At 64.5% G+C, this 230686-nt stretch carries 176 protein-coding genes, 1 other RNA gene and 1 riboswitch; of the genes, 100 read left to right on the top strand and 77 right to left on the bottom strand.

Annotation, left to right across the window (positions count from 1 at the left end):
* The first annotated feature begins 2 nt into the window (after positions 1-2).
* The 5 genes from B0E47_RS06335 to B0E47_RS06315 all read left to right on the top strand — a co-directional run bounded on the left by B0E47_RS06335 (position 3) and on the right by B0E47_RS06315 (position 5620).
* A complete protein-coding gene (locus B0E47_RS06335; protein ID WP_077513160.1) occupies positions 3-1247 on the top strand; it encodes a D-alanyl-D-alanine carboxypeptidase family protein in 1245 nt (414 codons plus the stop codon).
* Entirely contained in the window at positions 1247-1537 is a 291-nt protein-coding gene (locus tag B0E47_RS06330; protein WP_077513159.1) for a DUF493 family protein, read from the top strand. Before B0E47_RS06335 ends, B0E47_RS06330 begins: the two co-directional genes overlap by 1 nt.
* Positions 1538-1634: 97 nt before the next feature.
* The gene (gene lipB / locus B0E47_RS06325) at positions 1635-2333 is read left to right on the top strand and encodes a lipoyl(octanoyl) transferase LipB (RefSeq protein WP_077513158.1); all 699 of its coding nucleotides are present in this window, start codon (positions 1635-1637) and stop codon (positions 2331-2333) included.
* A 9-nt stretch (positions 2334-2342) separates the two neighbouring features.
* Positions 2343-3353, top strand: coding sequence for a lipoyl synthase (gene lipA, locus B0E47_RS06320; protein ID WP_077513157.1), 1011 nt, complete (start codon positions 2343-2345; stop codon positions 3351-3353).
* An 8-nt stretch (positions 3354-3361) separates the two neighbouring features.
* Positions 3362-5620: a carboxy terminal-processing peptidase gene (locus tag B0E47_RS06315; RefSeq protein WP_077513156.1), complete on the top strand. Its 2259-nt coding sequence runs from the start codon at positions 3362-3364 to the stop codon at positions 5618-5620.
* Between the two features lie 96 nt (positions 5621-5716).
* Here B0E47_RS06315 and B0E47_RS06310 read toward each other — a convergent pair whose 3' ends face one another.
* From B0E47_RS06310 to B0E47_RS06275, 8 genes are all read right to left on the bottom strand, one after another.
* Complete coding sequence (locus tag B0E47_RS06310) at positions 5717-6520, bottom strand: methyltransferase domain-containing protein (RefSeq protein ID WP_077513155.1); 804 nt, start codon at positions 6518-6520, stop codon at positions 5717-5719.
* A gap of 26 nt (positions 6521-6546) precedes the next feature.
* Positions 6547-7899, bottom strand: coding sequence for an aspartyl/asparaginyl beta-hydroxylase domain-containing protein (locus tag B0E47_RS06305; RefSeq protein WP_077513154.1), 1353 nt, complete (start codon positions 7897-7899; stop codon positions 6547-6549).
* A 49-nt stretch (positions 7900-7948) separates the two neighbouring features.
* Positions 7949-9802 carry a sulfotransferase gene (locus B0E47_RS06300; protein ID WP_077513153.1) on the bottom strand — a complete coding sequence of 618 codons (1854 nt, stop codon included), beginning with the start codon at positions 9800-9802 and terminating at the stop codon, positions 7949-7951.
* A gap of 301 nt (positions 9803-10103) precedes the next feature.
* A complete protein-coding gene (locus B0E47_RS06295) occupies positions 10104-12983 on the bottom strand; it encodes a TonB-dependent receptor (protein ID WP_077513152.1) in 2880 nt (959 codons plus the stop codon).
* 279 nt (positions 12984-13262) lie between these two features.
* Complete coding sequence (locus B0E47_RS06290; RefSeq protein ID WP_077513151.1) at positions 13263-14645, bottom strand: leucyl aminopeptidase family protein; 1383 nt, start codon at positions 14643-14645, stop codon at positions 13263-13265.
* A 68-nt stretch (positions 14646-14713) separates the two neighbouring features.
* Positions 14714-15415 (bottom strand): HAD family hydrolase, encoded by a 702-nt coding sequence (locus B0E47_RS06285; RefSeq protein WP_077513150.1) that lies wholly within the window; start codon positions 15413-15415, stop codon positions 14714-14716.
* Positions 15416-15428: 13 nt separating this feature from the next.
* The gene (locus B0E47_RS06280) at positions 15429-16787 is read right to left on the bottom strand and encodes a substrate-binding domain-containing protein (protein ID WP_077513149.1); all 1359 of its coding nucleotides are present in this window, start codon (positions 16785-16787) and stop codon (positions 15429-15431) included.
* Between the two features lie 240 nt (positions 16788-17027).
* Positions 17028-18419 carry a DegQ family serine endoprotease gene (locus B0E47_RS06275; protein ID WP_077513148.1) on the bottom strand — a complete coding sequence of 464 codons (1392 nt, stop codon included), beginning with the start codon at positions 18417-18419 and terminating at the stop codon, positions 17028-17030.
* 352 nt (positions 18420-18771) lie between these two features.
* Here B0E47_RS06275 and B0E47_RS06270 point away from each other — a divergent pair, with 352 nt between their 5' ends.
* The 6 genes from B0E47_RS06270 (at position 18772) to B0E47_RS06245 (ending at position 26707) form a co-directional block, all read left to right on the top strand.
* Positions 18772-20934: an adenosylcobalamin-dependent ribonucleoside-diphosphate reductase gene (locus B0E47_RS06270; RefSeq protein ID WP_077513147.1), complete on the top strand. Its 2163-nt coding sequence runs from the start codon at positions 18772-18774 to the stop codon at positions 20932-20934.
* Positions 20935-20996: 62 nt separating this feature from the next.
* Positions 20997-21590, top strand: a complete 594-nt coding sequence (locus tag B0E47_RS06265; RefSeq protein WP_077513146.1) for a hypothetical protein — start codon at positions 20997-20999, stop codon at positions 21588-21590.
* A 98-nt stretch (positions 21591-21688) separates the two neighbouring features.
* On the top strand, positions 21689-22471 hold the full coding sequence (locus B0E47_RS06260; protein WP_077513145.1) for an NrdJb: 783 nt from the start codon (positions 21689-21691) through the stop codon (positions 22469-22471).
* Positions 22472-22907: 436 nt separating this feature from the next.
* Positions 22908-23957 carry a nucleoid-associated protein gene (locus tag B0E47_RS06255; protein WP_077513144.1) on the top strand — a complete coding sequence of 350 codons (1050 nt, stop codon included), beginning with the start codon at positions 22908-22910 and terminating at the stop codon, positions 23955-23957.
* Positions 23935-25383, top strand: coding sequence for a hypothetical protein (locus B0E47_RS06250; protein ID WP_139351365.1), 1449 nt, complete (start codon positions 23935-23937; stop codon positions 25381-25383). The genes B0E47_RS06255 and B0E47_RS06250 overlap by 23 nt, the downstream gene beginning before the upstream one ends.
* A 289-nt stretch (positions 25384-25672) precedes the next feature.
* Positions 25673-26707 carry a DUF4365 domain-containing protein gene (locus B0E47_RS06245; RefSeq protein ID WP_077513142.1) on the top strand — a complete coding sequence of 345 codons (1035 nt, stop codon included), beginning with the start codon at positions 25673-25675 and terminating at the stop codon, positions 26705-26707.
* Positions 26708-27390: 683 nt separating this feature from the next.
* On the opposite strand, the gene B0E47_RS06240 is transcribed toward B0E47_RS06245, so the two are convergent.
* The 6 genes from B0E47_RS06240 to B0E47_RS06215 all read right to left on the bottom strand — a co-directional run bounded on the left by B0E47_RS06240 (position 27391) and on the right by B0E47_RS06215 (position 40410).
* Positions 27391-29481, bottom strand: a complete 2091-nt coding sequence (locus tag B0E47_RS06240) for a DUF1998 domain-containing protein (RefSeq protein ID WP_174566961.1) — start codon at positions 29479-29481, stop codon at positions 27391-27393.
* 143 nt (positions 29482-29624) lie between these two features.
* Complete coding sequence (locus B0E47_RS06235; RefSeq protein ID WP_077513140.1) at positions 29625-33821, bottom strand: helicase-related protein; 4197 nt, start codon at positions 33819-33821, stop codon at positions 29625-29627.
* On the bottom strand, positions 33814-36609 hold the full coding sequence (locus tag B0E47_RS06230) for a hypothetical protein (protein ID WP_077513139.1): 2796 nt from the start codon (positions 36607-36609) through the stop codon (positions 33814-33816). The genes B0E47_RS06235 and B0E47_RS06230 overlap by 8 nt, the downstream gene beginning before the upstream one ends.
* A complete protein-coding gene (locus B0E47_RS06225) occupies positions 36606-38333 on the bottom strand; it encodes an Eco57I restriction-modification methylase domain-containing protein (RefSeq protein ID WP_168171022.1) in 1728 nt (575 codons plus the stop codon). The genes B0E47_RS06230 and B0E47_RS06225 overlap by 4 nt, the downstream gene beginning before the upstream one ends.
* Before the next feature lie 1425 nt (positions 38334-39758).
* Positions 39759-40040: a helix-turn-helix transcriptional regulator gene (locus tag B0E47_RS06220; protein WP_077513137.1), complete on the bottom strand. Its 282-nt coding sequence runs from the start codon at positions 40038-40040 to the stop codon at positions 39759-39761.
* Between the two features lie 100 nt (positions 40041-40140).
* Positions 40141-40410, bottom strand: coding sequence for a helix-turn-helix transcriptional regulator (locus B0E47_RS06215; protein ID WP_077513136.1), 270 nt, complete (start codon positions 40408-40410; stop codon positions 40141-40143).
* A 585-nt stretch (positions 40411-40995) separates the two neighbouring features.
* Here B0E47_RS06215 and B0E47_RS06210 point away from each other — a divergent pair.
* Together B0E47_RS06210 and B0E47_RS06205 are read left to right on the top strand one after the other, a co-directional pair.
* Complete coding sequence (locus B0E47_RS06210) at positions 40996-43662, top strand: TonB-dependent receptor (RefSeq protein ID WP_077513135.1); 2667 nt, start codon at positions 40996-40998, stop codon at positions 43660-43662.
* Positions 43663-43793: 131 nt separating this feature from the next.
* Complete coding sequence (locus B0E47_RS06205; protein WP_254422839.1) at positions 43794-45830, top strand: Atxe2 family lasso peptide isopeptidase; 2037 nt, start codon at positions 43794-43796, stop codon at positions 45828-45830.
* On the opposite strand, the gene B0E47_RS06200 is transcribed toward B0E47_RS06205, so the two are convergent.
* The 6 genes from B0E47_RS06200 to B0E47_RS17215 form a co-directional block, all read right to left on the bottom strand.
* Positions 45827-47575: an asparagine synthase C-terminal domain-containing protein gene (locus B0E47_RS06200; protein ID WP_077513134.1), complete on the bottom strand. Its 1749-nt coding sequence runs from the start codon at positions 47573-47575 to the stop codon at positions 45827-45829. The two genes, B0E47_RS06205 and B0E47_RS06200, sit on opposite strands and share 4 nt — an antisense overlap.
* Entirely contained in the window at positions 47575-48249 is a 675-nt protein-coding gene (locus B0E47_RS06195; RefSeq protein WP_168171021.1) for a lasso peptide biosynthesis B2 protein, read from the bottom strand. Before B0E47_RS06195 ends, B0E47_RS06200 begins: the two co-directional genes overlap by 1 nt.
* Before the next feature lie 47 nt (positions 48250-48296).
* Positions 48297-48437: a benenodin family lasso peptide gene (locus tag B0E47_RS16745; RefSeq protein ID WP_139351362.1), complete on the bottom strand. Its 141-nt coding sequence runs from the start codon at positions 48435-48437 to the stop codon at positions 48297-48299.
* A gap of 170 nt (positions 48438-48607) precedes the next feature.
* Positions 48608-49237 carry a GntR family transcriptional regulator gene (locus tag B0E47_RS06190; RefSeq protein ID WP_174566960.1) on the bottom strand — a complete coding sequence of 210 codons (630 nt, stop codon included), beginning with the start codon at positions 49235-49237 and terminating at the stop codon, positions 48608-48610.
* 3 nt (positions 49238-49240) lie between these two features.
* Positions 49241-49609, bottom strand: a complete 369-nt coding sequence (locus B0E47_RS16740; RefSeq protein WP_139351361.1) for a hypothetical protein — start codon at positions 49607-49609, stop codon at positions 49241-49243.
* 158 nt (positions 49610-49767) lie between these two features.
* Positions 49768-50073: a hypothetical protein gene (locus B0E47_RS17215; protein WP_254422838.1), complete on the bottom strand. Its 306-nt coding sequence runs from the start codon at positions 50071-50073 to the stop codon at positions 49768-49770.
* Between B0E47_RS17215 and B0E47_RS06185 the strand changes: the two genes are divergently transcribed.
* The 8 genes from B0E47_RS06185 (at position 49975) to B0E47_RS06145 (ending at position 64158) form a co-directional block, all read left to right on the top strand.
* Entirely contained in the window at positions 49975-50862 is an 888-nt protein-coding gene (locus B0E47_RS06185; RefSeq protein ID WP_305775350.1) for an RNA polymerase sigma factor, read from the top strand. The two genes, B0E47_RS17215 and B0E47_RS06185, sit on opposite strands and share 99 nt — an antisense overlap.
* Positions 50863-50884: 22 nt before the next feature.
* Positions 50885-51883, top strand: a complete 999-nt coding sequence (locus B0E47_RS06180; RefSeq protein ID WP_077513131.1) for a FecR family protein — start codon at positions 50885-50887, stop codon at positions 51881-51883.
* A 116-nt stretch (positions 51884-51999) separates the two neighbouring features.
* A complete protein-coding gene (locus B0E47_RS06175) occupies positions 52000-54666 on the top strand; it encodes a TonB-dependent receptor (protein WP_254422836.1) in 2667 nt (888 codons plus the stop codon).
* Between the two features lie 179 nt (positions 54667-54845).
* On the top strand, positions 54846-56957 hold the full coding sequence (locus B0E47_RS06170) for an Atxe2 family lasso peptide isopeptidase (RefSeq protein ID WP_077513130.1): 2112 nt from the start codon (positions 54846-54848) through the stop codon (positions 56955-56957).
* A 431-nt stretch (positions 56958-57388) separates the two neighbouring features.
* Positions 57389-57973: a sigma-70 family RNA polymerase sigma factor gene (locus tag B0E47_RS06160; RefSeq protein ID WP_168171019.1), complete on the top strand. Its 585-nt coding sequence runs from the start codon at positions 57389-57391 to the stop codon at positions 57971-57973.
* 44 nt (positions 57974-58017) lie between these two features.
* On the top strand, positions 58018-59070 hold the full coding sequence (locus B0E47_RS06155; protein WP_077513127.1) for a FecR domain-containing protein: 1053 nt from the start codon (positions 58018-58020) through the stop codon (positions 59068-59070).
* A 163-nt stretch (positions 59071-59233) separates the two neighbouring features.
* Positions 59234-61918, top strand: a complete 2685-nt coding sequence (locus B0E47_RS06150; protein ID WP_254422835.1) for a TonB-dependent receptor — start codon at positions 59234-59236, stop codon at positions 61916-61918.
* A gap of 122 nt (positions 61919-62040) precedes the next feature.
* Positions 62041-64158: an Atxe2 family lasso peptide isopeptidase gene (locus tag B0E47_RS06145; RefSeq protein ID WP_077513183.1), complete on the top strand. Its 2118-nt coding sequence runs from the start codon at positions 62041-62043 to the stop codon at positions 64156-64158.
* Between the two features lie 198 nt (positions 64159-64356).
* On the opposite strand, the gene B0E47_RS06140 is transcribed toward B0E47_RS06145, so the two are convergent.
* Positions 64357-65409, bottom strand: coding sequence for a FecR family protein (locus B0E47_RS06140; RefSeq protein ID WP_077513126.1), 1053 nt, complete (start codon positions 65407-65409; stop codon positions 64357-64359).
* Complete coding sequence (locus tag B0E47_RS06135; RefSeq protein ID WP_077513125.1) at positions 65406-65960, bottom strand: RNA polymerase sigma factor; 555 nt, start codon at positions 65958-65960, stop codon at positions 65406-65408. The genes B0E47_RS06140 and B0E47_RS06135 overlap by 4 nt, the downstream gene beginning before the upstream one ends.
* Before the next feature lie 389 nt (positions 65961-66349).
* Between B0E47_RS06135 and B0E47_RS06130 the strand changes: the two genes are divergently transcribed.
* The 13 genes from B0E47_RS06130 (at position 66350) to B0E47_RS06070 (ending at position 87884) form a co-directional block, all read left to right on the top strand.
* The gene (locus tag B0E47_RS06130; protein WP_077513124.1) at positions 66350-69055 is read left to right on the top strand and encodes a TonB-dependent receptor; all 2706 of its coding nucleotides are present in this window, start codon (positions 66350-66352) and stop codon (positions 69053-69055) included.
* A 101-nt stretch (positions 69056-69156) separates the two neighbouring features.
* Positions 69157-71274, top strand: a complete 2118-nt coding sequence (locus tag B0E47_RS06125) for an Atxe2 family lasso peptide isopeptidase (protein ID WP_077513123.1) — start codon at positions 69157-69159, stop codon at positions 71272-71274.
* Between the two features lie 170 nt (positions 71275-71444).
* A complete protein-coding gene (locus B0E47_RS06120) occupies positions 71445-71930 on the top strand; it encodes a sigma-70 family RNA polymerase sigma factor (RefSeq protein WP_168171024.1) in 486 nt (161 codons plus the stop codon).
* Positions 71931-71935: 5 nt separating this feature from the next.
* The gene (locus tag B0E47_RS06115; RefSeq protein ID WP_077513121.1) at positions 71936-73099 is read left to right on the top strand and encodes a FecR domain-containing protein; all 1164 of its coding nucleotides are present in this window, start codon (positions 71936-71938) and stop codon (positions 73097-73099) included.
* 150 nt (positions 73100-73249) lie between these two features.
* Positions 73250-75865 carry a TonB-dependent receptor gene (locus B0E47_RS06110; protein WP_077513120.1) on the top strand — a complete coding sequence of 872 codons (2616 nt, stop codon included), beginning with the start codon at positions 73250-73252 and terminating at the stop codon, positions 75863-75865.
* 20 nt (positions 75866-75885) lie between these two features.
* Positions 75886-77961 (top strand): Atxe2 family lasso peptide isopeptidase, encoded by a 2076-nt coding sequence (locus B0E47_RS06105; RefSeq protein ID WP_254422833.1) that lies wholly within the window; start codon positions 75886-75888, stop codon positions 77959-77961.
* A 104-nt stretch (positions 77962-78065) separates the two neighbouring features.
* Complete coding sequence (locus tag B0E47_RS06100; protein WP_217318903.1) at positions 78066-78677, top strand: RNA polymerase sigma factor; 612 nt, start codon at positions 78066-78068, stop codon at positions 78675-78677.
* Complete coding sequence (locus B0E47_RS06095; RefSeq protein ID WP_077513118.1) at positions 78674-79651, top strand: FecR family protein; 978 nt, start codon at positions 78674-78676, stop codon at positions 79649-79651. Before B0E47_RS06100 ends, B0E47_RS06095 begins: the two co-directional genes overlap by 4 nt.
* A 234-nt stretch (positions 79652-79885) precedes the next feature.
* Positions 79886-82504, top strand: a complete 2619-nt coding sequence (locus B0E47_RS06090) for a TonB-dependent receptor (RefSeq protein ID WP_254422832.1) — start codon at positions 79886-79888, stop codon at positions 82502-82504.
* A gap of 10 nt (positions 82505-82514) precedes the next feature.
* Positions 82515-84695, top strand: a complete 2181-nt coding sequence (locus B0E47_RS06085) for an Atxe2 family lasso peptide isopeptidase (RefSeq protein ID WP_077513116.1) — start codon at positions 82515-82517, stop codon at positions 84693-84695.
* Between the two features lie 85 nt (positions 84696-84780).
* Complete coding sequence (locus tag B0E47_RS06080) at positions 84781-85443, top strand: thiopurine S-methyltransferase (RefSeq protein ID WP_077513115.1); 663 nt, start codon at positions 84781-84783, stop codon at positions 85441-85443.
* Positions 85444-85515: 72 nt separating this feature from the next.
* Positions 85516-85881 (top strand): ASCH domain-containing protein, encoded by a 366-nt coding sequence (locus tag B0E47_RS06075; RefSeq protein WP_077513114.1) that lies wholly within the window; start codon positions 85516-85518, stop codon positions 85879-85881.
* 407 nt (positions 85882-86288) lie between these two features.
* Positions 86289-87884: an MASE1 domain-containing protein gene (locus tag B0E47_RS06070; RefSeq protein ID WP_077513181.1), complete on the top strand. Its 1596-nt coding sequence runs from the start codon at positions 86289-86291 to the stop codon at positions 87882-87884.
* Between the two features lie 24 nt (positions 87885-87908).
* Here B0E47_RS06070 and B0E47_RS06065 read toward each other — a convergent pair whose 3' ends face one another.
* From B0E47_RS06065 to B0E47_RS06040, 6 genes are all read right to left on the bottom strand, one after another.
* A complete protein-coding gene (locus B0E47_RS06065; RefSeq protein WP_077513113.1) occupies positions 87909-88364 on the bottom strand; it encodes a hypothetical protein in 456 nt (151 codons plus the stop codon).
* 225 nt (positions 88365-88589) lie between these two features.
* A complete protein-coding gene (locus tag B0E47_RS06060; RefSeq protein ID WP_077513112.1) occupies positions 88590-89825 on the bottom strand; it encodes an FtsX-like permease family protein in 1236 nt (411 codons plus the stop codon).
* Between the two features lie 39 nt (positions 89826-89864).
* Complete coding sequence (locus B0E47_RS06055; RefSeq protein WP_077513111.1) at positions 89865-91187, bottom strand: ABC transporter permease; 1323 nt, start codon at positions 91185-91187, stop codon at positions 89865-89867.
* Positions 91188-91396: 209 nt separating this feature from the next.
* Positions 91397-92539 (bottom strand): glycoside hydrolase family 18 protein, encoded by a 1143-nt coding sequence (locus tag B0E47_RS06050; protein WP_077513110.1) that lies wholly within the window; start codon positions 92537-92539, stop codon positions 91397-91399.
* Between the two features lie 106 nt (positions 92540-92645).
* Positions 92646-93158, bottom strand: coding sequence for a DUF1697 domain-containing protein (locus B0E47_RS06045; RefSeq protein ID WP_077513109.1), 513 nt, complete (start codon positions 93156-93158; stop codon positions 92646-92648).
* A 92-nt stretch (positions 93159-93250) separates the two neighbouring features.
* Positions 93251-94039: a hypothetical protein gene (locus B0E47_RS06040; protein ID WP_077513108.1), complete on the bottom strand. Its 789-nt coding sequence runs from the start codon at positions 94037-94039 to the stop codon at positions 93251-93253.
* A gap of 356 nt (positions 94040-94395) precedes the next feature.
* On the opposite strand from B0E47_RS06040, the gene B0E47_RS06035 reads away from it, so the two are divergent.
* Together B0E47_RS06035 and B0E47_RS06030 are read left to right on the top strand one after the other, a co-directional pair.
* Complete coding sequence (locus tag B0E47_RS06035) at positions 94396-94704, top strand: hypothetical protein (RefSeq protein WP_077513107.1); 309 nt, start codon at positions 94396-94398, stop codon at positions 94702-94704.
* Between the two features lie 152 nt (positions 94705-94856).
* The gene (locus B0E47_RS06030) at positions 94857-95435 is read left to right on the top strand and encodes a hypothetical protein (RefSeq protein WP_139351359.1); all 579 of its coding nucleotides are present in this window, start codon (positions 94857-94859) and stop codon (positions 95433-95435) included.
* 72 nt (positions 95436-95507) lie between these two features.
* Here B0E47_RS06030 and B0E47_RS06025 read toward each other — a convergent pair whose 3' ends face one another.
* Positions 95508-95987 carry a hypothetical protein gene (locus tag B0E47_RS06025; RefSeq protein WP_077513105.1) on the bottom strand — a complete coding sequence of 160 codons (480 nt, stop codon included), beginning with the start codon at positions 95985-95987 and terminating at the stop codon, positions 95508-95510.
* Entirely contained in the window at positions 95984-96559 is a 576-nt protein-coding gene (locus B0E47_RS06020) for a sigma-70 family RNA polymerase sigma factor (RefSeq protein ID WP_077513104.1), read from the bottom strand. The genes B0E47_RS06025 and B0E47_RS06020 overlap by 4 nt, the downstream gene beginning before the upstream one ends.
* A gap of 122 nt (positions 96560-96681) precedes the next feature.
* On the opposite strand from B0E47_RS06020, the gene B0E47_RS06015 reads away from it, so the two are divergent.
* Complete coding sequence (locus B0E47_RS06015; protein WP_077513103.1) at positions 96682-97008, top strand: DUF6249 domain-containing protein; 327 nt, start codon at positions 96682-96684, stop codon at positions 97006-97008.
* Positions 97009-97159: 151 nt separating this feature from the next.
* On the opposite strand, the gene B0E47_RS06010 is transcribed toward B0E47_RS06015, so the two are convergent.
* Positions 97160-97768, bottom strand: a complete 609-nt coding sequence (locus tag B0E47_RS06010; RefSeq protein WP_077513102.1) for a hypothetical protein — start codon at positions 97766-97768, stop codon at positions 97160-97162.
* 480 nt (positions 97769-98248) lie between these two features.
* Positions 98249-99058, bottom strand: coding sequence for a DUF2884 family protein (locus B0E47_RS06005; RefSeq protein WP_077513101.1), 810 nt, complete (start codon positions 99056-99058; stop codon positions 98249-98251).
* A gap of 189 nt (positions 99059-99247) precedes the next feature.
* Here B0E47_RS06005 and lexA point away from each other — a divergent pair, with 189 nt between their 5' ends.
* The 5 genes from lexA to B0E47_RS05980 all read left to right on the top strand — a co-directional run bounded on the left by lexA (position 99248) and on the right by B0E47_RS05980 (position 105539).
* On the top strand, positions 99248-99868 hold the full coding sequence (gene lexA, locus B0E47_RS06000; RefSeq protein WP_077513100.1) for a transcriptional repressor LexA: 621 nt from the start codon (positions 99248-99250) through the stop codon (positions 99866-99868).
* Positions 99868-100494: a translesion DNA synthesis-associated protein ImuA gene (imuA, locus tag B0E47_RS05995; protein ID WP_077513099.1), complete on the top strand. Its 627-nt coding sequence runs from the start codon at positions 99868-99870 to the stop codon at positions 100492-100494. Before lexA ends, imuA begins: the two co-directional genes overlap by 1 nt.
* Before the next feature lie 12 nt (positions 100495-100506).
* Positions 100507-101907: a DNA polymerase Y family protein gene (locus B0E47_RS05990; protein WP_077513098.1), complete on the top strand. Its 1401-nt coding sequence runs from the start codon at positions 100507-100509 to the stop codon at positions 101905-101907.
* On the top strand, positions 101904-104981 hold the full coding sequence (locus tag B0E47_RS05985) for an error-prone DNA polymerase (RefSeq protein ID WP_077513097.1): 3078 nt from the start codon (positions 101904-101906) through the stop codon (positions 104979-104981). Before B0E47_RS05990 ends, B0E47_RS05985 begins: the two co-directional genes overlap by 4 nt.
* Before the next feature lie 129 nt (positions 104982-105110).
* Positions 105111-105539, top strand: a complete 429-nt coding sequence (locus B0E47_RS05980) for a hypothetical protein (RefSeq protein ID WP_077513096.1) — start codon at positions 105111-105113, stop codon at positions 105537-105539.
* A 66-nt stretch (positions 105540-105605) separates the two neighbouring features.
* On the opposite strand, the gene B0E47_RS05975 is transcribed toward B0E47_RS05980, so the two are convergent.
* The 3 genes from B0E47_RS05975 to B0E47_RS05965 are packed head-to-tail and all read right to left on the bottom strand — an operon-like array spanning position 105606 to position 107399.
* Complete coding sequence (locus B0E47_RS05975) at positions 105606-106013, bottom strand: hypothetical protein (protein WP_077513095.1); 408 nt, start codon at positions 106011-106013, stop codon at positions 105606-105608.
* The gene (locus B0E47_RS05970; RefSeq protein ID WP_077513094.1) at positions 106010-106480 is read right to left on the bottom strand and encodes an Mpo1-like protein; all 471 of its coding nucleotides are present in this window, start codon (positions 106478-106480) and stop codon (positions 106010-106012) included. The genes B0E47_RS05975 and B0E47_RS05970 overlap by 4 nt, the downstream gene beginning before the upstream one ends.
* A 22-nt stretch (positions 106481-106502) precedes the next feature.
* Positions 106503-107399: a phosphoribosylaminoimidazolesuccinocarboxamide synthase gene (locus B0E47_RS05965; RefSeq protein WP_077513180.1), complete on the bottom strand. Its 897-nt coding sequence runs from the start codon at positions 107397-107399 to the stop codon at positions 106503-106505.
* A 106-nt stretch (positions 107400-107505) separates the two neighbouring features.
* Here B0E47_RS05965 and B0E47_RS05960 point away from each other — a divergent pair, with 106 nt between their 5' ends.
* The 3 genes from B0E47_RS05960 (at position 107506) to rpe (ending at position 109432) form a co-directional block, all read left to right on the top strand.
* Entirely contained in the window at positions 107506-107808 is a 303-nt protein-coding gene (locus B0E47_RS05960) for a c-type cytochrome (protein ID WP_077513093.1), read from the top strand.
* Positions 107805-108614, top strand: a complete 810-nt coding sequence (djlA, locus tag B0E47_RS05955; protein WP_077513092.1) for a co-chaperone DjlA — start codon at positions 107805-107807, stop codon at positions 108612-108614. The genes B0E47_RS05960 and djlA overlap by 4 nt, the downstream gene beginning before the upstream one ends.
* A 149-nt stretch (positions 108615-108763) precedes the next feature.
* Positions 108764-109432, top strand: a complete 669-nt coding sequence (rpe, locus tag B0E47_RS05950; protein ID WP_077513091.1) for a ribulose-phosphate 3-epimerase — start codon at positions 108764-108766, stop codon at positions 109430-109432.
* 208 nt (positions 109433-109640) lie between these two features.
* On the opposite strand, the gene B0E47_RS05945 is transcribed toward rpe, so the two are convergent.
* The 3 genes from B0E47_RS05945 to B0E47_RS17335 all read right to left on the bottom strand — a co-directional run bounded on the left by B0E47_RS05945 (position 109641) and on the right by B0E47_RS17335 (position 112552).
* Positions 109641-110282 carry a class GN sortase gene (locus tag B0E47_RS05945; protein WP_077513090.1) on the bottom strand — a complete coding sequence of 214 codons (642 nt, stop codon included), beginning with the start codon at positions 110280-110282 and terminating at the stop codon, positions 109641-109643.
* Complete coding sequence (locus B0E47_RS05940; protein ID WP_168171016.1) at positions 110279-112234, bottom strand: marine proteobacterial sortase target protein; 1956 nt, start codon at positions 112232-112234, stop codon at positions 110279-110281. The genes B0E47_RS05945 and B0E47_RS05940 overlap by 4 nt, the downstream gene beginning before the upstream one ends.
* 186 nt (positions 112235-112420) lie before the next feature.
* A complete protein-coding gene (locus B0E47_RS17335) occupies positions 112421-112552 on the bottom strand; it encodes a hypothetical protein (protein ID WP_256363534.1) in 132 nt (43 codons plus the stop codon).
* A gap of 304 nt (positions 112553-112856) precedes the next feature.
* Here B0E47_RS17335 and pdsR point away from each other — a divergent pair, with 304 nt between their 5' ends.
* Genes pdsR through B0E47_RS05925 form a run of 3 tightly spaced genes read left to right on the top strand, consistent with a single transcriptional unit; the run spans position 112857 to position 116179 of the window.
* Positions 112857-113546: a proteobacterial dedicated sortase system response regulator gene (gene pdsR / locus B0E47_RS05935; RefSeq protein WP_077513178.1), complete on the top strand. Its 690-nt coding sequence runs from the start codon at positions 112857-112859 to the stop codon at positions 113544-113546.
* On the top strand, positions 113546-114118 hold the full coding sequence (locus B0E47_RS05930; RefSeq protein ID WP_174566959.1) for a hypothetical protein: 573 nt from the start codon (positions 113546-113548) through the stop codon (positions 114116-114118). The genes pdsR and B0E47_RS05930 overlap by 1 nt, the downstream gene beginning before the upstream one ends.
* Positions 114119-114148: 30 nt before the next feature.
* Positions 114149-116179, top strand: coding sequence for an ATP-binding protein (locus B0E47_RS05925; protein WP_077513088.1), 2031 nt, complete (start codon positions 114149-114151; stop codon positions 116177-116179).
* A gap of 59 nt (positions 116180-116238) precedes the next feature.
* On the opposite strand, the gene B0E47_RS17370 is transcribed toward B0E47_RS05925, so the two are convergent.
* Both B0E47_RS17370 and B0E47_RS05915 read right to left on the bottom strand, forming a co-directional pair.
* Positions 116239-117432, bottom strand: coding sequence for a pilin (locus B0E47_RS17370; protein ID WP_168171015.1), 1194 nt, complete (start codon positions 117430-117432; stop codon positions 116239-116241).
* Between the two features lie 306 nt (positions 117433-117738).
* Entirely contained in the window at positions 117739-119178 is a 1440-nt protein-coding gene (locus B0E47_RS05915) for a hypothetical protein (RefSeq protein WP_139351358.1), read from the bottom strand.
* On the opposite strand from B0E47_RS05915, the gene trpE reads away from it, so the two are divergent.
* The 4 genes from trpE to B0E47_RS05895 all read left to right on the top strand — a co-directional run bounded on the left by trpE (position 119134) and on the right by B0E47_RS05895 (position 126670).
* Entirely contained in the window at positions 119134-120609 is a 1476-nt protein-coding gene (gene trpE, locus B0E47_RS05910; RefSeq protein ID WP_077513177.1) for an anthranilate synthase component I, read from the top strand. The two genes, B0E47_RS05915 and trpE, sit on opposite strands and share 45 nt — an antisense overlap.
* A 223-nt stretch (positions 120610-120832) precedes the next feature.
* Entirely contained in the window at positions 120833-122377 is a 1545-nt protein-coding gene (locus B0E47_RS05905) for an efflux transporter outer membrane subunit (RefSeq protein ID WP_254422831.1), read from the top strand.
* Between the two features lie 10 nt (positions 122378-122387).
* Positions 122388-123548, top strand: a complete 1161-nt coding sequence (locus tag B0E47_RS05900) for an efflux RND transporter periplasmic adaptor subunit (protein WP_139351357.1) — start codon at positions 122388-122390, stop codon at positions 123546-123548.
* Positions 123545-126670 carry a CusA/CzcA family heavy metal efflux RND transporter gene (locus B0E47_RS05895; protein WP_077513083.1) on the top strand — a complete coding sequence of 1042 codons (3126 nt, stop codon included), beginning with the start codon at positions 123545-123547 and terminating at the stop codon, positions 126668-126670. The genes B0E47_RS05900 and B0E47_RS05895 overlap by 4 nt, the downstream gene beginning before the upstream one ends.
* 17 nt (positions 126671-126687) lie before the next feature.
* Here B0E47_RS05895 and B0E47_RS05890 read toward each other — a convergent pair whose 3' ends face one another.
* The 6 genes from B0E47_RS05890 to B0E47_RS05865 form a co-directional block, all read right to left on the bottom strand.
* Entirely contained in the window at positions 126688-127461 is a 774-nt protein-coding gene (locus B0E47_RS05890) for an N-acetylmuramoyl-L-alanine amidase (protein WP_077513082.1), read from the bottom strand.
* Between the two features lie 20 nt (positions 127462-127481).
* A complete protein-coding gene (locus B0E47_RS05885) occupies positions 127482-128540 on the bottom strand; it encodes a serine hydrolase domain-containing protein (RefSeq protein ID WP_077513081.1) in 1059 nt (352 codons plus the stop codon).
* Between the two features lie 33 nt (positions 128541-128573).
* Positions 128574-129308, bottom strand: a complete 735-nt coding sequence (locus tag B0E47_RS05880) for a M15 family metallopeptidase (RefSeq protein WP_077513080.1) — start codon at positions 129306-129308, stop codon at positions 128574-128576.
* A gap of 37 nt (positions 129309-129345) precedes the next feature.
* Positions 129346-130902 carry a serine hydrolase domain-containing protein gene (locus B0E47_RS05875; protein WP_343124525.1) on the bottom strand — a complete coding sequence of 519 codons (1557 nt, stop codon included), beginning with the start codon at positions 130900-130902 and terminating at the stop codon, positions 129346-129348.
* Complete coding sequence (gene lysA / locus B0E47_RS05870; RefSeq protein WP_077513079.1) at positions 130899-132194, bottom strand: diaminopimelate decarboxylase; 1296 nt, start codon at positions 132192-132194, stop codon at positions 130899-130901. The genes B0E47_RS05875 and lysA overlap by 4 nt, the downstream gene beginning before the upstream one ends.
* 71 nt (positions 132195-132265) lie before the next feature.
* Positions 132266-133711, bottom strand: a complete 1446-nt coding sequence (locus B0E47_RS05865; RefSeq protein WP_139351368.1) for a transglutaminase domain-containing protein — start codon at positions 133709-133711, stop codon at positions 132266-132268.
* A gap of 377 nt (positions 133712-134088) precedes the next feature.
* Between B0E47_RS05865 and B0E47_RS05860 the strand changes: the two genes are divergently transcribed.
* The 6 genes from B0E47_RS05860 to B0E47_RS05835 all read left to right on the top strand — a co-directional run bounded on the left by B0E47_RS05860 (position 134089) and on the right by B0E47_RS05835 (position 141238).
* On the top strand, positions 134089-135186 hold the full coding sequence (locus tag B0E47_RS05860) for a dipeptide epimerase (RefSeq protein ID WP_077513078.1): 1098 nt from the start codon (positions 134089-134091) through the stop codon (positions 135184-135186).
* Positions 135186-136040 (top strand): MurR/RpiR family transcriptional regulator, encoded by an 855-nt coding sequence (locus B0E47_RS05855; RefSeq protein WP_077513077.1) that lies wholly within the window; start codon positions 135186-135188, stop codon positions 136038-136040. The genes B0E47_RS05860 and B0E47_RS05855 overlap by 1 nt, the downstream gene beginning before the upstream one ends.
* A 31-nt stretch (positions 136041-136071) precedes the next feature.
* On the top strand, positions 136072-136872 hold the full coding sequence (locus tag B0E47_RS05850) for a hypothetical protein (RefSeq protein WP_139351356.1): 801 nt from the start codon (positions 136072-136074) through the stop codon (positions 136870-136872).
* Complete coding sequence (locus B0E47_RS05845; protein WP_077513076.1) at positions 136869-138119, top strand: dicarboxylate/amino acid:cation symporter; 1251 nt, start codon at positions 136869-136871, stop codon at positions 138117-138119. Before B0E47_RS05850 ends, B0E47_RS05845 begins: the two co-directional genes overlap by 4 nt.
* Positions 138116-139237, top strand: coding sequence for an FAD-dependent oxidoreductase (locus B0E47_RS05840; protein ID WP_077513075.1), 1122 nt, complete (start codon positions 138116-138118; stop codon positions 139235-139237). Before B0E47_RS05845 ends, B0E47_RS05840 begins: the two co-directional genes overlap by 4 nt.
* Before the next feature lie 96 nt (positions 139238-139333).
* Positions 139334-141238: a M61 family metallopeptidase gene (locus B0E47_RS05835; RefSeq protein ID WP_077513074.1), complete on the top strand. Its 1905-nt coding sequence runs from the start codon at positions 139334-139336 to the stop codon at positions 141236-141238.
* Positions 141239-141320: 82 nt separating this feature from the next.
* On the opposite strand, the gene bhcC is transcribed toward B0E47_RS05835, so the two are convergent.
* From bhcC to dgcN, 3 genes are all read right to left on the bottom strand, one after another.
* Positions 141321-142640, bottom strand: coding sequence for a 3-hydroxy-D-aspartate aldolase BhcC (gene bhcC / locus B0E47_RS05830; protein WP_254422830.1), 1320 nt, complete (start codon positions 142638-142640; stop codon positions 141321-141323).
* The gene (gene ggt / locus B0E47_RS05825; RefSeq protein WP_077513072.1) at positions 142637-144451 is read right to left on the bottom strand and encodes a gamma-glutamyltransferase; all 1815 of its coding nucleotides are present in this window, start codon (positions 144449-144451) and stop codon (positions 142637-142639) included. Before ggt ends, bhcC begins: the two co-directional genes overlap by 4 nt.
* Before the next feature lie 79 nt (positions 144452-144530).
* A complete protein-coding gene (dgcN, locus tag B0E47_RS05820) occupies positions 144531-145574 on the bottom strand; it encodes an N-acetyltransferase DgcN (protein WP_077513071.1) in 1044 nt (347 codons plus the stop codon).
* Positions 145575-145813: 239 nt separating this feature from the next.
* On the opposite strand from dgcN, the gene B0E47_RS05815 reads away from it, so the two are divergent.
* The 3 genes from B0E47_RS05815 to B0E47_RS05805 all read left to right on the top strand — a co-directional run bounded on the left by B0E47_RS05815 (position 145814) and on the right by B0E47_RS05805 (position 152009).
* Positions 145814-146716 carry a LysR substrate-binding domain-containing protein gene (locus B0E47_RS05815; RefSeq protein WP_077513070.1) on the top strand — a complete coding sequence of 301 codons (903 nt, stop codon included), beginning with the start codon at positions 145814-145816 and terminating at the stop codon, positions 146714-146716.
* A gap of 437 nt (positions 146717-147153) precedes the next feature.
* The gene (locus B0E47_RS05810) at positions 147154-150288 is read left to right on the top strand and encodes a TonB-dependent receptor (RefSeq protein ID WP_077513069.1); all 3135 of its coding nucleotides are present in this window, start codon (positions 147154-147156) and stop codon (positions 150286-150288) included.
* Between the two features lie 176 nt (positions 150289-150464).
* Complete coding sequence (locus B0E47_RS05805) at positions 150465-152009, top strand: sulfotransferase (RefSeq protein ID WP_168171014.1); 1545 nt, start codon at positions 150465-150467, stop codon at positions 152007-152009.
* 179 nt (positions 152010-152188) lie between these two features.
* On the opposite strand, the gene B0E47_RS17010 is transcribed toward B0E47_RS05805, so the two are convergent.
* A complete protein-coding gene (locus B0E47_RS17010) occupies positions 152189-152347 on the bottom strand; it encodes a hypothetical protein (protein WP_168171013.1) in 159 nt (52 codons plus the stop codon).
* 140 nt (positions 152348-152487) lie between these two features.
* On the opposite strand from B0E47_RS17010, the gene B0E47_RS05800 reads away from it, so the two are divergent.
* The 7 genes from B0E47_RS05800 (at position 152488) to B0E47_RS05770 (ending at position 159634) form a co-directional block, all read left to right on the top strand.
* On the top strand, positions 152488-153780 hold the full coding sequence (locus B0E47_RS05800; protein WP_077513067.1) for an APC family permease: 1293 nt from the start codon (positions 152488-152490) through the stop codon (positions 153778-153780).
* Positions 153780-154955 (top strand): P1 family peptidase, encoded by a 1176-nt coding sequence (locus B0E47_RS05795; protein ID WP_139351355.1) that lies wholly within the window; start codon positions 153780-153782, stop codon positions 154953-154955. Before B0E47_RS05800 ends, B0E47_RS05795 begins: the two co-directional genes overlap by 1 nt.
* Positions 154956-155303: 348 nt before the next feature.
* Positions 155304-155900 carry an aminodeoxychorismate/anthranilate synthase component II gene (locus tag B0E47_RS05790; RefSeq protein WP_077513065.1) on the top strand — a complete coding sequence of 199 codons (597 nt, stop codon included), beginning with the start codon at positions 155304-155306 and terminating at the stop codon, positions 155898-155900.
* Positions 155897-156973, top strand: a complete 1077-nt coding sequence (trpD, locus tag B0E47_RS05785; protein ID WP_254422829.1) for an anthranilate phosphoribosyltransferase — start codon at positions 155897-155899, stop codon at positions 156971-156973. Before B0E47_RS05790 ends, trpD begins: the two co-directional genes overlap by 4 nt.
* 88 nt (positions 156974-157061) lie before the next feature.
* Positions 157062-157856: an indole-3-glycerol phosphate synthase TrpC gene (gene trpC, locus B0E47_RS05780; protein ID WP_077513063.1), complete on the top strand. Its 795-nt coding sequence runs from the start codon at positions 157062-157064 to the stop codon at positions 157854-157856.
* Positions 157857-157861: 5 nt separating this feature from the next.
* Entirely contained in the window at positions 157862-158551 is a 690-nt protein-coding gene (locus B0E47_RS05775; protein WP_077513062.1) for an HAD family hydrolase, read from the top strand.
* A 111-nt stretch (positions 158552-158662) separates the two neighbouring features.
* Positions 158663-159634: a bifunctional helix-turn-helix transcriptional regulator/GNAT family N-acetyltransferase gene (locus tag B0E47_RS05770; protein ID WP_077513061.1), complete on the top strand. Its 972-nt coding sequence runs from the start codon at positions 158663-158665 to the stop codon at positions 159632-159634.
* Here the strand turns inward: B0E47_RS05770 and crp are convergent.
* The gene (crp, locus tag B0E47_RS05765) at positions 159631-160329 is read right to left on the bottom strand and encodes a cAMP-activated global transcriptional regulator CRP (protein ID WP_077513060.1); all 699 of its coding nucleotides are present in this window, start codon (positions 160327-160329) and stop codon (positions 159631-159633) included. The genes B0E47_RS05770 and crp overlap by 4 nt on opposite strands.
* Before the next feature lie 288 nt (positions 160330-160617).
* Here crp and speD point away from each other — a divergent pair, with 288 nt between their 5' ends.
* Positions 160618-161403 (top strand): adenosylmethionine decarboxylase, encoded by a 786-nt coding sequence (gene speD / locus B0E47_RS05760; RefSeq protein WP_077513059.1) that lies wholly within the window; start codon positions 160618-160620, stop codon positions 161401-161403.
* A 221-nt stretch (positions 161404-161624) separates the two neighbouring features.
* On the opposite strand, the gene B0E47_RS05755 is transcribed toward speD, so the two are convergent.
* From B0E47_RS05755 to ahcY, 7 genes are all read right to left on the bottom strand, one after another.
* Entirely contained in the window at positions 161625-162542 is a 918-nt protein-coding gene (locus B0E47_RS05755; RefSeq protein WP_077513058.1) for a branched-chain amino acid transaminase, read from the bottom strand.
* 51 nt (positions 162543-162593) lie between these two features.
* Positions 162594-163184, bottom strand: a complete 591-nt coding sequence (locus B0E47_RS05750; protein ID WP_077513057.1) for a DUF4124 domain-containing protein — start codon at positions 163182-163184, stop codon at positions 162594-162596.
* Between the two features lie 25 nt (positions 163185-163209).
* Complete coding sequence (gene metF, locus B0E47_RS05745) at positions 163210-164034, bottom strand: methylenetetrahydrofolate reductase [NAD(P)H] (protein WP_077513056.1); 825 nt, start codon at positions 164032-164034, stop codon at positions 163210-163212.
* Positions 164035-164130: 96 nt separating this feature from the next.
* The gene (locus B0E47_RS05740) at positions 164131-165393 is read right to left on the bottom strand and encodes a hypothetical protein (RefSeq protein WP_077513055.1); all 1263 of its coding nucleotides are present in this window, start codon (positions 165391-165393) and stop codon (positions 164131-164133) included.
* A gap of 149 nt (positions 165394-165542) precedes the next feature.
* Positions 165543-167252 (bottom strand): thiamine pyrophosphate-binding protein, encoded by a 1710-nt coding sequence (locus B0E47_RS05735; protein ID WP_168171012.1) that lies wholly within the window; start codon positions 167250-167252, stop codon positions 165543-165545.
* Positions 167249-168310, bottom strand: a complete 1062-nt coding sequence (locus B0E47_RS05730) for a GNAT family N-acetyltransferase (protein ID WP_168171011.1) — start codon at positions 168308-168310, stop codon at positions 167249-167251. Before B0E47_RS05730 ends, B0E47_RS05735 begins: the two co-directional genes overlap by 4 nt.
* Positions 168311-168757: 447 nt before the next feature.
* Positions 168758-170197, bottom strand: coding sequence for an adenosylhomocysteinase (gene ahcY, locus B0E47_RS05725; protein ID WP_077513052.1), 1440 nt, complete (start codon positions 170195-170197; stop codon positions 168758-168760).
* A 133-nt stretch (positions 170198-170330) separates the two neighbouring features.
* Positions 170331-170434, bottom strand: a riboswitch (S-adenosyl-L-homocysteine riboswitch).
* A gap of 111 nt (positions 170435-170545) precedes the next feature.
* Here ahcY and ppc point away from each other — a divergent pair.
* The 9 genes from ppc to B0E47_RS05680 all read left to right on the top strand — a co-directional run bounded on the left by ppc (position 170546) and on the right by B0E47_RS05680 (position 184208).
* On the top strand, positions 170546-173251 hold the full coding sequence (ppc, locus tag B0E47_RS05720; protein WP_077513051.1) for a phosphoenolpyruvate carboxylase: 2706 nt from the start codon (positions 170546-170548) through the stop codon (positions 173249-173251).
* Positions 173252-173525: 274 nt separating this feature from the next.
* Entirely contained in the window at positions 173526-174722 is a 1197-nt protein-coding gene (locus tag B0E47_RS05715; protein ID WP_254422828.1) for an HlyD family efflux transporter periplasmic adaptor subunit, read from the top strand.
* 167 nt (positions 174723-174889) lie between these two features.
* Positions 174890-175654: an ABC transporter ATP-binding protein gene (locus tag B0E47_RS05710; RefSeq protein ID WP_077513049.1), complete on the top strand. Its 765-nt coding sequence runs from the start codon at positions 174890-174892 to the stop codon at positions 175652-175654.
* Positions 175651-178101 carry an ABC transporter permease gene (locus tag B0E47_RS05705; protein WP_077513048.1) on the top strand — a complete coding sequence of 817 codons (2451 nt, stop codon included), beginning with the start codon at positions 175651-175653 and terminating at the stop codon, positions 178099-178101. The genes B0E47_RS05710 and B0E47_RS05705 overlap by 4 nt, the downstream gene beginning before the upstream one ends.
* A complete protein-coding gene (locus B0E47_RS05700) occupies positions 178098-180518 on the top strand; it encodes an ADOP family duplicated permease (RefSeq protein ID WP_254422827.1) in 2421 nt (806 codons plus the stop codon). The genes B0E47_RS05705 and B0E47_RS05700 overlap by 4 nt, the downstream gene beginning before the upstream one ends.
* 28 nt (positions 180519-180546) lie before the next feature.
* Positions 180547-181941 (top strand): sigma-54 dependent transcriptional regulator, encoded by a 1395-nt coding sequence (locus B0E47_RS05695; protein WP_077513173.1) that lies wholly within the window; start codon positions 180547-180549, stop codon positions 181939-181941.
* A complete protein-coding gene (locus B0E47_RS05690; RefSeq protein WP_254422826.1) occupies positions 181913-183280 on the top strand; it encodes an ATP-binding protein in 1368 nt (455 codons plus the stop codon). Before B0E47_RS05695 ends, B0E47_RS05690 begins: the two co-directional genes overlap by 29 nt.
* A 203-nt stretch (positions 183281-183483) precedes the next feature.
* A complete protein-coding gene (locus B0E47_RS05685) occupies positions 183484-183723 on the top strand; it encodes a CopG family transcriptional regulator (RefSeq protein ID WP_077513045.1) in 240 nt (79 codons plus the stop codon).
* On the top strand, positions 183711-184208 hold the full coding sequence (locus B0E47_RS05680) for a TA system VapC family ribonuclease toxin (protein ID WP_217318902.1): 498 nt from the start codon (positions 183711-183713) through the stop codon (positions 184206-184208). Before B0E47_RS05685 ends, B0E47_RS05680 begins: the two co-directional genes overlap by 13 nt.
* Positions 184209-184253: 45 nt before the next feature.
* Here B0E47_RS05680 and B0E47_RS05675 read toward each other — a convergent pair whose 3' ends face one another.
* Positions 184254-184775 (bottom strand): hypothetical protein, encoded by a 522-nt coding sequence (locus B0E47_RS05675; RefSeq protein ID WP_077513044.1) that lies wholly within the window; start codon positions 184773-184775, stop codon positions 184254-184256.
* Positions 184776-184877: 102 nt separating this feature from the next.
* Here B0E47_RS05675 and B0E47_RS05670 point away from each other — a divergent pair, with 102 nt between their 5' ends.
* Complete coding sequence (locus B0E47_RS05670; RefSeq protein WP_077513043.1) at positions 184878-185819, top strand: LysR family transcriptional regulator; 942 nt, start codon at positions 184878-184880, stop codon at positions 185817-185819.
* 20 nt (positions 185820-185839) lie between these two features.
* Here the strand turns inward: B0E47_RS05670 and B0E47_RS05665 are convergent, their stop codons facing one another.
* The 3 genes from B0E47_RS05665 to B0E47_RS05655 form a co-directional block, all read right to left on the bottom strand.
* On the bottom strand, positions 185840-186151 hold the full coding sequence (locus tag B0E47_RS05665; protein ID WP_077513042.1) for a GIY-YIG nuclease family protein: 312 nt from the start codon (positions 186149-186151) through the stop codon (positions 185840-185842).
* Between the two features lie 4 nt (positions 186152-186155).
* Positions 186156-186785 (bottom strand): glutathione S-transferase, encoded by a 630-nt coding sequence (locus B0E47_RS05660; protein WP_077513041.1) that lies wholly within the window; start codon positions 186783-186785, stop codon positions 186156-186158.
* Positions 186786-186847: 62 nt separating this feature from the next.
* On the bottom strand, positions 186848-188710 hold the full coding sequence (locus B0E47_RS05655; protein ID WP_077513040.1) for an ATP-binding cassette domain-containing protein: 1863 nt from the start codon (positions 188708-188710) through the stop codon (positions 186848-186850).
* Between the two features lie 222 nt (positions 188711-188932).
* Between B0E47_RS05655 and B0E47_RS05650 the strand changes: the two genes are divergently transcribed.
* Positions 188933-190171, top strand: coding sequence for a D-alanyl-D-alanine carboxypeptidase family protein (locus B0E47_RS05650; RefSeq protein WP_254422825.1), 1239 nt, complete (start codon positions 188933-188935; stop codon positions 190169-190171).
* Between the two features lie 99 nt (positions 190172-190270).
* On the opposite strand, the gene B0E47_RS05645 is transcribed toward B0E47_RS05650, so the two are convergent.
* Entirely contained in the window at positions 190271-190819 is a 549-nt protein-coding gene (locus B0E47_RS05645; protein ID WP_077513038.1) for a hypothetical protein, read from the bottom strand.
* A 105-nt stretch (positions 190820-190924) separates the two neighbouring features.
* Here B0E47_RS05645 and B0E47_RS05640 point away from each other — a divergent pair, with 105 nt between their 5' ends.
* Positions 190925-192076, top strand: coding sequence for a GSU2403 family nucleotidyltransferase fold protein (locus tag B0E47_RS05640; protein ID WP_077513037.1), 1152 nt, complete (start codon positions 190925-190927; stop codon positions 192074-192076).
* A gap of 49 nt (positions 192077-192125) precedes the next feature.
* Here the strand turns inward: B0E47_RS05640 and metK are convergent, their stop codons facing one another.
* The 7 genes from metK to B0E47_RS05605 all read right to left on the bottom strand — a co-directional run bounded on the left by metK (position 192126) and on the right by B0E47_RS05605 (position 200281).
* On the bottom strand, positions 192126-193325 hold the full coding sequence (gene metK / locus B0E47_RS05635) for a methionine adenosyltransferase (RefSeq protein ID WP_077513036.1): 1200 nt from the start codon (positions 193323-193325) through the stop codon (positions 192126-192128).
* Positions 193326-193505: 180 nt separating this feature from the next.
* Positions 193506-194492 carry a tRNA dihydrouridine synthase DusB gene (gene dusB / locus B0E47_RS05630; RefSeq protein WP_077513035.1) on the bottom strand — a complete coding sequence of 329 codons (987 nt, stop codon included), beginning with the start codon at positions 194490-194492 and terminating at the stop codon, positions 193506-193508.
* Positions 194493-194536: 44 nt separating this feature from the next.
* Positions 194537-195814, bottom strand: coding sequence for a nucleoside permease (locus B0E47_RS05625; RefSeq protein WP_077513034.1), 1278 nt, complete (start codon positions 195812-195814; stop codon positions 194537-194539).
* Positions 195815-195931: 117 nt separating this feature from the next.
* Complete coding sequence (locus B0E47_RS05620; RefSeq protein ID WP_254422824.1) at positions 195932-196561, bottom strand: uracil-DNA glycosylase family protein; 630 nt, start codon at positions 196559-196561, stop codon at positions 195932-195934.
* A 23-nt stretch (positions 196562-196584) separates the two neighbouring features.
* Complete coding sequence (locus B0E47_RS05615) at positions 196585-197955, bottom strand: FAD-linked oxidase C-terminal domain-containing protein (protein WP_077513033.1); 1371 nt, start codon at positions 197953-197955, stop codon at positions 196585-196587.
* A gap of 44 nt (positions 197956-197999) precedes the next feature.
* On the bottom strand, positions 198000-198356 hold the full coding sequence (locus B0E47_RS05610; RefSeq protein WP_077513032.1) for a YraN family protein: 357 nt from the start codon (positions 198354-198356) through the stop codon (positions 198000-198002).
* Complete coding sequence (locus B0E47_RS05605; protein ID WP_077513031.1) at positions 198356-200281, bottom strand: penicillin-binding protein activator; 1926 nt, start codon at positions 200279-200281, stop codon at positions 198356-198358. The genes B0E47_RS05610 and B0E47_RS05605 overlap by 1 nt, the downstream gene beginning before the upstream one ends.
* 82 nt (positions 200282-200363) lie before the next feature.
* Between B0E47_RS05605 and rsmI the strand changes: the two genes are divergently transcribed.
* The 17 genes from rsmI to lpxC all read left to right on the top strand — a co-directional run bounded on the left by rsmI (position 200364) and on the right by lpxC (position 218879).
* Entirely contained in the window at positions 200364-201194 is an 831-nt protein-coding gene (gene rsmI, locus B0E47_RS05600) for a 16S rRNA (cytidine(1402)-2'-O)-methyltransferase (protein WP_077513030.1), read from the top strand.
* A 93-nt stretch (positions 201195-201287) separates the two neighbouring features.
* Positions 201288-201650: RNase P RNA component class A (gene rnpB, locus B0E47_RS05595), an RNA gene on the top strand.
* 323 nt (positions 201651-201973) lie between these two features.
* Positions 201974-202420 carry a division/cell wall cluster transcriptional repressor MraZ gene (gene mraZ / locus B0E47_RS05590; protein ID WP_077513029.1) on the top strand — a complete coding sequence of 149 codons (447 nt, stop codon included), beginning with the start codon at positions 201974-201976 and terminating at the stop codon, positions 202418-202420.
* Positions 202421-202462: 42 nt separating this feature from the next.
* Positions 202463-203404, top strand: a complete 942-nt coding sequence (gene rsmH / locus B0E47_RS05585) for a 16S rRNA (cytosine(1402)-N(4))-methyltransferase RsmH (protein WP_077513028.1) — start codon at positions 202463-202465, stop codon at positions 203402-203404.
* Positions 203401-203670 (top strand): cell division protein FtsL, encoded by a 270-nt coding sequence (gene ftsL, locus B0E47_RS05580; protein WP_077513027.1) that lies wholly within the window; start codon positions 203401-203403, stop codon positions 203668-203670. Before rsmH ends, ftsL begins: the two co-directional genes overlap by 4 nt.
* Positions 203670-205484, top strand: a complete 1815-nt coding sequence (locus tag B0E47_RS05575) for a penicillin-binding protein 2 (protein WP_077513026.1) — start codon at positions 203670-203672, stop codon at positions 205482-205484. Before ftsL ends, B0E47_RS05575 begins: the two co-directional genes overlap by 1 nt.
* Positions 205481-206989, top strand: a complete 1509-nt coding sequence (locus B0E47_RS05570; RefSeq protein ID WP_077513025.1) for a UDP-N-acetylmuramoyl-L-alanyl-D-glutamate--2,6-diaminopimelate ligase — start codon at positions 205481-205483, stop codon at positions 206987-206989. Before B0E47_RS05575 ends, B0E47_RS05570 begins: the two co-directional genes overlap by 4 nt.
* Entirely contained in the window at positions 206986-208353 is a 1368-nt protein-coding gene (gene murF / locus B0E47_RS05565; RefSeq protein WP_077513024.1) for a UDP-N-acetylmuramoyl-tripeptide--D-alanyl-D-alanine ligase, read from the top strand. Before B0E47_RS05570 ends, murF begins: the two co-directional genes overlap by 4 nt.
* The gene (gene mraY, locus B0E47_RS05560; RefSeq protein ID WP_077513023.1) at positions 208343-209443 is read left to right on the top strand and encodes a phospho-N-acetylmuramoyl-pentapeptide-transferase; all 1101 of its coding nucleotides are present in this window, start codon (positions 208343-208345) and stop codon (positions 209441-209443) included. The genes murF and mraY overlap by 11 nt, the downstream gene beginning before the upstream one ends.
* A complete protein-coding gene (ftsW, locus tag B0E47_RS05555; RefSeq protein WP_077513022.1) occupies positions 209443-210684 on the top strand; it encodes a putative lipid II flippase FtsW in 1242 nt (413 codons plus the stop codon). The genes mraY and ftsW overlap by 1 nt, the downstream gene beginning before the upstream one ends.
* Positions 210681-211817, top strand: a complete 1137-nt coding sequence (gene murG, locus B0E47_RS05550) for an undecaprenyldiphospho-muramoylpentapeptide beta-N-acetylglucosaminyltransferase (RefSeq protein WP_077513021.1) — start codon at positions 210681-210683, stop codon at positions 211815-211817. Before ftsW ends, murG begins: the two co-directional genes overlap by 4 nt.
* A complete protein-coding gene (gene murC / locus B0E47_RS05545) occupies positions 211814-213247 on the top strand; it encodes a UDP-N-acetylmuramate--L-alanine ligase (protein WP_077513020.1) in 1434 nt (477 codons plus the stop codon). Before murG ends, murC begins: the two co-directional genes overlap by 4 nt.
* Entirely contained in the window at positions 213244-214218 is a 975-nt protein-coding gene (locus B0E47_RS05540; RefSeq protein ID WP_077513019.1) for a D-alanine--D-alanine ligase, read from the top strand. Before murC ends, B0E47_RS05540 begins: the two co-directional genes overlap by 4 nt.
* Complete coding sequence (locus B0E47_RS05535) at positions 214215-214949, top strand: cell division protein FtsQ/DivIB (RefSeq protein ID WP_077513018.1); 735 nt, start codon at positions 214215-214217, stop codon at positions 214947-214949. The genes B0E47_RS05540 and B0E47_RS05535 overlap by 4 nt, the downstream gene beginning before the upstream one ends.
* Positions 214950-214959: 10 nt before the next feature.
* Positions 214960-216192, top strand: coding sequence for a cell division protein FtsA (ftsA, locus tag B0E47_RS05530; protein WP_077513017.1), 1233 nt, complete (start codon positions 214960-214962; stop codon positions 216190-216192).
* A 124-nt stretch (positions 216193-216316) separates the two neighbouring features.
* On the top strand, positions 216317-217504 hold the full coding sequence (ftsZ, locus tag B0E47_RS05525) for a cell division protein FtsZ (protein ID WP_077513016.1): 1188 nt from the start codon (positions 216317-216319) through the stop codon (positions 217502-217504).
* A gap of 460 nt (positions 217505-217964) precedes the next feature.
* Complete coding sequence (gene lpxC, locus B0E47_RS05520) at positions 217965-218879, top strand: UDP-3-O-acyl-N-acetylglucosamine deacetylase (protein ID WP_077513015.1); 915 nt, start codon at positions 217965-217967, stop codon at positions 218877-218879.
* Positions 218880-219047: 168 nt separating this feature from the next.
* On the opposite strand, the gene B0E47_RS05515 is transcribed toward lpxC, so the two are convergent.
* Positions 219048-219530 (bottom strand): DUF721 domain-containing protein, encoded by a 483-nt coding sequence (locus tag B0E47_RS05515; protein ID WP_077513014.1) that lies wholly within the window; start codon positions 219528-219530, stop codon positions 219048-219050.
* A 27-nt stretch (positions 219531-219557) separates the two neighbouring features.
* On the opposite strand from B0E47_RS05515, the gene B0E47_RS05510 reads away from it, so the two are divergent.
* A complete protein-coding gene (locus tag B0E47_RS05510; RefSeq protein ID WP_077513013.1) occupies positions 219558-220487 on the top strand; it encodes a M23 family metallopeptidase in 930 nt (309 codons plus the stop codon).
* Between the two features lie 212 nt (positions 220488-220699).
* The gene (gene secA / locus B0E47_RS05505; RefSeq protein WP_077513012.1) at positions 220700-223438 is read left to right on the top strand and encodes a preprotein translocase subunit SecA; all 2739 of its coding nucleotides are present in this window, start codon (positions 220700-220702) and stop codon (positions 223436-223438) included.
* Positions 223439-223519: 81 nt separating this feature from the next.
* Here secA and B0E47_RS05500 read toward each other — a convergent pair whose 3' ends face one another.
* From B0E47_RS05500 to lptD, 6 genes are all read right to left on the bottom strand, one after another.
* On the bottom strand, positions 223520-224371 hold the full coding sequence (locus B0E47_RS05500; RefSeq protein WP_077513011.1) for a symmetrical bis(5'-nucleosyl)-tetraphosphatase: 852 nt from the start codon (positions 224369-224371) through the stop codon (positions 223520-223522).
* Positions 224372-224386: 15 nt separating this feature from the next.
* The gene (gene apaG / locus B0E47_RS05495; RefSeq protein ID WP_077513010.1) at positions 224387-224770 is read right to left on the bottom strand and encodes a Co2+/Mg2+ efflux protein ApaG; all 384 of its coding nucleotides are present in this window, start codon (positions 224768-224770) and stop codon (positions 224387-224389) included.
* A 63-nt stretch (positions 224771-224833) separates the two neighbouring features.
* Positions 224834-225625 (bottom strand): 16S rRNA (adenine(1518)-N(6)/adenine(1519)-N(6))-dimethyltransferase RsmA, encoded by a 792-nt coding sequence (gene rsmA / locus B0E47_RS05490; protein ID WP_077513009.1) that lies wholly within the window; start codon positions 225623-225625, stop codon positions 224834-224836.
* A gap of 55 nt (positions 225626-225680) precedes the next feature.
* Complete coding sequence (pdxA, locus tag B0E47_RS05485) at positions 225681-226682, bottom strand: 4-hydroxythreonine-4-phosphate dehydrogenase PdxA (protein WP_077513008.1); 1002 nt, start codon at positions 226680-226682, stop codon at positions 225681-225683.
* 5 nt (positions 226683-226687) lie between these two features.
* Positions 226688-228037, bottom strand: a complete 1350-nt coding sequence (locus B0E47_RS05480; RefSeq protein WP_077513007.1) for a peptidylprolyl isomerase — start codon at positions 228035-228037, stop codon at positions 226688-226690.
* Positions 228038-228071: 34 nt separating this feature from the next.
* Positions 228072-230504 carry an LPS assembly protein LptD gene (gene lptD, locus B0E47_RS05475; RefSeq protein WP_139351353.1) on the bottom strand — a complete coding sequence of 811 codons (2433 nt, stop codon included), beginning with the start codon at positions 230502-230504 and terminating at the stop codon, positions 228072-228074.
* Positions 230505-230686: the final 182 nt, after the last annotated feature.

Below are 230686 nucleotides of genomic sequence, written 5' to 3'. Positions count from 1 at the left end.
CGATGAATTTCCTTCGACGTTCCCTGATGCTTGTTGCCGCCACCGTCATGCTGGCAGGTGTTGCCGCGGCCCAGACGGCGCCGCCCCACCCGTCGCCGGTGCCGCGCCCGGTGGTGCCGCCCGCGCCGGTGCCGCCGCCGCCGGAGGTGGATGGCGCAAGCTGGGTGCTGATGGACTACGCCACCGGGCAGATCCTCGCTTCGAAGGATCCGGACGCGCGCCGCGCGCCGGCCTCGCTGACCAAGGTGATGACCGACTACGTGGTTTCCGCCGAAATCGCCAACGGCCGCATCCATCCCAACGACATGGTCACCATCAGCGAGCACGCCTGGCGTGGCGGCGGCGCCGGTACCGACGGCTCCACCAGTTTCCTCAAGCTGGGCAGCCAGGTGCCGCTGGAGGATCTGCTCAAGGGCATGATCGTGCAGTCGGGCAACGACGCGGCGATCGCGCTGGCCGAGCACACGGCCGGCTCGGAGGATGCCTTCGCCAACCTGATGAATGCCTATGCCAAGCAACTGGGCATGGTCAACACGCATTTCTCCAATGCCTCGGGTTATCCGGTGGCCAACCACTACAGCTCGGCGCGCGACATCGCGATCCTGTCGCGCGCGCTGATCCACGATTTCCCCACCGACTACGCCATCTCGGCGATCAAGGAATACGAGTGGAACGGGATCAAGCAGCAAAACCGCAACGAGCTGCTGTGGCGCGATCCGGCGGTGGACGGCATCAAGACCGGACATACCGCCGAGGCAGGCTATTGCCTGGATGCCTCGGCCAAGCACGGCGACGAGCGCATGATCGCCGTGGTGATGGGCGCCAGCACCAACAAGGCGCGCGCGGATTCGGCGATGGCCCTGCTCAACTACGGCTTCCGCTTCTACGAGACGCACAAGCTGTATGACACCAGCAAGCCGCTGGCCACGCCGCGGTTGTGGAAGGGCGCGGCGAATCAGCTGCCGATCGGCGTGGCCAGCGACGTGCTGGTCACGGTCAAGACCGGCGAGTACGACAAGCTGAAGGCGACCATGGACATCCCCGCCACCCTGATCGCCCCGTTCAAGAAGGGCCAGCAGGTCGGCACGCTGCGGGTCACGCTGGACGGACAGCCGGTGCAGAGCGTGCCGCTGATCGCGCTGAACGATGCACCGCAGGGCGGCTTCTTCTCGCGCCTGTGGGACAGCATCCTGCTGTGGTTCCATCACGACAGCGGCAACACCGAACAGGCCCCGGGCGGCAAGTGATGCAGCCGATCGACTTCAGCGGGGCGAAGCGGGACGGCAAGGGCTTCCAGTTTCCCGGTGAGTTCGAGATCACCGCGGTCGGCCATGCCAGCGCCAACCTGCCGACCCACGTGCCGCAGCTGCTGGAGCGTGCCGGCCTGCACGTGCTGCACGAAAGCGTGCGGCACCGGCATTCCGGCGGCGGCAATTTCGTCTCGGTCACGGTGAGTTTCCGTTGCGACAGCCGTGAGCAGTACGAGGCGGCGCATCGGGCGCTGCGCGAGAGCCCGGATATCCGCTACACGATGTGAACGGCCGGGATTGGAGATTCGGGATTTGCAAAGGCGGTGGACCGACGCCATCTCGGGCGTGCCGTCATCACTCTCAGAAAACACCGCAAGACAGCCCGTGAACGCCGAATCCCGAATCCCGAATCCCGAATCCCTCCCGCTAAAAATCCGTCGCCTCGGTCGCCAGCCCTACGCGGCGACCTGGAAGGCGATGAGCGCGTTCACCGACAACCGCACCGCCGATACACCTGACGAGCTGTGGTTGCTGGAACACGACCCGGTGTTCACCCTGGGCCAGGCCGGCAAGATGGAGCACGTGCTGGCGCCGGGCGATATCCCGGTGATTCCGGTCGACCGCGGTGGCCAGGTGACCTATCACGGCCCGGGCCAGATCGTGGGCTACCCGCTGATCGACCTGCGCCGGGTCGGGGTGGGCGTGCGCGAGCTGGTCCACCGCATCGAACAGGCGCTGATCGACACGCTGGCGCACTGGAACGTGAACGCGGTCCGGCGCGAGGGCGCCCCCGGCGTGTATGTGGGCGAGGCCAAGATCGCCGCGCTGGGATTGCGCGTGCGGCGCGGCTGCAGTTTCCACGGGCTGGCCTTCAACGTGGCCATGGACCTGGAGCCGTTCCAGCGCATCAACCCTTGCGGTTACAAGGGTTTGGCGGTCACACAACTGCTAGACTTGGGCGGTTCGTCGCGGCTGGCGGACGTCGAAGAGGTGCTGATCGGCGAGTTTTGCCGGCAGTTCGGCTTCGCTGCCGAACCGGCCGCTCCCCTGATTCCCGAACTCCCCGCTCGCGCAGCGGTCTGAGCCTTCTACATGAGCGAAACCTCTGCATCTTCCTCCAAGGTCATTCCGATCAGCATCGTCGCCGGCGCGCCCGTCGCGGAAAAGCAGCTTGGCAACGACAAGATCGCGCTGAATCGTGCCGGCTTCGACACCGCCGTGCCGACGCTGCGCAAGCCGAGCTGGATCCGCGTACGCCTGCCACAGGGCAATGCGGTGCAGCAGCTGAAGGCGCGCCTGCGCGAAAATTCCCTCGTCACGGTGTGCGAGGAGGCGTCCTGCCCGAACATCCACGAGTGCTTCAGCAAGGGCACCGCCACCTTCATGATCCTAGGCGAGGTGTGCACCCGGCGCTGCTCGTTCTGCGATGTGGCGCATGGCCGTCCGCAGCCGCCGGACGAGCTGGAACCAGCGCGGCTGGCACAGACCATCGCCGACATGCGGCTGAAATACGTGGTGATCACCTCGGTCGATCGCGACGACCTGCGCGACGGCGGCGCGGCCCATTTCGCCAGTTGCATCCGCGCCGTGCGCCATGCCAGCCCGCACATCCGCATCGAGATCCTGACCCCCGATTTCCGCGGCAAGGGCCGCATGGAACGCGCGCTGGAAGTGCTGAAGGATTTCCCGCCGGACGTGTTCAACCACAATCTGGAAACCGTGCCGCATCTGTACCGCGAAGTGCGTCCGGGCGCCGATTACCAGTGGTCGCTGGACCTGCTCAGGCGCTTCAAGGCGCAGCATCCGGACGTGCCGACCAAGTCCGGCATCATGCTCGGCCTGGGCGAGACGCAGGAGCAGGTGCTGGAGACCTTGCGCGATTTACGCGCCCATGACGTCGAGATGATCACCATCGGCCAGTACCTGCAGCCCACGCCGCACCATCATCCGGTGGTGCGTTACTGGACTCCCGAAGAATTCGACGCACTGCGCGTGGCAGGGGAGGCGATGGGTTTCCATCACGTCGCCTCCGGTCCGCTGGTGCGGTCGTCCTACCATGCCGACCTGCAGGCCCATGCAGCCGGCGTCACCGAGTCAGTCTGAGAGCATCCATGAAATTCCGTCCCGCGCTGGTCCTGCTGTTTGCCCTCTCCGCCAGCTGCGTGTTCGCGCAGTCGGCCGCCGATCTCGGTGCGGGTCCCAAACCGCGCAAGGCGGCCACCTGGCCACTGCAGCCGACACCCGAAGAGGCGCAGGCTGCGCAACTGTCCGCGCGTTTCCTGACCCGTTTCCACTACGACGCGCAGCCGCTGGACGATGCGATGTCGGCGCGCATCTACACCGCCTGGTTCAAGCAGCTGGATGGCGACAAGGTGTTCTTCACCCAGCAGGACATGGACAAGTTCGCGCCGCTGAAGACCAGGCTCGACGACGCCATCTGGAACAGCGACCTGTCCGCGCCGTTCTCGATCTTCAATCTCTACGTGCAGCGCGCGGTCCAGCGCATGACCTATGCGCGCAGCCTGTTGAAGGACGGTTTCGACCTGACTCGCGACGAGAGTTACGACGTCGATCGCAAGAATGCCGCCTGGCCGAAGGACCAGGCCGCCGCCGACGACCTGTGGCGCAAGCGCACCAAGAACGACTGGCTGCGCCTCAAGCTTGCCGGCAAGGACGACGCCGACATCCGCAAGACGCTGGACAAGCGCTACGGCGGCTACATCGAACGGATCAAGCAGCTCAACAGCGCTGATGCGTTCCAGAGTTTCATGACCGCGTACGCCGAATCCACCGACCCGCACACCGACTACCTCGGTCCGGAGGCGGCCGAGAACTTCGACATCGCCATGAGCCTTTCGCTGCAGGGCATCGGCGCCCAGCTGCAATCGCGCGACGACTACACCATGATCGTCAAGCTGATTCCCGGTGGCCCGGCGATGAAGTCGCACAAGTTCAAGCCCGGCGACCGCATCGTGGCGGTGGGCCAGGGCGACAAGGGCACGATGGTCGACGTGGTCGGCTGGCGCATCGATGACGTGACCGCGCTGATCCGCGGCAAGAAGGGCACGGTGGTGCGGCTGGAAACGCTGCCGGTCGACGCCGGCCCGGACGGCAAGCATGAGCTGATCACCCTGGTGCGCGACAAGATCAACCTGGAGGATGCTGCCGCCAGCAAGAAGGTCATCGACATCAAGGACGGCGACGTCACCCGCAAGATCGGCGTGATCGACCTGCCCTCGTTCTACTCCGACTTCGGCGCGCGCAGCGCCGGCGACAAGGATTACCGCAGCACCACCCGCGACGTCGCCAAGCTGATCGGCGAGCTGAAGCAGGAAGGCGTGCAGGCCATCGTGGTTGACCTGCGCAACAATGGCGGCGGTTCGCTGGCCGAGGCCGATTCGATGACCGGCCTGTTCATCGACAAGGGTCCGGTGGTACAGGTGCGCGGCTCGCACGGCGAGGTCCAGGTGCAGGGCGACGACGAGGCGGGCATGGCCTGGAGCGGCCCGATGGCGGTGCTGGTCAATCGCGGCACGGCCTCTGCGTCGGAAATTTTTTCCGCGGCGATCCAGGATTATCACCGCGGCCTGATCGTCGGCGAGCCGACCTTCGGCAAGGGCACGGTGCAGACCCTGGTCGACCTGGACAAGTTCGCCCAGAGCGACAGCGAGAAACCCAAGCTCGGCGAGCTGAAGATGACCATCCAGGAATTCTTCCGCATCAATGGCGGTTCCACCCAGCTCAAGGGCGTGACGCCGGACATCGAATACCCGAAGAACGGCGACGAGAAGGACTTCGGCGAGTCGACCTATGACAACGCACTGCCATGGACGCAGATCGCCCCCGCCGACTACAAGCCGGTGGCGAACCTCAACGCCTTCCTGCCGCAACTGGACAAGCGGCATGTCGAGCGCGTGGCGAAGTCGCCGGCCTGGAAGCTGATGCTCGACGAGCTGGCGCAGTACCGGAAGATGCGTGACATGACCTCGATCTCGCTGAACCTGGCCACGCGCGAGGCCGAGCGCAAGCAGCAGGAAAAGATCCAGACCGACTTTCGCGCCAGGCACGTGGCCATCGATGGCAGCGATGCCGCGCTGATCGACGCTGGCGACACGCTCGATGACGGCCTCAACGCGAACGAGCGCAGCCTGAAGAGCGAGCTGAAGGAAGAGAAGGATGCCAAGAAGGCCAAGGACGTGGAGCTCAACGAAACCGCGCACATCCTGTTCGACGCGATCGGCATGATCAAGGCCGATCCCGGGCTGGCCGGCGAGGTGCTGCCCTACGGCGGCAAGTTCAGCACGCTGGCCAGCGCGGATGGGGCCGCCCCGGGCAAGCCTGCCGCCGCCGAACCCGCCGTCGTGCATTGATCCGGCTTGCCGTCGGGCTCGTCGGCCCGGCGGCGCCCACGCCGTTGCAGGGCCGCCGTTGCCAGGATGCTCGCCTGATTCGCGCCGTCGCGGGTGTCACCAGTGTGGCCGGGCCACGATGCCCTGGTTCTTCGCCGGCAATGCGATCTCGACGTGCAGGTTCGGTCGCAACAGGGGGATTCGGTCGAGCACCAGTTGCAGCATGCGTTTCCACCATACGACGGACAGCGCGTAGGTGGGCATTGCACGTGCCTTGACCACGACGAAGTCGGGCGAGAGCAGCTTGAAATAGCGCAACATTTCCCGCCGGCTGTACTCGCGCCAGTGGTGTCCGTAGGTGTGAACGGCCAGCACCTCGTCGACGCTGATGCCGCCGCCCATGCCGGTGATGAACCGCAGCGGGCGCCACGCGCGGCCCTTGGCGGAGTAGTAGTTCGGCGTGGTCACCACGATGCGGCCGCCCGGTGCCAGCACGCGATAGAGCTGGCGCCACAGCGCCACCGGGTTGAACGTGATGTGTTCGATGATCTCGGTGAACAGGATCACGTCGGCCGTATCATCCGGCAGCGCTTCCAGCTCCCGCGCGAGTTCCAGGTTCGGACACTTCAGCAGGCGCACGCCGAAATCCGCCGCGATGTCGATCACGCTCTGCTCTTCGAACGTGCCGGGCAGATCGACCGCGGTCAGCTCGAAGCCGGCCTGGCGCCAGATGATCGACTGGTGCAGCCAGTGCGCGCCGATGTCGAGCACGCGGTTGCGGCCGCGGTCGGTCCAGGTCGAGCAGAACTCGTCCAGGGTCGTGATGAAGCGCCGGTAGTGCTGCGACAAATAGACTTCGGGCGTCCCGCCGTACTTGTCGAACAGCTCGATCAGGTCGTCGAATGAAGGTCGATCCTGCATCGCCTGCTCCCATCCTTGCGTCGTAATCAAACGCTCATCGTACTTGATCGACCCGCTTGCAGCGGGGTGTCGGGCAGCTTGCAGGACTGGTTGAAATCACCGATGGCCTCGACCAGGTCGGTCACGGCGGCACGTTCCACCTCGCTGAGGTCGGGATGCCAGCTGTCGACGATCAGCACCACCCGCCGTTGCCCGCTGCGATTCCACGCCTCGTGCTCCCAGGTGTCGTCGAATGTCACGCAGCGGCCTTCCTGCCACGCGTGTTCCTGGCCGCCTACGCGGATCGCGCAATCCGGCGGCACGATCAGTGGCAGGTGGGTGACCAGTCGCGTGTTGGTCACGCCGGTGTGCGGCAGGATGTGCGTGCCGGGACTGAGCACGGAGAACAAGGCTTCGGGCGCATGGTCGCGGATGCGTACCAGCGGCAGCGCATCGAGCAGGGCTGCCGTTCGCGGGCAACGGGCGCGGTGCGCGTCCCGGCGCTCGCCGTGGCGATGGAAGAAATACGCATCCCACGCCGGCTCCTGATCGCCGGACGAACCCAGCATGCCCTGCATGGCATCCGGCGGCGCTTCGCCCAGGAACGATTCCAGTGCGCGTTCCTCCGACAGCACGGCGCGCAGCTCGTCGCGCACGCTGTCGGTCGCCGCTTCCAGCGCTTCCAGCCAGGGGAAGCGGTGGCGTGGGTAATAGGGCTGGCTGGTGATGTCCGGGAAATACAGGAACTTCGGCCGCTGTCGCGGGTCGGGAATGTTCGCAGGCAGGTCGAGGAAATAGATCGCGAGGCTGCGCTCCACGCGGGTCAGTTGGGCACTGCCATAGCGCTCGCGCAGCGGATCCAGCGCGCGGCGGAACAGTGCCCGCCGCTCCCGGTTGACGTAGTCGACGGCGTGCTTCACGGTATCGCGCAGCCCGGGCGCGGTGGTGGCGTCGTCCTGCCAGCGGCCCATGCCATGCGCACTCTCGATGGCCATGAAGTACGCCTTCAACGCGTCGTGCGGCTGCCCCAGCTGTTCCAGCGCGATGCCCAGCTGCAGGCGCGGCACGAACATCCGCGGCGCCAGCGCGAGCCCGCGGCCGAAGCTGGCGACGGCACCGCGGGGATCATCCGCCGCCATCTGCGTGGCGGCCAACTGGACCCATGCGGCCGGGTCTTCCGGCGCCACCCTGGTGACGGCCTGCAGGCTCTGCATCGCTGCCGCATGCTCCCCTCGCGCCGACTGGCAATCGGCCACGAAGCGCAGTGCCTCGACATCCTGCGGATGCCGCTCCAGCAGGCTCAGGAATGATCTTTCCGCGGCGCCCCGGTCGCCTCGAAGCGCCTGTTGTCGCGCCGCCGTGCGGCAGGCGTCCGCCGTTTTGTCAGGCGAGTTGCTCATGGGTGGTCCGTTGCCTCGCAGGGACGGCAATGATGATCCGATTCTCGCATCAGTCGACATAGCCGAGGCGCTGCATGATCGGGCGCAAGGTCGGCAGCACCGGCTCGAATACGTCGCGATAGGCATGCCAGCGATTCACCGCCGCGCGGCTGATGCCCTGGGTCACCTGGGCGTAGCTTGGCGTGCTGATGTAACGCTTGCCGCGCGCATGTTCGGAAAACCGCGCCATCGGCGCGGCGTCCTCGACGCCGAGGAATTCGCCGAGTTCGGCCACGCTGTCCTCGAAGCCGCCGACCACCGATTCGTAACGCCATTCCAGCAGGCGCGGCGCGAAAACCTCCATGTGCTGCTGCCACTGCTCGAAGGCCTGCACATAGCCTTCGGCCAGGCGCTGCAGCGACGAGCACATCACCATGAAGGCGGGCGAACGGAACGGCTGCATGTAGCAGCTGAGCAGCACATCGCAGGGATGCCGCAGGCACAGGATGATGCGTGCGCGCGGGAACAGCCGCATGATCATCGGCAGGCACAGCATGTTGAGCGGATTCTTGTCCACCAGCTGGCGCGTGCCCAGGTCCGGCACGACCTGCGCGACCCGGCGGAAATAGATCGCGCGCAGTTGCCCGGCTTCATCTGCGGTGAGCTTGCCCAGGTCGTCGGGGTAGCGCTGGCCGGCCAGTTCCATGCGCTCGGTGAGATCGTGGATGAAGGCGCGCTCGTCCATTGAACGAAAGTCCGGATGGGCATCGAGCATCTGCTCCAGCAGCGTGGTGCCCGAGCGCGGGAAACCGACCACGAAGATCGGCGAGTGCACATCCGCCGCCACGGGCAACGGCGTCCACGACTGGAACATGGCGCGGTCGACCCGCTGCGCCGTCATCGCCAGCGGGGGGCTGTGCGGCTGCATCAACTCGGGCACCACGTCCCGGGCGATCGCCAGTTGCGCGGTGTGTGCGACCTGCAGCGCCTGCAAGGCCTCGGCGTGTCGACCCAGACGATCGCTGGCGGCGGCGAGGCCGAAGGCGGCGGCGGCGCGGTGCTGTTCGTCCAGCTCAAGCATCAGCGCATGGCGGCAATGCGTCGCGGCGCCGGCGTGATCCGCATCGCGCACGGCGATCGCGGCGTGTGCGCTCCAGGCTTCGGCGCGGGTTTCATCGGCGTCCGGCGGCAGCTGTTCGAGCCGGTCCAGCGGCACTTGCTGCAACGCTTCGCGCGCGCGTTCCAGCTGGTTGCTGCGCTCGTACAGCGCCACCCGTTGTGCGGCGATGCGCAGTTGCAGGGCGGCGGCAGCGCTGCCATCGGGCAGCTGCGCGCGCGCAAGACTCTGCAGTGCGCCATCGAGATCGCCTTGCGCCGAGAGCATCGCGGCCAGCAGCAAGGCCTGTTCGCCGGCCTGCGCCGGCCAGTCCGTGGCGCCGGCCAGCATCGCCTGCTGACCATCGTTGTCGCCGCAGACATGGCAGGCATGCGCGGCCTGCAGACGCGCGTCGATGAACGCTGGGGCAAGCCGCACGGCTTCCATCAGCGACTGCCGCGCAAGCACCCAGCACCGTTGCTGGAGCCGCAGCAGGCCGAGGTTGTAATGCACTTCGGCATCGTCCGGCGCCAGCGAGTGGGCCGTCATCAAGGCCTGCTCGGAGCCCGCCAGGTCGCCGCACTGGCGGCAGGCCAGCCCGAGGTTGTTCCAGTAGGCGGAAATCTCCGGCCGCAGCTGTGCCAGCTGCCGGAAGGTAATCGCTGCCTGCGCGTAGCAGCCAGTGCTCTGCCGCGCCACGCCCAGCCACAGCAGGGCCGCTTCGCTGGTCGGCGCGGTCCGTTCGCCGAGGGCGACGACACGCTCCATGTCGCCAGCCTGGTAGGCGGCGATGATCGCGTCTGCAAGGCTGTTGGTGGGCTCTGGCATGCCTGCTTAGTCGAGTGTGCGAGCCACCATTATGCAAGAGGGGCCGCGAAGTATCTCGCGGCCCTCAGGGTTTGTGAAGAAAACCACTTCCTGTGGTTTTCTTCTATCGTGAGTCCGGCACATGTCCGGACTCACTCACGCGAATCAGGCACTTGCGTGCCCGATCCGCGACCGGCCATCGGGCAACTGCTCCTGCGTTGCCTCAACTCGGGCATCCATGCCCTCGCCGTGGCCGGGCTGAGAGGTTGAAAAATCACAACCTCTCAGGTTTGCGGTGGAGCGGTGCGACGTGGTCGGCCGATCAGAACTTCAGCGTGGCCCGGGCCCAGTAGTAGCGGCCCATCGCGTCGTAGGTGGAGACGTCGACGTTGTAGTTGCCGCCGTTCTGGTAGACCAGCGGTGGCGCGTGATCGAACAGGTTGTCCACGCCGATATCGAACGTGGTGTGGATCGACGGCACCTTGTAGCCCAGCTGGATCGAGTGGTAGATCACCGATCCCATCGGTGCATTGGCACCGGTGACGACGTCGGCGTGCAGGTTGGTGGCGTGGTTGATGTAGCGCGACTGCCATTGCGCATTCCAGTTGTCCTTCTGCCAGTTGAGCGTGAGCGTGCCGCGCCAGCGCGAGAGGTTGCCGAACTGGGTCGTGTAGGTGCCGGCGTAGTCGATCGTTTCGCCGCCCGGCAGACCGGGTGCCGAGTTGTTCTTGTAGGTGGCCGTATAGGACGAGGAGAGGGCGGCCCTGAAATTGCCCGGATCGATGCTGCCAAGGTCGAAATGCGGGATCTTGTAGTTCAGGGTGAAGTCGACGCCGCTGGTACTGAGGTTGCCCAGGTTCACGACCGGCGTGTCGATCACGCGTATATTGCCCGGCTGCTTGGTGGTGTTGTCGAGGCGGTGGATGAGCGAGCAGAACGGGCTGCTGTCGTTGGCAAAGCAGGCATTGAGCACGGTCGACGCCTCGATCGGCGTAAGCAGGTCCCGCAGGTAGATATGCCAGAAGTCGACGCTGGTCGACACGCCCTCCATCCAGCTCGGGTTATAGACGAAGCCGAGGTCGATCGACTTGCCCTGTTCCGGCTTGAGCTTTGCACCCACCGTGTTGGCACCCGCGTAGTAGGTGTTGACCTGGAGAGGGCTGTTGCCAGCCCACTGGACCGGCACGTACTGGCAGGCCACGGGGTGCTGGGCGAGCGTGGCTGCGTCGAGATGCGCGCAGGGGTCGGAGGGGCTGGGCTGGACCAGGGTGACGCCGTCATAGAGTTCGTCCAGGTTGGGCGCACGGAATACCTGGGACACGGTGCCGCGCACCAGCAGGTCGGCGATCGGCCGCCATTCGATGGCGATCTTCTTGTTGGTGGTGGTGCCGGTGGTGCTGTAGTCCGACGCGCGGATACCCAGATCGAGGTTCAACGAATACGCGAATGGCTGCTGCGACAGCAACGGAATCAGCGTTTCGGCATAGAGCTCCTTGACGTTGTCGCGACCATGGCCGGGCGAGCCACAGGCTTCCTGCAGCACTTCGCAGCCGCCGGTGTTCAGATTGAGCACCGCGTCCGGAGTCACCGTGTAGTTCATGGTGCGCTGGCGGTACAGGCCGCCGACGGCCAATTGCATGGTGCCGGCCGGCAGTTCCCACAATTCGCCATTCGCGTCCAGCTGGACCTGCTTGGTGGAGTTGGTGAAGACGTACACCGGGTTGTCCACGCCGGCCTTGAGCGCGGCGGTCTGGTTGGCCTGGTCGAAGACGTTGACGCCACTGTTGATCGCGGCCTGGAAGGCCGCAATGTTGACTTCGTTGTAGTCGCGTTGCAGGCGGTTGGCATGGGCGTAGTCGACGGTGGCGGCCCAGCTCCAGCTGCTGTTGCCGAAGGCGCCGCGCAGGCCGGTGTTCACCTGCACGTTCTTGGTGTCATAGGTGTGCAGGCGGGTACCCACGCCGGTCAGGCGGGTATTGAAACCATAGCCACCAAGCGGATCGGTCGGATCGGCGGGATCGGTGCCGAAGGTGACGCCGAACGGGTTGATCGGGTTGTTCTTGGACACATACCAACCGTCGTTGGTGACACCGGCGGCCGTCGGCGATGGCGCGTCCTGGCCGGCCGATTGGGTATGGTTGAAGAAGCCTTCGAAGAAGAACGTCAGGTTGTCCGCCAGCTTGTAGCTGCCGAGCACGAAGGCATCGGTGCGCTGCTGCTTGGTCTGGATATAGTTGAACGCGTTGTAGTTGTAGGCATCCGGACCACCGAGGTCGCAGCGGTAGTCGCTCACGCTCGATCCGTTGCCTGATCCGAGCGTGATGTACTGGGTCGGGCAGGTTCCTGCCGCTTTGGCGGCGATCGACGCGGGCGTCTGGATCTTGCCGGTGGGGATCGTGCTGGAGCCGGCCGGGGAAGCCACGCCGCTGGACAGGTACAACTGGTGCGCGGAGTACTTGCGCTGGGTGGCGAGCACCGGGTCGTACTTGTTGAAGCTGAGGCCGCCGACGATGTTGAAACGGTCGCCATTCATGCCGCCAGTGAGGGTGAAGCCATGGCGCTGGCCGTCACCGTGGCCGGAGATGCCCTCGTTGATGCTGAGTTCGGCGCCCTGGTAGTCCTTGCGCAGCTTGAAGTTGACCACGCCGCCGATGGCGTCGGAGCCATACACGGTGGAGGCGCCCTCGGCCAGCACGTCGACGCTCTCGATCATGCTCTGCGGAATCATGTTGACGTCCGGGTTGGCCATGCGCTGGCCATCGATCAGCACCAGAGTGCGCTCGATGCCCAGGCCGCGCAGCGAGATGCGCGAGGCGCCGCCGCCCGCTTCCAGCGAGGGGCTGGCGATGCCGCCGCCGTTGCTGTTGTTCTGCGGGTTGGTGGCCTTGCCGGAAATGCTGGGGAGTTGCTGCAGCACGTTGCCCATCGTCGGGTTGCCGGCGTTGGTGATCGTGGCGCGATCCACCGTCACTACCGGGCTGGCGGTCTCGGCGTCGACACGCCGGATCAGCGAGCCGGTGACAACCACGGCCTTGAGGGTCTTGGCCTTCTCTGGCGTGGCAGATTGCGCGGAGGTCTGCTGGGCTGCCGGGCTGTCGCCCGCGGTCGAATCCTGCGCATGGATGGCACCGGCTGCCGTGCACAGGCCCACGCCCAGCGCCAGTTGCACGGCCAGCGACAGGTGATTCAAGTGGTATTTCATGTGTGTGCCCCTCCCAAAGTACAGCGGTCTGCGATGCGATTCTTGTGCGCAACGCTGGATGCGGAACCGCATCCTGAAATGCCAGGCGAAGCACCTCCTTGCTCGACCTGGCCGTGGTAAATGCATGCTTCTGCGTCTGGACGTGGCCTCGGGGATGGCTGCCGACCCGGATTGGACTGCCGGATTTACAACGCCGCCGCTGTCCGCCCGCAACGACTGTTACAGAAAATTAACTCCAAGGAAAGGCATCCGTGCGATCGGCATTGCGCATGACCGCCGTCATCGTGGTGGATGACGCTGTTGCAGCAGCGCGAAGATCGCGCGCAACCCCATCGCCTCGCCGCCGCGGGGGCGGCCCGGGCGGTCGGCATCGTTCCAGGCGTAAGTGTCCAGATGCAGCCACGGCATGCCTTCGGGCACGAAGCGCTCCAGGTACAGCGCCGCGGTGATCGCGCCGGCGTGGCGCGACGGGCCGGCGTTGGCGAAATCGGCCAGGTACGAGTCGAGCATGCGCCGGTAGGGCCGCCACAGCGGCATCCGCCACAGCGGGTCGGCCACTGCGGTGCCGGCCTGCAACGCCGCCGCGGCCAGCGCGTCGTCGTTGGCGAACAGTGCCGGCAGATCCGGCCCCAACGCCACGCGGGCGGCCCCGGTGAGGGTGGCGAAATCGATGATCAGGTCGGGCCGCTGCTCGGCGGCGTAGGCCAGCGCGTCGCACAGGATCAGCCGGCCTTCGGCGTCGGTGTTGTCCACCTCCACGCTGAGACCGGCACGGGTGGTGATCACCTCGCCCGGACGCATCGCATTGCCGGCCACCGCGTTCTCCACCGCGGGCACCAGCAAGGTGAGCCGCACCGGCAGCTTCGCCTGCATGATCAGACCGGCCAGGGCGATCGCGTGCGCCGCGCCCCCCATGTCCTTTTTCATCCAGCGCATGCCGTCGCCGCCCTTGAGGTTCAGGCCGCCGGTGTCGAAGCACACGCCCTTGCCGACGATCACCAGCCTGGGATCGTCGCCCGCGCCCCAGCTCAGCTCGATCAGCCGCGGCTCGCGATGGCTGGCGCGACCCACCGCGTGGATGGTCGGGAAGTTCGCCTTGAGCAGCTCGTCGCCGACCCAGTCGCGCACCCTGGCCTTATGCGTCTTGCCCAGCGCCTTGATCGCGGCGCCGAGCTGCTCGGGCCCCATGTCCTCGGTCGGCGTGTTGACCAGGTCGCGTACCTGCCGGGTCGCCTCGACCAAGGGAGCCAGCCGCGCCAGCTCGTCGGCGGCCAAGATCAGTCGCGCCGGGGCACGCGTCGCCGGCCGGTAGCGGGTGAACTGGTAGGCGCCCAGGGCCCAGCCCAGCGCCGCCAGCGAAGGATCGGCCAGCACGCCTTCGCCGGCGAGCTGGTAGTCCGCGTCGGGCAGGTTGCACGGCAACCCGGCCAGCGCCGCCAGCGGGTCTTCCGGATTCACCCCGACCAGCACGCGCGCGAGTTTGCCGGCGGCATCCGGCAGCAGCACGAACGAACCCGGCGTGGCCTCGAAGCCGTTCTCGCCGAGCCAGCGTCGCTGCGTCGCCGTGAGTCGTCGTCGGCTCGCGGCAAGGTGCGCCGCGTCAGTGGTTTCGATGGCAATGCCGTGGCGTTGGCCGGGGCGGCGTTCGATCAGGGCGGACATGCACAATCCTTCGTCAGCAATAGCCCATGATGAGCGCGCCGGCGCGCAAGAACAATCCGCGCAGCGCTTCAGCCGTCGGAAAAACCTGCGTCCAGCCAGTCGGCCAGCGCCGCCATGTCGGGCAGATCGAGTTCGGGCGGTGGCCCCATCCCGGTCGGCCAGGGCCGGCCCTCGTGGTTGATCCAGGCGGTGCGCAGTCCGGCGTCGCGCGCACCGCAGATGTCCATCGCCGGGTCGTCGCCGACGTGCAAGACCTCGGCCGGAGCGACCCCGAGCAGGTCGGCGGCGGCCAGGAAGATGCGCGGGTCGGGCTTGGCCACGCCATGCTCGCGCGCGCACACCTGGTGGCGGAAGTGCTGCCCGATGCCGATGCGCTGCAGGTCGGCATTGCCGTTGGTGAGGCTGGCCAGCGGCCAGCGCGCGGCGATCCGCGTCAGCGCGGCCAGGCTGTCCGGATACAGCTCCACCTGGTTGCGCGCGGCGAAGTAGATTTCCCACAGCGTGTCGATCGGCGCGTCGACGATGCCGCCGTCGGCGAACACGTGGCGAAGGGTGAGCTGGCGCTGCGCGGTGAAGTCATGCGCCAGATCCTCCCGCTCTGCGGCGACGCGGGCGCGCAGCTCGCGCATGGCCGTGATCGGCCACGCGCGAGCTATCTCGGGGTGATGTTGCCGCAGCCATGCGTCGACGGCCTGGTCGGCGCGTTCCAGCGCCGGCAGCACCGGCCACAACGTATCGTCCAGATCCAGCGTGAGCGCGAGGATCGGCACCGCTCCCGGCCGCTTACTGGTTGCTGACGCGCAACACCTGGCCCAGCCGGATCTGGTCGCTCTTCAGATGGTTCCATTCGCGCAACTGGGCCACCTCGACGGCGTGCCGCTTGGCAATCAGGGACAAGGTATCGCCCCTGCTCACGGTATAGGTCTTGCCGCCGGCCTGGGTCGTGGTCTGGCTGGCGTCGGCGCGGACGCCGCGGAACGCCGTGCCGCTGGTCTGCGCGGTGTTGACCGTGGTGGCGCTGCCCCGGGCGTGCCCGAGGCTGCTGACGCTGACGTTCGCCACGCTGCCTTCGACATGGTCCAGCCCGCTCTGCCGCTCCTCGGCCGGCCGGCTGGCATGACCCGTCGTGGTGCGCAATTGCGCCGCCGCCACGGTATTGACTGCCGCCAGCGAGGCCTGCGAGCGTTCGCCGGCGTTGCCCGGGCGGGGGATGTGGTTCACGTGCGCGCCGACTTCGGCGAGGATGGTGCTGCGGCGCGCGTCGTCCATCGCGGCCAGCTGCATGCCGTCCTGGTACGGCAGCACGTCATGCCGACGCAGGGCGGCCTTGGCCGGTTCGGTCTGCAGGAAGTCGATGAAGGCCTGCGCCTGGGCGGCCTTCGGGCCGGCGGGATTGGTCACCAGGTACAGCGGAACGAACAGCGGATAGCTGCCGTTGGCGATGTTGGCGGGGGTGGCGGCGCGACCGTTGATCGGGATCGCCTTCAGCTTGGAGTTGCCGCTGATGCCGGCGAGCATGGCCACGCCCAGGCCGTTCGGGTTCAGCGCGATGCCTTCCTCCAGCTTGCGCGTGTTGACATACAGGCGCGGCGCCGCGACCGGCTGGTTGCCGCGGCCGAACAGCAGGCTGCGCAGGCTGTACTCGATGCCGTCGCCGGGGCTGGCCACCGCATACACGTCGATCGGCGCGTTGCGGCCGCCGACCTCGCTCCAATTGTGGATCTTGCCGTAGTAGATGTCGTGCACCTGCTTCAGCGTGAGGTTGCTGATCGGGTTGGAGGCCTGGGTGATGATCACCAGGCCGTTCCAGGCCACCGGGGTAAAGGTGAGTCGGGCGTTCTGCGGGCTGCCGTCGGAAGGACGCGCGCTGCCAGCGAGGTCGGCCGTGCCGTTGCTTACCGCATCGATGCCGGAGGCGGTGTTGAACGGCTGCAGTTCGACGCGGCCGTGGCCGGCCTTGGTCCAGGCGGCGGACACTTCGCTCATCACCGCATTGGCGGTGGCGTCGTCGCCGCGCCAGACCAGGCTGCTGCTGCCCTGCGCCGGTTTGTTGGCCGCATGCTGGGTTTTGGCCAGCGCGACAGTGGAAAGACAGGCCCCGAACAGAGCGACGGACAGCAGGCGGACAAGACGAACGGACATGATCGTGGGAAACCCCGGCGTGATAAGAACTGATGGCATGAGACGAGCGGATCGCCCGCAGGTGCGGCCGGATGGCAGCCGACCTAGGGTATTTCATCGGCCTGAACACAAAACATCAAGCACTTTCATGCATTTGCGCCATGGCCGCGGCCGGGTTGTGCGCCGGAGCACGGCTGCCGGGCGATCCACGTCCGCTTTTCGCCCGCCACCGGTTCCCGCAATCCGCAGCTGCCGCCGACGTCAGTTGATCAGCACGTAGTGGCTGCCGTCGGCATCGGCCACCACCAGCACCAGCTGGCGCAGGTGCACGCCGGCCAGTCCGCGCAGCATGCGCAGGCTGGTGATGCGCTGGTTGCCCACGCCGATCACCACGTCGCCGCTGCTCAACCCCGCCTGGGCGGCGCGGCTGCCCGGTTGCACGGCGCTGATCGCCGCGCCGTACCAGCCCTGGTCGCGCTGATTCTGGCTCAGCTCGCTGAAACGCACGCCGGCCAGGCGCGGGTCGAGCTGGCCGCCGTCGATGCTGGCCAGTTTCTCCGCGGTGAGGGTGGCGCTGACCTGGCGCGGCTGGCCATCGCGCACGATGCCGATCTGCAGGGTGCTGCCCAGCGGCAGCAGGCCTTCGGTGTTGCGCAGCTGTTGCACGCTCTGCAGCGGCTTGCCGTCCAGCGAGGTCAGCACGTCGCCCGGCTGCAGACCGGCGCGTGCGGCGGCCGAGCCGTCACTGACGCCGGTGACTACCACGCCCTTGTTGCTCTTGAGCTTGAGCGCCTGGGCGATGCGCGGGGTGATCGCCTGCGCCTGCAGGCCCAGGCTGCCGCGCTCCACCTTGCCGTGCGCGATCAGCTGCTTCATCACCTCGGCGGTGAGGTTGCTCGGAATGGCGAAACCGATGCCCACGTTGCCACCCGAGGGCGAGAAGATCATCGTGTTGATGCCGACCAGTTCGCCGCGCAGGTTGACCAGCGGGCCGCCGGAGTTGCCCGGGTTGATCGAGGCGTCGGTCTGGATGAAGTTCTGGTAGCTGGAGTCGCCCAGGCCCGAACGGCCCAGTGCCGAGACGATGCCGGCCGTCACCGTCTGGCCCAGTCCGAACGGTTCGCCCACCGCCACCACGTAGTCGCCCACGCGCAGGGTGGAGGAGTCGGACATCGGCAGCGCGTGCAGGTTGTCGGCGCGGATCTGCACCACCGCCACGTCGGTGGCCGGGTCGGTGCCGATCAGCTTGCCCTTGAAGGTACGCCCGTCCTGCAGGGTCACGCTGATGTCGTCGGCGCCGGCGACCACATGGTTGTTGGTCAGGATGTAGCCCTTGGCCGCATCCACGATCACGCCCGAGCCCAGGCTCTGCTCGACCCGTTCGCGCGGTGTCGCCGGCAGCCCGAAGAACTGGCGCACCATCGGGTCGTCGAAATACGCGTCGCGCACCGGCACCCGCGTGGTGCTGGAGATGTTCACCACCGCCGGGGTCACCCGGGTCAGCATCGGCGCCAGCGACGGCATCGGCTGGCCGTCGACCGCCCCCGGCAGGGTGGCGGCGCGGCTGCCGGCCGGCAACAGGCCGAGGGCGATCACGGCGGCGGCCAGCAGGCCAGTCAGCCAGGACGGCAGGCGGAGGTGGCGAGGCAACATGGGGCTCTCCTTGGGTGGGGTGAAGGCGGCGCTGGTTCGACCGGTCCGCGGCGCGCGGGTTCCATCGGCCGGAGGGCCGCCTGGGGACTTTACTTCCCGGGACGGCGGGGTTAACTTCCCTATCCGAAACCAACCACAACATCTTGTGCTTGAACGCCGGAGTTGAGACTAGCACTGGTGTCAATCACGGCACTCTTGAGGGGGAGTCGTTTGTTGTCGGAAACCCGTGACGGGCGGGCTGCAAGGCCATCCCGGCAACAAGTCACCGCCACGGTTGCAGCGCGAGCGACGTCGTCGCATTCCAATAAAAATCAACGGGGGCCGCAAGGCCACACCGAGAGGTCAGTAACCGATGAGCACAGTGCGTGCGCCAGCCACCCATCCAGCCACAGGTCGTGATGCCGTCGTGGAAATCCCGCTGCAACCCGCGTCCTACGACATCTGGGACAAGAAGTACCGCCTGAAGGCGAAGTCCGGCGAGCCGGTCGACGCCACCATCGACGAGACCTATCAGCGTGTGGCGCGCGCCCTGTCCGACGTGGAGATCAGCGACGAGCTGCGCGGCCACTGGTATGAGCGCTTCCTGTGGGCGCTGCGCCGCGGGGCGATCCCGGCCGGCCGCATCACCTCCAACGCCGGCGCGCTGGCGCACAAGCCGGCCACCAGCACGATCAACTGCACCGTCTCCGGCACCATCCGCGACTCGATGGACGACATCCTGGAGAAGGTGCACGAGGCCGGCCTCACCCTGAAGGCCGGCTGCGGCATCGGCTACGAGTTCTCCACGCTGCGGCCGCGCAACGCCTACGTCTCCGGCGCCGGCGCGTACACCAGCGGCCCGCTGTCGTTCATGGATATCTACGACAAGATGTGCTTCACCGTGTCCTCCGCCGGCGGCCGCCGCGGCGCGCAGATGGGCACGTTCGATATCTCGCATCCGGACGCCAAGGAGTTCATCCGCGCCAAGCGCGAGGACGGCCGCCTGCGTCAGTTCAATCTCAGCCTGCTGATCACCGACGGTTTCATGGACGCGGTCGAGCACGACCAGGACTGGCCGCTGGTGTTCCCGGTGCACGTCAAGGAAAAGGACGAGGTCGACCTCGCCGATCCGGCCCAGGTGGTGTGGCGCGAATGGCCCACCCACGAGAACTACATCGACCGCGCGGACGGCCTGGTCGCCTGCAAGATCTACAGCCACATCCGCGCGCGGCACCTGTGGGACATGATCATGGTGTCCACCTACGACTACGCGGAGCCTGGTTTCATCCTGATTGACAAGGTCAACGAGATGAACAACAACTGGTGGTGCGAGCACATCCGCGCGACCAATCCGTGCGGAGAGCAACCGTTACCGCCGTACGGCTCATGCCTGCTCGGCTCGATCAACCTCACCACCTTCGTGCGCGATGCATTCGGTCCCAAGGCGCGCTTCGACTGGGACGAGTACCGCGAGGTGGTCAAGGTGTTCACCCGCATGCTCGACAACGTGGTGGAGATCAACGGCCTGCCGCTGGAGCAGCAGCGCCACGAGATCATCGGCAAGCGCCGCCATGGCATGGGCTTCCTCGGCCTGGGCTCCACCGTCACCATGCTGAAGATGCGTTACGGCGGCGACGAGGCGGTGGCCTTCACCGAGGACGTCTCGCGCGAGATGGCCGTGGCTGGCTGGGAAGTGGCGCTGGAGCTGGCCAGGGAGAAGGGCGCCGCGCCGGTGTTGCTGCGCGACTACATCGTCACCGGCGACATGCTGCGCAAGCGCCCGGAAATGGCGAAGGACGGCTACAAGGTCGGCGACGCCATCCCCGGCCGCGTGCTGCATGCGAAATACAGTCGCTACATGCAGCGCATCGCCAGCGTGGCGCCGAACCTGGTCGCCGAGCTGGCCGAAACCGGCGCGCGCTTCACCCACCACAGCTCGATCGCGCCCACCGGCACGATCAGCCTGAGCCTGGCCAACAACGCCAGCAACGGCATCGAGCCCAGCTTCGCGCACAGCTACTCGCGCAACGTGATCCGCGAAGGCAAGAAGTCCAAGGAAAAGGTCGAGGTGCTCAGCTTCGAGCTGCTCGCCTACCGCGCCCTGATCAACGCCGACGCCAAGGCGTTCACCGACGAGGCCGCCAACAAGCTGCCGGACTACTTCGTCGCGGCCGACGACATCAGTCCCAAACAGCACGTCGACATCCAGGCCGCCTCGCAGAAGTGGATCGACTCGTCGATCTCCAAGACCGCCAACGTGCCCACCGATTACCCCTACGAAGACTTCAAGGACATCTATTTCTACGCCTACAAGCAGGGACTGAAGGGATGCACCACGTTCCGCTTCAACCCCGCCGCATTCCAGGGTGTGCTGGTCAAGGATTCCGATCTTGAAAACACCCTCTACCGCTTCGAGCTGGAGGACGGTAGTGTTGTCGAACTGAAAGGCAATGAGCAGGTCGAGTACGACGGCGAGATGCACTCCGCCGCCAACCTCTTCGATGCCTTGAAGGAGGGCTATTACGGCAAGTTCTGAGCACGCGTAATCTCCCGAGGGCCACGGCACGTCATGACATTCATCGGAGGGGAACACCAGTTATGTCCATCGACAACGAAGTTGAAGTAGGTAACAGCACAATGGCCGCCGAGGCACCCGCCGTGGTGCTGCCGGTATTGCCCGAGGTGGCGCCGGCCGCCCCGGTTGCCGCTCCGGCGAAGAAGGCGCCGGCACGCAAGAAGGCTGCCGCGAAGAAGGCGGCACCGAAGAAGGCCGCGCCGAAGAAGAAGGCCGCGGCAAAGAAGGCTGCGCCAAAGAAGAAGGCTGCGGCGAAGAAGGCTGCCCCGAAAAAGAAGGCCGCCGCCAAGAAGTCGGCGCCGAAGAAAGCCGTGAAGAAGGCGGCCGCGAAGAAGACCGCGAAAAAGGCGGTGAAGAAGGCCGCGCCGAAGAAGAAGGCGGCCGCGAAGAAGGCGGTGCGCAAGGCCGCGAAGAAAGTGGCGAAGAAGGCGGTGAAGAAAGCCGCCAGGCCCGCAAGGAAGGTCAGCAAGAAGACGGCCGGCAAGAAGGCCGCACCGAAAAAGGCGGCAGCGAAGAAGTCCGCCAGCAAGAAGAAGGCCGTCGCCAAGACGGCCAAGAGGTCCACTGCCAGCAAGAAGGCGGCCGTCAAGAAGAAGGCCGTCAGCAAGAAGAAGTAAGCCGTACCCCATCCGGCCCGGCGTCATGCCGGGCCGGATGTTTTTCACGCAGCATGCCGCATCCACCGCGGCTCACCATAAAAAGAAGAAGTGACCCCATGGCAATCAAGATCGAAAAGAAGATCACCGGCTACAACGTGGTCAAGCCCGAAGACAAGGTTGCCGCCGGCACCGCCAGCGCCACCGCCAAACAGGCCGGTGCCGCGGCGCCCAAGCAAGCCGAAGTAATCCAGATGCACGAGAGTGTCGAGCGGCCGGAAACCCTGGTCGGCTCCACCTTCAAGGTCAAGTCGCCGCTGTTCGAGCACGCGCTGTACGTCACCATCAACGACATCGTGCTCAACGCCGGCACCAAGTACGAACAGCGCCGCCCGTTCGAGATCTTCATCAACTCGAAGAACATGGACCACTTCCAGTGGATCGTGGCGCTCACCCGAATTCTGTCCGCCGTGTTCCGCAAGGGCGGCGACGTCACCTTCATCGTCGAAGAGCTGAAGGCCGTGTTCGACCCGCGCGGCGGCTACTTCAAGGCGGGCGGCGTCTACATGCCGTCGATCGTGGCCGAGATCGGCGCGGTGATCGAACAGCACATGAAGAACATCGGGCTGATCCATGATCCGGAGATGGATGAGGCGACGCGGAAGTTGATTGTGGAGAAGCGCGCTGCCTACGAGGCGGCGGGGGCAAAAAAAAACTCTGACGTAGCCAAATCCCTCTCTCCCGCCGGGGCGGGAGAGGGCCGGGGTGAGGGTGGCGATGCTTCCGAATCCTCGGGCTTCCCGCCCGGTGCCACGCTGTGCCAGAAGTGCAATACGCAGGCGCTGGTGCTGATGGATGGGTGTCAGACGTGTTTGAATTGCGGGTATTCGAAGTGCGGGTGAGTGCATGAGGCCGTTAATCAGGAGCTGAACCAATGTGGGGACACCTAAAAGGCACTAGTTGAGACCCCATAAGTCGCTAGCACGAACCACTTAAGTTGCTAGTGGACAAGTTGAGCACCAAGTGGGGTCCTTTGGGCCCTTTTTCCCGTAATCAGCAGCGATCGCCCAAGACCGGGCTGCCCGGGATGTTGGGGTACTTCAGCGTGATTGCTATCGGTTGTGGGCTGCACTTGAAGTCCCGATGAGCGCGGGCAAGCCTGCGACGGGCAGAGATCGACCCAACCGGACGCTGTGCGCGGTCCATTATTCAGGCGCCTTAGAGATTTCGTGGGCCGCCTACAGATCGCAGCTGTTGAGACTGGTGATCTCTAGGGTACATTGCGTCGTCATAGGGCCGCACCGAGGCGGGAACCCCTAAAGGGAAAGGAGAACATCCATGGGGTTTCTAACCGATGTCGAGCGTCAAAGCCTGCAAATCGAAGCCATGATCTTGCATGTGGTTGGCGAGGAGAATTTCGCGCCGGAGCCTGCGCGTCAGGTCGAACATGCCGCCTTTTTTGTCGGTCGAGTCCTGGAGACCGACGTAGCGGCGGTCTACGCGTTCAAGGAAGTCTCCAACACGCGCAGCGCCCTTGAGCGCATCGCCTGTGGCGACGACGCTTTTGAAGCGGGGGCACAGGCATTGTCGCGCGAGTTCTCGCGTTTTCATGGAGCCTCCACCCGCGACGGCGCGTTCTTCATATTTGCACTTCGTAGCGATCATCCAAATACGCGGCTGTACAGCATGATCAAGTACGACTACCGCGAAGCAATCGAGCAAACGGAGGACGAAGATGGTCAGCAACGGCTACGGCGCATCATTCACGCGTTCATCGATGACAAGAGGGCAATTCAGAAATCGGCATTGATTCGTGTGGTCGATGGCCAAGCAGAGGTCTCGGTGGCTGCGAGAGACCGTTCAAAGCCCGCCCCCGAAATTGCCGACTATTTCGCGACCTTCCTAGATGTCGAGCGAAGCCGTAATGACAACGAGCTGAACCAGGCGCTGGTCGAGACATTGCGTAAGACCTTCCAGGAATCCAAGGATGTGTTACCTGGGAACGATGTCGCACGCGCCATGCGTGCGGCTAAGGCTACGCTTCGAGACCGGCAGGAAATTAACGAGCAGGCCGTCGTCGAGGCCGTTCTGGCAGCGGCAGGTCACCCAAGAGACGAAGAAGTCCGGGGTCTCTTGCAAACTCGGACCGCACAAAAGTTGCGCACGCACAAGCTGACTGGATTGGTGTTTCGGCCGGACCGGCAAATCCTGCGCAAGCCCCCTTTGCGCAAACTCGTGACCACGGAAGGCGTTACCGTCTTGTATCCGGATGAGGCGGATGCTGTCACCGTACGCCGCGAGCGCAACCCCAATGGGGGAGGCGAAGTGATCACCATCACGACCGATCGCATTGTGGAGGACTCCGTTGTCCGTGATCCTGCTCGCTGAGGCGGTCGACCGCCTCGTCGACGCCGGCGAGGCGTTCATCGTCGAAACGGAGACGACCGCCACTGTCTCCGGGCTGTCGGCAGCGAACACGGCCACGCTGATGTCGCTTTGCAATGCATTGGGGTGGGCAATCGGTTTGTTTGACAGTGCGGGCAGCGCGTGGTCTCTCGACGAACGCCCCGACCAGGACTTCGGCCCATTCCGGCTTTCCATCCAGAAACCGGTCGCGGCGAAAGACACGCTGCAACTGCTTAGTAACCAAGCCTTTGCACGCTGGCTGCAGCAAGGGCACGGCGCCTCACAGTGGCATGTCGCGCGTTTGTCCAAATCCATCTTGGCACAGACTCGCAGTTTTCAGCCTTGGGGGGCGACGCCTATACCCGTGCACTCGATCCCGGCGAAGAGTCCACGCACGCTAGTTCGAGAGTACGGTGCCACGCGGCAAGTGCCGGATGATATCCGTCCTTGGCTCGTCCAATCCTTGAACGAAGATCAGTGGGCGGTACCTGCTGTGCAAATATGGGCACATGAAGCGAGCGTTGCGCTGGTGCGTTGCCTGCCCGATGAAATCGATTCGGAGAGCGGTGCGCTCAAGTTTCGCGGACCTCCACGTATGACCTTGTCGGTTATCGCAGGAAATGGCACCTCCTTGGACCTGACGGCATTCAATAGCCTGCAAGTCGCCGCGCAATGGGTGTTCGAGAGCGAACGCGAAGCAGAGATGCGCCATATCCTGCTGGCCACCGAGTTGGCGCGGTCCAGCGCAAGGTCCGAAGACGTTCCGGTGTTCTTGCGGGATCATCTCGCCGATGCATGGGACTGTGCGCAGATTGCCTATCAAATGGCGTTGGCTGACACCAGCCGAGATACATTGAAAACGCTGGGAGACCTTCGCAAGACAGTGACTGACGAGACCGCCAAGCTGTCCGACTTGAGTCGGCAGCTGGCTGCTGCAGTTGCTGGGGCGCTGGCAACAGGACTTGGTCTGGTTGCGGCACGTGTCGCTACCAACGCCCCAGCTGGTCTGATCCTAGCGGTCATGGTTGTTATCGCGATCTATGTCTTGCAGGTCATTCTCTCGGGAAGCCAGTTCATTCGGTTGCAACGGACGTTGCGTAGTGAATGGCACCAGAAACTCTATCGGTTTCTCCCGGAGAGCGAGTACGCCAAGCTGGTGACGGTCCCGGTTGGACGCGCCGAGCGATCTTTCTGTTGGACTGCGATGCTTGGAGGGGCGGCTGTTTCGGTATTGCTTGCCGTTTGTTTGTGGACGATTCTCCATCCAACAGCAGCAGCTGTGTCGCCCGATAAGCCCTCTAGTTCCAGTTCCACGGTGAAGAGGACCAATCCGACTGTTAAGCAAGACAGGGGCGATCGTTCAGCAGCTGCAAAGCCAAACGATAAACGAGCGCCTCAGGCCCAATAATTTGGGCTCTGATCATCACGACCGAACTAATTCGCGACTACTGATAGCCGATGTATGCCCTTGCTGGCTCGATGACGGCCCGGCAAGCTGCGATGGGCAGATGTCGACCCATAGAGCCACCTTCGCGCCCATCTTCTGCCCGGTCATACGTCTGGTTGTTAGCCTGACCACGCGAGGATAGGCTCTCGATACAACTAAGGAGTTGCGTCAGAGTCTCTTGGTCGACGGAGTATGCCCAAGCGGACGCGCGTGCCGTTCAACTCAAGCATTCGATGTCATTAGGAGAGACATGCCCGCGTACAAACGCTCTGCGATCACCGCGAAGGAAGGTATCAACTTCATCCGTAGTGCAGTTGAAGCAAACGGCTGCCTCTTCATCAAGATCGAGCAGGAAAGTGATCTCGGAATCGATGCTCTCATTGAGTTCATCGAGAACGAGCGTCCGCTGAACAAGCAGATTGCTGTCCAACTCAAATCCGGCATGTCCTACTTCACCATGGAGTCTAGCGAATGCGCATTTCCGATTGGTAGCCATCGTGAGTACTGGGCGAAGCATCCGCTCCCAGTGTTTGGACTTGTGTACGTACCAACACTGCAGCGCGCACACTGGGTGGACATCAAGCGCTACCTAAAGTCCAACCCAAATGCAGCATCAGTGAGATTTTCGGCAACAGAAGCGAACCGATTAGACGGTGGCACTTTCAAAACGCTCTTCGTGCGCGTCGTTCTCGGTCAACCGCCTGTCCTTGAGATTGATGAGGGTTTTCGACTGGCACGTTCGGACAAGGTGGACGAAGCATATCTCGGCCTTCTGGTCCTGTTTCGGCGCTTTCCTAACAACCTAGCGGTATGGGAAGAGCTTGTTCGGACGTTTATTGAGCGGCCAGCATCCCAAATCCCACCAGTGCTCATTTACTGGATTGCTCACATTCCGTGGCATGACGACATCTTCAGCGTTGGCGAGCCGCTATCGCCGCCCACGCGCCAATACGCTCAAGGCCTTCTCTCAGAATTGACGATTGAGCACGTCATTAAGCTACTGTCTTTCATTGAGCCAGAAGAACAGATCGGACGTGGCACGCTCGGCCAATCGGTCGAAGCGATCATTTCGTCGCTGCCGAAGGCAGCAACGATGCTGCGAGAAGTTGTTGGATCTAGGAAAATTGATATGCAACTTCGCGAGTACGCCGGGCTGATCCTTGCGATGAACGAGGGGCCAAACGCTCTATCGGAGCTTTCAATGCTCGAAAGAGAGGGCTCTTGGTACGCCGGCGAGATTGCTAAGCACATCAAAGATTACGGCGGAATCAATCCGTATGCGTGAACTCCCTTTCCTAGAAGGCGTAAGCCGATGCCCCTCCTTTTCCCAGAATGCTGTTGCCGCAGGAGCTGACGTACGAATTCCTTGGAACATTTGCGCGTTGCGAATACGCCCTCAAAGGATCCGGCTTTGCGAAAGGTGGGGCATCATCCGTTGATGCCAATTGGGATGCCTTTGCTGTCGCCATTGATTGGCATTTCCGGCGCGTAGGCGATCAGACTTTCAAGCAGGCTGTCCAGTCTCTTTTGACCGAGCCGCCACGCAAGCAGGTGTTGCGTAATGGGAGGGTTGACTGGAAGACACTCCGCCTGATCAAAACCTTTCGAAAGCTCAGCAGGTACTTCTCATGGTTCGGCGGATCAGGAACAACCTGTTCCACGGAGCAAAGGTGTGGTCACCCGAGTACGTCAATCGCGAGCGTGACATCAATCTGGTTGAAGCAAGCTTGATTGTCCTCAAGCGGTGCGTCTCAATCAATCAGGAAGTATACGAGGCCTATGAAATCGGCACCTTTTAACTCTTCCTCCAAGCGGACGCCTGACGGCACCGCTTAAGTCCAACATTGAGCGACCGCTTCTGGCCGATTCTGTCGAAAAACTCGCTTCAAAAATTTGAGCTCGTCCTAAGGGAGAGCGTGGACCGTTGAAGGGATCAACGCATGCGATGCAAGGTGAAGGAAGTGAAACTCAGTAAAAGATGGGGTGTCCCGATGCAGTGTCCAGATAGCCATTGATGACAAGTCCGTGCTTGGGGAGGTCCTCTCTTGGCGCAGGCCCTCCGCGCAACACGGATCGAGACAGCAACTGATTGCCTGCGATGCAGGAAGTCTCTGGAGTGACGATGCAGCTTGGACAGGCGCCACCGGAAGAATCGCACAAGCTTCCGGCACCGCACATCAGCGTTTTGGCTGACGCCAAGTGCTCCAAGAATGTCGTGTTGTAATTTCTCCAGAGTGCCGACAGATTGCCCAGATCCATGGTCGTACCATTCCGATACACAACAAAAGCAAGATCAGCGGGGAACAAGTATTCGCCAAGGCTACCCAGATCCAAGCCAGAGAACTCCGCGATAGCCTTCATCAAGCTGTGCGAATAGGTGTGCAGAAGGGTATAGACGTATCGATAGGCATTTGCCGGTCCAGGAGTGAGGTCGGAAAAGAATTTTCCGAATGGCGCTGCACTTTGAAGGAGGTGGGCGCCAAGCTTGGCCTCGCTGGGTGCATCCAGGTCGGGGAGATCAGTGACCTTGACCGATCGCAGCCACGAATAGACTTTTCCTGGATCGAGGCGCACGTAGATGGCTTCGTTAGCTTGGTTGACCACATAGATCGGTATCTTGCCGTTCCCAAGCTCCTGAAAGAGATTTAAGCGGACAGGCAGCATCAACGCCTGCTGATCGGACTTCTCGATCAACGGATCCGTCGACATCCGGGTGAAGCCATGAGTGAATCGGCATAGATCGAACTCCCGGACTAATCCCATGTCGGCGATTCCCAGAATGTCGAGCAGTTGCGACGTTCGAGCTTGCTGAGCCGAGAGTTCAGTCTGGGTTCTTGGGGCAAGATCCTTGTCGGGATGGGCGAATCTTATGTACGGAGATCGGCCATCGACTGGGCTAGTAGCGTGGATTTTGCTTCGGTAGAGGGCTTCATGCTCGACAGCCAGGCGCAATGGGTCATACCGACTGCCGAACTCAGTCCGTCGACGGATTAGTGCATCGAGCCAAGCCGGCGACTCATGCTGGATGGGTACCAAGCCCGGAGTGGTCCTCCATTCTGCGACCATCTCTCGCAGCTGGACGGAGAGCTCCTCGGCCATAGGTGTGCTGGCAATATTCGGCGAATTGCGCATCGACGCCATGCGCTCATACCGCGAAACCCTATCGGAATGTCCCGCCCGCCGCAGGATTTCAACGACTTCAGCGTCGTTGGGTGGACGTGCTCCCAAGCCGAACTGTTCGGAAATGAACCCAGCCAGGTCGGATTCGTTCCCTTCCTGAAGCATTTCCAGCAAGTCGCGTTGGTCCGCAGATAGGACAATGAACTGTTCGGAGTGAGGATAGAAGGCAGGCGTCGCGCGGTACGAAATTGGTTCCATTCGGCGCCAGCGCGGCGGCCGTTGATTGGCCTCATCACCCAGCAGTTCAGTCGTCACCCGATCATTCTGGAGCCAGCTGTCGCCGTATTTGTGTCCATTCTCGCATTCGAAGACCCATTCACCGATGCGGGGAGACTTATCGATTAGGTAGAACTTCCGGCTTTGGCATAAGGGACAGGTACCCGAGGGTTTGGAGACCTTCTGCTCATGCGAGTTCCACTCCCAGCGCCCAGGCATCGGAGGCTCCCAGTTCCCGGACCAATGCACAAAGATGACATCCAATTGCCTCCAGCGGCACCTGCCCTTGTTCTCATTCGACCGCGTGTCGCAGTTCTGCGTCTTCAGCTGATCCAAGTCTGCAGCAGTCTCCCGAACCGTTTCATATTTTCGGAACCGACCGCACGTATTGCAGACGAAGTCCATCGGAGCAGGCACGTAGCACATCGCCCTAGGGTCGACGAGTTCGAATCGGCTGTGCGCAGGCGCATGAAACACGCCATCACGCAACAAAGTGGCATCAAGGCACAGTACCGGCAACACGGGATGGTCGGGCGTCCCACCCTGCATAGCCCGCGAGAACCAGCTCTGCCAAACTTCTCGTAGCCGTAGATGAATCTGAATTCCCGTTTCAGGGGCGATGTCGGCACGAGTGGGATTTTGGCTCTGATCGGGAAGCGACATGCATGCACCTAGGCCGCCTTCAAACGTGAAGAGGGCGCCCGGCGCGTACACAGTCCCCAACTGGCCGCGAGACCGTGTCATCTTGGATGCCGATGGCTCCCGCACTTCCTCGCCACCGCGTCGACTATATCTGTTGGCCATGCTTAGTCTCCTTGATCGCTGCCTTCGGCAACGCCCCTGCGGATAAGCCCCATGACGCGTCGGACTGCGCGGTCGTCGATTCGGCGCCCACCATCTAAATCGCGGTGACCGAAGGATATGTACCCCGCTTCGTCGACATCTCGCAGAGACGTCATGGGTCGCTTCATGACACTTGCCTGAGAATTGAAAAAGTCCCAAAGGCCGCGGCTCTCGCCGAGTATGTCCCGCGCCCAACCGCTCAACATCGCCTCAACCCGTTCCCGGATAAGCTCTTGGTAGTGCTGCTTCCCGCCCGGCGCGAAGTCGTCATTGTCCAGTCCGATTGCATGCTCGACGAACGAGCAAAGACCAGCAATCAAGGGCCCGCGTGTCGCGTGGCCGTTGTATTGAGTAATGATGTTCGGAATCCACGAAAGGTCTCGCACACGGTGCTTTTCATCGGGAATCGCAGTGAGAACATCACGGATGTAGGTGATTCCCGCGAGATACGCCTGAATGAAGCTCGGCAGCACACGCTCGACGGCGCGCCCGGCCCAACGATCGATCGCTGCCGGCGAGATCATTCGCTCCAGGAAGCGGTGGTAGCTGTCGAAGACCTCAATGACATACCGATCCCGGCGCCGCTGAGGGGTCGGAATCAGTACAACGAAGCCAACGTGCGTACGGCCGACGCGCGATGAAGCCTGAATGTACTCGGCGATGTCCGATGGCAGGCCGGCAAAGAACATGGAGTTGAACTCCTCCACGTCCACGCCGTGGGATACCGCCGAGGTAGCGATCACAGAACGGAGAGCTGTGTCGAGGTCATCCAGAGGCTTTCCGGGCTGCGGTCTGGATTGCGCCTCCTGCACTGTCTTCTGGATATCGCCTTGCGACACTGAGCCTGTAATCAGGTCGGTTCTGAGATCCTTGATGACCAACTTGCGTTCAGCATGTCGCTTGCGGGTCTCTTCGAACTCAGCCGCCATGATCTGGTCGCCACCCTTCTTATTGGTGACGTAGGTCAGCGCAATCCGATGGAGATCAATCAACGTCGCAAGCTCGGAGGCCGATGCTTTAGTGAGAGCTGATCGATAGTAGGGCGCTAGCTGGGATGCAGATATCGCATCGATCAGCTGGGATCGCACGGTTTCGATTAACTCCTCGTGCCCTGAAGTCAACGACTGCAGGAACTCAGTTATCACTGTATGAAAGTTCGAAAGAATGGAAACGGTCGTCGCGGTGTGCGCGCGACCATTCGTCATGAATCCCGTATAGACACGGGCACACTTCGCCCGCACTTCGATATCCTCAATTTGACCGCGCTCCGGCTCATCCGGCTCAGCAGGGTGTGCGTAGAAGGACTCGTAGAGCTCTTCACCCGGATACGGGAATTGCATAGCTGGGACGGGGCGCTGGTAAAGATGTTCCAGTTGCCTATCCGGATCCGATACCGTCGCAGACGCAGCGATAACCTTCGCGCGTCGACGAACCCGGCCGCCTGGCTCGAAGACAACAATCTCATGGAGCGGCTTGGCGATTTCCTCAAGAATCGTGTCCAGTGCGGACTCGAAAAGTCCAGCAAAAGTCCCAAGAGATTCGTCGAGCAGGTGCGCCTCATCTTGAATGATAAGGCTGGGAAATGGGTCGTAGAAAAGGTGCTTGCCGTTCGGGTAGGCGGGAAACACGCCCTCGTACCCCCTCGACTCAGGGCCACCTTCGAACTCCCGCGGCTCGTTCGGGATGTAAAGCCGGTTCGTAACCGGATTGAACCAAGGGGCTGCGCCGAACATCGCATAGATGCGGCGCAGCGTGCGTGGGGACTGGCCAATGAGCGCAAGCTTGTCCACCGTACCCAGCAGCACAGAAGGCGCGAGATCGTAGATGTCTGTATCGCAAATGTAGAATGGAAGTGGGGCGTAGCCTCCACTGTTGGCGTCACATCCTGCGTTCGAGCAAACGTGTGCCAACGTGCCACCGCGGCTTGAGAAAGTGCGCAGCACGGTCTCCGCGCCGCAGAAAGGGCAGCTTGGGATTTTGTTCCATGCAGCCTTCTGCAGCTCGTAGTTGACCTCGCGATCTAACAACCTTCGTTCCGTCTTAGCATCTGCGGCTTGGTCGTTAATATCTGGTATGTCCGAAACGCCGGGCGCCTTGTGATGGTTGGGCGAACCGCCGCTGCCGACCCAGAAGCCAATGGAGAACGGATCTCCAGCGATGCCCAGCCTTTTCTTTACCTGCTCAGCCCTGGCGAGAACCTTCGCGCATCGCTGCGCCTGTTGGATCGTCAGTAGACGCAGCGGATAACGAACCATGGCGGTGATGCCAATACGCTTGCCGCGCAGTCTGTCCAGGAACAGTGAGAAGACGAGTAGCCCAAAGAATGCTTCGGATTTACCGCCGCCGGTCGCGAAGTAAAGGAGCGTGACCGTGTCATCCCTTGTCCGGTCGTACCTGTCCATGAATGACGGCATGCGACTTGCCATTGCCGGGATGTTCGCGATCACGAAGGCGATCTGGAAAAGTCGCCATTCGCCTTTGTCATTCTTGAGGCGATCCCTTAGGACATCTGCCATAGCCTCGTTCATTGCGAGCCACGCTTCGTAGACGTTGGCGCGTTCGTCAGACTGGTGCCCCCGCTGGCGACTTTGCGCCCAGATATCTGCTGAATCCTGAAGAATTTTCAGTCCCGCCTTGACGGCACTGATTTCCCTTCGCCAACCTTCCTTGTCTCGGAGAAAGCCTGCCCGCTCTCGCGCTATGCCGTCATCGTCATCTTCGCTTAAGCCAGCCGCGAGATCGACTCGCTGATCGAGTGATTCGAACCACGCGTCGAGCGCCGTTTCCAGCGGCAAGATGGCGCTAAGCCCATCGCTCTGGCTCAATAACCGAACCCGTGGATTGATGCCCTTATATGTTTTGGGTACGACACGCGGCTGGGTGTAGCGCGGACACCATGTGGTCTGGAGCGTCAGTTGTGGAGAGCTTGCCTTTCGAGTGGCAATGACGCCTCCATTGAATCCAAGGGCTGGATACTCGAGGTACCGGTTGTACCTGTAAGACGCCTCGACACGGCCAAGTTTCAGAGGAGCATGGAGGCAAACCGGCACGCTGACTTCGAGGTGGGCCTGGAAGACACTTTGATCGGTCATCTCGGCGCCGCGCCTCACTTCAGTCGAGGCATTTTCCAAGCTCACATGCAGATTGGATCTCAGCGGATTCAGCCAGTCCCTAGACAGCCGAATCTGCCACTGCAGCGAGATATCTGGCAATGCAAGCTCCAGCCGTGTGTTGGAGCGAATGGTGTCAAGGAACTGCTGCCAGCCTCGATACTCCGAAGGAAGAACGTTCACGTTCTTCCGAAAACACCATGCCCTCCCAACATCGGACTCCGCCCATCGCTGCACCGTGATCCGAATTGCTTCGTTCAACTCTTGGGTCGCATGATCGACTCGCATCGAAAGCTCCGCTGGCGAAAGCTTCGGGTCGATCACAAGGATGGGGATCAGTTCGGGATCCAACGGGATCCGCAGCCATTTGTGTGGCACATCCATTGGCCGGAACAAGCTATCGTTCAATGGTGCAGCTGCACTGCCGTCGACGACAACACCTTCAGGAGCTGGCTCGGTGGAATCGTCGCCCTCTCCTGACTCCTCCACGGAGAAGAGCGTGGTGATGTTCGACGGCAACCCCAGTCGGCTAAGGATCTCTTCCCGGACAGATTTGTCGATCTGTTTCCACTCTGGATGCCGAAAACGCTCTCGGAAGGGTTTGCCCGCCGAGATGACCTCCCAGCGGACTTTCAGCTCGGTGTCCGTCTGATTCCGCAATGTCTGTCGGACTGCATTTTGTAGCCGAAACCTTGGGGCACAATCTGGCCGCTTGAGGTCATCGACGCTAGGCAAGATCCGAACATAGACTTGGAAGCTTGGCTTGACTGAAATGACCCCTTCTTCCTGGTGGAATATCTGGAGGTCGATACCATGGGCCGTAATCCTGATCGGCTGAGTAACCTCGTCCCCTGGCCCCTGCAAAGGGAGCGGCGGCAGAAGGAAGGCCGATGACAAGATTGCCCTGGGTCGAGCACCGAACAAGGTCTCGCCTTCCGGCCCGTGTCCGCTGATGCGCGAGAAAACGACATTGAGCAAGGAGTCGACTACTGCCTCCTTAAGCGTCGTGCTGATACTTCCTGGGTCAGCCCGGACGACACTGCTATCCATATGATGGCTCCTTGTCAGGTTTTCTGATCGCCTCGACTACGTGAACGCTCTCTTTGGCGCGTGCAAACAACGCCTGCACGACGGCGTACTTCAATCGCTTGTGCACGATTGCAGACTCTGGATCCAGCAACAGATCAGCATATGCGTCGGAAACTCGGCGTCCGTCCGCACGGCGCACACCGCGTAACGGCTGTATCACAGCCCGCCAAAAGTACACGGCCTCGAAGGTGTCGAGCCCAATGGTTTCGGCAAAAGCTTTGAAGTGCGCCTCATCTCTCGGCGCCCCTGGTCTGGACTCATCAAACGGGCGGCCGCGAAACCTCTCGACGTCCATCCAGCTCTTGATCCGGGCTTCTGTAGGCATCTGTGTACCGGGTGCGATGCTTTCCTCCATCCTGGCCGAGATTCCGCGTGCCTTCTCGGAAAGCGTGGATCCAGGCACGTTCCTCACCATCTCTCCAATGCGGTCATGGTACTGACGCAATTCGCTCTCGAATCCACGATCGTTAGAAATGGGGGCTCCTGCTTCCTTGAGGGCTGCTTCTGTCATTTCGCGGAGCTCGACCGACATCACGAAGAGGCGATCGCCCTCCATTAACCTTGACACGCCGATCTGCCTAAAGCCGCGGCTTGGCGTATGGGACAACGCGGGATCGTATAAGTACATGGTCGACTGCGGGCTTCGGCGAATATGAATACCGTTGTCGAGGACAATCTCCCATGCGTTCTCATCGTGGTCATCGCTGTTGGCAAGCGATGCGGATAGCCCTTGTTCGAAGGAGAATGTCGGTAACACGAAGTCTGTGCGATTGAAGATCAAGCGTTCGTCCAAATCCGGGAAGTCCGGAAGCTGCCCAAGAATCGCTTCGACACGACTTCGTAATGGCTCGAAACCTGGAATCGAATTGATCGATCTCAGGGTGGCCCTGAGATAGGCTGCGTTGCGCCGCGTTAGCAAGACGTAGGTAGGCGACGAGATTCCTTCCTCAACGAGGAGATAGCGTAGGGATTCCTCATCAAGGCCAGCAAAGATGACTGTCTCAGCGTTGTCGCGTCGAAAATCCCCTTCGAGATCCCGCGTCACCACGAAACGAACGCAGTCGCGGAGGACTTCGAAACCGGCACCCTCAGGGTAACCGTCGTAAGTCTCGAAATAACGCTCGGCCAAGCGTCTTGCAGTGGGTTTGGTGAATGCCACACAACACCGTTCGTTGCCGCGTGTATGTTCCTCGATCAACTCGGCAAGCTTGCGTGCCATGGGTGTCCCGTTTGCATAGTTTTCCCACAGCTCGTTCCCCTGGTGGATTGCCTGCTTCAATGGGGCGCGCTTCTTGAACGCCGGATGATGAAGTATCTGCTCTAGCTTTGACCGGTACACCGGCCAGGCGAAGTTCCTCCGCACATCTTCCGGGACGTTCGTCTCGTTCAACCACATCATCAGCACGCGGGTACTGGACGGAAGTGCTGCCAGTCTAGCCAGATATTTCGCCGATTCTTCCAGGGTGTGCTCCCAATCCGGATCGAGCAACTCTTCCCGCACATGATCAAGCAGGGCTATTACTCGACCAGCCTCCGTATCAGTGATCGCGACCTGAATGTCCTTTTTGGATGGTATGCGTGCTTCCGCATCCTCCACTGTCGTGAGGCCACTACCATTGCGTGCAGCCGTACAGACGATGCCGCTGACCGCGGGCTCCGAGCAAAGCAACCATCGTGCGACCTCTCCTCTCTTGTTTGCACTCTTCCTCAGTTCCTTCGTCAGTTGGGACCAAACGTAAGGCTCATCGGTCACGACGAGTACGGGAGGCGTGCCCTCCGGATAAGCCCGCCGGAAACACTCAAGGAACATGATTGCATTCGACTTCCACAGTGGGTTGTCACGACGCAACGCTCGTGTGAGATCGAGAACAAGTACATCTGGCTTTACCGCATGCTCCAGATCCCGTAATGCGGCCCGGATGTCCGAACGAGATGCCTTCCAACTGACAGTGAATATCGAGTCTGGCGCACTGTCCGGGTTGCTGAGCGTGCGAATAGCGTTTTCGTTCAACACGCGTCGATCCGCGTGGTTTCGAAGATTGGCCTTGATGTGACGAAGCAAATCCCCATCGCAAGAGCGCCAACCTTCGAAATCCTTGTTAGCAAAGTAGTGCGGAAGCAATTCCGCTAAGCTCGGATGAATCCTGTCCGCCACCTCGGGCTTGAGATCGTTCAAGGAGAACCAAAACGCATCCTTCTCCCGAAAAGGATGCGTGACCTTTGGATTGGGCTTATTAGAGTCCTCAAAGAGCTCTCGGGCCAACTCAAGGAGATCCGACCGATCCACATGGGCATGGTTCAAGGCGCTCAGGAAGTTCGACTTTGCCGGATACAACAAAGTCCGAATGCCTTGTTTGTTGCCTTGGTGCCATCGGGCGACAGTTGCAACCGCATGCGCTAGGGCCAATGCCCGCAGCGAGCCCGGCCAAAGCAAGACGACTCGTGACTCTCGTGACTCCGAAGCCTGCAATAGTTCTGCGGCGAGTAACCCAATCGCCCGATTCGCGTGGAGCTCGACATTCGTGTCATCGGCCCGCAGACGAAGCCCTATCCGCGCCGGATCGAGCTCTTTCCGGAATGGGCGGCTATCCTCCGTCGTTTGATCCGGTGGCCTCATTGGCTGCGAAGTTGCCGGCGACGGATCGCTTCCCTTGCGCGCGAGGAGTTTCGTGATCAACGCTCGCTTACGTTCCTGCGCCGACCGGATCTTAGACAAGTGGCTCGAAGTGCTGGCGGCCCGACGCTTCATGCCTCATCCCATCCATAGGCCAAGAGTACGGCGCGATCAATCTCAGTGCCTGCAGCAAAGAGGCGAAGAACCTCCGCCGGACTTGGCAGCATCAGCTTATTGAGCTCAGAAATGCCAACGTTATTTGCGCTCGAAATGGATCTGAAGACCCGGTCAACCGGCTGGGAGTTCAGAATCTTGGCCATCGTCTCAACCGGAACCAATGAATCTTCCTTTTGCAAAAGGGATATCACATGGTTCTCGCAAACGAATCCTCCATGCTTCTTGACCCAGTTCGCCAGTACAGGCGCGGCAACAAGCCTGCTTCGCTGATCGCTGGAAGTCAGTCGTTGCAGAAGTACGGCGGCTTGGCATACGACACCTTGCCCCTTCAGGCTTCCGATCTCCACATAGGCTTCGTTCTGTTTGTTCTTGAGGTCTCGCCCGTGTTTGAACTCCCCATTGGGCGCAACGTCGGTTGCCCAGACCAAAGGGACGATTGCTTTAGTGCCGGGCGTCGACTTCGGATACTCCTTGAATCGGCGGCGCGTGTCCCTGAAAGGAACTAGGTGTCCAACTTTCGCGACGTATCCATAGTCCAACAGCGAAAAATTGGCCTTCTCGGCAAGCCTGAGCAGTGAAGCATCCGATTCCGCCCTTGGGATGGGCCACGGATCCCCATTACTTGGCAACCAGCAACGTCCTACGTCGTTGAATGTCCCATCGTCCGTAAGGACGTTCACTTTCGCATTTCGCTCCGTCCCCTCGGGAACCCTCTGCGTCTTCAGTACACTGATCGTCGTTTCCTGGAGGACGTCAATGAACATCGATGTCCTGTTGCCGAGCATGTCGAACTGCAGGATGCTCGCTTCGCTAATCAGGTGCTTGCGCAACTTGGAGAAGGATCGGCCGGAAAGGAAACTTGTGGGCGTCAAAAGCCCAACAAGCCCTCCGGTCCGGCACAACCGAAGGGCTTGACGAATGAACAGGCCGTAGATGTTCGGCTGTCCTTCCATGATGTCATCGTATCTGTCTCGATAGCGTTCGACCTCTTCCGATCGGAGCTTTCGATATGGCGGATTGCATATCACCACATCGTGCTTGCGCGCTACGCTTCCCCCTGGGCCAAGTCCGTCGCCATTGGATAGCTTGAAGTTGGGAACGTAGCCTGATGCCTTTATCAGTGGATAGAGGGCCATTTTCAACAACGAGTTGGAGAGCTTGAGCAGCTCCTCATCCAGATCGTTCCCGCTCAGATTCCGCTCAATATGCTTAAGTTGTTCCTTGGCTGGGAGCTTCCTCTTGCCAAGTTCATACTTCATCCGCAGCGCGAGCGGGACAAGAAAAGCCGATCCGCCACATGCAGGGTCATGCCACTTGTGGTCAACGATCGATGCGCCATTGCCCTGGAGGCCGTCAATCACCCGCTCCGCCAGTAGCGGTGGAGTGAAGAACATCGCTCGCTCTGACCGTATGGAACGATCTACCAGTCTGGAATAAAGGGTCGCAAGCCAGTAGGCAGCCTCCTCGAACGGCTGCTGCCCCAGCCAACCCACGAACTCGTTGACGGATGGATTGGAGAGGAGGCTGGACGATGCCCAAGGTGCACGCTCCGGCAACAGACTTGGATAGGAGTTCCTTTGCCAGAGGTAGGTCAGAGTCCGAATCAGGCAGCTTGGCGTCTGGCCCTTCTTGATCAACAACTCCAGCGCCTGCACCCGCCGGTAGAACTTGAGCCGGGCCATTGGGATTACCATCCCCAAGCTCCGGCAGTACTTTCCGAATCGACGGTTGGAGTGGGCCACCCATGCGCGCGTCTGCAAGACAAGTAGTCCGAAGACCTGCATTTGCCGAACTCAGTCCCATGAAGGACTCGCCGAACTCCTACCGGCATTACCCAAACACTCCAAGATTTCACAGGCGCTGTCCCCAGCTTCTCAGCCCAAGCGAATAAATATCACATACACCAAGAGCTGACCTTACTTTCCTACCGTCCGTTCAGTGTCGCACCAATTTTGGCCGCAGCACTTCCTTAGTGCCAAAAAGTAAGTGCCGGTCTTGCCGCCGACCGCCGACAGCTGTGCTCCATGCAGAGCTTTAAGATCGCGCCAGTCTCAGTAGCTGCTCTTGCGTCGCGCTACCTCGGACATCCATACCTCGACCGTTCTGGTCCGGGTGGCTCACCGGCCCTGCAGCTCCAAACTCTCATGCTCATCATGAATGTACGGCTGTGCGTTTTGAGTCGTACCTCGCACGGAGCCTCGGGCCTGATTCATGATCGGATCATCCGCGGTGGCTGACCCTCTGCTGGGGGTTCTGCAGCCGACAGCAACGCAATCTGCATCCGAAGGTCTGGCCGATCCGACCAAGCTGCTAAGCGTAAGCCAGTCGGCACGAAGAGCTTCGGGTGGAACCGCCGACGGAGTGCAATTCCAGGCGGCACAGTGCAAGAACGAGGTCAGTCAATTGATTCCGCCGAGGAAGTGAACCAGACCTGTTCTTCGCCACTTACCCATCATCGATCCACGGCAAGGTCAAGCTAATCGACGGCACAGGATTCGGATCGACGCGTGGCTAGGTAGAGCCCGACAAGGCCCACTGCTGTGCTATCCATGATGCGCACTGCGCTGGCCAGCTCTGCATCGCTGCAGCTGAAGTTGCCGCACCAGTAGGCTCGGGAGAGTGGGCTTTCCATGTCGATATGCTCGTCCATGGTTGCCACGTTCCCGCAGCTAAATCGTTGTGGATATCAGCGCCTGGACCGGTGTTCTGTAGGCGCTTGCGACGACTAGGGTCAGGTATTCTCGCGCCCCACTGAGCGGGTGGTCAAAAATGAAGCGTCGTCGTTCAATACCTCACCGCTTTTCATATTCAGGCACCTGCAGCAGGTCGGTGATGTTCACGACCAAGACCAGGGCTGCGCGTTCAAGACCATCGACATACTTAACGCAGCGCTCGGGCTGCGTTAAGTATGTCGATGGAACTCCGCCCCTCGGCCAGTTGCTCCTGAGTCAGTCCGTTGGCCTTGCGGGCGGCGAATGTTCGCTGAGACGCGATCACATGTGCTCGGTAGAGTAGGAGGCGACGACTGGGAAGGCATAGTCTCCAAGACAGATTAGACTCATTTCTTGGTAGGCAAGCCAACGTGTCCTGTTCTTGAGCCACTCCCGCTAGCGAGGGGGCCGACCTGTTGAGCTCGGTCCACCACCAGCAATCGTCTTCTCAAACCGCCTTACAAAGCCAACCAGGTCTTGACCGCAGGCTTGGCAGTATTCGCGCAGTTGCAGCAGGTCCAGCCGTCGTCCACCGCGTTCGACGTCGCTGATATAGGACTGTGATCGCTCCAACAACGCGGCCAGTTCGGCCTGCTTCAGACCAGCCTTGTCCCGGACTTCGATTAGCAGTTCGAGCAGCGTCTGGTACTCTGGTTTGTGGATCGACTTGGCGGGCATTGCGGCGTCATGACTGGAAGGCCACGCCCACCCTATATCCAGTTTTTCGGTATCTGAAAAACAGATATATAGGAATGGATATGTTCGTGATCCGCTCCTCCTAAAGGGCGAATCGGTTAGGCCCACCAGCGATCTCCTCCTCAAACCGCCTTACAAAGCCGACCAAGTCTTGGTCGCAGGCCAAGCAGAACTCGCGTAGTTGGAGCAGATCCATCCTTCGCGAACCGTGTTCGACGTCGCTGACATATGACTGCTTTCTCCCCAGCAGTGCGGCCAAATCGGCCTGGTTTGGATGGGCCTTGGTCCGCATCTCGCGTAGCAGCCCCTGCAGCACTTTGTACTCAGCTTTGTGGATCGATTTGGGAGGCATCACGGCTTCTCAGATGGTAGGCCGCACCCAACCTATATCTGGTTTCCAAATATCTGAAAATCAGATATGATCATTTCCGCGGGACGCCTATTTGCCGACTGACCCATGCCGGGCGTGGCGTGCACGTCTTTACTTATCGGGGAGCTACTCGGGGATCTACCAGGAACAAGCGGGACGCCCGGCGGGACACACCTGCCACAGGTCGGCCAGGGGTGCTGACCACCAACCGGAGACATTGCATGTCGAAAAACAAAGGGGTTGTAGTGGCCGACCCGGCTAGGGGTATGGATCGGGTCTGCGCGTTGGAGCTTGCAGGACGCGGCACAGGGGTCATGCCGCATGGCAGTCGTAGCCAAGAGCCGCCGCTGAAGACCACAGGCATTAATGGTGACCTCGGGGCGGAAGCGGTGCCAGGCGCATGGCGCCCGATCGCGGGGCCGACGAAGTGGCGATGGGCGTTTCCGCTGGCGATATAGCCGCCGCCTGTGCAAGCCATAAATGGAAGATCTTGCCCGACGACCGTGCCAACTCTCGAGCACGACCGGACCGGCATGTCAGAAGGGCCAACCAAGGGGAACGCAGAGGATGAAGACAAGCACGCTACGCAACGCCATTTCCATCGCCTTGCTCGCCGTCGCCACCGGCACGACCGGGCTGGCTCAGGCCCAGGTGGCCACTATGGACGCGATCGCGCTGGGCAGGGCAGCGGTGACCGATTCGCAGGTCAAAGCCGACTTCGATCTACCCGCGGGGAAACTTGTCGCGGGTCTCGACGCACTCGGCAAACAAAGCGGCCTGAGGCTGGACTACCCGCCCGAGCTGGTCGCGGGCAAACAGGGCAGGGCGGTTCGTGGCCGCATGAGCTGGCGCGAAGCGCTGACCAGATTGCTCAACGGGTCGGGTCTGGACTACGAGGTGGTCGATAGCAGAACCGTAGCTATCCGGCGCGCGGCAGGGCGGGCGAGGGCAGCTGGCTCCACGGCCACGCCCCACGCATTAGACACGACGCACCCGACACCCCCAGTCACGAATCTGGAAAGTGTGCAGGTCACCGGCACGCGTATCCGCAGCGGCACCTCGCCATCACCGGTCATCACGATCGGCAGCGAACAAATTCAACAGGAAGGTTTCGCGGACCTCGGCGAGGTGATCCGCAGCGTGCCGCAGAATTTCTCGGGTGGACAGAACCCAGGGGTCGCGGCAGGCGCAGCGCAAGGTGGGCCCAGTGATCAAAACCTGACTGGTGGCTCGGGCATGAACCTGCGCGGGCTGGGACCGGATGCGACCCTGACCCTGCTCAATGGTCGACGCATGTCCTATGGCGGCTTCTCCCAAGCGGTGGACATCAGCGCTATACCGGTGGAGGCGGTGGATCGTATCGAGATCGTGCCGGATGGCGCTTCGGCCATCTATGGCTCCGATGCGGTGGGTGGCGTGGCCAATGTGATCCTCGAGCGCAACTTCAATGGTGTGACCGTCGGCACGCGCTATGGGGGTGCCACCGACGGTGGTCAGATTACGCGTGAGTACAACGCCACCGCCGGCACCGCCTGGGCCACGGGTGGCTTGATCGTGGCGGGGGAGAGAACCTCCAGCGATCCGATCTACTCGGACCAACGTGACTACACCCAGTCGATGTACCGGCCTTCGACGCTGTGGCAGGGCGACGGTCTTCGCAGCGGCTTGTTCAGCCTGTATCAGTCGTTGGGGGAGGTCGTCGAACTGCATCTGGATGCGCTCAGTAGCGAGCGGAATAGCTATACAGAGACGGCATACCCCAGCGTTTACTATCCCTACAAGGCGGGAACGAATACCACCCTGGTGGCGCCCAGTCTCGAAGTACAGTTGCCGGACGACTGGACACTCACGATCAGCGGGGCCATGGGAAAAGACAAGACGTCTTTTGCTCAACCGACAGTGGACAAGTCGAGCGGATCGGACATTGCCAACGGCCACGGCGCATATCGCAACAAGAGCCTCACTTACGAGATCGGCGCAGAGGGTCCGTTGTTCACTCTTCCTGGCGGCGAAGCGAGGCTGGCCAGCGGTGCAGGCTATCGCGACAACGACTTCCTGTACTTGGGCAGTAACACAACCTACGCCGATGGCGGCCAGAGCAGCCGCTTTGCCTATGCCGAGTTGAGCCTGCCGCTGATCGGGCCAGAGCAGGGCATCGGCGGAATTGAGCGACTTGCATTGACTGGCGCGGTACGCACCGAGAACGGCGACTACGGCACGGTGACCACGCCCAAGTTTGGTGTGATCTATTCGCCCAGTGCCGATTTCTCGTTGAAGACCTCATGGGGCAAGTCGTTCAAGGCGCCTACGCTCCTGCAACGCTATTTCTCCCAGAACGCCATCTACTACCCAGCGGCGGCGTTGGGGGGCACCGGTTATCCAAAGGATGCCACGGTGTTATGGCTGACGGGTGGAAACGCGAACCTGCACCCGGAGCGGGCACGGACATGGAGTGCCTCGCTGGCATTTCACCCGGAGGTGCTATCCGGCCTTGAGGCGGAGCTGACCTGGTTCGATATCGACTATACCCAGCGTGTTCTACAGCCCATTACCACGAACGATGTGCTCGGCAATCCGATCTACGCGGATTTTGTCGACTACGACCCCGCCAGTGCAGTGTTGGCCAAGGCGTTTGCAAACGTTAGCAACTTCTACAACTACGTAGGTGCACCTTACGACGCCAGCAAGGTCGTGGCGATCGCCGATGGCCGGTATGTCAATGCGTCCCGGCAACGGATCAAGGGGGTCGATTTGTCGGGATCGTATCGAGTTGACTTGGGCGTGGGGCAGTTGACGGTCCGTGGCTCGACCAGTTGGTTGGACAGCACACAGTCCCTAACGGCGGCGCAAAGCCCGTACGATTTAGCAGGCACGCTGTTCTACCCAGCCAGGATCAACAGCCGGATTGGGGCGCTCTGGCAGCAGGGCGGTTTCACCGCTTCGGTATTTGGAAACTACAAGAGCGGGGTCACCGACACCATCGACGGCAGGAATGGCGCCTCGTTTACCACCTTCGACGCCACGCTACGCTACGACACCGGTACGCGCGATGACGCGTGGTCCAACCTGGCATTGGAGTTGTCGGTGCGTAACGCCCTTGATCGGGCGCCGCCTCTTTACGACGTCATTTCGCACTATGGCGCTGCCACCGCGCGCATATATGCGCCGTTCGACTCGACCAACTACTCGGCGATCGGCCGCTATCTCAACCTCTCTATCTCCAAGCACTGGTGATGCGGCGTCGTGAACCGGGCCGTACTGAGCGGGCCGTACATAGTCCTACTGAAACTGGAATCAGGTCATGGCGTTTGGTTTCATTCCGAGCCATCGCCGGGCGTGTTCTGTGCGCAGGAGTATTGCTGGGCGTGCTCGCCGCAACCACCCAGGCATTCGCGGTGTCGCCACGGCAGCTGGTGGAGATCGCGGACTTCAGCAGCCCCGTGGTGTCACCGGACGGAGCGTATGTCGCGTTCCGAGTGACACGGGCGTCGATCGAACGCGATATCTACGATACCGCTTGGTATATCCAGCGGGTGGACGGATCGTCGCCGGCGCAGCGCGTGAGCGATGGTGGGGTCCCCTTGCGCGACTCTGCCGGTGTCGCATTGCCGGCTACGGTGGTTTGGTCGCCGGACGGGCACTGGATCTATTACCGCGCCCGTCTGGATGGCCGCATCGACGTTTGGCGTGCTTCGGTCGACGACACGGCCGCCGAGCGTATGACCAGCGGCGGCGCCGATGTGCGGAACTTTGTACTGAGCGATGACGGCAAGGTACTGAAGTACAGCGTCGGGCCGACTCGCGAGGAAGTGGCTGCGGCGGAGCAGGCCGAATACGACCGTGGCATTCGCGTCGACCGATCCACGCCACTAGGGCAGCCCCTGTTCCGATCCGGCTATATCGAAGGGCGCCCCACCACCCAGCGTCTCGGTTTCATGTTCAATCGGGTCGACCTGACCGCCGATGTGCCAGATCGCTGGAAGGTGGTCGATCTGGCGAGTGGGGTGGTGCGGAATCTCGCACCGTCCGAAAGGCTCCCTGCGGCGCTGGCAGCGTCGGATCTCGCCAAGCAGGTGCCTCACGTCTGGAAACTGGCACGCGATCGCAAAAGTGGACGTATCGCGCTGCTGACGCGCACGGGAGTAAGGACGGACCGGCTGCGGATCGGGCTGGCCATGTTGCCGGCCCGGGACGCGCGCCACTTGGTGAAATGCGTGGCGGAGGCGTGCATCGGCAAGAGGATCAGTGGTGTGCAGTGGCGCCCCGGGACCGACGAAGTGATTTTCACCGTGACGCCGTACGACCAGGGGTTCGCCCAGTCCATCTATCGCTGGAATGTAGAAACGGGTGCGGTACATCTGGTCGCCACGTCCAGTGGTCTGTTCGGTGGGGAAGAGCGTTGGGAATCCGGCACCTGTGGCGCGTCATCCAAGGTGCTGGCGTGCGTGACAGCCAATGCGAATCGCCCGCCGCGGCTGGAAAGGGTCGACTTGCAAACCGGCGCGCGACAGGTGCTGTTCGACCCCAACAAGGCTCTGGCACAGGACCTCGCCAGGATTCCGACACAACTGTTGCGCTGGACGGACGCGAAAGGGAGGACGTTCACTGGTCAGTTCTACTCGGCGCGCGGGAGTGGTAACACACCACCGCCGCTGTTCGTTACCTACTACTGGTGCACTGGTTTCGTCCGGGGAGGGGCCGGCGACGAGTGGCCGTTGGCCACGATGGCGGAACAGGGCATCTCCACGCTTTGCATTAACGCGCCCTCGTTCTCGCCCAACGCCGATAAACGCTACAGCATGGGGCAGTCGGCCGTGGAGAGTGTGGTGCATCTGCTCGCATCGGAAGGCCGGATCGACAAATCGAAGGTTGGGATGGGTGGGCTCAGCTTCGGCAGCGAAGTAACGATGTGGACGCTCATCCACTCCGATGTGATTGCAGCGTCGTCGGTGGCGTCGCCTACCCCGTCGTCGATGTATTACTTGCTGGGCAGCAACATCGGCAAGTCATTCTGGTCGGTGCTGCGATCGAATTGGCAACTGGGAGCCCCGGACGAGACGCCGGCGCACTGGCAACAGATTTCGCCGACCTTAAACCTGGGAAAGATCCGCGCCCCGATACTGATGCAATTTCCTGAGCAGGAATACATGTTTGCACTCGGCTACGCCATTCCGATGATGCTGAATAATCGAGCGGACGTCTATGTTTTTCCCAACGAGCCGCACAACAAGTTTCAGCCCCGACATAAGCTCGCCGTGTATGCGCGCAACCTGGACTGGTTCCGGTTCTGGTTGCAGGGGTATGAGAACCCGGACCCAGCAAAGGCAGAGCAATACGCCCGCTGGCGTTCAATGCGTTCGAGTATGCGTCAGAGGCACATTGTGCAACAGGGCGCACCCTAGTGCTGATGGCGGACCCAGTTCTCGACCATGCACAAGTCGAACATTCTCAGGAAGGTTCTATCGCGCGGCGGCAAAGGCTTTGAAACGAAGGAGCTGATGGCGCATGTGTCCAGAAGGCCTTGTGACCTGAGGCGACCTGACAGAAGGAAGTCTTCGATCTGATGCTTGTTTCGTTCATAGATAGCGCCCAGGTAGCTCATGTAGGTCGCCTTGCTTTGGCGGTTCAGCACGTCGGCTGGCAAAAGGTCGGAAAACGCGGTTCGTGCGACCGCGCGGTTCCTGCCCCCGGCGATCCACATCCAGCTCGGTGCGCGGAGGCAGGCTTCCATGACGGGTTGTGATAGCAGTGGGAACCTTAAAGGCCGCCTGTATCCACGTGCTGCCTGGCTCTCGAAGAGCTGATTCCCAGCCAGATCGAATATTCGCTCCCGGTCCCCCGGTAACGCATTCATGGGAGCCGCAAACCATGGGTGCGCTTCCGGCTCCACATATGCCGAACCTGGTGCAAGGAATGCGGGATCTTGATGGACGGGAGATTGAGGCGGTCGCCGCAGTTTGGAGAGGGTAAAGCGGCCTGCCTTCCAGAATGTGCATTGGTGCAGGCTGGCCAAGTCCCTTACGGCGGTGATGGCGGTGCCGAAACGATGGGCTCTCCATGCATCAGTACTGGGGGCTGCGGTCCGGAGATAGCAGAACACCGAGTCACCTCCTCCTCCCGTGTAGTAAGCGGTGGTGCCGTGGTATTCGGCGGCGGTCTCCATGGCCTTGTCCACTACGTACTGCAATGGTCCCATCGTAGGAGCTACGGAGTCGGGAGATGGTGTGAAGTCGAAACGTGCCTTATCGAAGCCAAGGCGTTCTGTGTGGAGCTCGACGCCGAGCTTCCTGGCCATCTGGCGAGCGTACTGCCGCTCGTCCACCCCGGGAACCGGGGTAACCAGGTTGCAGCAGATGACGCGCGCATGGCGATTCCGTAGACATGCCGCGACGATGGAGGAGTCGAGGCCGCCGGATAATTCCAGCAATATGGACCGGTCCATGCCCGTCCATGCGTGGACGGCGCTTTCGACTGCGTGACGGATCTGGTCTGCAGCATCGTGCAAGTCACGGTAGCGGTGTTCACGAGCGACGAAATCCCAGGGCGACCACGCTTGCTGGACCGATACCTTGGAGCCACTTGTACGCAGCGAACACCCAGGCAGCAACTCGACAAGCTCAGCAAATCCAGTGCGCTCCGTTTTTATGTCGGGGTACCTCAGACGATGAGCGATGAAGTCCCAGTTGATCTGCTTTCGGTAGAGAAGGGCTCGGATCGCCAGGGAAACGTCTGACGTAAGGAAGCCAGCTCCGTCCCTTATTGACCAGATGCATGGAAGATTACCGGCGGCTGACGGGGCACGCGTCATCGTGAACCCGCCGGGATCTCGTGTATCGGGTTGGATAATGAGGTAAGAGCCCCAGTAATTTTCCAAGATGTGCTTTTGGATCTGCGCTGGAGTTGAAAGCCTTGGGAACCCTGCGCCGTCATGGACAGCGATCCCGTCCTGCGTAAACAGGTGGCCGATGAGTATCCCGCCGCCTGGCAGTGACAACGTCGACATGTTCTCCGTGCCGAACAGGGACAGTGTGCCCGACGCATAATGGACGCGCATACCCATCGCATAGAGCGGGTCAGTCAGGGTGGGAAATTTCGCGTCGGTGCCTTCTTCGGCGGGCGTTAAAATGGCGATGTAATCGTTGTCCATCAGATCACCTTTATGGGCGTGAAGGCTAACGCGTGTCCCAAGGCGTCATTCAGAACCGTGGTGTCGTGTTGTGCCCAGCAGTGCGCGGAGAACGGGTTTCCTGTCACGCCGAAGACGAGATCGGCGTGCAGTTCACGCTTGGCCAGGAACTTGACCATCGCGATGGAATCGAGAAGGCAGCACGTATCTATTGGGACGTACAAGCGCGAGCTGCGGAAAGCAGCAGCTGCCTCCAGGACATTGGCCTCGCTTGGGCGAGACATTGAAGCTTGAGACGTCCGCTTTTCTCGAAAAGATGAAAGATTTCGAAGGGTCTGCTTCAGACTATGGGTTTTCAGTTGTCGCTGTATTGAGCAGGCGATTGCGAAGGTGTCCAGTAGCTCGCCGACGCTTGCCCGCCTGGGATGAACAACCTCTTCCATCGCACTACGCGTAGGAGTTTTTGTGAATGAGAGAGGTGTGCAATCGGGCTCGACTCGTTCGTCGATCAGTATTTTTCGTTCGATCAATCTACGAATGCTGCTGTCTGGGACATCACCATCCAGATAAGTGGCCAACGCAGACTCCATGCACTCAGTGAGACGAAAGTAGCGGTCGTTCTGGATGTCGAGGAAGATCAGGTGGTCATCGACTCTGCAGTAGGACAGGTCACGATGCAGTCTGAGTTGGGTCATTTGCATCACTCCAGATAAAAGGCGCGCCTTTCGGCGCGCCTTGTTGGTTATGCATCGGAGATGCCGCCAAGCGGAGCGCCGCCGAAGCTCTCGATGGCTCCGCCAGGCCCTTTGGTTTCGATGCTGGCAACGCCAAGCACGATGACGTCTTCCGACGTGTCGTTGCGGATATTTTCGTTCGTCTTCATCTCTATCTCCTACGTTCGCGTCATGGCAGTTCCATGACGCGAGCAGCGTAGGAGGCGGGGTTCTTGATTTTCAAATGATTATTGCGTTGTCATCTGATAATTATTCCGAGAGTGCGATGGGCTTCCCGCAGTACCGATTCAAGCTTTCATGCTTCTTCGGCTGACGCGCGTCAATGAAGGTGCTCGCTGCGCTCGCTCAGCAGGGCCACGATGCATGGGACGAGTTGCTTGCGGCGTTCGTGATAGTCGCGCAGTGCGGATTTCAGGGCCGGCATGTCGTGTGCCTGCCAGTGCCGGTTCAGTTTCGAAAGCTCTTCGAAACGGTGCTCGAGCAATCCTTGCGCGGCCCCGCGTATCGGCGCCAGCCGGTCGTTGGCCTGCTTGACGGCATGGTGCAAGGACCAATGGGCGGTCGCGCGGGCGATCGTGTCGAACAGTTGCCACGTAAGCTTGACGAGATCCTCGTCGGCGGATGCAAGCTCCAACAGCTCTGTCTTCCGGGCTGCCGGCGCTGTGCCGATATCGCATGCCATCAGCAACAGGCGTTCCATCCAGTCATAGAGATCGCGCAGTGTGACCTCATTGAGCAACGGGACGTGCAGTCCGTCGCGGGCATGATCGACGATCAGGGCCTCGCCGACCAGACGGTACAGGGCGAATCGAACTGGCGTGGGGCTGGTGTGGAACTCTGCGGCGAGTGTGGCGGGATCGATCCGCTGCCCGGGTGCGTAGCGCCCTGACCGCAGGGCGCATTTGACCTGTCCGTACACGAATACACTCTTGGAGTGGATCTCATCCATAGCTCAACTCCATGTCTGCGGATGGTTGCCTGAGTTGGAGGTACAAGGATTTTGTGTCACGCAAAGGATCGGACTTGCGGCGAGAGCGGGGTCCAGCTCTTCAGCCACTGGGAAGTGAACCCGTCCCGCTTTTACTTGGCTTGCCTGGCCTTGTAGATGGCAGTGGTCTCGAACTCGTCTTTGGGCTTTGACTTTATCCAAGGCCTTGATCGTGGCGGTGACATCGCTGCCAGAAAATCCAACGAGCGTGGCCGGCGCCAGGTCTTTGCCGTTACATGGTGTGGCTGCCGGCAGCGCCGAAGCGTGCGTCCAAGTGGCGAGCACCCAGGTGAGTACGGCGAGCACATATGTACGAACGACATTGGCCATCATGAAGTTGAGCACTCCATTGTTTTCAGTTGGGCGCAGGCTGCAGCTCGCCCTACACTGTGGCTCGCAATATCTTACGACCAACTGGCCGGGAAAAGGGCGAAAAGGAAAATGGTGTCAGGGACGAAGGCACTTACTTAAGCGCAAAACCTCCACTTTCGTCATTCCTGTGAAAGCAGGAATCCAGTGCCTTCAAGATTGTCGGGCGTGCGAAAGACGCTGGATCCCCGCTTGACCAGCTTCGCTGTTGAGAAGCGCCTCGCGGGGATGACGGCGGTAAGTGCCATTTGTGTCAGGGACAATTCCTGGAGAAGGACCATGTCATATGCTGGATGCTGCGACCGGAGGCCGAGCGCATCCTGCGCGCAATGGGCGAGCGCGGCGATATCGCGCGGACCTTGCAGCGCTCGCTGGTCGTTAGCAAGGCGGACCGGCACGCTGGACGCGTGATTGACGCGCACGCTCATGCCGTGACGCCATGGATGGGGCCTGTCCATTCGGTGCCTTCCATTGGCCTGTTCGTTCGCAAGGCTCCAAAGGTAGGGATTCCAGATGCTCGTGCATCTGTATATGGATGGCCTTCCGGCATTCGCTGGCATTTTGAAGCGGACGCGTTGCGTAGCACCGGCCAATGGGTTAAAGATTCGCTCGTCGACGACAGGCAGCAGCGCCAGATGGCCCACGGGTACGACAGCCTCATGGAAATGCCACGGGACTTCTCCGTGGACGAAGAACTGCGCGATCGCCTGCAGGGTTTCGACGCTTTCCTGCGCGAGCAACACCCCCCGCTGTTGAAGTTTCTGCGTCTGCGCACCGGCGAGGAAGATGCTCGCGACATCGCGCAGGAGAGCCTGACGCGGCTGCTCCGCTATCGCGATAGCGAGCCGGCCGAAGCATGGCGACCGCTGCTCTACCGCATCGCCCGCAACCTGCTCAACGAGCAATACCGGCGCAGCCAGTCGCATCGGGACAAGCAGAACGTGCAGGTGGAAACGGTCGAGCTGGCGGACCCTGCACCACCGCTCGACTTGGCGATTCAACATGCGCAGGAGCAGGCGTGGCTGCGCGAAGCGATGCTGTCGTTGCCGCCACGCTGCCGACAGGTGTTTGTGCTGGTGCGGATCGACGGCTTGAGCCAGGGCGAGGTTGCGCGCAGGTGCGGTATTTCCGTGAAGACGGTCGAAAAGCACCTGGCCACCGCGCTGGTCGCGTTGTGCGACAAGGCAGGGGTTTGGGAATCCGGTGCATCTACATGAATACCCGCATGGACGGAATCCGATGACCGGCGGCAACATTCAACCCGAAGTCCGCAGCGCTGCGCAGCACTGGCTGCTGCGCCTGCAGTCGAGCGACTGCAGTGCGGGCGAGCGCGCGGCCTTCGAGCACTGGCGTGCGGCCGAGCCGGCGCACGACGCGGCCTATCGCATGGTGAGCGACGTTTGGCAGCGCAGCGCCGCGCTTGGCACCGATCCGAGCCTGGAGCACCTGCTGCACCAGGCGCGCTGTTTGCCACCCGAACGCTCATGGCGGCAGCGTGCAATGCCGGCATTGGCGATGGCCGCCTGCCTCGTGTTGGCGATCGGCGTTGGCTACTACGAGTGGAATACGCCTGGAAACGCGCCGGTAGTCACATACGCCACCGCGACGGGCGAGCAGCGCACGCTGGCTTTGGACGACGGCTCCCATGTCGTGTTGGATACGAACAGCGACCTGCAAGTGCGGTACGGCAAGCACGAGCGCCGGCTGACGCTGCTGCACGGACAGGCCGATTTCCAGGTGCGCCATGACACGGCACGACCGTTCGTCGTGCACGTCGGCGACGGCACCGTCACCGCTACCGGCACGCAGTTCCAGGTGCGAGCGGCGGCCGGCATCGACACGGTCACCCTGCTGGAAGGGCGGGTCGTGGTAGCCGGCGACGCGAAGCCGAGCAGTTCCGAGCAGATGACGCTTCATGCCGGTGAACGCGTCGCCATCCAGTCGGATGGCCGGCTCGGTACGCCCGAACGTCTGGCGGATACCGAACTGGCCAGGGCCCGCGGCTGGACCGAAGGCATGCTGGTCGTGCGGGAATGGCCGTTGGCACGTCTGGTAGCGGAAATGAACCGCTATACCAGTGTTCCAGTGCGCCTGGGCGACCCCAGCCTGGGCACGTTGTCGATCAGCGGCAGCTTCAAAGCCAGCGACCAGCACTCGTTCCTGCTGTCGCTGGAATACGGCTGGCCCATCCGCGTCGACCGCCGCACGCCGGGCGAGATTGTGCTTCAGCGCAAGTAGATCGTTTTCCGAAGTAGGTAGGGATTTCATCCCCGCGCGCATCAGCAGATCAGGAGTCCAGCGCGTCCGCCGCATCAGAGCGGGCGCACACCACAACCTGATACGGGGGAGATTCGATGAAGGCATCGAAGGGAAACGTTGGCAGCCAGCGTTCGGCACCGATGCGCCGCACGTTGTGCGGCGTGCTGTTGCTGGCGCTGGTGACTTGTACCGCGCCGGCCTGGGCGCAGCGCAACGATGCGCCGCAGGCCTACGCCATTTCCGCAGGCGATCTGGCCAATGCGCTCGATCAACTCGCCAGCCAGAGCAAGGTGCAGATCATCTACCCGTCGGAACTGGTGCGCGGCAAGACGGCGCCGGCGGTAAGCGGCCAGCAAACATGGCGTGAAGCGTTGCAGAAAGTGCTGGCGGACAGCGGATTGGAGTGGGGTTTCGTCAACGACACCACGGTCGTGATCAAGCAGTCCGGTAAGGCTGCAAAACCAGCCAAGGCGAAACCTGCCGCGTCTCCGCATAAACAGACGGAGAAATCCGATCAGAAGCCTGAGCCGACCACGCTGCAAACTGTCACCGTTACGGGCACGCGCATCCGCGGCGGCACCACGCCGTCGCCGGTGATCTCGATCGGCAGCGAGCAGATGCAGGAGGAGGGGTTCACGGACCTCGGCGAGGTCATCCGCAGCGTGCCGCAGAATTTCAGTGGAGGGCAGAACCCGGGTGTTGTCGTTGGCGCGACAGCCGGGGCAGGGGGCATTGCAAACCAGAACATCACGGGTGGCTCGTCGCTGAACCTGCGCGGGCTGGGGCCGGATGCGACCCTCACGCTACTCAATGGGCGGCGCCTTTCCTATGGCGGCTTCGTGCAGGCGGTGGACATCAGCGCCATCCCTGTGGAGGCGGTCGATCGCATTGAGATCGTCCCGGACGGGGCTTCGGCCATCTATGGCTCGGACGCAGTTGGCGGTGTGGGCAACGTCATCCTAAAGCGGGATTACGAGGGGGCGAAGGTCGGGGTGCGCTATGGCGGCGCGACAGATGGCGGATTGGCCACGCGGGAGTACACCGCCACCGCCGGCGCCCGCTGGTCCAACGGCGGGCTGCTTGCCACCTTCCAGGACACCTCGACCGATCCGATCTATGCGCGCCAGCGTGATTACACCGATTACATGTTTGATCCCAATACGCTCTATCCGCAGAGCAAGCTGCGCAGCGGCCTGGTCAGCGCACACCAGTCGTTCGGGGAGTCCGTGGAATTTCGGCTGGATGCGCTGAGAACCACGCGTTCGCAGGACATGTATCCCTGGAATTCGGGCCTGGCCCCCTACTACTTTCACGTGAACACTGAAACGAAGACCTCTCTGGTCGCACCTACCTTGGATATCTCGTTGGCCGGCGACTGGACGCTGTCGATGGGTGGTAGCTGGGGCAGGGATGAAAGCATCCCGCGAGAATCAATCGTGGACATCGGCTCGTCCGCGTCCCAGACCTTCGTCCGTGACTGCTATTGCAACCGCGCGCTCTCCTGGGAGGCGGGAGCGGAAGGTCCGCTGATGGTCATGCCGGGTGGCGACGCCCGCCTTGCAGTCGGTGCCGGCTACAGGAAGAACGAGTACACCCAACACAACCTGCTGGTGGGCGTCGACACCACACGGGGCGAGGAAAGCAGTCGGTTTGCCTACGCGGAGCTGAGCCTGCCCCTTGTCGGATCGGAGCAGGGGATCATCGGCATCCGTCGTCTGGACCTGACGGCTGCGGTGAGGGGGGAGGACTACAGCAGTTTTGGCCGCGTCGCCACGCCCAAAGTGGGCCTTATCTATGGCCCCAATGCGGACTTCACCCTGAAAGCGTCCTGGGGCAAGTCCTTCAAGGCGCCGACGCTGCTCCAGCGCTTCCAGGCCAAGTCGGCCGTGTTGGATCCTGAAAGCTATTACGGTGGGTCGACTGGCGGGCCCAATGCCGCTGCGCTGGAACTCTCTGGCGGCAATCCGGATCTGGAGCCAGAGCGCGCTACCACCAAGAGCATTTCCCTGGCTTTCCACCCGGAATCGCTCAAGGGGCTGGAGGCGGAGCTGACCTGGTTCGACGTCGATTACACCAACCGCGTGGTGCAGCCGATCACCGACTACAGCCGTGCGATCGGCAACCCGGACTATGTCCAGTTCATCGATTACGCGCCGACGCCGCAGGCGACCCAGAGCGCAATCGACTCTTCTGCCGCGTTCTACAACTACTCAGGCCTCCCATACGACCCGAATAACGTTGTGGCCATCCTGTACAACCAGTACGTCAATGTTGCCAGTCAGCGCGTCAAGGGCTTGGATTTAAGTGCGTCCAATCGCTTCGATCTCGGTGCCGGCATGCTCACGGTGCGCGGTTCCGCAACCTGGCTCGATAGCACGCAGCAGAACTCAGCCACGCAGGCGCCCTACGACGTGGCCGGGACTCTCTTCAATCCCGCTAGGGTCAACGCCCGGGCTGGTGCAGTGTGGAGCCAGGGCGGCTTTTCAGCCTCCACCTTTGCCAACTACAGAAGCGGTGTGACGGACCGCGTGAGTGGCCGCAAGACGGCTTCGTTCACGACGTTCGATGCCACGTTGCGCTACGTCACCAGTCAATCGACAGGTGCCCTGTCAGGCATCGAGGTGGCGCTGTCTGCGCAGAACCTGCTGGACCGGGAGCCGCCGTCCTACGTGGTTCTTTCGTCGGATCAGCCGCCGTACGACTCGACCAACTATTCGGCCATCGGTCGATTCGTGAGCCTGTCCATGTCCAAGCGGTGGTGACAGGCCTGTGTGATCCGCAGTGCGGGCAGGGCGGGGTGCCGGATGGGTGGACTGGCCGGACAGCGCCTTCCTGCCTTGCAGGGAAGTCAGGGTGCTCCTCAACTTCGGGCGCCAGTCCGATCTGTCGGCCTCGCCGCAGCTTGCCCGGCTGGCGTCGCTTACCAAATTACGAGGTAGTCATGAGCGGGAAAATTGCTGCAGGGACCGTGCGTGCGTTGGCGTGTGCGGGATTGCTGGGTCTGCTTCTCCATGTTCCGTATGGAATCGCTGCGACCATCCGCCAGCTTGTCGAGGTTGTCGATATCAAGAATGTATCGGTTTCACCGGATGGGCGGCTCGTTGCCTTTCGGACCGAGCAGGCGTCGATCGAGCGGAATACGTATGAGACGGTCTGGTATGTGCAGCCTGTCGACGGCACATCGGCACCGCGGCGTCTGGGTGACGGTGGCGAGATGCTGCCGGACGGCGGTGGGTCGTCCAAGCCGGAGCTACCTGTATGGTCGCCCGACGGAAAGTGGATCTTCTTCCGTGCGGTCCATGACGCGCGAATCGAGGTCTGGCGCGCGGCGGCGGACGGCTCGCGTACCGAGCAGCTCACGTACGGGACAGCAAACGTGCGAACTTTCTCGTTGAATCCTGACGGTTCGGTGCTCTATTACAGTGTCGGTGCCACACGCGAGACGGTTATCGATGCCGAGCTCGCCGAGTATGACCGGGGTGTCCACATCGATCGGACTGTGATGCTTGGAGAAGCGCTGTTCCGCTCGGGATTCCAGGGCGGGCGCCTGGCGACGCAACGACTCAAGGGCGGTGTACGTCTGCCGCTACTGTCCGGTGTGCCTGACCACTGGAAGGCACTGGAGCTTTCCACCGGCGTCACGACCGAGCTGGCATCGGGTCGATACCCTGAGTCTCCGGTGACGGCTGCCAACCTGCCGCCTGCTGGCGGTGAGATCGTGCGGGTTGCGGAGGATCGCGGAAGCAAGCGAATTGCGGTGCTTCGTGAGCAAAGCGATCAGCAAGGGCGGGCAGGCCAGCGTTCCGTTGCCCTGTCCATGCTGCCCAGCATAAAGTCTGGCCGATTGGTCAAGTGCACGGCCGAGCCATGCACGGGCAAGCAGGTCACCGACATCGCCTGGCGACCGGGAAGCGACGAGATCCTCTTCACCGTGTCCGAGCGTGACAGCGAACTGGAGCAGTCGATCTTTCGCTGGAACGTCGTCACCGGCGATGTGCAGCCGGTGGTCCGCTCGCGTGGTCAGATAACAGGAGGTGGGCGCTGGGGGCCGGAGCCATGCGCAGCCTCGGCCTCGGCCCTGGTGTGCGTCGCTGCCGAAGCAGATGTGCCACCGAGGCTGGAACGTATCGATCTGGAGTCGGGAAGTCGGACGGTTCTCTTCGCTCCCAACCAGGTGCTCGCGCAGGACATGAAGAAGTTTGTACGCGTTCAATTCGTCACCTGGACCGATGCGCAGGGTAGGCGTTACACCGGGCAGTTCTATCCTTCGACCGCGAGAGACGGCAGGCCGCCACCCCTGTTCATCGTCTACTACCGGTGTACGGGTTTTCTGCGCGGCAGTGTGGGGGACGAGTGGCCCCTTGCCACCTTTGCAAGGAGCGGCATCGCGGCACTCTGCATCAACGCCGCACCCTTGTCGGATGATGCGATCGCTCGCTATCAGCAAGGGCTATCGGCGGTCGAGGGGGCGGTGACACTGCTGGCGAAGCAGGGGGCCATTGATTCGACCCGCGTCGGCATGGGCGGGTTGAGCTTTGGGTCCGAGGTCGCCGTATGGACCGCGATGCACTCCGATCTGCTTCGCGCCATATCGGTGAGCTCGCCAGTGGTCACCCCGATGGGTAGCCTGATGATGAGCCTGGGTGGGGAGGAGGAGCACTCGCGCATGCGTCGCTATTGGCAGCTCGGTACCCTTGAGGAAACACCGGATCACTGGCGGCAGCTCTCGCCGACTTACCATATCGAGCGGATGCGTGCTCCTGTCCTGATGCAGATGCCCGAACAGGAGTTCAGGTACGCACTGGACTTTATAGTGCCCCTCATTCGAAGGCACCGTGCCGATTTATACGTATTCCCCGATGAGCAGCATCAGAAGTCGCAACCTCGACACAAGCTGGCCGTTTATGATCGCAACTTGGATTGGTTCCGCTTCTGGCTACAGGGATACGAAGACCCGAGCCCGGATAAGGTCGGGCAATACCGCATTTGGCGAGAGATGAGAGACGCAGTGCCGGCCAGATCGGCACGGAGTGGCATTCATTCGGGTGGCTGAATTTGACCGGGAACATTTCTATTCGGCGGGCTTTGAAATTCTTCGTGCAAAAAAATATCTCTGGCATTTTGTTCGTTGCGGACGAACGGAACAGCGGTATCTACCGGCACAGCTTGCTGCTGGCCAGTGGCCGCCCTGCCATGCTGGACGACGACCGCGCAGCGACTGGGCTGATCGGTCAGTGCTGTGGTACGCGGCAGCCAAGTGTCCTGTGGGTCTTGGAAGCGGCTGTGAGGCATTACGCTGATGCGCACAACGGCAGGCTCCGGCCGACCCGTTTCACTGCCGGATTCCAAGGACCTCCCTCGGACCAGGTAGGGTATTCCGGCGCCAGTGCATTTCAACTCTATTGCCCCCTGATCAGTGCATCTTGCACGGCACTGGCCGCTGGGATATAGATCGTTGACGCACGGTATGGGGTGATGCCAGGCATGGCCCATGGCTTCGACAGTTTCCTGGAAATGCCACGAGACCTGCCGGTGACGGAGGATGAGCCGCATGAGCGGATGCGCAGCTTCGAGGTATTTTCGCGCGAGCATTATGGCGGCCTGTTGCACTTCCTGCGCCTGCGCGTTGCCAACGAGGAAGATGCCAAGGATGCCGCCCAGGAAAGCCTGATGCGTTTGATGCGCTATCGCGAGACCGAGCCCGACGCGTCGTGGAAGCCGTTGCTGTATCGCATCGCCATCAATGTGGCCAACGAACAGTTTCGCCGCGGTAGCGTTCGCCGGGTCAGCCGGCAGGTATCGTTGGACGATGTGGAGCTGGCCTCCGCGGAGCCGACACAGGAAGAACTGATCGAGCGCGAGCAGCAGCAGGCATGGTTGCGCGATGCGGTCATGTCGTTGCCCATACGCTGTCGACAGGTATACCTGCTCAGTCGTATGCAGGGTATGACCTATGCGCAGATCGCCAGCCACTGCGATATTTCCGTGAAAACCGTCGAAAAACACATGACCAAAGCGCTGGCGGCGCTATGCAGCAAGGTGGGGTCGGGGAACGCTGATGCATTGTAGAGATTGCGCACAGGCATTCGTGACGGGAGACCAGCCTGACGTACATGCTGCAGGCCGGTGCTGGATCCGCCATGGCAGCAGATGACCGAAATCCCATGACGACGACATTCACCCATGCCGAGATCCGCACCGCCGCGCAACAATGGTTCGCGCGATTGCTCGCGCCCGACTGCAATGAGCTGGAGCGTGCCGCGTTCAACCGCTGGCGCGCCGCCAGTCCCTTGCACGATGTAGCCTACCGTGAGGTCGCGGATGTCTGGGATCGCAGCGCTGATCTGCGTGAGGATCCTGTCATCGCCGCCGCACTGCAGGAGGCCATGCGCCCCGCCGTGCGGCTGGGTAGGCCTCGCCGCCGGCGCTGGTGGCCCGCCTTGGCGGCTGCGGCCTCGGTGGTGTTGGCGGCAACCGTATTGCTATGGGCACTCATGCCCAGGGACGTCGCGGGGATTCGCTATGCCACTGCGCTGGGAGAACAGCGCACCGTCGTCCTGGCGGATGGTTCCAGGGTGGTGCTGGATACGGACAGCGAACTGCTCGCACAGATCGACAAGCACACGCGCCAACTGACCCTCCAACATGGCCAGGCCGACTTCGAGGTACAACACGACACGACAAGGCCCTTCGTCGTGCATGTCGGCGATGGCTCGGTAACCGCGACCGGCACCCATTTCCAGGTTCGTGTCGGGGAGAGCGACAGCATCGTGACGCTCCTGCAGGGCCAGGTCGTGGTCGCAGCTGACGCACGAGGTCCTGGCCGCTCGGCCACGCTGCAACCGGGCGAGCGCATCGCCATCGAGCCGTCAGGCCGACTCGGTGCGCTGCAGGCAGTCTCCGAAAGTGAACTGGCCAGTGCGCGTGGCTGGACCGGGGGCAACCTGGTGGTGAAGGCGTGGCGACTGGATGCCGTGGTGGCTGAGATGAACCGCTACTCCAGCACCAAGCTGCGCCTGGGCGATTCCGCCTTGGCGAGCGTCCCCATCAGCGGCGTCTTCAAGGCCGGCGACCAGAAGTCCTTCGCCTTGGCGCTGGAATACGGTTGGTCGATAGATGCAAGCCAACGCGTGACTGCCGGCGAAATCGTGCTGACCCGCAAGTGATTCGGGAGCAGCGCGCGCTCATCCCGTGCAAGGATCGACGTATCGTGTGTCGCAAGAGGTAGGGTCTCCCCAACCCTGCTGCATTACAGGTTCACGACGGCCCGATGCCTGCTGCACGACAGCGGTTATTGGCGGCCGATGTTCCTGTCCAATGGGGGATTGCATGAAAGGTCATTCCAGCATCAAGCGTGCAGAGCGGGGAACTCCAACGCGACATCGCCTGCATGTGGGGTTGTTTGTGGCGTTGGCCGCGCTCGCCGTCGGCAATGCAGTCCATGCGCAGCAGCGCAACATGGCGTTGACACCGCAGGACTACAGCATCACCGCAGGCAGCCTGGGCGACGCGCTCAACCAGTTGGCGACGCAGAGCAAGCTGCAGATCGTCTATTCGCCGGAGCTGGTGGGCGGCAAGACGGCACCTACTATCAGTGGTCAGCAGACATGGCGTGAAGCGTTGCAGAAACTGCTGGCGGGCAGCGGACTGGAATGGGGTTTCGTCAACGACACCACGGTTGTGATCAGGCAGTCGGGCAACGCCGCAAAACCGGCCAAGACAAAACCTGCGGCGTCTGCGCACAAGCAGGCGGAGACGCCCGGGCAGAAATTTGAGCCGACCACGCTGCAAAGCGTCACCGTTACCGGCACGCGTATCCGTGGTGGCTATACCGCATCGCCCACGGTCACCATCGATGCGAAGCAGATTCAGGAGGAAGGGTTCACTGATCTTGGTGAGGTGATCCGCAGCGTGCCGCAGAACTTTTCTGGCGGGGAGAATCCGGGGGTTCCAGCCGGAAATTTGATTGGATCACTCATCAATCAGAATGTCATCGGCGGTTCGGCCCTCAATCTGCGTGGACTGGGTCCGGACGCCACGCTCACCTTGCTCAATGGTCGGCGTATGGCCTATGGCGGATTTTCACAGGCGGTCGACATCAATGCGATCCCAGTGGAGGCGGTGGATCGTGTCGACATCGTTCCGGATGGTGCCTCGGCAATCTATGGTTCCGACGCGGTGGGCGGTGTGGGCAACGTCATCCTCAAGCGTGACTTCGACGGGGTAACTGTCGGTACACGTTATGGCGGCGCTACCGATGGCGGGCTTGTCACCCGTAACTACAACGCCACGGCAGGCACCCGTTGGTCGACTGGCGGGCTGATCGCAACCTGGATGAAGACTTCCACCGATCCGATCTACGCGGCAGATCGGAGCTATACCGATTATCTGTCCGATCCCAGAACGATCTATCCGGGCAGCGACCTGCGTAGCGGCCTGCTCAGTGTCCACCAGTCGTTGGGTGATCATGTCGAACTGCACCTGGATGCGCTCAGGACCGAACGTGAGCAGGACAATTACTTTTACGTCCGCAGCACGCCGCCTTATTCCCACATTGCGACTGATACCACGACTACCTTGGTATCGCCGAGCGTCGAGTTCTTTATGCCGAACGACTGGACGCTTACTGTCGGCGGAACTTGGGGCAAGAGCAAAGCACACAGCGTTGAAACGAACGTGGATCTCGCGACAGGGCTAATCACGCTTGTGCCTGGTCAGGACTATTGCATGTGCAATGTGAGCCGTGGATACGAAGTCGGGGCCGAAGGTCCGCTATTCGCGTTACCCGGTGGCGATGCGAGGCTCGCGGTCGGCGCCGGCTACAGATACGACAAATACTGGCAACTCGACTACAGCACGAGGACCGACACGATTCAGGGCGACCAAAGCAGCCGCTTTGCCTATGCCGAGCTCAATCTGCCGCTGATCGGTTCGGATCAGAACATCACTGGCGTGCGGCGCCTGGCATTGACTGCCGCCGTACGTGGCGAGAACTACGATAGCTTCGGCAGGGTCACCACACCCAAGCTCGGCCTGATCTACGATCCTAGCGCCGACTTCACCACGAAGGCGTCTTGGGGCAGGTCCTTCAAGGCGCCTACGCTTTATCAGCGATATTCTGCCCAGAACGCCCCACTTCTGCCTGCGGCAGCGCTCGGCGGCACCGGTCAGGCCACTGACGCTACGGCGTTCTACCTCAGCGGTGGCGACCCCGATCTGAAACCCGAGCGGGCGCGGACTTGGAGCGCCTCGCTGGCGTTCCATCCCGAGATGTTGCCCAGCCTGGAGTCGGAACTGACTTGGTTCCACATCGACTACACCAATCGCGTGGTGCAGCCGATCAACACTTCTGGTTCGATCATTGGCAACCCCGCCAACGCTCAATTCATCGATTTTTCGCCGACAGCCGCAGAGCAGGCAAATATTCTCACGACTGCCAAGTTCTACAACTATACCGGCACGGCCTACGATCCCAGCAAGGTGTTTGCGATCGTCGACAACCGATACGCAAATGTCGCGTGGCAACAGATCAAGGGCCTCGACCTATCGGCTTCATACCGATTCGATCTCGGCGGCGATTGGCTGGCAATTCGCGGTTCGGTCAGTTGGCTGAATAGCACGCAGCAAAGCAGTGCAGCGCAGCGCATATTTGACTTGGCGGGCACTTTGTCCAACCCCGCCAAGGTCAACAGCCGGATAGGTGCGGTCTGGAACAGCGGCGGTTTCAGCGCGGCGGTCTTCGGCAACTATAAAAGCGGCGTGACCAACAACACGGTGGACGATAAGAAATCGGCCTCGTTCACCACCTTCGACGCCACATTACGCTATGCCATCGGCCCGCGCGGCGGCGCTTGGGCGGGCTTGGAGTTCGCGTTGTCGGCGGAGAACTTGTTCAATCGGGCCCCGCCCTTCACTACTCCAACGTCAAGCATTTACTCGCTACCCTACGACCCGACCAATTACTCGGCAATCGGCCGCTATCTAAGTCTCTCGGTGTCGAAGCACTTCTTCTAATACCGGTCGTCATCAGGAACAGCTTTCTCAGCAGTTCCTGTCCCTGCCGCTCTTGCGTCGAAGCGACTATCCCGCCCCGTCTATTGGGGCGCGCGGAATTTATTCCTGCTCAGGTCATCCTCATGATCGTTAAAAACCTTGTGAAAAAGACCCTGATATGGGGAGGGCTACTGATGGTGTTCATCAGCCATTCTCATGCGGAAACAATTTCTCCCCGCCGGCTTCTGGAAGTCGCTGACCTTAGTGGCCCTGTAATTTCGCCGAATGGGAGCAGCGTCGCATTCAGGCTTGAACAAGCCTCCATTGTGCGCAACACCTACGATAACTTTTGGTACGTACAAGCCATGGATGGCAAATCACCGCCCCGCCGGGTCGCGGACGGCGGTGTTCTGTTACACACTACCTCAGGAGTTTCGGTGCCGGGCCATGCCGAATGGTCGCCCGGCGGACGCTGGATTTATTACCGCGCCTTGGTGGATGGCCAGATTGCCGTCTGGCGCGCAGCCGTGGATGGCTCTGGCGCGGAACCCGTGACAAGCGATCCGGCGGATGTTCGCGACTTTGCGTTGAGTACTGATGGCAAGACCCTGAAATACATTGTAGGCGCCACACGCGATGCGGTTATCGCGGCGGAGCAGGCCGAATACGATAACGGCATACATGTCGATGACACCGTGCCCGTCGGCCAGGGCGGCCTCTTCCGCTCCGGTAATATTGATGGTCGGTTGGAAACGCAGCGCTTTCTCTCGGGTGCTGAAGGTTGGGGGCGCACTCCGCTGCTGGCAGGAATCCCGGATCAATGGAAAGCCGTCGATCTGGAGACCAGGAAGACGCGAGATCTGTCTTCCTCCGAGCGCCCACCAAAGCCACCAACGGCATCGGAGCTGCCCGGCGCGTTGCCGACGCCTGAGGAGCTGGCGGTTGATCCGGATACAGGCCGGATTGCGTTGCTGACGCGGATCGGTAATAGGGGAGGACTCAGAAGAAAGCCCGATGTGCAACTCGCCATGCTGCCCAAAATAGGTTCGTCCCGAACCATCAAGTGTCAGACCGAGTTGTGCACAGGAAAGGCGATCAACGCCATCCAGTGGCGACCGCACAGTGATGAGGTGCTGTTCACCGTGACTGACCCGCATGAGGGACAGGCACAATCGATTTACCGATGGAACGTTCGAACTGGCGCGGTGCATCTTGTGACGCAATCGACAGGCTTGCTCAGCGGCAGTCGCTATCAATCCGGTGACTGCGGTGTATCTTCTGAAGCCTTGGTATGTGTGGCCGCCGAAGCGAACCGGCCGCCTCGTCTGGAACGGATCGATCTGATGACAGGGGGACGGCAGGTGCTGTTCGACCCGAACGTGGCCCTGGCATTGGATATGGCGAAGACGGCACCGTCTCGTTTGCTTCGCTGGACGGATGCGAAAGGTCAGGAATTTACCGGCCAGTTCTTTCCGGCGCGGGGGACGGACCATGGCCCCTCTCCGTTGTTTGTGACTTACTACGATTGCACGGGCTTCCTGCGCGGCGGGTTGGGCGATGAGTGGCCCCTGGCCTCGTTGGCCGGGGAGGGAATTTCAGCCCTGTGCATTAACATGGCCCCTTATCGTCTTGATGCGATCGAGCGGTACGGACAGGGCCTTTCGGCCGTCAGGAGCGTCATCGACCTCTTGGCATCGAAGGGGGAGATCGACCGGACCAAGGTCGGCATGGGGGGCCTTAGCCTGGGCACCGAAGTCACCCTGTGGACCGTGATGAAATCCGATCTGCTCACCGCCGCGTCGGTCACTTCGGTCGGAATGTCCCGTAACTATTATTTGTTCTCAAGCATGAGAGGCAAGGCCTTCGCCAAGGAGTTGCAAGAGTTTTGGCAGCTAGGCGCACCAGGTGAAACACCCAATCGCTGGCGGATTCTTTCTCCTGCCGCCAACCTGGACACGATCAAGGCACCGATCCTGATGCAGATGCCGGAACAGGAATATGTGGTAGCGCTTGACTACGCGATTCCGCTGATGCACGACCATCGTGCCGATCTGTATGTCTTCCCCAACGAGCCGCACCTGAAGTTTCAGCCCAAGCACAAGCTGGCCGCCTATGAGCGAAATCTCGACTGGTTCCGCTTCTGGCTGCAAGGGTATGAAGACCCGAATCCCGTCAAGAAGCAGCAATACACGCATTGGCGAGAGATGAGAGGCGCGGTGGCGGCGAAATCGGTGCCGGGTAGCGCTCGTTCTGGCGGCTGAATTCGATCAGAGGCGCCTGGATCAAGTGCGGGCTTTGCAAAGTATTGGTGCTTGGCCTTTGTCCGTGTGGGCTCCTGAACCGTTCGACTCCGGCGAGTCGGGGGCGCATTCCGCCTGATGCGTCAGCGCCAGATACTCCTCGCTCTGCATTTCGATCAGGTGCGATTCGGTGCGGACGTTGATCAGATGAGATGTCGCTCACTCATTGGAAGCATGCCGCTGAACCGCTTTTCCGGAGAACAATGTCAGGCTCCCCGCGTTGCCGTGCCTGATGGATATGCCGTAGGAACTGCGCAACGCGTCGATGAAGGCATGGCTGTCGTCGTCGCGGAACACCCCGCTGACGCGCAGTTGCCCGACTGCGGCATCACCGATAACGATTTTGGAGGTGGTGTACCGGTTGAACTGGGTCAGGGCCGCCGACAGCGGTGTGTCGTTGAACACCAGTTTGCCGGAAAGCCACGCGACGGCTGTTCCGGTGTTGGCGGATTCGATGACGGGCGTGACGTACGTCTTGCCCATCAGCAGCCGCTGCCCGGCCGTCATGGTCGTTGGGCGTTCACGGGGATCTTGTGAGCCGCCTTCGGGAGTGACCTCGACACGGCCCTCGATCAGGGTGACCTCGACCACGTCGTCGTGCTCGTAGACATCGAACCGGGTGCCGACCGCCCGCACCACGCCGCCTTGTGCCGTCACCAGGAATGGTCGCCCGGCATCCTTGGCTACATGGAAGAAGGCGCGCCCCTTTTCCAGTACCAGCCGTCTCGATTTTGCCGAGAACGATGCCGATAGCCGCGTATCGGTGTCCATCGTGACGCGCGAGCCGTCTTCGAGCACCAGCGTGCGCTGTTCGCCGATGCCGGTGGCGTAGGTGCGCACGCCGGCCTGTGGCGCGCGCCACGTGAACCAGCCGCCGGCAAGTACCACGATCAGCAATGCCGCGGCGGCAAGCCACGCCGGCGCCTGCCGTCGGCGTGGCTTTTGCGTCCCGGCGGAGCGCCTCTGCAACAGCTCGCTTTCGCGCAACGCCTTGCCTACCTCGGGCCGATCGGCATGTGCGCCAAGCTTGGACCACAGGGCTTCCAGCCGCTCATAGACCACACGATGACGACTGTTGTCCGCCAGCCAGTGCTGAAACTCCTCACGTTCTCGCTCACTGACGTCATCCGCGCGCAGTCGCGCGAACCAGGCGGCGGCTTCGTGCCGCGCCGGGTCGCCCACGCTCGCGATGTGCAGTTCGTCCGTCTTCATGTCCTATCCAGTCGCGCGTCAAAATGCAGCAGCGCTTTCATCATGTGTTTTTCCACCGCGCTCACGCTCACGCCCAGGTGCTGCGCGACGGCGCTGTAGCTCATGCCTTCGTAACGTTGCAGCAGGAACACCGCCCGGCACTTCGGCGGCAACTCTTCCAGTGCCTGCAGAAACGCGCGGAGTTGCTCCTGCTCTTCGTAGACGCGCTCTTCGGAAAGGGCCTCACCCAGTTGCTCGTTCGTGCATTCGTCGATGGGGAAGTGCGATTGCACGTGATGCGTCTTGTTGCGGCGGAAACGATCCCTCAACAGGTTGGCGGCAATGCGGAACAGGAATGCCTCGAAGTTGGCGATCGGCTGCGTGGATTTCTGTTGCGCGAAGCGCACAAACACTTCCTGAGCCAGATCCTCCGCATCCTCCCTGCTGCCTAGGTGCAGCAGGAAATAGCGCACCAGCGAGCTTCGATAGCGCCATGCCAGCAGGTCGATGCCTTGCCCGGTACCGGCATCCCCCTCACCAGGCGCGATGTGATTCGTCGTAATGTCCGGCATGGCGGCGCTGGGATGCGGTAATAGGGGGCGACGCTACGCGTGGTCCGGCGGTGTCGCAAGTGGCGACGAAGCGACCCGATTGCAGGTGAGGTAAACGCGTTGGGCTGCGTCTACTAAACCATGCCGCGGCTTTGCAGAAGTGTTGTGCGTGTTGCCGTCGAATCGGCACACGGAAAGAAATCCCGCCAAGTACACGGAGTCCGCAGAGCGAAGGAACATCCATACATGGTCAGAGCATTCCAGATTGAGGCAAGCAGGGTGAGGTAAGTGAGTACAACTGCGTCTACCCGATAACGAGGCATGCCAGGAACATCCTGGATGCCGCGAATGAACCGGTGTGTGGGGATGCACCGGTACTAACAAGCCAGCATCATTTCGGGGGAGGACACATGTTCAACGAGTCGAAGTCATTTGGGAGGCAGGGTGCGCGCAAGCGAGGTTCCGCGGCGGCGAGAGGAGTGGAAGGTTTGCGGCGCCTGCCGGCGCTCGGGCTGCTGTCGTTGGCGATCGCCTTGGCACAGGCCGCGCCGGTGCGTGCGCAGAACGTTGGCGATTCGCGCGATTATGCGATTTCCAGCCAGCCACTGAGCACGGCACTCAATCAACTGGCGCTGGCCGCTGACCGCCAGATCATGGTGCCCCCGGAACTGGTGCGCGGACGCACGGCACCGGCGCTTGCCGGACACTACTCGCTCGATGCGGCGCTGCGGCATCTGCTCGCCGGCAGCGGACTTACTTATGAGGTAACGGGTACCGGTACCGTGGTCGTCAAGCAAACGCCGCCGAATCCTCCGCCTCGCTCGACGAAGCCTGCTCCGGTAGCGGGCCAGAAAGCCGACCAGAAGCCTGAGCCGACCACGCTGCAAGGCGTCACCGTTACCGGTACCCGCATTCGTGGCGGCACCACGCCGTCGCCGGTGATCACGATCGGTGCCGAGAACATTCGGGAGGAAGGATTCACCGACCTTGGCGAGGTGATCCGCAGCATCCCGCAGAACTTTTCGGGAGGGCAGAATCCCGGGGCCGGCAGCGGAAACATTGCCGGAGCGGGAGACGTCAACCAGAATCTCACCGGTGGTTCGGGACTCAACCTCCGCGGTCTGGGGCCGGATGCCACCTTGACGCTGCTCAATGGCCGGCGCATGACCTACGGCGGCTACGTGCAGGCGGTCGATATCAGTGCAATTCCGATCGAGGCGGTGGAGCGCGTCGAGATCGTCACTGATGGCGCGTCGGCAATCTACGGTTCCGACGCGGTGGGCGGCGTGGCGAACGTAATCCTCAAGCGCGACTTCGACGGAGTGTCCGTCGGGATGCTCAATGGAAGCGCGGCCCATGGCGGTCTGGCGACGCGCGAGTACACCGCGACGGCAGGCACCACATGGTCGAATGGCGGGCTGATTGCCACCTACAAGTACTCCGACGCCGACCCTATCTATGCATCCGAGCGCCGTTACACCGATCACATTCCCGAGCCGGCGACGCTCTATCCAGGCAGCGATCTGCATAGCGGGTTGCTTAGTGCCCACCAGGCCCTGGGCGAGAACGTCGAGCTGCGACTGGATGCACTCAGGACCGAGCGCGGGATGCTGCAGTATTACAACTGGAGCGGGCGCAACCACCATATCGCGAACAAAACCACGACATCGCTCATTTCGCCAGGCATCGAGTTTTCGCTGCCGCAAGACTGGACCTTGTCCGTCGGCGGAACCTGGGGAAAGGACGAGGCGGAACTGAATCATACGCAGAGGGTCATCGCGACCGGCGTATCCACGCTCGTGGAAAGCATCTGTGCCTGCAACGAAAGCCGGAGTTATGAAGTGGGTGCCGAAGGCCCGCTCTTCGCCCTGCAGGGCGGTGATGCACGGCTTGCAGTTGGCACCGGTTACAGGAAGAACGATTTTCTTATGGAAGGCTCCATCCCCGGGGCCGATCCTTATGGTCTGAAGCGAAACGGCGAAAGCGCGAAGTTTGCCTACGCCGAGATCAATTTGCCGCTGATCGGGCCGGAGCAGGGCGTGACCGGCGTGCATCGCCTGCTGCTGACCGGGGCCATGCGTGGCGAGGACTACGATAGTTTCGGAAACACCACGACCCCCAAGCTCGGCCTGATCTACGGCCCCAGCGCCGACTTCACCTTGAAGGCGTCGTGGGGCAAGTCCTTCAAGGCGCCTACGCTCTTGCAGCGGTACTACAAGGTGAACGCGTATCTCTATTCCCCGCAGATCCTTGGGGGAAGCGGTTACCCGGCCGATGCCACCACGTTGCTCCTCTATGGAGGTAATCCCGATCTGAAGCCGGAACGCGCCAGGACGTGGACCACTTCGCTGGCATTCCATCCCGAGAGGCTTCCCGGATTGCAAGCCGAGCTGACCTGGTTCGACATCGACTACACGGATCGCGTGGTGCAGCCGATCACGAATTCTTCGCAGACGTTCAGCAACCCGGACTACGCAGCATTCATCGACTTCTCCCCGACGGCCGGGGAGCAGGCGAAAGCCATCGCGGCCGCCAGCAGCTTCGCCAACTATGCGGGCGTGGCCTACGATCCAGAGAAGGTGGTCGCGATCGTCAAGATGCAATTCACCAACGTGGCCCGGCAGCGGATCAAGGGCTTCGACCTGACGGGATCGTATGGGTTCGATGCCGGTCCGGGACGATTGACGCTGCGTGGCTCGGCGACCTGGCTAGACAGCACGCAACAGGTCATCCCGACACAGGATCCTGCAGATTTGTCGGGGACACTGTTCAATCCGCCGAAAGTCAGTAGCCGTATCGGCGCGGTCTGGAACCGGGGGGGCTTCATCGCTTCGACTTTCGTCAACTACAAGGGCGGCGTGACCAACAGGACCGACGGGGTGAAATCCGCTTCTTTCACGACCTTGGATGCCACCCTGCGTTACGACACTGGCGAGCGTAGCGATGCCTGGTCGAACCTGGACCTGGCGCTGTCGCTCGACAACCTGCTCGACCGGGAGCCGCCGTTGTACACGCAGGCCTCTGCCGACGCTGCTGCCAACGTGCCCCCCTACGATCAAACGAACTACTCGGCGATCGGCCGCTATCTGAACCTTTCGATATCGAAGCGCTGGTAAGCCGGTTCCACGATTAGAACTTGTCTGCCCCTGGCGCGAAGCAACAGGTGCCACGGGTCCGTCGAGCATGCCGCGAGTCGGCATGATCCGAGGAGAAACCAATGCATTCGTTCGTCAAGACTTTACTGGCGGCAGGAGCGGTATTGCTTGCCTTTTCCGTTCCCGCGCACGCCGAAACGATCTCACCCAAGCGTCTGTTGGAAGTTGTCGATATCGGCAATCCAGTCATATCGCCGGATGGGAGCAAGGTTGCGTACCGTACCGAGCAAGCCTCGGTGGAGAGGAATACCTACGATACGATTTGGTACGTGCAGGAACTAGGCGGCGATTCGCCGCCACACCGGGTGGCGGACGGAGGCTTGACGTTGAGGGATTCCGCGGGGCAAGCCATGCCCGCTCCCGCCACTTGGTCGCCGGACGGGCGGTGGATCTACTACAGGGCGCTGGTCGACGGGAAGATCGACGTCTGGCGTGCAGCCGTCGATGGCTCCGGCTCGGAGCCCATGACGCTCGACGCTGCCAATGTCCGCGATTTCGCACTGGATGCCGATGGCCGGGTGTTGAAGTACAGCGTCGGTGCCACCCGCGAGGAAGTGATCGAGGCTGAGCAGGCCGAATATGATCGGGGGATCCGTATCGATAGCACTGTCCCGCTCGGGCAGAACCTGTTCCGTTCCGGCAACCTCGAAGGCCGCCTGGCGACGCAACGCTATGGGAAGGTGTGGTTTGACCATGCGCCGCTGCTTGCCGACAGGCCGGATCGATGGACGGCGATCGACCTTGCAACGCGGAAGCGGCGGGATCTTGCGGATTCCGAGATACCGTCTCCCCGGCTGGAGCCTTCGAAACTGAATCCGGATGCCTTCAAGCTCGCGTCCGATCCGCAGAGCGGCCGTGTCGCGCTGCTGGTGCGTACCGGCCATGGCTACGGACTGCTGTACAAGCCCTACGTCGAACTGGTCGTGCTTTCCGGACCGAAGGACAAGCGCCCAGTGCGCTGCGTGTCGGAACTGTGCACGAAGAAGGAGATCACCGGCATCCAGTGGCGCCCCGGTGGCGACGAGGTGCTGTTCACCGTGACCGATCCCCACGAGGGGACGGGGCAATCGATCTTCCGCTGGAACGTGGGCAGCGGCCAAGTCCGGCTGGTCGTGCAGGCGCGTGGCCTGGTCAGCGGAGGACGGGATCGATCGAGTGATTGTGGCGTGTCTGCCGAAGCACTCGCCTGCGTGGTCGCCGAGGCGGATCGCCCGCCGCGCCTGGAACGGATCGACCTGGAAAGTGGACATCGGCAGGTGCTGTTCGATCCGAATCCGGCCTTGGCGCGGGACATGGCGGCATCGGCGCCATCGCAATTGCTGCGCTGGACGGACGCGAGCGGCGAGGAATTCACAGGCTGGTTCTTCCCGGCCAGGAAAAAAGGCGATTCGCCCTCCCCCCTGTTCGTGACCTACTACAGCTGCACCGGATTCCTGCGCGGCGGTGTGGGCGACGAGTGGCCGCTGGCCTCGCTGGCCGAGAGTGGAATTTCCGCGCTTTGCATCAACTCGGCGCCATATCACATCGATGCGGCCGTGCGTTATGGCCTGGGCCTGTCGGCGGTCGAGAGCGTGGTCGCGAAGCTGGCTTCGAACGGCGAGATCGACCGCACCCGGGTCGGCATGGGCGGTCTCAGTTTCGGTAGCGAGGTGACCCTGTGGACGCTGATGAAATCCGATCTGCTGGCCGCAGCATCGGTGACATCCCCCGTGACGTCGCTCAACTACTACCTCCTGGGCAGCATGAAGGGGGAGCAATTCTTCAGCGGGCTCAAGAAGCTCTGGCAACTCGGTGCGCCGGACAAGACGCTCGCGCGCTGGAAAATGCTTTCGCCGACGCTCAACCTGGACAAGATCAAGGCGCCGATCCTGATGCAGATGCCGGAGCAGGAGTACATCCATGCCTTGGATTACGCGATCCCGCTTATACGCGAACATCGCGCTGATCTATACGTCTTCCCCAACGAGCCGCATCAGAAGTTCCAACCCAAGCACAAGCTGGCTGCCTATGAGCGCAATCTCGACTGGTTCCGCTTCTGGCTGCAAGGGCATGAAGACCCGAATCCCGCAAAGGCGGAGCAATACAAGCACTGGGAAGCCATGTGCGACGCACAGAAGACGAATCGTCCCGATTCCCCAGCTTCTTGCGTCGGCACGAAGTCGAAGCGTCAGCCGCTTTGAGATGAATTTCCCCGCAGCGGGGAACTGCACCACGACTCCGCGACGAGCCAGCGGCGAAAAAACAGGTACCCGATATTCCGCGGCACCCCTCTTATAGTGTAGGCAGCCGCTGTACGGCTGCCGACCCGCGAGGGGACGTGAAGCCCGACAAACGTACATTCTGGGCGCGGATGTTCACCACGCATCAAGCCGCGCTCAACGGTTTCTTCCGGCGCCGGGTGGCGCATCCCTGGGATGCGCAGGATCTGGCCCAGGAGGTCTATGTGCGCCTGTTGCGCATCGATGGCGGCGACGACAACCCCATCGCCAACCCCGAAGCCTACCTGTTCACCGTCGCGTCCAACCTCGTCAAGGAACATGCCGTGCTGCAAAAGCGCCGCGGCCTCGGCGTGGACATCGCGCAGGTGTTGCCGGAGCTGGAAGCCCCGCAAGGTTCGGCCGAGGACGAGGCCGAGCGCGACTTCCGCCAGCAGCGGGTGGCCGCCATGCTCGACCGTTTGCCGCCGCGCTGCAAGGCGGTGCTGCTGATGCAGCACCGCGACGGCATGAGCTACGAGGAGATCGCCGTGCAACTGGGAGTGTCCACGCACATGGTCAAGAAATACGTCGTCAAGGCGCTGGCGCTGTGCCGCCGCGGCCTGGCCCGGTACGAGTAGCCGCCATGCGCACACCAGACGAACAATTGCACGCTCTCATCGCCGAACAGGCGGCCGAATGGTACGTGGCGCATCGCGATGGCGAGCTTGCTCCATCGCAGCAACAGGTCTTCATGTGCTGGCTGCGCGCCTCGCCCGTGCACGTGGCCGAATATCTGTCCATCGCCGGTATGGCGCGGGATATCGGCGGTGCAGCACGGCAAAACACCACGCCGCTGCAGCCCTTGCTGCGCGAGGCCGACATGGCGGAGCGCGTGGTTTCGTTCGATGGCACCGCGTACACGCCCGCGCCCGACGCACGTGCAACGGGCAAATACCGGAGGAGGGCTGGCCGCGATCATCGCGCATCCCACGCGCCGCGCCGCCCCTTCGCGCGCTGGGGAGTCGGCATCGCGATGTCGGCGCTGGCGGCAGTTGCCCTGTTCGCGGGTCTTCAATGGTTCGTGTACAAGCCGCAGCTGCAGAGTTATGCCACTCGCCATGGCGAGCAGCGCAGCCTGCAACTGCCCGACAACACGGTCGTGCGGCTCAACTCCGACTCCACCATCGCGGTCCATTTCGACCGGCGCCAACGGCGCGTCGAAGTTACCCGCGGCCAGGCCTACTTCGAGGTAGCGAAAGATCCGGCACGCCCCTTTGGTGTGCAGGTCGATGGCCTGCTCATCAAGGACATCGGCACGACGTTCGACATCTACCGGCAGAGAGCCGACACCACCGTCACCGTGGCGGAAGGCCAGGTGCAGGTATGGCGCGCGGTGCCTGCGCCATCCACTGGCTGGTTCGGCCTGGATCGCTACCACTCAGCGCTGCAGGGTCGTCCCATTGTCGATCTCACGGCCGGTCACCAGGCACGTATCGCTGCCTCTGGCCAAGTGGAATCGCAAGGCCCGATCGACGTGCAGCGGGCCACCGCCTGGACCCAGGGCAATATCGCCTTCGAGAATCAGGCCATCGCCGCCGTGGCGGCGGAGTTCAACCGCTACAACAACCTGCAGATCAGCGTGAGCGATCCGCGCATCGCCATGCTGCCCATCAGCGGTACGTTCGATGCGCACGACGTGTCCACCTTCGCTGCCTTCCTCGACAGCCTGCCGGACGTGCATGTGGAAACTCATGGCCAGCAATTGGTTGTCGTCGCCAGCCGGGGTTCGCAGCGGCGCCATAAATGATCCGCGATCCATACGAATAGACGGCCAATCGAAAAAGCGGTACCCGGTTTTTCGCTCCAACCCTCGTAACTAGAGAGCGCATCACGGCAGGCCGGTCGGGGGACTGGCGGTGATGTGCCGTATCACCAACTCCAGCGGGGGAATCGATTCATGCGTATGCGCGTCCTGACCATGTGCTGCCTGGCGTCACTGTTCGGTGCTGGCATTGCCGCCCCGGTAATGGCGGCACCATTCCTGCAGTCGGTATCCGACTCGGCCATCCCGGCCATGCCCTTGAACCAGGCACTCAACGCCTTCGCGCAACGCGAGCACCTGCAGCTGGTCTATGTCTCGAAGATCGCCGACGGCGTGCGCACCAAGGGCGCGCCGGCCGGCCTGTCGCCAGAGGCGACGTTGCAGAAGCTGCTGGAGGGCACCGGCCTGGAATATCGGTTTCTCAATGCGAAGACGGTTACGATTTATGCGGCGTCTGAGCCACCGAGTTCCGGGAACAAATCGGCGAGGAAGCCGACAGGTAGCGCCGAGGGTGCCAAAGCCGAACCAACGACCTTGGATACAGTATTGGTTACCGGCACACGCATCCGCGGTGGCACCACGCCTTCGCCGGTCATCACGATCGGCAGCGAGCGGATCCAGCAGGAAGGTTTTACGGATCTCGGCGAAGTGGCCCGCAGCGTGCCGCAGAACTTCTCCGGGGGACAGAACCCGGGAGTCGCGAAAGGCGCAGGGGGAGGCGGGCCTAGCAATCAAAACATCACCGGCGGCTCGGGCATGAATCTACGTGGGCTGGGGCCGGATGCGACCTTGACCCTACTCAATGGCCGTCGCATGTCCTATGGCGGGTTTTCCCAGACGGTGGACATCAGCGCGATTCCTGTGGAGGCGGTGGAGCGCCTCGAGATTGTCCCGGATGGCGCTTCGGCCATCTATGGCTCGGATGCGGTGGGCGGCGTGGCCAATGTGATCCTCAAGCGCGACTTCGATGGTGTGACAGCCGGCACGCGTTATGGCGGTGCCACCGACGGCGGACTGATCACGCGCGAGTACAACGCCACCGCTGGCACCACCTGGGCCACGGGTGGCTTGATCGTGGCAGGAGAGAAAACCTCCAACGATCCGATCTACTCCGACCAGCGTGACTACACCCAATCGATGTACCGGCCTTCGACGCTGTGGCAGGGCAACGATCTGCGCAGCGGTTTGTTCAGCCTGCACCAGTCGCTGGGAGAGGCCGTGGAACTGCATCTGGATGCGCTCAGGAACGAGCGGGACATCACGACATCGTCGGCATACCCCAGCGTTTACTATCCCTACAACGTAGAGACGAAGACCACCCTGCTGGCGCCCAGTCTCGAAATATGGCTGCCGGGCGACTGGACGCTCACGCTCAGCGGGGCTCGGGGAAAAGAGAAGAATTCAATTTCTCAACCGACGGTAAGCAGAACAGACGGGGCGGTCACTGCTGGCGGCGTCGCGTACGGGAACAAAAGCCTGACTTATGAGATCGGTGCGGAAGGGCCGTTGTTCACACTGCCCGGGGGTGAAGCGAGGCTGGCCACGGGTGCAGGCTACCGGTACAACGACTTTCTGTACTCGATCACCAGCCGCGGCACGGTCGGCGCCAGTGGAGACCAGAGTAGCCGCTTTGCCTATGCCGAATTGAGCCTGCCGTTGATCGGGCCGGAGCAGGGCATCGGCGGGATTGAGCGACTTGCGCTGACAGGCGCGGTTCGCACCGAAGATGGCGATTACGGAAGAGTAACCACGCCCAAGTTTGGTGTGATCTATTCGCCCAGTGCCGATTTCTCGTTGAAAGCCTCATGGGGCAAGTCGTTCAAGGAGCCCACACTTGATCAACGCTCTCTCGCCCAGGTCGCCATCTACTACCCGGCGGCGACATTTGGCGCCGGTTACCCCCCGAATGCCGCGGTGTTGTGGCTGTCGGGTGGCAACGCGGACCTGCACCCCGAGCGGGCCCGGACACGGAGTGCCTCGCTGGTATTTCACCCGGAGACCCTAACCGGCCTTGAGGCGGAGCTGACTTGGTTCGATGTCGACTACACCGACCGTGTTCTGCAACCGCTCACTGATTTCAACGTGTTAGGCAATCCGGTCTACGCGGATTTTGTCGATTACGATCCAACCGAGGCAGCGCAGGCGACGGCGCTTGCAAACGTAAACATCAGCAACTTCTTCAACTTTGTTGGTGCACCTTACGACGCCAGCAAGGTCCTGGCGATCCTCGATGGCCGGTATGTCAATGCAGCCCGGCAGCGGATCAAAGGGATCGACCTGTCAGGGTCGTACCAATTCGACCTGAGCTCAGGGCGGTTGATGGTCCGGGGCTCGACCAGTTGGTTGGACAGTACACAATCTCTGACGGCGGCGCAGAGCCCTTACGACTTGGCTGGCACATTGGCCCATCCGGCCAGGATCAAAAGCCGCATCGGGGCGATGTGGCAGCAGGGCGGATTCACCGCTTCGCTATTTGGAAACTACACGAGCGGGGTGACCAATACCGCGGATGGTAGGAAGGGCGCCTCGTTTACCACCTTCGACGCCACGCTGCGCTACGACACTGGCACGCGCGAGGACGTATGGTCGAATCTGGCGTTGGAGTTGTCGGCCCAGAACCTGCTCAATCGTGCACCGCCATTGTACGCCGCCACCTCGGTGAACTACGCCAACGGCTACGCGCCCTACGATTCGACCAACTATTCGGCGGTGGGGCGCTTCCTGAGCCTGTCGTTGTCCAAGCATTGGTGACGGCAATGAGGATCAGGATCTTGCCAATTCTCGTGCTCATGAGCGGGCTCTCGTATGTCGCCCATGCGCAGACGGTTGAACCTCGCGATCTGCTGGAGGTGGCCGACTTCAGTAATCCTGTCGTATCTCCGGATGGAAAGCAGGTGGCCTTCCGGGTCGAGCAGGCTTCGGTCGAACGCAATACCTACGATGCATTCTGGTATGTGCAGGATGTCGACGGGGCTTCGCTTCCTCACCTAATCGCGGACGGCGGCGTGGTCCTGCGTGACTCTGCAGGAATTCCTCTGCCAGCTACTGTCGTGTGGTCTCCGGATGAGCGCTGGATCTATTACCGTGCCATGGTCGACGGAAAGATCGATGTGTGGCGTGCGGCGGCGAACGGTTCGGGCGCGGAACCCATGACGCATGACGCGGCGAACGTGCGCGATTTCGCCTTGGGCAAGGGCGGACGTGTCCTCAGGTACAGCGTCGGCGCGACCCGCGAGGAGGTCCGGTCGGCGGAGCGGGCCGAGTACGACCAGGGCATTCACATCGACGCCTCCGTACCGATAGGGCAGCCGCTATTTCGCTCCGGTTTCGTAGGGGGACGCATGGCGACCCAGCGTTACGGCAAAGTTTGGTTCGACCGTGTTCCATTGCCGGCCGATGTTCCCGACCACTGGAAAGCAGTGGATCTGCAGAAGCAGGTAACGCGGGACCTGGACGCCGCCGAAGCCAGTGGTGTGGGTGATGAATCCAATGCAGACAGGCGATACCCCGAGGCCTGGCTCCTGTCGCGTTCACCGGGAGATGACCGTGTAGCCATCTTGACCCGAATTGGCAAAAGGAACGGCCTGCGTGACAAACCGGATGTCAAGTTGTCTGCGACATTGCCCGAAAAGGGATCGCAACAGATCGTATGCAAGGCCGCGGCATGCACGGGAAAGGCAATCACGTCGATCCAATGGCGCCCCCACAGCGATGAGGTGCTGTTTACCGTAACGGATCCGTCGGCAGGATTGGCGCAATCCATCTATCGCTGGAATGTCAGGGCCGGAGCCGTGCTTCCGGTGGCGCATTCGTCGGGCCTGCTCAATGGTGGACGGGATCCGTCCAGTAAATGCGGGGCTTCCCATACCGCGATGGTATGTGTGAGCGCGACGGCCAGTCAGCCGCCGCGCTTGGAGCGGATCGACCTGAAGACGGGAACCCGCCGGGTGCTGTTTGAACCCAATGCGGCGCTCGCGCAGGCGATGGCGAAATACAGTTCGGTAAGGTTGTTGCATTGGAAGGATGCGAAAGGCCAGCTGTTCACGGGGCAGTTTTATCCAGCGAAGATAAGTTCTGGAGCCAAGCCTCCGTTGTTCGTGAACTACTATCGATGCGCGGGATTCGTGCGTGGCGGCGTGGGCGATGAATGGCCCTTCGCAAGCTTGGCAGCGCACGGAATATCGGCACTCTGCATCAATGCCGCCCCTTATCTTCTCGATCCTGTCGATCGCTACAACGAAGGACTCGCGGCCGCCGAGCGCGCGGTCGCGCTGTTGTCGGCAAATGGCGAGATCGATTGCGCCAAAGTGGGGATGGGTGGATTGAGCTTCGGAAGTGAGGTCACGATGTGGGTCGCAATGAAGTCGCGGCTTCTGGCGGCTGCCTCAGTCAGTTCCGTGTCGATGTCGCCCAATTACTATCTGTTTGGATCCCTGAAAGGGGACCGGTTTACAAGCGGATTGAAAGAGTTCTGGGGGCTTGGCTCGCCTGAAAAAACGCCAGCGCAATGGCATGTGCTGTCTCCGGTGTACAACCTGGACAGAATATCTGCGCCGGTCCTCTTTCAGATGCCAGAGCAGGAGTATATGCAGGCGACCGACTACGTCATACCCATGATCAGGAAGAACATGGCGGACCTTTACGTATTCCCCAACGAGCCGCATCAGCAGTTCCAGCCAAAGCACAAGCTTGCGGTGTACGAAAGAAATCTGGACTGGTTCCGCTTCTGGCTGCAGGGGTACGAAGACCCGAATCCCATCAAGAAGCAGCAATATGCGCATTGGCGAGAGATGAGAGAGGCAGTGTCGACCGGACCAGTACGGAGTGGCACACATTCGGGCGGCTGAATTTGGTCAAAGGCGCATACATCGGGATGGGCTTTGAAGTGCTACGTGCCCAGAACATGTCTTACAAAGGAGCTTGGTCATAGGGGAAAACGGAGACTTGACCGTTGCATTTCCGGACCTGCTACATAGCAACCATGCTGACCCTACGTCATGGCCCTGCGCAGGCTGATCGGATGACTTCGGATGCCACATCGGCAGCCGACGACGCGCCGTTCGCCGGATTGCTGGAGGATCTGATCCCGGGCCTGCGGCGCCACTTGCAGCGCCAGCTGGGCAGCGCCGACGCTGCGGACGATGCCGTGCAGGAAACCTGCCTGCGCATGCTGCGCTATCGCGGTATTGGCGATGCCGGCGAGGTGCGGGCTCTACTTTTTCACGTTGCTGCCAGCGTGGTCGCGGATCGCTGGCGACGTGCCAAGGTGCAGCGTACCGAGGATCATTGTCCGTTGGACGGTCATGAGCTCGTCTCGGGCGAGCCTCAGCCGGATCGCCTGCTGGCGGGGCGGCAGGATCTCGGGTTGATCAAGCAGGCCATCCGCACGTTGCCACCGCGTTGCCGTGAGGTGTTCGTGCTGCATCGTTTCGAGGGGCTGAGTTATCGCGACATCGCACGCCGTTTTGGCACTTCCGAGCGCACCGTCGAGAACCAGATCGCCCATGCACTTGCTGTTTGCCGCTGCGCGATAGGGGAACACCGCGGGAGGACGTTCAAATGAGCATGGACCGCGAACACGACATAGAGGCTATTCACCGACAGGCCGAGCGCTGGCTTGCGCGGCTGCGCGCCAGCGATTGCTCGGCGGCGGAGCGCCGCGACTTCGACGCATGGCGTACGGCGCAGACCACGCATGCCGAGGCCTACGCCCAGGCAGAACAATTATGGAGCGGACTGGATGAGCTCGCCGAGGACCCGGAGATTGTGCAATGGCGGCAGGAAGCGAGGCGATCTGCACAAGCCACTCCCAGCCGCAACGGTCGCCTGCGTTGGCTGGCTGTCGCTTCGCTTGCAGCCGTTGTGTTGTGTACCAGTTTTGCCACCTGGTGGTTTGTTGGCGGCAGCTCCGCCAGCAGCTATGCCACGGCGCATGGCGAACAACGCAGCGTGGTGTTGGCAGACGGCTCCCGGATCGTGCTCAACACCGATACCGTGCTTGATGTCGACCTCGGTCGGCACACTCGGCGCGTATGGCTGCGTCGGGGTGAGGCGATGTTCGAGGTGACCCACGATGCCAATCGTCCGTTCGTGGTGCAGGCCGGCGGCAATACCATCTCGGATATCGGCACGCGCTTCGACGTGCGCGACAGCGGTGCCCAAACCGTGGTCGCGGTGCTTGAAGGTGCGGTTGCGATTGCACGCGACGGCAACACGGCCGAGCTGACGGCTGGCGAACAGATCGTGGCTGGCGATGGTGCCTGGACCAGGGGGCGTGCCGATCCAACCATGACCGCAGGCTGGACGCAGGGCAGGCTGGTATTCCGAGCCACGCCGCTCGGCGACGCCGTGGCCGAGGCCAATCGCTACGGACCCGATCGCCTGGTCATCGCGGATCCTTCGCTGGCGCAACTCAAGATCAGTGGCGAGTTCCGCATTGGCAACACGAGTGCCTTGGTGCGCGCGCTGCAGAGCGTTTACCCGATTCGCGCCGAACATGACCGCGGCAATGGCGAGATTCGCCTGTATCGCCGTTGAGCCCGCTTGAAAGTCGGAGATGAGCGTTGCTTCAAAGCTTAGGATCTCTGTAGGAGCGCACCCTGTGCGCGAATCGTGCACCCACGCGGTAGCGTGCTTTCGCGCACAGGGTGCGCTCCTACAAAAGCCGGTTTATTCGAAGCTGCTTCGACTAGGGGTTTCCTTTCACCACGTCGTTCTTGTCATGGGAACGCGGCTCGGTCCGCGGCACGACAAACTCGAAGGGGAGGGGATATGCACATATCGAAGAACAGGCATCGTTGCCGCAAGCGCCTGTGCGTCACACTGCTGGCGGCTGCATTGTCGGCCGCCATGGCAAGCCCGGGCGCACTCGCCCAGGCCGCTGCCGTCACGCAAAGCTTCCATATCGCCGGCGGTCCCCTGGGGGCGGCGCTAAACCAGTTCACTGGGCAGAGCGGCCTGCAGGTGCTGTACGACCCATCCCTGGTACAAGGGCGCACTGCGTCCGGCTACGACGGCGCTGCATCGCCACGCGCCATGTTGGACGTGCTGCTCAAGGGCACGGGGCTGACCTATCAATTCACCGATGCGGGAACGGTGGTGATCAAGCAGGGGCCACCTAATCCACCGCATCGCTCGGCGAAGCCGGTTTCCGCAACAGGCCAAAAAGCAGACCAGAAGCCCGAGCCGACTACGTTGCAAACCGTCACCGTTACCGGTACGCGTATCCGCGGTGGTACGACACCATCGCCGGTCATCACGATCGGTAGCCAGCAAATTCAGGAGGAAGGTTTCTCGGGTCTCGGCGAGGTAATCCGCAGCATCCCCCAAAATTTTAACGGCGGGCAAAATCCGGGGGTGACAATGCACTCAGGTGGGTCAGCCAGCAATCAAAACATCACCGGCGGCTCGGGCATCAATCTACGCGGGCTGGGGCCGGATGCGACCTTGACCTTGCTCAATGGTCGCCGCATGTCCTACGGCGGCTATGCACAGGCGGTTGATATCAGCACGATTCCGATGGAGGCGGTGGAGCGTCTTGAGATCGTCCCGGATGGTGCTTCGGCGATTTACGGCTCCGATGCGGTGGGGGGCGTGGCCAATCTAATCCTCAAGCGTGACTTCGATGGCGTGACCGTGAGCGCTCGCTATGGGGGCGCCACCGATGGTGGGTTGATAACGCGCGAGTACAACGCCACCGCCGGCACAACCTGGGCCACGGGAGGCTTGATTGTGGCAGGGGAGAAAACCTCCAACGATCCGATCTACTCCGATCAGCGTGACTACACCCAATCGATGTACCGGCCTTCGACGCTATGGCAGGGCAATGATCTGCGCAGCGGTTTGTTCAGCCTGCATCAGTCGTTGGGAGACGCTGCTGAAATACATCTGGACGCGCTCAGCAGCGATCGGGATATCCACACAGCGCTGGCGTACCCAGGCGCTTACTACCCCTACAACGTAGAGACGAAGGCCACTCTGCTGGCGCCCAGTCTCGAAGTATGGTTGCCGGGGGACTGGACGCTCACGCTCAGCGGGGCCGTGGGGAAAGAGAAGAATTCGGTTGCTCAACTGGCGGTGAGCAGTGAGGACGGGGCGGTCATTGCCAACGGCCTCACTGCGTACAGGAACAAAAGCTTGACTTACGAGATCGGCGCGGAAGGCCCGTTGTTCACGCTGCCTGGCGGCGAAGCGAGGCTCGCTACTGGCGCAGGCTATCGATACAACGACTTTCTGTACCTGTACGCTAACAAGGTCAACACCGATGGCGACGAGAGCAGCCGCTTTGCCTATGTCGAGTTGAGCCTGCCGTTGGTGGGGCCGGAGCAGAGCATCGGCGGGATACAGCAACTTGCGCTGACAGGCGCGGTCCGCACCGAAGATGGTGATTACGGGAGGGTGACCACGCCCAAGCTCGGGGTGGTCTATTCGCCCAGCGCCGATTTCTCGTTGAAAGCCTCATGGGGCAAGTCATTCAAGGCGCCGACGCTCTTGCAGCGTTATTCCGCCGGGAACGCGTTCTACTATCCGGCGGCATCGTATGGAGGCACAGGCTACCCCGCAGATGCCACGGTATTAGCGCTGTCGGGTGGCAACCCGGACCTGCACCCGGAGCGAGCCCGGACATGGAGTGCCTCGCTGGCATTCCACCCGGAGGCGTTGTCAAGCCTTGATACGGAGCTGACTTGGTTCGATATCGACTATACCCAGCGGGTTCTGCAGCCCATCACCGAAGCCAATGTGCTTGGCAATCCGATCTACGCCGATTTTGTCGATTACGATCCAACCGAGGTCGCGCAGGCGGCAGCGCTTGCAAGCGCCAGCAACTTCTACAACTACGTTGGCACACCTTACGACGCAAGTAAGGTCGTGGCGATCGCCGATAGCCGATATGTCAATGCATCCCGGCAGCGGATCAAAGGGGTCGATCTGTCAGGGTCGTACCTGTTCGATCTGGGAATGGGGCGGTTGACGATCCGCGGTTCGGCCAGTTGGTTGGACAGCAGACAGTCGCTGACGGCGGCGCAAAGCCCTTACGAACTGGCCGGTACGTTGTTCAATCCGGCCAGAATCAACAGCCGAATCGGGGCGGTGTGGCAGCAGGGCGGCTTCACCGCTTCGCTGTTTGGAAACTACAAAAGCGGGGTGACCAACACCGCCGACAGCAGGAAGGGCGCCTCATTCACCACCTTCGACGCCACGCTGCACTACAACACCGGCGCGCGGGAGGACGCATGGTCGAATCTGGCACTGGAGTTGTCGGTGCAGAACGTGCTTGATCGTGCTCCCCCGTTGTACACCGTCACCTCATTGACCTACGCGCCTTACGATTCCACCAACTATTCGGCGGTGGGACGCTTCGTGAGCCTTTCCGTATCCAAGCACTGGTAGGAGAGAGGACATGAAACTTTTTCATCAACTGGCCTTGTGGGTAGCCGTAATGTTTCACTTGCGCTCGAAGCCCTCAATTAAGCGCTACCCGCGTTGGGTTTCGGCACTTGCGCTGGTATTGGGCGTGGTTGTCGCCGCGACGTCTCCTGCGGCGACGATCTCTCCGCGGCGCCTGATGGAAGTGACCGACTTGGGCAACCCGGTGATCTCGCCCGATGGGCGGTACGTGGCGTTCCGCGCTGTGAGAACGTCGATCGAGCGCAACACTTACGACACCACGTGGTACGTGCAGCGCTTGGAGCGCCGCTCCCTTCCGCATTCCGTGTCGGACGGCGGTGTTCCTTTGCGGGAGTACGTAAATGGCGTGGTCCTCGCTTCCCCGGCAGTCTGGTCGCCTGACAGCCGGTGGATTTACTTCCGCGCCCATCTAAAAGGAAGGATAGCCGTCTGGCGTGCAGCAGCGAACGGCTCCGGCTCGCAGTTGGTGACGGACGATCCGGCCGACGTACGCAACTTTGCCTTGAGCAAAGATGGCCAGTCATTGGAGTACAGCGTAGGCGCCACTCGCGAACAGGTGCTTGCCGCGGAACAGGCCCAGTATGACGTGGGTGTGCATATCGACGATAAGGTGGTGATGTCCGCCGGGCTGCTGCGCTCCAGCCGAGTCGAAGGGCGGCCCTCCACGCAAAGGTTCTTGGGAGACTGGTATTCGACCGGACCGTTGCTGGCCGAAGTGCCCGATCACTGGAAGGTGGTCGATCTCACAACGATGACCACCCGGGATATGCCTTCTTCGGATGTACCAGTGCCCTCATTGCAGATCGCGGACCTGCCAAGCACCTTGTCTCATCCCTGGAAGCTGACGCTCAATCGTGATGATGGCCGCATTGCATTGCTGACTCACGCTGGCAACGGGCAAGGCCTCAGTCGGAAGCCCGATGTCGAGCTCTCCATGCTGCCTGGGAAGCGTTCCGCCTCACCGGTGAAGTGTCTGGCTGAGTTGTGCACGGAGAAGTCGATCAGTGATATCCAGTGGCGGCTTGGGTCGGATGAAGTTCTCTTCACCGTCAGAGACTATGGAAGAGGGGAAGCGCAATCGATCTTCGCCTGGAACGTGATTAGCGGCAAGGTGCGCCCGATCGTGGTGGCGGATGGACTACTGAGCGGAGATAGCGAGCGTGATTGGGGTATTCCTTGCGCTGTGTCTTCAGCCACACTTGTCTGTGTCGCCGCCGAGGCGGATCGCCCCCCGCATCTGGACATGGTCGACTTGTCCACCGATGAGCGGAGCGTGCTCTTCGACCCCAACAAGAAGTTGGCGGAGGATATCGCCTCAACGGTACCGTCGAAGCTGATTCGGTGGAAGGATAAGCTGGGTCGCGAGTTCACGGGCTTCCTGTTCGAGGCGCGCAATATCGATGCCAACAAGCCACCGCCGTTGTTCGTCAACTTCTATAGCTGCGATGGTTTCCTGCGCGGCGGGGTGGGTAATGAGTGGCCGCTGGAGTCACTGGCCGAGCATGGAATTTCTGCACTTTGTATCAACGGACTTCCTGGATATCACGACTTTGTCCAGCGAATCGATCAAGGACAGCTAGCAGTCGAGGGCGTTGTGAAGTACTTGGCTGCGGCTGGGCGCATAAACCCGAGCAGAGTGGGCATGGGAGGGCTGAGTTATGGAAGCGAGGTGACGCTCTGGACGGCGATCCATTCGAACGTGCTTGCCGTAGCCTCAGTCAGTACACCGGTGACCGATCAGACCTATTACCTTTTCAACAGCCTCAGACCTGGTTTCCGATCCGGGCTCAAAAAGATGTGGCAGTTGGGTGCGCCAGAAGAGACACCGAAACGTTGGCGAACCGTCTCGCCAACGTACAGTCTTGACAAGATCCATATCCCTATACTTTTCCAGATGGCGGAGCAGGAGTATCGAGTCTCCCTGGAGTACGCGCTGCCGCTGGTGCGGAGATTTCAAGGGGATATGTACGTGTTTCCGGATGAGGCCCATATCAAGTTTCAGCCACGGCACAAGGTTGCGGTCAATGTGCGGAATCTGGACTGGTTCCGTTTCTGGTTGCAAGGGTACGAAGAACCGAATCCCGTCAAGAAGCAGCAATACATGCGTTGGCGGGAGATGAGAGAGGCGATGTCGACCAGGCCAGCGCGGAGTGGCGCACGTTCGGGCGGCTGAATCCGATCAGGGGCGCCTGGATCAAGTGCGAGAAAATGGCGAAGATGGTGTCGGGGGTCATTCCCACACCAACAGAAGCCACCCCATGGACCCCGACTTCTGGCACCAGCGCTGCTGGCGCGAAGGTCGCACCGGCTTCCACCAGGACCGGCCGACGCCACTGCTGCTCGAGCACTGGCCGGCGCTGGCGCTTTCGCCCGGCAGCCGGGTGTTCGTGCCGCTGGCCGGCAAGTCGCTGGATATCGTCTGGCTGGCGGCGCAGGGTCACCGCGTGCTGGGGGTGGAACTGTCGCCGCTGGCGGTGGCGCAGTTCTTTGACGAACACGGCCTGGCACCGCAGGTGCACCACTCGCACCGCGGCCGCCACTACCGGGCCGGCAACATCGAGCTGATCTGTGGCGACGTCTTCGGCCTCGACGCCGACGTGCTGGCCGACTGCGCGGCGGTGTACGACCGCGCGGCATTGATCGCGCTGCCGCCACCGCTGCGCCGTCGTTATGTGCGCGAGCTGCATGCGCTGCTCCCGGCCGGCTGCCGTGCTCTGCTGATCACGCTGGAGTATCCGCCGCACGAAAAGCGGGGCCCGCCATTCGCCGTGCCGGAAGCGGAGATGCGCGAGCTGTATGGTCGTGACTGGCAGGTGGAGACCCTGGAGCGTCGCGACATCCTCGCGCAGCAGCCGGGCTTCGTTGCCGAAGGGGTGAGCGCGCTGGAGACGGTGGTGTACCGGTTGTCGCGGCAAGCGTGAGGTCGGGCGCGTCGCTACCATGGGCCCGCTCGACCCCCTTGCTGCCTTCCATCGGCCACAGGTCCAAGCCCGATGCTCGCACTTTCCATCGTTGCTCCGAATGGCGCCAACATCGCGGCGGGGCGCAAGACGCTCGAGATCCGCAGCTGGCGCCCGCCGCAGTTGCCGTTGCGGGATCTGCTGATCGTCGAGAACCGCATCTTCCTCAGCGGGGAGGATGAAACGGACCCCGACGGTATCGCGGTCGCCATGGTGGATGTCGAGGAGGTACATGCCTGGCAGCCGTCGGAGCTGGAAGCGGCATGTGCCAGCCAATGGGTCCCGGACCTGTGGGCATGGCATGTCACGCGTGTGCGACCGCTCGGCGGTGCCTTTCGCGTCGCTGCCCGACGCAAGCTTTACGAAGTGTCGTGGGAACGACCTGATCAGGGTTACTGAGTTGGGCGAGATCCAGGGCGTGCCATGCTTGCGGGTCGCTAGGCGGCCCGTGGAACCCGCCCAGGACATGCGCGCGCAAGCGGCGCCGGCGACGCAAGAGCCGGGGGAGAGAGGCGAAACCCGGGTATACACGCCATCGCGAAGGGGGCGTGGCCGGCCTCCGTGCTGTGGAAGGCCCTTCCAGGACCTTCCGGTGCCCCAGCCATCGCGCGGCTCCCGTGTAAAATCTTCTTCACGCTCCAGCGCACACTTTGCGAGTCTGAATCCCGGGCTGCGTTGAGGTAAGCTAAGGTGCATTACCGAAAGTCCATGTGCAGGCGTCTTTGGGGGCTCACGCGCATGGCCATGCAATCAGGTGGTTCAGCTGGCTGGTGGGCATCAGGGATTTCCATAGAGGGGGTGGAATGATGCAGGGTGGATTTTGGGCGAAAGCCTGGACTAGGAACCTCACGATCGCCGTCGCTTACTGCGCCGCGCTGGTTCTCTTTCGCCAGTTGTCGATCCCGCACTGGATCATTCTCACTGGGTTTCATCTCAGCGTCCTTCTGCTGACCAAATACAAGTATTGGCCAGCACTGATCGCGGGCGATGCAGCGCGTCTGGCCTACGTGAGCATCACCTGTTACGACCAGTTCGGACTGCTCTGGTCGATCGTGAACCTGGTGCCTTCGATCTGCTACTTCATCCCGATCGTCTGGCTGTTCCGCGAACGGTGGCAACTGTTTCCCCAACGGCTCTCGATCAACATGGGTGCCCTGGTGCTCTGTTCGCTGCTGGTCGCCTGCGCCGCCACGGTCGTCAGCCTGGGTCAAATCCTGATCACTCCGTTTCCGCCCGGCTATGTGCTCCGGTATGGGCAGCTGACTGCGCAGCTGATCCTGGGCAATTTTCTGGGCATCCTCACCATCACCCCCATCACGCTGGTGTTCCGCCAGCTCTTCCTGGAGGCAAACGGCAGCTGGCGCCAACTAGTTCACGACACCCTTGAAAGCCGGCTGGTGTTTGATGCGGTCCTCTTTGCGTTGCCGGCGTTCGCGTTCATGGTCTGGATGGGAGAGGGCGATCCGCGTGCCCAGCAGATTGCGCAGATGGCGATGTTCCTCCCCGTGATCTGGCTCGCGCTTCGTCATGGGTGGAAAGGCGCGGCCATCGGCGGCACGTTGGCCAGCTTCGGCATCATGATTCTGATGCCGGCTCGCAACGATCACGCGACGCTTCAGGCAGAAATACTGGTCGCGATGGCGATTTCAACCATGCTTCTGGCCGGGGCGCGCATCGCTCTTCTGGATCGGCGCGTGCAGCAGGAACGTGCGGACATGCGCAATGCCCTGGCGCTGGCGCAACGCAATGTAAACCTGGGAGAGGTCCAGTTGAGGAACACGGCCCTGGCGCTGGACCAGATCCGGGATTCCTTTCATTCCGCCCTGCTGATGCTGGCGAGCCGGCTGAGCCATCTGCGGCCCGTCAATGACGATGGCAGCTATCAGCGTCAGGCGCTGTCTGCGCAGGACCAGTTGCATCGCCTGGCTGACGGTTTGTATCCGAATCAGATCGGTCAACGCGGGTTGCCCAGATCATTCCGTGAAGGGCCGTTCGCCAGGATGCTGGACGAGGCCGGGATGGTCTACTGGTGCGAACAGCGCGGACAACTCAGCGCGTTTTCGCATGCCATTCACCTGGCGGTGTACCGGATCATTGGCGAAGCCGTGGCGGAGCGCTGCCTTGGCAGGGATGTATCGGATGTCCACGTCATCATCCGCTGCGGGCAGCATCGACGACGATGGGTGGTGATTCAAATCGATGTGCGCGCCAATCCCGTTCGATTGCCGCACATCCGTTGGGATTCGCTGCTCCCGCGACTGCAACGCACCACCAGCGGGATGGGCCACGCGGCCATCGTGGACCGTGCGGCCACGTTCGAAGGGAAGGTTCGGGTGCGCTCCATGGCGAGCGGCCAGCGGGTGAGCGTGCTGTTGCTCGATCCCATTCAACCCGGCGACTGATGCCGCCGGGCCGGATGCGAGCGCTTACTGCTTCTTGATGTTGCAATCCACCGGGTCGCATTGCGATGTCGACGCTGCCGCATTGAGCTGGAGCGTGCCGTCGCTCATGGGCGTGGCGGTGACGGTCGTGGCGCCATCGTTGTAAACCACGGCGGGCGCAGTTGCAGGGGTTGCATTCGAGGCCGGTGCCGGCTGTTGCGGCGTCGAAACCCGTTGTGCGAAACGTCCGATGGGCAAGGTGATGAATTGACCGTTGGCTGTTCCGACGCTGCCCAGGATGTTTCCGTAGAAATCGTTCACCTGAATGTAGCGGACCCCTCCCGAGGTAAAGACAAACACATGATAGTTCGGGCTGACCGAGACATCCGTCGTGTTGGGCCATGACTGACCAAGGCCCGTGAGAGCGGCTTGCGAAAAGGCGGCACCCGAAAAGCACAGGGCCAGGAACGTGAGGCCGGCAAAAACAGTCTTCTTTTGCATGATTTTCCCCGTTGGAGTGAAGTGATGGTTGGACGCATTCCATTGCGTCTGTCAAATCTAGCATCCAGCCCTGTCCAAATGGCTTGCAACGGTGCACGCAACTGACACCAGGGCAATTTCTCTCGGGACCGCTCTTGAACGAAAGAGCGAACAGGGACATCTGCCGGTTCAAGTGTCTCCGATCCCGTTGTCCTTTGCAGCGTCCCACAACCGATTGTTCAAACCTCAAACCGATCGCGTCGCCACGACCGGCGGCACCCTGGACGCTCGACGTGCCGGTACCAGCACCGCCAGCTGACCGAGCACGAGCATGACCAGCACGCCCAGTGCCACCCAGGGCAGCGGCAGACGCGTCATCTCGACGTGCGTCATCAGCCACGTGTTGAGGCCCAGCGCAAACAGCGCGCCGACCGCCGAGCCGCCACCGGCGATCAGCAGGTTCTCAAGCTGGAAGTAATGCAGGATGTCGAGCCGGCGCGCACCGAGTGCTCGCCGCACGCCGATCTGCCGGGTCCGCTGGCCCACCCAGAAACTGGTCAGCCCGACGATGCCTGCGGCGGTGACGCACAGCAGGATGACGCTGATCACGCTCATCAGCAGCACCATGCCGCGATCCGAGCGATAGGCTCTGGCGCGTATCTCGGAAAACGCGTGGACGCCGGCCCAGGGCTCGGGCATGAGACGCATCGGGTTGACGGCAAACAGCGCCTTGCGCGCTTCACGCAAGGCCGCTTGTTCGCGCCCCGGACGTGCACGCACCACATAACCCGCATAGGCGTCATCGGAGCGCAACGGCTCCAGTACCGAGTTGTAGGCCCAGGTGCTGTCCGATCTCATCGGTGTCTGCAGCTGTTCGACGATGCCCACGATGGTGGATGGCTTGCCATCCTGATACACCGTCTGGCCGAGTGCGTTGCCGTTCGGAAAGAGTGCAGCGGCCACGGGTTGGCTCACGATGATGACAGGCGAGTCGGCGCGGGCCCGCCCGTGGCGGATCTCGTTCGCCTCGAAGTCGCGACCGGCGATCAGGCGCAGACCCAAGGTAGGTCGCAGGTACTGGTCGCCGTAGTAATAGGCCGCATGCACGGCGATGCCTTGCTGATTCGCATGCAGGGCGATGTCGCCGGTCGTATAGCCGCCCAGCAAGGGGATGCTGGTCGATGCGGCGGCGTCCTGCACATCCGGCAGGCTCCGCAACGCGGCGAGATCTGTGCGCTGCAGGGCATCGAGCTGCTCGATGGAGGCCGCGTCATTGCCGGCGGGTGCCGCCGGCCATTGCTGCAAGACCCGGATCAGATCCTTCTCGTCGGCACCGGTCGGGCGATTCATGCGCTGGATGTGCTGGCCGATGATGAAGGTTGCATTGGCCACGATCGCCAGGGTCAGCGCGATTTGCAGCCCGATCAGCAGCACGGCGACCTTGTGCCGGCGCAGGGCAGCCAGGATCGGATGAACAGTCATGGCCCGATCCCGATGGGCTTGATCCTCATGGCCTGATCCTCACGGTGCCTTCAGGTGCCACGCCGGCGGCACGCGCGAGGCGCGAAGGGTGGGGTACATGCCGGCGAGCAGGGTCGAGATCACCGCCGTCAGCAGGGTGAGCATCAGCAGCGAGGTATCGACATGCGCGCGGTTTGCGTATGCCGAGGACAGCACCTGGCCCATGCATAGCACGCCCACGCCGGTGAGCAGCAGACCCAGCACGCCGCCGCCGATGCCGATCACGCCCGCCTCGATCAGGAACTGCGCGTGGATGGCCGCGCGCGAGGCCCCCAGCGCCCGGCGTATGCCGATCTCGCCGCTGCGTCGCAGGAACTTGGCCAGCAGCAAACCCATCGTGTTCACCAGGCACACAATCAGCAGACCGATCGCCACCAGCTGCGACACGCGGATGTTGCCGGGTACCAGGTGTTCGACATCGAGAAACGCCGGCAGGTCGCGCAGTCGGTTGTTCGGCGCCCAGCGGAAGTGGCCGGCCTTTTGCTGATCGCTTGCATAATCGTCGAGATATTGCCGATACCGTCGTACAGCCGCCGCATCACCCAGCTCGGCCATGTAGGCGATCCATACGCAATCGGAGTGTTGCAGCTCGACGAAATCGCCTTGCGGATCGGGGGTGCCTTTCCGGCAACCGTCCCAACCCGCGTTGATCATGTGGATCGCCACCGAGTGCTGGAACGGCAGGAATACATCGGGGCCGTCGATACTGTAGTAGCCACCCTTCACATCGAAGAACCGCGGCTGCGGATTCCAGTCGCGCATGACGCCGACGATGCGATAGTCGCGGTTGTCGATATCGATCGTCCTGCCGACACTGTTGCCGCCGCCGAAGATCTGCCGGTTGAGCCTGTCGCCGATCACCACCACCGGCAACTGGTTGGCATCGTCGTCGTCACTCCAGCCATGGCCGTAATGAAACGGCACATCCAGCATCGGGAAGAATTCGCCGTACACCGCATAGCCATCGAGCGCGATCGGGCTGCGGTTGCGGCTTGAGCTGTTCGGCATCGCCGACGGCGAGATCGCGTAGATCGCCGATTGCCGGGTGGCGCGATGTTGGCGCATCAGCGCCATCGCGTCGGTATAGTCCAGCGCATCGGGGGGCTCGTCATGGAAGCGATCGCCGGGTCCCCACGAGTCGATCTGCGGCACGAACAGTTGCGACGATTTCCACGGAATCGGATCGGCGGAAAGGCCGCGCACCACCGCATACATCGTCATCGACGCGGCCACGCCGAAGCCGATCGTCAGCATCATCAGGGCGGTGAGGCCGGGGCTGCGCCTGAGGCTGCGCACGGCCAGTTCGAGGTAGTAACCAAACATCCGCCGTTCCCCTGTGTCGCCGACCCCGTTCGTCGCGCCCGACTTCGACCGACGACTGCACACGATGCTATCGCAAACCGGGCCGATTCAAGGCTCAGGCACTTCGGGGTTCTGGCACGGGCGTGGTGAAGTTTCCGAAGCCGGTGCCGGCAAGTGTGCGAGTCGCGCACGCCTGGCGGCGCCCAACCCGGAAGTCCACGAAGGATGGGCTATTGCAGACCCTGCCAGACCGCGTCGAGCAGTTCGTCGCTCGGGTCGAGGCTTTGTTCCCAGTACATGATGCCGCCCAGATGGTGCGCCTTGACGAAGGCTGCCTTGGCGGCGATGGATTGCGGATCGTCATAGCTGATGAAGCTGCGCGTCTTGGCGTTCCACAGCCATGGCGCCTGCGCGGTGGTGTCCCAGTAGCGCACGTAGCCCTGCTTGCCGATGTAATCCGCCTTCAGTTGAGGCCATGGCAGCGTGCCTTGGAAGTGGTCGTAGCGCTGGTACAGGCCGTGATGTGCCGGCTGCACGCCGGCGAATTCGCGACCGTAGAACGCCGCGCCGATCACCAGCTTGCGCGCGGGCACGCCGGCGGCAATGAACTGGCGCACCGCGCGGCTGGTGCTGCGCGCATCGGCCGGTGCGAGCTTCGATGCGTGCAGTCCGCTGTGGTGGCCGGTGGTGGGCGTCATCGCGTTGACGAAGTCGTAGGTCATCAGGTTGAACCAGTCCAGGCTCGGTGCCACTGCGGCAAGGTCGATGCCGCTGACGAACGGGCCGTCGGCGGCCGCGATGCTCAGCGTGTAGTGATTCGCACCGGTGCGGCCGTGCGCGGCACCGACCCGATCGAGGCTGGCGCGAATCGCCTGCAGCAGCAGGGTGAAATTGGCGCGGTCCTGCGGACTGGACTGGATGCCCGATTCATGGTGCCCCGGATACTCCCAATCCACGTCGAGACCATCGGCGTCGTACTCGGCCACCAGTTGCGCGGCGCTGTCCGCGAAGGTGCGGCGACCGGCTGCGGTGGCCGCGGCTTCGGAAAAGCCGCCGATACTCCATCCGCCGACCGAGATTTCCACCGTGAGCCGCGGATGCGTTGCCTTCAATGCGATCAGCTGGCGCAGTCGCTGCGCCCTCGCGGCATCCAGCGTCACCCGGCCCTGCTGCAATTGCGCGAACGCGAAGATCAGCGTGTCGATCTTGCCGGCGTCCTTGTCCTGCAACGGGTTCCAGCTCGTGGCGTAACCGACTACGCGATAGTGCGCGGGTGACCCCTGTGCGTTGCCAATCACGACGAACAAACCGGCGATGATCAGGGCGACGATCGCGGACAGCGCGGGCAGGATCGTTGCGGCGTGGATTCGCATCGCTATCGCTCCGGCAAAGAGGTGATCATCGCAGCCAGCCGTCGGTCTGCCAATGCCAGGCGCCTGGCAGAGAAAGTCGAGCGGAAACCGGCTCTGCGAGGCTGCTCTAGTGCGCCGCGAAAAGCTGTACCAGCCTGGCGACGGTGTTGATGTTGCGCGCGGTGCCGGTCTTGGCGGCAGGAATCGTCAGACGCGAATCGGCCATGCCGTCGCCATAGTGCACGTAGATTTCGCGCGTGCCGCAGGCGAGTCGCTCCAGTTTCCGGTGCCTGACGTCGTCCAGCGCGTCGGCAGGCGGCGGGCTGTCGAGAAAAATCGCCACCACGCGATTGCCCGGCGCCTCCGGAAACGGATTGTCGGCCAGCACCCGGGCCATTTCGGCGGCCGTGCGTATCAGCACGCCGACCGGCTTGCCCGCGTAGCCGTGCAGTTGCTGCTCAAGCTTTTTCCGCACCGTGGCTTCGCCCAGCCTGCTCGTGAAAAGCAGGTTGCCGCTGGCGATGCAGGTGCGTACGTCGGCAAAGCCCGCAGCTTCGCCCATGGACTTGAGTTCGCTCATCGGCAGCTTGCCGGTGCCGCCGACATTGACGGCGCGAAGCAGGGCTACATAGTCGGTCATCGTCGCATCGCTCCGGCATCACGGGGCTCAGGTTTCGGGCACGGCAGCCGCGAAGTGGTATCAGGCGCGATTCCTGCCACCCCGGCGACGCTTCAGCGCCTGCGCAGGGCGAGCCAGCGCATGCCGCGGCAGGAGTCCGCCACCACCCAGGCGCCGGCGGTCAACGTCACGGAGATGATGGTCTCGCTCCACTCGAAGGCGTTTCTGGGGCCGGGCGCCGCGATGATGGGCAGCCACACCAGCAGCGTGAACAGGCCCATCTGCGCCGCCGAGAGCGCAGACGCCAGTCGCGGGTACACATCAAGGAGCATCGCGATGCCTGCCACGATGAAGCTGCAGCCGAAGAAATACGCCCAGGCCAGATGCCATGGCAGCCAGCCGGGCACCAGCGCGGCGGTCTCGCTGGCATAGTGGAAATGAGCCACACCGAACGGGATCATGGCCAACCCGTAAAGCACTCTCGCGATGCGCAGACCCTTGTCGCCGGTGGCGAAGCCGAGAAGCCGCCTGTGCCGCTCGGCTGCGAACCACGCGTACAGCACCCAGGCGCCCGCCACATACACGGCGGCCTCGCCGAGGCCCGACCAGGAATCCTGCGCGGTGGGTGCGCGGAAGATGGCGGGCATTCTGAACAACAGCAACCAGAGCAGGAAATACGCGAGCAGCGCACGCGCAGCAGGTGCGGCCGCGCGCTGCCAGAGCAGGCCGGTGCCGGATGCCAGCAAGACCAGGGCGCACAGATAGACCAGTACTTCGCGCGCGGGCACATCCACGGGTGAGGGCTGCCACAGCGGGGCGAAATCGCCCCTGACCAGACCCATGATGCCGAGAGCGATCATGACCGCCGCAAAGACCGCGTGACCCACGCTTGCGATGCGCATCGCTATCCTCCGGTGGTGTTTCAGTGCATCGGGTGCAGGCATTCGCTTGCAGCGGCTCGAAGGACAGGGCGTCCGGAGCAGGATCGAGTCCGGCCCCGAGGGACATCAGGTTCGGCTTCACCCGGGCTGCGGGTTCCGTGGCCGGTGGCATCGGATTGGCCGTGACGCCATTTCCACCCGCGCATCTTCATGATGCTGCGGCCGCGCCAGACACGCAATTCAGTGGCCGGCCGTGAGCATATCGCTTCCACGGGTGCGACTGCTGGCAACGACAAGCGGTACATGCCGCGCGCCGTCTTCGCGGCATACTGTCAGGGCGACCGGGCCGGTGTCCGGATACCAAAAGGAAGGCCAACATGTCATTCGGATGGACCCTGGCAGGCACGATCCTGCAGCTGATGCTGGCGAATTTCCTGTTCATGCTGGTGGCCTTTTCCGGTGGTGGCCTCGCCAGCGGCGGCTCGCCGGGCAAGCGGGAGCTCCGGATTCTGGATATGTCGCTGTTCCTGTTGCCGGCATTGTGCGTGTTGAGCGCGTGCATCGTGATCTTCCTGCACTGGCGCGGCGGCGGTGCCATCTCATACGCATGGTATGCGCTGCCGCTGGTGGCCACGGCGTTTTACGTGGCGTATGTCACCGCCCTGAGCCGGCGCAATCGCAGCTAGGAAAACGGCGCGACGCGGCAGCTCGACTGCGTCGGGAACAAGGTGAAACCGGGATGCCGCGATCGCGCCGATATCCTGCAGGCCGGCATGCGCCTTCCTGCCTGTGCCGCGGCCACTGCTACCCTTCGGGCATGAAAGGACCATGGAACCCGATGACGGCACGGCGCCTCGGCGCGGCACTGGTTGTGGCCTGCCTGCTCGCGCTGGGTGGCTGCGCCACCGTGCCGCCGCGGAACAGCCATGACATTTGCCAGGTTTTCGAGCAGCATCCGGGCTGGTACCGCGATGCGCGGGCGGCGCAGAAGCGCTGGGGCACGCCGGTCAACGTCTTGATGGCGTTCGTGCAGCGGGAATCCGGATTCCGCCGCAAGGCGCGTCCCGATCGGCCGCGGTTCCTGTTCATTCCGTTGCCGCGACGATCCAGTGCGTACGGCTATGCGCAGGCACAGGATCCGGTGTGGCAGGAGTACCGGAAAGCGAACGGTGGCTGGTTCAAGAGCCGCAAGGACATGGACGATTCGCTCGATTTCCTCGGCTGGTATACCGACCGCATCCATCGCGAGCTGGGCATTTCCAAGTGGGATCCCCGCCAGCTCTACCTTGCCTACCACGAAGGCATTGGCGGTTATCGCCGCGGCCAGTGGCGGAACGACCGCCACCTGCTTGCGACGGCGGCCGAGGTCGAGCAGCGGGCCCGCGCCTACGGCGTCCAGTTGAAAGAGTGCCGATAACCTCTGCGCCGTCGGCCGCCACGCATGGCCGGGCCGGCTCAGCCGTTGCCGGCATGCTGGCGACTGGCCGGCTCAGCTCGCCGATTCCGCCCGCCGGGACCACGCGCCTAGCAGCCAGCTCAGGCCCACGCAGCCGAGCAGCGCCAGCCACCACTGCGCCGCGGCGGGTGCGGGCAGCAGCGCCTGGAACGATGGCCACCACGCCGCACCGTAGATGATCGTCGCCGCCACGGCGGCCAGCACCAGCACGCCGGCCAGGGCGGCCGTCAGCGCGTTTTCGAAGCGCATGGCCGGTGCGCGCCCCGGCGCCGGCGCGGAAACCAGGGCGCTCATCCGGCGGGCGAAGTCGATCGGCAACGCACCCGGCGGCGGCGTGCGCAGTGCGCGTGCCAGCAGCCGATAACGCCGCGAGCGGGCATCGTCGCCGGCCGGATCGAGATGCAGTCGTTCGCGGCGCATGGCGTGTTCCTGCCGCAGCCATTCGCGCTCGCTGAGCGGATCATCGAAACGGGGCACATCATCGGTTTCGTGGTCGTTGGTTTCGTGGTTCATGCTGCGACTCCTGTCCGCGTTTCCAGTGTGCCGCGCAGACGCAATCGCGAGCGAAACAGATGGCTCTTGATGGTGCCGCTGGCCAGGCCGGTGATGCGGGCAATTTCCGGGATGGACGTCTCTTCAAGGTAATACAGGGTGAGCAGCGTGCGTTGCAAGGGTGGCAGCGACTCGATCGCCGCGTGCAGGTGGCGCATGGTTTCCTCGTCGGCACATGCCGCCTCGAGGTCGAAGCCGTCGCCGAGGTTGTCCAGCAGCGAGCCTTCGCCGGCTTCGGCGTTGTCCACCAGCGGGATGCGCTTGTGCTGCAGATGGCGCAGCGCGATCGTCCAGGCCACGCGGCCGATCCACGACTTCAGCGCGCTCTCGCCGCGGTACTGGTGCAGGCACTGGTGCACGCGGAGAAAGGTGTCCTGGCACAGCTCGCGCGCGTCCTCGGGGTTGCGCACCATGCGCTGGATGATGTGCCAGCACAGCCCCTGATACTCGCGCACGAGGCGCTCGAACGCGCCCGGCCGCTTGGCCAGCACGGCGTCGGCCAGCTCGCGGTCGGCTTGGCGGGTGTCATCCATGGGACTACGGATACGCGCAATGGCCGGACGGTTGCAAGTGCGCCGCTGCAACCGTCGCGGGCGTGGCCGTATCCATGGTCCCGACAGTCAGGCATTTCGCCTTCACTTCCAAGGAGAGCTCCATGAACTTCGGTGACTTCATCCCGATCAGCCTGTTCATCTGCATTGCCTACGCGATCAAGGTATGCGTTGACGCAAGAGTGCGCCATCGCATGATCGGTGCCGGCGGCTCGGAGGAACTGGTCAACTCGATCATGCGCGACGAGGAACAGCGTCGCCGCCATGCCTCGCTGCGCTGGGGCATCGTGCTGCTCGCCGTCGGCGCCGGCTTCGGCCTGATCCAGTGGTTCGGCTGGCAGGAAGTCACCCCTGGCATGGTCGCGGTGCTGGCGGGAGCCACCGGCCTGGGCAACCTGGTGTTCTTCGTGATCGCTCGCCGGCTCGGCTGATGGGAGCGGCAGCGCGCTTTTCCGTTTCCTGAATTTGCTGCCCACGGCCATCATTCCGCTTGGGCGCTGGTGCGCAAGGGCATGGCCATGACGAAGACGGCGCTGCATTGCTGCAGCGCCGTCTTGTTCAGGACCGAAGTGCTTCGGGCGGTTACTTGCCGTCGTCGGCCTTGAGGGTCAATTCCTCTTTCTGTTGCGCGCCAGCCTTGTTCCACTTCCGCATGTAATCCATCTTCTTGGCATGGATGTCGGCCGCGTGGGCGCTGTACCACTGCGTCGCCTGCGGCGTCACGCTGACCCAGGATGTCTCGCTCATCCATTTGCCGAAGTCGGCCGACTGCGTGCTGTACTTCGCGTCAGCCCGGTTGTGGATGGGCAACAGCGAAAAGCGTGCCTTCCATACGCCCATGCGCGGACTGACCAGCACGTAGTAGGTCTTGCCGGCGTCCAGGTGCGCAATCATGAAGTCCGCATTCTCGGCGATCACCATGAACAAATGATCGCCGGGCTCGGCCTGGTAGCCGATCTTGTCCTTGGTCGAAACGATGCCGATGAAGGTGTCGGCGCTGTCGTGAGTGTCGTACACCGACGACTGGATGGCGCCACCGAATGAAGACGGTCGCATGAACACGACCAGCGCCTTGCCTGGAGCCGGTGCCGGTTCCGCCGCACCCGCGGACGACCTCACCATCAACGACGATTGACAGCCGGTCAACCCGGCCAGCAGCAAGACTGCGAAACCCCATCGCATCAAACGCATGTTTATTCCCTTGTTTGGAATCGAGATTGATTGCCCGTATCTGCGTCCGCCCGGTTTCAGGTCATGCGCAGCAGGCACGGCTGCTTTTCCGATGCCGCGTGTCGAAAGATGCTGTCGTGACATCTATCGGCGAACCAAGAATATCCAGTAACAGGCGTTTGTCGAGCTGCAAGAAATTGCGAGTCGAAGGCGGCCGGTCAGCGGTACCTGGAGGGCCTCATGACCATGCCGTTGCCTCGTGACATGGCAGGGTCGCGGCACGCGGAGGTCGCGCGCGCCGATGTCACGCATGTGCTTGACTCTCCTCCAGCGTGAGGCTGCAAGGTAGCCACGCTGGAGGAGGACATCCGCTGCGTTGCTGAGGCGCGCACGAAGGAAATCAATGCGGCATACGAGATCGTCGTGCGACTGCGCCGCCAGCTCACCAAAGCGGGCAAGCTGCTGACGTCATGCGATTCCGATCCGAATGACCGCCTTGGCTCAGGGCGTCCGCGCATCGGCCACGGCGCCTTCGTCCGTGCGCTGCATCGACATCAGCGTCAGCGGCTTGCCATCGGGCAGGCGGACGTGGAGCTGGTGCTGCAACTGATCCAGTTCGACCAGGCGCGGGCACAACGCGTCGGCGCGTTTGCCGAGGCGTTCGGCCGGTGCCTCGACGGCTTTCTCGATACTGCTTTCCAGTGACTGGGCGCGTGCCTCCAGCGCGGCGACCTGGCTCTGATCGCCGCTGAGCGCGGCTTTCACCGCGCGCGAGGCCACGGTGCTGACCAGGGTGGAGACGGCGTCGCCCATGTCCTCGTCCATCATCTGGTCGAAATCGTGTTGTTGCCAGCGGCCGTGGCCGATGCCCTGGTCGATCCTGGCGAGCACTTGCCGGCGCTGGTCGCCGAGTTGCCGGATGACGCGTGCGCGTTCGTCCGCGCTGTCCGCGAACGTCGCGGCGACCGTGGCCAGCGCGTCGAAACCGAGGCCGACGCCGTCGCGGGCAATCGCTGCCACCTGGGGCAGCAGGGCGCGCACGTTCGCTTCGTACTGGCGCAGGTATGCGGCATCGTCCCGGCTGACGGCCAGTGGCTGGCCGTCCACGCGCAGCTGGCCGTCATGCATGAAGATGTCGTGCGGACTGCCGTCGTCGCGGGTGAACTGCAGGCCATCGTCGCGCACGGCAAGCTCGTAATCGCTGTCGACCGAACACGCGGCGTGCAGTTGCATGCCGTGGGCGCGTGCATGCGCCGGCGAGGCGAGGATACCGATGCCGAGGAGGGCGAGAGCAAGGGCGAGCTGGCGCATGGTCGAGGACTCCACGAGAGTCGCTGCTGCGACGATGACCTCAGCATGTGCCCGGCGTCGGCGCGCGGCATGGGCTGGGAGTCACGCCGTGCCATCGGTCATGCCTGGCGTTGGGGGCGTATCCGCCTCGAATCGGTGTATCCGTCACGGCACTGTATTTTCACCTGAAAAGGTGAAAACATGGCCGGCATGAGCCTGCACCTGACCAGCCGCCAATCCAACATCCTCGAGTTCATCCGCGCGCGGGTGGCGCAGGCGGGGCAGGCGCCCACGCTGGAGGAGATTGGCCAGGCGATGGGGCTGCCCAACGTCAGTGCGGTGCTCAAGCACGTGCGTTCACTGGAGGCCAAGGGGCGGCTGGCGATCGAACCGAACCGCTCGCGCGGGATCCGCCTGGTGGATGCGGCCGATGCGCTGGATGCGGACACCATGGAGCTGCCGCTGGTGGGTCGGATCGCGGCGGGCGAGCCGTTGTTTTCCGAATCGCGGATCGAGCGCAGCTTGCGGGTGTCGCGCTGGCTGTTCCGCCTGCGACCGGATTACCTGGTGCGGGTGGTCGGCGATTCGATGCGCGACGAAGGTATCCTCGACCAGGATCTGGTCGGCGTGCATGCCACGCCGGTGGCGCGGCATGGCCAGGTGGTGGCGGCGCGCGTCGGCGGCGATCGCTTCACGATCAAGCGGCTGCACTGGCAGGACGGGGTGATCCGGCTGCTGCCGAACAGTCCCGGTTATCGGCCGATCGATCCCGATCCCAGCGAGGACTTCGCCATCGAAGGCCTGTTCGCCGGATTGCTGAGGGGCAGCTGATGAGTGCGGTGGTGCCGTTGTCGTCCTTGCTGGACGCGCGCCGGGTCTGGCGCGGTCGTGTCGAGCCCATGCCGACTGGCGAGCAGCCGACCGGCTGGGCAGCGCTGGATGCGGTGCTGCCGGGCGGCGGCTGGCCGGCGGCCGCGCTGTCGGAAATCCTGTTGCCGCTGGATGGCGTGGGCGAATTGCAGTTGGTATTGCCCACGCTGGCGCGGCTCAGCCGGGGCGCGCGTCCGCTGGTGCTGGTGACGCCGCCGTATGCGCCCTGCGTGGCCGGCTGGCGCCAGCGTGGCGTGGATATGCGCCGGGTCGAGATCGTCGCTGCGGCGGAGCCCGACGTGTTGTGGGCGATGGAGCAATGCCTGCGCTCGGGCAGTTGCGCGGCGGTGCTGGCGTGGCCACGGCAGGCCGACGATCGCGCACTGCGCCGCCTGCAGGTGGCGGCCGACGGTGGCCGCGCGCTGGCGTTCGCGTTCCGCGATCGACGGCATCTGGGCAATGCCTCGCCGGCGGCCTTGCGGCTGGAACTGGAAGCGACGCCGCATGATCGCGTATGGATACGCAAATGCCGCGGTGGCGTGGTGCCGGCGCAACCGGTGTCGCTGCCGTACGCCGCGCTGCATTGATGGCCGGCGACGATGTTGTGGGCCTGCGTATTGCTGCCGCAACTGGCGCTGGACGGAGTCCTCCGCCGGCGGCCCACGGCTGGCCCGCTGGTGCTGGTGGCCGGCGCGGCGAACGCGCGCAGCATCGTCGCGGCGAACGCCGCCGCGCGTGAAGCCGGCCTGCGCATCGGCCAGCGGCTGAGCGCCGCACAGGCCTTGCTGGCGCGCTTCGATGCCTTGCCGTACGAACCGGAATCGGTGCAGCGCTGGCAACAATTTCTTGCCGCGGTGGCCTACCGCTACAGCTCCGAGGTCTGTCTGCTGCCGCATGCGATCGTGCTGGAAGTCAGTCGCAGCATGGGCCTGTTCGGTCCCTGGCCACGGCTGGAAAACCTGCTGCGCGACGAATTTGCTGCACTGGGTTTTCGGCATCGGATCAGCGTCGCGCCCACCGCGCATGCTGCCCATGTGCTGGCCGGGATTGCCGACGGCCAGGCGGTGCTGACGCCGGGGGCGCTGGATTACGCGTTGCAACGCGTGCCGCTGCACAAGAGCCGTTTGCCGGCTGCCGCCAGCGCGGCATTGCCGGGCATGGGCATCCGCAGCCTCGGCCAGTTGCTGCGGATGCCGCGGGATGGCTTGCGCCGACGCTTCGGCGCGGAATTGCTGCTGGCGCTGGATCGCTTGACCGGCGCTGCGCCAGCCGGACTGGACAGCTTTCGCCCGCCGGACCGTTTCGACCTGCGCGTCGAGTTGTCGCACGAGGTGGAGAATCTCGCGGCGCTGGTCTTCCCGGTGCGCCGCATGATGGCGGATCTCGCGGCGTGGCTGGCCGGTCGCGACGGTGGCGTGCAGCGTTTCACGTTGCAGCTGGAACATCGCGGGGGACATGCCGACGTGCCGGTCGGCCTGCTGGCGCCGGAGCGCGATGCCGGCATGCTGTTCGAGGTGGCGCGCGGACGGCTGGAACAGATGCAGCTGGCCGAACCGGTACTCGCCTTGCGACTGATCGCGCGCGACCTGCCTGCCTTCGTGCCGGCCGGGCGCGACCTGTTCGACCAGCGCCCCGCCAACGCGCTGCCGATCGGGCAACTGCGCGAACGCCTGCGTGCACGGCTGGGCGATCACGCGGTGTATCAGCTGGGCAGCACCAGCGATCCGCGCCCCGAGCGCGCGCAGATCATCGCCAGCCGCGACGACGGCAGGTGCGAACCACACCCGCGGCCGACCTGGTTGCTGGAGCGACCGATTCCCTTGCGTGGTTCGGCGCCACGCATTCTGGCCGGGCCGGAGCGGCTGGAAACCGGTTGGTGGGATGGCGGCGAGGTGTGCCGCGATTACTACCTGGTGGAAACCGCGCAGGGCCAGCGCGCATGGGCGTTCTGCGCGCCGGGCGAGCGGGTCGGCTGGATGCTGCACGGGTGGTTTGCATGAGCGCCTATGCCGAGCTGCATTGCCTGTCGAACTTCTCGTTTGGCCGCGGCGCCTCCAGTGCGCGCGAATTGTTCGAGCGGGCGCAGGCCTGCGGCTACAGCGCGCTGGCGATCACCGACGAATGCTCGCTGGCCGGCATCGTGCGCGCGCTGGAGGCTTCGCGCGCCACCGGCATGAGGCTGATCGTGGGCGCCGAATTCCAGCTCGACGAAGGCCCGAAGCTGGTGCTGCTGTGCGAGTCGAAGACCGGTTACACCGCGCTGTGCGAATTGATCACCCGCGGTCGCCGCGCCTCGGTCAAGGGCACCTATCGACTGGGCTGCGCCGATCTCGCCGACGGCGTGCCGGGCACGTTCGCGCTGTGGCTGCCCGCGCGGGCGCCCGATCTTGCGCATGGTCGCTGGATGCGTGCCACCTTTGGCGCGCGGGCGTGGCTGACGGTGGAACTGCACCATGGTCCCGACGATGCGCGACGACTGCACGAACTCCAAGCGCTGGCGCAGCAACTGGACCTGCCCCTGGTCGCCGCCGGCGACGTGCACATGCATGTGCGGCGTCGCCTCGCCCTGCAGCACACATTGACCGCGATCCGTCATCGTCTGCCGATCGCCGACGCCGGCGCGCTGGTCTTCCGCAACGGCGAGCGCCACCTGCGCCGGCGCGAGGCGCTGGCGGCGATCTATCCCGAGGCACTGTTGCGTGAAAGTGTGGCGATCGCCGCACGCTGCCGCTTCAGCCTGGACGAACTGCGTTACCGCTATCCCGCCGAACTGGTTCCGGAAGGACATGGCGCGGACAGCTGGCTGCGTCAGCTCACCGGGCAGGGCATGCGCTGGCGCTGGCCGGGCGGCGTGCCGGAAAAAGTGCAGGCGCAGATCGAGCACGAGCTGGGCCTGATCGAGGAACTGCAGTACGCGTCGTATTTCCTCACCGTGCAGGACATCGTGCATTTTGCCCGGAGCAAGGGGATTCTCTGCCAGGGTCGCGGCTCGGCGGCCAACTCCGCGGTGTGTTACGCGCTGGGCGTCACCGAGGTCGATCCGGCGCGGACGAACCTGCTGGTCGAACGTTTCATCAGCAAGGAGCGCAACGAGCCGCCCGACATCGACGTGGATTTCGAGCACGAGCGGCGCGAGGAGGTGATCCAGTACATCTACGCCAAGTACGGCCGCAAGCGTGCCGCGCTGGCGGCCACGGTGATCTGCTATCGCGGCAGAAGCGCGGTGCGCGACGTGGCCAAGGCGCTGGGCCTGCCACCGGACCAGGTCGACCAGTTGAGCGGCATCGTGGGCTGGTGGGATGGCGAGACATCGCTGGACGAGCTGTTGCGCCAATACGGTTTCGATCCGCACAGCGCGGTGCTGCGGCGGGTGCTGAAACTCACCGCCGAGCTGCTCGACATGCCGCGGCATCTGTCGCAGCACGTCGGCGGCTTCGTGATCAGCGACGCGCCATTGAGCGAACTGGTGCCGGTGGAGAATGCGGCGATGCCCGGGCGCACCATCATCCAGTGGGACAAGGACGACCTGGACACCATGCGCCTGCTGAAGGTGGACTGCCTGGCGCTGGGCATGTTGAGTTGCGTGCGGCGTTGCCTGGATCTGCTGCGCGCGCATCGCGGCCAGGACTACACACTGGCGACCCTGCCGCTGGAAGACCCGGAAACCTACCGGATGATCCAGCGCGCCGACACCCTCGGCGTGTTCCAGATCGAAAGCCGCGCGCAGATGGCGATGCTGCCGCGGCACCGGCCGGCGAATTTCTACGACCTGGTGATCCAGGTGGCGATCGTGCGGCCCGGTCCGATCCAGGGCGACATGGTGCATCCCTACCTGCGTCGCCGGCGCGGCGAGGAGGCGGTGGACTATCCGTCGCAGGATCTGAAAGACGTGTTCGAACGCACGCTGGGCGTGCCGCTGTTCCAGGAGCAGGTGATGAAACTGGCGATCGTGGCGGCCGGCTATACCGCCGGCGAGGCCGACCAACTGCGCCGCGCAATGGCCGCATGGAAACGCCATGGCGGCATGGAACACCATCGCGAACGGATCACGACCGGGATGCTCGAACGCGGTTACACCGCCGAGTTCGCCGCGCGCCTGTTCGAGCAGATCAAGGGCTTCGGCAGCTACGGTTTTCCCGAGAGCCACGCCGCCAGCTTCGCCGGTATCGTCTACGCCAGCTGCTGGCTGAAATGCCACGAGCCGGCCGTGTTCGCCTGCGCCCTGCTCAACGCACAGCCGATGGGTTTCTACGGGCCCAGCCAGATCGTGCAGGATGCGCAGCGCCACGGCATCGCGGTGCGGCCGATGGATGTGCGCTACAGCGACTGGGACTGCACGCTGGAGGACGATGCGCGCGGCCGCGCCCAGCCGGCGATCCGGCTCGGGCTGCGCCAGCTGCGCGGCTTTCGCCAGGACGTCGCCGAGCGGCTGGCGGCGGCGCGCGCCGTGCGCGGCTTCGATGACGTGGTGGACCTGTGCGCGCGCACCGGCATCGACCGGCGCCAGCAGGAACTGCTGGCCGAGGCGGGCGCGCTGCGTGGACTGGCCGGACACCGGCATCGGGCGAAGTGGGCGGTGGCCGGGGTCGAACCGCAACTGCCGTTGTTCGGTCAAGCCAGTCCAGCAGAGGACGCCATCGTGCTGCCGGCGCCATCGGTCGCGGAAAATCTGCATGCCGACTACGCGCGCACCGGCCTCAGCCTGGGCCCGCATCCGCTGCAACTGATCCGCTCACGCCTGCGCGCGGCACGCTACGTCGATTCACGCAGCCTGCGCGGCCAGCCGCATCAAAGCCCGGTGCGCGCGGCCGGCCTGGTCACCCAGCGCCAGCGTCCGCAGACCGCCAGCGGGGTGACCTTCATCACCATCGAAGACGAGCACGGTTTCATCAACGTGGTGGTGTGGAGCCATGTGGCGGAACGGCAGCGCCGCGCGTATCTGGAAGCGCGCCTGCTCGGCGTGGAAGGGCAGTGGGAATGCGTCGACGGCGTGAGTCACCTGATCGCCCGCCGCCTGGTCGACATCAGCGCGTGGCTGGGCTCGCTGGACAGCCGCTCGCGCGATTTCCATTGAGCCTTTCACCCGTGTCGATCGCACGCATGCCTCCATGCATGGAATCGGTTAGGCTGGCGCCACCGCCGGGGAGAGCGGTGGGCATGGGGATGCCCCCGGGCGGTTTCCTTCCACTAGCAAGGGGACGTCATGAGTACTTCGTTTGCTGCGTTGGCCGGCATGGGCCTGTTCGCCATCCTGGTCATGATCGTCGTGGGCATCCTGGTCGGCGCGCTGATCCTCAGCGTGGCGTTCCGGCTGGTGGTCGGCATCATGCCGTCCTATCTGCGTGCGTTGGGTGCGGTGGTATTGACCTTCGTGGTCGTGTTCGTAGTTTCGCTGGTACTGGGCATGGTATTGCGCGGAGCCGGCGGCGGCGTGCTGTCGATGATCGTGAACTTCCTCGTCGGTGCTGCCGTGGTGAATTACCTGTTGCCGGCTGCGGACGGCAGCCAGATCGGCTTTGGCAAGGCCTGCCTGGTGGAGCTGATCTACATGGTGATCGGCATCGTGCTGGCGTTGATCATCGGCTTCATCTTCGCGATGGTGTTCGGCGCAGCGATGTTCGGCGTGCACTGAGTACGACCGCAAGTCCGGAATTGCGAGGGTGGTGTGAACCGCCCTCGTGAGCTCATTGTCGCCAGCTCATGCCAGGCTGGTGGCCACGCCGAAGCTGATCGCCATGATCGCGGCCACCGCCATGCAGGCGCTGCCGGGACGGATGCGGCGGGCGTCGATGCGCGGCACCAGCCGCCACAGCAGCAACACGCCGACCAGCATGTCCACGACCAGCACGATGCGCAGCAGTCCCGAACTCAGCAGCGCGGCATAGGGTGGATGCAGGCGGCCTTCGTACGCGGCGGTGCAGACGACCAGCAGCAGGCCGATCATGGCCCACAGCAGGCTGGCGAAATAGACGCGGTTGAACACCACGGCGCAGCGTTCGATCCAGCGCAGCACCGACCAGCCGATCAGGGCAAACACCAGCGCCGCCATGCTGCTGTACAGCACCCACCAGAGCAGGGTGCTGATCACGGTGAGCACGGTGGTCATGTGACCTGCTTGAACCCCAGCTTGCGAAACAGCTTGGCCATCAGCCAGGCCGGGCCGATCAGCAGATAGGAAAGGTCGGTGAGGAAACTCGGCTTGCGCCCCTCGAACTTGTGCCCGATGAACTGGCCGATCCAGGCGACCACGAACACCCCGATCGCCAAGTAGCACAACTGCGCCACGCCGAGCCGCCAGTACAGGTAGTTGGTGAGCAGACCGAGCAGGGCGAACACGATCAGCAGGCCCACGGCCAGCCGGTGCGAGCGCCGCCAGTACCAGTAGAACGCCGCCACCATCACCAGCACCGCCCACGAGCCGGGGCGCAGCTGACTGATCGGCACGGGAATCGCCCACAGCAGCGCAATCACCGACCACACGATCGGCGGCACGCAGAACCAGTGGAAGATCTGGTTGGTCGGGTTGCGGTGGTCGCCGCTGTAGCTGTCGAGCCAGTCCTGCATGGTGCGCATGGCATTCCCCCGTGTGAATGGTTCAGTCGAGCCGGATGCCGGCCAGCCGCTGCAGGGCCTCGGCATACTTGGCGGCGGTGCGGGCGATCACCTGGTCCGGGATCACCGGGCCGGGCGCGGTCTTGTTCCAGTCCTGGGTTTCCAGCCAGTCGCGCACGAACTGCTTGTCGTAGCTGGGCGGACTGATCCCGGTGCGGTATTCGTCGGCCGGCCAGAAGCGCGAGGAATCCGGCGTCAGCATCTCGTCCATCACGTACAGCTTGCCGCTCGCATCGGTGCCGAACTCGAACTTGGTGTCGGCAATGATGATGCCACGTTCGGCCGCATAGGCGGCGGCCCATCGGTAGATCGTCAAGGTGGCCTCACGCACCTGGTTGGCCAGCTCGCTGCCGACCGCGTCGATGACCGCATCGAAGCTGACGTTCTCGTCGTGGTTGCCTACGGCGGCCTTGGTCGAGGGCGTGAAGATCGGCTCCGGCAGCTGCTGCGCCTGCTGCAGGCCGGCGGGCAGGGCGATGCCGCACAGCGCGCCGGTCGCCCGGTAATCCTTCCAGCCCGAACCGATCAGGTAGCCGCGTGCGATCGCCTCCACCGGCACCGGCTTCAGCCGCCGCGTCACCACCGCGCGCTTCTCGTACAGCGCGAGGTCGGTACCCGGCGGCAGCACCTCGGCCAGCGGCACGTCGAGCAGGTGGTTCGGCACCAGGTGCGCAGTCTTGCCGAACCAGAAATTCGACATCTGGGTCAGCATCTCGCCCTTGCCGGGGATCGGATTGGGCAGCACCACGTCGAATGCGGACAGCCGGTCGGTGGCGACCATCAGCAGCCGATCGTCGGACAACGCGTAGACATCGCGCACCTTGCCGCGGTGGACCAGTTCGAGTCCGGGAAGCTTCGATTGCGGCAGGGTGGTGGGCACGGCAGCGGGTTCCACGTGGTGGCGGGATGCCCATTCTAGCCGCTGCCGCGTCGCGGATTTCGGGAGCACTGCTAGAATTGGCGACCTTTGGACCCATGTGTTGCCGATGCGCATCTTCCTGATCGCGGCGCTCTCGCTCGCCGCCTTGCCCAGCTTTGCCCAGGCCCCGGTCAAGCCGACCCGGTTGGGCCTGTGCGCGGCCTGTCATGGCGAAACCGGCCACGCCAGCATGCCCGGCGTGCCGAACCTGGCCGGGCAGCAGCTGGATTACCTGCGCGATGCGTTGAAGCAATACCGCGACGGCCGCCGCAGCGTGCCGGTGATGCGGGCGGCGATCGGCCCGCTCAACGATGCCGAACTCGACGCCCTGGCGCATTGGTACAGCGCGCAGGCGCCGGTGCGCCCATGAGCTTCACCTACACGGTCTGGTTCGCGATCTTCGGCCTGCTGATCGGGCATGCGCCGGGTGCCGTCGTCGGTGCGGTGATCGGCTTCATCTTCGACAACCTGCGCCACAGCCAGCGCAAGCAGGCCACGCCCGAAGCCGGCGGCTACGTGGGCCCGTTGTTCACCCTGCTCGGCGCGGTGGCGAAGTCCGATGGCCGGGTGTCGGAGGCCGAGATCGCGGTGGCCGAGCGCCTGATGACGCGCATGAAGCTGGGCATCGAGCAGCGCAAGCAGGCCGTCGCCAGTTTCAATGTCGGCAAGCAGCCGGAGTTCGATGCCACGCGCACCATCGCCGAACTGCGCAACTGGGTCGGCATGCGTCGCGATCACGCGTTCCCGGTGCTGGACGTGGTGATCGAGACGGTCCTGGCCGAAGGCAACCCCGGCCCCGAGAAGATGTCGATCCTGCGCCAGCTCGCCTTTGCGCTGCGCGTCAGCGACATGGAGCTGATGGCGTTGATGGCGATGAAGGGCTACGCGTGGAGTACCGGCTCCGGCCAGAGCAGCCATGGCCGCGCCTGGAATACCGGCAGTGGCTACGTGCCGCCGCAGCGCACGCCGCAGGGGCCGGATCCCTATGCCGTGCTTGGCATCGACCGCAACGCCGACGAACGTGCGATCAAGCGTGCCTACCGCAAGCTCATTTCCGAACATCACCCCGACCGCCTCGGCGATCTGCCCGACGACATGCGCAAGCGCGCCGAATCGCGTGCCAGCGAAATCAACGCCGCCTACGACCGCGTCAAGGAAGCGCGCGGATTCAAGTAACCTATATTGCAAAACCGGGCATCCTGCCGCGGTTTGCAAACAAGCTGCAGCGGCGAAGCCGCGACAGCTTGTCGCGACAAGTGCCCGCGCACTCGTCGCGTCGGCACATCCCCGTGCCGAATCGGCCAGTTGCTGCACCGAGGACCACCATGCCCAAGCAAGCCCCGATCATCGCCCCGTCCATCCTCGCCGCCGATTTCGCGCGGCTGGGCGAAGACACCGCCGCCGCGCTCGCCGCGGGTGCCGACTGGGTGCATTTCGACGTGATGGACAACCACTACGTGCCGAACCTCACGATCGGTCCGATGGTGCTGAAATCGTTGCGGGGCTACGGCATCACCGCGCCGATCGACGTGCACCTGATGGTCAAGCCGGTGGACCGCATCGTGCCGGACTTCGCCGAGGCCGGCGCCAGCCTGATCAGCTTCCATCCGGAAGCGAGCGAGCACATCGACCGCACGCTCGGCCTGATCAAGGAATCCGGTTGCCGGGCCGGGCTGGTGTTCAATCCCGCCACGCCGCTGGATTACCTGGATTACGTGATGGACAAGCTCGACCTGATCCTGATCATGTCGGTGAATCCCGGTTTCGGCGGGCAACAGTTCATTCCCGGCACGCTGGAGAAATTGCGCCAGGCGCGTGCACGGATCGAGGCCAGCGGCCGTGCGATCCGGCTGGAAGTGGACGGCGGCGTCACCGCGGAAAACATCGGGGCGATCGCCGCTGCCGGCGCGGACACCTTCGTCGCCGGCTCGGCGATCTTCCACGCCAAGGACTACCGTGCCGAGATCGCCGCCATGCGCAAGGCGATCGCATGAGCAAGTCCGTCGCCATGCGCAACGCGATCGGCTGATCCGCCGGCACGAACGACTCCCACATAAAAATCCCGGCGCATTGCGCCGGGATAAACGTCGTCGGAGACGTGAGAGGAAACACCATTGACTGGCTTGCGCCGATGCGATCGTTGCAGAGGGAGGGTCAACGATCGCATCGGCATGTTCCACGGCAAAGAGGAACGGGGGCCAATCACAGGTTCTGACCGGGTCGATCGGCAATGGTTCCCGACTCCGGCAATGATCCGCTGGTGGCCTTGTTCAGGTTCATGCGACTTGCCTGAACCACATAGCGCAGCGGGCCGCCGGGGACGATCGCATCGAATGGATAGCAGGTGACCAGCCACAGGCCGTCCATGCTGTTGGCGGCGGGGATGCGTTCGTGCCGGCTGTCGAGAATGCGGTGGCCGATGACCCGGTAATCGCTGCCGCCGTGCGGACCCTCCAGGTGCAACCGGTCGCCCGGCCACAGCATCTGCAGAAAGCGGAACTGGGTGTCGCGATGCGCGCTGATCACGCTCAGCCCGTGGCTGCCCGGCGCGGCGCTGCCCGATGTCCAGCCGGGCCCGAACGCCAGTGCCTGGCCGTTGTCGCCATCGAGCACGATCAGGTCCCGATGCAGTCGCGGCACGCTGAGCCGGGCCACCGGCGCGATGTCGGCCCATGGCCACGGTCGTCGGGTTTCGCGTCCGTGATCGGAGCGTGCCCATGCGCGCGCCAGCAGCAGCTGCGCCAGCGCCGCCTTGGCGTGGATCCAGACACCATCGAGGCCCAGCCCGGCGGCCAGCATCAGCGCCCCGAACATCAACCAGCGCCAACCCCGTTGCCGTTTCATCGCCGCACCCGTTGCATCAACCACGCGATCACCGCCAGCAGCAGTGCGCACAGGGCCAGCCACAATTCCAGCTCGGCCGGGGTGGCGGTCTGCGCGAAGTGGGTGCCGGAGGGCATCACGTTGGGGATCTGCTCGTGTCTGAGCGTGGCGTCGGCCGCGCGCGCCGGCGTGCGATCGACGGCCACCAGGCTGGTGTAGCGGCTGACCAGGTGTGCGGCCAGCGCGGTATCGGTGACCTCCTTGACCAGCGCCGCCGATTCGCCACCGCGGGCCACCTGGTCCATCAGGTCGGCAATGCGCGCCTGGGCCCACAACCGATCCAGTCCCTGGGCGGCGGTGGACGCGGACAGATCGGCCGGCACCGTCCAGGCCCGGTCGGGCAGCTGACCATGTACTTGCACCCGGGAGATCGGCTGCGCCAGTTTCGCGGTGACCAGCAGCGGTTCGCCCAGGTAGAGATCGGGCAGCTGGCGCGGGTAGGCTTGCGTGCCCGCGGGCCAGTCCACATGCAACTCGCGCATGGCTGGATGATCGAGTTTCTGCAGCAGCTCATGCATCTTCGCATCGAGCACGGCGCGATCGGCGATCAGGGTTTCGCTGCCGCGGCCGTGGCGCGCCGCGGCCTGCAGGAAATCGGCGTTGGGCGCGCTGCCGATGCCGATCGGGAACAGCCGCGAGTCGCCCAATTGCTGATCGATCAGCTGCATCAACCCGTTCGGATCGTCGACCGCGCCATCGGTGGCGAACAGCACCTGGCGCACGTATCCGGGCGGCGCATGACCGGCCAGCGCAAAACTCAGCGCCGGCGCCATCTCGGTACCGCCGCGCGCCTGCAACTGGTCGACCCAGGCCTGTGCCTGCTGCACTGCCGCGGGCGTGGCGGCGACCGCCTCGGGGCGCCACGGGTTGAGGATGGAGTTGAATTCCGCCACGTTGAAACGATCGCCGGGTTGCAACTGGCCCAGCGCGAGGTCCAGCGCCGCACGTGCCTGGCGGATCGATTCGCCGCCCATCGAGCCGGAAGTGTCGATGATCAGGATCAGTTCGCGCGGCAGGCGCTGCGCCTGTTGCTGCGGCGGCAGCAGCATCAGCATCGCGTAGTGCGCGCCGTCGATGTCCTCGCTGAAGCTGGCCACGTTGGGTTGGGCCTGCGGCTTCGGCTGCCAGCGCAACACGAAGTCGCGATCGGGCAGCACGCTGGCATCGCGCAGGCGGATCTCCCAGCGCTTTCCATGCTGCGTGCTGACGATCGCGTGGCTGGGGCTGTCCACCGCCGCCAGCGCCACGCCGGCATCCAGTTGCACCGCGATATGCGTGCGCAACGGCGCCCGCGCATCGTCGTCGGCGAACACCTGCGCCGTGGTGATGCCGGCATCGCCCGGCTGCGCGCCCTCACGCATGTGGTAGCGCGGGGTGAAGGTGAGCGGAAAGTGCAGCGAGAATTCGCCGGCGCGGTAGTCGATGCGCTGCCAGTAATGCAGCTCGATCGTCACCGTCGCGCCGGGCGCCACATTGGTCACCGCGGTGCGGAACAGGTTGCCGTTGTCGGCCTCCACCAGCGCCGCCTGCCGGCCGTCGGCGCGCGCCTGCGCGAACACCTTCTGCGCCGCCTCCTTGCGCTGGATCCCGGCCACGATGCGGCGCTCGCCGATGTCCAGCGACATCGAATACACCGCCGCGCCGGGCGGCAGCGGCAGCAGATAGTCGCCTTCCAGCCAGTCCTTGCCGGCGTTGCGGAATTGCTGGCGCACCTGCACCTCGGCGACCAACCCGCTGATGCGGTAATCGACGTCGGTATCGAGGCTGGCCAGACTGTGGCCGTGACCGCCGCGGTCGTGCAGGCGCAGCTCGCCGCTGCCGGGCGCGGTGGCGTGCGCGGCCAGGCCGAACAGCAACCCGCCAAGCACCAGCAGGTGGCACAGCGCGGACATGAATCGGGGTGATGTGTGCATGGTGATTCCCTCTGTTGAGTGCCGGTGGCACGACGGCATTGCCGCACGCGCAGCGGCCGGGACAGCGGCGCGCCGGCGTCGCGACGCGGCGCATTCGTGGCGAAACGCGGGCGGCCCGCGCGACGGCCAAAAAAATCCCCTCGCAAGCGAGGGGAAAGGAACCACCATGTCGGACGGAACGGGGGATTACAGCGGCTGCCAGTCCGGGTCGGGCTCGTCCTGGCCCGCGCCCGGCGCGATTCCCTTCGCGCCGGGCGTGCGGACGCCTTCCACGGCAAACGGGTTGAAGCTCGATGGATCATGGATGGGCCGAGACATGACGATCGCCTCAGTGGATGCCGAGCAGCAGGCCAAGCAGCAGGGCGCCCAGCGCCAGGCTGACGCGCAGTGGCTCGAAGCTGCGCAATTCGGCATACGGATCGTGCTGGCTGGTGTCGGTCTTCATGGCTGTCCTCGCGGTGGCGAACCTTCGGTCACATCAAACCGCCGGTTGCGGCGCAAGGCACGGCGCAACCCGGGCGATTTGCCGCTGGCATGTGGCGAAACGCTGGCAGTTGCGCTGGACGACTTGCGCCGGCGCGGCGCGCATAGCACGCTGCGATCATCCATCAGGGAGCACGCCATGGGCCGCAGCATTGCCATCGTCGAAGACGAACCATTGATCCGCGCCAACTACGTCGAGGCGCTGAACCGTTTCGGCTATGACGCCCGCGGCTATGGCTCGCGCCAGGCGGCCTCCAGCGCCTTCGCGATGAAGTTGCCGGAGCTGGTGATCATCGACATCGGCCTCGGCGACGAACCCGAGGGCGGGTTCGACCTGTGCCGCGAGCTGCGCGCGAAATCGTCCACGCTGCCGCTGATCTTCCTCACCGCGCGCGATTCGGATTTCGACGTGATCTCCGGCCTGCGCCTGGGTGCCGACGACTACCTCAGCAAGGACACCAGCCTGCACCAGCTGGCCGCGCGCATCGCGGCGCTGTTCCGCCGGATCGAGTCGCTGAAGGCGCCGGCGTCCAGCGAGACGGTGATCGAGCACGGTCCGCTGAAACTGGAATCCGAGCGCATGCGGATCAGCTGGAACGGCGAGGAAGTGCCGCTCACCGTCACCGAGTTCTGGATGGTGCACACGCTGATCCGTTTTCCCGGCCACGTGAAGAACCGCGACCAGCTGATGCGCGAAGCGGAACTGGTTGTCGACGACGCCACCATCACCTCGCACATCAAGCGCATCCGCAAGAAATTCATCGTGGTGGCGCCCGAATTCGACGCGATCGAGACCGTGCACGGCGTGGGTTACCGGTGGAAGCCGTGATGCAGCGTGTGATCCTGAGCCTGGTACTGCTTGCGGTCGCGACCCTCGCTCAAGCCTCGTCACCGGACAGCGTGCTGGCGCATGGTGCTCGCGATGGCGCCGCACCGGCGTGGGCGATTGCCGTCACGACACCGGCGGGCTGGACGCGCGACTGCTGCACGTATGCGCAGGCGATCGGGGTCGATGCGGTGTTGTACCAGGGCGAATGGAGCGGCAAGCCACAACGCGTGATGGTGCTCAACGTGTGGCCGCGCAAGCTGGCCACGCTGGACGCGGAGGTCCAGGCGGACCGCACGCATTTCCTGCAGGCCGACCCGGCGGCGCGGGTGACGGGGATTGCCGTGCACCCTCGCGACATGCCATGCGCGGCCACGGTGTATGAGGGTACGGACCATGTCGACGACGTGGTCGTGTTCTGCGACCCGGGCCAGGCCAGCGGCATCCGACTGAGCTGGTCGATGAGTTTCGATCACGACGACCCGTCGCGGCGCGCCCTGCTCGATGCATTCATGCAGGTCGTGGTGGCGACGCACTACCAGCGCTACCTGCCGGCATCCGCGCATGCCGGCTGATCCCGGCGCTCGGCAGTCGGTGGTTGTGGCATGACCCTGCGCCGGAAACTGCTGCTGGTGGCGCTGTGCACGCTGGCGCTGCCGGTGGCGGGCTGGTTCGATGTGCGGCAGATGGAGGCCTTGCTGCGCGACGGCCAGGCGCAGGCGTTGCAGGCTTCGGCGCAGGTGGTGGCGCGCAGCCTGGTGGTGACTCATGCGGTGCCGCCGGCCGCTGGTCCGAGCTGGTATGTGCAGTCGGCGCCGGGACCGATCACGGTGGATGGCTATGGCGACGACTGGGCGCCGCTGACGCCGTGGAGCCAGCCGTTCGCACGGCGCGGCCAGTTGCTGCTGGCCGAGGATGACGATGGTCTCTATCTGTATGCACGGGTGGCCGATGCGCGTCGCACACGCGCCGACGCGGAGGATCCGAACGCCCTGCTGGCCGATCACCTGATCCTCACCCTCGGCAATGCCGCCGGCCAGCGGCGTTACCTGCTGGCCAGCGCGGCGCCGGGACCGTTGACCGCGCTGCCGCTCGATCCGGCGCTGGCCGGCCTGCCGGATCAGCTCACCGCGCGTTGGCAGGAGGACGGCAGCGGTTACCAGGTCGAACTGCGCCTGCCGCGCCAGATGGATTTGCTCACGCTGGGCGTGGGTGCGTACGACGCGAACGCCGATGGCGACCGCATGGCATCGGACACGCGCCCGCTCAGCCGTTATTCCGCCGCGCTGTCGAGCGAACTGGCCCAGCTCGTGCCCGATCGGGTGCAGGCGCGCGTGTTGTCGCCGTCGGGCTGGTTGCTGGCGCGCAGCGGCAGGCTCGACAGTGCGCCCGGTGCCGATGGCCAGCCGGGCTGGTTCGCCTCGCTGGTGTATCGCTCGCTGCTGGCCACCCGACTGGAGGACGCCGAGCTGTGGTCGCAGGACGTGCCGCAGCTGGATACGGCCGAAGTCAGGCAGGCGCGCGCCGGCAAGGCCGTCACCGTGTGGCGCCATGGCGAGGAACGCGGCAGCGTGGTGCTGGCTGCCACGGTGCCGATCGAACAATCCGGCAAGGTCGAGGGAATGCTGCTGCTGGAGCAGGCCAGCCGCACGGTACCCTTGCTGGCCAATCGCGCCCTGTTCGGGTTGTTGCTGACCAGCTTCGGCGTGCTGCTGGTGGCCGGCGGCATCCTGCTGGCATTCGCGACCCGGCTCAGCCTGCGACTGGCGCGGCTGCGCAACGCGGCCGAGCGCGCCCAGCTAAACGATGGACGTCTGGACGGCCAATTGGGGCCGGGCCGCTTCCCGATGACGGATACGCCGGACGAGATCGGCGACCTCGCACGCAGCTTCGAAAAGCTGTTCGTCGTGGTCGGCGGCTATACCGATTACCTGCGCACCCTGGCCTCGAAGCTGTCGCACGAACTCAACACGCCGCTGGCGATCGTCAAGTCGTCGCTGGACAACCTCGAACATGCCCTGCAGGACCATGCGGCGCTACCGGACCAGGCCGGGCCTTACCTGGCGCGTGCCCGCGATGGCGTGGCGCGGCTGGGCGCGCTGGTTCGCGCGATGAGCGAATCCAGCCGGATGGAGCGCTCGATCGAGACGGCCGAGCCGGAGGATGTCGATTTGCGCGACGTGGTGCGCGGTTGCGCCGACGGCTATCGGCCCCTGATCGGCACGCGCCGGCTCGAGTGCCGGCTGCCGGAATCGCCGTTGCCGCTGCACGGCGCGCCCGAGCTTATCGCGCAGGCGCTGGACAAACTGCTGGACAACGCCTTGTCATTCACGCCACCCGACGGCTGGTTGCGACTGAGCCTGAGCGCCACGGCGGATGGCGCCGAGATCGAACTGGCGAATCAGGGCCCGATGCTGCCGGCGGCCATGCAGGGTCGGCTGTTCGATTCCCTGGTCAGCCTGCGCGACAAGGCCACGCCCGGCGATGCGCCACATCTGGGCCTGGGCCTGTATGTGGTGCGGCTGGTCGCCGAGCGGCATGGTGGTATCGCCAGCGCACGCAACCTAGATGATGGCAGTGGCGTGGCGTTCTCGCTGCGCCTGCGCGGCATGCCGCGGCAGCGGCTGGGCGGTTGACTCCTCGGGTTCCTGATTCGGCATGGACGCACGCGCACGTGCATCCATGCCTGCTCCGATCAGGGCTCGCGGCAGGAAGTCGGCAGGTATCGCTGGGGCACCGTGGTTTCCATGCCGCCGCAACGCCAGCGGAGCTGCCCGCTGCTGTCCGGTGAAGGGCTCAGCACCAGCACGTCGTTGCGGATGACCCGGTTCGCCTGGAGCGTGCCGAAACTCACCGTGATCGTGCCATCGGACACCTGCACGCTGGAGACATACCTGCCGGTGATCGAGCTGCTCTGGGCCAGGCCTCCGGCGGCATTGTCGGCGGGCAGGGCGTGCCGGTTCGCGTAGTACTCCGCCACCGCCGTCCTGGCGCCGTCGGCCAGCACGGCGCCTTCGGCAACCTGCGAACGGATCAGGTAGTCCTGATAGGCGGGGATGCTGATGGCGGCGAGGATCGCGATCACGAACGGCACGATGCAGAAGATCGCCCAGAACACGCCCTTGGAGGCGCGTGGCGTGGTCTGGCCCGTGCGCTTCCAGCGCTCCAGCCAGCTCAGCTGGGCCTGCAGGTAGTACATGGTGAAGAAGAACAACGTGACACCGCCAATGTCCAGCGGCAGTGCCCGGCTGGCGAGTTTGTCGCGCATCGAGCCGGCCATCGAGAAATAGGCCACGAGATAGAGCACCCAGCACGCGAGCAGCAGGAGTGCGGCGAAGCCGACCAGGCCGGTATTGCCGTGAGGCATGGACGCGAGACCAGCGAAATACAGCGGATAGCCGATGACGAAGCAGGTTGTGGCCAGGCCAAGCAGCAGGGTGGCATGGCTTTGCCGATCGATCTTGCGCACCCAGTTGGCCTGGATGAACGGCCACACCAGGCCGAAAATGCCAAGCGTGAGCGCGGTGAACAGCCACACCAATCCCCAGTGCAGTGACGGTGGCGTGGGCATGACGGCGCGGTCGGCCGACGCAGCACCAGGGGATTCGTCCCGTCTTGCGGAAAACGATTCAGGCCACGTTGACGCCCTCGCGCCGGCTCCCGGCGGCGGTACCTGCGCGCTCGCCAGCGGTGGCGGCATCGCCCCGTCAGCGGTTGCCTCGTCAGCAAACAATTCGGCCAGCGGGATCCAACCGGCCATGCCCTGGCGCCAGCCCAGCGCATCCGCGGCGAGCTTGCCCTCCCTCAGCCACTGGCGGACATTTGCTTCGCTGTACGGGCCGTATTTTTCACCATTCTGGCCGATCCATATCTGCTCGCTGTTGCTCACGTCGAACTCCCTGTGGGTCACTCGATGTACCACGCGGCGTCGGCCCCGAAGCCGGCATCCGCGTGATCGTCATGGAGGCGCTTCGTCTGCAGGATGTTGGTTGGAAAACTGCCTCGCGCATGCCAGTCCGGCCAGATTTCCGGCGAACTGCAAGCCGTCAAAAGCAACCGTATCCCCGGACTCTGTTCCGATCCCCCGGCAGCGAGATTAGTGCGCTGGTGGCTGCCGGACAAGCGCAGCCAGGCGTGGCATGTGCGTGGCCCGATGTATCCGGGCCATGCAGGGATGCTCTTTCCAACCACCCGCTCAGTGCGTTGGCGTTGCTGGCCGCGCGCTCGATGTCGTTGTGGCAGGAGATGGCAGGGCAGGCACGGTCGTGCTGGTGCCGGCGGCAGCTGGTGCTGGGCTGGACGAAGATGTCGCGACCGCGGTTTCCGCGTTGGTGGTGGCCGGCGCCGGCAACGATGCCGTTGCTGGCGGGGTTGCGGTGGTGGACGCCGGGGTCGCAACTGCCGACGCCGCGGCCGCCGGATGGGTGGTCGATGCCGCCTTCGCGGCCGAGGCGGAAGGCGTCGGTGTCGCTGGCTGTCCGCTGCTGCTCTTCGACGGCCGGATGGCTGCCGGTACTGCGGGCGGTCCGCTCACATGCGTGCCTGCGGTCCAGTGGAAGTACGCCCATGCTGCCAGCCCCGCGAGCACCAGCAGCACGACAAGACGACCCGCACGCGAGGGCGCAGGTGTTCCGGCTTCAACGGCCTCGGGCGCCATCGGAGCAAAGGATTCCGGATCGTCGGACGCGGGGGTTTCTTGCGGCGGATCGATGAGGGAGCCGTCATGCCCGGCTTCTCCGCTGTCCACGGTGGGTGCCGCGGTTTCCGGATCGTCGGGCGGCGCGGGCGCAGGCACGGGTGGCGGCGTCGCGTGGCTTGCTTCGTCGCGGGTGGCGGCCGCGAGCGGTTCCGCGGCGGTGTCGTCGAGGTCGTTCCACGTATCGGGGGACCATGAGGTGCTCGTGGCGTGTGGCGGTTCACCGTAGGCATCGTCGGACAGTTCATCCGGAACGGATCCGCCGTCGCCATGGGCGGAGTCCGTGGGTGACCGTGCCGGCGTGTCGTTGATGTCCCCGTCGTCCGGCGTCGACGACGGTGTCGTTTCGTCGATGTTTTCATGGTCGATGGTTGCCGTGGCCGTTGCCGCGTGGTCGACCGGCACCGGCCACGGCGACCACGTCGTGTCGCCACGCAACCGGTACGATTCGCCCGGCTGGATGAACTCGTCCAGCGAGGATTGTGGCAGCGGTCCGCGCGTCGTTCCGGCGCGGTCGATGTAAGCCAGTTGCCGGTCGTCGGGCAGGGCGCGCGCATCGACGTGCATGGCCTGCAGCAGCTGCGCGACGCGCTCGGCGGTGGTTTGGTCCAGCTCGCGCCGCACGACCCGCGGCAATGCGGCGACCACGCGTCGCGCGAAATCGTCCTGATCGAGTTTCAGTGCGGCCGCCACCGGCCGCCACGCGGAAGCGTCGTCAGTCGCCCCGGCCTGCAGGCCGCACAATACGACGCAGTACTGATTCACCAAGTTGTCCCCTGTTGCCTGTCCGCCGAGGTTAGACCGCCCCCGTTGGCGTATCAAGCGCGCGTCGCGTGGCCGGCTCACGCATCGCCTACAATGACGGCTTTCCGTTCGGCCATCCGGAACGCCCACGTGATCTCCCGAGACGAATTCGACGCGCTGGTCGCCCAGGGGCATACGCGCATCCCGCTGGTGCGCGAGGTGTTTTCCGACCTCGACACGCCGCTGTCGGTGTACCTGAAGCTGGCCGACGGCCCGTACACCTTCCTGTTCGAATCAGTCGAGGGCGGCGCCACCTGGGGACGCTATTCCATCATCGGCCTGCCGGCGAAGCGGGTGTACCGCCTGCGCGGGCACGAACTTGAAGTGGAAGATGCGGGAGAAGTCGTCGAGCGGCGCCATCTCGACGATCCGCTGGCCGAGATCGAGAAGCTGCGCCAGCAGTACGACGTGCCGCGCTTGCCGCAACTGCCCGCGTTCAGCGGCGGCCTGGTCGGCTACTTCGGGTTCGAGACGATCGGCTACATCGAGCCGCGGCTGGCGCAGTGGGATCGCGCGGACGAGCTGGGCACGCCCGATGTGCTGCTGATGCTGGCCGAGGAAGTGGCGGTGTTCGACAACCTCAAGGGCCGGCTGTACCTGATCGTGCATGCCGATCCTGCGCAGCCGCAGGCCTATGCCGCCGCGCAGCGCCGGCTGGATGCACTGGTCTACCGACTGCGCCAGGGTGGCGCCTCGTATCCGCAGCTCACGCAATCGGTCGCGCTGGACGAGGGCGATTTCAAATCCTCGTTCACCCGCGAGGAGTTCGAGGCGATGGTCGAGCGCGCGAAGGAATACATCCGCGCCGGCGACATCTTCCAGGTGGTGCCGTCGCAGCGGCTCAGCGTGGGTTTCAATGCGCGGCCGGTCGACGTGTACCGTGCGCTGCGTGCGCTGAACCCGTCGCCGTACATGTATTTCGTCGACCTGGGCGAAACGCAGATCGTGGGTTCCTCGCCGGAGATCCTGGCGCGGCTGATGGATGGCAAGGTGGTGGTGCGTCCGCTCGCCGGCACGCGCAAACGCGGTGCCACCGAGGAAGAGGATAAGGCACTGGAAGCCGAACTGCTGGCCGATCCGAAGGAGCGCGCCGAGCATGTGATGCTGATCGACCTCGGTCGCAACGACATCGGCCGGATCAGCGAGACCGGCACGGTCGAGGTCAGCGACTCTTTCGCGATCGAACGCTATTCGCATGTGATGCACATCGTGTCGCAGGTGCAGGGCACGCCGCGCCCGGGTCTGAGTTACATGGATGTGCTCAAGGCCACATTCCCGGCCGGCACGCTCAGCGGCGCGCCGAAGATCCGTGCGCTGGAGATCATCCAGGAGCTGGAGCCGTACAAGCGCAACATCTACGCCGGTGCGATCGGCTGGATCGGCTGGTGGGGCGACGCCGACACCGCCATCGCGATCCGCACTGCGGTGATCCAGAACGGCCGCCTGCATGTGCAGGCCGGCGCAGGCATCGTCTACGACTCCGATCCCGCCGCCGAGTGGGAGGAGACCATGAGCAAGGGTCGCGCGCTGTTCCGCGCGGTGGCGCAGGCGGCGAAGGGGTTGTAACGGTTTCGGGCGGCTTGCCGGCAGGCGCGTCGCCTCGATGGTGGCCGGGCATGACTTCCGGCAGGGCTTTTGCCGTACGATGATATATTATATCGTTACGAGCTTCGCAGTCCCTTTCCTCCGATCCTGAAGACACGCTTGCATGAACCAACCGAGGATCGATGAGGTTGCGGGGTCTGCGGGCGCAAGGGATGGGATACGCGAAGATATTTCGCGATCAGGCGTGTCGTGGCTTGCGCTCTGGCGGTATTTGCCCGCGCTGCTGGCGCTGCTGCTGACCGGTTGTGCAGTCGGCCCGGACTTCAAGCGCCCCGCCGCTCCCGACGTCAGCGATTACACCGCGCAACCGGCAACGAGTACGGCGGCTACGCCGGATATCGCGGGTGGGGAATCCCAGCAATTCGCTCGTGGCGGCGATATTCCCGCCGAGTGGTGGACGCTGTTCCATTCGCCCGCGCTCAACGCGCTGATCCGGCAGTCGCTGGCGCACAACCCCGATCTGAAGGCCGCGCAGGCGGCGCTGGCGGTGGCGCATGAAAATACTCGGGCGCAGCGCGGCGCCAATTATCCGGCCGTCGACGGGGGGTTCTCGGCCAGCCGCCAGATGCAGTCGCAGCAGGTCGCGCCCGGGCCGAACTATCCGGTCGTACCCCAGGAGTATCTGTACAGCTTCTTCACTCCGCAGCTCAGCATCTCGTATGCACCGGACGTGTTCGGCCTCAACCGACGCACGGTGGAATCGCTGAAGGCGCAGGAACAGTCCGTGCGGTTTCAGATGATCGCCGCCCGCATCACGTTGAGTACCAACGTGGTGGCTGCGGCCGTACAGCAGGCTTCATTGCGTGCGCAGATCGAGGCGACTCGTGAGCTGATCGCGATCAACACGAAGATGGTGAAGATCCTGCGCTACCAGCTGGACAAGGGGTACGCCGGCCGTCTCGATCTGGCTGCGCAGGAGTCACAGCTGGCCCAGCTCCAGGCGACGCTGCCGCCGCTGCTGACCCAGATGGATCGGCAAAACGACTTGCTGGCCGTGCTGGCTGGGCGCCTGCCGAGCCAGGCACCCGAGCAGGCTTTCGACCTGGCCAGTCTGCACCTGCCGCAACACCTGCCGCTGAGCCTGCCGTCCAGACTGGTGGCGCAGCGTCCGGACGTGCGCCAGGCCGAGGCGAACATGCACGCGGCCAGCGCCAATATCGGCGTGGCCATCGCGAATCGGTTGCCAAATATCTCCCTCAGCGCAAATGCCGGCAGCACCGCGGTGGCGATAGGCCAGGTGTTCAAGGCCGGTACGGGCTTCTGGGGCATCGGCGCCGATATCGCTGCGCCGATTTTCCATGGTGGCAGCCTGCTGCATCAGGAGCGCGCGGCCAAGGCGGCCTATGTGGAGGCGGCCGAGCAATATCGCGGCACGGTGCTGACCGCGTTCCAGAACGTGGCCGATACGCTGGCCGCCCTGCAGCATGATGCCGAAGGCCTGCAGGCCGCGGCCCGTGCCGCCGATGCGGCCAAGCTCACGCTGGATCTGTCTCAGCGCCAGTACCACGACGGTTACGCCAGCTATCTGTCGCTGCTGAGCGCGGAACAGGCTTATGGGCAGGCTCGCATCGCGCTGGTGCAGGCGCAGGCGAGCCGCTACGCCGATACGGCGGCACTGTTCCAGGCACTCGGCGGTGGCTGGTGGCATGACACCACGACCGACGGCGGGACCGCCACCTTGTCCACTCCAAACCACGCCGCTGCCACTCGGGATAGCGATGAAAAGTGAACTTCCTTCCATGGCGCGGTCGACGCGGCGGATCTCTGCCGCACTGTTGCCGGTGTTTGCCCTGGCGGTATTGATGTCCATGGCTGCCTGCTCGTCGAAGGCCGAGCCGCAGGCCACGACCGCCGCCGACACGCCGCAGAACGTGACGCTGACTTCGGCCCAGCGCGAGCATATCCACCTGCTCGCCATCGCGCGCAGCAGCTTCCACCGTGGCATCGAAACCAGCGGCGTGGTGGATTTCGACCACGACCGCGCGACCCAGGTACTGGCGCCGTTCTCCGGCCCGGTCACCCAAGTACTGGTGAGCCAGGGCGAGAAGGTCAGGCAGGGCCAGCCGTTGGCGCGGGTGAATTCCCCCGACTTCGCGGCGGCCGCCGGCGCCTATCGCAAGGCGCTCGCCGCAGCGCATGCCGCCGACCAGGTGGCGGCCACGGATCGCGACCTGTTCGCGCACCAGGCGATCTCCGAGCGCGAGCATGCGCAGGCACAATCCGATGCGATCGGTGCGGACGCCGACCGCGACGCCGCACTGCAGGCGTTGCTGGCCTTGCATGTCGATCAGCAGACCATCGCCGCGATCCGCGAAGGCAAACCGGTGGCGCACGGCCAGGGCGTGATCCGCGCACCGATCGCCGGCACCGTGGTCGAGAAGTCGATTGCGCCCGGCCAGCTGCTGGCGGCGGGTACGACGCCATGCTTCACCATCGCGGATACCTCGCAGATGTGGGTCATGGCGCAGTTGTTCGGCGATGAGCTGGACACGGTGAAGAACGGGGACGATGCCCTGGTCGACATCGGTACGGATAGCACGGGGATCCATGGCAAGGTCACCAATGTCGGCGCCGTGGTCGATCCCGATACGCGTGCGGTCGACGCGCGCGTGCTGGTCGACAATCCCGATGGCGCGCTGAAGCGGCAGATGTATGTGCGCGTGCGCATCCAGTCGAGCGAGGCGCGAACGGGATTGCTGGTGCCGGTGTCGGCAGTCCTGCGCAATGACGAGAACCTGCCGTTCGTGTACGTGGCGGCGACCGACGGCGGCTATGCACAGCGCACGGTGACGCTTGGCGAGCGCGTCGGCGATCGCTTCCTGATTCCCGAAGGGCTCCACGCCGGCGACAAGGTGGTGGTGGACGGCGCGATCTTCCTGCACTTCATCCAGACCCAATGAGCGAGCAGACGCCAGCCGAGGAGACGTCGCCGCGTTCGACGTCGCTGATCAACCGCATTGTCGCCTTCGCGCTGCAGCAACGCCTGCTGGTGGTGCTGCTGGCGCTGGGGCTGGCCGCGGCCGGCGTATGGGCCTACAACGTGCTGCCGATGGATGCGTATCCGAACCTGTCGCCGCCGATGGTGGACATCGTCACGCAATGGCCGGGGCATTCGGCGGAAGAGGTGGAACGGCTGATCACGGTGCCGGTGGAGCTGGGCCTGAATGCGATTCCCGGGCTGGTCACCAAGCGCTCCATTTCGCTCTACGGCCTGTCCGACGTCACCCTGACCTTCGCCGACGGTACCGATCCGTATTTTGCGCGCCAGCGCGTCTACAACCGGATACCCGCCATCACCCTGCCTAATGGCGTGGCGCCTTCGATGTCGCCGATGTCGCCGCCTTCCGGACTGGTGTATCGCTACGTGCTGCAGAGCACCGATCGCTCGCCGATGGAACTGAAGACGCTGGACGACTGGATCGTCGCGCCGCAGTACCGCTCGGTGCCCGGCGTGGCCGACGATTCCGGCTTCGGTGGCGGCACCATGCAGTACCAGGTGTTGCTCGACCCGGTGAAGATCGCCGCGCTGGGGCTTTCGGTGGCGCAGGTGGAATCGGCACTGGCCGCCAACAACAGCAATGCCGGCGGCGGCTTCTACTCGCAGGGCGGGCAGTTCTTCTACGTGCGCGGGCTGGGCCGGCTCGAAACCGAGCAGGACATCGGCAATGTGGTGCTGGCGGTGCACGACGGCACGCCGATCCTGGTGAAGAACGTCGGCACGGTGCAGATCGGCATCGCGCCGCGGCTGGGCGAGTTCGGCTACATGAACCAGGACGATGCCGTCGAAGGCGTGATCCTGGCGCTGACCGGGTCGAAGACCGAGAACGTGTTGCAGCAGGTCGAGGCGAAGACCCGCGAGCTCAACAGCGAGATCCTGCCCCGGGACGTGAAGGTCCACCCGTTCTACGACCTCACCGACCTGATCCAGCAGACCAAGGGCGTGGTGATGCACAACCTGCTGCTGGGCATGGTGTTGGTGATCGGGGTGCTGATCTTCTTCCTGTACGACGTGCGCGCGGGCCTGATCGTCGCCGTGACGATCCCGCTGGCCCTGCTGTTCGCCTTCGTGTGCCTGGATCTCAAGAATGCCTCGGCCAACCTGCTGTCGATCGGCGCGGTGGATTTCGGCATCCTGGTCGACGGCGCGATCTTCATGGTCGAGAACATCTTCCGCGAGCTGGCCGCGCGGCAAGGATCCGAGTTCAACATCCGCGAGGTCATCCAGAGCGCCGCGTCGGAAGTCGACCGGCCACTGGTCTACGCGGTGGCGGTTATCGTGGCCAGTTTCCTGCCGATCTACGTGCTCAACGGGCCTTCCGGCACGCTGTTCAAGCCGATGGCCGACACCATGATTTTCGCCCTGGTCGGCTCGCTGCTCGTCACGCTGACCTTGCTGCCGGTGCTGTGCGCGCTGTTCATGCGTCGCGGCGTGCGCGAACGGCGCAACGCGATCTACGAGAAGTTCAAGTCATGGTATGTGCGGTCGCTTGAACGCCTGCAGCCGCGTGCGTGGGGGGTGGCCGCGGCGTCGGCGTTGCTGCTGGCGCTGGCGCTGCTGATGATGCGCGGCATCGGCGCCGAGTTCATGCCGCACCTGGACGAAGGCTCGCTGTGGGTGCGCGCGACCATGCCGTACACCATTTCCTTCAAGGAGGCATCGAAGATCTCGCCGCAGATACGCGAGATCCTGCGCTCGTTCCCCGTCGTCACCACGGTCACCTCGGAATTGGGGCGACCGGACGATGGCACCGACTCCACCGGTTTCTTCAATGACGAATTCTTCGTCGGCCTCAAGCCGTACTCGCAGTGGGGCGGCGAATACCGCAGCAAGCAGGACCTGATCGACGCCATCAACAAGAAGCTGGAGGTATTTCCCGGCATCCAGTTCAACTACACGCAGCCCGCCGAGGACGCCGTGGACGAGGCCGAGACCGGCCTGAAGAGTTCGCTGGCGGTCAAGATCTACGGGCCCGACCTGCACACGCTGCAGGACAAGGGCAAGGCGATCAAGCAGGTGATGGAGAAGGTGCGGGGCATCACCGACGTGACCCTGGTGCACGAACTCGGCCAGCCGAATCTGGCGATCAAGATCGATCGCGCGAAGATCGCCCGCTACGGGATCAACGTCGACGACATCAACAAGCTGATCGAGGCGGCGATCGGCGGCGACGTGGCCACCGAAGTGGCGCAGGGCGAGAAGCAGTTCGACCTGCTGGTGCGCCTTGAGCCGCAGTATCGCGACAACCCGCAGCAGATCGGCGAGATTCCGGTAGCCACGCCGGGCGGCCAGCAGATTCCGCTGAAGGAGCTGGCCGACATCAGCGTCGCCAACGGCGCCTCCTTCATTTACCGCGAGAACGGTTCACGCTACATCGGCGTGCAGTTCTCGGTGACCGGACGCGACCTCGCCGGTGCCGTCAACGATGCGATCGGGCAGGTCGCCCGCGACGTGAAACTGCCGCACGGCTATCGGCTGGAGTGGGGCGGCGAGTACAAGGAGTACACCGCCTCGCGCGCGCAGATGAACGTGATCCTGCCGCTCACCCTGCTGCTGATCTTCGGCCTGCTGTTCGTGCTCTACGGCAACTTCAAGTTCCCGTTCATCACCGTGATCGGCGTGCTGCTGTCCGCACCCGTTGGCGCGATCGTGGCGATGTGGCTCACCGGCACGCCGTTCTCGGTATCGTCCGGCATCGGCTTCATCGTGCTGTTCGGCGTCTCGGTGCTGACCGGCGTGGTCTACATCTCCTGCGTCAACGAGCTGCGGCTGGGCGGCATGGAGATCGGCAAGGCGGTGCACGAGGCCGCGGTGCTGCGCCTGCGCCCGATCACGATGACGGCGCTGGTGGCCGCGCTGGGCCTGTTGCCGGCCGCGATCGCCAGCGGTGTCGGCACCGATTCGCAACGCCCGTTCGCGCTGGTGATCGTGGCCGGCATGCTGTCGCGACTGCTGATCGGCATGTTCCTGATGCCGGCGCTGTATGCGCTGGTGGCGCGGCCAGCGGATCGATTGCAGGTGTAGACCAGCCCGGCGGACCCTCAATCGCCGCCACCTTCCACCTCGATCTGCTGCACCAGGTTGTACAGGATGCGCAGATCCTGCGCATCGAGCGTCTCGCCGCCGATGCCGCGGAAATGGTTGTGGAATGCGCGCACCGCGGCGGCGCGATCCTGCAGCGGGTAGCCGAGCACGGCCATTGCCATCCACGGGTCGAATTCCGCGGGCGGATCGACCAGGGTGCCTTGCGGCCAGCGCCCGAACCCCGCGGCGGCCAGTTGCGCCCATGGAAACAGCGGGCCCGGATCATCCCTGCGCGTGGGCGCGAGATCCTGGTGGCCGATGATCTGCGTGCGCGGGATCTGCAGGCGTCCGGTGAGGTCGGTGAGCAGGCGCAGCAGGCTGTCGATCTGCGCTTGCGCGAATGGCGTGGCGCCATCGTTGTCCAGTTCGATGCCGATGGAGGCGGAGTTGACGTCGGTGATCGTGCCCCAGCGTCCCGGGCCGGCGTGCCATGCGCGCAGCTGGTCGGCAACCAGCTGGTAGACATGGCCATCTGCGCCGATGAGATAGTGCGCGCTGACCGGGCCGCCGCTGTTCGCGCTGCGCAAGGTATCCAGGCTCTGCTGCACCGAATGTTGCTCGGTGTAATGCAGCACGATCAGTACCGGTCGCCGGATATCGTGGTTCTTCGACGGTACCCAGGTCGCCAGCGGGTTGCGCGCGGGCGCATGGGCGCAGGCGGCGAGCAGCGCGACCAGAAACGTTGCGGCCGTGCGGAGCAGCAAGCCGCGGCGGCGGAACGGTTCACGCATGTGGGCATCTCCCTGCTTCGTCACGGCTGGTAGATCCTGGCGATCGCCAGCGCCGTGCGGTAGGGCTCGGGCGCATTGCGGTTGCTGAGCAGGACGATCGTGAAGTGCTGTTTCGGCCAGCGCACGATCACGTTGCGGAAGCCGATGCTCTCGCCCGAATGCCAGATGGTGTCGCCGCTGATGCGCCAGCCGAATCCGTAGTACGCCTCATAGGGCTCGCCGGTGACCTTCACATGCGGGGTGAAGGCCAGCTTGCGCGAGGCGGCGCTGAGCAGGCGGTCGTCGTACAGCGCGGCGTCCCACTTCGCCATGTCCTCGATGCACGAATAGATGCCGCCATCGCCCCGGGTGGCGCTCGTCGCGTCCTGGTCGGTGCGCGTCCACTTGCCGTTCTCCTCGCTGTAGCCGTAGGCGCGATGCGGCACCTGCGGGCCGCGGTGGTGTTCGTACAGCAGCGTGTGCGTCATGCCCAGCGGGTCGAAGATACGCTGCTTGAGGAAGGTCGGCAGGGTCATGTGCGAGGCGCGTTCGACGATCAGTCCGAGCAGCACATAGCCGCTGTTGCTGTATCGATAGCCCTGGCCCGGTGGGAAGTAATGCCCGCTATCGGCCGACAGCCAGCGCAGTACGTCGGCGTCGCTAACCTGGCCCTTGAAGTCGGTGGGGATCAGGTCTTCGTAATCGGTGAGGCCGCCCGTGTGGTCGAGCAGGTTTTCGATGCGGACGCCGGCGTCGCTGGCGGGCAGCGACGGCAACCACTGGCGCACCGAATCGTGCAGGTGCAGCTTGCCGTCCTGGCGCAACAGCAGGATCGCCGCGGCGATGAATTGCTTGGTCACCGAGGCCAGGCGATAGTCCGTGACCGGCGTGGCGGCGACATGATCTTCCAGGTTGGCCATGCCGTAGCCGCGGCTGAGCACGGGCTTGCCGTCCTTGAGGATCAGCAGGGAGGCGCCTGGCACGTCGCCGGCGTACTCGTGCATGATCGCGTCGACTTGCGCCGCCTTCGTGTCGTCGGCGTGCGCCTGCGCGCAGGCAATCGACAGCATGGCCAGCAGCAAGATCGGCTTGATTTGCATGTCACGGTTCCTCCGGCTTGTGTTTGGTATCGGCTACTCGACCGGCACGTCGTAGATGGTGTGCGGCGTGGGCTCGGGCTCCAGCGTGTAGTGCCACCATTCCATGGAATAGTTGACGAAGCCCTCGCGCTGCATCGCCGCGCGCAGTCGCTGCCGGTTGGCATGCTGGGTCGCCGTGGCCTCTGTCGCATCGGTATGTGCCAGCGTGCCGAAGTAATCGAAGTGCGTACCCATGTCCAGCGGTCGGCAGTGGCCGCCCCGTGCATTGCATTGCATCAGGGTGAGGTCGGTGGTGGCGCCGCGGCTGTGGCCGGAGACCGAGGCGATATAGGTGCCCAGCAGTTGACTCTTGTCGATCAGCGGATAGTGCGCGGCCTTGGTCCGCTGGTCGGACAGGTCGTGCGCCCAGCGCACGAAATCGGCAACGGCGCGCGCCGGACGGTAACAGTCGAACAGCTTCAGGCGCTGGTGCTGGCGGCGCAGATCGTGTTCGACACGCGCCAGCGCCTCGGCGACGGGCCGCAGCAGGTAGCACCTGGCGGCGCGGTAGCCGTCGACCGGTCGGCCGACGAAGTTGTCGCTGCCGGCATACTTGATGTCCTCGGCCATGTCCGGAACCAGGCTGCGAATCTCGACCAGATCGGCCTGGGCCGCAGTGGTTGCCGGCGAAAGCGTTGGCTGCGTGCTGGCGTGCACGCGGGACGCGATCGACAGGCAGGCGATCGGAGCAAGCAACGAGAGCAGAAAGGCGAAGTGATGATGTTTCATGGGTCTCTCCAACTCGGCGCGAAAGCGGCGCGCAGGTTCAGGGGCAGTCAGCGATGTGTTTGAACGCGAGATCCTCGTAGTCGTAACTGAAGTCCGCGTCCGGGTCGACCTTGGCCATGTGCAGGACGCCATCGACCGCTGCCGGAAAGCGCAACCACGCCTCGGCGTCGCCGTGGTTCCAGTGCACCAGGTAGCGATCGCCCACGCGCATCACCTTGCCGGTCAGCATCGGTGACCTGGCGGAAGCGAATCGCACGGCGTGATCGCGGGCGCATAGGGACACTTCGCCGAACCATGGGTCGCGCCACACGCCCAGGTCCGCAGCGAGATCGGCCGCGCTTGCGGGCTTGCGCGATGAGGTGTCCGGCACACGTGAGGCGTGGCGCGCCTGTGCATCGCGCGCCAGTTCGTCGGCGTAGCTGGCCACGCTGCGCGCCTTGCCCGGCGCGGTGAAGTGCTTCAGCAGCACCTCGTTCAACACCGTGCGCGCGTCTTCGGCCTCGGCGTTGATGAGAAAGACGAAGCCGCTGTCGCGATCAGGCAGCAAGGTCATGGCCGAGTACATGCCCGACAGCGTGCCGGTATGCGACACGGTCAGTTCGCCGTCGACATCCGCGATGCGCCAGCCGTACCCGTAGGCATAGAAACGGGTGCCGTCCCAGGCGCGGCGGCGCGCGGAAATCGGCATCGGCGTGTACGGCGTCCATTCCTGCTGCCGCTGCGCGGGGGTCAGCCACCGCAATTGCTGCGGCGTCGGCGCCAGCCAGTTGCGTGCCCAGGTCAGCATGTCGTGCAGGCTGCAGCGAATGCCACCGGCGGCATCCATCGTGGTGGGGTGGATGATCGCGTCGTCGGCGTCGATGACCACGTTGCGACCGTCGCGGCGGCCGTGCGGCTGGGCCACGTTGCCTACCGCGTCGCGGTTCCAGGTGCCGATCTGGCAGCGTGTCATCCCGAGTGGATCGAATACTTCGCGTCGCAGCAATTGCGCATAGGGTGCGCCCCCCGCTGCGGCAGCGACTTCGCCGGCGACTACATACAGCAGGTTGTCGTAGGCGTAGCCGGCGCGGAAGCTGTAGGCCGGCTTGATGTATTTCAGGCCGGCGATGATGTCCTGCGGGGTGAACTGATTCGGCTGCGGCCACAGCATCAGGTCGCCACCGCCCTCGGGCAGGCCGCTGTGATGCACCAGCAGGTCGCCGACCTGCATGTTGCGCGTGACCCACGGGTCGTACATGGCAAAACCCGGCAAATACTTGCGCACCGGATCGTCCCAGCGCAGCTTGCCCTGCTGCACCAGCCTCGCCAGCACGGTGGCCGTCATCGCCTTGCTGTTGGAAGCGATCTTGAACAGCGTGTCCGGATTGATCGGCCGGCCGGTGTCGGCCAGCTCGCCGACACCGCGCATGTAGGTGACTTGGCCATTCTCGATCACGCCCACGGCGATGCCGGGCAGGTGGTAGCGTGCCACCACCGCATCGACCAGGCGGTCGTAGTCGGCGTCCGGCCCTGTTTTCGGTGCGGTCGCCTGCGCGGCGGTGGTGCAGCCAATCCATGCCAGGGCCAACAGGCCGAATTTCGCCATCTTGTTCATGGGGTCTGCCAGTTCTGCGCCGGCTGCTCGCCGGCGATCATGTCCTCGAAGGTCTGGCGCCGTCGCACGATGGCGTAGCGGCCGCGGTCGAGCAGGACTTCGGCGGCCAGTGGCCGCGAGTTGTAGGTGGACGCCATCGAGGCGCCGTACGCCCCGGTGGCCCTGATCATCAGCAGCTCGCCCGCCGCACATTCGGGCAGCTCGCGAGCACGCGCAAAGGTGTCGCCGGTTTCGCACACCGGGCCGACGATGTCGTACGTCGTCACCGGCCGCCCGGGATCGCCGTGCACCGGCACGATGTCGTGCCAGGCGTCGTACAGACTCGGCCGCGCCAAGTCGTTCATGGCCGCATCCAGCACCAGAAAGTTGCGGCTCGCACCGTGCTTGACGCGAATGACGCGAGTCAGCAGCAGGCCCGCCTCGGCGACCAGCCAGCGTCCCGGCTCCAGCAGCAACTTGCCGTGATAGCCGGCCAGGGCGGCGCGGATCACGTCGACATAGTCGGTCGCCGTCATCGGGCGATCGGTGCCGGCGTGATAGCACACGCCGAGGCCGCCACCAACGTCGATGCTGTTGACCGGATGTCCGGCCTGCACCAGTTCGCGCCAGAAGCCGGCAACCCGATCCAGTGCCAGGCGATAGGGTTCCAGCGACAGGATCTGCGACCCGATGTGCACGTGCAGGCCATCCAGCCGGACGTGCGAATGCCTTGCGCTCCCGGCGAACCAACGTCGTGCTTCGTCGATGCTGACGCCGAACTTGTTTTCCGACTTGCCGGTGGAAATCTTGGCATGCGTCTGCGCGTCGACATCCGGGTTGATGCGTACGGCGGCGTTCGCGATCCGCTGTTGCGCGCAGGCGACCCGCTGCAGCGTCTGAAATTCGTCGTGCGATTCCACATTGAAGCGGGACACGCCGGCCAGCAAGGCTGCCGCGATTTCGTCTTCGCTCTTGCCCACGCCGGAAAACACGATGCGGGTCGCCGGAATCCCGGCTTTCAGGCTGCGCTGCATTTCGCCAATGGACACGATGTCCGCGCCGACGCCGGCTTCGTTCATCAATTGCAGGACCGCCAGATTGCTGTTTGCCTTGACGGCAAAACAGATCTCGGCATCGAGTCCGCGCAAGGCGGCTTGCAGCTCGCTGATGCGCTGGCGCACGGCGGTTGCCGAATAGACATGGCTCGGCGTGCCGACGTCGCGCGCCAGCGCGTTCAAGTCAACGCCATCGAATCGTTGGTTGCCGTCGACCGTGTTCTCCGCGGTCGTCCGGCAGGTGATCGAGTTGTTCATTGGGGCCGTGCGGGCGTCGGGTTCGGCGGTGATGGGTGGATGTCGTTGCGTGGCGAGGTGGCCAGTTGGCATCAGCGAGTGTGGCGGCCTGCGTCTGCGGGCTGTTGCGGCAGCACGTTTGCGGCGAAGTCGTAACTCCACTGGTTGTAGTAGAGGTTGCCACCCTGCCACTCGACCTCGCCGCGCTGGTTGTCGACCGTGTCGGAGCGAAAATGCGTCTTGGCCGGGGCGAACTGCCGCGCATAATCGCTGTTGAAGGCAACCCGGTACGCGTCCAGGCCACCCAGGTAGAACCACCGAAGCGCGGCGTCGCCGTTCTGCGCGTGCGCGCCGGGATGCAACTGCCCGAAGGTGACGTCCATCGGTACCCAACCGTAGGGCGCCAGATAGAGCTCGCCCCAGTCGTGAATATCGTTGTAACCGCCGTCGGCGAAGATCGCCCCGGATTGCCAGCGTGCCGGTATGCCGTTCATGCGCAACAAGGTGATCAGCAACAGGGTCTGCTCACCGCAATCGCCATGGCCGGCGTGCAGGGTGTAGTCGCTGATGTTGGAAAGGGTCGAATATTCGCGCGCGCCGGCCCACGGTATCTGGTCGACCGCGGCAAACAGCTTCTGCGCGATGCGATACGGATTGCTCTCGTCGCCGACGATCTGGCGGGAGAACACGCGCATGGGTTCGCTGAACATCACGTGCGGCGAACGTTCGGCCACGTATGGCGCGAGCGCGGGGGTGATGGTTGCCGACACCACCTTGTCGGCGTCGATGGCGTGGTACTGCGCGTACAGGGTCAGCTCGTAGGTCACCGAGAACTTCGTCGGCTGCCCGGCCTGTGCGATTTTTTCGAAATACACCGTGCGCTGCATCGTCGACGCTGGCGCAATCAGGTGCTGCGCCGGCTCGCTGTCGACATAGCGGATGTCTTCCTGCTGGCCGGGCAACGGACGCGGATAGGGGATCCAGGCGCGCACGGTTTGCCCGGCTGGCACCGAATCGGCATTGACGGTCAACGATTGCGTGATGCGCACGCGCCGCGGCAGCACGCTGCTGCGATGCGTAGCCAGGGCCGCGTCGCGGATATCGCGATGGTGCTGGTTGAGCGTTTCCATCGGAGCGTCGTCGAATGGCGCGGGCAGCTTGCGCCGCGCCGCCGCTTCCGCGCTGAGCCGAAACAGATTGGATGGCGCGCGCTTGAAGTAACGCAGGTGGCCATCGATGAGCATGTGCTCGAACAGCCCGTGCGCGTCCCAGGTCGCGAATTCGGCGTCGCTCAGGTCCGGGATCTGTTCGCGCACCCGTGCCTTGAGCTGGTCCGCGTCGAGGCTGAAATCCAGATCGATGCGACGCATGCGCTCGCGCTGAAACTGCAAGGCCCTGCGCCTGTCCGCAGACAGGGCGGCCCCGTTCAGTGCCGCGTCGATATCGGTTTCGGCGGCCTGGAACTGACCGGCATCGACCAGTGCGACGATCCTGCCCGGGGAGGTGTCGATCTCCGCTGCGACGGGGGTGGCAGCCATGACGATGGCGCCGGGAAGCATCAGCGACAGCAGCATCAGCCAGCCGGCGACATGCGCATGCCTGGGCCGTGCGCGGGCCGTCATCGTGAGCATGTCGTCATCATGAAAGACGCAGTCGTGTTCGGTTGCACATTGTTCCCCACGGTTGTCGTCCCGCGACCGCTGTGTAACATGCCCACCAGGCAGCGTCAATAATTTATTCTTTGTACTTGTGATATAAGAATCACTATTCCATACCGTGCAATGGGGAAGCCGTCATGCCAAACGCTCCAGGGGGCGCCCGATGATCAGCGAGACCGCAAAATGCTGGTCGATCGCATGACCGGCATCGTGCATGTCCAGCCGCACGCAGACGAACCCTCGGGAAACTGACGAGCATGAAAATCACCGATATCCGCTTCGGCATGCTGCGCGTGCCATTGAAGACGCCGTTCAAGACGGCACTGCGCACGGTCGACACGGTCGAGGACATCGTGGTGATGGTGCATACCGACAGTGGCCGGATCGGCTACGGCGAAGCGCCGGCCACCGCCGTGATCACCGGCGACACGCACGGCTCGATCGTCGACGCGATTCGTCACTACATCGCGCCGCGGCTGATCGGACAGGACATCGGCGATCTCAACCGGCTGACCCGGCTGGTGCAGACTTCGATGGAGAAAAACACCAGCGCCAAGGCAGCGGTGGAGATCGCCATCTACGACCTGTGGGGCCAGCTTTACGACGCGCCGCTGTACAAGCTGCTCGGCGGTGGCGACCCTGCGATCACCACCGACATCACCATCAGCGTCGACTACATCGACAAGATGGTGGCCGATTCGGTCGCCGCGGTGGAGCGCGGATTCGAATCGCTGAAAATCAAGGTGGGCAAGGACATCGGCGTCGACATCGAGCGCGTGCGCGCAATCTATGCCGCGGTCGAGGGCCGCGCCCTGTTGCGCCTTGACGCCAACCAGGGCTGGACCGCCAAGCAGGCGGTGTATGCGCTGCAGACGCTGGAGGAGGCCGGGATCAAGCTCGAGCTGATCGAGCAGCCGGTAAAGGCGCGTGACCTCGATGGCATGCGCTATGTCACCGAACGTGTGCACACACCGGTGATGGCTGACGAGAGCGTGTTCGGCCCGCTGGAGGTGGCGGAGCTGATCCGGCTGCGCGCGGCCGACATCATCAACATCAAGCTGATGAAGACCGGCGGCATCTCCAATGCCATCCGCATCGCCGACCTCGCCGCGATGCACGGCATCGAGTGCATGATCGGCTGCATGCTGGAAACCAGCATCAGCGTGGCGGCGGCCGTGCATCTGGCGGTGGCCAGGGCGGACGTGATCACCAAGGTCGATCTGGACGGCCCGTCGCTGTGCCAGTTCAATCCTGTCGTCGGTGGAGTCATCTTCAACGAATCGGAAATTTCCGTCACCGATGCTCCCGGGCTGGGCATCCGCGAGATCCGCGGACTGGAAGAGATCAAAGACTGATGTCGCCGCTGGTCAAGATCCGTTCGGAGCGCGACCGGATGTCGGCGGTGGAACGTCGTGTCGGCGACTTCATCCTGGAGAACGCGCAGCTGCTTCGCGACTATTCGTCGCAGCAACTCGCCAATGCGCTGGGCATCAGCCAGTCCAGCGTGGTCAAGTTCACCCAGAAGCTGGGCTACAAGGGTTACCCCGACCTGAAATATTCGGTCGGTGAGGCGATTGCCCGCGCCGACAATGGCGACGCACCCGAGGCGGCTCCCGCTGCCGGCGGGCCCGGCGAATCGCCGGCTGAAAATCTGTGGCGGCGCAAGTCGGAGGCGGAAGAGGCCACCCGCCTGATCAACCCGCCGAAAGCGATACGTGCCGTGGCCAGGGCGATCGACCAGGCTGGCCGGGATGGCAAGGTCTTCATCATCGGTCTGGGCGAGGATGACATCTACGCACGGAATTTCGCCCTGCGGCTGTCTTTGCTGGGCATCCTCACCGTGCACGACTTCGATACCGCGCGCATGACCGCGAATGCCTCGGCGGCCGGTGCGGGAGACGTGTTGCTGGTTTTCTCCGAGCACGGCAACCACCCGGCGCTATGCAAGATCAGCCGCTACTTCCGCGAGCGCCGCGGCAAGCTGATTTCGGTGACCCGCCATACCCCGAATCCGCTGCGCACGCTGGCCGATCTGGCCCTCGTGGTCTCGGCGCACGACGAGCTGCCGTACATCCAGCCACTGCTCTACCAATCGGCGTTGCAGCATCTGCTCGACGGCGTGTTCGTGCTGCTGTGCGAGGGGCACGACAGTCGTGGCGCCACCTTGCTGGCCAATCTCGAACGCATCCAGCTGATGCTTGAGCCATGATCCTCACCTGCCTCCGAGGCGAGTTATCCGCATGACTTTCCCACGCTCTCTCCGTTCGCGCCTGGTTACCGGCACCTTGTTGCTGATCCTGTGCGCCAGCGCGGCGGTCGGTGATCCGTCGGCCAACGAGGCGGGGAGCTGGCAGCAGTCCCGCCAGCTGGTGCTGGTGACGGTGGCCGACTGGAATGCCGATCATGGCGTGCTGAACACATACACGCGTGGGCGCCACGGCTGGGTCGCGGCGGGCATCTCCGCGCCGGTGACGATCGGCAGCAACGGCGCGGGCTGGGGACTTGGGCTGAATGCGCCGCTTGACGACGGGCCGGTCAAGCACGAGGGCGACAGTCGCAGTCCGGCCGGTGTGTTCCGCATCGGCCAGGTATTCGGTTATGCCGCCGGCGCCGCCACCACGATGCCGTATCGCGCGCTTTCCGCAACGGACTATTGCGTCGACGTCTCGGGTGCCACGCATTACAACCGCATCGTCGATGCAAGCGTGGTCGGTGCCGCTGCGGTAAAGGGTTCCACCGAGCCGATGCGTCGCGACATCCATCTTCATGGCGACCAGCACTACCGTCTCGGCTTCGAGATCGAGCAGAACTGGCAACAGAAGCCGGGCGCAGGCAGCTGCATCTTCGGCCATCTGTGGACGTCGCCGACCGACACCACCGTCGGCTGCACCGCGATGGCGCCGGCGGTGATGCAGTCGCTGGTCGCATGGCTGCAGCCGCAGCGAAAGCCGATCTTCGTGCTGCTGCCGCAAGGCGTCTACCTGAAGGTCCGCGGCGCCTGGCAACTGCCGGTGATCGCTGCACAGGGCTCGTCGCGATGAGCGCCACCAGCCGCGTGCTGACCGGACTGGCCAGCGGCGCCGTGATCGGGTTGTCGATGGCGGCGTGGCATCCGACGGTGGCGCTGGATGTCGCGAACGTGGCGCAACCCATCGGCAAACTGTGGTTGAACGCGTTGCAGATGACCGTGGTACCGCTGGTGCTGGCGCTGGTGGTGGTCGGCGTGAACACCGCCAGTGACGCGGCGGCGTCCGGCCGCATCGCGCGAAGGGCGATCGTGGTATTCATCGTGCTGCTGACCGTGGGCGCCCTGTTCACGGCGCTGGCCGCGCCATTCGTGTTCACGTTGTTTCCGCACGATCCGACCCTGGCTGCAGCGCTCGATCATGTCGCCGTGCTGCCGGCGGCGCAGAGCGCGCCCGTGGGCTGGATCGACGCCCTGGTCGCGATCGTGCCCAGCAACGCGATCGCGGCGGCGGCGCAAAGCGCGATGCTGCCGCTGGTGGTGTTCGCGCTGTTCCTCGGTTTCGCGATGACCCGCTTGCAGGCTGCGCAACGCACGATGCTGGTGGGATTCTTCCAGGCGATTGCCGACGCGATGATCGTGATCGTGCGCTGGGTGTTGTGGGCGGCGCCGCTGGGCGTGTTCGCGCTGATCCTGTCGGTATGTGCGCGGGCCGGGCTGGGCATGCTCAGTGCGCTTGGCGTGTACGTGCTGGTGGAGTGCCTGCTGTATCTCTCCGTGGCGCTGATGATGCTGCCGGTGGCGGTGTTCTTCGGCGGCGAGCGCATCGGCCGCTTCATCGTCGCGCTGGTGCCGGCGCAGGTGGTGGCGCTCAGCACGCAATCCTCGCTGGCGTCGTTGCCGGCCATGCTGGAAGGCGCGGATCGCAAGCTCGGCTATCCGGAGCCGGTCACCGCGCTGACCCTGCCGATGGCGGTTTCGCTGTTCCGCCTCACCAGTCCGGTGCAGTACGTCACCTCGGCAGCGTTCATCGCGTGGGCCTACGGCATCGACCTTTCCGCGGCGCAACTGCTGACCGGCGCGCTGCTGGCGGTGGTGATCAGCCTCGGTTCGGTGGGGCTGCCGGGGCAGGTGACCTTCATCGCCACCAACCTGCCGGTGGCGCAGGCAATGGGCGTGCCACTGGGGCCGCTGGGCCTGATGCTGGCGGTCGACACCCTGCCCGACACGCTGGCCACGTTCGGCAATGTCACCGCCGACATGACGGCCACCAGCGTGGTGGCGCGGCAGTCGCGGCGCGATACGGAAAGCACACGAACATGATCGAAGTGGACGTCATCGTGATCGGCGCCGGCATGGCCGGCGCGTCGGTTGCCTATTTTCTTGCGCCGCATGCACGGGTGCTGGTGCTGGAGCGTGAGGCATACGCCGGCATGCACTCGACCGGCCGCTCGGCGGCGTTGTTCAGCGAAACCTACGGCTCGCCGCAGGTGCGCGCGTTGACGCGCGCCACGCGACCGTTCCTGGTGGCGCCGCCGGCAGGTTTCGCGGCGCAGCCCATCCTCGGTCCGCTGGGTGCCACCATCATCGGCAGCGCGCAGCAGATCGACGGCGTGCGCGCGCTGTACGAGGCGATCCTGCCGTTCACCCGCGACATCGAGCTGCATGACGCGGCCCGCGTGCGTGCCGCCGTGCCGGTGCTGAAACCCGAGTTCGCGCAGATCGGGCTGCACGAACCCGGCGCGGCCAGCATCGACGTCAACGAATTGCATCAGGGTTTCCTGCGCGGGCTGCGCGCCCGTGGCGGTCAATTGCGCCTGAACGTGGCCATTCGCGCGATCTCGCGCGTGGCGGGCGGCTGGCAGGTGGAGGATGGTGAGGAGACGTTCCGCGCACCGCTGCTGCTCAACGCGGCGGGTGCGTGGGTCGATCAGGTGGCCATGCTGGCCGGCGTGACGCCACTGGGCATCACGCCGAAGCGGCGTTCCGCCTTCGTGTTCGATCCGCCGCAGGGGTTGGCCACGGCGGGCTGGCCGTTTGTCACCGATTTCGCCGAGAGTTTCTACTTCAAACCGGATGCCGGCCTGTTGCTGGGCTCGTGCGCCAATGCCGATCCGGTCGAGCCGCACGACGTGCAACCGGAGGAGTACGACATCGCGCTGGGCATCCATCGCATCGAGGAAGCCACCAGCATGACCATCCGTCGACCCCGACGGACGTGGGCCGGCCTGCGTTCGTTCGTCGCCGACGGCGATCTGGTCGGCGGCTTCGCGACGGATGCGCCCGGGTTCTTCTGGGTCGCTGCACAAGGCGGCTATGGCATCCAGACCAGCGCCGCGATGGGCGAGGCTTGCGCGCACCTGGCGCTGGGTCTGCCATTGCCGGCGCAGCTGGTCGATGCGGGATTGTCTGCGGCGCTGCTGGCACCGCGCCGCCAGTAACGCGTGGCGGCAGGTTCTTGATCGCCGGGACATGCGGGAAGGTGGGTGCGATTCAATTCAACGTGCAATAACGTCATCGGATACTTCGGAGGATGCATGAAAAGACTGTCATGGCTTCTGGGCACGGTTGCTCTCGTCGCCTCGATGTCCTGCGCGGGGCAGGCATCGACGGATGTTCCCGCCGGCCCCGTCGCGATCACGGTGCGGCTGCCCAATCCGGCACAGAAAGTTCTTTATGTGCACGAGGTCATGCCGGTGCGGCCAGGACCGTTGACGCTCTACTACCCGAAATACATCCCCGGTGACCACTCACCGGATGGCCCGATCGGCACCATGATGGGCCTGGAAATCGCGGCCGGTGGCAAACGCATCGCCTGGCATCGCGATGAAGTGGACATGTTTACCTTTCATCTGACGGTGCCTGCCGGTACGGACCGGATCGACATCCGCTTCCAGTTCCCGGACGAGGACCGCGTCACGCCGCAGCTGCTGGATCTCACCTGGGATCATGTCGCGCTGTACCAGGCCGGCTATCCGACCAGGCTGCAGATGTATCAACCGACCCTGGTCATCCCCGCCGATTGGCACTATGCCAGTGCGCTGCGCACCGCAAATCGCAGCGGCGAGCGCATCACGTTCAAGCCCGTGCCGTTCAACACGCTGGTCGATTCGCCGGTGATCGCCGGGAAATATTTCCGTCAGGTCGACCTCACCCCGACCGGCTCATCCGTACATCGCTACCTGGCCATGGTGGGTGACGATGCCGCTGCCATCGCCGCTTCCGATGCACAGATTGCCGACTTTCGGCATCTGATCGAGCAGGCGCAGGCGTTGTTCCACTCTCATCACTACGAGGACTATCACCTCCTGCTGGTATTGAGCGACCACACCTCGCGCGGTGGGCTGGAGCACCACCAGTCCAGCGATGATCGCGCGCGCGGCGGCACGAAGATGTTTGCCGACGCCGACCATTTCATGCTGGACGGCTCGCTGCTGCCGCACGAGTACACCCACTCGTGGAACGGCAAGTTCATGCGCCCGGCCGAACTGTGGCAGCCCGACTTCGAGCGCCCCGAACACGCGCAGATGATATGGGTATACGAGGGACTTACGGTTTACCTCGGTGACATGTTGACCGCGCGCAGCGGGTTGTGGTCGCCGGACACCTGGCGTGAGGCGGTCGCTTACCGCGCCGCCGCCATGGCGCACCGGACCGGTCGCGCCTGGCGCCCGCTGGTTGACACCACCACCGCCGCGCAGCTGCTCTATGGCGCGCCGAATGCATGGTCGAACTGGCGACGGGAGACCGACTTTTATCGCGAAGGCCAATTGTTGTGGCTCGCCGTCGACATGAAAATCCGGGGCTTGAGTGGCGACAAGCATTCCCTCGACGATTTCGCCCGGCGGTTTTTCAGTGTCGACAATGGCAGCTTCGTCACCCGCACCTACACCTTCGACGACATCGTCAACGCGCTCAATGCAGTCCAGCCGTACGACTGGGGCGGCTTCCTGCACAACTGGCTGGACGGCGTGGGTCAACAGGTTCCGCTGCTGTCCGGCATCGAGGCCAGCGGTTGGCGTCTGGTCTACACCGACAAGCCTTCGCGCTACCAGAATGCGCTGGAGAACGTCGGCAACGGTGAACTCAGCGGCAAAGGTGTCAATGCCATGTTCTCGGTGGGACTGTTCCTTAAGAGTGATGGCGAAATCGAGGACGTGCGGTGGGGCGGACCGGCCTTCAAGGCGGGGCTCGCACCGGGCATGAAGCTCATCGCCGTCAATGGGCGGCAGTACAGCACGCCCGTGCTGCGCGATGAAATCGCCAAGGCACAGCAGAGCAGGCAACCACTGCAGATGCGCGCGCAGGGCGATGGCGTCACCAGCTCCTACACCGTCAACTACGATGGTGGCCTGAAATACCCGCACCTGATCCGAGTGCCCGGCACGACCGATTACCTGAAGCAGGTGCTCGCCCCCAAACCACTGGTGCATGGTTCGTGAGTTCGGAGTTTCACCCGCGCGGCAAACGCATGGGAACCAGAGCAGCCCGGGGCGAGGACTGCCGGTTGGGCGACGCCGATCTTCAGTAGCCCCTTCCGCGAGCCGAGACCGGCCAGACCACCTCGACCTTGCCGTTGCGCACGCCGACGTACCAGTCATGGACATTGCAGGTCGGGTCGCAATGGCCGGGAACGAGCTTCAGCTTTTCGTTGACACGCAGAACACCGCGCTTGTCCTCGATGACGCCGTGCTCGTCCGAGCAGTTGATGTATTTCACATCGTCGCGGCCGTAGACGAAGGGCAGGCCGCTATCGACCGACTGCGCCTTGAGACCCGCATCGCAGACCGCCAGATCGGGCTTGGCGTGGCTCATCACCGTGGTCAGGATGAAGAGTGCGTTCTCCCATTCGCCATGATCGAGGCGATTCCCGTCCTGGTCCCTGATGCGGCCGTAGTCGGCGTCCATGAAGGCGTAACTGCCGCATTGCAGTTCGTTGTAGACGACTGAACCGGACTCGAAGCGATACGAGCCGGTGCCACCGCCCGAGACCAGGTCCGGCTTCAGTCCGACCGCCTGCAGGGCAGCGACGACGGCTTTCACCTGGATGATGGCGGCATCGAGTTTGGCCTCACGCTCCGCGTAGCTTTCCAGGTGCTGCATGGCGCCTTGATACGCCTGGATGCCGGTGAATATCAGGCCGGGCGCGGCGTCGATGGCCCTGGCGATCTCGACGGCGGCCTCGCTCGTCGTGACGCCGCAGCGGCCCGCGCCGCAATCGATCTCGACCAGGCATTCGAGCGTCGTGCCGTGCTTCTGCGCGGCGGCCGAGAGGTCGCCCACGTTCGCCACATCATCGATGCAGACGGCGATCCGGCCGCCGTATTTCGGCAGCTGCGCGAGACGGTCGATCTTGAGCGGGTCGCGCACCTGGTTCGAGACGAGGATGTCCTTGATCCCGCCGCGGGCGAAGACCTCGGCCTCGGCAACCTTCTGGCAGCAGATGCCCACGGCGCCGCCCAGTCTTTCCTGCAGCTTCTGCACGTCGACCGACTTGTGCATCTTGCCGTGGCTGCGATGGCGCATGCCGTGCGCTTTCGCGTAATCGCCCATTTTCCGGATGTTGCGCTCGAGTGCGTCGAGATCGAGGATCAGGCACGGAGTCTGGATATCCGCCTCGACCATGCCTGGCAGAGCGGGTATGTCATAGCCGACGGTGTAGCCGGCGAAATCCGTCTTCGCGTTCATGCAAGGGTTCTGAACTCCGGAGCAGGTTTTCGGGATCGGCATGGCTGCCGTTGATGACGACACCGGCGCGCCTGTACGCGAACATGCTGCGCGCCCCGATGGCTGGAGGGAAGGGCTCCGGCATTCCCGGGGCGTCGCACCGGATTGTCCGATCAATAACCGGCGGCCAGTCCGGCCGGCCGACGCGGGTCGTTGGCGCCTTCCAGCAGGCCGGTCTTTGGATTGACCAGGATCGCCTCGACGGCACCGCCGCTGAACCGCTGGAACTTGTAGCCCATCGCTTCCAGGGCCTGCTGCGACGTGGGCGTAAGCAGGCCCTCGCCGGCGTAAACGACATCGGGATACCACTGCTGGTGTACGCGCGGTGCATTGACGGCCTGCTGCATGTTCATGCCGAAGTCGACCACGTTGAGAATGCTGTCCAGCGTGGACGAGATGATGGTCGCGCTGCCGGGGCTGCCGGTGAGCATGAACGGCTTGCCGCCGCGCAGCACGATGGTCGGCGTCATCGAGCTCAAGGGTCGCTTGCCCGGTTCCACCTGATTGATCACCCCCTGGACCAGGCCCGCTCCGTTGGCTACCCCCGGCTTGGAGGTGAAGTCGTCCATTTCGTCGTTGAGGAAGAAACCGGTATCGCCGGCGATCTGTTTGTTGCCGAACAGGAAGTTGACGGTGTAGGTGACGGCGACGGCGTTGCCGTCCTTGTCGACGACCGAGTAATGCGTCGTGTGCTGCCCTTCGGGCGCGCCGAGACTGCCCGTGATCTCGGATGACGGCGTGGCCTTGTCCGGCAGGATGGTGGCGCGCAGTTTGGCCGCGTGACTAGCCGAGAGCAGCTTGTCGATCGGGTTGTGCACGAAGGCTGGATCACCCAGGTAAGTGTTGCGGTCGGCGAAGGCGCGGCGTTCGGCCTCGACCAGGTAATGCACGGTGTTTACCGAGCCGTAGCCCCACTGGGCGAAGGGATACGGTTTGATGATCTGCAGAATTTCGCAGAGTGTGGTGCCGCCGGAACTCGGCGGCGGCGCCGAGACGACGGTGTAGCCGCGGTACTCGCACGTGATCGGCTTTTCCCACTGTGCGGTGTAGCCGGCAAAGTCGCGCAGCGACAGGATGCCGCCATTGGCGTCGCTGCCCTTGACCACGGCGCGGGCGATCGGCCCCTCGTAGAACGCCCTGGTGCCACCGTTGGCGATCAGTTCCAGCGTGTGCGCCAGGTCCTTCTGCACCAGCCGCTCGCCAACCGCGAACGGCTGGCCATGATTGAGGAAGATCGCCGCCACGTTGGCATGCCTGGCAAAATCCTCGCTGCGCGGGTCGAGGCTGTCGACGTCACCCTGCTTGAGCACGTAGCCCTCGCTGGCCAGCTTGATGGCCGGCGCGATGACCTGCTTCAGCGACATCGTGCCGTAGGCTTTCAGCGCGGTGGCGAAACCCATGACCGTGCCTGGCACACCCACGCCGAGATAGCTGTCCGTACTGCGTCCCTCGACGACGTTGCCGTCGGCGTCCTGGAACATCGTCGGCGTGGCCTTCAACGGAGCCTTCTCGCGGAAATTGAGGAACAGGTTGCGACCGTCCCTGAGGTGGATGGTCATGAACCCGCCGCCGCCGATATTGCCGCAGCACGGATGCACCACGGCTTCCGCAAAACCTACCGCCACGGCGGCATCCACGGCATTGCCGCCCTGTTTGAGAATGTCCACGCCCACCATGGTGGCCAGGTGCTGCGCGCTGACCACCATGGCGTGCCTGGCGGTCACCGGTTTGGCGTTTTGCAGTGCCGCTCGGGTGCTGACGGGCTCGCGACCGGTTGCGTCAGGATTGACATCCTGGGCGCAGGTCAGCGCGCTGAATGCTGCCAGCATCGCCGCCAGCAGGGCGCGTCGCCTCCACCGGCGGTGAGGTAACGCCGTCGCCGGTGTGGCTCGCCTGGCATCGAGTTTCGGTGTGTTTGAATCGGACATGGGTTCACCCTTGGCAGTAATCGGATCCGGCATGTTCGCATCCGCGCGCTCGACGAAAAGGCAAATTCATCCGCCCCGGTCAGTTCGCGCAGCGTGCGAGCAGGCTGTCCACGATATCCTCGACACCCATCGTGACAGGATCCTGGCAGGGTAGCTCAAGCAAATCGCCGATTTGCCGGCACGCTGCAGCGGCTTCCGCTCTGGCCAGGCCCGATGTGTTGAGCGCGACGCCGACGGCCTTGACCGCGGGATTGGTCAGGCGCGCGGCGACGAGGTTGGCTTCGAGGCAGAGTTTCAGCTCGGGCAGCGGGCAATCCGACAGGCCGCGCATGTGCTGTCGGGTTGGCTCGTGGCACAGCACCAGGGCGTCGGGCTGGGCTCCATGCAGCAAGCCGAGCGACACGCCGGCATAGGAAGGATGGAACAGCGAGCCCTGGCCTTCGATCAGGTCCCAGCCACCGTCGAGGCGGACCGGCGAAATCCATTCGGCCGCGCCGGAGATGAAGTCGGCGACTACCGCATCGATCGGCACGCCCGATCCGGCGACGAGAATGCCGGTCTGGCCGGTCGCGCGAAAATCCGCCGGCAGACCGCGTTGACGCATGGCGCGTTCGAGTGCCAGTGCGGTGTACATCTTGCCCACCGAGCAATCGGTACCCACGGTGAGCAGCCGCCGGCCTGCGCGTGGGCGACCCGTGCCGACCGGGATGTTCCGGATCGGGTCGCGTGCATCGAACAGCACGCGGCCATTGCGTCGGGCAGCGGCCACGATGTCCGGGTTCTCACGCAGTTTCTGGTGCAGGCCCGCGGCCACGTTGAGGCCGGCGTCAAGCGCGGCGATGGCATCGGCGACGATTTCCGCCGACATCAGCCCACCGGCATTCGCGGCACCGATCACCATGGTATCGGCACCTTCGCTCCTGGCCCGGGTCATGTTCATTTCGAACAGGCCGAGGGTCGGCTTGCAATCGGGGCGCCGATATTGGCCGATGCACCAATCCGGACGCCAGTGCGCAAGTCCCCTGGCCGTCTTGATGGCCAGATCGTCGGCCGCGCTGCCCAGATAGAGCAGGTACGGCGGACCCCAATGGGCAGGCAAGGCTGCATCGGCAGCGTTGGACATGAATTGATTACTCCACTCGACGGGTCTTCGTTCACCCACGAAGATACGCCGGGAGCATAGTCACCGGCAGGCGCAAGTCACCAATGAAAAAAGCGCCGACTTGCATAACTGAAGGTTGTGGCCCTGCTCCCCGGAGTGGGTCGTCGCGGGCAGGCAAGGGCGGCGGGATTTGCCTGGGTGGCACGCCTTGTGTTGCACTCAAGCCACGTTGCCATCGTGGCCAAGGGTGAAACCCGGTTATGCGCCTGCGCTACATTGAGTTGTTCCATGCCGTCCTGACTACCGGAAGCCTGACCGGAGCGGCAAACCTGCTGAACATCTCGCAGCCGGCGGCCAGCAAGGCCTTGCAGCAAGCCGAACAGCAACTCGGCTTTGCCTTGTTCAGCCGGGTGCGTGGACGCCTGTTGCCGACCGAGCAGGCACTGCTGTTGCGCCAGCGTATCGAAAAGATCATCCAGGAATTGAACGAGCTGCAGCGCCTCACGGCGAACATGAGCCTGACGGACAGTTGCCCGTTGCGGGTGACTTGCACGCCTGCACTGGCTCAATCGCTGGTGCCCGATGCGGTCACGTTGTTGCGCAAGATCTTTCCGGGCACGAGCGTGGAGCTGTTCACCCAGCACTCGGCAGTGATGTGTGAATCGCTGCTGCTCCACGAAACCGACATCGGCCTGACCTTGCAGGATACCGGTCGCCAGAACCTGTGCCGGGAGCCGCTGTGCCGCGGGCAGGTCATGGTGATCGCTCCTCCGGATTGGTGGTCGGTCGCGGAGTTGAAACGTCCCTTGCCGATCACCGCGTTGGCCGGTCAACCCATGATCGGCATCGCGGTGCAGGATGCACTGGGCAACATGTTGCAGAGCCACCTGGCGCAGCTTTCCCCGGCGCCGCGTACCCCGGTGCGGGTGCAGACCTACCAGCTGGCGCATTCACTGGTTGCGCAAGGTGAAGGCCTGGCGCTGGTCGATCCGTTCACCGCACGGCGCGACGGCGGCAAAGCCGTGCAAATGCGTCCGCTCGACCTGCGCATGGATGTCGTGCTGTATGCGATTTATCGACCGGACAGCCCGTTGAACGCGGTGCAGAAACGTTTCCTCGGCCTCGTGCGTCAACTTGCGCAGCGGTTGTTGGCTACCGTTTGAGGGTGCGTTGCACGCCCGTTCCGGGTAGCCAAGGCGACGACATTGCACTGGATACGCTGTGCGCGCTTTCTCCCTTGAGTCGCGTCATCCGGCGCCAGCGCATTGCGCCGATGGCGAACGTCCACAACCTGCGGTTATGCAAGTCGGCGCTTTTTTCATTGGTGGCCGATACCTGCTGCTGTTTATGCTCGGCATGAATGACCCGGGGTGGGAGCGGCGTTCATGTTTGATCGAAGCGCACCGTCACCGAGCGCACAGTCCGCCAGCGGAGTGACGCCATGCTGCAGCGCCGCGCGGCGATACCTGTCCGTTTCCAGCCGCCGTGGCTGCGCTCAATCTTCCGGCTCATCGTTCTCTTGCAGCGTCGGCCCCCGGGTTGTCACGTTGCGTTTGTCCGTTGACTTGCAAAGCCATTGACCAAGTGGGGTGCACACCTAATGAAGTCCAATCCTGTACGCACAGCACGTCGCCGCCACATCTTTCAGCGCAAGGCGCTGGTACTGGCCATCGGGTCCGTCATCTCGGGCTTTGCGGGCACGGCATGGTCGCAGGCGACACGCGGCACCATCCAGGGCACGGTCCCGGTTCAAGCGAACGAGACCATTCAAATTACGGGCGGCGCGGGCTTCCGCCGCACCGTCTCCGTGGATCCGTCCGGCAAATATTCGATCACCCTGCCGGTCGGGACCTATACGGTTTCCCTGCTGCAAGATGGCAAGGTTGTGCAGAGTCGCGATGATGTGAGTCCGGTGGCAGGCGGCGCGGTCGCGGTGGATTTTTCGTCGGCGTCAGGCGGCAAGAACATCGCGAACCTCAGTGGCGTCGTCGTCACGGCCAACGCGATTCCCCCGATAGATGTGAGCACGACCAACCAGGTCACCACGATTACGGCCGAGCAGCTGCGGCAATTGCCGTTGCAGCGATCCGCTGCGGACATCGCGATGTTGGCGCCCGGTGTCAACATGGGCTCACCCCAGCTGAGCTCTGGTCCGCTGGGTACGCCGATCAACGTGTTTGGAGGCGCCTCGACTGCCGAGAATGCGTATTACATCGACGGCATGAATGTCACCGATGCGCTCACGGCGCAGGGCGGTATCGAGCTTCCCTATGGTGCCATCGAGCAGCAACAGACCTTCATCAGTGGCTACGGCGCCACGTATGGCCGTTCCATCGGTGGCGTGATCAACCAGATCGGCAAGAGTGGTTCCAACCAGTGGCACTTTGGCGTGCGTGCCCAGTGGGAGCCAGCCGGCACTCCGTGGAGAGCCGATAAACGCAACTACTACTTTGCCAATCCACTGGAGACCGACCCGGGCCTGAGCCCCGGGGATCTGAGTACATACAACAAGGGCAATCATGCCCAGGAAACGGTTTACGACGCCTACGTCAGCGGCCCGATCATCAAGGACAAATTGTTCTTCTTCCTGGCCGCCGAACAGGACAACACGAGTGGCACCACCATCGGCTCGGTCGAAAGTCCATTCGCGTACGACTACAAGATGCACGCGCCCAAGCTCTACGCGAAACTGAACTGGAATATCAACGACAGCAACCTGCTGACCGTGACCGGTCTGCAGAGCTCCAACAAGACGTGGCAGACGGATTACAACTTCGACTACGACGCCTTGAAGACCGGAACTTTTTCCAACCTCGATCAGACGGCCAAGACCAAGTTCAGCATGTGGACGGCCAACTACACGTCCTATCTCACCGACGACCTGACCCTCAATGCGATGCTCGGCAAGACGCGTGGGGAGTATTACACCGAGCAGCCTGGCTATCCGGGGTTCGATCCCAACTTGCCGCATGTCGGCAGCCCTTCCGTGCAGAACCCTGCGTTCGTCCCGCCCGGGGGTATTGTCAACTCGCAGACAAACTCGCAGCAGTCCGATCCGTCGCATCGCGTCAATGTCACGAGCTATCGCCTGAGTCTGGACTACAAGCTGGGTAACCATGATTTCCAGGCTGGCATCGACAACATCAACTCCTGGGATTTCAATGATGGCGCCGAAATGACCGGGCCAGGTTATGCGTGGGTCTACGGCAGTGGCGATCCGGGCACGCCGCTTTTTGGCACCGGTCCCGGCAGTCCGCCGTATGTCGCCCCGTCACCTGATTGCACGACCGGGTCCGATGGGAAAACGCATTGCTACTATGTAATGCAGCGTATCGATCGCTCATCCGCATCGGTGAAGGTCATCCAGCGCGCCCAGTACATCGAGGACAACTGGCAGGTTACGCCGAACCTGCTGCTGAACCTTGGCATGCGCAATGACCAGTTCACCAACTTCGACGGGTCTGGCGTGCCCTACATCAGATTGACCAAGCCGCAATGGGCGCCGCGTCTGGGTTTCAGCTGGGACGTGCACGGTGATTCGACGTTGAAGGTGTTTGGCAATGCCGGTCGCTATTACCTCGCGCTGCCGTTGACCACGGCAACGTCCATTGCCGCACCTGTGACGGCAACCAATTTGTACGGTACCTATACGGGTATCGACCCGGCGACCGGCGAGCCGATCGGTTTCACACCCTTGCCGCAGACGCCGTCGACCGGTGTGTCGATCGACAACGAATATGGCCAGCCGAAAGATCCGAGAGTATCCACGGCGCAAAACATCCAGGCCGAATTTTCAGACAATTACGTTCTAGGCGCGCAGCAGCAGTTCGAGATGCTGGGAACGAAGTGGGTAGCCAGTGCAACGGGTACCTACCAGAAGATGAATCGCATCATCGATGACTATGACGACGAGCAACGGGAGTGTGCGGCGGGGCTGGCGCAAGGCTATTCCTGGATGACGCCGGATTCCTGCAGTGACTGGTCACAGAGCCTCGTCCTGATCAATCCGGGCGTTACCAACAACCTCCTGATGAAGGCGCCGGACGGCTCCCTTGTTCCGGTCACCTTTACAAAAGCAGATCAGGGCTTCACGAAGGGGCCGGAACGCCGTTATTACTCCCTGGACCTGTCGCTGGCGCACGACTGGGACGGCAAGTGGATGGCCAAGATCGACTACGTGTTCTCCAGGACCTGGGGCAATACGGAAGGGCCGGTCAGTACTTATTCGCAACAGAGCGGCTCCTACGAATCGCTCACGACGGCATGGGATTTCCCTGAAAGGATGGAGTGGTCGTCCGGCGTGCTGCCCAATGACCGCAGGCACCAGTTCAAGGTCTTCGGCGCTTATGCGATCGATTCGGAATGGACGGTTGGCGGCAATCTGTACGCTGCTTCCGGTACGCCCCGCATGTGCAGGGGCGGCTACGGACCTGGCCAGCTGGCATTGCACGGTTCCCACACCTACTACTGGTGCGGCGGGGTGCCGGTTCCACCGGGTTCGCTGGGCCGCATGCCGTGGACCACCCGGCTCGACCTCAATGTGGACTACAAGCCGGCGTGGGCTGATCGCAAGCTCGACTTCGGCCTCGCGGTGTTCAACCTGTTCGACAGCCAGCAGGCGATCTTCGTCAACGACTTTTTCGGAACAACCAATAATCCGAATTCCGATTACGGCAGGCTGCTGAATACCCAGGCACCGCGCATGGTCCGCTTCTCGGTCGCCTACGATTTTTGATTGAATGAAAGCCTCCCCATTGCCGGGCCTCGTGCCCGGCTTTTTTTGCGACGGGTTTGCAAGCGGCGTAGTCTTGCCGATCAATGCCGCCGGCCAGTGACGACATGACATCCCACACAAGAACAGTTTCAGGGCAGTTGCCTGCGCGGCAGTCACTCTCACGGGTGGCGGCCCGCATGCTGGCCAGGGCGAGAATCGAATGGGAGCGACGACAGTTCGATGCGGCCGAGCAGTCACTGGCCAATGTGCTGGCGTTGGCCCCGCAAGACCCGGATGCCACTCGGATGCTGGGGATGGTGGCCCAGCGCCGCGGCGATCACGCCAGGGCCATTGACTGCTTCAGTCAGGTCCTTGCGGTATGGCCCGACGACTCCGACCTGCGTGTCTGGCTGGGTATCGTGCTGTATGAGCATGGCGAAACCCATGAGGCGGTGACGCATTTTCGGGATGCCTGCAGACTCGAACCAGCATCGGTGCCGGCCTGGTTCAATCTCGGCGAGGCGCTCGCGCGCGAAGCCTATTCGGAAGAGGCTGCCGCCGCGTTGCAACGGGCACTTGAACTCGATCCCTCACATATCCCGGCGCGGCTTTCACTGGCGAGGTCACAGGCGAACCTCGGTCAGGTCGACGCGGCAGTGGCGGGCTTTCGCGAAGTAGTGCGCCGCGATCCCGGCAACGAGGACGGGTGGTTCGGCCTGTCGAACCTCAATACCGTTCGCTTCGATGCTGCAGACACGGCATGCCTGCAGCACGCCCTGGCCCGTGGAGACTTGTCGCCCCGTGCCCGAGAGTTACTCGGCTTCACCCTTGCCAAGGCACTCGAAGGTCAGGGTGATTATGCCCAGGCCTTCGAAACGTTCCGGCATGCCAACGCGTCGCGGCACAGCCGGGTCAGGTGGGACGCCGCGGGAGAGCGCCGGCGCGTGGATGCCATCCTGCGTGTGTTCGCGGATGAGGCGCCGCCCCCGCTTGATGCCCGGGTGGGTCATGAAGCCATCCTGATTGTCAGTATTCCGCGCTCCGGATCGACCCTGGTCGAGCATATTCTGGCCTCCCATCCCGAGGTCGAAGGGGCCAACGAGATCAAGGACCTTACTCAGGTGGTGGACGCCGAAACGCATCGCCGGAATTCTGCGTTTCCACTATGGGTGCCTGAAGCCGGCGCGCAGGATTGGCAGCGCATGGGTCACGAGTATCTCGTGCGAACCGCGCGCTGGCGCAAGGACAAGCCCCGCTTTACCGACAAGAGCCTGGTGAGCTGGTATCTCGTGGGCGCGGCATTGAGGATGCTGCCGGCGGCGCGCGTGGTCATTGTCCGGCGCGATCCGGTGGAGACGTGTCTTGCGTGCTACCGGCAGTGTTTCGCCGAAAATGCGGGCTTCGCCTGCGACCTCGACGAGACAGCCGATTACTGCATCGACTTCCTGCGTTTGACGCGCTTCTGGGCGGCCAGGTACCCAACCCGCGTTTTCGACCTGGAATACGAAGGCCTGGTGGCCGAGCCGGAGCCGGTGATCCGTCAGTTGCTGGAATTCTGCGGCTTGCCGTTCGATCCCGCCTGCCTCGATTTCCACAAGACGTCGCGTAGCGTACTGAGCCTGCCCAGTGCCGCCCAGGTCCGGCAACCGATGCGTCGTGACACCGCGCGCAGCGCGCGTTATGGCGACAAGCTGGACCCTCTGCGTCAGCGCTTGCGGGATGCGGGCGTGCCGGTCGGGTGAGCGGGCGGCATCCGCACGCTGGCGGGCGGTCCCTGTGCCCACGTTGCGGGCGATGGTCTACAACTCTGAGTTATGCAAAGTGCCGGTCTTTTCATTGGCGGCTTTCGTGCACTTGTAACTATGCTCGACTCTCCGCCGTGCGGCGTGAATCGACACATGGGCGCAACACGCCGGGAGATTCATCCGTTGAGCAGCAAGGCTATGGGCGTCAGCGGTATCTTTGCGGCCTTGACGTTGGGGCAACCCGCATGAACGATGGCGGCGGCCCCTTGCGGGAAAGCCTGCTCTCCGCGGGGCAACAGGTAGTTCGCGACGACAAGCGACGTCTGCAATGGCATGGCCAATGCCCGTTGCGACTTCGTGACATCGTGGTCTCGCCGAAACCTTACGCACGGAGCTGCTCTTGAGCCAGCCAGCTGAACCAGTCGCCCCGGTCGTGCCTGCCGTTGCGGGATCATCAACCACGGGTGAGCCCGGCATGCTGCGCGCGGTCGGGCGTTGGCAGTTGGTCGGGTTGTCGGTCAATGATGTCATTGGCAGCGGTATTTACCTGTTGCCGGCGGCTGCCGCCGCTTTGCTGGGGCCGGCCAGCGTCTGGGCGGTGCTGCTGGCGGGGCTGGCCGTGAGCTTGCTGGTCTTGTGTTACGCGCAGGCCGCCAGTTATTTCGACCAGGCGGGTGGCAGCTATCTGTATGCACGCGAGGCGTTCGGCCGGTTTACGGGTTTCGAAGTGGGCTGGATGCTGTTGCTGGCCCGTGTTTCCAGCGCTGCCGCGCTGAGCAACGGCCTGGCCGACGCGGTCGCGCACTTCTGGCCGGCCGCGGGCGGCCGTAGCGGGCGCTTGCTGATTGTCGTCGGCTCCCTGGTGGCGCTGACCTGGATCAATGTGATCGGCGTGCGCGCCGCGGCGCGCACCGGCGTGACGCTGGCGATCGCCAAGTTCCTGCCGCTGGCGATGTTCGTGATCATCGGCGCATTTTTCGTCGATCTGAGCCAGGCCTCGCCGCTTGCAGTGGGTTCCATTCCCATGGGAAACCTCGCCAAGGGCGCGCTGCTGTTGCTGTTTGCCTATGCCGGTTTCGAGAACATGCCGGCGGCCGCCGCCGAGTATCGCAACCCGCGTCGCGACGTGCCGTTCGCCATGCTGACCATGATTGTCATCGTCACCGCGACCTATGTGTCGGTGCAGTGGGTGGCACTGGGTACGCTGCCGGGGCTGGCCCATTCGAGCACGCCTCTGGCCGATGCCTCCGCGCGGTTTGCTGGCATGTGGCTGGCGCTGGTGCTGACTGTCGGTGCGGCGGTATCGATACTCGGCACCAACAGCAATACCATCATGTTCGGTCCGCGCTACCTGCTGGCGCTGGCTGACGATGGTTTTGGCCCGGCAGCGCTGACCCGCATTCATCCGCGTTTCCGCACCCCGGCGGTCGCCATCGTTGTCGTCGGTGCACTTTCATTGGCACTGGCGTTGTCCGGTTCGTTCGTGCAGCTCGCCTTGCTGTCCGTGGTGGCACGGCTGTTCGGCTATCTGGCCACGGCAGCCTCGGTGCTGGTATTGCGCAAGCGCCATGGCCACCGCGACAGCGCCCTGCAGCTGATCGGCGGGCCGTTGATCCCGGTGGCGGCGACCTTGCTGTCGCTGGTTCTGCTGGGCAGCGCAGGCGTCGCCAATCTGCTGGCGGCGGCGGTGGCGCTGCTGATCGGTGCCCTGATCTACCGATTCTGGCGGCGACCGGTGAACTCTCCCGCGGAATCCATGGATCCATGATGAGTCGTTGCCTCATCGTTGCGGCGCTCCTGTCGTGCGTCTGCATGCCGGCAAGCGCTCAACATGGAAACCTGCGCCAATACGGCATCGCGATCGGGGTGCTGCAGCCCGAAAGGTGGAATGCCATCACCGACGTGCCTGGCGTGGAAGTCGGTCAGAAAACCCTGGTGCAGGGTGGCAGCGTACGCACGGGTGTGACGGCCATCCTGCCGCATGCGGGGAATATCTTTCAGGACAAGCTGCCCGCAGCGGTTTACGTGGGTAACGGATTCGGCAAGCTGACCGGCACGACCCAGATCGACGAGCTCGGCAACATCGAAACGCCGATTGTCCTCACCAACACCCTGAGCGTGCCGACCGCCGCCGATGCGCTGATCGACTACACGTTCGCGTTTCCGGAAAACCGCGATGTACGTTCGGTTAACCCGGTGGTCGGCGAAACCAACGATGGCTACTTGAACGACATCCGCGGGAGGCATGTCACCAAACGCGACGTGCTGGATGCGATTGCTTCCGCCACGGATGGGGCGGTGGAACAGGGGAACGTCGGCGCCGGCACGGGGACCGTGGCCTTCGGATTCAAGGGCGGCATCGGCACCTCCTCGCGCAAGCTGCCCGGGAAACTCGGTGGCTACACCGTGGGTGTGCTGGTACAGACGAATTTCGGGGGCGTATTGACGGTTGCCGGTGTGCCAATCGGCAAGGTCCTGCACAAGTACTACATGAGCGACACGCTCAATGATTCGCCTGACGGCTCGTGCATGATCGTGGTGGCCACCGATGCGCCACTGGATCCGCGCAACCTGAAACGGCTGGCGAAACGGGCGATCCTGGGCCTGGGTCGCAGCGGCGGCATCGAGTCGAACGGCAGCGGCGACTACGTGATCGCCTTTTCGACGAACAAGGCGAACCGCGTTCCCTACGAGTCGGATCAGACCACGCGCCAGATGACCGTCGTACGCAATGACGCGATGTCGCCGCTGTTCATGGCAGCGATCGAGGCGACCGAGGAAGCGATCATCAATTCGCTGTTCCACGCCCGGAGCATGACCGGCCGGAATGGGCACAAGGTGGAGGCGCTGCCCGTCGAGCAGGTGCTGGGCATCATGGAGCGATACGGGTATCCGGCTCCGCGTCAGGGACCGGCGGGATCTGCATCAAAGACCAGCCCGTAAACGATACAGGCCGTATCTGGCCCAAGTACGGCGACCGTCCGGGCGTCCGTACAACCAAGTCGCCTTGCGTTCCGCGTCTTCACCGGGAAGCGGTGCCGCTGGGGTCCGGTTGCGAATTGACTGAGCAACAAGCCCGACAAGCCGGCGCATCAAGCCGATGCCGGGAGAATGGAAATGGATGTCACGGGTGACGCTGCGGCATCCGATCGAGGCCGATGGCAGTCTGCGACGTTTCGGTGCGCCGTTCCCTCGCTCCGCGACTCACCTTGCACTGTCGACGCCCGGCCAAGACCGGTAAAGTACTCATCCTGCACCTGCCGCGAACGCGCTGCTCCCGGAATCTCCGCCATGCTGCTGATGATCGACAACTACGACAGCTTCACCTACAACCTCGTGCAGTACCTGGGCGAACTGGGACAGGAGGTGAAGGTGGTGCGCAACGATGCGCTGGACGTGAACGGCATTCGTGCGCTGGCACCCGCGCACATCATGATTTCGCCGGGGCCGGGGACGCCGGACGATTCGGGCGTGTCGCTGGACGTGTTGCGCGAGCTGGCCGGCGAGATTCCGGTGTTCGGTGTGTGCCTGGGGCATCAGGCGATCGGCCAGGTGTTCGGCGGCAAGGTGATCCGCGCCAAGCGGATCATGCACGGCAAGACTTCGCCGGTGCACCATCGCGGGCATGGCGTGTTCGCCGGCTTGCCCGATCCGTTCGAGGCTACGCGCTACCACTCGCTGGTGGTGGAGCAGTCGTCGCTGCCTGATTGTCTTGAGGTCACCGCGTGGACGGAAAACCCGGACGGCTCGATCGACGAGATCATGGGCCTGCGGCACAAGACGCTGGCGGTCGAGGGCGTGCAGTTCCATCCGGAGTCGATCCTGACCCGGCATGGTCATGACATGTTGCGCAATTTCCTCGGGTTGCCGCTGCGGTTGGCGGCATGATGGGCGAGCTTCCGGGCAAGCAGGCGCACGCGACCACGATCACGCCGCAGGAGGCCTTGCAGCGCACGATCGAGCATCGCGAGATCTTCCATGACGAGATGATCGCGCTGATGCGCCAGATCATGCGTGGCGAGGTGAGTCCGCTGATGACGGCAGCGATCATCACCGGCCTGCGCGTCAAGAAGGAAACCGTCGGCGAGATCACCGGCGCGGCGCGGGTGATGCGCGAGTTGTCGGCCAGGGTGCCGGTGACGGGCGACCAGACCCATCTGCTCGACATCGTCGGCACCGGCGGCGATGGCGCCTCCAGCTTCAATATTTCCACCGCGTCGATGTTCGTGGCGGCGGCGGCCGGCGCGCGCGTGGCCAAGCATGGCGGGCGCAGCGTGTCGTCGAAATCCGGCAGCGCCGACGTGCTGGAGGCGCTTGGTGCATCGATCGACCTGACGCCGGCACAGGTGGGCGAATGCATGGCCGAAACCGGCATCGGCTTCATGTTCGCGCCGAACCATCATCCGGCGATGAAGGTGGTGGCGCCGGTGCGGCGCGAGATGGGTGTGCGCACGCTGTTCAACATCCTCGGGCCGCTGACCAACCCGGCCGGGGCGCCGAACATCCTGATGGGCGTGTTCCACCCGGATCTGGTCGGCATCCAGATCCGCGTGCTGCAGGCGCTGGGCGCGCGCAACGCGCTGGTGGTGTGGGGCCGCGACGGCATCGACGAGATTTCGCTCGGCGCGGCGACCATGGTCGGCGAGCTGCGCGACGGCGTGGTGCGCGAATACGAGGTGGAGCCCGAGGATTTCGGTTTGGCGATGGCGTCCAGCCGCAACCTCAGGGTGGCAAGCGCCGACGAATCGAAGGTGATGTTGCTTGATGTGCTGCAGGGGTGCCATGGCGTGCCGCACGACATCGTCTGCCTGAATGCCGGCGCCGCCCTGTATGCGGCCGACGTGGTCGACGATATCGGCGCCGGCATCGACCTGGCGCGCGCCACGATCGCCAGTGGCGCCGCCCATGCGAAGATGCAGGCCTTCGTGGCGGTTACGCGCCGGCTGGCCGGGGCGTCATAGAGGCGCCGGCGCGCGACTCGCGGCGGACGAGTTACGCCTGACGGCGTGGCGCATTAGGATGCATCCATACCCCATCGAGCGAGATGCCATGACCGACATCCTCAATCGCATTCTCACCCGCAAGGCGGAAGAGGTTGCCGAGCGTCGCAGCCGGTTGCCGCTGGCCGAGTTGACCGCGCGCATCGCGGAGCAGCCGGACACGCGCGGGTTCGCCGCCGCCATCGAGGCGAAGATCGAGGCCGGCCTGCCGGCGGTGATCGCCGAGGTGAAGAAAGCCAGCCCCAGCAAGGGCGTGATCCGTGTGGATTTCGACCCGGCCGCGATCGCGAAGAGCTACGAGCGAGGCGGCGCGGCCTGCCTCTCGGTACTCACCGACAGCGACTTCTTCCAGGGCAGCGAGGCGTTCCTGCAGCAGGCCCGCGCGGCCTGTGCGCTGCCGCTGCTGCGCAAGGATTTCATCATCGACCCCTACCAGGTGCACGAGGCGCGTGCGATCGGCGCCGACTGCATCCTGCTGATCGTGTCCGCCCTCGACGACGACGTGCTGCTGCAGCTCTCGCTGCTGGCGGCCGAACTCGACATGGACGTGCTGTGCGAGGTGCATGACGAGGAGGAAATGGAGCGCGCGCTGGCGCTGCCGGTGCCGCTGATCGGGGTCAACAACCGCAACCTGCGCAACTTCGAGACCGCGCTGGAAACCTCGCTGGCGCTGCAGGAACTGATCGAGTACGACCGCGTGCTGGTTGCCGAGTCGGGCATCCGCACGCCGGAAGACGTGGCGCGCCTGCGCGAGGGCGGCATCCAGGCCTTCCTGGTCGGCGAGGCGTTCATGCGCGCCGACGATCCGGGCAGCGAGCTGCGGCGCTTGTTCGATACCGCGTGAGGCCTATGCCCGAGACCATGGAAGCGGCGCTGGTCGATGAACACGCCGGTCGACGCGTGGTGCTGTTCGATTTCGACGGCGTCTTGATGCATGGCGATGCGTTCTACCTGTTCGTGCGCGAGCGCTACGCCCGGTCGCTGTGGCGCAAGGGGCTGGCCTTGTTGTGCGCGCCCTTGCTGCTGCTCTTGCTGCCGTTGTCGCGCCGCTGGCCACTGCGGGTGCTGGTGCGCATCGCGCTGCTCGGGGTGAGCGAACAGCGCTACCAGATCGCGGCGGAAAGCTTCGCCGTCATGCTGGCACGGCGCCCGCGGCAGTTCTGCCGCGATGGCTTGCGCAGCCTGCGCCAGCACCAGGCGGCCGGCGACCGCGTGATCGTGGTGACCGGCTGCGAGCACGCCGTGGTCAGCGGCATCCTGCGCGAGCTGGGCCTGACCGGCCTGGAGGTGCTGGCCTCGCAGCTGCGTGCCGGCTGGTCGGGCATGCGTCCCGCCTGGCACAACGTCGGCCGGCGCAAGGTGCAATCGCTGGCGCGGCACGGCGTGACGGCGTGGCAGGTCGCCTATGGCGACTCGATGTACGACGTGGCCATGTTGAAACCGGCGGACGAGGCGGTGCTGGTCAACGGCACGCCCAAGCTGTGCAAGAAGGTCGAGAAGGCGTTGGGCCGCACGATCCGTCGGGTCGACTGGTCCTGATCGTCGGACCCTGATCGTCGGGTTCGGGCGCACAACGACGAGCCCTGGCGACACTTGCGGGCTGTTCCGCGCCGCATTACGTTAGCACTTACGTAATTGCCGGAGTCGCCCGTGTATCTCTCCTCGCTTTCCGAGCTTGCACTCGGCAGCCGCCTGAAGGCGCTCAGCGACCGCTTCTACGCCGCTGCCGACGAGGTTTACCGCGTCAGCGGTGCGGGCATCGAGTCGCGCTGGTTTCCGGTGATGCGCTTCCTGTGGGAGCGCGGACCGGCCACCGTCACCGAGGTGGCCGCGGCGATCGGGCAGACCCATTCCGCGGTGAGCCAGTTGGCCGACAGGCTGGCGCGCGCGGGCTTGTTGAAACGGCGCGGCGATCCTGGCGATGGCCGGCGCAGCCTGCTGGCGCTGACCGACAAGGGATGCCGGTCACTGGCCGGCCTGGGGACGACATGGGCGGCGATCCGGCAAGGCGTGCGGGATTCGCTGGGTCACGAAGGCGAGAACCTGCTGCAGGCCGTGCAGGCCTGCGAACGCGCCCTGGACGAGCGACCGATCGTCGAGCGGATTCTTGCGCGGCATGCCACGCTGAAGCGGTCGAAAGTGGAGATCGTGCCGTTCGAACCGCGCCTGCGCGAACACTTCCACGCGCTCAATGCCCACTGGCTGACGAAGCACTTCGTGATCGAGCCACTCGACGAAAAAGTGTTGCGCCATCCGGAGCAGGCGGTGCTGGCGCCGGGCGGCGCGATCTTCTTCGCGCGGCTGGGCGAGGTGGTGATCGGCACCTGCGCCCTGCTGCACGAAGCGCCCGGCGTCTACGAGCTTTCCAAGATGGGCGTGGACGAAGCGTTCCGCGGCCTGGGCGCCGGTCGACTGCTGCTGGATGCGGCAATCGCCGAATTCCATCGGCGTGGCGGCCACACCCTGTTCCTGGAATCGAACAGCAGCCTGAAGCCTGCGCTGCACATGTACGAACGCGCCGGCTTCGTGCTGCAGCCGACGATCCGGCCCGGCTCGCACTACGCGCGCGCCGACGTCTACATGATCTACGCCCCGAAAAAGAGTGCGACGCCCGGTCGCTAGCGGGTGCCGCGCACCACGATGGTCTTGCCGGAGACGTCGATCATCCGCTGCTCTTCCAACTGCTTGAGCACGCGGCCGACCATTTCGCGCGAACAGCCGACGATGCGGCTGACCTCCTGGCGCGAGATGCGGATCTGGGTGCCATCCGGGTGAGTCATCGAGTCCGGCTCCTGGCACAGGTCGAGCAGGGTGCGCGAGATGCGGTTGGTGACGTCCATGAACGCCATCCGGCTGACTTGGCGCGAGGTGCGCAGCAGGCGGTTGGTGAGCTGGGAGCCGATCGCGAACAGGATCTTCGGACACTCCTCGCGCAGCGGGCCTTCCATCAGCTGGAACAGGCGCTCGTAGCTGACTTCGGCCATCTCGCACGGGGTACGCGTGCGCACCATCGATTCGCGCTGGGCCTGCTCCACGAACAGGCCCATCTCGCCGATGAACTGGCCGCGGCTGATGTAGGCGAGGATCAGCTCACGGCCCTGCTCGTCCTCGGTGCACACCGCCAGCGAGCCCTCGACCACGTAGTACAAGGTGTTGGCCGGGTCGCCGGGACGGATGATCGCGGTCTTGCCCGGGTAGCGGCGGCGATGGCACAAGGCCAGGAAGCGTTCCATCGACGCGGGGTCGGGGGCGAAGCCCAGCGGGGCTTGCGAGCGCTCGAAGGCCTGTTGCAACTGATATTTGAGTGGTTGCGCCACGACAACTCCTTCAATCCGGCAGGTTTCAGCGGCGATTGCCGCAACCGCGGCATGCGTGTTCGTGATCGCCCCTGCAATCCGGGCATTATGGCAAACCTTTGCGTCGCTCGCAGGTTCAATTTTTCGCGCGTTTGTCGCATACTTCGCGGTCTTTCGGCAACGACAAAGTTGTCGCGTGTCGTCAGCAAGGGTCATGCAGGCTCTCGCCTGTACTTCATCCAATCGCGGGGACCCTTGTCGCTAACCCGCCTCTACAGCTGACCGAAGTCCGGTCATGGAGAGCCGCCCGTGGTCAAACCACTGCCCCGTCTGCGCCTGCAGGGTTTCAACAACCTCACCAAGGCCCTGAGTTTCAACATCTACGACATCTGCTACGCGGTGTCGGAGGAACAGCGTGGCCGCTACATCGAATACATCGACGAGCAGTACGACGCCGACCGGCTGACCCAGATCCTCACCGACGTGGCCGAGATCATCGGTGCCAACATCCTCAACGTGGCGCGCCAGGACTACGACCCGCAGGGTGCCTCGGTGACGATCCTGATCTCCGAGGAGCCGGTGCTGGAGAAGCTCGGCCGCGACACCATTTCCGGGGCCGTGGTGGCGCACATGGACAAGAGCCACATCACCGTCCACACCTACCCGGAGACGCACCCGCACAACGGCATCGCCACCTTCCGCGCGGACATCGACGTGGCCACCTGTGGCGTGATCTCGCCGCTGAAGGCGCTGAACTACCTGATCGACAGCTTCGAGTCGGACATCGTGGTGTGCGACTACCGCGTGCGCGGCTTCACCCGCGACGTGAAGGGCAAGAAGCATTTCATCGACCACAAGATCAACTCGGTGCAGGACTACCTGGCGCGGCACATCCGCCAGAAGTACGAGATGTTCGACGTCAACGTGTACCAGGAGAACATGTTCCACACCAAGATGCACATCAAGGACTTCGATCTCGACACCTATCTGTTCGAGTCGCACGCCGACGACCTCTCGTTCAAGGAGCGCCAGCGGATCGAGTCGCTGCTACGCCGCGAGATCGAGGAACTGTTCCACGGCCGCAACCTGATGTAACGAAAAACCCGCCGCAAGGCGGGTTTTTCGCATCAGGGCAGTGTCAGCGGGATGGGAATGTGGAGTGAGCCACGGCCGTTCCACGCCAGATCTTCGCCACCCTGCGGGCGATGCTCTTGGTTCTCGGCGGTTCGATGGCGGGATGATTGGCGACAAGTCAAGAGCATCGCCCGCAAGCGGGCTCCTACATGCGCGCGCGGGTCGGGTGCCGCGCGCGCTTCTTACACCTGTTCCAGCCAGCCCCACTTGTCGCTGGTGCGCCCATCGAACAGGCCGAAGAACAGCTCCTGCAGGCGCAGCGTGACGCGTCCGGCCTTGCCGGTGCCGACCTGCTTGCCATCGACCGAGCGGATCGGGGTGATCTCGGCGGCGGTGCCGCACATCAGCACCTCGTCGGCGAGGTACAGGTACTCGCGCGGGATGTCGCGCTCGACCACCTCGATGCCGTCCTCACGCGCGAGCGTCTTCAAGGTGTCGCGGGTGATGCCGGCGAGGATCGACGCGCTGGCCGGCGTGGTGTGCAGCACGCCGTCGAAGACCAGGAACAGGTTTTCGCCGGCGCCTTCGCTGAGCAGGCCGCTGGACGACAGTGCGATGCCTTCGCCAAAGCCAAGACGCCGCGCCTCGCGCGCGATCAGCTGGCCGGAAAGATAATTGCCGCCGGCCTTGGCGCCGGCCGGAATCGTGTTCGGCGCAAAGCGCTGCCAGCTCGACACGCAGGCGTCGATGCCGTTCTTCAATGCCTCCGGTCCGAGGTAGGGGCCCATCGGCCACGCAGCCACGGCCATGTCGATCGGCGTTTCGGCGGAAAGCCCGAAACCGCCCAGCCCGCGATACGCGACGGGGCGCAGGTAGGCGGCGCCCAGCCCGTTCTTCCTGATCACCGCGCGACAGGCGGCGGCCAGCTCCTCGTGCGACCACGGCAGCGCCATGTCGTAGATCTTGGCCGACAGGAACAGGCGGTTGAGATGGTCGGTGAGCCGGAAAATCGCCGCACCGTCGGGCGTGGCATAGCTGCGGATGCCCTCGAATACCGACGAACCGTAGTGCAGCGCATGCGACATCACATGCGTGGTCGCCTCGGCCCAGGGCTTGATGCTGCCGTTCTGCCAGATCCATTCGGGGTATTGCTGCGCCATGTCGGTTCTCCTGGGGACTGCCCATGATAACTGCTGCGTGCGAGGCCGGCGTCAATTCGCGTTGCGCAGCCACAGGCAGCCGGCGGCGCGCACGATGTCGAAGCGCCACGTCGCGGGGCTTCCGTCGGCGTCGCTATCGGCGGTGCGCAGCACCAGTTGATCGGCGGGTTGGGGCACCTTCGACTGAGCAGCCTGGAGAACAGGGTCGCCGCTGCCGGCGTGCGCGGACGTCGGCGCCGCCGGCGGCGTGTTGACCCCCAGCAGGGGTTGCTTCATCAGCGTCGTCAACGCCCGGATATCGGCAATCGCGGCGCCGCGCCCGTAGCCGTCCCACAGGATCAGGCCGGCGAGGCGGTTGGCGTCGCGCCCGGCGAACGCGTCGATCACGCTCTGGCGCAGCCCGTCAACGCTGGCTGCACACAGAGTCGGTGGTGGAGCGGCCACGGCTGAAGAATTGGCGGCGGCCGCCGCCGGGCTGACCGGCGTGGCCTGCAGCGCGGCGCACGGCTGGTCGGTGAATACCGCGCCGCCGTTGGCGCCGATGCAGCGGTGAATTTCGGTCTGCGCCACGGCCGGCGTGACCCGGGCGAGCAGGGCGAAGCTCAACAGGGCGAGGCACAGCGGGAAGGTCGGGCGTGGCATCGGCCCAGCATAGCCGCAGCGCGGATCAGGAAAGTTGCTGCAATACCGACTGAGTGGCGCGCGCCCGGTTCAGCGTATAGAAATGCAGCCCCGGTGCGCCGCCGTCGAGCAGGCGCCGGCAGAGTTGCGCCACCACCTCGGCACCGAGCGCGCGCACCGCTTCGGCGTCGTCGCCGTGCGCCTGCATGCGTTTGGCGATCCAACGCGGGATTTCCGCGCCGCACATCTCCGAGAAGCGCTTCAGCTGGCTGTAGTTGGAGATCGGCATGATGCCCGGCACGATCGGCACATCCACGCCGAGCTTGTGCACGTCATCGACGAAGCGGAAATAGGCATCGGGGTTGAAGAAGTATTGCGTGATCGCGCCGTTCGCGCCGGCGTCGATCTTGGCCTTGAAATGGTGCAGGTCGCGCAGCGCATCGTCGGCTTGCGGATGGGTTTCGGGATAGGCCGCGACCTCGATGTGGAAGTGGTCGCCGCAATGCTGGCGGATGAAGCGCACCAGGTCGGCGGCGTAGCGGAAGTCGCCGGCGGTGGCCATGCCCGAGGGCATGTCGCCGCGCAGTGCCACGATGCGCCGGTAGCCCGCCGCGCGGTAATCGTCCAGCAGCGCGGCAAGCTCGGCCCGGGTGCCGCCCATGCATGACAAGTGAGGTGCCACGTTGAGGCCATGCTGCGAGTGCAGCCTCGCCACGGTGTCGCCGGTGTAGCTGAGGGTGGAGCCGCCGGCGCCGAACGTGACCGAGGCGTATTCGGGCCGGTGCGCCTTCAGCGTCTGCGCCGCGCGATCGAGTTGCGCACGCTGTTCGTCGGTCTTGGGCGGAAAGAATTCGAAGCTGATGGACGCCATCGCAGGGGTTCCGGGGAAGCAGTGCGCGGCAGTATATATCTTTGTTTCGCGATGAAGCGATATAGCATGCGCGATGTCCTGGCGCCGCGTCTGCCGTCACCGCCCGGGGAGATCGGGCTTCGGTGCGGGGACCGCCTTGTTGCTGTCCCGGTCATCGGGCTCCGCCCTGGCGCGGTGCCACCATGCGTGCGCGGTGGCGAGGTGCCACGCGCTGGACAACCCGGGCAACGGATCATCGAGGCGGAACGTATGGTAGTGCGCGCGCCGCCACTGCTGCAGGATCTTCGACCATGGTGCGCGTGTTGCCCGCGGCTGCGCGCGCACGGCGTTGATGTCCCGCTGCAGGCTCACACAACCCTCGCCGACAGGGTAGCTGGTCGAGGCGACGTCGACCGGCAGGCCCAGCGCGTCCCGCCAGGCCATCTCGACGACGTTGACGCCGCAGCGCGCGGCGAACTCCACATAGGTCCACGCGCGGGTGTTCACCTCGAGGATGCGGAACTGGCCGTCACGCGCATCGCGCTTGAACTCCGCACTGAAGATGCCGCGATAGCCCACCCTGGTCAGCAGCGCGGTGAGGTTGCTCACCGCCGGCTCGACTTCGGCCAGCGGGATGCTCTCGCAGTACGAACTGTTGCCGAAATCGGCTGGGTGGATGCGAAAGCGCCGGCGCGCGAACAGCCCGGTGAACCGCCCGTGCGCGTCGCGGAAGCCATCGACGAAATAGTGGTCGGCGGCCGAGCCCGGCACGTATTCCTGCGCCATCAGGCGAAAGCCAAGACCATGCAGGCGCTGCCATGTCTCCAGCAGCTCCTCGCGACTGCTGACCCAGACCCCCTTGATGCCCAGCACGTCGCTGAACTTCTGCGAGTTGACCGGCTTGATGAAGACCCGATCAAGCCGCTCGAACGGCATCGCCTCGATGTCCGCGGCGCGCTCGATGAGGAAGGTGGGCGGGTGCGGCACGCCGGTCTCATCCAGCAAGGTGGCAAAGCGCGACTTGTCCTGCAGGATTTCCTGTGCCTGGCGCGAACAGGTACTGGTGCAAAAGCGCTGGCCAAGCTCGCTCTGCGGCAGGTCGGCCAGCCACAACGCGGCGTCATCGGCGCCGGCGATCAACACCGCCTGCTGCAGCGGCATCTCGCGCAGCCGATCCAGTGCCTGCGGGTCGGGTGCCCCATCCCAGGGCGCCGCACCGGGCGTTGGCCGGTACCAGCGCGAGCGTGTCACCTGATCGCCGGCAGGGCAGGCCACATAAGCGGGTACGCCGACTATTTGCAGACAGCGCAGGATGCCCAGCGCCGTGGGGCCACGACCCATCACGATCGCCGGCGCCCGCCGCTGCTCTTGCTTCCCCATATGCACCTTTCCCGATCAGGTGTGCGTGCGCTGAACGCTGCGCGAATCCGGCCATGCTAGCACCGGCGGTCGACCCTCGTTCGCCGCTCTGTCATCGGCGACATCAGCAGTCGCGGCGAGAAAGGACGTGGCGTCGGATGGTGCCTCCTTCACCCGCGTCGCCGGCGCAGCCAGGCGCGCCACCGCGATCCCAGCAAACCACGCGCGACACTCTTGGTGCGCAGCCAGTGCATCGGCACGGTATCGCCGACGCGCACCTCGACCAGGGTCACGCCCGGCGCCGCGATTGCCCCGCTCAGGGTGGCGTCCGCGTCGCCGTCGAGGCGGACATGCGCCGCACCGATCGACATGGCGAAGCTGGCGAGGTCGGGGCCGCTGAACTCGGTGTCGTACACATGTCCCGAGGTGGCCAGCTGCTGCATGCGGATCAGCCCGTAGGCGCCGTCGACGAACACGATAACGGTCAGCCGCAGGCGTTCGCGTACCGCCGTCAACAGTTCCAGCCCGGACATCGCCAGTCCGCCATCGCCGATCAGCGCCACCACCGGGCGAGTCGGATCGGCGAGACAGGCGCCGATCGCGGCGCTGATGCCGAAGCCCATTGATTGCAAGTTGGTCGGCACGATCAGACCGCGCGGGCAGTTCACCCGAAAGTGGTGCCGTGCCAGACCCTGATGCTGCCCCGAGTCGGTGACCAGGCAGGCGTGGCGTGGCAGCACGCGGCGCAGCGCGTCGAAAAACGCCTGCGGTTGCCCCGACGGCACGCCGTGGATGCGCGGTTCGACCCGGTGGCGCTGGCTCTCGGCGCGAGCGCGAGCGCGCCACCGTGCGATCTGGTCGGCGCTGAAGCCGCCATGTCCGACGCCGTCGTCGAGCCGCGCCATCAGTGCGCTCAGGAAGGCGTGGGCGTCGGCGCAGACCAACTGCCGCGCGGGATAGTTCGCGCCCAGTACCTCGGCCGCGGCATCGACTTGGATGAGCTTGTCCTGCGCAATCTTCAGCTCGAAGCCGCGACTGCCGTTGTGCGAGAACTTGCAGCCGATCGCCAGCACCAGATCGCTGGCCTCGATCAGCGCGTTGAGCGTGGCGCACTCGTTGCCGCCCAGCTCGAAACCCAGTGACAGGGGGTGGTCCTCGGCCACCACGCCGCGGCCCGACGTGGTGGTGACGACGGCGGCGGACAAGGTTTCGGCCAGGCGCGTGGCCGGTTCGGCGGCACCGGCGCAGCCCTGGCCCAGCAGTAGCACGCAGCGCCTGGCTTGAGCCAGCGTAGCCATCACCTGATCGATCACGACAGCATCGACCGATGCCGATGCCTGCGGTGCCGGCGTGGTGGCGGGCATCGGCGCCGACTCCCGCAAGGCCTCGCGGGCGACTTGCACCAGCACCGGGCCTGGTTCGCCAGCGCCGGCCTGGGCGTGCGCGATCGCCAGCACCGAGGCCACTTCGTCGGCGTGATCGATCTGGTGTCGGGTCTTGGTCAGCGCCGCCGCGATGGCGCCCTGGTCCAGCGCCTGCAACTGGAATCGACGCCCGAGCACCTGCGGCGGCTGCGTGGTGATGTGCAGCAGGGCGGCGGAATCCAGCGCGGCCTCGGCTAGCCCGGTCAGCGCCCAGGTGAAGCCGGGGCCGGGAATCGTCAGCAGCGCCGCGACGCGTCCGGACGAGCGGTAATAGCCGTTCGCCATCATCGCCGCCGACAGTTCGTGGGTGGCCACGATGCTGCGCAGCGACGAGGTGCGCAGCGCTTCGTACAGATTGACGGTCTGGGTGCCCGGCAGGCCGAACACGCAGTCGACGCCGGCGTGCCGGAGCGCTGCGCAAACCAGGTGGGCGCCTGACAGCGGCTGTGCACTCACGCCGAACCTCCGGCGGAGCGATGCAGGGCGCGTCGCACGCCGCGCCTGGCCCGGTTCGGCAGCGACGCCGCCATTTCGCCGAGACGAAAGCCCAGCTGATCCGGCCGCGACACCTCCAGGCACAGCGACAGCTCACCGCCAAGCTGAGCCTTGAACGTGGTGACCGAGTTGAGCTCGGCATCGGTCAGGTCGTTGGCGCGGTAGCCTGCTGCGGCCAGATCCTCCAGCACCCTCCAGCGCAGGAACGCTGTCGCACCGAGGCTCAGCAGCTCGGCTTCGGCGCCGGCACAGACGGTGTGGCTGACCGGGTGCGGTCCGGTCAGCACCAACTGGGTCGCCGCCACGCGCCCATCCGGCAAGCGCGCATGGTAGAGGCGGCCCAGGTTCCTGGCGCGCAGGGTCTCGACGAACTGGCGGAAGCTTTCTCGCGGCAAGTACAGCGGTGCGCCCTTGCGCTCGTGGGTCTGCAGATGCAGGTGGTGGAACGCGTCGAAATCGTCATCCAGGGTCAATTGCAGGCCTTGTTCGGTGCAGCGCCCGATCAGGCGCCGATGGTTCTTGTCGAGTCGCGCCCATGCTGCGGGCATGTCGCCGATGTCTACCACATACGTGTAGCTCGGCCGCACCGACCAGCCGCGCGACTGGAACGTGCGCAGGTCGGTGCAGGTGGAACGGCTCTTGAACCGCAGGCGTCCGTATCGAAGCTGCGCCAGCGTACGCTCGATCGCGTCGAGCGTCTGCAGGTACCGGGCGGTGACGTGCCCCGGACAGGTCGAGTCGTGGGGCGACAGCACCAGGCCGTTGTAGTAGAGCAGCCGCCGCGGCGACACGAACGAGCCGTAGCGGCTGTCGCACTCGAACAGGGCGATGCCGCCCACGATGTGGCCGTCGTTGTGCTCGGCGACGAGCACGCGGAAGCGCCCACCGGTGGCGGTGCAGAGCGCGTCGAGGTAGTCGGGCAGGGAGTAGACGCTGCCGTCGGGCGAGGCAGCAACCGTGGCGACCCAACGCGGGTAGTCTTCGGGAGCAAGCATGCGGGTTGTCAGTTCTGTGGCCATCATCGCGCTTCCTTTTCGCGGGGGAGAAGCAGCAGGGTCGGCCACGCCGCCGAAGGATGCCCGGCCGGGCAGCGCGCCGAATATGATCTGGCCCGACATGGTCGCCGGCGCAGGCTGCGGCTCGAGCTTCCCCATGTCCGCCATGCCGGCTTCGGCGTGCGCGCCACGTCCCTTTCCAGCTCGCGGAGCCGATCGTCTGTCCGGCGTCGGCTGCAGTGGATCAGTCGCTGGCGCGCCCGATTCATAAAGATTCGCCCCTTGAACATCCCGCCGGGTGGCCTTCCGGCAATCCGCCTGGCTCGTCATCCTAGGCCAGTGCAAGCCAACTGGCAAAAGCTGCCGAACCCGGTGCAAGCGCGCCTGGCCGGCATGCCGGAAATGGCCGAAAAAAGGCGCGCGGCCGAAACCGCGCGCCTGGTGTATTCGCCTTGGCCGCCGGCGAGTCGATCAGTAGCGATAGTGCTCGGGCTTGTACGGACCCTCCACCGGCACGCCCAGGTATTTCGCCTGTTCGGTGCTGAGCGTGGTCAGCTTCACGCCGATCTTCTCCAGATGCAGGCGCGCCACTTCCTCGTCCAGCTTCTTGGGCAGGATGTAGACCTTCTTTTCGTAGCTGTCCTTGTGCGCCCACAGATCGATCTGCGCCAGGGTCTGGTTGGAGAACGAGTTGGACATCACGAAGCTCGGGTGGCCGGTGGCGCAACCAAGGTTGACCAGGCGACCCTCGGCCAGCAGGAACATCGCATGGCCGTCGGGGAACACGTATTTGTCGACCTGCGGCTTGATGTTGATCTTCGTCACGCCGGCCAGCGCGTTCAGTGCATCGACCTGGATCTCGTTGTCGAAGTGGCCGATGTTGCAGACGATCGCCTGATCCTTCATGCCCTTCAGGTGCTCAAGCGTGAGCACGTCCTTGTTGCCGGTGGTGGTGACGTAGATGTCGCCGCGGCCGAGGGTCGATTCAACCGTGTTGACCTCGAAGCCTTCCATCGCCGCCTGCAGCGCGTTGATCGGATCGATCTCGGTGACCACCACGCGCGAGCCGTACGCTCGCAGCGAATGCGCGCAGCCCTTGCCGACGTCGCCATAGCCGCAGACCACCGACACCTTGCCGGCCAGCATCACGTCCATCGCGCGCTTCAGGCCATCGGCCAGCGACTCGCGGCAGCCGTACAGGTTGTCGAACTTGCTCTTGGTGACCGAATCGTTGACGTTGATCGCGGGGATCAGCAACGACTTCGCCTCGGCCAGCTGGTACAGGCGATGCACGCCGGTGGTGGTCTCCTCGGAGACGCCCTTCCAGTCCTTGACCACGGTGTGCCAGTAACCCGGACGCTCGCTGTGCACGCGCTTCAACAGATTCTTGATCACCTGTTCCTCATGCGAGGAGGCCTTCTCGTCGACCCACTTGCTGCCGTTCTCCAGCTCGTAGCCCTTGTGGATCAGCAGCGTGACGTCGCCGCCGTCGTCGACCACCAGCTGTGGGCCGAGATAACCGCCCTTGCCGTCGGGGAAGGACAGCGCGTCCAGCGTGCAGTCCCAGTATTCCTCCAGCGTCTCGCCCTTCCAGGCGAACACCGGCGTGCCGGTCTTGGCGATCGCGGCGGCGGCGTGGTCCTGCGTGCTGAAGATGTTGCACGAAGCCCAGCGCACGTCGGCGCCGATGTCCTTCAGCGTCTCGATCAGCACCGCGGTCTGGATCGTCATGTGCAGCGAGCCGGTCACGCGCACGCCCTTCAGCGGCAGGGTGGCGGCGTGCTTGCGGCGGATCGACATCAGGCCCGGCATCTCGTGCTCGGCGATGTCCAGTTCCTTGCGGCCGAACTCGGCCAGCGAGATGTCGCGGATCTTGTAGTCGTGGGCGTTTTCTTTCAATGCAGCGTTCATCGGGTATCTCCGGTTAGTGCGAGGCTCTTTTTGAAGAGTCCGGCCATGGATCGCCGGTCTTTCTTCGCGAAGGGGCTCGCGTCGCCCTTTCGATGAGTCCGGCCAGGGATGGCCGGTCTTTTGCGAAGGGACTCGCGTGAGAGCGCCGTTGTGGAACGTGCCGCGCCGAGCCTGGCCGGTCGGGTGAAGCGGACGGAGCCGCATTCACATCAAACGGTCGCAGCGCCCCTCGGCGGGCAGTACAAGAGGGGCATTGTAGCGGGAGACATAAGCTTATGCCCGCCCACGTGGTGCCCCGGCTGTTCCGATTCGGTAGGCTGGGGGCTTGGCCTGCATGGGAGTGCCCGGGTGGAAGCAAACCGCGAGTCCGAATTCCTGCCGCACGACGGCCCGCTGCGCGAGGATGTCGGGCGGCTCGGTGCGATGGTTGGCCGGATGCTGGCCGAGCAGGGCGGCGCTGCCTTTTTCCAGCGGGTCGAACAGGTGCGCATCGCCGCGATCAAGCGCCGCCGCGAGGGCGCCTCGGTGGCCGAACTGGCCGAGTCGCTGGCCGGTCTCGATGCTGGCCACGCCGAGGCCCTGGCACGGGCGTTTGCCACCTATTTCCAGGCGGTCAACACGGCCGAACGGGTGCATCGCATCCGTCGTCGTCGCGACTATCAGCGTGAAGGCAGCGCGCCGCAGCCGGAGTCGCTGCTCGATGTGCTGGGCCAGCTGAAAGCGCAGGGCGTCGGCGCCGACGAGTTGCTGGGTTGGCTGGATCGGGTGTGGATCGAACCGGTGTTCACCGCTCATCCGACCGAGGCCGTGCGCCGCTCGCTGCTGGAAAAGGAGCAGGCGATCGTGCGCTCGCTGGTCGACGGCTTCGACCGCGACCGCACGCCGCAGGAGCGCAAGGAGGATGACGACCGCATCTACATGGCGCTGTCCGCCGGCTGGCAGACTGCCGAGGCCTCGCCGATCCGCCCCACCGTGCAGGATGAGCACCATCACGTGGGCTTCTACCTGGCCAATCCGCTGTATCGCGTGGTGCCGGCGTTGTACGAATCGCTGGCCGAAGCCCTGCAGTCCGTATACGGCGTGGCGGCAAGGCTGCCGAAGCTGCTGGGCTTCGCCACCTGGGTCGGCGGCGACATGGACGGCAATCCGAATGTGGGCGCCGACACCATCGCCGCCAGCCTGACGACCCAGCGTGCGCAGGTGATCGAGCGCTATCTGGCCGACGTGGGCGCGCTGGCCCGCCTGCTCAGCCAGACCGACAGCCGCGTCGCGGTCGCGCCGGCGCTGCAGCAGCGGCTGGCCGAGTACCGCGAGCGCTTCCCGCAGGCCGCCGCAGGCATCCGCCCGCGCCATGCGGACATGCCGTATCGCTGTCTGCTCACCCTGATCGGTGCGCGCCTGGGGGCGAGCCTGGGTGACGATCACGCCAGGGCTTATGTGTCCACCGCCGAATTGCTGGCCGACCTGCAACTGATCGCCGACAGCCTGGTCGGCCACCATGGCCTGCACGCAGGCGCCTACGCCGTCCAGCGCCTGATCCGCCGCGTGTCCACCTTCGGCCTGCATCTGGCCCGGCTCGATGTGCGCCAGGACTCGCGCGTGCACGACGATGCGCTGGCGGCTCTGTTCGGTGACGCGGATTGGAGCGGGCGCTCCGCCGATCAGCGCACGCAGCAACTGCGCGACCATGCCAGCGGCAACGCGCGTTTCGCGATCAGCCATGCCGAGGTGGTGACCTCGCTGTACGACGTGTTCGCCACCCTCGGCGACACCCGTCGCCGCTACGGCAGCGAAGCGGTCGGCCTGTACATCATCAGCATGGCGCGCAGCGCGGCCGACGTGCTGGCGGTGCTGGCGCTGGCGCGCTACGGCGGCCTGGTCGAGGGCGGCAGCGTGCCGCTCAACATCGCGCCGCTGTTCGAAACCGTCGACGACCTGAAGAACGCGCCGGCCACCTTGCAGGCGCTGCTCGACGACCCGGTCTACCGTCGCCACCTCGCAGCGCGCAACGACCAGCAGTGGGTGATGCTCGGCTATTCCGACAGCGGCAAGGATGGCGGCACGCTGGCCTCGCGCTGGGGCCTGCAGCGGGCCCAGGTCGAACTGCTGGAGGTGGCGAAGCAGGCCGGCATCGAGCTGGCCTTCTTCCATGGTCGCGGCGGTTCGGCCAGTCGTGGCGGCGTGCGCATCGCGCCGGCGCTGATGTCCTCGCCGCGCGGTTCGGTCGCCGGCGTGCTGCGGGTCACCGAGCAGGGCGAGGTGATCCACCGCAAGTACGGCATCCGCGCGCTGGCGCTGCGCAATCTGGAGCAGACCGTCGGCGCGGTGCTGCGCGCCTCGTTGCGTCCGCGCGAGGACGAACCGCGCGAGGAGCGCTGGCGCGCGCAGATGGATCGCCTGTCGGCGAGCAGCCGCGCGAGCTATCGCGCCTTCGTCGACCACCCGCATTTCGTCGACTACTTCCGCAGCGCCACCCCGATCGACGTGATCGAACGGATGACCCTGGGCTCGCGCCCGGCCAGCCGGCGCAGCATGCGCGGCGTGCAGGACCTGCGGGCGATCCCGTGGGTGTTCGCCTGGACCCAGTGCCGCTCGATCCTGCCCGGCTGGTACGGCCTGGGCAGTGCGCTGGAGCAGGGCGTGCGCGAGTTCGGCGCGGCGTCGATGGCCGAGATGGCCAACGACTGGCCGTTCTTCAGCAACATGCTGGACGACGTGGAGATGGTGCTCGCCAAGTGCGACCTGGATATCGCCGAGGCGTTCTCGCGCTTGTCCGGCCCGCTGCACGACGAAATGTTCGGCCTGATCCGCGGCGAGTTCGAGCGCACCCGGCGCGAATTGCTGCAGCTGAAGGGCCATCGCGAACTGTTGCTGGATGCGCCGCGGCTGGCCGCCTCGATCCGCCTGCGCAATCCCTATGTCGATCCGATGAGCCTGCTGCAGGTCGACCTGCTGCAGCGCTGGCGCGCCAGCGACTGCGAGGACGACGACTTGCTGCAGGCCCTGGTTGCCTGCGTCAACGGAGTTTCGCAAGGGTTGCAGAACACCGGCTGAGCACGCCCGTCGCCCGCGCTGTCGTAGGAGCCCGCTCGCGGGCGATGCTTTTCTTGTGGAAATGGGAATAGGGAAAGCATCGCCCGCGAGCGGGCTCCTACGCGTACGTTTCCGGACACCAGCGTCCGCTGGCGAACGACGGTATCGCCCGACATGGGCCGGAATCGTTGCGGGACGGGCACTGCATCCATGGCACGGGCTTTGCTGTGACAGGCCCATGGATATGGCCAACCCGACTTTGAAGCTCCGCAAACGCCGTCGGCTCCGGTTGACCGTGAGCGCCGGTGCCGTGGTGGTGGCGGTCCTGGTGGTGGTGTTGCTGCGACTCGGCCCGGCGTTGCCGCGGGCCGATCGTTCCAGCCTGTGGATTGATACCGTGCAGCGTGGCGACATGCTGCGCGAAGTGCGTGCCACCGGCACCCTGGTGCCGCGCACTTCGCGCTGGCTCGCCGCCGCCACCGCCGCCCAGGTGGAACAGATCCTGGTGTGGCCGGGCACCGCGGTGCAGCCGGGTACCGTGCTGATGACCCTCTCCAATCCCGAAGTGCAGGACAGCCTGCGCAACGCCCAGGCCCAGGTGGCGGCAGCGCAGGCCGACGTGGCCGCCAAGCGCGCCGAGTTGCAATCGCAGCTGCTGGACGAGCGCTCGGCCGAGGCGCAGGCGCAAGCTGACTACGCGTCGGCCAAGGTCAAGGCCGATGCCGACGCCAAGGCCGTGGCCAGGCACCTGATTCCGGAAGTGCGCTACGAACAGGAGCAGATCGTGCTGGCCCAGTTGAAGAACCGGATGCAGATCGAGCAGCAGCGGGTGCGCGCGTTCGGCGGCAGCATGCAGGCCCAGCTCGACGCGGTGAAGGCGAAACTGCTGCAGCAGCAGAGCAACCTGCAACTGCGCCAGCGCCAGGCCGATGCGCTCCAGGTGACCGCCGGCATCGCCGGCGTGCTGCAGGAAGTGGCGGTGCAGGAGGGCGCCCAGGTCGCCGCTGGCGCCAACCTGGCGCGGGTGGCTCGCACCGACGTGCTGATCGCGCGGCTGCAGGTGCCCGAGGTGCAGGCCAAGGACGTGGCGATGGGCATGCCGGTCAGCGTGGACACCCACAACGGCGTGATCGACGGCAAGGTCGAGCGCATCGACCCGGCAGTGCGCGACGGCAGTGTGCAGGTCGATGTCACCTTGAGTGGAGCACTGCCGCCGGGCGCACGCCCGGATCTCTCCGTCGACGGCCGCATCCGGATTGCGCTGCTGCACGACGTGCTGTCAGTGGGGCGGCCCGCGCTGGCCAAGGCGGATGGCGACATCAGCCTGTTCCGCCTGGACCCGTCCCGCCATATCGCCACGCGAGCGCCGGTGCGCATCGGCGCCGCGTCGGTCGACCGCGTGCAGATTCTGCACGGGCTCAAGCAGGGCGACCAAGTGATCCTGTCCGACACCAGCCAATGGGACAAATATGACCAGATCAAGATTGAATGATCGCGACTCCCCTCCACCCACGTAGGAGCCCGCTCGCGGGCGATGCTCTTGCAAATCCCGAATCCCGAATCCCGAATCCCGAATCCCGAATCCCCCAAAAGCATCGCCCGCGAGTGGGCTCCTACCACCGACGTTCCAAAAACCCTTGTGCCATCTGCGGAGTCACCATGAACGACACGACCAACGTCATCGCCCTCGAAGGCATCCGCAAGGTGTTCCAGACCGACGAGGTGGAAACCCACGCGCTCAGCGACGTCCACCTGAACGTGCAGCGCGGCGAGTACGTGTCGATCTCCGGCCCGTCCGGCTGCGGCAAGACCACCCTGCTGTCGATCCTCGGCCTGCTCGACACCGCCAGCGCCGGCAGCTACGTGCTGAACGGCCACGATGTCGCCGCGCTCAACGCGGCCGAGCGCGCGCGCATCCGCAACGCCGAGATCGGCTTCATCTTCCAGGCATTCAACCTGATCGGCGACCTCAGCGTGCAGGAAAACGTCGAACTGCCGCTGACCTACCGCAGCGGCATCGGCACCGCCGAACGGCGCGAGCGCGTGCAGGAGGCGCTGGAGCGCGTCGGCATGGCACATCGCATACGGCATTATCCGGCACAACTTTCCGGTGGCCAGCAGCAGCGCGTGGCGGTGGCGCGCGCCTTGGTCGGCAAGCCTGCGATCCTGCTTGCCGACGAGCCCACCGGCAACCTCGACTCGCGCAACGGCGAGGCGGTGATGGCCCTGCTCGACGAACTGCACAAAGGCGGCGCCACCATCTGCATGGTCACCCACGACGCCCGCTACGCCGAACTCGCGCAGCGCAAGATCCGCCTGTTCGATGGCCGCGTGGTCGACGAGGAAACTTACGACCGACTGCGCCACGAAGACGAACAGCGGCTGGATGCGCTGATCGGCCAGCGCGTGGAGACCGGCGCGTGAACAGCTGGCTGACCGAAATATGGCGTGCCTGGCGCGCAAGCTTCCGCCGTCCAGGGTTTTTGCTGCTGGCCACCGGCGTGCTGGCGCTGGGCATCGGCGCCAGCGTGGCGGTGTTCGCGTTGATCAATGCCACGCTGCTGCAACGCTTGCCGTTTCCGCAGGCCTCGCGTCTGGTGGTTCTGGGCAAGGTATTCAACGGTGAAGTCGGCCCGATTTCGCCACATGAGTACCAGTTCCTGAAAGGACTCACCGGCGTGACGGCGCTGGGACTGGAACGTCCCGGTTCGGTGGCCAACATCGCCGGCGCCGGTGCGCCGCAGCAGGTGCCGGTGACTTATATCGACCGGGGTCTGCTGGCCGCGCTGGGTTTGCAGCCGGCCTTGGGGCGCAACTTCAGTGCGGCGGAAGATCGCCCGAACGGCCCGACGGCCGTGATGCTCAGCCATGGCCTGTGGCAGCGTGGCTACGGCAGCGATCGCGGCATCATCGGTCGCAGCATCCAGGTGGAAGGCACCCCGACCACCATCGTCGGCGTCCTGCCGCAAGCGTTCGATACGGTTTCCGATGCCGGCGGCATCGTGTTGCCGATGGCGTTGCCACCGGCCAGCCACGACTACAACCACAGCGGACACATGGCGATCGCGCGCCTGGGTGCGAACGTCGACATGCAGTCGGTCGGGGCGCAAGTGGATGCGCGCGAGCGCGCAATGTACCGGGACATGGCCATGGGCGGCAACTGGAAGCAGCCGTGGTTTGGCGCCGCCACGCTCAACACCACGCTGCATCGTGGCGAGCGGTCGCTACTGATGCTGTTCGTGGCCAGCGCGTTGCTGGTGCTGCTGATCGCGCTGCTGAATCTGACCAACCTGATGCTGTTGCGCACGCTGTCGCGCAACCACGATACGGCGGTGCGCAGCGCGCTGGGCGCACCGTTGTTGCGGCTGCTGCTGCCGGCGGTGGCCGAAGGCCTGCTGGTCGGGCTGTCGGGCGCCGTGCTTGGCATGGCGTTGGCGCTCTCGGGACTGGCCTTGCTGCAGCGGTTCATTCCCGAGCAGTGGTTGCATGGTGACCAGATCAGCATTGGCGCGCCGGCATGGATTCTGGCCTTCGCCGTGGGTCTGCTGGGCGCGTTGCTGGCTGCCGTGCTGGGCCTGTGGCGCAGTGGAAGCGCGGTCCGCGTGGATGAATTGCGCGAAGGCGGGCGCAGCGGTATGGGAACCCGCAGCGGCCGTCTGGGACGGGTGCTGGTGGTGACCCAGGTGGCGCTGGCGGTGACCTTGCTGTGTTCGGCTGGTGTGATCGCGCATGGCTTGTATTCGGCATCGCAAACGCGGCTCGGTTTTGCCAGCAATGACGTACTTACCTTCGAGCTGGCGCCCGTGAAAGCCCATTATCCGGACCTCGCGTCGGTATCGACCTTGTCGCAGCGGCTGGTGCAGCGTTTGCATGTGATACCCGGTATCACCGATGCTGCTGTCACCACCAATCTGCCGGCTGGCGACGGCTTGTACGACCAGTTCAACAACGGTGTGAAGACACCGGACGGCAAGGAGTTCTCGGTGCAGTTTCATGGTGTGGGCAGCGGTTTCTTCGAGCTGTTCTCCATCGCCTTGCGCCAGGGTCGGGTGTTCAGCCGCGACGATAGCCATGGCAGCGAGCCGGTGGCGGTGGTCAGCCAGGATCTGGCCGACGCCTACTACGACGGCCACGCGGTGGGCAAGACCCTCCTGGTGGAAGTCAGCAACGGTCCCGACGTGCCGGTACACATCGTCGGCGTGGTCGACGACACCTACCAGCGCGGCCCGCTGCAACCCAAGCAGCCGATGCTGTACATGCCCCTGGCGCAGATGCCGCAGAAGACCCTGGACATTTTGCTCGGTATGGAGCCACTGCGCTTTGCCTTGCGTGGGCAAGGCAATCCTGCCGACTGGCGCGCGGGTGTGCAGCAGGCCATCGCTGAGGTTGCGCCCGGGCAACCGATCGCCCGCCTCAAGTCCATGCACGCCATCGTCCGGCAGACCACGGCGGATGCACGCCTGAGCATGTTGTTGATCGGCTTGTTTGCCTCGCTGTCGTTGCTGCTCGCCGTCGCCGGCATGTACGCGGTGATGGCGGTGGCGATCGCCGCACGCGAACGCGAGTTCGGCGTGCGCACGGCGCTGGGTGCCTCGCCTTCGCGCCTGACGCGGATGGTATTGCGCGGCGGCATGATCCAGATTGCGATCGGCCTGGTGATCGGCGTCGGCGTGACGCTGGGCGCGTCGCGCCTGTTGGCGAACATGTCGATGGCCGTGTCGATGTCGCTGGTCGGGCGCATCGGCACGTTCGATCCCCTGGCAGTGACCGGCGTATGCGTCGTGCTGGCGCTCGCCGGCCTGCTGGCTTGCCTGATTCCCGCCATGCGCGCCGGTCGCGTGCATCCCATGCGCGCCTTGAGGGGAGAATGACAATGATCGTGCGCGAGTTTCGTGAGGCGTGGCGGAGGCTGGTCAAGCGGCCAGGGTATGCGTTGTTGTCGGTAGTGGTGCTGGGCGCGGGGCTGGGGGTGATGCTTTTCCTGTTCACCATGGTCAACTCGGTGATCCTGCAACCGATGCCGTTTCCGCACGCCGGTCGGCTGGTGGCGGTGGGCGAGCCGACCAGCAACGGTATCGGCGGGATGGATCGCGCGCAGTACCTTGCGCTGCACGGCAAGTTGCGCAGCATGGATGCGATGGGTGCGTATGCGGGCACCAACCTCAATCTCGACAGCGGGCATGGCGCCGTGCATTACGGTGGCTGCTTGCTGACGGCATCGATGATGGATGTGCTCGGCATCAAGCCACTGCTGGGGCGTGGCTTTGAGCCGGCCGACGATGTGCCTGGTGCGCCGCGGGTGATGCTGCTCGGCGAGCCGCTGTGGCGGCATGCCTTTGGCGCCGACCCGCACATCGTTGGTCGCGCCGTGCAGGTGAATGCGCAGTGGTACACCGTGGTGGGCGTGTTGCCGGCGAGCTTTCACTTTCCCATCGGCACGACGGCGGCGTGGCTGCCGCTGCGCCTTGTACCCAACCAGCATGGCGGTATTGGCGTGGCCGCGCGGCTGGCGCCGGGCGTAGGGCTAGATCAGGCGCGGGCGGAGCTGGATGCCTGGGCCGGCCGCCTGCAGCGCGCCATGCCCATGTCCTCGGGGCAGCACATGGATCGATTGACCATCTACCCATTGTCGGTGACGTTCTCGCCGCTGGATCTGCGCCACTGGATCTGGCTGATGTTCGGCGCCGGCGTGCTGGTGCTACTGCTGGCGTGCATCAACGTGGCCAACCTGCAACTGGTGCAGACCCTGCAGCGTCGGCACGAGCTGGCGCTGCGCAGCGCCTTGGGCGGCAGCCGTGCGCGGCTGGTGTTCGGCGCGCTGGTGGAGAGCGTGCTGTTGTCGGCGGCGGCGCTGGCGTTGGCCTTCCTGATCGCCCACGCCGGCGATCGCTGGCTGGATGTGACCTGGATTGCCAGCCACCCGGACACGATGCCGAATGCGCACGGCATCGACGCCTGGGTGATCGGCTTCGGTGTGCTGGTGGCCTTGCTCAGCACCTTGCTGACCGGTGGCATTCCCGCGTGGCGCGCGTCGCGGCCCGACCTGCAGGATGCCTTGCGCGATGGCAGCAAGGGCTCGGGCGGCGGTTTCGCGCGAGTGGCGAAGACCCTGGTGGTGGCCGAGGTCGGGTTGACCGTGGTGCTGCTGGTGGGCGCGGGCACCTTCGTGCGCGCGCTGGACGCCCTGTTGTCGCAGCCAGTGGTGGGCGCCGCGCATGCCGTGCAGGTGCTGACCGCCAATGTATCCCTGCCGGCGCAACCGTATGCGAACGACGCGCAACGCATCCGCTTCTTCGACAGCGTGGTGACGCGGCTGCGGCAGGAACCGGGCGTGGTCGACGCCAGCGCCACGAACACGGTGCCGGGCGCCATTCTTGGCAGTCACGAGGATGTCTCGTTACCGAGGCAGCCGCAGCCCGACACGGGCTGGCCGCGCGTGCAGATGGGCATCGTCGATGCGCATTTCCTCGGCACCTTCGGCGTAAAGTTGCTACAAGGCCGCTTCTTCGGCGCGCGGGATGCCGCGGACAGTGCGCCGGTGGTGGTAATCGACGCGAAGATGGCCGCTGCGATGTGGCCACATGCCGATGCGCTGAACCGCAAGCTGGTGCTCTACCCCGGCAAGGCCTGGGCGCACACGGTGACGGTGGTGGGCGTGGTCGAAACGCTGCAGATGGACAGCATGCTGGAACGCGCGCTGCCGGGCCTGCTGATGCCGCTGGATCAATCGGCCACCGCGGAGCCGATGCAAGGCGTGGGCCTGAACGTGCGCATGCATGCGGATGCCGACGCCTTCGTGCCGCGCCTTGTCGACGTGGTACACGGCGTCGATCCGCAGGCAGCCATCTACGCGCCCTGGACCCAGGCCAGGGACATGGCGATGCAGCGTGCGGGGATGGTGGTACTGACCGACGTGTTCAGCGCGCTGGGCCTGGTGGCGCTGCTGCTGGCCGCCGCCGGCCTGTACGGCGTGCTGTCCTTCGCGGTGGCGCAGCGCACCCGCGAGCTGGGCATCCGTCGTGCCATCGGCGCGGGCCATGGCGCCATCGTGCGCGCCGTGGCGCAGCAACTGGTGTGGCAGCTTGGCCTGGGGCTGGCCATCGGCTTCGCGCTGGCGCTGCCGTGGTCGCAGTTGCTGGCCGATCCGAACCTGCGCACCCGCGCCCACGATCCGGCGGTGTTCGTGCCGGTGCTGCTGCTGGTGCTCGGCATGTCCGCGCTTGCCGCGCTGGTGCCGTTGCTGCGTGCGTTGCGCGTCGATCCGGCCGTCGCGTTGCGTTACGAGTGACCACTACACTGCAAGGATGAACGAAGGCATGCCACGCGAAGCGAACCCCACCGTACTGCTTGCCGACGACCAGGCCGACGTACGCGAGGCGTTGCGGCTGCTGCTGAAGTCCGAGGGCATCGCCAGCGTGGGCGTGGCCGATCCGGCGGCGGCACTGGAGGCGGTGCGCAAACGCGAGTTCGCCTGTGCGCTGATCGACTGCAACTACAGCCGCGATACCACCTCGGGCGAAGAGGGGCTGGATCTGCTCGAGCGTCTGCGCCAGTTCGCGCCCGAGCTGCTGGTGGTGGCGATGACGGCGTGGGGCAACGTGCCGCTGACGGTGCAGGCGATGCGTCGTGGCGCCGCCGACTTCATCGAAAAGCCATGGGACAACGTGCGTCTGCTCGGCGTGCTGCGCGCGCAGATCGCGCTGGGCGAGGGTGCACGTAGGCAGCGTCGGCTGGAGGCGGAGAACGCGTTGCTGCGCGGCGAGGCAGACGATGATTTCATCGCCGAATCGCCGGCAATGCGCCGCGTGCTGGCGCTGGTCGAGCGCATCGCGCCCAGCGACGCCAACGTGCTGGTGCTGGGCGAGAACGGCACCGGCAAGGGCGTGATCGCGCAGTTGCTGCACCAGCGTTCCGCGCGCGCTGCGCGTTCGCTGGTCAAGGTCAACATGGGCGGCATCGCCGAAAGTGTGTTCGAGTCGGAGATGTTCGGTCACGTGCGCGGCGCCTACACCGACGCCAAGAGCGAGCGTATCGGCCGCTTCGAGCTGGCCGACGGCGGCACGCTGTTCCTGGACGAGGTGGGCAATGTGCCGCCATCGCAGCAGCCGAAGTTGCTGCGCGTGCTGGAGGATGGTGAGTTCGAGCGACTCGGTTCGTCACGTACTCAGACTGCTGATGTGCGGTTGGTATCGGCGACGAATGCGGATCTGCAGGCCGAGGTCGCCGCCGGCCGCTTCCGCAAGGATCTGCTGTACCGCCTCAACACGCTGGAAGTGCGCCTGCCGCCGCTGCGCGAACGCGCGGAGGACATCCTGCCGCTGGCGCGCGCGTTCCTCGCGCGCAGCGCGCAACGCTACGGTCGTCATGGTTTGCGGCTGGCGTCGTCGGCCGAACGCGCGCTGGTGGCATGGCGCTGGCCTGGCAATGTGCGCGAGCTGCAGCACTTGATGGAACGCGCGGCGCTGCTGGCCGAGCACGACCAGGTGAGCGCCGCGGCGCTGGCGTTTGGCGATGCCGCCGAGTCGGCGCAGGACATCGACGGCATGACGCTGGAGCAGGCCGAAGGCTGGCTGGTCAAGCGCGCTCTGGAACGCCACGACGGCAACCTGCAGCGCGCCTCCGACGCGCTGGGCATCACCCGTCAGTCGCTGTATCGGCGATTGGAAAAACACGATCTGCGCGATGCGACCGACGATGCCGATGCCGGCTGATCCACGCAACCGGCGCGCCGGGTACATGCCGCGCTTCGGGCAGCGTGTGCTGGCCGTTAGCCTGCTGGTGGCGACGCCGGCGCTGCTTGGTCTGGGTGTGTTGCTGTCCGGTTCGCTGGACGTCTCGCTGCGCTGGGCACTGTCGATCGCCGTGATCGTGCTGACCTTGTTGCTGGCGCGCTGGCACGAGCGCCGCGTGACCTATCCGCTGTACACGCTGTCCGGCCTGCTCGAAGCGTTGCGCGAAGGCGATTACAGCTTGCGTGGCGTACAGGGCGGCGTGCTCGGCGATGTGATCTACGACATCAACGCGCTGGCCGAGCGCCTGCAGCAGGAACGCCTTCAGTTCGAGGAATCGGCGCACCTGCTGGGCAAGACGCTGGCGGCGCTGGACAGCGCGGTGCTGGTGTTCGACAAGAACCAGCGCCTGCGTCTGCTGAATCCGGCGGCACAACGATTGCTCGGCGACGAGCGGCATCGCCTGTTCGGTCTGAGCGCGGCCGAGCTGGGGCTGGCGACGTTGCTGGAGGGGCCGGCTGCGTGTCTGCTCACGCATGCGTTCCCTGGCCGTACTGGCCGTTTCGAGATCCGCCACGCGTCCTTGCGCAGCGGCGGTCGCGGCGGCGTCCTGCTGGTGATCAACGACGTCGACCGCGTGCTGCGCGAGGAGGAACGCCAGGCGTGGCAACGGCTGCTGCGTGTGCTCGCCCACGAGGTGAACAATTCGCTGGCGCCGATTCAGTCGATGGCCGGCACGCTGGCGACGTTGGTCGCGCGCGATCCGCTGCCCGAGGACTGGCGCGAGGATTTTCGCGGCGGGTTGGAGTTGATCGGCAATCGTGCTGGCGCGCTGGCACGGTTTCTTGCTGGCTACAGCCAGCTCGCGCGGCTGCCGCCGCCGCACAAGCGCGCCGTGGATGTGGCGGCGCTGGTCGCGAAAGTCGTGCGGCTGGAGCAGCGCCTGCCGGTGCGCATCGAAACTGGCGTGGCGCTGATCGTGCAGGCGGATGCCGACCAGCTCGAACAGGCGTTGATCAACCTGCTGCGTAACGCGGTCGAAGCCGCGCCGTCGCCGCGCGGCGAGGTCAGCGTGCGCTGGTATCGCGACGAAGCGCGCGGCTTGATCGAGGTGGTCGATGATGGCCCCGGCCCGCCGCTCAGCGACAACCTGTTCGTACCGTTCTTCACCACCAAGCCAGGTGGCTCCGGTATTGGGCTGGCACTCGTACGGCAGATCGTCGAGGCGCACGAAGGCGGCGTCAGCCTGCTCGCTCGCGAAGGCGCGGCGGGTGCGGTGGCGCAGCTGTGGTTGCCGCTGGAATCCGCGACGGGCGAGTGAATGAGTCGGATGGTAGAGGCCGAGTGAGAGAAGTCCAGTGAGAGAAGCCGAGTGAGAGAAGCCGAGTGAGAGAAGCCGAGTGAGAGAAGCCGGGTGAGAGAAGCTGGGTGAGAGAAGCCGGGTGAGTAGTGATGCGTGTGGAACTGCTTGACACATGATGCGTGATGCGTGATGTTTGATGCATTCTTGCGGAGCATTGCGTCATGCGTACCACTCTCAAACTCGATGAAGATGTCATGGCTGCGGCGCGTGCCTTGGCGCAGCAACAAGGCAAGACGCTGGGCGAAGTGGTGTCGGAGTTGGCGCGCAAGGGATTGGTGCCGCCCGCATCCTCGCCGCAATACCGCAACGGGATTCGCCTGATGCCGGTGCGTCCGGGCGCCAGGCCGATGACGCTTGATCAGATCAATGCGCTGCGCGACGACACGCCGTGGTCACCGTGAGCCGCAAGGCCAGGCCGGCGGTGCGCGAATCCCGCGGCGCCTGGTCCGAGCCGGAGACGACCTGGTTGCTGGACGTCAATGTGTTGCTCGCCCTGCTTGACCCGATCCACCCGCAACACGCGGTTGCGCACGCGTGGTTTGCCACGGCGCGGGCGTCGTGGGCCAGTTGCAACCTGACCCAGAATGGTGCGCTGCGCATCATGTCGCATCCGCGTTACGCCAACGCAGTGGCTACGACCGCACAGGCTGTGGAACTGTTGATGGACCTGTGCAACCAGCCGGGGCATGTCTTCTGGCCGGCTGATCTCAGCCTGCTGGATTCCCCGCTCGTTAACCGGGATCGCCTGCTGCAGTCCGGCCAGGTCACTGACAGCTATCTGCTGGCGCTGGCCGTGAAGCACGGCGCCCGCTTGGCCACCTTCGACAAGCGGCTGGTGACCGGCGCGGTGCACGGCGGGGAAGCGGCGCGGCACGTTATCGAGTGATGCGATGGCGCTCGGGCGGCCACGTTGCGTGCCTGATCCGACCAGTCACGCTGCCGCATCGCCTATGACGACCCGAGCCACCTTGGGCTGAGGGCACGCCAGCAGGTAGAGCGCGGCGAGGTGCGTGACCATCAGCAAGGGAACATAAATGATCGGGATCGCGTAGGTCGCTCCCAACTGGCCAGCCAGTTCGGGAAGGCCCAGCCGGATACCGTGGTAGTAATCGACAACGAGGTCGACGATGCCCACGAGACTGTAGCCAAGGACAAGCGGCCCGAAGAGCGCGCGTTTTCTCACCGCAAGCAGCGCCAGCATGGCGAGTATTCCCGTGGCGAGGTCACCATAGGCCGCGAACGTCGCGAAGCCGGATGGCAGGTTCGGGCCGATCACGCCAGGCAGGATGAAGACCAGCCCGAACAAGCGGAAACTGTGCAGCGTGGCGATCGCGCGCTGCGCCTCGACCCGATCCATCGACTTGAGCCTGGGCCAGATGTACGCGCCGAAGCACAGCAACCACGCGACGTAGCCGAGAAACAGTTGTAGCAGGAAGATGGTAGCCGGTGACATGTGGCCTCCTGTCGAATGCAGGCTGACGCGGCCTCGAACGCCGCTGAAAAAAAGGTACTACCGCTTCCGGCGTACGACTATTCGCGACAATGTGGATGAGGCATGAAGCAGAACTTCACAGTGAGGCAGGGCGCGCTCGATGGCGTCGAGGCGTTCCTGAGCGTTGCCCGGCACCGCAGCTTTCGCAAGGCGGCGGCAGAACTCGGGGTGAGCCCATCGGCGATGAGCCAGGCGGTACGCGTACTCGAGGCACGTGTTGGTGCCACGCTCTTTGTACGCACGACCCGTAGTGTCGGCCTGACCGAGGCCGGCGAGCGGTTCCTTTCGCGCGCAAAGCCCGCCTTCGAGGAACTGGTTGCGGCGAGCGAGGTGGCGCGTGATCTCGGGCAGCGGCCTGCCGGGCTGTTGCGCCTCACGGTGCCGCCGGCGGTGGTGCCGATCCTGCTGGAGCCGCTGATCGCGTCGTTCTGCCAGGCCTATCCCGACGTCGAGGTGGAGATCGCCGCGAGTCCGGCGCTGCTCGATCTTGCGGCCGGCGGATTCGATGCCGGCATCCGGTTTGGTCAGTTCGTCGAGGCGGACATGGTCGCGGTGCGGCTGACGCCGTCGTTTCCACTCGCGGTCGTCGGCAGCCCCGACTATTTGCGTCGCAAGGGCAGGCCCGAGCGTGTCGACGATCTGCGCGAGCATGCCTGCATCCGCATCCGCCGCTCGAACGGGTCGATCGCGCCATGGTCGTTCGTCAGCAACAACGGGGTCGGCGACAGCGGGCCGATCGAGGCGGTCGTCGCCGGATCGCTGATTGTCCATGACTACTCAGCCATGCTCGGCGCGGCCATCGAAGGGGTGGGGCTTGCCCAGGTACCCGAACCGATCACGGCTGGCCCGGTACAGGCCGGCAAGCTCGTGCGCGTGCTGGAGCCGTTCGCGCCGATCGCACCGGGCATGTTTCTCTACTACCCCGGCCGCCATCAGATGACGCCGAAACTGCGGGCGTTCATCGATCATCTGAAGCGCTACTCGGACATCGTCGACAAAGGCTGAGAGGGAAGCAAAGCCGTCGTCTACGCCCGCGTTTCCTGCCCCAGCTCCCGCCCTTTCATTTCCCGGATCCCCGCTCGCAGTGCGGCGATGCGCTGGTCGCGCGACAACCGCTTCCAGGCGATCTCCAGGCGCAGCGCTTCGCCGTGGCCGGCAACCCAGACCCAGCCCAGCATCTGCCGCGGCGGGTTGGAGCGGGTGAAGCGGGCGCCTTTGCCGGCGAGGTGTTTGGCGTAGCGTTGCTCGGGGTCGCGTGCGATGCCGGTGTAGACGCGGCCGTCGGCGCACTCGATCAGATAGACGGCCCAGGCATCGGCATCGGGCGAATCGCTCATGGGCTCAAGCCCACTCGGTCAGCCCTTCGCTGTCGCACAATTGCTTCCACGACGGGCGCGCCTTCAATCGCGTGGCGAACTCGGCCAGATGCGGCCAGCTGGTGGCCGGCCGTGGCATGTTGCGCGACCAGCGCATCAGCATCAGCGCGTACAGGTCGACCACGCCGAAGTTGTCGCCAAGCAGGTAGGGGCCGTGGGTGGCCAGGTGCGTGTTGATGCGCGTCCAGCATGCCTCGATGCCGATGCGTGCGGCCTCCTTGATGTGGTCGGCGGCGCTCGGCAGGTGATCGCCTGGATAGAACCACGCGCGGAAACGCGGCTGCAGCGAATTGGCCAGGTACAGCATCCATTGCAGGTAGTCGGCGCGTTGCGCGCTGCCGGGTGACGGAGCGAGCGCGGTGTCGGGGTGGCGTTCGGCGAGCAGCATCGCCAGCGCCGCGGCTTCGCCGTGCGGCACGCCGTCGACGATCAGGGTCGGCACCACGCCTTTCGGGTTCAGTGCCAGGTAGGCCGCGCTGCGCTGCTGGCCGGCGTCGAGATCGACGTGCTCCAGCACGTGCGGCGCGCCAATCTCGAGCAGGGCAAGGTGCACCAGCATGCTGGCCGAGCCGGGGCTGTAGTAGAGCGTGTACATGGCGATTTCCGCGCGAGGGGGTGGGCGGATGATACGCCGTCGATCCGCGGGCGCGCCGTCTTTCAGCCGTCCAGTTCGCTCCAGCGGGCGTAGGCGGTGTCCAGCTCGGATTGCAGTTTGGCCACGGTCTCGTTGGCCCGGGTGATCGTCGCGCTGTCCTGCTTGAAGAACGCGGGGTCGTTCATCGCTTCGCCCTTCGCGGCGATCTCGTTCTCCAACTGTTCGATGCGCTTGGGCAATTGCTCCAGTTCGTGCTGTTCCTTGAAGCTGCGTTTGCGCTTCGGTACGGCTGGCGGGGCAGGTGCCGGCGCAGCTGCAGCCGGTTTTCCGGTCGTCGCCGGTGTGCGTGCGGTAGGCCGCTGGCGCAGCCAGTCGCTGTAGCCGCCGACGTACTCGCCGATCCGTCCTTCGCCTTCCAATACCAACGTGCTCGACACCACGTTGTCGAGAAACGCGCGGTCGTGCGAGACCAGCAGCAGGGTGCCCTGGTAGTCGGTCAGCAGTTCTTCCAGCAGTTCGAGCGTCTCGACGTCGAGGTCGTTGGTCGGCTCATCCATTACCAGCAGGTTGGATGGCTGCGCGAACAGCTTGGCCAGCAGCAGGCGGTTGCGCTCGCCGCCGGAGAGGCGGGTGATCGGCGCGCGCGCACGGTCGGGCGAGAACAGGAAATCCTGCAGGTAGCCGATGATGTGCTTGCGCTGGCCGTTGAGCTCGATGAACTCGCGGCCTTCGGCCACGTTGTCCAGCGCGTTGAGCGCATCGTTGAGCTGCAGGCGATGCTGGTCGAAGTAGGCGATCTGGATACCGGTGCCCAGCTCGGCCGTGCCGCGCAGTGGCGTCAGTTCGCCCAGCATGATTTTCAGCAGGGTGCTCTTGCCGGCGCCGTTCGGGCCGATGATGCCGATGCGGTCGCCGCGCATGATCGTGGTCGACAGATCGTCGATCAGCACGCGGCCGTCGTAGGCCTGATGCACGTGCTTGAGGTCGATCACCTTCTTGCCCGAGGCCTGCGCGCTGGCCGCGTTCATCTTCACGTTGCCGCCGAGGTTGCGCCGCTCGGCGCGCTCCACCCGCAGCGCCTTCAGCGCGCGCACGCGACCTTCGTTGCGGGTGCGGCGGGCCTTGATGCCCTGGCGAATCCACACCTCTTCCTGCGCCAGCTTCTTGTCGAACAGCGCGTTGGCCTGCGCCTCGGCGTGCAGGCGCTCCTCGCGGCGACGCAGGTAGTTGTCGTAGTCGCCGGGCCAGTCGGTCAGCGCGCCGCGGTCGATCTCGACGATGCGGGTGGCCAGCGCACGCAGGAAGCTGCGGTCATGGGTGACGAACAGGATGCTGCCGGCAAACTGCTTGAGGAAGGTTTCCAGCCAGCCGATCGCCTCGATGTCGAGATGGTTGGTCGGCTCGTCCAGCAGCAGCACGTCGGGCTTGCGCACCAGTGCCTGGGCCAGCAGCACGCGGCGCTTCATGCCGCCGGACAGCGCAGCAAAGTCGGTGTCGCCGGGCAGCTCCAACTGGGTCAGCACATCGCTGACGCGGCGGTCCAGGTCCCAGCCGTGCTGCGCCTCGATCTGGTGCTGCACGTCGCCGAGCGCGTCGAAGTCACCTTCGGCGATCAGATGGTGGTAACGCGCCAGCAGGTGGCCGAGATCGCCCAGCCCCTCGGCGACCACGTCGAACACGCTGCCGGCGGTGTCCTGCGGCACTTCCTGCGCCATTCGCGCGACCACGATGCCGTTCTGGATGCGCACCTCGCCGTCGTCGGCATGCAGCTCCCCGGCGATCAGCTTCATCAGGGTGGATTTGCCTTCGCCGTTGCGACCGACGATGCAGACACGCTCGTTGACCTCGATCGACAGATCGACATGTTCGAGCAGGAGTGGGCCGCCGATGCTGAAGTCGACGCGTTGCAATTGGATAAGAGACATCCGCCCATTGTAGTGGTTGGCATCCTCCGCCAAGCCGGGCCGGCGAGCGTCCGTGCTGTGGTCATCTCCGCGTCGGGGGCGGATCTTCGCGCATCCCGGGGGACGTGGCCTGTTCCGGGGGTGTACGCCCGGGCATGTGCGCAGCGGCACGGCGCGGTGCGGGCGCACGTCGTCAGCCCGTCGCTTAACGTTTGAAAAACATATGTTTGGGCGACGAATTTCGTGCGTTATCTATGGAAATTGCGCTCGCCATGCACTATGGTCGGCGCCACGCGCAGCGATGTCGCGATCAAACATGCCGAGGAGCAGGGGTTGGCAGTCAAGTCCATCAAGCCGGCGCGATTGCGGCGGCGGTTTCGAACAGTGTTGCTGGCGGCACTCGCGTGCTGCCTGGGCAGCCTTGTCGGCGTGGTTCATGCCGGCTATGCCGCCATCGTCGTCGACCCGGCCACCGGTCAGGTGCTGGATGCGGTCAATCCCGATCAGCAGAACTACCCGGCCTCGTTGGCCAAGATGATGACGCTCTACCTCACCCTGCAGGCGCTGCACGACGGCAAGCTGAAACTTGACCAGAAGTTGCCGGTCTCGGCCTGGGCAGCGGCGAAGGCGCCGACCAAGCTTGGCCTGCGCCGCGGTCAGACCATCAGTGTGAAGGACTGCATCCTCGGCATGGTGACCAAGTCGGCCAACGATGCCGCGACGGTGGTGGCGGAAGGGCTGGGCGGTTCCGAACAGCACTTCGCCGACCTGATGAACGCCCAGGCCGCGCAGCTGGGCATGCAGCACACGCATTTCGACAACGCCTCCGGCCTGCCGGACCCCGATAACACGACGACCGCGCGCGACATGGCGACGCTGGCGGTGGCGCTCTATCGCGACTTCCCGAACGACACGCACTACTTTGCCACCAAGGAGTTCGTTTTCCGCGGACGGTTGGTGCGCGGTCACAATCACCTGATGGATCATTTTCCGGGGATGGATGGCCTGAAGACCGGCTTTACCGACGCATCCGGTTTCAATCTCGCCTCGACCGCCGTGCGCGACGGCCATCGCCTGTTCGGCGTGGTCATGGGCGGGCGAACCGCCGCGGCACGCGACAAGGTGATGGCACGCCTGCTGGACGATGGGTTCGATCATCGCCCGACACCGGCGATCGTGGTGGCCCGCGCCGCGGATCCTCATTCCAGCATGGCCCGCCAGGTGCTGGCGGCGCTTTCCCCGATCAGCAGCGCCGAGGCCGGGTCCGTGCCGGTGCCGGCGCACCATCGTCGCCATCTGCGTGGTCACCACGTCGCGATTGCCCGTGCCACCTGCACGCATCGTCGCGGCGCCAGCTGCCTCCATCACCGCCAGGCGCCGCATCGACATGCCGCCGCGCAACTCGCACACCGCAAGAGCAACCACAAGTCTCATGTGCTGGTGGCGACGCGGCATCAGGCACCGGACAACAAGGCACCTTGAGCGTATCCGCGGCAGGCCTTGTCCGGGGGGGCCGCCAGAACCACGCCTCGCTGCTCAGCGAAGCAACTCATCGCCACGGCGACCTCCCGAGTGTGCGGCTCAATGCAGGCCGCGTGCCGCGTGAAGCGGAATCACTTTCGCCGAGGGCAGCAAGCGGGCGCGCAGCAAGTCGGCGGCGAAGTGGAAGCCGCGACCCAGATCCCTGCGCGAGAACGGCGTCTCCAGCATGCGCAGCGCCACCTCGAACGCGGTCAGGCGGCTGCAGGCGAATTGCGTCCACGCTTCGTACTTGCGCTGGTTCATCGATGCGACCAGGCTGCGATTGCCGTTGCGCGTGAACGTTGGCGGCATTCGCCAGGCATCCAGTTCGGCTTCGGCGAGCGTGCCGCCCACACCGCAGGCGGCGAACAGAAACTGTAGCTGCTCCGCCGCCATGATATGCAGGCATTTCAAATCGGCGGCGCGACCGGGCACCACCAGCACGGCGCCGGTGGCTGCGTTCATCAGCAGCACGAACGGCTGGCGGTCGATGAAGTCGATGTCGGCGCACCACTCGCCAAGCGGATTGTCATGCGGCGCCGGCTCCGCTGGCGCGGACGGCTGGCGCAAACGTTTGAGCAGCTTCTGTGAGCAGCGGACAACAGTCATGGCGCGGCGGGATGTGTCAGACAGCTCGGTCCGCTCGTTCGTTGTGGCGCCGTCGTCACAAGTTGCGGAGTCTGGTCGACGTCGTTGAACAGCGGGTCAAGGCGCATGAGCTGGCCGTCAACCGAAGCAGAAAAGGTATCGCGGTTATACCACTCATTCGATGCGAGTGGTATAACCGCAGCATCCGCCGGAGCCTTCAAGATGGCCTTGTACCGCGAACTACCCGTCGCCGCCCAGGCCGCATACGCCGAGTTGCAGGAGCTGGTGCAAGTGGCCGAGACCATGCGCTCGCCAGCGTCGCTGACCGGCACGGTGGGCTGGAAGACGATCAAGGGTCGTCGCTACGCGTACTGGCAGTTCAAGGAAATCGATGGGCGCAAGCGCGAGTACTACTTGGGGCCGGAAGGGGCGGCGATCGAGGCCATCGAGAACGCGCGTGGCAAACCGGCGCCGGCATTTGACGCTGTTGCGCGACAGGCCAACGCGGCATTCGCGCAGGGCAATGCGCCGACGCCGGCAAAGCACTTTCGCATCGTCAAGCGCTTCGCCGATTACCAGTTTTTTCGTGCCGGCGGATTGCTGGTGGGGACCCAGGCGTTCCTGGCGATGGGCAACCAGTTGGGAGTGGCGTGGGGTGACGGCGCGCGCAGGCTCGATCTCGATTTTGCGCATGCGGGTATGGGCGGCAACGTCGCCATGGCGTTGCCCGTCAATCTCCATGCGGATGTGGACGATGCGTTGAAGTCGTTGGAGATGGGTTTTCTTCCAGCACTTGGAGGCAGTCGCGGTTTTGCCAGCAACTATGTCAGCGAGAAGAAACCTGATTTGCGTATCGACTTCCTGACCGTGATGCGACGTGGCAGCAAGGATGTGCTGATGCCGGATATCGGCGTGGCACTGACGCCGCTGAAATTCCTTGATTATCTGCTGGAGAGGCCAGGGCAGGCCGTGCTGCTGGATCGGGCCGATGCTTGTCTGGTGAATGTGCCCGACCCCGCGCGCTATGCCTTGCACAAACTGCTGGTGGCTGCCGAACGTGGCCCGCGGCACGCGAAATACACCAAGGATATTTCCCAGGCGTTGAGCCTGATCGAATGGCATCTGCAGCGTGCACCCAGTGTGCTGGTGGATGCGTGGGAAGACTTGGCCGCTCGTGGTGCGGGTTGGGTCAAACGCGCTAGGCAGTCGCTGCGGGCTGCACCTGCCGCACAGCACGAGTTAGTGTCACGCTTTGGGAAAGCGGTGGGACTGAAATAGAAACGGGCCGCACAGGGCGGCCCGTTCGTTTTACGCATGTGATGCGGACTTACTTCAGCTTCGCATCCTTGCGCAGCGCCTCGGCGCGGTCGGTCTGTTCCCACGAGAACGTGGTGTAACTCTTGCCGTCGGCGCCCTTCACCTTCGCCGGCGTGCGACCGAAATGGCCGTAGCTGGCGGTCTGCTGGTACATCGGGTGGATCAGGTCGAGCATCTGCAGGATGCCGTACGGGCGCAGGTCGAAGTGCTTGCGGATCAGCTTCTCGATCTTGTCGTCGCTGATCTTGCCGGTGCCGAACGTGGTGACCGAGATCGAGGTGGGATGCGCCACGCCGATCGCGTAGCTCACCTGCACTTCGCAGCGATCGGCGATGCCGGCGGCGACGATGTTCTTCGCCACGTAACGCGCGGCGTAGGCAGCCGAGCGATCGACCTTGGACGGATCCTTGCCGGAGAACGCGCCGCCACCGTGACGGGCCCAGCCGCCGTAAGTGTCCACGATGATCTTGCGGCCGGTCAGGCCGCAGTCGCCCACCGGGCCGCCGATCTCGAACTTGCCGGTCGGGTTGATATGGAACTTGGTGCCCTTGTGCAGCAGCTTGGCGGGCAGCACCGGCTTCAGAATGAGCTCGCGCACCGCCTCGACCAGATGCTTCTGCTTCACGCCCGGATCGTGTTGGGTCGACAGCACCACGGCGTCGATCGCGGTGGCCACACCGTTTTCGTAGCGCAAGGTGACCTGGCTCTTCGCGTCCGGACGCAGCCACGGCAGCGGCGACTTCTTCGCCTTGCGCACCTTGGCCTGCTGCTCGACCAGGCGGTGCGAGTAATAGATCGCCGCCGGCATCATGTCCTTCGTTTCGTTGGTGGCATAGCCGAACATCAGGCCCTGGTCGCCGGCACCCTGGTCTTCCGGGTTCTTGCGGTCCACGCCCTGGTTGATGTCCGGCGACTGCTTGCCGATCAGGTTGATCACACCGCAGGTGGCGCCGTCGAAGCCGACGTCGCTGGAGTCGTAGCCGATGTCGACGATCACCTTGCGGGTGATCGCTTCGAGGTCGATCCACGCCTTGGTGGTGATCTCGCCGGCGACGATCGCCACGCCGGTCTTGACCATGGTTTCGCAGGCGACGCGGGCGCGCGGATCCTGCGCGATGATCGCGTCAAGCACGGCATCGGAGATCTGGTCGGCGACCTTGTCCGGATGGCCTTCGGAGACCGATTCGGAGGTGAACAGGTAGTTGGACATCGCGGTATATATCCTTTCGTGCGGATAGAAAGATAAAGAAGGTCGGCATGATACATCGACACGCCCGGTTTTGCAGCCCGAGGTCGTTCAGCCCGCCAAGGGGTTGCCAGCTGTTCAGCCGTTTGGACGGCTGTTCAGCTGATGCCGTCGATCGACGGGTTCCAGGATCAAGTGTGGCGATCAGGCCGCCAGCCGTTCGCCGCTGGCCAGTGCGGCGAAGTAATCGCGGGTGAGGCGCCATTGTTCATCGGCGCTCTCGGCGCGGTTGACCACCTGCCGGAACGCCGCGTTCTCCGGGCGATCCTTCGCGTACCAGCCGAGGTGCTTGCGCGCGATGCGCACGCCTGCCTGCTCGCCGTAGAACGCGTAGAGCTGTTCGAGATGACCGAGCAGGATCGCGGCGACTTCGGCCGGCTCCGGCTCGGGCAGCAAGTTGCCGGTGGCGAGGTAATGCGCGATCTCGCGAAAAATCCACGGCCGCCCCTGAGCACCGCGACCGATCATCAATGCATCGGCGTCGGTAATGTCGAGCACGTGCCGCGCCTGCTGCGGCGTGTTGACGTCGCCATTGGCCAGCACCGGGATGTGCACGGCGGCCTTCACCGCGGTGATGGTGTCGTACTCGGCGTCGCCTTCGTACTTGTCGGCGCGGGTGCGGCCGTGCACGGCCAGCGCGGCGATGCCGTTGTCTTCGGCGATGCGCGCGATGTTCAGCGCGTTCCTGTTCTGCCGGTCCCAGCCGGTGCGGATCTTCAGCGTCACCGGCACCTCGACCGCATCGACCACGGCCTTCACGATGCGCGCGACCAGCGGCTCGTCCTGCAGCAGCGCCGAGCCGGACCAAACATTGCACACCTTCTTGGCCGGACAGCCCATGTTGATGTCGATCAGTTGCGCGCCGTTGGCGACGTTGAAGCGCGCCGCCTCGGCCAGCATCGACGGATCGTAGCCGGCGATCTGCACGCTGACCGGCTCGGGTTCACCGGCGTGGTCCATCCGTTGCAGCGACTTGCGCGTATGCCACAGCCGCGGATCGGCATGGGTCATCTCCGACACGGCCAGCCCCGCGCCCAGCCGCTTGCACAGCAGCCGGAACGGCTTGTCGGTGACGCCCGCCATCGGGGCGAGCACCACGGGCGGGTCGATGAGGTAGGGGCCGATGAGCATCCGCGCATTGTAGCCGGCCGGACCGTGGCAGACCCGGAACGGCCTCAATGCGTCGGCAGAACCCGCAGTGTCTGCGGCTTGTGCCTGTGCCTGAACAGCGGCACGAACAGGATGGCCATCAGCAGCGCGTAGCCGGCAAAAGCCAGCCAGATGCCATGCCAGTCCTTGCAGATCGCCGCCGCGTCGTTGCAGCTGTGGTCGGTGAAAAAGTGGTCGATCGCGAAGCCGGCGACCAAGCTGCCGAGCACGGCGCCCACGCCGTTGGTCATCAGCATGAACAGGCCCTGCGCGCTGGCGCGGATCTTCGGATCGGCCTGGCTCTCCACGAACAGCGAGCCGGAGATGTTGAAGAAGTCGAAGGCCATGCCGTAGACAATGCAGGAGAGCACGATCATCCACAGGCCACCGGCAGGGTTGCCGAAACCGAACAGCCCGAAGCGCAGCACCCAGGCCAGCATGCTCATCGTCATCACGGCCTTGATGCCGAAGCGTTTGAGGAAGAACGGGATGGTGAGGATGAAGGCGGTTTCGGAGAACTGCGAAATCGAGATGATGATCGCCGGGTAGCGCACGGCGATCAGGTCCTTGTACGCGTCGACATGGGCAAAATCGTGCAGGAAGGTGTCGCCGTAAGCGTTGGTCAGTTGCAGCGCTGCACCCAGCAGCATGGCGAAGATGAAGAACACCGCCATGTTGCGGTCCTTGAACAGCACAAACGAGGTCAGCCCCAGCCGATCGGCCACGCTGCGGTTTTCCGCGGTGCCCAGTTGCGGCGGGCACTTGGGCAGGGTGAACGCGTACAGGCCCAGCAGCAGCGACGCCGCCGCGGCGATGCGGAACTGCGTGGGCGAGGTTTCGAAATGCAGCAGGCTGACCGTCCAGGTCGCGGCAATGAAACCGATCGTGCCCCACACGCGGATCGGCGGATAGTGGGTGACCACGTCATAGCCGTCGCGCTTGAGCGCGTTGTACGCCACGGCAATCGAGAGCGAAATCGTCGGCATGTAGAAGACCATGTTGAGCAACATGACCCAGAACATGGTGTGCGGATCGTCCACCAGGGGCACGCTGAACAATACGATCGCGCCGACGATCTGAAATGCTCCATACAACCTTTCGGCATTGATCCACTTGTCGGCAATGATGCCGGCCAGCGACGGCATGAACAGCGACGCGATGCCCATGGTCGAGAAGATCGCGCCGAAGCTGGTGCCGGACCAGTGCTGGTGCTGGAACCAGTACGCGCCGATGGTCAGCAGCCACGCCCCCCAGATGTAGAACTGCAGGAAGTTCATCACGATCAGGCGCAGCTTGAGATTCACGGGCAGGTATCCGGCATGTGTGTCCCCTGACGCAGCCGAGGGAACACCCCGTGGCCACCAGCCGAGGCAGGTTAGAGGAAGCCGCGGGGAACCGGCAAGGCGCGCTGCAGCGCCGGCTCAGTCTGCCGCGCACAGGGCGTCGGCCACGCGCGCGCGCAGCACCGGCAACAGCTCCGTCTCGAACCACGGATTGCGCACCAGCCACAACCGATTGCGCGGGCTCGGGTGCGGCAGCGGCAAGTGGCCGCGGGCAAGATGCTCGCGCCACGCCTGCACCGTATCGGTGAGCCGGGTGCCGCGCGCCACGCCGAGCAGGCCGGCCTGCGCGTACTGGCCGATCACCAGGGTGAGTTGCACTTGCTTCAGCAGCGGCAGCAGGCGCGGATGCCAGGTCGGCGCGCACTCCGGCCGAGGTGGCAGGTCGCCGCCCTTGCCGGTGCCGGGGAAGCAGAAACCCATCGGCACGATCGCGATGCGGCTGGCGTCGTAGAACGTGGTCTTGTCGACGCCCAGCCATTCGCGCAATCGCTCGCCGCTGACATCGTTGAACGGGATGCCGGTGTCGTGCACCTTGCGTCCCGGTGCCTGGCTGACGATCAGCAGCCGTGACACGGCCGACGCCTGCAGCACCGGCCGCGGCCCCAGCGGCAGATGCGCTTCGCAGATACGGCAGGCGCGTATTTCGACCAGCAAGTCGTCCACCGCGTGCGACATGTGTGCGGCACCCGTGCTTTTTCCATTTTCCATTTCCGACTCCCGATTCCCGGCCATCAAGGCAACAACTTGCCCGGATTGAGTATGCCGTCCGGATCGAACGCCGCCTTGACGTTGCGCATCAACCCCAGCGTGGAAGCCTCCAGCGCCAGCGGCATGAACTCGCGCTTGACCATACCGATGCCGTGCTCGCCCGACAGCGTGCCCTCCAGCGAAATCACCAGCGCAAACACGTCGGCCAGGCAGGCGTGCGCGCGTTCGCGTTCGGCCTTGTCGCGCGGCAGCAGGTTCACGTGCAGGTTGCCGTTGCCGGCATGGCCGAAGCTGACGATCAACACCTCGTGCTTCACCGACAGCTGCCTGATGCCGTCGACCAGCGCGGGCAGATGGCTGACCGGCACCACCACGTCCTCGTTGATCTTGTTCGGCGAGATCGTGCGTTGCGCCGGCGACAGCGCCTTGCGTGCGGCCCACAGCACGCGGGTTTCGTCGACACTTTGCGCAATCCGCAACTCCTCAAGTCCGTCGCCGCGGGCCGCGGCGACCACCGCATCGACTGCGCTGTCCAGCGTGGCCGGTTCGCCGTCCACCTCGATCATCAGCATCGCGCCGGCCAACGGCACGCTGTCGCCGCCATGCTCATGCGCCAGCTTCAAGGCCACGTCATCGATGAACTCCAGCGCACACGGCGTCACCGGCTGCGCCATGATCCGCGCCACCGCCCGCGCCGCCGCGCCGACGTCCATATAGGTCGCGCGCAATGTGCGCACCGCCGATGGTTTCGGCGTGAGTTTCAGCGTGGCCTCGGTGATCAACGCCAGCGTGCCCTCCGAGCCGATCAGCAGCCGGGTCAGGTCATAACCCGTCGCGCCCTTGCTGGTGTACGTGCCACAACGAAAACCTTCGCCGCTGCCAGCCACCGCGCGCAGGCCCAGCGTGTTCTCGCGCGGACTGCCGTACTTCACCGTGCGCGGCCCCGCCGAATTGCAGGCCAGGTTGCCGCCGATGCTGCACCACGGCGCCGAGGTCGGATCGGGTGGCCAGAAGAAACCAAGCGGCGCCAGCGCCTGCTGCAGATCGCCGTTCAACACCCCCGGCTCGACCACCGCCAGGCGATTGTCCGGATCGATCCGCAGAATCCGGTTCATCCGCTCGAAACTCACCACCACGCCGCCATCCAGCGGCACGGTGGCGCCCGTCGTGTTGGTGCCGCGACCGCGCGCGATCACCGGCACCTTGTGCGCGCGGCAGGCCTGCACCAGTGCCTCGACCTGGGCATGTTCGGTGGGAAACACCACGGCATCCGGCAACGCATGCAGGCGCGAGTTGTCATAGGAATAGGCGATGCGCTCCGCCTCGCCGGTGGCGAGCGAATCGGTGGGAAGGGTTTCGCGCAGGCGGGAGAGCAGATCGACGGGCAGGGGCATCGGTCAAGCGTAATCCACCCGGGGCGCGAAGGCGTTGTGCCGGATCAGCCCGCCTCGAATGCGCCACGCAGCCATTGGCGCTGGATGGCATCGAGCGGGCCGTCGTAGCTGACCACGTCGAAGCGGCAGGCATGGCGTGCGTGCCGGGGGTGCGCGCCAAGCCAGTGCTGGGCGGCGAGGATCAGCCTGGCCTGCTTGGCCGGGGTGACCGAGGCGGCGGCATCGCCGTGGCTCGCGCTCTTGCGGTAGCGCACTTCGACAAATACCAAGGTGTCGCCGTCGCGCATGACCAGATCCAGTTCGCCGTGGCGGGTCGCGTAGTTGCGCGCCAGCAAGGTCAGGCCGGCGCGCTCCAGTTCGCCACAGGCACGCTGCTCGAAGCCGTCACCCGCCGCGCGCATCAGTTCGACGGGGCGGGTTGGGCGCTGCCGCCGGTCGAACTGGCCGGCGCCGGCGCGGCATTCTGTGGTGGCGTGGCAGATGGCATCGTGTCGATCTGCAGGCTGCCAGTCAGCGGACGCGCCAAACCGTTCTGGAACTTCGCCCAGGTCAATACGCGGCGGATACGACCGAACTGGTCAGCGGCCAGTTGACCGGTGGCACCCGGCATGTAGCTGCCGGGATGGGCGCGCAGCCAGTCGAGATAGGGCACCAGATTCCACGCATCCATGCCGAAGGCGAACAGGCGCGCGGCACCGTCGCGCGCGGCGGGCAACCTGGCCGCGATGCCGGCGCGGTCGGGCAGCCCCGGCTGGGCGTCGAACAGCCACGGCGCGTCGCAGAACTCCACGCCATCCAGATCGCGATCGTCTGCCACGTCATCGTTGCCGGCGTAAATGTGCGAAGTCGCGAATACCGGCAGGTCGATTTGCGCGATGTGCAATTGCGGCAACAGCAGGCGCGCCTGGGCCGGGCGCATGCTGATGAAGATCCCGGCGTTGCTCGTGGCGCCTGTTGCCGCGGACGTCGCGGAGCCGTCGGCCGTGCTGGTCGCCACGGCAGGCGCAGCCGTGGCCTTCGGCATCTGCATGCCGCCGATGATATTGGCATAGCTGGTTGCGCCGGTCGGCAGCACCGCATTGTCGATGACTTCGCCACCGCGGGAGATCAATTCGGCCTTGAAGGCACTGGCCGCGCGCTGCGCGAAATCGTCACCGGACACCAGCACGTAGGCGCGAAGCAGACCGCGTTCGGCCATGTGGTCGGCAGCCTGGGCACCTTCGGTTTCCGGCAGCAGCCCGAATTCGCTGGCGTTGCCGGCGGGCAATTGCTTGTCGTCAGGATGGTTCAGCGCCAGCACCGGCACAGACAACTCTGCCTGACCGAAGATGGCGGCGACCTCGCCGCGAGTGAGCGGGCCGACCACCAGTTTGGCGCCATCGCGGGCGGCCTGCTGGTAGGCCTGGACGGCGCCCTCCGCGGTGCCCTTGCTGTCGTAGACGCGCACCATGGGACGCGGTGCGTGGTTGCTGGCGGCATCGAAGTACGCCGCGAAGAACCCCTGGCGGATCGGCATGCTCGCGGCCGCGTAATTGCCGTCGGCAGGCAGCAGCAGGGCGACCTGGGCCGGTACCTTGTAGCCCTCGCGCACGGTCGCGCCGGCGCCGGGCAACAGCATGCCCACGGCCTGCTGGAGTTCCGGTTGCGGCTGCGCCACGGCGACGCCGAGCTGGCGCAACGCCTGGTTGATCCATGGCAGCAGTCGATCGCCCGGCTTCATTGCGGCGGCCCGTTGCTTGAGCGGCGCGACGCCCAATCCGGTCAGCAGATCAAGCGCCTGCCGGCGATTCTGTGCCTGGTCGAATCCATGCAGGTCATCGTCCATCTGCACGCGCGTGCGGGCGGCGCCCCAGAGATCGCCAGCGGCCTTCATGGCGCGCGCGCGCAGTTCCAGCAGGCGCAGTTGCAACGAGGGAGGCACCTGGACGTTCGGCTGGCTGGTCAGTCGCAGTGCCGTCTGCGCATCGTGCTGGCCGAGCGCGAGTTCGGCGCGCAACAGATCCAGGCGCAGCGGCTCGTCGCCGCTCAGGCGTTCGCGCCTGATCTTGGCGAGGATCGGCGCAGCGCGCACGATCTGGCCTTCCTGGCGCCACGCTTCGGCGGCCAGCAACTGGTAGCTGTCGGTGTGGCCGGGGAATTGCGCGGCCAGGTCGAGGTAGGCTTGCGCCGCCTGGTCGAACTGGCCCTGCTGCGCCAGGGTCGCGGCGCTCTGGGCGGCAGCGATCTCCGCTGGAGAGCGCACGCCGCCGTTCGGGACGCAGGCACTCAGGACGAGCGAGAACAGCAGTCCGATCGCGATGATTCGCGAGAGGCGCATGAAGCGCATGGGAAATCCCTTGTTCGTCATGGTCATCAATGCGCGATCATAGCCGATCGTCTTGCCGGCTCGCGGCGCAGGAGTTCTCAGAATGTCATCAGTTCAGCCAGGCTGCCTGTGGGTGGTGGCCACGCCGATCGGCCATCGCGACGATCTGTCTGCGCGCGCCATCGAGAGTTTGCGCGCGGTGGCGGTGATCGCCGCCGAGGACACGCGGCACAGCCGGCCGCTGCTGGCCCACCACAACATAGGCACACCGCTGATCGCGTTGCACGAGCACAACGAGCGCGACGCGGTGGAGGCGATCGTGCTGCGGCTGCAGGTAGGCGAGGACGTGGCGCTGATTTCCGATGCCGGCACGCCGCTGATCAGCGACCCCGGTTTCCGGCTGGTGCGCGCGGCGCGCGCCGCCGGCATCCGCTGCATTCCAATCCCGGGCGCCTGCGCGGCGATTGCCGCGCTGTCGGTGGCGGGTCTGCCCAGCGATCGCTTCGTGTTCGAAGGTTTCCTGCCGCCGAAGGCCGCGGCACGGCGCAGCCGCCTGCAGGAGTTGGCCGGCGAAGCGCGCACGCTCATCTTCTATGAGTCGTCGCATCGTGTCGCCGAAAGCCTGGCCGACATGCGCGACGTGTTCGGCGCGGAGCGCGAGGCAGTGCTGGCACGCGAGCTGACCAAGATGTTCGAGACGGTACTGGGCGAGCCGCTGGCGGAACTGGCGGCGCGGGTCGTCGCCGATCCCGACCAGCAGCGCGGCGAGCATGTGATCCTGGTCGCGGGACGCGGCGAGGAAGTTGACGCCAAGCTCGCCGAAGGCCAGCGCATCTTCGCGATCCTGCGCGAGGAACTGCCGCCGGCGAAGGCGGCGAAACTGGCAGCAGCGATCAGCGGTGCGCCGCGCAAGGAGCTTTATAGAAGTGAGTGAAGAGGAGTGAGAAGTGAGAGAGGGCAAACGCGCATGTTGCTGCTTTTCTCTCGTTTCTCACTCCTCTTCGCTCACTCCTGTATTCTTGGTCTCGGAGTCGGCCGGGCAGTCGCGTCGCACGCAAGTGCATCGAGGAAAGTCCGGGCTCCACAGGGCAGAGTGCCAGGTAACCCCTGGGCAGCGTGAGCTGACGGCCAGTGCAACAGAGAGCAGACCGCCGATGGCCCGCAAGGGCACAGGTAAGGGTGAAAGGGTGCGGTAAGAGCGCACCGCACGCGGGGCCAACGTCGCGTGGCACGGTAAACCCCACTCGGAGCAAGACCAAATAGGGGAACGATAACGCGGCCCGCGTTGTTCCCGGGTAGGTTGCTGGAGCCAGACGGCGACGTCTGGCCGAGAGGAATGACTGTCGCGTCGCAAGACGTACAGAACCCGGCTTACAGGCCGACTCCACCTCTTCACATGAATTCACCACCGGCGTGGCAAGCGTCCACGCCGGTGGTGATGCGTGGGAGCGCGTTCGGATGAACGCTGGTTCATCGCGACATGGTCGGCCATCCCGAATTGTGCTCGCCGGACGCCATGCTGGCATTGATTCAAAATCAAAAAATCCCTTGCTTTCAAACACCTTGCAAAGGTTCGTGAGAAAACGCTGGAATTACGGTCACAACTTCGCCTTTCTCCTTGATTCACAAGCGAAATTCCCTTGACAGTCTCACAGGGCGAGGCTATCGTGGGTTCTAGTGTGAAATCGTGGGTTTTAGTGGAGTCTAGCGATCGTGTTCCAGGGCGAAACCGCCATCACCGTAGACGACAAGGGCCGCCTGGCCATTCCAACCGCGTATCGCGAGTTGGTGGCGGGCGAGTGCGCCAATCGTCTGGTGATCACCTACAACCCGTTCGAGTCGGGCTGCCTCTGGCTGTTCCCGTATGCGGCGTGGGAGCTGGTACGCGATCAGGTCAATGCGCTTTCTAAAGTGGTCCAGGTGCATCGCGACCTTCAGATGAAACTCGTGGGTGCGGCCGCCGTGGTCGAGCCCGACAGTGCAGCACGCATTCTGCTGCCAGCCAGCCAGCGCGCGACCACCGGCATCGACAAGAAAGCGGTGCTGTTGGGTATGGGCGACAAGTTCGAAGTGTGGAGCGAACAGGAACATCTCAAGAAGATCCGCCAGACCATCGGTGAGGGCGAGATTACACAGGCAATGGCGGAATTGCGCCTGTAAGGCGCGATCGGCATGTGGGCGGGACGGGAGCGGGAGTGCGGCATGGCCGAGCAGCAGTTGCGGCACATCCCGGTGATGCTGGGTGAAGCGGTGGAGGGTCTGTCCGTGCAGTCTGACGGGCGCTATCTCGATGGGACGTTTGGTCGCGGCGGTCACGCTCGCGCCGTACTGTCGCGCCTCGGCCCCGCTGGCCGGCTGCTGTTGATGGATCGCGATCCCACCGCGATAGCCACGGCGCAGGCCGAATTTGCCGATGATTCGCGCGTGTCGATCCGGCATGCCAATTTTTCCAGCCTGGCCGAGTGGGACGAAACCGCCGCCGGCCTCGATGGCGTGCTGCTCGATCTGGGCGTGTCCTCGCCGCAGCTAGACGAGGCGGCACGCGGTTTCAGTTTCATGGCCGATGCGCCGCTGGATATGCGCATGGACACCACCCAGGGCGAAAGCGCTGCCGATTTTCTGGCGCATGCCAGTGAGCGCGAGATCACCGAAGTGCTGTGGAATTTCGGCGAAGAGCGGCATGGTCGTCGCATCGCCCGCGCGATCGTCGCCGATCGTACGGCCACACCGTTCACCCGCACTGGCCAGCTGGCCGCGCTGATCGAGCGTGTGGTCGGCCGGCGCGAGCCGGGCAAGCACCCGGCCACGCGCAGCTTCCAGGCGTTGCGCATCCGGGTGAACGGTGAGCTGGATGCCTTGCATCATGGTTTGAACGCCGCGCTGGAACGCCTCAAGCCCGGTGGTCGGTTGTCGGTGATCAGTTTCCATTCGCTGGAGGATCGCGCGGTGAAGCTGTTCATCCGCGACCACTCCGGCCGCGTGCAGAACAGCCGGCGCGGGCCGCCGGTCGCGTCCGCGCCGGCCATGCTGGCGGCGGTCGGCAAGGCGCAATTCCCTTCCGCGGCGGAACTGGCGGCGAATCCGCGCTCGCGTTCGGCCGTACTGCGCGTTGCCCGCAAGCTGAGCGGCGAGGTGGCCGCATGAAGGCAATCAGCGTCCTGGTCAATTTCGCCTTGCTGCTTGCGGCGCTGGCCAGTGCCTTGGGCGTGGTCTGGACGCGGCATGAAAGCCGCGTGTTGTTCGTGCAGTTGACCGGCCTGCAGAACCAGCGCGACGACCTGAATATCGAGTACGGCAAGCTGGAGCTGGAACAGGCTACCTACGCCGAGCCGCGGCGGATCGACGATGAGGCACGGCAGAAGCTGGGCATGATCAATCCGCGTCCGCAAGACATCCGGTTGCTGCGCTGATGGATGCACGCAAGCACGCCAAGCCGCCAAAACACGCCCGCCGCCACGCGACCGGTCCGAGTGCGCGCAAGCGCATGGTCGTGGTGGTCGGCTTGCTGGGGCTGGCCGCGACCGGCCTGGTCGCGCGCGCGTTCGACCTGCAGGTGGTGCGCAAGCAGTTCTACCAGGCGCAGGGCGACGCGCGCTTCCTGCGCGAGATGCCGATACCGGTTTCGCGCGGCACCATCTTCGACCGCAACGGCGAGCCGCTGGCGGTGTCGACGCCGGTGATGTCGATCTGGGCCAACCCGTCCGAGGTGCTGGACAACGACGAGCGCATCCCGCAGCTGGCGCAGGCGCTGGGCGTGAATGCCGACGAATTGAAGAGCCGGCTGGCGCAGCGATCGGATCGCGAATTCGTCTACCTGCGCCGGCAGATGTCGCCCGAGGCGGCCCAGGCCGTGCTGGATCTGGGCATCCCCGGCATCAATGGCCAGCGCGAATTCAAGCGCTATTACCCGTCCGGCGAAGTCACCGCGCACGTGCTCGGCTTCACCAATATCGACGACCACGGCCAGGAAGGGCTGGAACTGGCTTACGACGACTGGCTCTCCGGCAAGCCTGGCGCGAAGCGCGTCATCCGCGACCGCATGGGCCACGTGGTGGAGGATGTGGAACAGGTGCGTGCGCCCAAGCCCGGCCGCAACCTCACGCTCAGCATCGACCGGCGCATCCAGTTCCTGGCCTACAGCGAGCTGAAGAACACGCTGGACAAGTTCCAGGCGGACTCCGCCTCGATGGTGATCCTCGACGCGCGCACTGGCGAAGTGCTGGCGATGGTCAACCTGCCGACCTACAACCCGAACGCGCTCGGCGGCAGCAAGCCGGGCCAGCGACGCAACCGCGCGATGACCGACGTGCTCGAGCCCGGCTCCACGATCAAGCCGATCCTGATGGCGGCGGCCCTGTCCAGCGGCAAGTTCACCCCGACCAGTCCGATCATCGACACCACCGGCGGCCACTGGTACTTCCAGGGCCACGACATCCACGACACCCACAACTACGGCCTGCTGACGCCGACTGGGGTGATCACCAAGTCGAGCAACGTGGGCGCGGCGCACATCGCGATGGGTCTCGACACCACGCTGATGTACGACACCTACCGCGCGTTCGGTTTCGGCAACAGCACCGACAGCGGTTTCCCGGGCGAGGCTTCGGGCTATCTGCGCATCGGTCGCGACTGGCGTCCGCTCGAGAAAGCCATCCTCGGCTACGGTTATGGCCTCAACGTCACCGTGCTGCAGCTGGCGAATGCCTACGCCACGATCGCCGACGATGGCGTGATGCACACGCCCAGCTTCATCAAGGGCGAGGACAATGCGGCGAAGCAGATCATCTCGCCGACGATCGCGCGCGAGCTGATCCAGATGATGGAGACGGTGACCGGGCCGGGCAGCACCGCGCCGCAGGCGCGCATCGCAAACTACGCGGTGGCCGGCAAGACCGGCACGGCGCACAAGGCCAGCGCCGGCGGCTACGACAAGCACAGCTACACCGCGGCATTCGCCGGCATCGTGCCGGCCACGAACCCGCGCCTGGTCGGCGTGGTGGTGGTCGACAATCCGAAGAAGGGCAGCTACTACGGCGGCATGGTCTCCGCGCCGGTGTTCTCGCGCGTGATGGGTGGTGCGCTGCGCCTGCTCGACGTGCCGCCGGACAATATCGGTCGCTGGTATGTCGGCGGCCCGTTGCAGAGCGCCGGTGGCCTGGCCGGCAGCCAGCCGCCGAGCGAGGCGCCGATCGACGATGCCCCTATCGACGAGGGCACGCCATGAGCATCGGCCACCTCGACCAGTTGCTGCTGGGGATTGCCGACGCGCAGATGGCGGCGACACCCGCTGCCGCGCACATGATCGTGTCCGGCCTCAGCCTCGATTCGCGCCGGGTGCGTCGCGGCGATGCCTTCTTCGCCCTGCGCGGCAGCCAGGGCCATGGCATCGAATTCGCGGCCAGCGCCGTGCAGCGCGGCGCCCAGGTGGTGCTGGCGGAGGCGCCCGCGCCGGAAGATCACGCGACACTCGATGTGCCGTTGTTGTGGATCGACCGCCTGCATGAGCAAGTCGGCGAGATCGCCGCGCGCTTCCATGAGCGACCCAGCGAGTCGATGTGCGTGATCGGCGTCACCGGCACCAATGGCAAGACGTCGTGCGTGCAACTGCTGGCACAGGCGCTGACCCTGCTCGGTCATCGTGCCGCGTCGATCGGCACGCTGGGCGCCGGCGTGCACGGCCAATTGCACGAAGGCGAGCGCACCACGCCCGATGCGATCTCGGTGCAGGCGCTGCTGGCGGATTTCCGCGACGCCGACGTCACCCATGTCGCGATGGAGGTGTCGTCGCACGCGCTTGAGCAGGGCCGCGTGGGCGCCGTCGATTTCGAGGTCGCCGCGTTCACCAACCTCACCCGCGACCACCTGGACTATCACGGCAGCATGGAGGCCTACGGTGCTGCCAAGGCACGGCTGTTTGCGTGGCCGAGCCTGCAGGCAGCGGTGATCAACAGCGACGATGCGTTCGGCGGCGAACTGGCGGCGCAGTTGCCGAGCGACGTCCGCGCCTTGCGTTTCAGCGTGGCCGGCGACAGCGCGGCGGACATTGCCGCCAGCGCGATCGTCACCTCGGCCGAAGGGCTTGCTTTCCAGCTGCGCACGCCGTGGGGCACGCGTACGCTCAACAGCCACCTGCTGGGTCCTTTCAACGTCGCCAACCTGCTGGCGGTCGTCGGTTGCCTGGGTGCGCTGGGCGAGCCGTTCGAGCGCATCGTGAAGGCAGTCGAACAGCTGCAACCGGTCAACGGTCGCATGAACCGCCTAGGCGGTCTGCGCGGGCTGCCCCTGGTGGTGGTCGATTATGCGCACACGCCGGATGCGCTGGAGCAGGCGCTGACCGCGCTGCGCGCGCATTGCGCCGGCAAGCTGATCTGCGTGTTCGGTTGCGGCGGCGAGCGCGATGCGGGCAAGCGCCCGCTGATGGGCGCGATCGCGGCAAGCCTGGCCGACGTGGCCATCGTCACCGACGACAATCCACGCGGCGAAGATGGCGATGCGATCGTGGCGCAGATCGTGGCCGGCATGTCCGCTGCCTCCGCCATGACGGTCGAGCGCGACCGCGCTATGGCGATCGCCGATGCGCTGGCACTGGCCCGCACCGGCGACGTGGTGCTGATCGCCGGCAAGGGTCACGAAACCTATCAGGACGGCGCAACCGGCAAGCGCCCGTTCGACGATCTGGCGGTGGCGCATGCCGCGCTGGAACGGCTCAGCCGGGAGCCGCGCGCATGATGCGGCTGGGCGCCATCGCCGTGTGGACCCGCGGACAGCTGTTCGGCGCCGATGTCGAAGTCACCGGTGTCGCCATCGATACCCGCAAGCTCGCAGCGGGCGATCTGTTCGCGGCGTTCAAGGGCGAGCATGTGGACGGCCACGACTATCTTGCCCAGGCAGTCGCGCGCGGCGCAGCGGCAGCCCTGGTGGAACGCAGGGTCGACAACGAGCTGCCGCAAGTGCTGGTGGACAACGTGGAACTGGCGCTGGGTGATCTGGCCAGTGCGGTACGGGCGCAGCGCAGCGCACGGGTGATCGGCATCACCGGCTCGAATGGCAAGACCACGGTGAAGGCGCTGACCGCGACGATCCTCTCGCTGCATGGCCGCGTCCACGTCAACAGCGGCAGTTACAACAACGAGATCGGCCTGCCGCTGACCCTGCTGGCGATGCCCGTGGACACCGAATACGCGGTGCTCGAAATGGGCGCCGGCAAACCGGGCGATATCGACTATCTGGCCGCCATCGCACGGCCCGATATCGGCCTCGTCAACATCATCGCGCCGGCGCATCTTGAGCGGATGGGCAGTCTGGAAGGCGTCGCCGAGACCAAGGGTGCGCTGTATCAGGCGCTGCCGGCCGACGGTGTGGCGATCATCAATGCGGACGACGCGTTCGCCAGTTTCTTCGGCGGCCTGGCCGGCACGCGCCGGGTGCTGCGCTACGGTCTCGATCACAAGGCGGATGTAGGTGCCGACATCATCGAGCAGCGCGTGGATGGCTCGCGTTTCGTGCTGAGCACGCCGGTGGGCGATGCCGAGGTATCGCTGACGTTGCCAGGTCGTCACAACGTGGCCAACGCGCTGGCCGCGGCAACGATCGCGCTGGCGCTGGAGGTGCCGCTGGCGACGATCGTCGCTGGTTTGGAGCAGGCAACAGCCGTCGCGGGCCGGCTCAGGCGCGAGGCGATGGCCGATGGCTGGACACTGATCGACGACAGCTACAACGCGAACCCGAGTTCGATGGCGGCCGCGATCGACACGCTCGCGCTGGCGTCCGGCGAGCGCTGGCTGGTGCTGGGCGACATGGCGGAACTGGGTGCGGATGCCCGCGCACTGCATGCGCAGGTGGGCGAGCTTGCCCTCAAGCGTGGCATCGAACGGCTGTTCGCCGTGGGCGCGTTGAGCGCCGCTGCGGTCGAAGCGTTCGGCGCGCAAGGCGAACATTTCGACGACAAGGCGGCGCTGGTCGCTGCGTTGCGGCCCCGCCTGCACGGCAGCGTGACATGTCTGATCAAGGGTTCGCACTCGGCGGGCATGGAACAGGTAGTCGCTGCATTGCGCAAGCATGAGCAGAGGGAGGGCGCCACCGATGCTGCTTGAACTGGCCGACTGGATGGCGCGGCACTTCACCGCCCTGCATCTGTTCCAGTACATCACCTTCCGCACCATCATGGCGGCGCTCACGGCGCTGGCGCTGGCGCTGCTTTGCGGCCCTTGGCTGATCAACCGCCTGGCCGCGTTGAAGGCTGGCCAGGTGGTACGTAGCGACGGGCCGCAGACCCACCTGGTCAAGGCCGGCACGCCGACCATGGGCGGGGTGATGATCCTGCTTTCGGTCGCCATCGCCACCTTGCTGTGGGCGGATCTGCACAACCGCTACGTGTGGGTGGTGCTGGCGGTGATGCTGAGCTACGGCGCCATCGGCTTCTACGACGACTATCGCAAGCTGGTGTTGAAGGACAGCCGCGGGCTGGCCAGTCGCTGGAAATATTTCTGGCAGTCCGTGTTCGGCCTCGGCGCCGCGCTGTTCCTGTATCACACCGCGCCGCATGCAGCCCACGGCGTACCGGTGGCGGAGACCGCCTTGTACGTGCCGCTGTTCAAGCATGTGGTGGTGCCGCTGGGTCTGTTCTTCGTGGTGATCACGTACTTCATGATTGTCGGTTTCTCGAACGCGGTGAACCTCACCGACGGCCTGGATGGATTGGCGATCATGCCGACCGTGCTGGTCTCCGGCGCCCTCGGCGTATTCGCCTACCTGGCCGGCAACAAGGTGTTCTCAGAGTACTTGGGCATCCCCTCGATTCCCGGCGCGGGCGAGCTGGCGATCTTCACCGGTGCGCTGGCCGGGGCCGGGCTCGGTTTCCTGTGGTTCAACACCTATCCGGCACAGGTGTTCATGGGCGACGTCGGTGCGCTGGCGATGGGCGCGGCACTGGGCTGCGTGGCGGTGATCGTGCGTCAGGAGATCGTGCTGCTGGTGATGGGCGGCGTGTTCGTGATGGAAACCGCCTCGGTGATGATCCAGGTGGCCAGCTTCAAGCTGACCGGCAAGCGCGTGTTCCGGATGGCGCCGATCCACCATCACTTCGAGTTGAAGGGCTGGCCGGAGCCGCGGGTCATCGTGCGCTTCTGGATCATTTCGGTGGTGTTGGTGCTGGTTGGTCTTGCCACGTTGAAGGTGCGCTGATGACGATCTTCGACTCCAGCACCCAGGCCAAACGACGCAACGGTCCGCGCGGACGCTACGACCTGTGGCTGCTGGTCGCCTTGATCGGATTGGCCAGCATCGGTGTGGTGATGGTGGCGTCGAGTTCGATTGCGGTCGCCGACAGCCAGCATCTCGGCCCGTTCTATTTCCTGCGCAAGCATCTGGTCTTCCTCGGCCTGGGTGTGATCGCGGCCGGTCTGGCCATGCGCACGGAGCTGAAGCTGCTGGAGAAGTTCGCGTTTCCGCTGCTGGCCCTGGCGTTCATGCTGCTGCTGGCGGTGTTTGTGCCGCACTTCGGCATGCGCATCAACGGCGCACATCGCTGGCTCAATCTGCTGGTCACCACCTTCCAGCCGGTCGAGGCGGTGAAACTCATTCTGGTGGTCTACGTCGCCAGCTATCTTGTGCGTCATCGCGAGAGTGTGGAAACGAAGTTTCTCGGTTTGATCAAGCCGATCATGGTGGCGGGTTTCCTGGTCGGCCTGCTGCTGCTGCAACCGGATTTCGGTTCCGCGGTGCTGGTGATCACGGTGACTATCGCGATGGTCTGGCTGGGCGGTGCGCGGCCGATCTTCCTGTTTCTCATGGGCCTGCCGCTGATGCCGCTGCTGTATGTGGCAGCCACCGGCGAGAGCTATCGCATGAAGCGGCTGACCTCGTTCCTCGATCCGTGGAAGGATCCGTTCAACGACGGCTTCCAGCTGACCCAGTCGCTGATGGCGATCGGTCGCGGCGAATGGGATGGAGTCGGCCTGGGCTCCAGCGTGCTGAAGCTGTCCTACCTGCCGGAAGCGCATACCGATTTCATCTTCGCGGTGATCGGCGAGGAGCTTGGCCTGGCCGGCGTGGTGCTGGTGATCGGTCTGTTCGCGCTGGCGGTGGGGCGCGGCCTGTACCTGGGCCTGAAGGGCGTCGAAGTGGGTCAGCGCTTTGCCGGCTACGTCGCGTTCGGCATTTCGCTGATGCTGGCGATGCAGGCGATCGTGTCGGTCGGCGTGAACCTCGGTGCGTTGCCGACCAAGGGTCTGACCTTGCCGCTGATCAGCTACGGCGGCTCCTCGATGGTGCTGACCTGTGCGATGGCAGGTGTGCTCCTGCGCGCCACCTTCGAGATCACCCGCGCACTGGATGCACGGCAGATGACCACCCGCATGCCGGCGGCGGTTGCCGTGGCCGACGCTAACGCCGCGGTGTCGCCGCGCGAGGCGGAGGCAGCATGACGACCATCGGGAATCGGGATTCGGGAATCGGAAATGGCCAGAGCGGGTCGCGCCCGGTTCTTGCCGATCCCCGGCCCGTACTCATCATGGCCGGCGGAACCGGTGGCCACATTTTCCCCGGCCTGGCCGTGGCCGAATGCCTGCGCGCGCAGGGTGTGCCGGTGGCATGGCTGGGTGCGGTCGGCGGGATGGAGACGCAGGTCGTGCCGGCGCAGCGGATCGAGCTGCACACGGTGCGGGTCGGTGGCTTGCGCGGCAAGGGCCTGGCGACACGCCTGCGGGCGCCGCTGATGCTGCTGCGCGCGCTGTGTGCGTCGCTGGCGGTGTTGCGCAAGGTCAGGCCGCGCAGCGTGCTGTCGATGGGCGGTTACGTGGCCGGTCCCGGTGGCATGGCCAGCTGGCTGCTGCGTCGACCGTTGCTGGTGCACGAACAGAACCGCGTGGCGGGCTTCACCAACCGGCGGCTGGCTGGTCTGGCGCGCCGCGTGCTGGCAGGTTTCGCCGATGCGTTGCCGCAGGCGGAGTGGGTCGGCAATCCGGTCCGCGAAGCGATCGCAACGCTGCCGCCACCGGCACAACGCATGGCCGACCGTCGCGGCAGGCCGCACCTGCTGGTGCTCGGTGGCAGCCTCGGTGCGCGCGCGCTGAACCTTGCGTTGCCGCAGGCGCTGGCTTTGCTCGATCCCGACCAGCGTCCCGAGGTGCTGCATCAATGCGGTACGCGCGGCCTGGACGAGGCGCGTGCCGCCTATGCCAGTGCGGGTGTCGAGGCGCAGGTAACGGCATTCATCGACGACATGGCAGCCATCTACGGCTGGGCCGACCTGGCAGTCTGCCGTGCCGGCGCGCTGACCCTGGCCGAGTTGTCGGCGGCGGGACTGGGCGCGTTGCTGGTGCCGTTTCCGCATGCCGTGGATGACCACCAGACCCGCAACGCGGAAGTTTTCGTGGCGGTCGGTGCCGCCGAAGTGAAGCAGGAAAGCGATCTGGACATAAAGATGCTGGCGCAGCGACTGGCCGCCCTGCTGGGCGATCGTCGCCAGTTGCTGGCCATGGCCGAGGCGGCGCGCACGCTGGCCAAGCCCGACGCAGCGCAGGTGATCGCGCAGGCCTGTCTGGAGGTGGCGGCATGAACCGGCTCTCCGCACAGCAGGATCCGATGAGCACGTTCCGCCGGGTGCACTTCATCGGCATCGGTGGTGTCGGCATGAGCGGCATCGCCGAAGTGCTGCACAACCTGGGTTATGCGGTATCCGGATCCGACCGCGCCGGCTCGTCCACCGTGCAGCGTCTGCAGGGCCTGGGCATTGGCGTGCATGTCGGCCATGCCGCGGAAAACATCGCCGACGTCGACGTGGTGGTGACCTCCAGTGCGATCCGACAGGACAACCCCGAGCTGGTCGCCGCCCATGCGGCGCGCATCCCGGTGATCCCGCGTGCGGAGATGCTGGGCGAACTGATGCGCTTCCGCCGCGGCATCGCGATCGCCGGAACGCACGGCAAGACCACCACCACCAGCCTTACCGCCAGCGTGCTGGCCGAGGCGGGCTACGATCCGACCTTCGTGATCGGCGGCCAGCTCAACGCGGCCGGCGCGAATGCGCGGCTCGGCACCGGTCAGTATCTGGTGGCCGAGGCTGATGAATCGGATGGTTCGTTCCTGCTGCTGTCGCCGGTGATTGCCGTCGTGACCAACATCGACGCCGATCATCTGGAGAACTACCACGGCGACTTCGCCGAGGTGAAAAAGGCCTTCGCCGATTTCCTGCATCGTTTGCCGTTCTATGGTTTGGCCGTGCTGTGCGTGGACGATCCCGAGGTGGCCGCGCTGGCCGAAGCCACCAATCGCCGCGTGATCCGCTACGGCATCGACAGCGCGGACGCCGATGTGCGGGCGCTGAACCTGCGCCAGCAGGGCTTCGAGATGCATTTCGATCTGCAGTTGCCCGATGGCGGCCAGCCGTTCCCGGTCACCCTCAACCTGCCTGGCCGACACAACGTGCTCAATGCACTGGCCGCAGCCACGATCGGCTGGCAGCTTGGGGTGGAGACCGCGGCCATCGCCGGTGCGCTGAAAGGTTTCCAGGGCGTCGGCCGGCGCTTCCACCGGCGTGGCGAGATCGCCATCGACCAGGGCAAGGTGCTGCTGATCGACGATTACGGCCATCACCCGCGCGAAATCGCGGCGGTGTTCGCGGCGGCGCGTGGCGGCTGGCCGGAGCGGCGCCTGGTGGTCGGCTTCCAGCCGCACCGCTACAGCCGCACGCGTGACCTGCTGGACGATTTCGCCAACGTGCTGGCCGAGGCCGACGTGCTGGTGCTGACCGACGTGTACCCGGCCGGCGAGGCGCCGATCGCCGGTGCCGATGGCCGCGCGCTGGCGCGCGCGGTGCGCGCACGCGGCAAGGTCGATCCGGTGCTGGTCGAACATCCGCGCGAATTCCGCGACAGCCTGCCCAGCCTGCTGCGCGACGGTGATCTCTTGTTGCTGCTGGGTGCCGGCGACATCGGCGCGGCGGCACTGGAGCTGGCGCAGGCTGGCCATCTGAGGACAGCGAAGTGAACAGCAAGTACGCCAGCAAAATCACGGATCCGGCACAGTTCGGTCGCGTCGCGGTGGCGATGGGCGGCAGCTCGGCCGAACGCGAGGTGTCGCTGGATTCCGGCCGCAACGTGCTCGCCGCGCTCAAGGCGCGAGGCATCGATGCGCACGCGATCGATGGCATCCCGGCCCTGCTCGATGCCTTGCGTGCGGGCCACTTCGCGCGCGTGTTCAACATCCTGCACGGCCAGCATGGCGGTGGCGAGGACGGTGTGCTGCAGGGTGCGCTGGAGTCGCTGCACGTGCCTTACACGGGTTCGGGCGTGCTCGGTTCGGCGTTGTCGATGGACAAGACGCGCTCCAAGCGGGTGTGGCAGTCGCTGGGCCTTTCGACCCCGACCTTTGCCGCGTTGCCGCGCGGCGCCCCCGGATCGCGTCCGGGGCAGGCTGTGCATGCCGCGGCGCGCCGGATCGGTTTCCCGCTGATCGTCAAGCCGGCGTGCGAAGGTTCCAGTGTCGGCGTGACACGGGTGTTTGCCGAAGCGGACCTGGCCGCGGCAGTCGAGCTGGCCGCGCAGTATCCGGGCGACCTGTTGATGGAGACGCTGATCGAGGGCGATGAGCTGACCGTGGCGATCCTCGGTCGCCAGGTGCTGCCGAGCATCCACATCGTGCCGAAGGGCGCGTTCTACGACTACAACGCCAAATACATCGCCGAGGACACCCAATACCTGTGCCCGGGCGCCGAGGGCGCGGCAGCGGACGAACTGGCGACGCTGTCGCTGGCGGCCTTCGACGCGCTGGACTGCACCGGTTGGGGCCGCGTCGACGTGATGCGCGACCGCAACGGCCGCCACTGGCTGCTGGAAGTCAACACCGCACCCGGCATGACCTCGCATTCGCTGGTGCCCAAGGCCGCGGCGGCAGCCGGGATCGACTACCAGGAACTGTGCTGGCGCGTGCTCGAAACCAGTCTGCGGGAGGGCGCATGAAAGGAGCCGTCCGCCTCGCCGCCTGGTGCCTGGCCATCGCCCTCGTGGCGTTGCCGATCGTCGGCCTGTTGCGCGGCTGGTTCGCGGCTGATCGCTGGCCGGTGACCCAGCTGACCGTGCAGGCCGAATTCAAGCATGTCAGCGCCGCCGAGATCCGTGCGGCGGTGTTGCCGCGATTGGGCAAGGGCTTTTTCGCGCTGAATCTCGACGCCGTGCAGAAGGCGGTGGCCGCGCTGCCGTGGGTCGAATCGGTCGAGGCGCGCAAGCGTTGGCCGGATACGCTGCAATTGCGCGTCTACGAGCGCCAGCCGTTTGCCCGCTGGAACGACAAGCAGCTGATCAGTCGGCAGGGCCTGGTGTTCGACGCACCCGGTGCGGCGCAGCTGGCCGGATTGCCTGATCTGCACGGCCCCGACGCGCGACTGGCCGAGGTGGTCAGCTTCTATGCCGAGGCCAGCAAGGCATTCGCCGGCACGCATCTGCAGATCAACGGCGTGGCCCTGACCGAGCGTGGCAGCTGGAGCGTCAGCACCGCCAGCGGCGCGCAGATCGTGATCGGCGACCGCGACCAGGCCGGTCGCCGGCTGCACCGTTTCCTCGACGTCTACCCGCAGCTGATGGCCGGCCATGCCGACGGCTTTGTCTACGCCGATCTTCGCTACACCAACGGATTCGCCGTGCGCTGGCCCGAGGTGGCCGGCGCCAATGCTGGAGGTTCAACCCGCTCATGACTATCTCGCCATGAAAACGCGCAACGACAAGCAACTGGTGGTCGGGCTGGATATCGGCACCTCGAAGGTGGTGGCGATCGTCGGCGAGTACGAGCCGGGCGAGCCGATCACCGTGATCGGCATCGGCACCCACGTCTCGCGCGGCATGAAGCGCGGCTCGGTGGTCGACATCGAATCCACCGTGCACTCGATCCAGCGCGCGGTGGAGGAGGCCGAGCTGATGGCTGGCTGCGACATCCGCTCGGTCTACGCGTCGATCTCCGGTAGCCACCTGGAGACCCGCAACTCGCACGGCAACGCGGCGATTCGTGACCGCGAGGTGACCGCGGGCGACCTGGAGCAGGTGCTGGAGGCCGCCAGCGCGGTGGCGATCCCGGCCGACCGCAAGGTGCTCTACAAGGAGTCGCAGGAATATCGCATCGACGGCCAGGACGGCATTCGCCACCCGATCGGCATGAGCGGCGTGCGGCTGGAGGCGAACGTGCACCTGGTCACCGGTGCGGCGGCGGCAGTACAGAACGTCACCAAGTGCATCCAGCGCTGCGGCCTGAGCGTGGACGAGCTGGTGCCGTCGGCGCTGGCCAGCGCCAAGGCGGTGCTGACCGACGACGAGCGCGAGCTGGGCGTGTGCCTGGTCGACATCGGCGCCGGTACCACCGACATCGCGATCTATACCCAGGGCTCGATCCGCTATACCGCCTCGCTGCCGGTCGGCGGCGACCAGGTCACCAGCGACATCGCCTACGGCGTGCACACACCGACCGCGCATGCCGAGGAAATCAAGATCAAGTACGCCTGCGCGCAGACCGGGCTGGCGCACGCCGAGGAAACCATCCAGGTGCCCAGCGTGGGCGATCGGCCGCCGCGTCGGCTGGCGCGGCAGTCGCTGGCGCAGAGCGTGCAGGCGCGTTACGAGGAAATCTTCGAGATGGTGCAGGACCAGTTGCGCCGCTCCGGCTACGAGAGCCTGGTCGCGGCCGGCGTGGTGCTGACCGGGGGCGCTTCGCGCATGGAAGGTGCGCTGGAGTTGGCCGAGGAGATCTTCCACAAGATGGTGCGCATCGGCGTGCCGCAGCAGATCGATGGTCTGGGCGAGGTGGTTTCCAGTCCCTTGCATGCGACCGGGGTGGGCCTGTTGCTGCATGGTTCGCGCGCCGGTGGCGCGCGTGCCGGCGGGCCGGTCGGCGGCAGCATGGGCGGCATGGTCGACAAGTTGCGCGGCTGGCTGACCAGAAATTTCTGAGCGACACGAGTTTTGGTGATGCAGGAGGCGTCGCCACGGGTGGAAGGACAGCCACCCACCACCATGAGCCGACAGGAGTCGTCCCTCATGGTTAAAACGACAACAACTCTACGGAGGACGGGAAATGTTTGAATTGATTGATAAACTCGCACCCAATGCAGTGATCAAGGTGATCGGCGTGGGCGGTGGCGGCGGCAATGCCGTGGCGCACATGCTGAATGCCAACATCGAAGGCGTCGAATTCATCGTCGCCAACACCGACGCGCAGGCGATGACCAGCTGTGGCTCGCGTACCCACCTGCAGCTCGGTGGCAACGTGACCAAGGGCCTCGGTGCCGGCGCCAACCCCGAAGTGGGCCGTCAGGCTGCACTGGAGGACCGTGAACGCATCGAGGCGATGCTGGAAGGTGCCGACATGGTGTTCATCACCTGCGGCATGGGCGGTGGCACCGGTACCGGCGCTGCGCCGGTGGTGGCGCAGCTGGCCAAGGAAAAGGGCATCCTCACCGTGGCCGTGGTGACCAAGCCGTTCCCGTTCGAGGGTCGTCGGCGCATGCAGGTTGCCTTGAAGGGCATCGAGGACCTGTCGCAGCATGTGGATTCGCTGATCACCGTGCCGAACGAGAAGTTGCTCAGCGTGCTCGGCCGCGACGTCACCCTGCTGAATGCGTTCAAGGCCGCCAACGACGTGCTGCAAGGCGCCGTGCAGGGCATCGCCGACCTGATCACCGCCCCGGGCCTGATCAACGTCGACTTCGCCGACGTGCGTACGGTGATGTCCGAAATGGGCCTGGCGATGATGGGCTCGGGTACCGCCCGCGGCGACGACCGTGCCCAGGCGGCGGCCGAGGCGGCGATCAAGAACCCGCTGCTGGAGGACGTCAACCTCAACGGCGCCTGCGGCATCCTGGTCAACGTGACGGCAGGCACCAACCTGACCATGCGCGAGTTCGACGAGATCGGCCGGATCATCCACGACTTCGCCAGCGAGGACGCGACCGTGGTGATCGGCACCTCGCTCGATCCGGAGATGAAGGACGACGTGCGCGTGACCGTGGTGGCCACCGGCCTCAACCGGGCCAACGCCTCGCGCGGCCAGCCACCGATCCGCATGGTCGAGACCCAGCAGGTGCAGATGCGGCCGCGCCCGGTGGTGTTGCGCACAGGTACCGGTAACGAGGTGGTCGATTACGCACAACCGGAAATGGTCGGCAGCCAGAGCCGTGCCGAGTCCGCGGGATCGGCAAAGCATGCTGACAGCGGCCTCGACTACCTGGATATTCCGGCGTTTCTCCGCCGCCAGGCCGACTGAGGGAAAGGTTGCACCGGTCAAGGCGATGCGAAATCATTGAACGATCGCTCGTCAAGCTGGTCAGTCTGTACTTGTAAGCCAGGTAGGCTGTCTGCAGCAGGGCACAGGTGCCCCGGACGTTGGGGCACGTGAAACACCGGGCCGGCCTCGCGCAGGGGCCGGTCGCTGCAGCGGCACAGCAGCAGGACCATGCGTCGGGATTGACGCGTGGCCAGTCGCCATAGATGAGCCGTGGCGGCCGGTTCGATGCCCCGTGCCGGATTCCCGTCCCTGGTGCGGGGCATCGATATCGACCCGCCGGTGGGTGGGGGAAAACAGACAGTGGACGCTCATCCATCCATGGGTGAGAGCAACATGAAGACTTAATCAGACTGTACGGTACGGTTTGCTTTTATCTCAGGTTAAAACTGTGTTAGCATCCGCACCTGATTGGCTGCTGCCTCCACGGGTACCAACAACAATGATCAAGCAGCGTACGCTCAAAAACATCATCCGGGCGACCGGTGTCGGGTTGCACACGGGTGACAAGGTGTACATGACCTTGCGGCCTGCTGCGCCCAATACAGGCATCGTTTTTCGTCGAACGGATCTTGATCCGCCGGTCGATATTCGCGCCCGCCAGGACAACGTCGGTGATACCCGGCTGTCGACCACGCTGGTCAATGGCGACGCACGCGTCTCCACGGTCGAGCATCTGCTCTCGGCGATGGCCGGGCTCGGTATCGACAATGCCTATGTCGACCTGTCCGCGCCGGAAGTGCCGATCATGGACGGCAGTGCCGGTCCGTTCGTGTTCCTGCTGCAGTCCGCGGGCATCGAAGAGCAGAACGTGGCCAAGCGCTTCATCCGCATCAGGAAACCGGTGAAGGTGCAGGAAGGCGACAAGTGGGCCAGCTTCGACCCGTTCGACGGCTTCAAGGTCGGCTTTTCGATCGACTTCAACCATCCGATCATCAGCAAGCGCACCTCGCGTGCCGAGATCGACTTTTCCACCACCTCCTTCGTCAAGGAAGTCAGCCGCGCCCGTACCTTCGGTTTCATGCGCGACATCGAGATGCTGCGCGAACACAACCTGGCGCTGGGCGGTTCGATGGACAACGCGGTGGTGCTTGATGACTATCGCGTGCTCAACGAAGACGGCCTGCGTTACGAGGACGAGTTTGTCAAGCACAAGATCCTCGATGCGATCGGCGACCTCTATCTGCTCGGCCACAGTCTCGTCGGCGCCTACCATGCGCACAAGTCCGGTCACGAACTGAACAACAAGTTGCTGCGTACCCTGATGGCCGATGCCTCGGCATGGGAAGAAGTCAGCTACCAGGATGATCCGGCCGTCTCGCCGATTTCCTACGCGCATCCTGCCCAGGCGATCTGAGCGCCGTCGCCAGCGCCCTGCAGCAACCGTCGTCAAGAAAAAGGCCGGGTCATCAGACCCGGCCTTTTTCTTGACGTGCGCCACATTCCCGGCGGGTGCTGCTTCACCTCATGGTGACTCCGGGCTGTTGCGTACGCCCATGCGTGCTATAAACACACCCTCGCGATGTCAGCCGGTGTCGCGACCGGGGGAATCAGCGGTTTCGGCGAGGGACGCCAGCTTGAGGAACAGAACCCGCCATTCGGGGTCTGTGGATGACGCGGCAGCGGCCCTGAGATGGGTGGCTGCAGCTGGCGAAAGCGGTCTCGACTGATCCGGCATGCTTGCGGCGGCCGGTTGGGGAGCCACTTTCACGGTGACTGAACTGGCGCAGGTGCCGATGGCGCGTGCGGAGGCAAGGATCTGTGTCTGCATCAAGCGCAGACGCGATGCCCAAGCCGGTGAAGACGCCAGAAAGACGAGGCGGTCGTTGCGCAGGTTGGCGAATCTCACCTGCTCGCGCAGCGGCGATGGCAACGTCTGGCGCAAGGCGCGATCCAGCGCTTCCAGCGCGCCGGCCTTCCGGGCCAGCGACGCGAAGGAGCCGCAGTCGGCGAGGGACTTCGGTCCGTGGCCGGGGCGGCGGGAAGCGATGGGTTCCGCGCGTTGCATGGTGCCGACATTCGAATTTGGAAAGACATGCAGATCATACTCGTCTCACATGCCAGGAAACTGCCGAAGACCCTGGACCTCGCCAATCGGCGTCTGCGCTGGAAGCTGCTGTCGTTGCTCTCACTCGCGGTCCTGGCTTGCGTGTCGCTGGGCGCCGCCCTGGCACTCGTCATCGCCAGTCCGCGTGACCACGCGCTGGCACAGCTTCACGATCTGCAGCAGCAGATCCGGCAGCAGGACAGCCAGTTGGGCAGCGTGCGCGTGGATGCGCAGCGGAGCCTCAATGCGCTGGCGGTCAAACTGGGCCAACTACAGGCACAGTCGACCCGTTTGAACGCGCTCGGCGAGCGACTGGTCCAGGTAGGCAAGCTCGATGGCGGCGAGTTCGATTTCGACCAGGCGCCGGCCGTCGGCGGTGTCGAGGACTCGAGCGGCACCGGCTACGCCTTGCCACCGTCCCTGGAGACTGGAATCGATCAGTTGACGGGCCAGTTCAATACGCAGCAGGCGCAGCTCTCGGCGTTGCAGAGCCTGCTGCTGGATGCCCGCATCGAATCGAATCTCAAGCCGACCGGGATGCCGGTTCCGGGTTACATTTCGTCCTACTTCGGGGTACGCCCGGATCCGTTCGATGGCCAGTCGGAACGGCACACCGGCATCGACATCGCCACGCCGTACGGTACGTCCGTGCATGCGGTGGCCGAGGGCATGGTTACCTACGCGGGCGTACGCCGCGGCTACGGCAACGTGGTGGAGATCGACCACGGCAACGGCTACATGACGCGCTATGCCCACAACAGCAAGCTGGACGTGCACCCGGGCCAGCACGTGCAGGTTGGCGACGTGATTGCCCAGGCGGGATCGACCGGGCGGTCCACCGGCTCGCACGTGCATTTCGAGGTCTGGTACGACGGCCGCGTGGTCAATCCGCTCGCGTTCGTGCGCAATCACCGCTGACAGCTCCGGCGCCCCCGCCGCGAAGCCTTGAATCCGCCGGCAATCGCCGCCATTTTCGGGCGGTGGCGCGGTTTCACCGAGGGTGGACTTCCGCCGCTAGTATCCCGCCGCCACCGGCAGCCCCGACCGGGCCGGCTCTGACGAGCATGTAGTAATATGCTCGATTGGCTCGCGATTGTGGCGGGCGTTCTGTTCCCCTATCCGGAAGATCGATGTTCAACCGTGCCCTGACGAGTCTGTTTGGCAGCCGCAACGAGCGCGTGCTGCGTCAGCTTTCACGTACCGTCCACCGCATCAATGCGCTGGAGCCCGAGTTTGAGAAACTGGACGATGCGGCACTGCGTGCCAAGACCGTGGAGTTCAAGCAGCGGCATGCCGCGGGCGAGTCGCTGGACAAGCTGCTGCCGGAAGCCTTTGCGGTGGCGCGCGAGGCATCCAAGCGCACGCTGGGCATGCGCCCCTACGACGTCCAGTTGATTGGCGGCATGGTGCTGCACCAGGGCAAGATCGCCGAGATGCGCACCGGCGAAGGCAAGACCCTGGTCGCCACCTTGCCGGTTTATCTCAACGCGATTGCCGGCAAGGGCGTGCATGTCGTCACGGTCAACGATTATCTGGCCCGGCGCGACTCGGCGCAGATGGGCAAGCTCTACAATTTCCTGGGGCTGAGCGTGGATGTGGTGTGGCCGGGCATGGACCACGCCGACAAGCACGCGGCCTATGCGGCCGACATCACCTACGGCACCAACAACGAGTTCGGCTTCGACTACCTGCGCGACAACATGGCGTTGAGCAAGGAACAGCGCTACCAGCGCGGCCTGCACTATGCGATCGTCGACGAGGTCGACTCGATCCTGATCGACGAGGCGCGCACCCCGCTGATCATCTCCGGCCCGGCCGAGGACTCCCCGCAGCTGTACCTGGCGGTCAACAAGATCGTGCCGCGGATGCTCCGTCAAACCGAGGAAGAGGGTGAGGGCGACTACTGGGTCGACGAGAAACAGAAACAGGTGCACCTGTCCGAAGCCGGCATGCAGCACGCCGACGAGCTGCTGCGCGAGGCCGGTGTCATCGACCAGGACAGCGGCCTGTACGACTCCAAGAACCTGGCGGTGGTGCATCACCTCAACGCCGCGCTGCGCGCCAACGGCATCTACCAGCGCGACGTCGACTACATCGTGCGCGACGGCGAGGTGATCATCGTCGACGAGTTCACCGGTCGCACCCTGGCCGGCCGTCGCTGGTCCGACGGCCTGCACCAGGCGGTCGAGGCGAAGGAAGGCGTGCCGATCCAGCGCGAGAACCAGACGCTGGCGACGGTGACGTTCCAGAACCTGTTCCGCATGTACAAGAAGCTGTCCGGCATGACCGGCACGGCCGATACCGAGGCGTTCGAGTTCCAGAGCATCTACGGTCTGGAGGTGGTGGTGATCCCCACCCACAAGCCGATGATCCGCAAGGACAACGCGGACATGATCTTCCTGTCGCAGACGCCGAAATACAACTCGGTGATCGAGGACATCAAGGATTGCCACAAGCGCGGCCAGCCGGTGCTGGTCGGCACCACCTCGATCGAGGTGTCCGAGCTGCTGTCCGGCCTGTTGAAAAAGGCTGGTGTGGCGCACGAGGTGCTCAATGCCAAGCAGCATGAGCGCGAAGCGCACATCGTGGCGCAGGCCGGTGCGCCCGGCCAAGTCACCATCGCCACCAACATGGCCGGTCGCGGTACCGATATCGTGCTCGGCGGCAGCCTCGACGCCGCCCTGGCGGCGTTGCCGGAAGATGCCAGCGAGATCGATCGCCAGCGCGCCAAGGCCGAATGGAAGAAGCTGCACGAGCAGGTGCTGGCCGCCGGCGGCCTGCACATCATCGGTACCGAGCGGCACGAATCGCGGCGCATCGACAACCAGTTGCGCGGCCGCTCCGGCCGTCAGGGCGATCCGGGCTCCTCGCGTTTCTACCTGTCGCTGGAAGACAACCTGCTGCGCATCTTCGGCGGCGAAGGCCTGGTGCGCTGGATGAAGCGCTTCGGCATGAAGGACGACGACGCGCTGGAAGATCGCATGATCAGCCGGCAGATCGAGAAGGCGCAGCGCAAGGTCGAGCAGCACAACTTCGACATCCGCAAACACCTGCTGGAATTCGACGACGTCGCCAACGACCAGCGCAAGGTGATCTATCGCCAGCGCGACGAACTGCTTGAAGGCGAGGAGGTCTCGGCCACCGTCGCCGACATTCGCGATGACGTGGTGCAGACCATGGTGAGGTCCTACGTCCCCGCCGAAAGCATCGACGAGCAATGGGACCTGGCAGGGCTGGATCGGGAGCTGTCGAGCGAATTCGGGCTGTCAGCCGACATCAAGCACTGGGTGGAGCAGCAGCACGAAGTCGACGCCGAGATGATCCTCGGGCACGTGCGCGAGCAGTTGACCGGGCTGTTCGGGGTCAAGGAGGCGCAGATCGGCGCCGAAACCATGCGTCAGCTGGAAAAGCACGTGATGCTGACCGTGGTGGACAACGCCTGGAAGGACCATCTTTCCAGCATGGATTACCTGCGCCAGGGCATCTACCTGGTGGGTTACGCCCAGCAGGACCCGAAGCAGGCGTTCAAGCGCGAGTCGTTCGTGCTGTTCTCCGACATGCTCGCCCGGATCAAGTCCGAGGTGGTGCAGATGCTCGCCCGCATCCGCATCCGCAGCGAAGAGGAAGTCGCGGCGATGGAGGCCGAGCAGCAGCGCATGGCCGAGCGCCTGCAGAAGCAGATGCTGGCTACCGGCGGCGGCGCTCCACCCAGCGCCTTCGGCGCGGCGGACGAGGCGGCGGCCGGCGCGGGTGGCATGCGACTTGCGCCGCAGCCGGCACAGCACGACGGCCCCAAGGTCGGGCGCAACGAACCCTGCCCCTGCGGCTCGGGCAAGAAGTACAAGCACTGCCACGGCCAGCTGACCTGAGCGAAAAGCGAGGAGTGAGTGGAGAGGAGAGAGAAAAGAGAGAGGGCTACGAGGCTTTCTCTCACCACTCACTCCTGCTTTTCAGTCTTCGCCGCCCGGTGGGCGCTTGCGATGGGGCTCCGCGTTCACGGTGACGTATTGCAGCTCTTCGCCGTCCAGTCGCAAGGCGGTGAGCTTGCCGCCCCATACGCAGCCGGTGTCGATGGCGTGCACGCCCAGCCCGGCGAATCGACCGAGCGCGGACCAGTGGCCGCAGACGATGCGGGTGTCGCGCCGACGCATGCCCGGCACCGAAAACCACGGATACAGCCCCGGTTTCTGCGTGCCGGGAATACCCTTGGCGTCGAAATCGATGCGGCCGTTGACATCGCAATAGCGCATGCGGGTCATGGTGTTGATGGTGGCGCGGTATCGATCCGGGCCCTGCAACCGGCTGGACCACTGCGCCGGGCGGTTACCGAACAGGTTCCGTAGCAGGCGCGGGTGGCGCGGACTGGACAGTTCCCGCTCGACATCCTGGGCGGCACGCTGCGCCTGTCGCAGCGTCCACATCGGCGCGAGCCCCGCATGCACCATGGTCCAGTTGAGCTGCTCGTCGTGGTGCAGGAGTTTCTGCGAGCGCAGCCATTCGAACAGCACCGGCGCGTCGCTGGCAAACAGCACTTCGCGCAGCTCGGGGTTCACCCGCGCCTGGGCGTCGGGTTTGCGCTGGGCAATCGCCAGCAGGCTCAGGTCGTGGTTGCCCAGGGTGATGACACTCGATTCGCGCAGGCCGTGAATCAGCCGCAGCGTCTCCAGCGACTGTCCGCCGCGGTTGACCAGGTCGCCGCAGAACCACAGTTGATCCTGCGCGGGATCGAAGCGCAGCTTGTCCAGTAGGCGTTGCAGTTCGGGATAGCAGCCCTGCACGTCGCCGATCGCGTAGGTCGCCATGTCAGTCCTTGACCATCAATGCAGGGTGCGCGGGATGGACAAGGTGAAGGTCGGTATCGGCGCCTCGAACTCGGTACCGTCGTCGGCCAGCATCTGGTAGCTGCCGCCCATGATGCCCACCGGGGTCTCGAGCACGGCGCCGGAGGTGTACTCGAAATCGTCGCCGGGCCGCATCCACGGTTGTTCGCCGACCACGCCGTCGCCGCTCACTTCCTCCACCTTGCCGTTGGCATCGGTGATCAGCCAGCGGCGGGTGAGCAGGCGTGCCGGCAGCTTGCCGGCATTGCGCAGGGTGATGGTGTAGGCAAAAACGTAGCGATTGTCACCGGGTTTGGATTGGTCGGGGACGAAACGGGTTTGCACCTGCACGTCGATCGTGTAGGGAGATTCTTCAGTCATGGCCGGATTGTAAGGCCTGCTGTCGCGAATGGGGTGACGCGATCGCGAATACGCGGCAAGCGCCTATCCCTGGCTGGAATAAACCTTGGCCAGGCGCACGAAGTCTTCCGGCGCAAGCGTTTCGGCGCGGGCTCGCGGATCGATGTCTGCGCGGCGTATCGCGTCGCTGTCGAGCAACTGCTTGAGGGCATTGGCGAGTGTCTTGCGGCGTTGCCCGAATGCGGCCTTGACCACGGCGTAGACATGCTCCGGTCGCGCGTCATGCAATTCGTGACTCGGCAGCGGCACCAGCCGAACCACGGCCGATTCCACCTTCGGCGGCGGTCGGAATGCTTCCGGCGGCACGTCGAACAGCGGCTCGACGCGGCAGGCCAGCTGCAGCATCACCGACAGCCGTCCATATACCTTGCTGCCCGGTGTCGCGGCCATCCGCTCGACCACTTCCTTCTGTAGCATGAAGTGCATGTCCTGGATCGCGGCGGCGTGCTCGACGCAATGAAACAGGATCGGGCTGGAGATGTAGTAGGGCAGGTTGCCCGCGAGGCGCAGGCGCGGCACGCCATGGCTGTGCGCCATCGCGCTGAAGTCGATCTTCAACACATCGGCGTGGACGATATGCAGCTCGCCGATGCCGCTGGCGCGCGCCTGCAGGCCGGGGATCAGGTCGGTGTCCAGCTCGATCGCGGTGAGCTTGCCGGACACCTTCAGCAACGGCAGGGTCAGCGCACCTTCGCCCGGCCCGATCTCGACCAGGAAATCGTCGCTGCGCGGAGCTATCGCGCTGACGATGCTGTCGATAAAGCGACGGTCGTGCAGGAAGTGCTGGCCGAAGCTTTTCTTGGGGCGGGCGCTCATGGGTCAGGAGTAAGTGGAGAGGAGTAAGGAGTGAGAGTGATGACGTTGCTGTTACTCATCTCTCGTTCTCCGGCGCGTGCTTTTTTCGCTGCACGAGTTCCAGCGCGAGCTTGGCGGCAGCGATCAGGCTGGCCGGATCGGCGCGACCGCTGCCGGCCAGGTCCAGCGCGGTGCCGTGGTCGACCGAGGTGCGGATGAATGGCAGGCCGAGGGTAAGGTTGACGGTGCGATCGAACGCCTCGCTTTTCAGCACCGGCAGCGCCTGGTCGTGGTACATCGCCAGCACCGCGTCGTAGCGGGTGCGCTGTGCAGGCACGAAGGCGGTGTCGGCGGGCAGCGGGCCGAGCAGGTGCATGCCTTCGGCGCGTAGGGCTTCGAGCGTGGGGATGATGGTATCCAGCTCCTCGCGACCGAGATAGCCACCTTCGCCGGCGTGCGGGTTGAGTCCGAGTACCGCGATGCGCGGATCGGCCAGGCCGAATTTCGTGCGCAGTTCGGCGTAGACGATGCGCAGCACGCGCGTCAGCGCCGCGGAGGTGATGGCCGCCGGCACCGCTGCCAGCGGCAGGTGGGTGGTGGCCAGGGCGACCCGCAAGTCGGGGCTGGCCAGCATCATCACCACATCGGCCCGGGCCCGCTCCGCAAAGAATTCAGTGTGGCCGCTGAAGCGGATGCCGGCGTCGTTGATCGAGGACTTCTGCAGTGGCGCGGTGACTGCCGCGTCATAGCGGCCGGCAACGCAGCCATCGGCGGCTTCGGCCAGGGTGGCCAGTACATGGGGCGCGTTGCGCGGATCGGGTTGGCCGGGCATTTCGTCCGCGGCCAGCGGTGTGTGCCGCACGCGCAGCGTGCCGGGACGGCGCGCTGCCTCGCCCGTGCCATCGTCGTCGATCAGCACGATGTTCGCGCCGCAGCGTGCCGCCGCACGTTGCAGCAGGTGGCGATCGGTGATCGCCACCAGGGTGGCCGCCAGCGGCGTGGCCGCCAATCGGATCAGCAGCTCCGGGCCGATGCCCGCGGGCTCGCCGGCGGTGACGGCCAGCCGGGCCAGCGGCATGAGGTTCAGCCGGCCTGGGCGGTGGCGCCGTTGGCGGACGTATCCGTCTCGCGCAACTCCGGCACCAGGATGTCGATGTAGGCGTTGGAACGCAGGTCGCGCAGGAAGTCGTCGTAGGCCTGATCGGATTTGCGGTTGCCGATTGCCTGGCGCGCCTGGGCGCGTTCGAGCTGCACGGTCTGGTCGCTCTGGCGCGTGCCGAGTCGTTCCAGGATGTGCCAGCCGGCCTCGCTCTGGAACGGCTGTGATACCTGCCCGTCCTTCAACTCGGCGAGTTTGCCGGCGATCGTCTGCCCCCACGCGTCGGGCTGGAACCAGCTCATGTCGCCACCGAGGTTGGCGGTGGTGTCGTCCTTCGAGTACTCCTTGGCCAGCGCCGCGAAATCCTCGTGCTTGTTGACGATGCGGTTGTACAGGTCCTGCGCCTTCTGCTCTGCCTGGGCCGAGGTCAGCAGGTCGCTCGGCTTGATCAGGATTTGCCGCGCATGATATTCGGTGACCATCTTGCGATCGCCCTTGCGCTCGCCGATCAGCTTGAGGATGTGGAAGCCGGTGGGGCCACGCAAGGCGGGGCTGACCTGGCCGGGTTGCATCGAGCTGATGGTGTCGGCGAATGCCGGCGGAATCTCGTCCATGCGCCGCCAGCCGAGGTCGCCGCCATCCAGCGCATCGGGCGCGTCGGAGTAGCGGATCGCGGCGGCGTTGAAATCCATGCCGCCCTTGATCGCGGCCAGCGCCTGCTCGGCCTTGGCCTGGCTGGCCTGGATCGCGGCGGCGTCGGCGCCGCCGGGGATGCTGATCTGGATGTGCGCCAAGTGGACTTCACCGGCCTTGTAGTTCGGGCTGTTCAGCAGGTTGTCGATTTCGCTGTCGGTCACCGATACCGAATTCTGGATCACGCCCTGATGCAGCCGCTGCACGGTGATCTGGTCGGCCAGTTGCTGGCGGAATGCGGCAAAGCTGGAGCCCTGTTGTTCCACCGCCGCGCGCAGTTGCTCCGGGGTGAGCTTGTTTTGCTGGGCCACGCCCTGAACCGCACGGTCCACATCCGCGTCGGAAACCGTGATGCCCTGGTCCTGTGCCTTCTGGATCTGCAGGCGCATCAGGATCAGCCGGTTGAGCACCTGCCGCCTCAGCACGTTCACCGGCGGCAGTTGCCCGGCCTGGCCGGCGTACTGCTGTTCGATCGCATGTGCTGCCTCGTCCAGGTCGCTTTGCAGGATGACGTCGTCGTTGACCACGGCGACGATGCGGTCCAGCGGCTGGCTGGCGGGCGCACTGGGCGCAAGCAGTTGTGCGTGGGCCGGGAGTGCGATCGCGAAGGCGAACAGGAGGGTCGCAAGGAGTTGCTTCATCAGAGGGAAAGCCTGGATCGCCGGAGCGGTTGCGTTATTGATAGCCGAGAATATCACGGCGCAGCAGTGGGTCGATTTGTCCGCCGGTCGAGCCCAGGCCCTTGAACACCACTTCAAACAGGATGGCATTGTCACGCCGGTTGGTATTGTTGCCCGGGGGAAGCGGGACGGTACCGTAATAGGACTGGTTGACATAGTTGCGATCAACCAGGCGCAGGGTGACGCAGCAACTGTCGTATTCCACGCCGAGCATGGCGTCCACGGTACCCGTGGGTATCTTGTAGGCGGTCTTGATGGCAGGGGCGTAGGTCCAGGCTCCGAGCAGGCGCCAGTTGCCTGCTATCGGATAGACCACTGACGCGCTGTATTGTTCCAGCAGGCCGCGTCGATAGTGGTAGGAGAAGTTGAGGATGCCATCGGTGCCGATGCGCCGCTGCAGGCCCAGCGTGGCCATCTGGTTCAATCGGGTGTTCGGGCTCCACTGATACGCGCTGTTCAAGCGCCAGCGGTCGCTGAGCTGCAGATCGAGCTGGGCCACGTAGGCCGAACCCGACCAGTCGGTCGCGGCGGCCACGGTATTCTGTCCGGTCGGCAGTTGCACGCGCTGCGGCGTGAAATAGCGGATCTGGCCGAAGCTGGCCGACAGCCGTTCCACGCCCTGATCGTCGAGCAGGCGGGAAGTGATCGCCCCGGTCAGGTTGTTCGCATTCATTTGCCGGTCCGCCCCGGAGAACTGGTTGGGCGAAAACAGCTGCCAGTAGTCGAACGACATCAGGCTGGTGTTGAACAGCGGCAGATTGTCCTGGTTGCGGTAGGGCACGTACAGGTAGTACAGCCGCGGTTCCAGGGTCTGCGTGTAGCTGGTGCCGAACAGCGAGGTGCTGCGATCGAACACCAGGCCGCTGTCGAGGCTCACGATCGGCAGCGACCGGCTCGGCGATGCCTGCGTGAACGGCGACGTCGTGCCGCTGCCGAGCAAGCCGGAATAGCCGTAATCCTGGTACCCGCTGCTCAACTGGTAGGCGGTGTAGCGCCAGGCGAGTTTCGGTCGCACGAACCAGGCCGAGGTGCCGAAATCGGCCGCCAGGTAAGGGTACAGGTCCTCCCGCTGGCCTTCGACGTAGCCGGTCTTGCGGAACATCACCGCCTCGGCGTCGACGCCCGCGTCAAGCCAGCGCGAGAGCGGCACGTCCATGCTGTAGCGCGCATAGGGCAGTTGCCGGTAGGGCAGTGAACTGTCGGTCGCGAACGGGTTGGTGTTCTGGTAGGTGGTGACGCCGAACGAGGCGTTCCACCATTTGCCGCTACCGGCGATGGCCGCGCCCGAACTCAACAGGTACACCGGTGTTCGCGACAGCGCGTTGCCGTAGTCGTACAGGTAGCTGCTGTCCGAAGCGCGATTGTATGAACCGACGAACTGCCATCCCTGCCACAGTTGCGTCGTGTTCGAGAGATTGACCAGGTAACGCGAGTCGCCCTGGGTATCGGCCAGGCCATCGCTCTGACCATGGTCGCGCGGCACGTACTCCGCGTTCAACTGGCCCGTCGTGCCGGGCAGCAGGTAACGGAATTCGCCGGCCAGCATTGCGCCGCGGCCGGTGTAGATGCGCGGGTCCAGCGTGGCGTCGTAGTTCGGCGCCAGGTTCAGGTAATAAGGCGTGCTGACTTCGAAGCCCGCACGGCCGGTTTTGCCGAAGCTGGGATACAGAAAACCGCTCTTTCGGCGGTTGTCAGTCGGAAAGGTGAAATACGGCAGGTACAGGAACGGCAGCTTGCCGATGCGCATGGTGGCGTTGCGCGCCACGCCGACGCCGTTGGCCTTGTCGATGCTGATCGACTTGGCGCGGAATTCCCAGACGTGGTGGCCGACGTCGCAGGTCGAATACGTGGCCATCGAGTAGCGGGTGTGTTGGGCATCCAGCATGTGCCCCTGCCTGGCGACACCGTTGCCCCGTGATTCCAGCATCTGGTAACGCACGTCGTCGGCGACGCCACGGCTGGCATCGGTGTTGCCCTTCATGTGCGAGGCGGCCAGCAATTGCCCCGCTTCCTGGTAGCGCACGTTGCCGCGTGCGTCGTAGTCGGTGCTGTCGTCGTTGTAGTCGACCCGGTCGGCCTGCAGCTGCTGGTCGGCACGCTGCATGACCACGTCGCCGGAAAAGTGGTAGACCGTCTGGTTGGAGCTGTCGACGTGTTGCGCGTTGACGTAGGACGGGCTGGTATCGCGCAGGCTGCTGTCCTTGCTCAGGGTCGGGTCGTAGAACTCCAGCAGCGCATTCGGGCGGCACATCGCGTAGTTGTAGGGACGCGGTGCGCAATGGAACGAACCCAGCGGGCAGGACTGATCCGGGTCGTCGGACGAGGCCTTGGGATGGCTGTGGCCACCCTTGGCGCTGGCCTGGCCGCCGACCAGGGCAAGGGCGGCGGCGACCGCCAGCAGGCGGCGTGGAGGAAACTTGGACATCACGGGGGAAATCTGCCGGCTTCGAAGGCTGGTTAAGCTAGCAGAAAGACCCCTCCGACGGCAGGAAAGGCTTTCTCCGGGCTGCGCAGGGATTCAGCATGCGCGGGGTGGAAAACGGGTGGGGAGTGGCACGGGGGATGGTGGCGCGCGTGCTTTTGGCGAATTTGTGGCGTCCCCCTTCAAGC

Source organism: Rhodanobacter sp. B05, from assembly GCF_002001085.1.
In the GTDB taxonomy this organism is placed as follows: Bacteria; Pseudomonadota; Gammaproteobacteria; order Xanthomonadales; family Rhodanobacteraceae; genus Rhodanobacter.
The sequence above is the reverse complement of the archived record's forward strand: the minus strand, read 5'-3'. Positions and strand labels throughout refer to the sequence as shown.

Bases quoted from the DNA above. Each gene is read 5' to 3' on its own strand.
- B0E47_RS05970 (WP_077513094.1), bottom strand. From the start codon at position 106,480: ATGCGCACCATGCAGGACTGGCTCGACAGCTACAGCGGCGACCACCGC.
- B0E47_RS06315 (WP_077513156.1), top strand. From the start codon at position 3,362: ATGAAATTCCGTCCCGCGCTGGTCCTGCTGTTTGCCCTCTCCGCCAGC.
- B0E47_RS05835 (WP_077513074.1), top strand. From the start codon at position 139,334: ATGAAAAGACTGTCATGGCTTCTGGGCACGGTTGCTCTCGTCGCCTCG.
- B0E47_RS05515 (WP_077513014.1), bottom strand. From the start codon at position 219,530: ATGCAACGCGCGGAACCCATCGCTTCCCGCCGCCCCGGCCACGGACCG.
- B0E47_RS05655 (WP_077513040.1), bottom strand. From the start codon at position 188,710: ATGTCTCTTATCCAATTGCAACGCGTCGACTTCAGCATCGGCGGCCCA.
- B0E47_RS06200 (WP_077513134.1), bottom strand. From the start codon at position 47,575: ATGGACAACGATTACATCGCCATTTTAACGCCCGCCGAAGAAGGCACC.
- B0E47_RS17010 (WP_168171013.1), bottom strand. From the start codon at position 152,347: ATGCCATTGCAGACGTCGCTTGTCGTCGCGAACTACCTGTTGCCCCGC.
- B0E47_RS06240 (WP_174566961.1), bottom strand. From the start codon at position 29,481: ATGTCGCTTCCCGATCAGAGCCAAAATCCCACTCGTGCCGACATCGCC.
- B0E47_RS06305 (WP_077513154.1), bottom strand. From the start codon at position 7,899: ATGAGCAACTCGCCTGACAAAACGGCGGACGCCTGCCGCACGGCGGCG.
- B0E47_RS06215 (WP_077513136.1), bottom strand. From the start codon at position 40,410: ATGCCTCCCAAATCGATCCACAAAGCTGAGTACAAAGTGCTGCAGGGG.
- B0E47_RS06275 (WP_077513148.1), bottom strand. From the start codon at position 18,419: ATGTTGCCTCGCCACCTCCGCCTGCCGTCCTGGCTGACTGGCCTGCTG.
- B0E47_RS06180 (WP_077513131.1), top strand. From the start codon at position 50,885: ATGACCGGCGGCAACATTCAACCCGAAGTCCGCAGCGCTGCGCAGCAC.
- B0E47_RS05875 (WP_343124525.1), bottom strand. From the start codon at position 130,902: ATGAACAAGATGGCGAAATTCGGCCTGTTGGCCCTGGCATGGATTGGC.
- B0E47_RS05755 (WP_077513058.1), bottom strand. From the start codon at position 162,542: ATGGCGCAGCAATACCCCGAATGGATCTGGCAGAACGGCAGCATCAAG.
- trpC (WP_077513063.1), top strand. From the start codon at position 157,062: ATGACCGACATCCTCAATCGCATTCTCACCCGCAAGGCGGAAGAGGTT.
- B0E47_RS06060 (WP_077513112.1), bottom strand. From the start codon at position 89,825: ATGACTGTTCATCCGATCCTGGCTGCCCTGCGCCGGCACAAGGTCGCC.
- B0E47_RS05700 (WP_254422827.1), top strand. From the start codon at position 178,098: ATGACAATGATCGTGCGCGAGTTTCGTGAGGCGTGGCGGAGGCTGGTC.
- B0E47_RS06005 (WP_077513101.1), bottom strand. From the start codon at position 99,058: ATGCGCCAGCTCGCCCTTGCTCTCGCCCTCCTCGGCATCGGTATCCTC.
- B0E47_RS06175 (WP_254422836.1), top strand. From the start codon at position 52,000: ATGAAGGCATCGAAGGGAAACGTTGGCAGCCAGCGTTCGGCACCGATG.
- B0E47_RS05885 (WP_077513081.1), bottom strand. From the start codon at position 128,540: ATGCAAATCAAGCCGATCTTGCTGCTGGCCATGCTGTCGATTGCCTGC.
- B0E47_RS06300 (WP_077513153.1), bottom strand. From the start codon at position 9,802: ATGCCAGAGCCCACCAACAGCCTTGCAGACGCGATCATCGCCGCCTAC.
- B0E47_RS05990 (WP_077513098.1), top strand. From the start codon at position 100,507: ATGTTGTGGGCCTGCGTATTGCTGCCGCAACTGGCGCTGGACGGAGTC.
- ftsL (WP_077513027.1), top strand. From the start codon at position 203,401: ATGAAGGCAATCAGCGTCCTGGTCAATTTCGCCTTGCTGCTTGCGGCG.
- B0E47_RS06140 (WP_077513126.1), bottom strand. From the start codon at position 65,409: ATGAAGACGGACGAACTGCACATCGCGAGCGTGGGCGACCCGGCGCGG.
- B0E47_RS06170 (WP_077513130.1), top strand. From the start codon at position 54,846: ATGAGCGGGAAAATTGCTGCAGGGACCGTGCGTGCGTTGGCGTGTGCG.
- pdsR (WP_077513178.1), top strand. From the start codon at position 112,857: ATGGGCCGCAGCATTGCCATCGTCGAAGACGAACCATTGATCCGCGCC.
- B0E47_RS05690 (WP_254422826.1), top strand. From the start codon at position 181,913: ATGCGACCGACGATGCCGATGCCGGCTGATCCACGCAACCGGCGCGCC.
- B0E47_RS05860 (WP_077513078.1), top strand. From the start codon at position 134,089: ATGAAAATCACCGATATCCGCTTCGGCATGCTGCGCGTGCCATTGAAG.
- B0E47_RS06075 (WP_077513114.1), top strand. From the start codon at position 85,516: ATGCTCGCACTTTCCATCGTTGCTCCGAATGGCGCCAACATCGCGGCG.
- ftsA (WP_077513017.1), top strand. From the start codon at position 214,960: ATGAAAACGCGCAACGACAAGCAACTGGTGGTCGGGCTGGATATCGGC.
- B0E47_RS06025 (WP_077513105.1), bottom strand. From the start codon at position 95,987: ATGAACCACGAAACCAACGACCACGAAACCGATGATGTGCCCCGTTTC.
- rsmA (WP_077513009.1), bottom strand. From the start codon at position 225,625: ATGAGCGCCCGCCCCAAGAAAAGCTTCGGCCAGCACTTCCTGCACGAC.
- B0E47_RS06290 (WP_077513151.1), bottom strand. From the start codon at position 14,645: ATGTCCGCCCTGATCGAACGCCGCCCCGGCCAACGCCACGGCATTGCC.
- B0E47_RS05975 (WP_077513095.1), bottom strand. From the start codon at position 106,013: ATGACCACCGTGCTCACCGTGATCAGCACCCTGCTCTGGTGGGTGCTG.
- mraY (WP_077513023.1), top strand. From the start codon at position 208,343: ATGCTGCTTGAACTGGCCGACTGGATGGCGCGGCACTTCACCGCCCTG.
- B0E47_RS06010 (WP_077513102.1), bottom strand. From the start codon at position 97,768: ATGCGTTTGATGCGATGGGGTTTCGCAGTCTTGCTGCTGGCCGGGTTG.
- B0E47_RS05945 (WP_077513090.1), bottom strand. From the start codon at position 110,282: ATGAAACGGCAACGGGGTTGGCGCTGGTTGATGTTCGGGGCGCTGATG.
- ftsW (WP_077513022.1), top strand. From the start codon at position 209,443: ATGACGATCTTCGACTCCAGCACCCAGGCCAAACGACGCAACGGTCCG.
- ggt (WP_077513072.1), bottom strand. From the start codon at position 144,451: ATGTCCGATTCAAACACACCGAAACTCGATGCCAGGCGAGCCACACCG.
- B0E47_RS06210 (WP_077513135.1), top strand. From the start codon at position 40,996: ATGAAGACAAGCACGCTACGCAACGCCATTTCCATCGCCTTGCTCGCC.
- B0E47_RS06295 (WP_077513152.1), bottom strand. From the start codon at position 12,983: ATGAAATACCACTTGAATCACCTGTCGCTGGCCGTGCAACTGGCGCTG.
- dusB (WP_077513035.1), bottom strand. From the start codon at position 194,492: ATGCTCATCGGCCCCTACCTCATCGACCCGCCCGTGGTGCTCGCCCCG.
- B0E47_RS05605 (WP_077513031.1), bottom strand. From the start codon at position 200,281: ATGCGCTTCATGCGCCTCTCGCGAATCATCGCGATCGGACTGCTGTTC.
- B0E47_RS05900 (WP_139351357.1), top strand. From the start codon at position 122,388: ATGGCGCGGTCGACGCGGCGGATCTCTGCCGCACTGTTGCCGGTGTTT.
- lexA (WP_077513100.1), top strand. From the start codon at position 99,248: ATGAGCCTGCACCTGACCAGCCGCCAATCCAACATCCTCGAGTTCATC.
- djlA (WP_077513092.1), top strand. From the start codon at position 107,805: ATGAGCTTCACCTACACGGTCTGGTTCGCGATCTTCGGCCTGCTGATC.
- B0E47_RS06055 (WP_077513111.1), bottom strand. From the start codon at position 91,187: ATGTTTGGTTACTACCTCGAACTGGCCGTGCGCAGCCTCAGGCGCAGC.
- B0E47_RS16740 (WP_139351361.1), bottom strand. From the start codon at position 49,609: ATGATGGCCAATGTCGTTCGTACATATGTGCTCGCCGTACTCACCTGG.
- B0E47_RS05665 (WP_077513042.1), bottom strand. From the start codon at position 186,151: ATGAGCGATTCGCCCGATGCCGATGCCTGGGCCGTCTATCTGATCGAG.
- B0E47_RS05570 (WP_077513025.1), top strand. From the start codon at position 205,481: ATGAGCATCGGCCACCTCGACCAGTTGCTGCTGGGGATTGCCGACGCG.
- B0E47_RS06260 (WP_077513145.1), top strand. From the start codon at position 21,689: ATGGCAATCAAGATCGAAAAGAAGATCACCGGCTACAACGTGGTCAAG.
- B0E47_RS06085 (WP_077513116.1), top strand. From the start codon at position 82,515: ATGAAACTTTTTCATCAACTGGCCTTGTGGGTAGCCGTAATGTTTCAC.
- B0E47_RS05575 (WP_077513026.1), top strand. From the start codon at position 203,670: ATGGATGCACGCAAGCACGCCAAGCCGCCAAAACACGCCCGCCGCCAC.
- B0E47_RS05845 (WP_077513076.1), top strand. From the start codon at position 136,869: ATGAGCGCCACCAGCCGCGTGCTGACCGGACTGGCCAGCGGCGCCGTG.
- pdxA (WP_077513008.1), bottom strand. From the start codon at position 226,682: ATGCCGCTGGCCCGGCTGGCCGTCACCGCCGGCGAGCCCGCGGGCATC.
- B0E47_RS05795 (WP_139351355.1), top strand. From the start codon at position 153,780: ATGAGTCGTTGCCTCATCGTTGCGGCGCTCCTGTCGTGCGTCTGCATG.
- B0E47_RS06030 (WP_139351359.1), top strand. From the start codon at position 94,857: ATGACGGCACGGCGCCTCGGCGCGGCACTGGTTGTGGCCTGCCTGCTC.
- B0E47_RS06120 (WP_168171024.1), top strand. From the start codon at position 71,445: ATGTTCACCACGCATCAAGCCGCGCTCAACGGTTTCTTCCGGCGCCGG.
- B0E47_RS06280 (WP_077513149.1), bottom strand. From the start codon at position 16,787: ATGTCCGTTCGTCTTGTCCGCCTGCTGTCCGTCGCTCTGTTCGGGGCC.
- B0E47_RS06130 (WP_077513124.1), top strand. From the start codon at position 66,350: ATGTTCAACGAGTCGAAGTCATTTGGGAGGCAGGGTGCGCGCAAGCGA.
- lysA (WP_077513079.1), bottom strand. From the start codon at position 132,194: ATGAACAACTCGATCACCTGCCGGACGACCGCGGAGAACACGGTCGAC.
- B0E47_RS06020 (WP_077513104.1), bottom strand. From the start codon at position 96,559: ATGGATGACACCCGCCAAGCCGACCGCGAGCTGGCCGACGCCGTGCTG.
- B0E47_RS06230 (WP_077513139.1), bottom strand. From the start codon at position 36,609: ATGAAGCGTCGGGCCGCCAGCACTTCGAGCCACTTGTCTAAGATCCGG.
- B0E47_RS05740 (WP_077513055.1), bottom strand. From the start codon at position 165,393: ATGGGGAAGCAAGAGCAGCGGCGGGCGCCGGCGATCGTGATGGGTCGT.
- rsmI (WP_077513030.1), top strand. From the start codon at position 200,364: ATGTCATCAGTTCAGCCAGGCTGCCTGTGGGTGGTGGCCACGCCGATC.
- lpxC (WP_077513015.1), top strand. From the start codon at position 217,965: ATGATCAAGCAGCGTACGCTCAAAAACATCATCCGGGCGACCGGTGTC.
- B0E47_RS06145 (WP_077513183.1), top strand. From the start codon at position 62,041: ATGATCGTTAAAAACCTTGTGAAAAAGACCCTGATATGGGGAGGGCTA.
- B0E47_RS16745 (WP_139351362.1), bottom strand. From the start codon at position 48,437: ATGAAGACGAACGAAAATATCCGCAACGACACGTCGGAAGACGTCATC.
- B0E47_RS05855 (WP_077513077.1), top strand. From the start codon at position 135,186: ATGTCGCCGCTGGTCAAGATCCGTTCGGAGCGCGACCGGATGTCGGCG.
- B0E47_RS06335 (WP_077513160.1), top strand. From the start codon at position 3: ATGAATTTCCTTCGACGTTCCCTGATGCTTGTTGCCGCCACCGTCATG.
- B0E47_RS06065 (WP_077513113.1), bottom strand. From the start codon at position 88,364: ATGCAAAAGAAGACTGTTTTTGCCGGCCTCACGTTCCTGGCCCTGTGC.
- B0E47_RS05980 (WP_077513096.1), top strand. From the start codon at position 105,111: ATGAGTACTTCGTTTGCTGCGTTGGCCGGCATGGGCCTGTTCGCCATC.
- imuA (WP_077513099.1), top strand. From the start codon at position 99,868: ATGAGTGCGGTGGTGCCGTTGTCGTCCTTGCTGGACGCGCGCCGGGTC.
- murF (WP_077513024.1), top strand. From the start codon at position 206,986: ATGATGCGGCTGGGCGCCATCGCCGTGTGGACCCGCGGACAGCTGTTC.
- B0E47_RS05790 (WP_077513065.1), top strand. From the start codon at position 155,304: ATGCTGCTGATGATCGACAACTACGACAGCTTCACCTACAACCTCGTG.
- ftsZ (WP_077513016.1), top strand. From the start codon at position 216,317: ATGTTTGAATTGATTGATAAACTCGCACCCAATGCAGTGATCAAGGTG.
- lipA (WP_077513157.1), top strand. From the start codon at position 2,343: ATGAGCGAAACCTCTGCATCTTCCTCCAAGGTCATTCCGATCAGCATC.
- B0E47_RS06155 (WP_077513127.1), top strand. From the start codon at position 58,018: ATGCTGCAGGCCGGTGCTGGATCCGCCATGGCAGCAGATGACCGAAAT.
- rsmH (WP_077513028.1), top strand. From the start codon at position 202,463: ATGGCCGAGCAGCAGTTGCGGCACATCCCGGTGATGCTGGGTGAAGCG.
- B0E47_RS06185 (WP_305775350.1), top strand. From the start codon at position 49,975: ATGGGCGAGCGCGGCGATATCGCGCGGACCTTGCAGCGCTCGCTGGTC.
- B0E47_RS05660 (WP_077513041.1), bottom strand. From the start codon at position 186,785: ATGTACACGCTCTACTACAGCCCCGGCTCGGCCAGCATGCTGGTGCAC.
- B0E47_RS05775 (WP_077513062.1), top strand. From the start codon at position 157,862: ATGCCCGAGACCATGGAAGCGGCGCTGGTCGATGAACACGCCGGTCGA.
- B0E47_RS05805 (WP_168171014.1), top strand. From the start codon at position 150,465: ATGCTGGCCAGGGCGAGAATCGAATGGGAGCGACGACAGTTCGATGCG.
- B0E47_RS05850 (WP_139351356.1), top strand. From the start codon at position 136,072: ATGACTTTCCCACGCTCTCTCCGTTCGCGCCTGGTTACCGGCACCTTG.
- B0E47_RS06040 (WP_077513108.1), bottom strand. From the start codon at position 94,039: ATGCGCATCGCAAGCGTGGGTCACGCGGTCTTTGCGGCGGTCATGATC.
- B0E47_RS17215 (WP_254422838.1), bottom strand. From the start codon at position 50,073: ATGAGCGTGCGCGTCAATCACGCGTCCAGCGTGCCGGTCCGCCTTGCT.
- B0E47_RS05810 (WP_077513069.1), top strand. From the start codon at position 147,154: ATGAAGTCCAATCCTGTACGCACAGCACGTCGCCGCCACATCTTTCAG.
- B0E47_RS06110 (WP_077513120.1), top strand. From the start codon at position 73,250: ATGCGTATGCGCGTCCTGACCATGTGCTGCCTGGCGTCACTGTTCGGT.
- B0E47_RS05890 (WP_077513082.1), bottom strand. From the start codon at position 127,461: ATGCGTGAACCGTTCCGCCGCCGCGGCTTGCTGCTCCGCACGGCCGCA.
- B0E47_RS06190 (WP_174566960.1), bottom strand. From the start codon at position 49,237: ATGGATGAGATCCACTCCAAGAGTGTATTCGTGTACGGACAGGTCAAA.
- B0E47_RS05620 (WP_254422824.1), bottom strand. From the start codon at position 196,561: ATGGAAAATGGAAAAAGCACGGGTGCCGCACACATGTCGCACGCGGTG.
- B0E47_RS17335 (WP_256363534.1), bottom strand. From the start codon at position 112,552: ATGTCTCGGCCCATCCATGATCCATCGAGCTTCAACCCGTTTGCCGTG.
- B0E47_RS06255 (WP_077513144.1), top strand. From the start codon at position 22,908: ATGGGGTTTCTAACCGATGTCGAGCGTCAAAGCCTGCAAATCGAAGCC.
- B0E47_RS05895 (WP_077513083.1), top strand. From the start codon at position 123,545: ATGAGCGAGCAGACGCCAGCCGAGGAGACGTCGCCGCGTTCGACGTCG.
- B0E47_RS05940 (WP_168171016.1), bottom strand. From the start codon at position 112,234: ATGCACACATCACCCCGATTCATGTCCGCGCTGTGCCACCTGCTGGTG.
- B0E47_RS06310 (WP_077513155.1), bottom strand. From the start codon at position 6,520: ATGCAGGATCGACCTTCATTCGACGACCTGATCGAGCTGTTCGACAAG.
- B0E47_RS05815 (WP_077513070.1), top strand. From the start codon at position 145,814: ATGCGCCTGCGCTACATTGAGTTGTTCCATGCCGTCCTGACTACCGGA.
- B0E47_RS05670 (WP_077513043.1), top strand. From the start codon at position 184,878: ATGAAGCAGAACTTCACAGTGAGGCAGGGCGCGCTCGATGGCGTCGAG.
- rpe (WP_077513091.1), top strand. From the start codon at position 108,764: ATGCCCAAGCAAGCCCCGATCATCGCCCCGTCCATCCTCGCCGCCGAT.
- B0E47_RS05985 (WP_077513097.1), top strand. From the start codon at position 101,904: ATGAGCGCCTATGCCGAGCTGCATTGCCTGTCGAACTTCTCGTTTGGC.
- metF (WP_077513056.1), bottom strand. From the start codon at position 164,034: ATGGCGTCCATCAGCTTCGAATTCTTTCCGCCCAAGACCGACGAACAG.
- B0E47_RS05800 (WP_077513067.1), top strand. From the start codon at position 152,488: ATGCTGCGCGCGGTCGGGCGTTGGCAGTTGGTCGGGTTGTCGGTCAAT.
- secA (WP_077513012.1), top strand. From the start codon at position 220,700: ATGTTCAACCGTGCCCTGACGAGTCTGTTTGGCAGCCGCAACGAGCGC.
- B0E47_RS06070 (WP_077513181.1), top strand. From the start codon at position 86,289: ATGCAGGGTGGATTTTGGGCGAAAGCCTGGACTAGGAACCTCACGATC.
- B0E47_RS06095 (WP_077513118.1), top strand. From the start codon at position 78,674: ATGAGCATGGACCGCGAACACGACATAGAGGCTATTCACCGACAGGCC.
- B0E47_RS06195 (WP_168171021.1), bottom strand. From the start codon at position 48,249: ATGACCCAACTCAGACTGCATCGTGACCTGTCCTACTGCAGAGTCGAT.
- B0E47_RS05610 (WP_077513032.1), bottom strand. From the start codon at position 198,356: ATGCGCGCGGCGGGTGACGGCTTCGAGCAGCGTGCCTGTGGCGAACTG.
- B0E47_RS05865 (WP_139351368.1), bottom strand. From the start codon at position 133,711: ATGGCTGCCACCCCCGTCGCAGCGGAGATCGACACCTCCCCGGGCAGG.
- murC (WP_077513020.1), top strand. From the start codon at position 211,814: ATGAACCGGCTCTCCGCACAGCAGGATCCGATGAGCACGTTCCGCCGG.
- B0E47_RS05960 (WP_077513093.1), top strand. From the start codon at position 107,506: ATGCGCATCTTCCTGATCGCGGCGCTCTCGCTCGCCGCCTTGCCCAGC.
- B0E47_RS06245 (WP_077513142.1), top strand. From the start codon at position 25,673: ATGCCCGCGTACAAACGCTCTGCGATCACCGCGAAGGAAGGTATCAAC.
- B0E47_RS06050 (WP_077513110.1), bottom strand. From the start codon at position 92,539: ATGCGAATCCACGCCGCAACGATCCTGCCCGCGCTGTCCGCGATCGTC.
- B0E47_RS06125 (WP_077513123.1), top strand. From the start codon at position 69,157: ATGCATTCGTTCGTCAAGACTTTACTGGCGGCAGGAGCGGTATTGCTT.
- B0E47_RS06270 (WP_077513147.1), top strand. From the start codon at position 18,772: ATGAGCACAGTGCGTGCGCCAGCCACCCATCCAGCCACAGGTCGTGAT.
- B0E47_RS06330 (WP_077513159.1), top strand. From the start codon at position 1,247: ATGCAGCCGATCGACTTCAGCGGGGCGAAGCGGGACGGCAAGGGCTTC.
- B0E47_RS05710 (WP_077513049.1), top strand. From the start codon at position 174,890: ATGAACGACACGACCAACGTCATCGCCCTCGAAGGCATCCGCAAGGTG.
- B0E47_RS06235 (WP_077513140.1), bottom strand. From the start codon at position 33,821: ATGGATAGCAGTGTCGTCCGGGCTGACCCAGGAAGTATCAGCACGACG.
- B0E47_RS05925 (WP_077513088.1), top strand. From the start codon at position 114,149: ATGACCCTGCGCCGGAAACTGCTGCTGGTGGCGCTGTGCACGCTGGCG.
- B0E47_RS05685 (WP_077513045.1), top strand. From the start codon at position 183,484: ATGCGTACCACTCTCAAACTCGATGAAGATGTCATGGCTGCGGCGCGT.
- B0E47_RS06080 (WP_077513115.1), top strand. From the start codon at position 84,781: ATGGACCCCGACTTCTGGCACCAGCGCTGCTGGCGCGAAGGTCGCACC.
- B0E47_RS05480 (WP_077513007.1), bottom strand. From the start codon at position 228,037: ATGAAGCAACTCCTTGCGACCCTCCTGTTCGCCTTCGCGATCGCACTC.
- B0E47_RS06160 (WP_168171019.1), top strand. From the start codon at position 57,389: ATGGCCCATGGCTTCGACAGTTTCCTGGAAATGCCACGAGACCTGCCG.
- trpD (WP_254422829.1), top strand. From the start codon at position 155,897: ATGATGGGCGAGCTTCCGGGCAAGCAGGCGCACGCGACCACGATCACG.
- B0E47_RS05615 (WP_077513033.1), bottom strand. From the start codon at position 197,955: ATGCCCCTGCCCGTCGATCTGCTCTCCCGCCTGCGCGAAACCCTTCCC.
- B0E47_RS05645 (WP_077513038.1), bottom strand. From the start codon at position 190,819: ATGACTGTTGTCCGCTGCTCACAGAAGCTGCTCAAACGTTTGCGCCAG.
- B0E47_RS06150 (WP_254422835.1), top strand. From the start codon at position 59,234: ATGAAAGGTCATTCCAGCATCAAGCGTGCAGAGCGGGGAACTCCAACG.
- metK (WP_077513036.1), bottom strand. From the start codon at position 193,325: ATGTCCAACTACCTGTTCACCTCCGAATCGGTCTCCGAAGGCCATCCG.
- B0E47_RS05640 (WP_077513037.1), top strand. From the start codon at position 190,925: ATGAGCTGGCCGTCAACCGAAGCAGAAAAGGTATCGCGGTTATACCAC.
- B0E47_RS05930 (WP_174566959.1), top strand. From the start codon at position 113,546: ATGCAGCGTGTGATCCTGAGCCTGGTACTGCTTGCGGTCGCGACCCTC.
- B0E47_RS05695 (WP_077513173.1), top strand. From the start codon at position 180,547: ATGCCACGCGAAGCGAACCCCACCGTACTGCTTGCCGACGACCAGGCC.
- B0E47_RS05510 (WP_077513013.1), top strand. From the start codon at position 219,558: ATGCAGATCATACTCGTCTCACATGCCAGGAAACTGCCGAAGACCCTG.
- B0E47_RS06090 (WP_254422832.1), top strand. From the start codon at position 79,886: ATGCACATATCGAAGAACAGGCATCGTTGCCGCAAGCGCCTGTGCGTC.
- B0E47_RS06220 (WP_077513137.1), bottom strand. From the start codon at position 40,040: ATGCCCGCCAAGTCGATCCACAAACCAGAGTACCAGACGCTGCTCGAA.
- B0E47_RS05840 (WP_077513075.1), top strand. From the start codon at position 138,116: ATGATCGAAGTGGACGTCATCGTGATCGGCGCCGGCATGGCCGGCGCG.
- B0E47_RS05880 (WP_077513080.1), bottom strand. From the start codon at position 129,308: ATGAAACATCATCACTTCGCCTTTCTGCTCTCGTTGCTTGCTCCGATC.
- B0E47_RS06265 (WP_077513146.1), top strand. From the start codon at position 20,997: ATGTCCATCGACAACGAAGTTGAAGTAGGTAACAGCACAATGGCCGCC.
- B0E47_RS06225 (WP_168171022.1), bottom strand. From the start codon at position 38,333: ATGGCCCGGCTCAAGTTCTACCGGCGGGTGCAGGCGCTGGAGTTGTTG.
- apaG (WP_077513010.1), bottom strand. From the start codon at position 224,770: ATGACTGAAGAATCTCCCTACACGATCGACGTGCAGGTGCAAACCCGT.
- B0E47_RS06135 (WP_077513125.1), bottom strand. From the start codon at position 65,960: ATGCCGGACATTACGACGAATCACATCGCGCCTGGTGAGGGGGATGCC.
- B0E47_RS06035 (WP_077513107.1), top strand. From the start codon at position 94,396: ATGTCATTCGGATGGACCCTGGCAGGCACGATCCTGCAGCTGATGCTG.
- B0E47_RS05675 (WP_077513044.1), bottom strand. From the start codon at position 184,775: ATGTCACCGGCTACCATCTTCCTGCTACAACTGTTTCTCGGCTACGTC.
- dgcN (WP_077513071.1), bottom strand. From the start codon at position 145,574: ATGTCCAACGCTGCCGATGCAGCCTTGCCTGCCCATTGGGGTCCGCCG.
- B0E47_RS06045 (WP_077513109.1), bottom strand. From the start codon at position 93,158: ATGACCGACTATGTAGCCCTGCTTCGCGCCGTCAATGTCGGCGGCACC.
- B0E47_RS06115 (WP_077513121.1), top strand. From the start codon at position 71,936: ATGCGCACACCAGACGAACAATTGCACGCTCTCATCGCCGAACAGGCG.
- murG (WP_077513021.1), top strand. From the start codon at position 210,681: ATGACGACCATCGGGAATCGGGATTCGGGAATCGGAAATGGCCAGAGC.
- B0E47_RS05750 (WP_077513057.1), bottom strand. From the start codon at position 163,184: ATGCCACGCCCGACCTTCCCGCTGTGCCTCGCCCTGTTGAGCTTCGCC.
- B0E47_RS05915 (WP_139351358.1), bottom strand. From the start codon at position 119,178: ATGCCCCTGGGCGACCAGCGCGTCGAATTCGTCTCGGGAGATCACGTG.
- ahcY (WP_077513052.1), bottom strand. From the start codon at position 170,197: ATGAACGCTGCATTGAAAGAAAACGCCCACGACTACAAGATCCGCGAC.
- B0E47_RS06015 (WP_077513103.1), top strand. From the start codon at position 96,682: ATGAACTTCGGTGACTTCATCCCGATCAGCCTGTTCATCTGCATTGCC.
- B0E47_RS05730 (WP_168171011.1), bottom strand. From the start codon at position 168,310: ATGGCCACAGAACTGACAACCCGCATGCTTGCTCCCGAAGACTACCCG.
- B0E47_RS05535 (WP_077513018.1), top strand. From the start codon at position 214,215: ATGAAAGGAGCCGTCCGCCTCGCCGCCTGGTGCCTGGCCATCGCCCTC.
- B0E47_RS05500 (WP_077513011.1), bottom strand. From the start codon at position 224,371: ATGGCGACCTACGCGATCGGCGACGTGCAGGGCTGCTATCCCGAACTG.